This is a genomic window from Nocardia sp. NPDC058244, from assembly GCF_042882065.1.
Lineage (GTDB): Bacteria > Actinomycetota > Actinomycetes > Mycobacteriales > Mycobacteriaceae > Nocardia.
This window is the reverse complement of record NZ_JBHVWX010000007.1, coordinates 57,672-288,357: the sequence shown is the minus strand read 5'-3', so window position 1 is coordinate 288,357 and position 230,686 is coordinate 57,672. Positions and strand designations below refer to the sequence as shown.

The 230,686-nt window shown below is 69.4% G+C and carries 194 protein-coding genes (2 of these 194 only partly in view); 84 read left to right on the top strand and 110 right to left on the bottom strand.

What is annotated here, in order from left to right; all coding sequences use genetic code 11:
• From ACFVW6_RS23500 to ACFVW6_RS23490, 3 genes are all read right to left on the bottom strand, one after another.
• A protein-coding gene (locus ACFVW6_RS23500; protein ID WP_378829794.1) for a sucrase ferredoxin crosses the window boundary here: on the bottom strand, positions 1-302 show its start. The gene continues 622 nt to the left of window position 1, outside the view; 302 of the gene's 924 nt are visible here — the first part of the coding sequence; it begins with the start codon at positions 300-302; its stop codon lies beyond the left edge, outside the window.
• 99 nt (positions 303-401) lie between these two features.
• A complete protein-coding gene (locus ACFVW6_RS23495) occupies positions 402-1,973 on the bottom strand; it encodes a DNA polymerase Y family protein (RefSeq protein ID WP_378829792.1) in 1,572 nt (523 codons plus the stop codon).
• A gap of 10 nt (positions 1,974-1,983) precedes the next feature.
• The gene (locus tag ACFVW6_RS23490; protein WP_378829789.1) at positions 1,984-2,733 is read right to left on the bottom strand and encodes a hypothetical protein; all 750 of its coding nucleotides are present in this window, start codon (positions 2,731-2,733) and stop codon (positions 1,984-1,986) included.
• Positions 2,734-2,944: 211 nt separating this feature from the next.
• On the opposite strand from ACFVW6_RS23490, the gene ACFVW6_RS23485 reads away from it, so the two are divergent.
• Complete coding sequence (locus tag ACFVW6_RS23485) at positions 2,945-4,075, top strand: serine/threonine-protein kinase (RefSeq protein WP_355271512.1); 1,131 nt, start codon at positions 2,945-2,947, stop codon at positions 4,073-4,075.
• 4 nt (positions 4,076-4,079) lie between these two features.
• Here the strand turns inward: ACFVW6_RS23485 and ACFVW6_RS23480 are convergent, their stop codons facing one another.
• Positions 4,080-4,673: a TetR/AcrR family transcriptional regulator gene (locus ACFVW6_RS23480; protein ID WP_378829786.1), complete on the bottom strand. Its 594-nt coding sequence runs from the start codon at positions 4,671-4,673 to the stop codon at positions 4,080-4,082.
• On the opposite strand from ACFVW6_RS23480, the gene ACFVW6_RS23475 reads away from it, so the two are divergent.
• Positions 4,584-5,072 (top strand): dihydrofolate reductase family protein, encoded by a 489-nt coding sequence (locus tag ACFVW6_RS23475; protein WP_378830081.1) that lies wholly within the window; start codon positions 4,584-4,586, stop codon positions 5,070-5,072. The two genes, ACFVW6_RS23480 and ACFVW6_RS23475, sit on opposite strands and share 90 nt — an antisense overlap.
• Positions 5,073-5,078: 6 nt before the next feature.
• Here the strand turns inward: ACFVW6_RS23475 and ACFVW6_RS23470 are convergent, their stop codons facing one another.
• Complete coding sequence (locus ACFVW6_RS23470) at positions 5,079-5,720, bottom strand: response regulator (RefSeq protein WP_374104838.1); 642 nt, start codon at positions 5,718-5,720, stop codon at positions 5,079-5,081.
• A gap of 154 nt (positions 5,721-5,874) precedes the next feature.
• The gene (locus ACFVW6_RS23465) at positions 5,875-7,167 is read right to left on the bottom strand and encodes a PspC domain-containing protein (RefSeq protein WP_378830079.1); all 1,293 of its coding nucleotides are present in this window, start codon (positions 7,165-7,167) and stop codon (positions 5,875-5,877) included.
• 655 nt (positions 7,168-7,822) lie between these two features.
• On the opposite strand from ACFVW6_RS23465, the gene ACFVW6_RS23460 reads away from it, so the two are divergent.
• From ACFVW6_RS23460 to ACFVW6_RS23440, 5 genes are all read left to right on the top strand, one after another.
• On the top strand, positions 7,823-8,452 hold the full coding sequence (locus ACFVW6_RS23460; RefSeq protein WP_378829784.1) for an MspA family porin: 630 nt from the start codon (positions 7,823-7,825) through the stop codon (positions 8,450-8,452).
• Between the two features lie 83 nt (positions 8,453-8,535).
• Entirely contained in the window at positions 8,536-12,372 is a 3,837-nt protein-coding gene (locus ACFVW6_RS23455) for a hypothetical protein (protein WP_378829781.1), read from the top strand.
• Between the two features lie 65 nt (positions 12,373-12,437).
• Complete coding sequence (locus ACFVW6_RS23450; RefSeq protein ID WP_378829779.1) at positions 12,438-14,297, top strand: PspC domain-containing protein; 1,860 nt, start codon at positions 12,438-12,440, stop codon at positions 14,295-14,297.
• Positions 14,290-14,502, top strand: a complete 213-nt coding sequence (locus tag ACFVW6_RS23445) for a hypothetical protein (RefSeq protein ID WP_378829777.1) — start codon at positions 14,290-14,292, stop codon at positions 14,500-14,502. The genes ACFVW6_RS23450 and ACFVW6_RS23445 overlap by 8 nt, the downstream gene beginning before the upstream one ends.
• A 75-nt stretch (positions 14,503-14,577) precedes the next feature.
• Positions 14,578-14,715, top strand: coding sequence for a hypothetical protein (locus ACFVW6_RS23440; RefSeq protein ID WP_378829775.1), 138 nt, complete (start codon positions 14,578-14,580; stop codon positions 14,713-14,715).
• A gap of 4 nt (positions 14,716-14,719) precedes the next feature.
• Here ACFVW6_RS23440 and guaA read toward each other — a convergent pair whose 3' ends face one another.
• Entirely contained in the window at positions 14,720-16,294 is a 1,575-nt protein-coding gene (gene guaA / locus ACFVW6_RS23435; protein WP_357346564.1) for a glutamine-hydrolyzing GMP synthase, read from the bottom strand.
• Positions 16,295-16,404: 110 nt separating this feature from the next.
• On the opposite strand from guaA, the gene ACFVW6_RS23430 reads away from it, so the two are divergent.
• Complete coding sequence (locus ACFVW6_RS23430; RefSeq protein ID WP_357346563.1) at positions 16,405-17,205, top strand: alpha/beta hydrolase; 801 nt, start codon at positions 16,405-16,407, stop codon at positions 17,203-17,205.
• Here ACFVW6_RS23430 and ACFVW6_RS23425 read toward each other — a convergent pair.
• Together ACFVW6_RS23425 and guaB are read right to left on the bottom strand one after the other, a co-directional pair.
• On the bottom strand, positions 17,202-18,356 hold the full coding sequence (locus tag ACFVW6_RS23425) for a GuaB3 family IMP dehydrogenase-related protein (RefSeq protein WP_355271494.1): 1,155 nt from the start codon (positions 18,354-18,356) through the stop codon (positions 17,202-17,204). The two genes, ACFVW6_RS23430 and ACFVW6_RS23425, sit on opposite strands and share 4 nt — an antisense overlap.
• Before the next feature lie 110 nt (positions 18,357-18,466).
• On the bottom strand, positions 18,467-20,011 hold the full coding sequence (gene guaB, locus ACFVW6_RS23420) for an IMP dehydrogenase (RefSeq protein WP_355271492.1): 1,545 nt from the start codon (positions 20,009-20,011) through the stop codon (positions 18,467-18,469).
• 216 nt (positions 20,012-20,227) lie between these two features.
• Here guaB and ACFVW6_RS23415 point away from each other — a divergent pair, with 216 nt between their 5' ends.
• Complete coding sequence (locus tag ACFVW6_RS23415; RefSeq protein WP_022567296.1) at positions 20,228-20,641, top strand: DUF5319 domain-containing protein; 414 nt, start codon at positions 20,228-20,230, stop codon at positions 20,639-20,641.
• 130 nt (positions 20,642-20,771) lie between these two features.
• Here ACFVW6_RS23415 and ACFVW6_RS23410 read toward each other — a convergent pair whose 3' ends face one another.
• The 3 genes from ACFVW6_RS23410 to ACFVW6_RS23400 form a co-directional block, all read right to left on the bottom strand.
• Positions 20,772-21,779 (bottom strand): anti-sigma-D factor RsdA, encoded by a 1,008-nt coding sequence (locus ACFVW6_RS23410; RefSeq protein ID WP_378829770.1) that lies wholly within the window; start codon positions 21,777-21,779, stop codon positions 20,772-20,774.
• Positions 21,780-21,888: 109 nt separating this feature from the next.
• Positions 21,889-22,467, bottom strand: coding sequence for a sigma-70 family RNA polymerase sigma factor (locus ACFVW6_RS23405; RefSeq protein ID WP_110037079.1), 579 nt, complete (start codon positions 22,465-22,467; stop codon positions 21,889-21,891).
• 157 nt (positions 22,468-22,624) lie between these two features.
• The gene (locus ACFVW6_RS23400; RefSeq protein ID WP_378829767.1) at positions 22,625-23,368 is read right to left on the bottom strand and encodes a hypothetical protein; all 744 of its coding nucleotides are present in this window, start codon (positions 23,366-23,368) and stop codon (positions 22,625-22,627) included.
• A 713-nt stretch (positions 23,369-24,081) separates the two neighbouring features.
• On the opposite strand from ACFVW6_RS23400, the gene ACFVW6_RS23395 reads away from it, so the two are divergent.
• From ACFVW6_RS23395 to ACFVW6_RS23385, 3 genes are all read left to right on the top strand, one after another.
• Complete coding sequence (locus tag ACFVW6_RS23395) at positions 24,082-24,375, top strand: WhiB family transcriptional regulator (protein ID WP_022567299.1); 294 nt, start codon at positions 24,082-24,084, stop codon at positions 24,373-24,375.
• A 125-nt stretch (positions 24,376-24,500) separates the two neighbouring features.
• A complete protein-coding gene (locus ACFVW6_RS23390; protein WP_355271485.1) occupies positions 24,501-25,118 on the top strand; it encodes a sigma-70 family RNA polymerase sigma factor in 618 nt (205 codons plus the stop codon).
• Position 25,119: 1 nt separating this feature from the next.
• Entirely contained in the window at positions 25,120-25,371 is a 252-nt protein-coding gene (locus tag ACFVW6_RS23385; protein WP_355271484.1) for a hypothetical protein, read from the top strand.
• A gap of 60 nt (positions 25,372-25,431) precedes the next feature.
• Here ACFVW6_RS23385 and groL read toward each other — a convergent pair whose 3' ends face one another.
• A complete protein-coding gene (groL, locus tag ACFVW6_RS23380; protein ID WP_355271482.1) occupies positions 25,432-27,042 on the bottom strand; it encodes a chaperonin GroEL in 1,611 nt (536 codons plus the stop codon).
• An 83-nt stretch (positions 27,043-27,125) separates the two neighbouring features.
• Positions 27,126-27,425, bottom strand: a complete 300-nt coding sequence (groES, locus tag ACFVW6_RS23375) for a co-chaperone GroES (RefSeq protein ID WP_019045169.1) — start codon at positions 27,423-27,425, stop codon at positions 27,126-27,128.
• 363 nt (positions 27,426-27,788) lie between these two features.
• On the opposite strand from groES, the gene ACFVW6_RS23370 reads away from it, so the two are divergent.
• Positions 27,789-29,303 carry an Hsp70 family protein gene (locus ACFVW6_RS23370; RefSeq protein WP_378829763.1) on the top strand — a complete coding sequence of 505 codons (1,515 nt, stop codon included), beginning with the start codon at positions 27,789-27,791 and terminating at the stop codon, positions 29,301-29,303.
• Between the two features lie 31 nt (positions 29,304-29,334).
• Here ACFVW6_RS23370 and tsaD read toward each other — a convergent pair whose 3' ends face one another.
• From tsaD to ACFVW6_RS23335, 7 genes are all read right to left on the bottom strand, one after another.
• On the bottom strand, positions 29,335-30,381 hold the full coding sequence (gene tsaD, locus ACFVW6_RS23365) for a tRNA (adenosine(37)-N6)-threonylcarbamoyltransferase complex transferase subunit TsaD (protein WP_378829761.1): 1,047 nt from the start codon (positions 30,379-30,381) through the stop codon (positions 29,335-29,337).
• The gene (gene rimI, locus ACFVW6_RS23360; protein WP_218717760.1) at positions 30,378-30,872 is read right to left on the bottom strand and encodes a ribosomal protein S18-alanine N-acetyltransferase; all 495 of its coding nucleotides are present in this window, start codon (positions 30,870-30,872) and stop codon (positions 30,378-30,380) included. The genes tsaD and rimI overlap by 4 nt, the downstream gene beginning before the upstream one ends.
• 29 nt (positions 30,873-30,901) lie before the next feature.
• Entirely contained in the window at positions 30,902-31,594 is a 693-nt protein-coding gene (tsaB, locus tag ACFVW6_RS23355; RefSeq protein ID WP_365010813.1) for a tRNA (adenosine(37)-N6)-threonylcarbamoyltransferase complex dimerization subunit type 1 TsaB, read from the bottom strand.
• Positions 31,595-31,659: 65 nt separating this feature from the next.
• Positions 31,660-32,115, bottom strand: a complete 456-nt coding sequence (gene tsaE, locus ACFVW6_RS23350; protein WP_355271474.1) for a tRNA (adenosine(37)-N6)-threonylcarbamoyltransferase complex ATPase subunit type 1 TsaE — start codon at positions 32,113-32,115, stop codon at positions 31,660-31,662.
• Positions 32,108-33,184, bottom strand: coding sequence for an alpha/beta hydrolase (locus ACFVW6_RS23345; RefSeq protein WP_357346555.1), 1,077 nt, complete (start codon positions 33,182-33,184; stop codon positions 32,108-32,110). Before ACFVW6_RS23345 ends, tsaE begins: the two co-directional genes overlap by 8 nt.
• Complete coding sequence (alr, locus tag ACFVW6_RS23340; protein ID WP_357346616.1) at positions 33,181-34,317, bottom strand: alanine racemase; 1,137 nt, start codon at positions 34,315-34,317, stop codon at positions 33,181-33,183. The genes ACFVW6_RS23345 and alr overlap by 4 nt, the downstream gene beginning before the upstream one ends.
• Before the next feature lie 127 nt (positions 34,318-34,444).
• Positions 34,445-35,884 carry an NAD(P)H-hydrate dehydratase gene (locus ACFVW6_RS23335; protein WP_378829757.1) on the bottom strand — a complete coding sequence of 480 codons (1,440 nt, stop codon included), beginning with the start codon at positions 35,882-35,884 and terminating at the stop codon, positions 34,445-34,447.
• A gap of 69 nt (positions 35,885-35,953) precedes the next feature.
• Between ACFVW6_RS23335 and ACFVW6_RS23330 the strand changes: the two genes are divergently transcribed.
• Positions 35,954-36,379 (top strand): cupredoxin family copper-binding protein, encoded by a 426-nt coding sequence (locus ACFVW6_RS23330; RefSeq protein ID WP_378829755.1) that lies wholly within the window; start codon positions 35,954-35,956, stop codon positions 36,377-36,379.
• A 36-nt stretch (positions 36,380-36,415) separates the two neighbouring features.
• Here the strand turns inward: ACFVW6_RS23330 and glmS are convergent, their stop codons facing one another.
• Positions 36,416-38,296: a glutamine--fructose-6-phosphate transaminase (isomerizing) gene (glmS, locus tag ACFVW6_RS23325; protein ID WP_378829753.1), complete on the bottom strand. Its 1,881-nt coding sequence runs from the start codon at positions 38,294-38,296 to the stop codon at positions 36,416-36,418.
• Between the two features lie 36 nt (positions 38,297-38,332).
• On the opposite strand from glmS, the gene ACFVW6_RS23320 reads away from it, so the two are divergent.
• From ACFVW6_RS23320 to ACFVW6_RS23280, 9 genes are all read left to right on the top strand, one after another.
• Positions 38,333-39,190 (top strand): dienelactone hydrolase family protein, encoded by an 858-nt coding sequence (locus tag ACFVW6_RS23320; protein ID WP_378829751.1) that lies wholly within the window; start codon positions 38,333-38,335, stop codon positions 39,188-39,190.
• Positions 39,191-39,291: 101 nt separating this feature from the next.
• Entirely contained in the window at positions 39,292-39,606 is a 315-nt protein-coding gene (locus tag ACFVW6_RS23315) for a hypothetical protein (RefSeq protein WP_378829748.1), read from the top strand.
• A complete protein-coding gene (locus tag ACFVW6_RS23310) occupies positions 39,606-41,168 on the top strand; it encodes a hypothetical protein (RefSeq protein ID WP_378829746.1) in 1,563 nt (520 codons plus the stop codon). Before ACFVW6_RS23315 ends, ACFVW6_RS23310 begins: the two co-directional genes overlap by 1 nt.
• Entirely contained in the window at positions 41,165-41,689 is a 525-nt protein-coding gene (locus ACFVW6_RS23305; protein ID WP_378829744.1) for a hypothetical protein, read from the top strand. Before ACFVW6_RS23310 ends, ACFVW6_RS23305 begins: the two co-directional genes overlap by 4 nt.
• A gap of 118 nt (positions 41,690-41,807) precedes the next feature.
• Entirely contained in the window at positions 41,808-42,368 is a 561-nt protein-coding gene (locus ACFVW6_RS23300) for a DUF3558 domain-containing protein (protein ID WP_378829742.1), read from the top strand.
• 27 nt (positions 42,369-42,395) lie between these two features.
• The gene (locus ACFVW6_RS23295; RefSeq protein WP_378829740.1) at positions 42,396-42,857 is read left to right on the top strand and encodes a hypothetical protein; all 462 of its coding nucleotides are present in this window, start codon (positions 42,396-42,398) and stop codon (positions 42,855-42,857) included.
• A complete protein-coding gene (locus tag ACFVW6_RS23290; RefSeq protein ID WP_378829737.1) occupies positions 42,857-44,023 on the top strand; it encodes a WXG100 family type VII secretion target in 1,167 nt (388 codons plus the stop codon). The genes ACFVW6_RS23295 and ACFVW6_RS23290 overlap by 1 nt, the downstream gene beginning before the upstream one ends.
• Positions 44,016-44,774, top strand: coding sequence for an ESX secretion-associated protein EspG (locus ACFVW6_RS23285; RefSeq protein WP_378829735.1), 759 nt, complete (start codon positions 44,016-44,018; stop codon positions 44,772-44,774). The genes ACFVW6_RS23290 and ACFVW6_RS23285 overlap by 8 nt, the downstream gene beginning before the upstream one ends.
• A 49-nt stretch (positions 44,775-44,823) precedes the next feature.
• Positions 44,824-46,503: a bifunctional serine/threonine protein kinase/MFS transporter gene (locus ACFVW6_RS23280; protein ID WP_378829733.1), complete on the top strand. Its 1,680-nt coding sequence runs from the start codon at positions 44,824-44,826 to the stop codon at positions 46,501-46,503.
• An 87-nt stretch (positions 46,504-46,590) separates the two neighbouring features.
• Here the strand turns inward: ACFVW6_RS23280 and ACFVW6_RS23275 are convergent, their stop codons facing one another.
• The 5 genes from ACFVW6_RS23275 to ACFVW6_RS23255 form a co-directional block, all read right to left on the bottom strand.
• Complete coding sequence (locus ACFVW6_RS23275; RefSeq protein WP_378829731.1) at positions 46,591-46,953, bottom strand: hypothetical protein; 363 nt, start codon at positions 46,951-46,953, stop codon at positions 46,591-46,593.
• Positions 46,954-47,066: 113 nt separating this feature from the next.
• Positions 47,067-48,833 (bottom strand): hypothetical protein, encoded by a 1,767-nt coding sequence (locus tag ACFVW6_RS23270; protein ID WP_378829729.1) that lies wholly within the window; start codon positions 48,831-48,833, stop codon positions 47,067-47,069.
• Between the two features lie 9 nt (positions 48,834-48,842).
• Positions 48,843-49,175 carry a hypothetical protein gene (locus ACFVW6_RS23265; RefSeq protein ID WP_365010785.1) on the bottom strand — a complete coding sequence of 111 codons (333 nt, stop codon included), beginning with the start codon at positions 49,173-49,175 and terminating at the stop codon, positions 48,843-48,845.
• A 100-nt stretch (positions 49,176-49,275) separates the two neighbouring features.
• Positions 49,276-49,584 carry a DUF6802 family protein gene (locus tag ACFVW6_RS23260; protein WP_355271439.1) on the bottom strand — a complete coding sequence of 103 codons (309 nt, stop codon included), beginning with the start codon at positions 49,582-49,584 and terminating at the stop codon, positions 49,276-49,278.
• A 94-nt stretch (positions 49,585-49,678) separates the two neighbouring features.
• Positions 49,679-49,870 (bottom strand): PspC domain-containing protein, encoded by a 192-nt coding sequence (locus ACFVW6_RS23255; RefSeq protein WP_378829725.1) that lies wholly within the window; start codon positions 49,868-49,870, stop codon positions 49,679-49,681.
• 145 nt (positions 49,871-50,015) lie between these two features.
• Here ACFVW6_RS23255 and ACFVW6_RS23250 point away from each other — a divergent pair, with 145 nt between their 5' ends.
• Complete coding sequence (locus ACFVW6_RS23250) at positions 50,016-51,656, top strand: ABC-F family ATP-binding cassette domain-containing protein (protein ID WP_378829723.1); 1,641 nt, start codon at positions 50,016-50,018, stop codon at positions 51,654-51,656.
• Positions 51,657-51,664: 8 nt separating this feature from the next.
• Positions 51,665-52,096, top strand: a complete 432-nt coding sequence (locus ACFVW6_RS23245) for a hypothetical protein (RefSeq protein ID WP_378829720.1) — start codon at positions 51,665-51,667, stop codon at positions 52,094-52,096.
• Here ACFVW6_RS23245 and ACFVW6_RS23240 read toward each other — a convergent pair whose 3' ends face one another.
• The 6 genes from ACFVW6_RS23240 to ACFVW6_RS23215 all read right to left on the bottom strand — a co-directional run bounded on the left by ACFVW6_RS23240 (position 52,097) and on the right by ACFVW6_RS23215 (position 59,194).
• A complete protein-coding gene (locus ACFVW6_RS23240) occupies positions 52,097-52,471 on the bottom strand; it encodes a hypothetical protein (protein ID WP_378829718.1) in 375 nt (124 codons plus the stop codon).
• Between the two features lie 132 nt (positions 52,472-52,603).
• The gene (gene glmM, locus ACFVW6_RS23235; protein ID WP_378829716.1) at positions 52,604-53,941 is read right to left on the bottom strand and encodes a phosphoglucosamine mutase; all 1,338 of its coding nucleotides are present in this window, start codon (positions 53,939-53,941) and stop codon (positions 52,604-52,606) included.
• Between the two features lie 165 nt (positions 53,942-54,106).
• The gene (gene rpsI / locus ACFVW6_RS23230; RefSeq protein ID WP_378829714.1) at positions 54,107-54,622 is read right to left on the bottom strand and encodes a 30S ribosomal protein S9; all 516 of its coding nucleotides are present in this window, start codon (positions 54,620-54,622) and stop codon (positions 54,107-54,109) included.
• Positions 54,619-55,062: a 50S ribosomal protein L13 gene (rplM, locus tag ACFVW6_RS23225; RefSeq protein WP_022567307.1), complete on the bottom strand. Its 444-nt coding sequence runs from the start codon at positions 55,060-55,062 to the stop codon at positions 54,619-54,621. Before rplM ends, rpsI begins: the two co-directional genes overlap by 4 nt.
• Before the next feature lie 177 nt (positions 55,063-55,239).
• Complete coding sequence (locus ACFVW6_RS23220; RefSeq protein ID WP_357346533.1) at positions 55,240-56,574, bottom strand: hypothetical protein; 1,335 nt, start codon at positions 56,572-56,574, stop codon at positions 55,240-55,242.
• Between the two features lie 76 nt (positions 56,575-56,650).
• On the bottom strand, positions 56,651-59,194 hold the full coding sequence (locus tag ACFVW6_RS23215) for an FHA domain-containing protein (RefSeq protein ID WP_378829710.1): 2,544 nt from the start codon (positions 59,192-59,194) through the stop codon (positions 56,651-56,653).
• Positions 59,195-59,301: 107 nt separating this feature from the next.
• Between ACFVW6_RS23215 and ACFVW6_RS23210 the strand changes: the two genes are divergently transcribed.
• Complete coding sequence (locus tag ACFVW6_RS23210) at positions 59,302-60,747, top strand: metallopeptidase (protein WP_378829708.1); 1,446 nt, start codon at positions 59,302-59,304, stop codon at positions 60,745-60,747.
• On the opposite strand, the gene ACFVW6_RS23205 is transcribed toward ACFVW6_RS23210, so the two are convergent.
• Positions 60,744-62,060, bottom strand: a complete 1,317-nt coding sequence (locus ACFVW6_RS23205; RefSeq protein WP_378829706.1) for an FHA domain-containing protein — start codon at positions 62,058-62,060, stop codon at positions 60,744-60,746. The genes ACFVW6_RS23210 and ACFVW6_RS23205 overlap by 4 nt on opposite strands.
• Before the next feature lie 142 nt (positions 62,061-62,202).
• On the opposite strand from ACFVW6_RS23205, the gene ACFVW6_RS23200 reads away from it, so the two are divergent.
• The 10 genes from ACFVW6_RS23200 to ACFVW6_RS23155 all read left to right on the top strand — a co-directional run bounded on the left by ACFVW6_RS23200 (position 62,203) and on the right by ACFVW6_RS23155 (position 75,544).
• Complete coding sequence (locus tag ACFVW6_RS23200) at positions 62,203-63,408, top strand: hypothetical protein (protein ID WP_378829703.1); 1,206 nt, start codon at positions 62,203-62,205, stop codon at positions 63,406-63,408.
• 138 nt (positions 63,409-63,546) lie between these two features.
• Positions 63,547-64,701: a hypothetical protein gene (locus tag ACFVW6_RS23195; RefSeq protein WP_378829701.1), complete on the top strand. Its 1,155-nt coding sequence runs from the start codon at positions 63,547-63,549 to the stop codon at positions 64,699-64,701.
• On the top strand, positions 64,698-65,939 hold the full coding sequence (locus ACFVW6_RS23190; RefSeq protein ID WP_378829699.1) for a hypothetical protein: 1,242 nt from the start codon (positions 64,698-64,700) through the stop codon (positions 65,937-65,939). Before ACFVW6_RS23195 ends, ACFVW6_RS23190 begins: the two co-directional genes overlap by 4 nt.
• An 81-nt stretch (positions 65,940-66,020) precedes the next feature.
• Positions 66,021-67,556, top strand: coding sequence for a serine/threonine-protein kinase (locus ACFVW6_RS23185; RefSeq protein WP_378829697.1), 1,536 nt, complete (start codon positions 66,021-66,023; stop codon positions 67,554-67,556).
• Positions 67,557-67,745: 189 nt separating this feature from the next.
• Entirely contained in the window at positions 67,746-68,978 is a 1,233-nt protein-coding gene (locus tag ACFVW6_RS23180; protein ID WP_378829695.1) for a hypothetical protein, read from the top strand.
• Positions 68,979-68,989: 11 nt separating this feature from the next.
• A complete protein-coding gene (locus ACFVW6_RS23175; RefSeq protein ID WP_378829693.1) occupies positions 68,990-70,213 on the top strand; it encodes a hypothetical protein in 1,224 nt (407 codons plus the stop codon).
• Between the two features lie 3 nt (positions 70,214-70,216).
• Positions 70,217-71,431, top strand: coding sequence for a hypothetical protein (locus ACFVW6_RS23170; protein ID WP_378829691.1), 1,215 nt, complete (start codon positions 70,217-70,219; stop codon positions 71,429-71,431).
• Between the two features lie 92 nt (positions 71,432-71,523).
• Positions 71,524-73,113 carry a serine/threonine protein kinase gene (locus tag ACFVW6_RS23165; protein WP_378829688.1) on the top strand — a complete coding sequence of 530 codons (1,590 nt, stop codon included), beginning with the start codon at positions 71,524-71,526 and terminating at the stop codon, positions 73,111-73,113.
• A 15-nt stretch (positions 73,114-73,128) separates the two neighbouring features.
• Positions 73,129-74,358, top strand: coding sequence for a hypothetical protein (locus tag ACFVW6_RS23160; protein ID WP_378829686.1), 1,230 nt, complete (start codon positions 73,129-73,131; stop codon positions 74,356-74,358).
• A gap of 4 nt (positions 74,359-74,362) precedes the next feature.
• The gene (locus tag ACFVW6_RS23155) at positions 74,363-75,544 is read left to right on the top strand and encodes a hypothetical protein (RefSeq protein ID WP_378829684.1); all 1,182 of its coding nucleotides are present in this window, start codon (positions 74,363-74,365) and stop codon (positions 75,542-75,544) included.
• A 60-nt stretch (positions 75,545-75,604) separates the two neighbouring features.
• On the opposite strand, the gene ACFVW6_RS23150 is transcribed toward ACFVW6_RS23155, so the two are convergent.
• From ACFVW6_RS23150 to eccCa (ACFVW6_RS23135), 4 genes are all read right to left on the bottom strand, one after another.
• Complete coding sequence (locus ACFVW6_RS23150; RefSeq protein WP_316573568.1) at positions 75,605-75,910, bottom strand: WXG100 family type VII secretion target; 306 nt, start codon at positions 75,908-75,910, stop codon at positions 75,605-75,607.
• A 41-nt stretch (positions 75,911-75,951) separates the two neighbouring features.
• Complete coding sequence (locus tag ACFVW6_RS23145) at positions 75,952-76,278, bottom strand: WXG100 family type VII secretion target (RefSeq protein ID WP_355271405.1); 327 nt, start codon at positions 76,276-76,278, stop codon at positions 75,952-75,954.
• A 123-nt stretch (positions 76,279-76,401) separates the two neighbouring features.
• Positions 76,402-77,868, bottom strand: a complete 1,467-nt coding sequence (locus ACFVW6_RS23140) for a type VII secretion-associated protein (RefSeq protein ID WP_378829679.1) — start codon at positions 77,866-77,868, stop codon at positions 76,402-76,404.
• The gene (gene eccCa, locus ACFVW6_RS23135) at positions 77,850-81,884 is read right to left on the bottom strand and encodes a type VII secretion protein EccCa (RefSeq protein WP_355271401.1); all 4,035 of its coding nucleotides are present in this window, start codon (positions 81,882-81,884) and stop codon (positions 77,850-77,852) included. The genes ACFVW6_RS23140 and eccCa (ACFVW6_RS23135) overlap by 19 nt, the downstream gene beginning before the upstream one ends.
• A 185-nt stretch (positions 81,885-82,069) precedes the next feature.
• Here eccCa (ACFVW6_RS23135) and eccD (ACFVW6_RS23130) point away from each other — a divergent pair, with 185 nt between their 5' ends.
• The 3 genes from eccD (ACFVW6_RS23130) (at position 82,070) to ACFVW6_RS23120 (ending at position 85,766) form a co-directional block, all read left to right on the top strand.
• A complete protein-coding gene (eccD, locus tag ACFVW6_RS23130; RefSeq protein WP_378829676.1) occupies positions 82,070-83,536 on the top strand; it encodes a type VII secretion integral membrane protein EccD in 1,467 nt (488 codons plus the stop codon).
• Positions 83,533-84,933, top strand: coding sequence for a type VII secretion-associated serine protease mycosin (gene mycP / locus ACFVW6_RS23125; protein ID WP_378829674.1), 1,401 nt, complete (start codon positions 83,533-83,535; stop codon positions 84,931-84,933). The genes eccD (ACFVW6_RS23130) and mycP (ACFVW6_RS23125) overlap by 4 nt, the downstream gene beginning before the upstream one ends.
• Positions 84,934-84,998: 65 nt before the next feature.
• Entirely contained in the window at positions 84,999-85,766 is a 768-nt protein-coding gene (locus ACFVW6_RS23120) for a potassium channel family protein (RefSeq protein ID WP_378829671.1), read from the top strand.
• Here the strand turns inward: ACFVW6_RS23120 and eccB (ACFVW6_RS23115) are convergent, their stop codons facing one another.
• Positions 85,767-87,254, bottom strand: a complete 1,488-nt coding sequence (eccB, locus tag ACFVW6_RS23115) for a type VII secretion protein EccB (protein WP_378829669.1) — start codon at positions 87,252-87,254, stop codon at positions 85,767-85,769.
• A gap of 83 nt (positions 87,255-87,337) precedes the next feature.
• Here eccB (ACFVW6_RS23115) and eccE (ACFVW6_RS23110) point away from each other — a divergent pair, with 83 nt between their 5' ends.
• Positions 87,338-88,981, top strand: a complete 1,644-nt coding sequence (gene eccE / locus ACFVW6_RS23110) for a type VII secretion protein EccE (protein ID WP_355271392.1) — start codon at positions 87,338-87,340, stop codon at positions 88,979-88,981.
• A 4-nt stretch (positions 88,982-88,985) separates the two neighbouring features.
• Here the strand turns inward: eccE (ACFVW6_RS23110) and ACFVW6_RS23105 are convergent, their stop codons facing one another.
• Positions 88,986-89,546 carry an NADPH-dependent FMN reductase gene (locus tag ACFVW6_RS23105; RefSeq protein WP_378829666.1) on the bottom strand — a complete coding sequence of 187 codons (561 nt, stop codon included), beginning with the start codon at positions 89,544-89,546 and terminating at the stop codon, positions 88,986-88,988.
• 116 nt (positions 89,547-89,662) lie between these two features.
• Here ACFVW6_RS23105 and ACFVW6_RS23100 point away from each other — a divergent pair, with 116 nt between their 5' ends.
• Positions 89,663-90,643, top strand: coding sequence for a GAF domain-containing protein (locus ACFVW6_RS23100; RefSeq protein WP_378829664.1), 981 nt, complete (start codon positions 89,663-89,665; stop codon positions 90,641-90,643).
• On the opposite strand, the gene ACFVW6_RS23095 is transcribed toward ACFVW6_RS23100, so the two are convergent.
• Entirely contained in the window at positions 90,644-91,453 is an 810-nt protein-coding gene (locus ACFVW6_RS23095; protein ID WP_355271387.1) for an S-methyl-5'-thioadenosine phosphorylase, read from the bottom strand.
• A 144-nt stretch (positions 91,454-91,597) separates the two neighbouring features.
• On the opposite strand from ACFVW6_RS23095, the gene ACFVW6_RS23090 reads away from it, so the two are divergent.
• Positions 91,598-91,933: a metal-sensitive transcriptional regulator gene (locus tag ACFVW6_RS23090; protein ID WP_357346508.1), complete on the top strand. Its 336-nt coding sequence runs from the start codon at positions 91,598-91,600 to the stop codon at positions 91,931-91,933.
• A gap of 543 nt (positions 91,934-92,476) precedes the next feature.
• Here the strand turns inward: ACFVW6_RS23090 and ACFVW6_RS23085 are convergent.
• From ACFVW6_RS23085 to infA, 17 genes are all read right to left on the bottom strand, one after another.
• Positions 92,477-93,376 carry a helix-turn-helix domain-containing protein gene (locus ACFVW6_RS23085; RefSeq protein ID WP_378829660.1) on the bottom strand — a complete coding sequence of 300 codons (900 nt, stop codon included), beginning with the start codon at positions 93,374-93,376 and terminating at the stop codon, positions 92,477-92,479.
• Between the two features lie 58 nt (positions 93,377-93,434).
• Positions 93,435-94,376 (bottom strand): nitrilase-related carbon-nitrogen hydrolase, encoded by a 942-nt coding sequence (locus ACFVW6_RS23080; RefSeq protein WP_378829658.1) that lies wholly within the window; start codon positions 94,374-94,376, stop codon positions 93,435-93,437.
• Between the two features lie 72 nt (positions 94,377-94,448).
• On the bottom strand, positions 94,449-95,456 hold the full coding sequence (locus tag ACFVW6_RS23075) for a helix-turn-helix domain-containing protein (protein WP_378829656.1): 1,008 nt from the start codon (positions 95,454-95,456) through the stop codon (positions 94,449-94,451).
• Positions 95,457-95,591: 135 nt separating this feature from the next.
• Entirely contained in the window at positions 95,592-96,539 is a 948-nt protein-coding gene (locus tag ACFVW6_RS23070; RefSeq protein ID WP_378829654.1) for a helix-turn-helix domain-containing protein, read from the bottom strand.
• A gap of 103 nt (positions 96,540-96,642) precedes the next feature.
• The gene (locus tag ACFVW6_RS23065; protein WP_378829652.1) at positions 96,643-97,647 is read right to left on the bottom strand and encodes a helix-turn-helix domain-containing protein; all 1,005 of its coding nucleotides are present in this window, start codon (positions 97,645-97,647) and stop codon (positions 96,643-96,645) included.
• Between the two features lie 250 nt (positions 97,648-97,897).
• A complete protein-coding gene (locus ACFVW6_RS23060) occupies positions 97,898-98,875 on the bottom strand; it encodes a helix-turn-helix domain-containing protein (protein ID WP_378829650.1) in 978 nt (325 codons plus the stop codon).
• A gap of 62 nt (positions 98,876-98,937) precedes the next feature.
• Positions 98,938-99,138, bottom strand: coding sequence for a helix-turn-helix domain-containing protein (locus tag ACFVW6_RS23055; protein ID WP_378829648.1), 201 nt, complete (start codon positions 99,136-99,138; stop codon positions 98,938-98,940).
• Between the two features lie 13 nt (positions 99,139-99,151).
• Positions 99,152-99,649 carry a hypothetical protein gene (locus ACFVW6_RS23050; RefSeq protein WP_378829646.1) on the bottom strand — a complete coding sequence of 166 codons (498 nt, stop codon included), beginning with the start codon at positions 99,647-99,649 and terminating at the stop codon, positions 99,152-99,154.
• A gap of 136 nt (positions 99,650-99,785) precedes the next feature.
• Positions 99,786-101,003, bottom strand: a complete 1,218-nt coding sequence (locus ACFVW6_RS23045; protein ID WP_378829643.1) for a hypothetical protein — start codon at positions 101,001-101,003, stop codon at positions 99,786-99,788.
• Positions 101,004-101,080: 77 nt separating this feature from the next.
• Positions 101,081-101,920 carry a tRNA pseudouridine(38-40) synthase TruA gene (gene truA / locus ACFVW6_RS23040; RefSeq protein WP_355271367.1) on the bottom strand — a complete coding sequence of 280 codons (840 nt, stop codon included), beginning with the start codon at positions 101,918-101,920 and terminating at the stop codon, positions 101,081-101,083.
• Between the two features lie 84 nt (positions 101,921-102,004).
• The gene (gene rplQ, locus ACFVW6_RS23035) at positions 102,005-102,517 is read right to left on the bottom strand and encodes a 50S ribosomal protein L17 (RefSeq protein ID WP_019045113.1); all 513 of its coding nucleotides are present in this window, start codon (positions 102,515-102,517) and stop codon (positions 102,005-102,007) included.
• A 46-nt stretch (positions 102,518-102,563) separates the two neighbouring features.
• Positions 102,564-103,622: a DNA-directed RNA polymerase subunit alpha gene (locus ACFVW6_RS23030; RefSeq protein ID WP_022567324.1), complete on the bottom strand. Its 1,059-nt coding sequence runs from the start codon at positions 103,620-103,622 to the stop codon at positions 102,564-102,566.
• A gap of 91 nt (positions 103,623-103,713) precedes the next feature.
• Complete coding sequence (gene rpsD / locus ACFVW6_RS23025) at positions 103,714-104,319, bottom strand: 30S ribosomal protein S4 (RefSeq protein WP_218717566.1); 606 nt, start codon at positions 104,317-104,319, stop codon at positions 103,714-103,716.
• A 24-nt stretch (positions 104,320-104,343) separates the two neighbouring features.
• Positions 104,344-104,757, bottom strand: coding sequence for a 30S ribosomal protein S11 (gene rpsK / locus ACFVW6_RS23020; protein ID WP_019045110.1), 414 nt, complete (start codon positions 104,755-104,757; stop codon positions 104,344-104,346).
• 9 nt (positions 104,758-104,766) lie between these two features.
• Positions 104,767-105,138, bottom strand: coding sequence for a 30S ribosomal protein S13 (gene rpsM / locus ACFVW6_RS23015; RefSeq protein WP_355271363.1), 372 nt, complete (start codon positions 105,136-105,138; stop codon positions 104,767-104,769).
• Between the two features lie 179 nt (positions 105,139-105,317).
• Complete coding sequence (gene rpmJ, locus ACFVW6_RS23010) at positions 105,318-105,431, bottom strand: 50S ribosomal protein L36 (RefSeq protein ID WP_011207363.1); 114 nt, start codon at positions 105,429-105,431, stop codon at positions 105,318-105,320.
• A 148-nt stretch (positions 105,432-105,579) separates the two neighbouring features.
• Positions 105,580-105,801: a translation initiation factor IF-1 gene (gene infA / locus ACFVW6_RS23005; protein WP_003418601.1), complete on the bottom strand. Its 222-nt coding sequence runs from the start codon at positions 105,799-105,801 to the stop codon at positions 105,580-105,582.
• Between the two features lie 298 nt (positions 105,802-106,099).
• Between infA and ACFVW6_RS23000 the strand changes: the two genes are divergently transcribed.
• Positions 106,100-109,870, top strand: a complete 3,771-nt coding sequence (locus tag ACFVW6_RS23000) for an AAA family ATPase (protein WP_387792815.1) — start codon at positions 106,100-106,102, stop codon at positions 109,868-109,870.
• 21 nt (positions 109,871-109,891) lie between these two features.
• Here ACFVW6_RS23000 and ACFVW6_RS22995 read toward each other — a convergent pair whose 3' ends face one another.
• Positions 109,892-110,284, bottom strand: a complete 393-nt coding sequence (locus tag ACFVW6_RS22995; protein ID WP_355271361.1) for a DUF4254 domain-containing protein — start codon at positions 110,282-110,284, stop codon at positions 109,892-109,894.
• Between the two features lie 281 nt (positions 110,285-110,565).
• On the opposite strand from ACFVW6_RS22995, the gene ACFVW6_RS22990 reads away from it, so the two are divergent.
• Both ACFVW6_RS22990 and ACFVW6_RS22985 read left to right on the top strand, forming a co-directional pair.
• On the top strand, positions 110,566-111,375 hold the full coding sequence (locus ACFVW6_RS22990) for a GntR family transcriptional regulator (protein WP_378829636.1): 810 nt from the start codon (positions 110,566-110,568) through the stop codon (positions 111,373-111,375).
• On the top strand, positions 111,372-111,971 hold the full coding sequence (locus ACFVW6_RS22985) for a GNAT family N-acetyltransferase (RefSeq protein WP_357346497.1): 600 nt from the start codon (positions 111,372-111,374) through the stop codon (positions 111,969-111,971). Before ACFVW6_RS22990 ends, ACFVW6_RS22985 begins: the two co-directional genes overlap by 4 nt.
• 4 nt (positions 111,972-111,975) lie before the next feature.
• Here ACFVW6_RS22985 and eccCa (ACFVW6_RS22980) read toward each other — a convergent pair whose 3' ends face one another.
• Genes eccCa (ACFVW6_RS22980) through eccD (ACFVW6_RS22970) form a run of 3 tightly spaced genes read right to left on the bottom strand, consistent with a single transcriptional unit; the run spans position 111,976 to position 118,918 of the window.
• Positions 111,976-116,046: a type VII secretion protein EccCa gene (gene eccCa / locus ACFVW6_RS22980; RefSeq protein WP_378829632.1), complete on the bottom strand. Its 4,071-nt coding sequence runs from the start codon at positions 116,044-116,046 to the stop codon at positions 111,976-111,978.
• An 8-nt stretch (positions 116,047-116,054) separates the two neighbouring features.
• A complete protein-coding gene (mycP, locus tag ACFVW6_RS22975; RefSeq protein ID WP_378829630.1) occupies positions 116,055-117,461 on the bottom strand; it encodes a type VII secretion-associated serine protease mycosin in 1,407 nt (468 codons plus the stop codon).
• Entirely contained in the window at positions 117,458-118,918 is a 1,461-nt protein-coding gene (gene eccD, locus ACFVW6_RS22970) for a type VII secretion integral membrane protein EccD (protein ID WP_378829628.1), read from the bottom strand. Before eccD (ACFVW6_RS22970) ends, mycP (ACFVW6_RS22975) begins: the two co-directional genes overlap by 4 nt.
• A gap of 157 nt (positions 118,919-119,075) precedes the next feature.
• On the opposite strand from eccD (ACFVW6_RS22970), the gene eccA reads away from it, so the two are divergent.
• Positions 119,076-120,917 carry a type VII secretion AAA-ATPase EccA gene (gene eccA, locus ACFVW6_RS22965; RefSeq protein WP_378829625.1) on the top strand — a complete coding sequence of 614 codons (1,842 nt, stop codon included), beginning with the start codon at positions 119,076-119,078 and terminating at the stop codon, positions 120,915-120,917.
• 42 nt (positions 120,918-120,959) lie between these two features.
• On the opposite strand, the gene eccB (ACFVW6_RS22960) is transcribed toward eccA, so the two are convergent.
• Positions 120,960-122,468 (bottom strand): type VII secretion protein EccB, encoded by a 1,509-nt coding sequence (eccB, locus tag ACFVW6_RS22960; protein ID WP_355271350.1) that lies wholly within the window; start codon positions 122,466-122,468, stop codon positions 120,960-120,962.
• Positions 122,469-122,585: 117 nt separating this feature from the next.
• Between eccB (ACFVW6_RS22960) and eccE (ACFVW6_RS22955) the strand changes: the two genes are divergently transcribed.
• The gene (gene eccE, locus ACFVW6_RS22955) at positions 122,586-124,325 is read left to right on the top strand and encodes a type VII secretion protein EccE (protein ID WP_378829622.1); all 1,740 of its coding nucleotides are present in this window, start codon (positions 122,586-122,588) and stop codon (positions 124,323-124,325) included.
• A 206-nt stretch (positions 124,326-124,531) separates the two neighbouring features.
• Here eccE (ACFVW6_RS22955) and ACFVW6_RS22950 read toward each other — a convergent pair whose 3' ends face one another.
• The 15 genes from ACFVW6_RS22950 to ACFVW6_RS22880 all read right to left on the bottom strand — a co-directional run bounded on the left by ACFVW6_RS22950 (position 124,532) and on the right by ACFVW6_RS22880 (position 154,301).
• Positions 124,532-124,825 (bottom strand): WXG100 family type VII secretion target, encoded by a 294-nt coding sequence (locus tag ACFVW6_RS22950; RefSeq protein WP_022567327.1) that lies wholly within the window; start codon positions 124,823-124,825, stop codon positions 124,532-124,534.
• 32 nt (positions 124,826-124,857) lie between these two features.
• Positions 124,858-125,187 (bottom strand): WXG100 family type VII secretion target, encoded by a 330-nt coding sequence (locus ACFVW6_RS22945; protein WP_218717557.1) that lies wholly within the window; start codon positions 125,185-125,187, stop codon positions 124,858-124,860.
• Between the two features lie 42 nt (positions 125,188-125,229).
• Positions 125,230-126,021: an ESX secretion-associated protein EspG gene (locus ACFVW6_RS22940; protein WP_378829620.1), complete on the bottom strand. Its 792-nt coding sequence runs from the start codon at positions 126,019-126,021 to the stop codon at positions 125,230-125,232.
• Complete coding sequence (locus ACFVW6_RS22935) at positions 126,018-127,007, bottom strand: PPE domain-containing protein (protein ID WP_378829617.1); 990 nt, start codon at positions 127,005-127,007, stop codon at positions 126,018-126,020. The genes ACFVW6_RS22940 and ACFVW6_RS22935 overlap by 4 nt, the downstream gene beginning before the upstream one ends.
• A 15-nt stretch (positions 127,008-127,022) precedes the next feature.
• Positions 127,023-127,334 (bottom strand): PE family protein, encoded by a 312-nt coding sequence (locus tag ACFVW6_RS22930; RefSeq protein ID WP_357346490.1) that lies wholly within the window; start codon positions 127,332-127,334, stop codon positions 127,023-127,025.
• A gap of 28 nt (positions 127,335-127,362) precedes the next feature.
• Positions 127,363-128,691 carry a hypothetical protein gene (locus ACFVW6_RS22925; protein WP_378829614.1) on the bottom strand — a complete coding sequence of 443 codons (1,329 nt, stop codon included), beginning with the start codon at positions 128,689-128,691 and terminating at the stop codon, positions 127,363-127,365.
• Between the two features lie 35 nt (positions 128,692-128,726).
• Positions 128,727-129,038 (bottom strand): type VII secretion target, encoded by a 312-nt coding sequence (locus ACFVW6_RS22920; RefSeq protein WP_355271339.1) that lies wholly within the window; start codon positions 129,036-129,038, stop codon positions 128,727-128,729.
• Positions 129,039-129,138: 100 nt separating this feature from the next.
• A complete protein-coding gene (locus ACFVW6_RS22915; RefSeq protein WP_365010662.1) occupies positions 129,139-129,435 on the bottom strand; it encodes a YbaB/EbfC family nucleoid-associated protein in 297 nt (98 codons plus the stop codon).
• Positions 129,436-129,460: 25 nt separating this feature from the next.
• Positions 129,461-129,793, bottom strand: a complete 333-nt coding sequence (locus ACFVW6_RS22910) for a hypothetical protein (protein WP_355271335.1) — start codon at positions 129,791-129,793, stop codon at positions 129,461-129,463.
• Positions 129,794-129,813: 20 nt separating this feature from the next.
• Entirely contained in the window at positions 129,814-130,596 is a 783-nt protein-coding gene (locus ACFVW6_RS22905; RefSeq protein ID WP_378829610.1) for an ESX secretion-associated protein EspG, read from the bottom strand.
• The gene (locus ACFVW6_RS22900; protein WP_378829607.1) at positions 130,593-132,272 is read right to left on the bottom strand and encodes a hypothetical protein; all 1,680 of its coding nucleotides are present in this window, start codon (positions 132,270-132,272) and stop codon (positions 130,593-130,595) included. The genes ACFVW6_RS22905 and ACFVW6_RS22900 overlap by 4 nt, the downstream gene beginning before the upstream one ends.
• A 241-nt stretch (positions 132,273-132,513) precedes the next feature.
• Positions 132,514-132,990, bottom strand: coding sequence for a YbaB/EbfC family nucleoid-associated protein (locus ACFVW6_RS22895; protein ID WP_355271330.1), 477 nt, complete (start codon positions 132,988-132,990; stop codon positions 132,514-132,516).
• 97 nt (positions 132,991-133,087) lie between these two features.
• Complete coding sequence (locus ACFVW6_RS22890) at positions 133,088-134,287, bottom strand: hypothetical protein (RefSeq protein ID WP_378829604.1); 1,200 nt, start codon at positions 134,285-134,287, stop codon at positions 133,088-133,090.
• Between the two features lie 15 nt (positions 134,288-134,302).
• Positions 134,303-135,052, bottom strand: a complete 750-nt coding sequence (locus ACFVW6_RS22885; RefSeq protein WP_378829602.1) for a toxin-antitoxin system YwqK family antitoxin — start codon at positions 135,050-135,052, stop codon at positions 134,303-134,305.
• Between the two features lie 22 nt (positions 135,053-135,074).
• Positions 135,075-154,301 carry a hypothetical protein gene (locus ACFVW6_RS22880; RefSeq protein WP_378829600.1) on the bottom strand — a complete coding sequence of 6,409 codons (19,227 nt, stop codon included), beginning with the start codon at positions 154,299-154,301 and terminating at the stop codon, positions 135,075-135,077.
• 375 nt (positions 154,302-154,676) lie between these two features.
• Here ACFVW6_RS22880 and ACFVW6_RS22875 point away from each other — a divergent pair, with 375 nt between their 5' ends.
• The 4 genes from ACFVW6_RS22875 to ACFVW6_RS22860 are packed head-to-tail and all read left to right on the top strand — an operon-like array spanning position 154,677 to position 156,549.
• Positions 154,677-155,060 carry a hypothetical protein gene (locus ACFVW6_RS22875; RefSeq protein WP_378829598.1) on the top strand — a complete coding sequence of 128 codons (384 nt, stop codon included), beginning with the start codon at positions 154,677-154,679 and terminating at the stop codon, positions 155,058-155,060.
• Positions 155,061-155,101: 41 nt separating this feature from the next.
• A complete protein-coding gene (locus ACFVW6_RS22870; protein WP_378829595.1) occupies positions 155,102-155,599 on the top strand; it encodes a DUF6301 family protein in 498 nt (165 codons plus the stop codon).
• Positions 155,596-156,048, top strand: a complete 453-nt coding sequence (locus ACFVW6_RS22865; RefSeq protein ID WP_378829593.1) for a hypothetical protein — start codon at positions 155,596-155,598, stop codon at positions 156,046-156,048. The genes ACFVW6_RS22870 and ACFVW6_RS22865 overlap by 4 nt, the downstream gene beginning before the upstream one ends.
• A gap of 15 nt (positions 156,049-156,063) precedes the next feature.
• The gene (locus ACFVW6_RS22860) at positions 156,064-156,549 is read left to right on the top strand and encodes a DUF6301 family protein (protein WP_378829591.1); all 486 of its coding nucleotides are present in this window, start codon (positions 156,064-156,066) and stop codon (positions 156,547-156,549) included.
• 4 nt (positions 156,550-156,553) lie between these two features.
• Here ACFVW6_RS22860 and ACFVW6_RS22855 read toward each other — a convergent pair whose 3' ends face one another.
• The 3 genes from ACFVW6_RS22855 to ACFVW6_RS22845 all read right to left on the bottom strand — a co-directional run bounded on the left by ACFVW6_RS22855 (position 156,554) and on the right by ACFVW6_RS22845 (position 159,762).
• The gene (locus ACFVW6_RS22855; RefSeq protein WP_378829589.1) at positions 156,554-156,871 is read right to left on the bottom strand and encodes a WXG100 family type VII secretion target; all 318 of its coding nucleotides are present in this window, start codon (positions 156,869-156,871) and stop codon (positions 156,554-156,556) included.
• A 114-nt stretch (positions 156,872-156,985) separates the two neighbouring features.
• Entirely contained in the window at positions 156,986-157,777 is a 792-nt protein-coding gene (locus tag ACFVW6_RS22850; protein WP_378829586.1) for an ESX secretion-associated protein EspG, read from the bottom strand.
• Entirely contained in the window at positions 157,774-159,762 is a 1,989-nt protein-coding gene (locus tag ACFVW6_RS22845; protein WP_378829584.1) for a hypothetical protein, read from the bottom strand. Before ACFVW6_RS22845 ends, ACFVW6_RS22850 begins: the two co-directional genes overlap by 4 nt.
• A 256-nt stretch (positions 159,763-160,018) precedes the next feature.
• Here ACFVW6_RS22845 and ACFVW6_RS22840 point away from each other — a divergent pair, with 256 nt between their 5' ends.
• Positions 160,019-161,518, top strand: coding sequence for a hypothetical protein (locus ACFVW6_RS22840; RefSeq protein ID WP_378829582.1), 1,500 nt, complete (start codon positions 160,019-160,021; stop codon positions 161,516-161,518).
• A gap of 30 nt (positions 161,519-161,548) precedes the next feature.
• The gene (gene dtd, locus ACFVW6_RS22835; RefSeq protein ID WP_378829580.1) at positions 161,549-161,992 is read left to right on the top strand and encodes a D-aminoacyl-tRNA deacylase; all 444 of its coding nucleotides are present in this window, start codon (positions 161,549-161,551) and stop codon (positions 161,990-161,992) included.
• Positions 161,993-162,025: 33 nt separating this feature from the next.
• On the opposite strand, the gene map is transcribed toward dtd, so the two are convergent.
• The 10 genes from map to ACFVW6_RS22785 form a co-directional block, all read right to left on the bottom strand.
• The gene (gene map / locus ACFVW6_RS22830; protein ID WP_355271307.1) at positions 162,026-162,823 is read right to left on the bottom strand and encodes a type I methionyl aminopeptidase; all 798 of its coding nucleotides are present in this window, start codon (positions 162,821-162,823) and stop codon (positions 162,026-162,028) included.
• A gap of 25 nt (positions 162,824-162,848) precedes the next feature.
• Complete coding sequence (locus ACFVW6_RS22825) at positions 162,849-163,394, bottom strand: adenylate kinase (RefSeq protein WP_355271306.1); 546 nt, start codon at positions 163,392-163,394, stop codon at positions 162,849-162,851.
• Positions 163,391-164,713: a preprotein translocase subunit SecY gene (gene secY, locus ACFVW6_RS22820; protein WP_355271304.1), complete on the bottom strand. Its 1,323-nt coding sequence runs from the start codon at positions 164,711-164,713 to the stop codon at positions 163,391-163,393. The genes ACFVW6_RS22825 and secY overlap by 4 nt, the downstream gene beginning before the upstream one ends.
• Before the next feature lie 155 nt (positions 164,714-164,868).
• Positions 164,869-165,312 (bottom strand): 50S ribosomal protein L15, encoded by a 444-nt coding sequence (gene rplO, locus ACFVW6_RS22815; protein WP_355271302.1) that lies wholly within the window; start codon positions 165,310-165,312, stop codon positions 164,869-164,871.
• Position 165,313: 1 nt separating this feature from the next.
• Positions 165,314-165,493, bottom strand: coding sequence for a 50S ribosomal protein L30 (gene rpmD / locus ACFVW6_RS22810; protein ID WP_019045070.1), 180 nt, complete (start codon positions 165,491-165,493; stop codon positions 165,314-165,316).
• Positions 165,494-165,495: 2 nt separating this feature from the next.
• Entirely contained in the window at positions 165,496-166,146 is a 651-nt protein-coding gene (gene rpsE / locus ACFVW6_RS22805) for a 30S ribosomal protein S5 (protein WP_110037186.1), read from the bottom strand.
• A gap of 31 nt (positions 166,147-166,177) precedes the next feature.
• A complete protein-coding gene (rplR, locus tag ACFVW6_RS22800) occupies positions 166,178-166,585 on the bottom strand; it encodes a 50S ribosomal protein L18 (RefSeq protein WP_218719431.1) in 408 nt (135 codons plus the stop codon).
• Between the two features lie 2 nt (positions 166,586-166,587).
• Positions 166,588-167,127, bottom strand: coding sequence for a 50S ribosomal protein L6 (gene rplF / locus ACFVW6_RS22795; RefSeq protein WP_019045067.1), 540 nt, complete (start codon positions 167,125-167,127; stop codon positions 166,588-166,590).
• Positions 167,128-167,142: 15 nt separating this feature from the next.
• A complete protein-coding gene (gene rpsH, locus ACFVW6_RS22790; protein WP_014981717.1) occupies positions 167,143-167,541 on the bottom strand; it encodes a 30S ribosomal protein S8 in 399 nt (132 codons plus the stop codon).
• Positions 167,542-167,775: 234 nt separating this feature from the next.
• Entirely contained in the window at positions 167,776-168,444 is a 669-nt protein-coding gene (locus ACFVW6_RS22785) for a YoaK family protein (RefSeq protein ID WP_378830077.1), read from the bottom strand.
• 397 nt (positions 168,445-168,841) lie between these two features.
• Between ACFVW6_RS22785 and ACFVW6_RS22780 the strand changes: the two genes are divergently transcribed.
• Complete coding sequence (locus ACFVW6_RS22780) at positions 168,842-170,416, top strand: alpha/beta hydrolase (protein WP_378829573.1); 1,575 nt, start codon at positions 168,842-168,844, stop codon at positions 170,414-170,416.
• 7 nt (positions 170,417-170,423) lie between these two features.
• Here the strand turns inward: ACFVW6_RS22780 and ACFVW6_RS22775 are convergent, their stop codons facing one another.
• On the bottom strand, positions 170,424-170,636 hold the full coding sequence (locus tag ACFVW6_RS22775) for a hypothetical protein (protein WP_378829571.1): 213 nt from the start codon (positions 170,634-170,636) through the stop codon (positions 170,424-170,426).
• A 182-nt stretch (positions 170,637-170,818) separates the two neighbouring features.
• On the opposite strand from ACFVW6_RS22775, the gene ACFVW6_RS22770 reads away from it, so the two are divergent.
• Positions 170,819-172,651, top strand: coding sequence for a sensor histidine kinase (locus ACFVW6_RS22770; protein ID WP_378829568.1), 1,833 nt, complete (start codon positions 170,819-170,821; stop codon positions 172,649-172,651).
• The gene (locus ACFVW6_RS22765) at positions 172,648-174,183 is read left to right on the top strand and encodes a protein kinase (protein ID WP_378829565.1); all 1,536 of its coding nucleotides are present in this window, start codon (positions 172,648-172,650) and stop codon (positions 174,181-174,183) included. Before ACFVW6_RS22770 ends, ACFVW6_RS22765 begins: the two co-directional genes overlap by 4 nt.
• Here the strand turns inward: ACFVW6_RS22765 and ACFVW6_RS22760 are convergent, their stop codons facing one another.
• Positions 174,184-174,438 carry a hypothetical protein gene (locus tag ACFVW6_RS22760; protein WP_355271287.1) on the bottom strand — a complete coding sequence of 85 codons (255 nt, stop codon included), beginning with the start codon at positions 174,436-174,438 and terminating at the stop codon, positions 174,184-174,186.
• Between the two features lie 144 nt (positions 174,439-174,582).
• On the opposite strand from ACFVW6_RS22760, the gene ACFVW6_RS22755 reads away from it, so the two are divergent.
• From ACFVW6_RS22755 to ACFVW6_RS22740, 4 genes are all read left to right on the top strand, one after another.
• Positions 174,583-175,020: a hypothetical protein gene (locus ACFVW6_RS22755; RefSeq protein WP_378829561.1), complete on the top strand. Its 438-nt coding sequence runs from the start codon at positions 174,583-174,585 to the stop codon at positions 175,018-175,020.
• Between the two features lie 158 nt (positions 175,021-175,178).
• Positions 175,179-175,649 carry a hypothetical protein gene (locus tag ACFVW6_RS22750; RefSeq protein ID WP_378829559.1) on the top strand — a complete coding sequence of 157 codons (471 nt, stop codon included), beginning with the start codon at positions 175,179-175,181 and terminating at the stop codon, positions 175,647-175,649.
• 198 nt (positions 175,650-175,847) lie between these two features.
• The gene (locus tag ACFVW6_RS22745; RefSeq protein ID WP_378829557.1) at positions 175,848-176,072 is read left to right on the top strand and encodes a type II toxin-antitoxin system VapB family antitoxin; all 225 of its coding nucleotides are present in this window, start codon (positions 175,848-175,850) and stop codon (positions 176,070-176,072) included.
• Positions 176,069-176,470 (top strand): PIN domain nuclease, encoded by a 402-nt coding sequence (locus ACFVW6_RS22740; protein ID WP_378829554.1) that lies wholly within the window; start codon positions 176,069-176,071, stop codon positions 176,468-176,470. Before ACFVW6_RS22745 ends, ACFVW6_RS22740 begins: the two co-directional genes overlap by 4 nt.
• Before the next feature lie 91 nt (positions 176,471-176,561).
• Here ACFVW6_RS22740 and ACFVW6_RS22735 read toward each other — a convergent pair whose 3' ends face one another.
• The 4 genes from ACFVW6_RS22735 to rplN are packed head-to-tail and all read right to left on the bottom strand — an operon-like array spanning position 176,562 to position 178,005.
• Positions 176,562-176,747, bottom strand: coding sequence for a type Z 30S ribosomal protein S14 (locus ACFVW6_RS22735; protein WP_014981705.1), 186 nt, complete (start codon positions 176,745-176,747; stop codon positions 176,562-176,564).
• A 4-nt stretch (positions 176,748-176,751) separates the two neighbouring features.
• Positions 176,752-177,315, bottom strand: a complete 564-nt coding sequence (gene rplE / locus ACFVW6_RS22730; RefSeq protein WP_019045062.1) for a 50S ribosomal protein L5 — start codon at positions 177,313-177,315, stop codon at positions 176,752-176,754.
• A gap of 1 nt (position 177,316) precedes the next feature.
• Positions 177,317-177,634, bottom strand: coding sequence for a 50S ribosomal protein L24 (rplX, locus tag ACFVW6_RS22725; RefSeq protein WP_019045061.1), 318 nt, complete (start codon positions 177,632-177,634; stop codon positions 177,317-177,319).
• Between the two features lie 2 nt (positions 177,635-177,636).
• Positions 177,637-178,005: a 50S ribosomal protein L14 gene (gene rplN / locus ACFVW6_RS22720; protein ID WP_043647623.1), complete on the bottom strand. Its 369-nt coding sequence runs from the start codon at positions 178,003-178,005 to the stop codon at positions 177,637-177,639.
• 303 nt (positions 178,006-178,308) lie between these two features.
• On the opposite strand from rplN, the gene ACFVW6_RS22715 reads away from it, so the two are divergent.
• The 15 genes from ACFVW6_RS22715 (at position 178,309) to ACFVW6_RS22645 (ending at position 197,528) form a co-directional block, all read left to right on the top strand.
• Positions 178,309-178,755, top strand: a complete 447-nt coding sequence (locus ACFVW6_RS22715; RefSeq protein WP_355271284.1) for a hypothetical protein — start codon at positions 178,309-178,311, stop codon at positions 178,753-178,755.
• Between the two features lie 100 nt (positions 178,756-178,855).
• Positions 178,856-180,892, top strand: coding sequence for a M13 family metallopeptidase (locus ACFVW6_RS22710; RefSeq protein WP_378829551.1), 2,037 nt, complete (start codon positions 178,856-178,858; stop codon positions 180,890-180,892).
• A gap of 108 nt (positions 180,893-181,000) precedes the next feature.
• On the top strand, positions 181,001-181,978 hold the full coding sequence (locus ACFVW6_RS22705) for an ABC transporter substrate-binding protein (protein ID WP_378829549.1): 978 nt from the start codon (positions 181,001-181,003) through the stop codon (positions 181,976-181,978).
• Between the two features lie 39 nt (positions 181,979-182,017).
• Entirely contained in the window at positions 182,018-183,367 is a 1,350-nt protein-coding gene (locus ACFVW6_RS22700) for a SagB family peptide dehydrogenase (RefSeq protein WP_378829546.1), read from the top strand.
• A gap of 92 nt (positions 183,368-183,459) precedes the next feature.
• Positions 183,460-183,966 carry a YbaB/EbfC family DNA-binding protein gene (locus ACFVW6_RS22695; RefSeq protein WP_378829544.1) on the top strand — a complete coding sequence of 169 codons (507 nt, stop codon included), beginning with the start codon at positions 183,460-183,462 and terminating at the stop codon, positions 183,964-183,966.
• Positions 183,963-184,280 (top strand): type VII secretion target, encoded by a 318-nt coding sequence (locus ACFVW6_RS22690; RefSeq protein ID WP_378829542.1) that lies wholly within the window; start codon positions 183,963-183,965, stop codon positions 184,278-184,280. The genes ACFVW6_RS22695 and ACFVW6_RS22690 overlap by 4 nt, the downstream gene beginning before the upstream one ends.
• On the top strand, positions 184,280-191,602 hold the full coding sequence (locus tag ACFVW6_RS22685) for a toxin glutamine deamidase domain-containing protein (RefSeq protein ID WP_378829540.1): 7,323 nt from the start codon (positions 184,280-184,282) through the stop codon (positions 191,600-191,602). The genes ACFVW6_RS22690 and ACFVW6_RS22685 overlap by 1 nt, the downstream gene beginning before the upstream one ends.
• A 14-nt stretch (positions 191,603-191,616) precedes the next feature.
• Entirely contained in the window at positions 191,617-192,033 is a 417-nt protein-coding gene (locus ACFVW6_RS22680) for a hypothetical protein (RefSeq protein ID WP_378829538.1), read from the top strand.
• A 175-nt stretch (positions 192,034-192,208) separates the two neighbouring features.
• On the top strand, positions 192,209-193,315 hold the full coding sequence (locus ACFVW6_RS22675) for a hypothetical protein (protein WP_378829535.1): 1,107 nt from the start codon (positions 192,209-192,211) through the stop codon (positions 193,313-193,315).
• A 39-nt stretch (positions 193,316-193,354) separates the two neighbouring features.
• Positions 193,355-193,945, top strand: coding sequence for a hypothetical protein (locus ACFVW6_RS22670; RefSeq protein ID WP_378829533.1), 591 nt, complete (start codon positions 193,355-193,357; stop codon positions 193,943-193,945).
• A 58-nt stretch (positions 193,946-194,003) separates the two neighbouring features.
• A complete protein-coding gene (locus tag ACFVW6_RS22665; RefSeq protein WP_378829531.1) occupies positions 194,004-194,237 on the top strand; it encodes a hypothetical protein in 234 nt (77 codons plus the stop codon).
• A 221-nt stretch (positions 194,238-194,458) separates the two neighbouring features.
• Entirely contained in the window at positions 194,459-195,010 is a 552-nt protein-coding gene (locus ACFVW6_RS22660; protein WP_378829529.1) for a DUF3558 domain-containing protein, read from the top strand.
• 12 nt (positions 195,011-195,022) lie between these two features.
• Positions 195,023-195,397 (top strand): hypothetical protein, encoded by a 375-nt coding sequence (locus tag ACFVW6_RS22655; protein WP_378829527.1) that lies wholly within the window; start codon positions 195,023-195,025, stop codon positions 195,395-195,397.
• Positions 195,397-196,740, top strand: coding sequence for a hypothetical protein (locus ACFVW6_RS22650; protein WP_378829525.1), 1,344 nt, complete (start codon positions 195,397-195,399; stop codon positions 196,738-196,740). The genes ACFVW6_RS22655 and ACFVW6_RS22650 overlap by 1 nt, the downstream gene beginning before the upstream one ends.
• A complete protein-coding gene (locus ACFVW6_RS22645; protein ID WP_378829523.1) occupies positions 196,737-197,528 on the top strand; it encodes an ESX secretion-associated protein EspG in 792 nt (263 codons plus the stop codon). The genes ACFVW6_RS22650 and ACFVW6_RS22645 overlap by 4 nt, the downstream gene beginning before the upstream one ends.
• Positions 197,529-197,582: 54 nt before the next feature.
• On the opposite strand, the gene ACFVW6_RS22640 is transcribed toward ACFVW6_RS22645, so the two are convergent.
• The 6 genes from ACFVW6_RS22640 to ACFVW6_RS22615 form a co-directional block, all read right to left on the bottom strand.
• Positions 197,583-197,915 (bottom strand): VOC family protein, encoded by a 333-nt coding sequence (locus ACFVW6_RS22640; RefSeq protein WP_355271262.1) that lies wholly within the window; start codon positions 197,913-197,915, stop codon positions 197,583-197,585.
• Positions 197,916-198,030: 115 nt separating this feature from the next.
• Positions 198,031-202,641, bottom strand: coding sequence for an amino acid adenylation domain-containing protein (locus ACFVW6_RS22635; RefSeq protein WP_378829520.1), 4,611 nt, complete (start codon positions 202,639-202,641; stop codon positions 198,031-198,033).
• 28 nt (positions 202,642-202,669) lie between these two features.
• Complete coding sequence (locus ACFVW6_RS22630; protein WP_378829517.1) at positions 202,670-207,733, bottom strand: amino acid adenylation domain-containing protein; 5,064 nt, start codon at positions 207,731-207,733, stop codon at positions 202,670-202,672.
• Positions 207,734-207,747: 14 nt separating this feature from the next.
• Positions 207,748-210,897, bottom strand: a complete 3,150-nt coding sequence (nbtC, locus tag ACFVW6_RS22625; protein WP_378829516.1) for a nocobactin polyketide synthase NbtC — start codon at positions 210,895-210,897, stop codon at positions 207,748-207,750.
• On the bottom strand, positions 210,890-212,215 hold the full coding sequence (locus ACFVW6_RS22620) for a polyketide synthase (protein WP_378829515.1): 1,326 nt from the start codon (positions 212,213-212,215) through the stop codon (positions 210,890-210,892). Before ACFVW6_RS22620 ends, nbtC begins: the two co-directional genes overlap by 8 nt.
• Positions 212,212-212,964 carry a thioesterase II family protein gene (locus ACFVW6_RS22615; RefSeq protein WP_378829513.1) on the bottom strand — a complete coding sequence of 251 codons (753 nt, stop codon included), beginning with the start codon at positions 212,962-212,964 and terminating at the stop codon, positions 212,212-212,214. Before ACFVW6_RS22615 ends, ACFVW6_RS22620 begins: the two co-directional genes overlap by 4 nt.
• A gap of 254 nt (positions 212,965-213,218) precedes the next feature.
• On the opposite strand from ACFVW6_RS22615, the gene ACFVW6_RS22610 reads away from it, so the two are divergent.
• Positions 213,219-213,884, top strand: coding sequence for a GNAT family N-acetyltransferase (locus ACFVW6_RS22610; RefSeq protein WP_378829512.1), 666 nt, complete (start codon positions 213,219-213,221; stop codon positions 213,882-213,884).
• 58 nt (positions 213,885-213,942) lie between these two features.
• Here ACFVW6_RS22610 and ACFVW6_RS22605 read toward each other — a convergent pair whose 3' ends face one another.
• Positions 213,943-215,259: a SidA/IucD/PvdA family monooxygenase gene (locus ACFVW6_RS22605; protein WP_378829511.1), complete on the bottom strand. Its 1,317-nt coding sequence runs from the start codon at positions 215,257-215,259 to the stop codon at positions 213,943-213,945.
• A gap of 133 nt (positions 215,260-215,392) precedes the next feature.
• On the opposite strand from ACFVW6_RS22605, the gene ACFVW6_RS22600 reads away from it, so the two are divergent.
• From ACFVW6_RS22600 to ACFVW6_RS22590, 3 genes are all read left to right on the top strand, one after another.
• Positions 215,393-216,100: a siderophore-interacting protein gene (locus tag ACFVW6_RS22600; protein ID WP_378829510.1), complete on the top strand. Its 708-nt coding sequence runs from the start codon at positions 215,393-215,395 to the stop codon at positions 216,098-216,100.
• Between the two features lie 118 nt (positions 216,101-216,218).
• Positions 216,219-217,577 (top strand): hypothetical protein, encoded by a 1,359-nt coding sequence (locus ACFVW6_RS22595; RefSeq protein ID WP_378829509.1) that lies wholly within the window; start codon positions 216,219-216,221, stop codon positions 217,575-217,577.
• An 85-nt stretch (positions 217,578-217,662) separates the two neighbouring features.
• Positions 217,663-218,082, top strand: coding sequence for a TIGR03667 family PPOX class F420-dependent oxidoreductase (locus ACFVW6_RS22590; protein ID WP_378829508.1), 420 nt, complete (start codon positions 217,663-217,665; stop codon positions 218,080-218,082).
• Positions 218,083-218,133: 51 nt separating this feature from the next.
• On the opposite strand, the gene ACFVW6_RS22585 is transcribed toward ACFVW6_RS22590, so the two are convergent.
• On the bottom strand, positions 218,134-219,870 hold the full coding sequence (locus ACFVW6_RS22585) for an ABC transporter ATP-binding protein (RefSeq protein WP_378829506.1): 1,737 nt from the start codon (positions 219,868-219,870) through the stop codon (positions 218,134-218,136).
• Complete coding sequence (locus tag ACFVW6_RS22580) at positions 219,867-221,708, bottom strand: ABC transporter ATP-binding protein (RefSeq protein WP_378829505.1); 1,842 nt, start codon at positions 221,706-221,708, stop codon at positions 219,867-219,869. Before ACFVW6_RS22580 ends, ACFVW6_RS22585 begins: the two co-directional genes overlap by 4 nt.
• Before the next feature lie 405 nt (positions 221,709-222,113).
• Between ACFVW6_RS22580 and ACFVW6_RS22575 the strand changes: the two genes are divergently transcribed.
• The 3 genes from ACFVW6_RS22575 to ACFVW6_RS22565 all read left to right on the top strand — a co-directional run bounded on the left by ACFVW6_RS22575 (position 222,114) and on the right by ACFVW6_RS22565 (position 224,560).
• Complete coding sequence (locus tag ACFVW6_RS22575) at positions 222,114-222,689, top strand: putative glycolipid-binding domain-containing protein (protein ID WP_378829504.1); 576 nt, start codon at positions 222,114-222,116, stop codon at positions 222,687-222,689.
• Between the two features lie 54 nt (positions 222,690-222,743).
• Positions 222,744-223,685 carry an RluA family pseudouridine synthase gene (locus ACFVW6_RS22570; RefSeq protein WP_378829502.1) on the top strand — a complete coding sequence of 314 codons (942 nt, stop codon included), beginning with the start codon at positions 222,744-222,746 and terminating at the stop codon, positions 223,683-223,685.
• 137 nt (positions 223,686-223,822) lie between these two features.
• Positions 223,823-224,560, top strand: coding sequence for a CPBP family intramembrane glutamic endopeptidase (locus ACFVW6_RS22565; protein WP_365010547.1), 738 nt, complete (start codon positions 223,823-223,825; stop codon positions 224,558-224,560).
• 1 nt (position 224,561) lies between these two features.
• Here ACFVW6_RS22565 and ACFVW6_RS22560 read toward each other — a convergent pair whose 3' ends face one another.
• Complete coding sequence (locus ACFVW6_RS22560; protein WP_378829499.1) at positions 224,562-225,218, bottom strand: TetR/AcrR family transcriptional regulator; 657 nt, start codon at positions 225,216-225,218, stop codon at positions 224,562-224,564.
• Between the two features lie 103 nt (positions 225,219-225,321).
• On the opposite strand from ACFVW6_RS22560, the gene ACFVW6_RS22555 reads away from it, so the two are divergent.
• Complete coding sequence (locus tag ACFVW6_RS22555) at positions 225,322-226,143, top strand: SDR family oxidoreductase (RefSeq protein WP_378829497.1); 822 nt, start codon at positions 225,322-225,324, stop codon at positions 226,141-226,143.
• Positions 226,144-226,256: 113 nt separating this feature from the next.
• Positions 226,257-228,881: a hypothetical protein gene (locus ACFVW6_RS22550; protein ID WP_378829495.1), complete on the top strand. Its 2,625-nt coding sequence runs from the start codon at positions 226,257-226,259 to the stop codon at positions 228,879-228,881.
• A gap of 48 nt (positions 228,882-228,929) precedes the next feature.
• On the opposite strand, the gene ACFVW6_RS22545 is transcribed toward ACFVW6_RS22550, so the two are convergent.
• The 3 genes from ACFVW6_RS22545 to ACFVW6_RS22535 all read right to left on the bottom strand — a co-directional run.
• Positions 228,930-230,114: an MFS transporter gene (locus ACFVW6_RS22545; protein WP_378829492.1), complete on the bottom strand. Its 1,185-nt coding sequence runs from the start codon at positions 230,112-230,114 to the stop codon at positions 228,930-228,932.
• A 114-nt stretch (positions 230,115-230,228) separates the two neighbouring features.
• A complete protein-coding gene (locus ACFVW6_RS22540; RefSeq protein WP_355271229.1) occupies positions 230,229-230,666 on the bottom strand; it encodes a PIN domain-containing protein in 438 nt (145 codons plus the stop codon).
• Positions 230,663-230,686: the 3' portion of a ribbon-helix-helix protein, CopG family gene (locus ACFVW6_RS22535; protein WP_355271227.1), read on the bottom strand. It continues 222 nt past the right edge of the window; 24 of the gene's 246 nt are visible here — the last part of the coding sequence; its start codon lies off the right edge, out of view; its stop codon occupies positions 230,663-230,665. Before ACFVW6_RS22535 ends, ACFVW6_RS22540 begins: the two co-directional genes overlap by 4 nt.

The window sequence follows — 230,686 nt, the reverse complement described above, 5'->3', positions numbered from 1 at the left end:
GTGATCTCGAACCGCTCGCACCAGGAGCCCTCGGGCCGCGAGCTGACCAGCAGCACGGTGCGGGTGCCGGTGAACTCGTTGCGGCCGGGGCGGCGGATGAGGGTGGGCCGGACCTTCGCCGCGGTGGTGCGCGCGGCCAGTTCGGCGGTGATCTCCGGGCCGAGCACCTCGTCGCCGATCACGTCGTGGCCCCAGGCGCCGGGATGCTCGACGCACAGCCAGCCGGTGACGTGCGCCGCGGTGCCGAGCAGGGACAGGTCCGTCGCGGCGACCGAGCACGACATGCTCTCGAACGGGTTCATGACGGCTCCTTCCGCGACCGACGTCCGGCCGATCCGGAACAGGCGTCGTTTCACTGTAGAACCGCCCCGCCCCGCCGGTAAGGGCACCCTGTGTTCGACCTATTCGTAGACGCCCTCGGCGTGCCAGGTGGCGGCGTCGTAGACGAGCAGGACGGCCCTGATCTCGGTGGGCTCGGCGTCGAGCTGGACCTGGGCGCGGGCGGCCGGGCCCGCCTGCTCGGCGGCGGCCCACCAGCGCTCGTCCACCGGCCACGGGCCCGCCCAGCCGAGCAGCGCCCACTGCCTGCGGCCCCAGCGCAGCCGGGCCGGGTCGGCGGTGAACAGGCCGCGGTCGGTGACCTCGACGGCGGTGCCGTCGGCGGCGGTCAGGTGCACGACGGGGCGGTGCAGGAGCAGCAGCGTCGGCGCCGGTTCGGGGAGCCGGCCGGGCCAGGGCTGGGACGGGTCGGCGGCCGGGGTGAGCTCGTCGCCCAGGGCGATCATGGTGATCCGCTCGGCGGGCCCGCGCCCGCCACTGAGCACGCCGACGCGCACCGCCTCGCCACCGAGCAGGCCCTGCACCCGGACCAGCGCGCGGCGGGCCCGCTCGGTCTCCTCGCCCTCCCCGCCCCACAGGCCCAGTTGCAGCGCACCCGCGGCGACCACCTCGACCGGCTCCAGCCGCAGCGTGACGATCGGGGCGGTCGGGCGATCGCGGTGGGTGAGCCAGCCGTCGAGCTGCCAGCGGATGCGGTCGGCGGTGTCGGGCGGGGTGAGCGGGCGCGCGCAGCGCCAGATCCGCGAGAGCTCCTCCCCCGCCTCGGTGCGCGCGGTGACGGCCAGCCGGGTGCAGGCGACGCCCGCGGCGGTGAGGGCGGTGTGCAGCCGGGTCGCGAGGGTGCGCCCGGCGAAGGCGGCGGCGTCGACCCGGTCGATCGGCGGATCGCAGTCGAGGTCGACGGCCAGTTCCGGCGGTGGCCGCCGCGCCGAGGGCGGCCGCTCCGGCAGGCCGCGGGCGACACGGTGGGCCAGCGCCGCGTCGGCGCCGAAGCGGGAGGCGACGTCGGCGGGGGTGAGCCGGGCGAAGTCACCGACGCGGCGCAAGCCCAGGCGGTGCAGCAGGTCGACCAGGTCGGCGCGTTCCGGCGGCGCCAGCGCGGGTTCGGCGGCGAGCTCGGCCACCGGGAGCGGCGCCAGATAGTGGGCACCGGCGCCGACCGGGACGAACGCGGCGCGCCGCGCCGCGAGCACGGCGGTCGACAGGGCGTCGGCGATGCCGATCTGCGCCTCGGCGCCCGCCACCGCCACCGCATCGATCAGCTGGATCGCCGCGGCCTCCTCGGAGCCGAAAAACCTGGTGGCGCCGCGTGCTCCGAGGACGAGGAGTCCCGGGCGCAGCACTTCGACACCGGGCACCGTCGCGTCGACCGCGCCCGCGATCGATTCGAACAGCCGGGCGTCCCGGTCCGGATCATCCTGGGCGACAACCAGATCGGGGCAGCGCGACTGCGCCTCCCTGCGGGTCACGCCCTCGCGCACCCCCTCCGCCCTGGCGATCGCCGACGACGACACCACCCGATTCCCGCGCAGCACCGCCACCGGGCGATCCGCGGGCACCCCGGCCGCCGCGGCCGCCGCCACCGCGGGCCAGTCGGGACACAGCAGCGCCAGCACGCGCTCCGCCCGCGTCATCGCAGGCCGGTCACGACACGGCCTCCCGCACGTCGGCCGCCTCGCGGATCTCCGCCTCGCGGGCGCGCCATTCGGTGCGACCGGCCTTGGCGCACAGGTCTATCCGGCCGTGCCGGGGTGGCCCCGCCTTGGCGCTGACGCGCACGTCCAGGCAGACCGAGCGCAGGCGGCCGCGGCCCGCGCCGAGACCGCGGTAGCCGGTGACGCGGGTGTCCAGGCGCAGCGACGGATTGGTCCAGGTGCCGCCCGCGACGACCAGGGTGGCGCCGCGGTTGCGGGCGCGGGCGGCGAGCACCCGGCAGCGGGCGGGTGGGACGGCGACGCCGTCGAGCCCGAGGACGACCAGATCGAGGCCGTCGAGCAGGACGGCGGCCACTTCGCCCGGATCGGGGCCCGGGTCGGCGATCACCGCCAGCCGGGACAGCTGCGCGCCCATCTCGGCGGCGGCCAGCAAACCCAGCCGGGGCAGCCCGACCACCGCGGCGTGGCCACCGCCGCCGGTCACCGCGGCGAGCAGACCGGACAGCAGCGAGTGCGCGCCGGTATAGGCGACCACGGCCCCCTTGGGCAGTCCGCCGTCGGGCAACAGCTCGGCGAGCGGGGCGGGCACCGGCAGCAGATCACGGCGTAGTGGCTGCTCACGAGGGATATGAGCGGTGGCGGACTCGCCGCGGCCCGGCACCGCGGCCATCCGCCTGCGCAGTTCGTCGAGCGTGCGCGCCCGGGCCGCCACCTCGGGCGACAACGCATCCGAACCCATCAACACCACCTACTTCCACGATGGACCCGCGAGCGGAGAGCCGCCCAGCGCCGGAACGGCAGCACCGTTTCAGCTATCGATCGTATTCGAATATACGTTCGATCGCGACCAGGGTGACACCCACCCCCGGCCCGTGTCCACAGCGGGGCCCCTTATACCCGCGCGTCGTGATACCGGCCAGTCATCGGCATATTCGACTACCCTCGCACCCGTGACCGAACGTGCTCGTCCCCATATCGGCCCCGACTACCTCGTCGCGGGTCGTTACCGCCTGCAGTCGAAACTGGGCGGCGGTGGCATGGGTGCGGTCTGGCTCGCGACGGACCGGTTGCTGAACCGCGAAGTCGCCATCAAGCAGGTGCTCTCCACGGCCGGATTGAGCGAGGCCGAGGCCGAGCGCATCCGCAGCAGCATCGTGCACGAGGGCCGGGTGGCGGCCAAGCTGTCGCACGAGCACGCGATCGCCGTCTACGACGTGGTGATCGAGGCGGGCGAACCCTGGCTCGTCATGGAGTACTTACCCTCGCGCAGCGTGGCCAAGGCGCTCACGCTGTTCGACACGCTGCCCGCGGTCGAGGTCGCCCAGATCGGCGCGCAGGTGGCCGACGCGCTCGCCGCCGCGCACGCGGCGGGCATCGTGCACCGCGACATCAAGCCGGGCAACATCCTCGTCGCCGATCGCGGTCCCGATCTCGGCAAGGCCAAGCTCAGCGACTTCGGCATCTCCCGCGGCGCGGGCGACACCCACGGCGACGACCCGGAAGGCACCATCACCGGCACCCCCGCCTACCTGCCGCCCGAGGTCGCCCGCGGCGCCAGGCCCACCGAGGCCAGCGACGTGTTCTCGCTCGGCGCGACCCTCTACACCGCGCTGGAGGGGCAGCCGCCGTTCGGTTTCGACGACGACGAGAACGATGTCGTCACCCGGGCCGCGATGGGCCGGATCATCCCGCCCAGCCGCAGCGGCATCCTCACCCAGCCGCTGCTGCACATGCTCGAACCGGCACCGCAGCGCCGCCCGACGATGGCCCAGGCGCGCGACGAGATCCTCACCGCCGCCTTCGGTCCCGGTACCGCCGCCTACATCCTCGGCGTGCCGCTGCGCACCGAGGACGGCACCATTCCCTCCTGGGCCGCCCGCAACTCCGCCAGCGGCCTGCGCAGCCCGCATTCCGCCCCGCTGCCGCGCCCGCAGCGCGCCCCGCTGGCCGCGCCCGCCGCGCCGCAGCAGCGCACCGGCAGCTTCGTCGACAACCTGCCCAACGGCGCGCCGCTGGCCATCGGCGCCGGCGTGCTCATCGGGCTGGTCATCCTGATCGCGATCATCATCGCGGTGATGTAGCGCCTCAGTCCGTCGTCGCCGGTGGTCGGTAGGCCGCGAGGAACGCTTCCACGCCCGCGTCGGCGTAGTGATCGAGTTCGGCGTCGCTGAAGCGGGTTTCGTCACCGCAGAACATGACCTTGTTGACCGGCACCGACACCACCAGCCAGGTGAAGTGGTTGGCGGCCAGTTCGTGTTCGACGGTCCGCAGCAGGCCCCGCTCGGTCAGCTGGGCGAAGCACGACGCCAGCATGGCGTGCACGCGTTCGGGTCCGGCTTCGAAGTACGCCCGCCCCAGCTGGGGAAAGCGGCCCGCCTCGGCGATGACCAGCCGCCGCACCCGGAGCTGCGCGGGCCGGGTCAGCAGATGGACGAACCGGTGCGCCACCATGCGCAGCGTGGTCTCCACGTCGTCGGCGGAGGCGAGTTCGCCGATCGCTTCCCGGAAGACCTGGTCGATCCCGCCGAGCCGGTCGAACACGATCTCCTCGAACAGTTTGTCCTTGCTGCCGAAGCGCTTGTAGATCGTCTGCTTCGACGAACCAGCGACCTTGGCGATCTCGTCGGTCTTGGCCCCGAGGTAGCCGTCGCGCAGGAACACCTCCATGGCCGCCTCCATGATCCGGCGGCGCGCCTGTTCGGCGGCGCTGCCCTCCACGAGATCGGGCGCTGTTTCGGTGCGGGGCATCGGGCCTCCCGGAAGTACGTCGTCACCACGACGCTGACGGAAGCGACCTGGAACAACACCGAGATCGTCACCGGCGACATCGAGGCCGAGCTGACCGCGCTCAAGGCCACCGAGGGCGGCGACCTCGCCATCACCGGCAGCCTCACCCTGGTCCAGTCCCTGCTGCGCTCGGGCCTGCTCGATCAGTTGCAGTTGTTCGTCCACCCGGTCGTGCTCGGCAAGGGCGCGCGCTGGTTCGACAAGCTCGACGGCCAGGTCGAGCTGAAGCTGGCCTCGGCCGAGGCGTTCGGTTCCGGCGTGCTCAACCAGATCTACGTCCCCGCGAAATAGCCGCCCTCACTCGATCCGGCGGCGGTGGGCCCAGCGGGTCAGGGCGTTGCGGTTGGACTGCTGGGTCTTGCGGAGCACGTTGGACGCGTGGGTTTCCACCGTCTTCACCGAGATGAACAGGGTCTCGGCGATCTCGCGGTAGGTGTAGCCGCGGGCCAGCAGGCGCAGCACCTCGAGCTCGCGCGGGGTGAGCGAGTCCAGCTCGGGGTCGAGCGGGGGCTCGGGCACCGGGGAGCGGCCGGTGAACGAATCGAGGACGAAACCGGCCAGCCGGGGGCTGAACACGGCGTCACCGCCGGCGACGCGGCGGATGCCGTCGGCCAGTTCGGCGCCGGAGATCGTCTTGGTGACATACCCGCGCGCGCCGGCCCTGATCACCGCGATCACGTCCTCGGCGGCATCGGACACGCTCAGCGCCAGGCACACCGGGCCGTCGGCGATCCCGGTGAGCACCGCGACACCGCCGCCGTCGGGCATGTGCACATCCAGCAGCACCACATCCGGCTTCGCCGCATCGATCCCGGCGACCGCCTCGGCCACCGCGCCCGCCTCGCCGACGACCTCCATATCGGTCTCGCGGCTCAGCTCGGCGCGCACGCCCGACCGGAACACCGCGTGATCGTCGACCAGGAACACCCGAACACTCACTGACAGCTCACTCTCATCCCACCGGCGATCGACTTGTTCTCATCGGTACCACACGACCGTGAATATCGGTTCGGACCGAGGCGGGAGAGCCCGGCGGCAGGGCGCGAAACGCCCGTGGCCGAACAGGATCCGCCGCCCGGGTCGGCGCGGGGCCTCACACCTCGGACGGGTCCGGCGCGTCGGCGGCCGGGTCCGAGTCCGTGGTGCCGGAGTCCGAGCGCGGCATCACGATGCGCACCTCGGTGCCGCGCCCGATGGTCGAGTCGATGACGGCGGTGCCGCCGCGACGCTCGATCCGGGCGCAGATGGATTTCGCGACACCGCGCCGGTCGGCGGGCACGGCGGCGGTGTCGAAACCGGCGCCGCGGTCGCGGACGAAGATGCTCACCTGGTGCGGTTCGGTCTCGGCGAACAGGTCGATCTCCGGGACGCCCGCGTGCTTGGCCGCGTTGACCAGCGCCTCCCGGCTGGCGCCGAGCAGGGCGGTGAAGTGTTCCTTGGGCAGGCCCGCGCCGGTGTCGCCGGGGTCCATCGCGACATCGCCGACGGTCACCGGGGTGACCTTCACCCCGTGCTGGTCCTCCACCTCGCCCGCGATGGTGCGCAGCGCGGCGGCCAGGCTGGACTGGGCGGGGGCGGTGTCGTCGAAGAGCCATTTGCGCAGTTCGCGTTCCTGGCTGCGGGCCAGGCGCAGCACCTCCTGCGGGTCCTCGGCCTGCCGCTGGATCAGCGCGAGGGTCTGCAGCACCGAATCGTGCAGGTGCGAGGCGATCTCCTCGCGCTCCTCGTTGCGGATACGGGCGCCGCGCTCGGCATTGAGCGCGCGGACCATGCGCAGCCACAGCGGCACCGTCAGCAGACCGGCGCCGACCAGCGTGACCGCGACCGCGATCAACGCCGAGCCGAGTGAACTCAGATCGATCCTGGCCAGCACCACCACGCCGAGCCCGACCACGATCAGCGTCGCCCCGGCCACGATCCGCGACCAGGTGACCACCGACGGTCGCGCGGGCAGCCCGAACAGCGCGCGCGGACCCGGCGCGGCGACGTCGTACTCGCGCCAGACCAGCGCGGCGCCGACCGCGACCACCACGATCGGGGCGATCACCTTCGCGGCGGTGCCCTGGAACAGCCAGCCGACGGTCACCGCGAGGCCGAGGCCGAGCAGGGCGAGGCCGATGGCCTGCCTGCGCTCGTCGCCGGTCGGTTTGGCCGCGTCGTTGCCGCCCGGGGTGAAGATCCACAGCAGGCCGTAGGCCACCAGGCCCGCACCGACCAGCGCGGACAGCAGCACGAACGCCATCCGCACCTTGAACACGTCGACGCCGAGATGATCGGCCAGGCCACCGGCGACGCCACCGACCACCCGGCCACCGGTCCGGCGGACCAGTCGCGGGGTCTGCGGCAGCGGCGCGCCGACGGGCTCGGGCCCCGGCGTCGGCAGCATGCCCGGCCGGTAACCACGCGGCACCCCGTACCCCGACTGCGTCGGGTATCCGGGGTAGTAACCGGGCGGGGGCCGATACTGCGGCGGCGGAACGTAGGGGTGCGGGGTGCCGTAGACGGCCTGACCGTTGCCGAGCGCCCGCGCGACGAATCGCTGCGGGCCCTTGGGCTGCCGGTGCCCGCCGGGATTCGTCGCGGCGCCGGGGCCGCCGGGGTAGTGGGGTGCGCCGCTCGGCGGCGGCGCGGCGTTCCCCGGTACGACGTTGTTCCCCGGTGCGACGCCATACCCGCGTGGGGCGGCGGGCCCCGGGGCGGCGGCACGGGTGGGAACAGACGGATCCATGCTTCGATACTGGCACGCGCGAGCGGGTGCCGACATCAGGAAAGTCCCTGATCTCCGCCCCGATGCCGGCGATCAGGCGCCGACCTGGGCCGATGCCGTCCGGTCCGGACAGAAAACACGTCTCACCTGGGCATACGCCCAGCCATGAAGAACGGGTCGCCGACGCGCTCGCCGCCGGACCGGACAACCGGTCACGGCATCCTCACCAGCGATTATCAGCTCACTCGAGGGTTCACCCCGAGACCCGGCTCAGGCCGGATTCCTACCGTGATGGCAGGCCGGAATTCGCGGCCTTCATTGCAGGGGAGGAACATTGAGAATCGTCACCACCGTGCTGGGTGCCACGGCCATCGCACTGGCCACCGTCGGGATCACGCCGACGGCGGCCGCGACACCGATGGCCCCGCACGAGACCACCTATCACGGACCCGCGGGCTTCGATCTGACCCTCGGCCACACCGATCAGTCCTACCGGCAGGTGCCCGCGCTCAACGCCATGCCGACCAACCGCGAGGTGTTCCTCGACAACACCGCGTACGTGACGCCGCCCGCCGGGGCGACCGGCACGCTCGAATCCGGCTATCTCGTCGCCTGCGCGGTCGAGGTGACCCTCTCGGTCGGACTGGACGGCGGGATCTCGGTCGGCGCGGGGGCGAGCATCGGCTTCGGTTCCTCGGGTCCGGACGTCTCGGCCGACATCGGTCCGTCGATCTCGGCGGGGCTCGATCTGAGCCTGTCCCTGGCGCCGGGGGAGATCGAGAAGATCGATGTGGGGAGCATGCCGTTGGGCCCGGGCACCACCTACCTGGTGAATCGCGACTTCCATCTGATGGTCGGCGACTGCGGCGGTCCGCTCAACATCTACTCCTGGGCCACGGTCACCGCGACCACGCCGCAGGTGAGCGCGACCAACTCGGTCTTCGGCGACACCATGTTCCTCTGACCGGATCGGGACCCGGCGCCGCGCCGGGTCCCGCTGCACCAAATATCATTCCCCTCGGTCGTTTTCACCGAACGGGGGGTTCTTTGACCATCAACGAGACGGAGTTCTCATCGCCGCGTGCTGTTTTCGCGCAGCGATTCGCCGAACTCTATGCCGCGGCGGGCAATCCGACCTTGCGCCGCGTCGCCGCCGCCACCGAACGGCGCATGCGCAATACCCAGTCGGGCACGCCGTCGGCCCAGCGGATCAGCGACTGGAAGGCCGGGCGCAACGTGCCCGCCCGCTTCGAATCGCTGCTACCGGTGGTGCTCACGCTGGTCGACCTCACCGAGAAGGCCCAGCGTGACCTCCCCCGCCGCCTCGCCGACCCGCACGAATGGCGCCGCCTCTGGCAGGAATCGGTGACCTGGACGGCCACCGCCACCGACGGCGACACCTGCCCCTACCCCGGCCTGCGCGCCTTCCGCGCCGACGAGCGCGCCCTGTTCTTCGGCCGCGAACAGGCCACCACCGAATTCGTCGACCTGGTCCGGGCCGCCACCGGCATCGTGGTGCTGATCGGCGCCTCCGGCGCGGGGAAGTCCTCGCTGCTCGCCGCGGGCCTGCGCCCCGCCCTCGACCTGCCCTCGGCCACCATCACCCCGGGTGCCACGCCGATGGCCGCGCTCGCCGTCGTCGACACCGACGCGCCGCGCGTCCTGGTCGTCGACCAGTTCGAGGAACTGTTCACCCTGTGTCCCGACGAGGCCGAACGCACTGCCTTCCTCACCGCACTCGCCGACCTGACCACCCGCGCCGCCGCCCCGCTCACGGTCGTGCTCGCCCTGCGGGCCGACTTCTACGAACGCTGCCTGCACCACCCCGTGCTGCGGGACAGCCTGCGGCGCAACAACTATCTGCTCGGCCCGATGTCGATGGACGAGGTGTCGCGGGCCATCACCGGGCCCGCGACCGCCGCCGGACTCACCCTCGAGCAGGGCCTGGAAGAGCTGGTTCTCACCGAACTGCGCGGCCTGGGCGCGCACGCCGACACCGACGCCTACGATCCCGGCTCGCTGCCGCTGCTCTCCCACGTGATGGCCGCGACCTGGCAGCAGCGCGAGGGGCGCAAACTCACCGTCGCCGGGTATCGCACAGCGGGCGGGGTGGCGGGCTCGGTCGCCGAGACCGCCGAACTGGCGTGGAGCGAGCTGACCCCGGTCCAGCAGGAGGCCGCCCAGGACCTGCTCGGCGCACTGGTCACCGTCGGGCAGGACGCGCGCGACACCCGCCGCACCGCAGCCCGCGGCGAACTGCTCTCCCGCGGTACCGATCCCGAGGCCACGGCGGAGGCACTGGAAGTCCTGGCCGCCAGCAGGCTCGTCGCCCTCGACGCCGACTCAGTCCAGTTCACCCATGAGATCGTCCTCACCGCCTGGCCCCGCCTGCGCGGCTGGATCGCGACCGACCGCGTCGGCCACCTCGTCCGCCAACGCCTGGAAACCGACGCCGCCGAATGGGAGAGCACCGACGACCCCGCCCTGCTCTACCGCGGCACCCGCCTCGACAGCGCCACCGAGCATGCCAACGGCACCACCAGCCCCCGCTCCCGCGCCTTCCTCGACGCCGCACGCCGCTCCGCCCGCCTCGGCAAGCGCTGGCGCATCGGCGCCGCGATGATCGTCGTCGCCCTCCTCGGCACCGGTGTCGTCGCCTGGGACCGTGGCAAGCTCGCCGACCAGCGCACCGCGGATCGGGACTACGCGGAACTGGTCGCCGCGGCGCAGCGGATCAGAGCGAGTGATCCGTCGCTGTCGGCGCAGTTGTCCCTGGCCGCCTACCGGATGCGGCCCGACCCGTCCACCCGCGCGCAGCTGCTGACCACCCAGGAATTCCCGCTGGCCACCTCCGTGCCCGGCCACGCAACCGATATCGACGCACTCGTGGCGCGCTCGAGCGACGGCATGCTCGCCTCACTCGACTACGACGGGAAGGTGTTGCTCTGGGACACCACCGATCCCGCCCGGCCGCGAAAGATCAGCGGGGAATTCGGGGTTCCGGTCGACCGGCTGATCTTCGTGCCGCGCGGCACCGACGCGGTCACCGACGGCCCGGCCGGTCTGCAGCTGTGGGATCTGGCCGACCCGGAATCCCCGCGGCTCCGGCACAGCCTCGGAACCGAGAAGCGGAACTCGATCGCCGCGGCGCCGGACGGCACGCTGCTCGCCGAAGCCGGTGAGAGTTCGTTCACGCTCTGGCGGATCGGCGACCGCGCCGACCCGACGCGCGCCGCCAGGGTCGCCCTGCCCGAGGCGCGCGCACAGGCACACCTCGTCGAGTTCAGCCCGGACGGCAAGCTGCTCGCGGTGGGACGGGTCGTCCACGACGCCGGTGTCGCGGACAGCATCCAGCTCTGGGACATCCGCGACCCCCGCACCCCCCGCACGGTCGGATCACCGATATCGACCGCGCCCGATGCCTACCTGAGCGACTTCGCGTTCAGCCCGAACGGCGTTGACCTGGCAGTCGCCGTCTATGGACCGACGGAGACGAACCCGGCGCGAACAGGCCGGGTCGACCTCTGGCGAACAGCGGGTGCCGAGCCACGCCGGCTCGGCGCCATCCACACCGACGACAGCACGCTCGGTTCGATCGACTTCAACGATGCCGGAACCGTTCTCGTCACCAGTTCGGCGAATGCGGGGCGGCTGTGGAACATCACCGACCCGGACCACCCGGTGCAGGCGGCGCCGACGCTGTCGACCAGCCCACAATCGTGTGACCGGGGCCCGGCATCAGTGTGCGCCACCGGGCTGCGGTCGCTGACCTTCCTGTCCGGCAGACCGCTGCTGGCCGGAGCGGGCAGGAACGGCGCCCTGACCGTGTGGACGCTGCCGTCGTCGCTGGTGGATGTCTCGCCCGGCTCGCCACTGTCGCCGGTCTTCGACAAGGCCGGGAACCGGATGGTGATCGCGGATCTGGCCGGTGCCATGGCCGTGTGGGATACCACCGATCCCGCGCACCCGACCCGGCTGTCGACCGTTCCCGGCGGGCCGAATCGCTTCGGCCCCGAGCTCAGCCCCGACGGTCGCACGCTGTCGATCCAGGACCAGCCCTCCGGCCACCGACTCGTCTTCGATCTGGCGGATTCCCAGCGGCCGCGGCCACTGGCCGGCTGGCCCACCGGGTACGTCGTCCAATCACAGGTTCGAGCGGGGCGCATGGTGACCGCGGATTCGCACGAGGTCCGGATATGGGATGTCAGCGATCGGCTGGCACCGGTCCGGGGCGGGACACCGATTCTCCCGACCGAGGGCGCCGACCAGGTGTTCGTCAACGCGCTGTCGGCGGACGGCACGCGCCTCGAGGTGATCGCCTACGACCAGCAAGTCACCGAGATGCCCTATGCGACCCAAATATGGGACATCGCTGACCCGAACCGCCCGATTCTGCTGGGAACAACCGAACCCGACGGGCAGACCGCCCTGTTCAAACTGTCCGAGCTGCCCGACAACCACACCGCCGTCGTCGCCGGTTCCGATTCTTTCGAGGTGTGGCGAACCGAGGCCGAACCAGAGCGGCTCACCGCACCGATCCGCACCGAGAGCACCCCGATCATCACTATGTCGACCGCGTCCGACCACACCTTGGCCATCACGGGCAGCGACCGCACCACCGAGCTGTGGGACATCGCTGATCCCCGGGCGCCGCGTCTCGTCAGCGCGCCGATCGGGCGGAACGATGTGCGCAATCGCCTCTCCGCCCTGCACCCGGACGGCGGCCATCTCGCCGTCGTCACCGACAGCGGCCAGTTCGGGATGTGGGACCTCGTCCCGGAGCGGGTAGCCGACCGGATCTGTGCCGCTACCGGCGACATCCTCACCGAACAGGTCTGGAAACGCCAGCTCCCCAATGTCCCGTACGCCCCACCTTGCTCCTGAACCCGGGCAAACCTCAGGGTTCACCCCGATGTGCGAAAGGGCTGGTCGAGCACACCATGGAGGACATGAGCAGAACGAGCTTCGGTGACCAGATCCAGCAGATGTGGCATACGCGGCCCGTCCGGCTGCCGCGGCAGGGGCCGATCGCCGGCGTCGCGGCCGGGTTCGGGCTGCGGTACGGCGTCGATCCGGTGTTGTTGCGGGTGGCGTTCGTGGTGTCGACGATCTTCGGTGGCGCCGGCATCGTGCTGTACCTGCTCGCGTGGCTGGTGTTGAGTTCCGCGGGGAACGAGGCGTCGGCGGCCGAGGCGCTGACCGATCACGCGCGCGGCACGCATTCGCAGACCAAGACGATCGTGTTGATCGTCGCGCTGGCGATCGCGGTGTCGACCATGGGTCCGGTGGGGCTCGGGATGGGCGGCTCCGGGGTGGTCAGCATGGGGCTGATGCTGGCGGGCTGGTGGATGCTCTACATCCGGCATCCCGAGCTGCCCACCGGTTTCGACACCGTCCGGGCCGAATCATTGGGCACGGCAGGCTATCCCGCCGCGGGTTATCCGACCGGCGTACCGGTCCGCGGCTACCCCTACATCCCGGACGTGCCGCCGACCGGCATGTACACGCCCTACACCAAACTGCCGGACGCCTACGTCCCCGATCCGGCCGCGACCGTGCCGCCCCGCGCGGAAACCCGCGCCGACACGGCCGAGTCCACGCCGCTGCTGCGCGTCGACGCCACCGACACGATCGTCCTGCACAAGGACGTGGCCCCGGCGGCCACCGCCGAACCGCCGGCAGGCGCCACGGCGGCCACCGCACCCGAATCAGGCTCGGCGGCCATCGCAGCCGAGTCGAGCTCGGCGACGATGAAAGCCGAGGCTCCCACATCGACCTCGACCGATTCGGCCGACATCGTCGACGCGGTCGTGACGACCGAATCCGCCGCCATCGTGGTCGACACCACCTCGACCACCCAGGCCGACGACGCCACCCCGGCGCCTCCCGCCGACTCGGACACCGCATCGCCCGACCTCGAGACCGGCGCGGACGCATCGCGCGCCACGGCGACCGATCTGATCCCCGTGGACTCGAGCGATCCCACGATGACGATCGATCTCGACAAGCGCGACGGATCGCCCGAGGTGGCGACCCCCGAGCCGATCCAGGACCCCGCCCTCGGCGCGACCGCCGTCCTCAGCAAGGACCTGCCCTCCCCCACACCGGGTTTCCCGCGCACCGGCGCGCAGGTCCCCAGCGGCATCGATCCGCTCGGCATCGCGCCGCTGGCCTGGGAACTGCCCGAGGCGGCGCCGCGCTACGCCGTGCAGGTGCCGCCACCGCCGCCGAAGCGACCGCGGTCGCGGCTCACCCCGATCACCATCGGGCTGGCGATCCTGGCGGCCGCGCTGGCCGGCGCGGCGGCGGCCGCCGGCGTCGAATGGATGACACCGGCGCGGATCGCGGCGTTCGCGCTCGCGGTCGTCGGACTCGGGCTGATCGCGGGCGCGTTCCTGCGACGCGGCTACGGACTGCTGGTGCTGACCGCGCCGCTGGCCGGGTTCGTGCTGCTGGCCTCGCTGATCGGGCCGATCGACTTCGAGAACAACGGCGCCATCGGCGAACGCGTCTGGGCACCGACCTCGGTGACCGAATTGCAGCCGCGCTACGCCCTCGACATCGGTTCGGGCACGCTGGATCTGCGTGGCCTGAACCTCACCGAGTCACGCAGCGTCGAGGTCGCGGTGAACATCGGCGACGCGAAAGTGCACCTGCCCGAAGGGATGACAGTGAACACGACATGTGACATCCGGGTGGCCGACGCGACCTGCGTCGAAGGCCTGAGCGGGCCGCAGACCCCGGGCGCCCCGGTCCTCGACCTGCACATCAAGATGCACCTGGGTGACGTGGAGGTGACCCGTGGCTGATCCGACCGGCACCGAAACCCGCCGCCGACCGGCGTTCTCCCTGCTCAGCACGGGCCTGATCGCCCTGGCCCTGAGCGTCTGGGCGCTGCTCGGCGCACCGACCCCCGACAACGGCGGCATCCTGCCGATCGGCTGGGGTGTGGTGATCGCGGCGATCGTCATCGGCCTGCTGCTGACGATCTCCCCGCGCCGCAAGCGGCACTGACGAAAGCGCACCGACCCCGAGACACGACAATGGCCCGTCACCGTGACGGGCCATTGTTGTTGGAGGACAACGGCAATGGACGAATCCTCAGTAGACCGGCAGCCCACTCCGCTGGCGAAGACGCTGCCGCCGACCGCCCACCGGCCGCCCGGCGGCTTCCTGCTCGGCAGACTGCTGCTCACGCAGGTGACGCCGCCACAGCGACCGGCCTAGCGCGTCACTCCCATTCGATGGTGCCCGGCGGCTTGCTCGTCACATCGAGTACCACACGGTTGACGTCGGCCACCTCGTTGGTGATGCGGGTGGAGATGCGCTCCAGCACGTCGTAGGGCAGGCGGGTCCAGTCCGCGGTCATCGCGTCCTCGCTCGACACCGGGCGCAGCACGATCGGGTGACCGTAGGTGCGGCCGTCGCCCTGTACACCGACCGAGCGCACGTCGGCCAGCAGCACGACCGGGCACTGCCAGATCTGCTTGTCCAGGCCGGCGGCGGTGAGCTCCTCGCGGGCGATGGCGTCGGCCTGGCGGAGCAGGTCGAGCCGGTCGGCGGTCACCTCGCCGACGATGCGGATCGCCAGGCCGGGACCGGGGAACGGCTGCCGGGCGACGATCTCCTCGGGCAGGCCCAGCTCGCGGCCCACGGCGCGGACCTCGTCCTTGAACAGCAGGCGCAGCGGCTCGACCAGGTCGAATTCGAGGTCGTCGGGCAGGCCGCCGACATTGTGGTGGCTCTTGATGTTCGCGGTGCCGGTGCCGCCGCCGGACTCGACGACGTCCGGGTAGAGCGTGCCCTGCACCAGGAACTCGACCTTCGGGGCGGCACCGGCGGCGGCGCCCTCCTCGAGCACGATGCCGGCGACCGCGTCCTCGAAGGAGCGGATGAACTCGCGGCCGATGATCTTGCGCTTCTCCTCGGGATCGGAGACGCCCTTCAGCTCGCCCAGGAACTTGTCGACCGCGTCGACGGTCACCAGCTTGGCGCCGGTCGCGGCGACGAAGTCCTGCTGCACCTGCTCGCGCTCGCCCGCCCGCAGCAGCCCGTGGTCGACGAACACACAGGTGAGGCGGTCACCGATCGCGCGCTGCACCAGCGCGGCGGCGACGGCGGAGTCGACGCCACCGGACAGACCGCAGATGGCGTGGCCGTCACCGATCTGCGCGCGCACGTCCTCGATCAGCGCCTCGGCGATATTGGCCGGGGTCCACTGCGCGGGGATGCCGGCCAGCTCGTGCAGGAAGCGGCTCAGCACCTGCTGACCGTGCGGCGAGTGCAGCACCTCGGGGTGGTACTGGACACCGGCCAGGCGGCGGGCGCGATCCTCGAACGCGGCGACGGGCGCGCCGGCGGTGGTGCCGGTGACCTCGAAGCCCTCGGGGGCGTCGGTCACGGCGTCACCGTGGCTCATCCACACCGGCTGGATGGTCGGCAGGCCGCCGTGCAGCACACCACCGTCGATGTTGAGCTCGGTGCGGCCGTACTCGCGGGTGCCGGTGTGGGCCACCGTGCCGCCGAGCGCCTGCGCCATCGCCTGGAAGCCGTAGCAGATGCCGAACACCGGCACGTCCAGGTCGAACAGCCGCGCGTCGAGCTGCGGGGCGCCCTCGGCGTACACGCTGGACGGGCCACCGGACAGGATGACCGCCAGCGGCCGCTTCTCGGCGATCTCCTCCACCGTCATGGTGTGTGGAATCACCTCGGAGAACACGCGCGACTCGCGCACCCGGCGAGCGATCAGCTGGGCGTACTGTGCGCCGAAGTCGACGACGAGGACCGGTCTCTGAGTTTCTGCCACCGGGACAGTTTAGTGACGGCGCACGACGGCCGAGCAGCGGGCATCGGTGCACGCACACGCGTTGGGAGAACATTGCGCAATACCCGGTCGACCTGGCTATCCTCGTCCTCGTGCCATTCGCCCGCGCGATCGATGCCGACATCTACTACGAGGACAGCGGTGGCACGGGGCCGGTGGTGTTGCTCGCCCACGAATTCTTCATGGATCGCACGATGTTCGCCTCGCAGCAGGCCAGCCTGGCACCCGAGTTCCGGATCGTCGCCTGGGACGCCCGCGGGCACGGCCGCACCAAGGATCAGCGGTTGCCGTTCACGTACTGGACCGCCGCGCGCGACGCGCTGACCGTCCTCGACGACATCGGCGCCGAACGCGCCGTGGTCGGCGGCACCGCGCAAGGGGGCTTCACGGCCTTGCGGACCGCGCTGGTCGCGCCGGAGCGGGTCGCCGCGCTCATCCTGATCAGCACCGAGGCGCACGGGCCGACCAGGGAGCAGTCCACCGCGACCCAGCGCTTCCTCGACGAATGGCACGACAAGGGGTCACGCGCGGAAGCCGCCGACCGCCTCGCCGACTGGCTGATCGGCGACGACGCCTGGCACCGCGACGTCTGGACCAAACGCTGGGTCTGCGACGCGCACCACGGCCTCGACGCCGCCGTCGGCTGCCTGCTCGGGCGCGACTCGGTGCTGGACCGGCTGCGCGAGATCACCTGCCCCGCGCTGATCATCCACGCCACCCACAGCGGCATCGCGGGCGAACGCGCCCGCACGCTGGCCGACGGGCTCACCGCCTCCACCTTCCTGGAGATCGATGGCGCCCGCCTGGCCGTCACGATGACCCACCCGGAACCGGTCAACGCGGCGATCGCGCGGTTCCTGCGCGAGCGGGTCTCGCTGACCCACGTGCGTTAGCGGACGCTGAGCCCGACCTTCTGGAATTCCTTGAGGTCGGAGTAGCCGGCCTTGGCCATCGAGCGGCGCAGGCCACCGACCAGGTTCAGCGAGCCGAACGGGTCGTCGGAGGGGCCGTAGAGGACGCGCTCGAGGTTCGGGCGGGTCACCGTGCCGTCGGCGCCGTCCAGCCAGGACTCGTCGACCGGCAGGAACGAACCGCGCGGCACCGAGGGGTGCGCGGTCGCCGAGGGCCAGTACCAGCCGCGTCCGGGCGCCTCGGCCGACACCGACAGCGGCACACCGAGCATCACGGCGTCGGCGCCACAGGCGATGGCCTTGGCGAGCTGGCCGGAGGTGGCGACGTCACCGTCGGCGATGACGTGCACGTAGCGGCCGCCGGTCTCGTCGAGGTAGTCGCGGCGGGCCGCGGCGGCGTCGGCGATCGCGGTCGCCATCGGCACGCCGATGCCGAGCACCTCACCGGTGGTGGTGGCGCCCGGGTAGGAGCCGTAGCCCACGATGACGCCAGCGGCGCCGGTGCGCATCAGGTGCAGCGCGGTGCGGTGGTCGCTCACGCCACCGGCGACGACCGGCACGTCCAGCTCGGCGATGAAGGTCTTCAGGTTCAGCGGCTCGCCGTCGCCGACGTGCTCGGCGGAGATGATGGTGCCCTGCACCACCAGCAGGTCGACCCCGGCCTGCACCAGCGCCGGGGTCAGCGCCCGCGCGTTCTGCGGGCTGACCCGCACCGCGGTGGTCACGCCCGCAGCGCGCACCTGCGCGACCGCGGCCGCCAGCAGGTCGGGCTGCATGGGCGCGGCGTGTAATTCCTGCAGCAGGGAGATCGCGCGTTCGTAACCCCCCTTGTCGACGAGATCGATCAGCTGGTCGATCTTGTCCTGGACATCGGCGTGCCGGGCCCACAGGCCCTCGCCGTTGATCACGCCGAGGCCGCCGAGGCGACCCAGCTCGATCGCGAACTCCGGGGAGACCAGCGCGTCGGTGGGGTGCGAGAGCACCGGGATCTCGAACCGGTAGGCGTCGAGCTGCCAGGCCAGCGAGACCTGCTTGGACGACCGGGTCCGCCGCGAGGGGACGATGTCCACGTCGTCGAGCTCGTAGGTCCGCCGAGCGACCCTGCCCATTCCGATTTCCACCATGTCGCGCACAGTTGCTCCCTGTGTTCGGGCGCGCGTGTGCGCGCGTTGTCGCGGTCAGGACGACCGCATGGCTGTGCGCCGGGAGCGTACCTCCCGGCGCACAAACGCATCTATTGTACTCAGCCGCGCCCGGTGTAGTTCGGGGCCTCGACGGTCATGGTGATGTCGTGCGGGTGGCTCTCCTTGAGGCCCGCCGCGGTGATCTGCACGAACTGCGCGTTCTGCAGGTGCTCGATGTTCTGCGAGCCCGTGTAGCCCATGGCCGCGCGCAGGCCGCCGACGAGCTGGTGGATCACCTGGTTGACCGGGCCGCGGAACGGCACGCGTCCCTCGATGCCCTCGGGGACCAGCTTGTCCTCGGCGAGCACGTCGTCCTGGAAGTAGCGGTCCTTGGAGTACGACTTGGCCTGGCCGCGGCCCTGCATGGCGCCGAGCGAGCCCATGCCGCGGTAGCTCTTGAACTGCTTGCCGTTGACCAGGATCAGGTCGCCGGGGGCCTCGGCGGTGCCGGCGAGCAGCGAGCCGAGCATCACGGTGGAGGCGCCTGCCGCGATGGCCTTGGCGACGTCACCGGAGTACTGCACGCCACCGTCGGCGATCACCGGGACGCCGGCGGCCTTGCACGCGGCCACGGCCTCGAGGATCGCGGTGATCTGCGGCGCGCCGACACCGGCGACCACGCGGGTGGTGCAGATGGAGCCGGGACCGACACCCACCTTGACAGCGTCGACGCCCGCCTCGACGAGCGCAGCGGCGCCTGCACGGGTGGCGACGTTGCCGCCGACGATCTGGATGCGATCGCCCACCTCGGCCTTGACCTTGGCGACCATCTGCAGCACCTGCGACTGGTGGCCGTGCGCGGTGTCGACGATCAGCACGTCGACCTGGGCATCGGCCAGCGTCATCGCGCGCGACCAGGAGTCCTCGCCGACGCCGATCGCGGCGCCGACCAGCAGGCGGCCGTCGCGGTCCTTGGTGGCGTTGGGGTACTGATCGGTCTTGACGAAGTCCTTGACCGTGATCAGGCCGCGCAGGCGGCCGTTGCCGTCGACGATCGGCAGCTTCTCGATCTTGTGGCGGCGCAGCAGACCCAGCGCGGCCTCGGCGGTGACGCCCTCCTGGGCGGTGATCAGCGGCGCCTTGGTCATCACCTCGTCGACGCGGCGCTCCTGATCGACCTCGAAGCGCATGTCCCGGTTGGTGATGATGCCCACCAGCGCGCCGGTCTCGTCCACCACGGGCAGGCCCGAGATGCGGAACCGGGCGCACATGGCGTCGACCTCGGCGAGGGTGTCGGTGGGACGACAGGTGACCGGATCGGTCACCATGCCCGCCTCCGAGCGCTTCACCGTCTCCACCTGGGCGGCCTGATCGGCGGCCGACAGGTTGCGGTGCAGCACGCCCATCCCGCCGGCCCGCGCCATCGCGATGGCCATGCGGGCCTCGGTGACGGTGTCCATGGCCGAACTCACCAGCGGGGTGCGCAGGGTGATCTCCCTGGTGAGCCTGCTCGAGGTCTCGACGGAACTGGGGATGAGATCCGAGGCGGCGGGCAGCAACAGCACGTCGTCGAACGTGAGGCCGAGCATGGCGATCTTGGTCGGATCGTCGCCACCCGTAGGAGGGCGCACCGCGATTCGTTCGCCCGACACGGGATTACTCATTCGGATCGACCCCTCCTGGTCGTCGGTAGCAACCGACGCCGAAGATGCAGCGCGACGGTGCTGAGCGGAAATGATTGATGGTCGGTGAGAACAAGCTCGCCGACGCCTGCATTCCATGGTATCCGGCGGGCGAACACGCCTGTGAAGTGAGCCCCGCGGCAAACTTGCCCGGTGCATCGCTGGCGCAGACCACCAAGTACTGCGTACCGTGGGGATGTGCGTGACCATCTACCACCTGGCCTGCCGCCGGATCCCTTCGCCGGAGACCCCTCCGACCCGTCTGCCGCGCTCGATGCGATCGAGCCCGGTGAGCCGCTGGATCCTCATGAGCGCCTCGCGGTCGAGGAAGATCTCGCCGACCTCGCCGTCTACGAAGCCCTGCTGGCCCATCGCGGCATCCGCGGGCTCGTCGTCAGCTGCGAGGATTGTCGGCAAGATCACTACCACGACTGGGACATGCTGCGGGCGAACCTGCTCCAGCTACTCGTCGACGGCACCGTCCGTCCGCACGAGCCCGCCTACGACCCGACGCCCGAGGCGTACGTCACCTGGGACTACTGCCGCGGCTACGCGGATGCCTCGATGAACGAGGCGTTCCACGGCGACGGATTCGACGGCTTCGACAACTGAGCCGCCCGCGCGGCGTCGCTCCCCCGCTCCGGTCACGCGTGCGCGGGGGACGATGCCGCACGGCATCCGCGAACACAACGACGAAGGCCCCGAACCTGAGGTTCGGGGCCTTCGTCGTGGAACGAGACGATCAGGATGACGGCACCGCGGGCGGTGCGGGCAGGATCGTCAAGGCGGGTGGCGTCTGCAGGGTCGGCGGCACCGTCGGCGGCACGGGTGCCGACGTCGGAACCACCGTCGGCACGGTGACCGGCGGCGGCACGGCGATGGTCGTCTGCGGCGTCGTCGGGTCGACCGTCACCGGGGGCGGCGAGGTCGGCACCGTGGTCACCGGCGGCACCGTGGGTTCGGTGGGCTCGGTGGTGACCGGCGGAACGACCGGCTTGGTCTCCGAACCGGGGCCCGGTGTCTGCATGATCACCGGCGGCTCGGACGACGGATCGGTGGTCCCACCGGGACCGGTCGGCGCCACCGGAGCGGTGCTGCCCGGGTTGGTCGTCGGCGAGGCGGGCGACGGCGAGGTCGGCTTGGTCTGTCCGGGCGAGGTGGGCGCCACCGGTGCCAGCTGGGCGGCGATCTCCGGTGCGCGCTTGGCCAGCTCGTCACGCAGCAGGTTCCAGCGGGCGACCAGATCCTCCCGCTTGCCCTGGTCGTTGACCTGGCTCGCGGTGGCCGAAGCCTGTTCCAGCCGGGCCCGCGCCTGCTCCGGATTACCGGATTCGAGCAGGTTCTGCGCGGCGACCAGATCGTCGTCGGCACGTGCCACGACGGTCGACTGCGCCTGTTCGCTGAACACGACCTCCTTGACGCGCCACAGCGGATCGCCGGGTGCCGCGCTGTAGGAGAACGCTGTGATACCGCCGAAGACCACGGCCAGTGCCGCGGCCGCGCCGAGAAGGGGGCGTACCAGCCGCAGACGTCCGCGCGAGGAAGCTCCGACTCGAACCTGCCGCGCGCCGATCTCCTGGTTGACCGCCGCGAACACGGTGTCCAGATCTGGACCCGCGGGCATCGGCTCGGCCAGCAGGTCAGCTCGCCAATCCGCGAGCAACGACGCCAGCTGGAACTCCTCGGGGCTGTCGGTACGCACCGGGCCGTCGCTCGCGATCGCGTCGATCAGCGCATCGTCGCTGCGCACCGCCGCAATGTCGACCGGACCGGAATCACCGGCATCCTCGGCGGCGTAGGGACCGCTGTCGTGCGACCCACGCCAAACCTTCCGGTCGCCTCGACCGCGCTCGCCATCCCTAGCCATACATTTCACCTGCCCTCGCCACTTGTGACTTCAGTTTCGCGAGTGCCCTGTGCTGGGCTACTCGTATCGCCCCCGCCGTGCTGCCCACGGCGACTGCGGTTTCCTCTGCTGACAGACCCATGACCAAGCGCAGGATCAGGATTTCCCGATGTTTCTCGGGGAGCGTGGCCAGCAGAGTGTTCATCTGCCTGCTCGTCTCCGAGTCGAGAGCTCGCTGCTCCGGTCCCTGGTCGGTGGATATGACATCTGGTACTTCGGCCATCGCCTCCGCCTTGTTACGGGCGGCGTTGCGATGGGCGTCGGCGACCTTGTGCGAAGCGATTCCGTATACGAAGGCCATGAAGGGCCGACCCTGATCCTGATAGCGGGGCAGGGCGGTCATCACAGCCAAACAGACCTCTTGCGCAACATCATCCGCGGAGAGCTGCCCGCGCTCCGCGGCACCGATCCTGGCCCGGCAGTAGCGGACTACCAGCGGTCGGATCAGTTCCAGTACCTGAGCTAAAGCAGTCCTGTCGCCCTGCGCAGCCGCAGCGACGGCGAGGTCCAACTCTTCGCCCATATGCGTCATCGTCAGAGATTTTCCTGGCGTTACGAGTGGCGCGGTCCAATGTGACCGAGCTTCCACCGAAGGGGCGGAACGGAACTAACAATAGCGACCCGTTGATCACCCGCCAGCGGGCCTGGTCCCTTCTATGAGACCTCTCAGGAAGATCACCGGGAGCGGGTCACGAGGACGGCAGGGTGAAATCCCCGCCCCACCCGCGGATCCGGGCCGCATGATCTGCGGCTTCGGCCGCGGCGACCTGTGCTTCGGGCTGGTCGCACACCCCGGCGCGCAGCATCGCGGTGGCCCAGCGCAGTGGCAGCAGACCGTGTTCGGCGCAGTCGGCGTCGACCGCGCGGGCCCGCAGCGCCGAGCCCGCCGGGTCGCCCGCGGCGGCGGTCGCGGCGGCGACGAGCAGTGCCGATTTCACCCGGTGCCGGACCGACGGCAGCGCGGCGGCCAGTGCCACCGCGGTCTCGGCGTCGCGCAGTGCCGGCGCGGCCGTGCCACCGGCGAGCGCGGTCTCCGCGCGCACCCAGTGCCAGCGCACCGCGCAGCGGGCGGGCGCGTCGGCCAGCAGCGGTTCCACCCGGCCGAGCAGCCTGCGCGCCAGGGCGAGCCTGCCGGCGCCGAGGGCGTCGGCGGCCAGGCCGGTGTAGGCGTCGGCCAACGCCTCGGCGCGGTCGGCTCCGGCGGCGCCGAGGGCGAGCGTCGCCGCGCGGCCGTCGAAGGCCGCGGCCGCGGCGTGCCCGCCGAGCTGGCGCAGCAGCGAGCCGCGGGTGCTCTCGACGCGCGAGCGCAGCGCCGGATCGATCCGCGCGCGAGACAGCGTCGACAGGTCCGCCCTGGCGGCGGCGTAGCGACCCTGCGCCCCGAGCGCGACCGCGCGATACCACTTGTCCAGGGGGGTTGCCGGCGTCGGCAACTCCGCAGCGGCGGTGCCGGGGGTGGGCCCGAAAGCAGTCGAAACGAGTATTTCGGAACCGATACCCGCGGGTGAAGCCGTTGTCTGCACGCCGAGACTGTAGCCGCCACGGGCGCCGGGCCGTTCTCGTGATATGTCACCACGGCCCCGACACAGCTACCGATCAGCTTTTCCGTCGGCGGTGCATGTTGCCATCAGGTAAATCTCCGCCCGCCGACTCCACTACCGCAAAGTTTCGAATTCACATGCGTTTCGCGCAATTAACCTCGGCGCCCCGATTACGCCATCTGCACCCCGTCCGCGGACGACCCCCGTTGTGACCCGCAACACCCGCCCGACCGGCGGCTCTGTCGGCCGAAACCGGCTCTGCCTGGCGCGACCTGGGGAAATGCCGTACGCCGCGAGCACCGCGCTGGGACCCGGCCATAGCCAACCGAACAGTATGGACGGACCGGGCATGAAATGTAAACAGTGCGCAGGTTAAATTTCAGCGTTGCGGATTTGCGGTACCAATGCGTCGAACTATTGACGGAAATTCCCGCGTGCACCTAACGTAGCTCATCGCCGGGGTCGGCGCCGCGCGAAATTGCAGCGACCACCTACGGCACCGTCAGGCACCGTCGAGCCGGCCGCCTCCGCGCGAGGTGGCACGAAGACCTGCCGCACCACGTCGCTCGACAACGCTGACGAGCTCGCACCACAAGGAGTTCACCATGCCCATGCCCACTCACCTTCCCGGCCCGAACGCCGATGTCTGGGATTGGCAGATGCGCGGCTCGTGCCGCGGCCAGGACTCCGCGGTCTTCTTCCATCCCGACGGCGAACGTGGCCGCGCCCGCACCGCGCGCGAGATGCGCGCCAAGGAGATCTGCCGGGCCTGCCCCGTGCTGATGCAGTGCCGTACCCACGCGCTCAAGGTGAGCGAGCCGTACGGCATCTGGGGCGGGATGTCGGAGACCGAACGCGAGATGCACGCGCGCCGCAACCGGCGCCGTATGGCCGTCTAGATACTTCGGCAAATCAACTCCCATCCGCCCGGCGTGGCGTGCCGAATCTCTAGCAAACAGCTGGCACCCGAACAAGGCACCCCCGGGCGGAGGGAGGTCATAGCCGCGGGCTACATTCGTGACCGATGACACAGAATGGGTTCCGAAGCGAAGCCTTCCCACCGAGCGTGGATTCTGCGGTTACCGCACGCGCGGCCGAAGGAGTCGAGCTAGCTGCACTGTTGGAACGATGCGGCCTGTCCGACCAGCAAGCCTTTGCCGAACTGTACGACCGGACGTCTGCGCGCGTCTTCGGCCTGATCCTGCGGGTCCTGCACGACCCGGGGTACGCGGAGGAGACCACGCAAGAGGTCTATCTGCAGATCTGGCGCACCGCAACGAGTTTCGACCCCACCAAGGGGTCGGCGGTGACCTGGCTGATGACGTTGGCGCACCGGCGAGCGGTCGACCGGGTTCGTGCCGAGCAAGCCCACACCCAGCGCGAAGTCGCCTACGGGATCCGGGTGCTCGGCAACGAATTCGACGAGGTCACGGAGGAGGTGGAACGCAGACTCGAACAACAGGCCGTCCAGCGCGGGCTCTCGACATTGACCGAGACGCAGCGCGAGGCGATCTCGCTCGCCTACTACGGCGGGCGCACCTATGCGGAGGTAGCTCAGCACCTCGGCATCGGACTACCGACCGTCAAGTCCCGTATTCGGGACGGACTGACACGACTGAAGAAAAGTTTGGGGGTGACGTGAGATGAACGAAGCCCAGATCGATCTCGCGCACACCGTCGCGCTCGGATTGATCGACGACGAAGACCATCACGCGATCCAGACCATCATCGATACCGAAGACTCCGTCCTCTGTACCGAGTTCCTCCACGAGATCCGCGGCACCCGCACGGTTCTCGCCGAACTCGGTGCGAGTACACCGACCCCTCCTCCCCCCTCCCTGCGTGCGCGCCTGCTGGCCGCGATCGACGCCGAAGAGCCCCCGGTAGCCAGCTAGCGCGCGAAACGAAAGGCCCCCGAACCGCACCGCGGTCCAGGGGCCTTCGTCATGTCCGGCTCAGTGCGCGTGACCGTGATGCCCGTGGTCGTCGGCCTCCTCGACCGGCTTGTCCACGATGGCGCTCTCGGTGGTCAGGATCATCCGCGCGACCGACGCGGCGTTCACCACGGCGGAGCGGGTCACCTTGACCGGATCGACGACACCGTCGGTGAGCAGATCACCGTAGGCGAGGGTGGCGGCGTTGAAGCCCTCCTTGCCGTCGGCGACCTTGCTGACGACGACGGCGCCGTCGACACCGGCGTTGGTGGCGATCCAGAACAGCGGCGCCTCGAGGCCCTTGCGGACGACCTCGACGCCGACGGCCTGATCACCGGTCAGCGAGTCGCGCAGCTCGACCAGCGCGGTCGCGGCCTGCACCAGCGCGGTGCCGCCGCCGGGGACGATGCCCTCCTCGACCGCGGCCTTGGCCGCCGCGACCGCGTCGTCGACGCGGTACTTGCGCTCCTTGAGCGCGGTCTCGGTGGCCGCGCCGACGCGGATCACCGCGACGCCGCCGGCCAGCTTCGCCAGCCGCTCCTCGAGCTTCTCCCGATCCCAGTCGGAGTCGGTGGCCTCGATCTCGCGCCGCAGCTGCGCGCTGCGGGCGGCGACGTCGGCCTCGGTGCCCGCGCCGTCGATCAGGACGGTCTCGTCCTTGGTGACGACGATGCGACGCGCCTGACCCAGCTGCTCGATGGTGGCCTCGCGCAGGGTGACGCCGAGATCGGGGTTGATCACGGTGCCACCGGTGACGACGGCCAGGTCGTCGAGGAACGCCTTGCGGCGGTCACCGAAGAACGGCGCCTTGACCGCGACGGCCTTGAGGGTCTTGCGGATCGAGTTGACCACCAGGGTGGACAGGGCCTCGCCCTCGATGTCCTCGGCGATGATCAGCACGGCCTTGCCGGACTCGGCGATCTTCTCGAGCACCGGCAGCAGGTCGGGCAGCGAGCTGATCTTGTCGCGGTGCAGCAGGACGTAGGTGTCCTCCAGCACGGCCTGCTGGGTCTCGGGGTCGGTCACGAAGTAGGGCGAGAGGTAGCCCTTGTCGAACTGCACACCCTCGGTGATGACGAGTTCGGTCTGCGTGGTCGAGGACTCCTCGACGGTGACGACGCCGTCCTTGCCGACGGTGGTCAGCGCCTTGCCGACCATCTCGCCGATTTCCTCGTCGCGCGAGGAGACGGTGGCGACCTGGGCGATGGCCTGCTCACCGGAGACCGGGGTCGACGCGGCGAGCAGCACCTCCGACACCTTGTCGGCGGCCAGCGCGATGCCCTGGCCGAGGGAGATCGGGTTGGCACCCGCGGCGACGTTCTTCAGGCCCGCGCGCACAAAGGCCTGGGCCAGCACGGTCGCGGTGGTGGTGCCGTCGCCGGCGACGTCGTTGGTCTTGGTGGCGACGCTCTTGACGAGCTGGGCGCCGAGGTTCTCGAAGGGGTCCTCGAGATCGATGTCACGCGCGATGGTGACACCGTCGTTGGTCACGGTCGGGCCACCGAAGGCCTTCGCCAGCACGACGTGGCGGCCACGGGGACCGAGGGTCACCTTGACGGCGTCGGCGAGCTTGTCGACACCGCGTTCCAGAGCCCGGCGAGCCTTCTCGTCGAACTCGATCTGCTTTGCCATAGAGGATTCAGCTCCTGTGTGAGAACGCAATCCGCCCCGGGTCGCTGGACGACGCCGGGGCGGAACGCGAATGCGGCGTTGGCCTACTTGGTGACGACGGCCAGGATGTCGCGCGCCGACAGGATGAGGTACTCCCCACCCTGGTACTTGATCTCGGTGCCGCCGTACTTGCTGTAGATGACGACGTCGCCTTCCTTGACGTCGACGGGGATGCGGTCACCCTTCTCGGTGATCCGGCCCTCGCCGACGGCGATGACGGTGCCCTCCTGCGGCTTCTCCTTGGCCGTGTCCGGGATGACCAGGCCGGAGGCCGTCGTCGTCTCGGCCTCGTTGGCCTGGACGAGGATCTTGTCCTCGAGCGGCTTGATGTTCACGCTCGCCACGTTGAGCCCTCCACTTTCAGGGGAATTCGGTCGTCCGGAACTGTTGTCCCGGACCGGGTTTCGGTCAGCTTGCGACTCTGCGCGTTCGCCCCGTCGTCGCGGGTGCCGGGACCCCTGCCCAGTAGTCGACTGGCACAAGCACAGCTACACAGTGCCGACTAGCACTCTATACGTGAGAGTGCCAGCGCTCAAGGCCGGGTTCTGCCAATGTCGCATTTTCGACACGCCCACACTCGCCAGTGATCTTCACATCGCTTGCCACAATCTGTAACGTTCGCATAACAGGCTGTGAAAGGATATGTATAGCGTTCCATTCGAGATGGTCGGCATCACAGAACCATCCACGCTCGAAGGGAGGTGAACATGCGAACATCCCTCGGCATTTCCGCCGGAAACGAGGTGGTGTGCTCAGCGCTGGTCGCCACCGGTCCCGCCGGTGAGCAGAGCTTCGACTACCGCGTCGTCTCGGCCGACGCGGCCCACTCCGATCTCGGCGATCTCGTGTCGTCCTCGATCGAGCTGATGACCACCCAGCTGCCCGTCACCCAGGGCGCCGCCATGGCGGGCGAACCGCTCGGGCGCTATTCCTCCGGCGCGCACCGCCGGGACGAGCCCGCCCGTTCGCGCCCACCGACCAGTGTCGCCGTCGCCTTCCGGAACCGGGAACAGGCCCAGGCCATCCGGGCCGCCACCACCCGACACCGCGATCTACGGCTGGTGCCCGAGGGCACCGCCGCCATGACCTACTTACGCGACACCGGCCTGCTCGACCGCTACGCCACCGTCGCGGTGGTCGACCTCGGCGCCACCGGGCTCACCGTCACCGTCGTCGACTACGCGGACGGCACGATCCTGCACACCGAGCGCACCCCTACGCTCAGCGGCAACGCCATCGACGAGCTGATCTACCACCACCTCGTCGACCTGCACTACGCCCGCCGGGGCACCAGGCCCAACCGCGGCACCCTGACCAACCGGGGCCGGGCGGCCAAGGAGCACCTGTCGATCGCGCCCGCGGTCACCATCGACCACGTGGCCGGGCAGCCGCTCAAGCTCACCCGCTCCGATTTCGAGGAACTGATCGGCGGGCTGCTGCGCAATATCGCGCTGTTCACCGCGTCGGTCTTCACCCGGGCGCCGAAGTACCCCGAGGCGGTCGCGGTGATCGGCGGGTGCGCCAACATCCCCGCCGTCGTCGAGACGCTGCACGGCAGGCTGGACGTGCCCGTCATCACCGTGCCCGATCCGGAAGCCGTGATCGCCAAGGGCGCCGCGCTGGTCGCCGACGCGGCGGCGCCGTCGGCCCTGCAGGTGGCCGCACTGGGCGACGCCCCGAACAGCACTTTCACCAAGGTCGCCGGGACGCTGGCCGGCGCGGTCGTGGTGGTCGGCCTGGTGATCGGCTACGGCGTGCAGGCGGTCTCGCCCGACCCCGCCGATGTCACCCCGGCGGGCACCAGCAGCACCGTGCGGCAGCCACCGTTACCCGTGGTGCCGCAGCAGGCACCGACACCCACCAATCGCGAGAGCACCGACCGCACCGGCGTCACCAACGCGCCGCCCACCACCGAGGTGCCGACCACCCAGGTCCCGACGACGACCACACCGCTGATCGCGCCGCCCCCGCCACCGACGCCGGGACAGGTCGCGCCGTCGACCACGGCGCCGACCCTGCGGCCCGATCCGAACCTGCCGCAGATCCCCTATCCCGAGTCCCCGCTCGGCCCGATCGACAGCGGGTCGTCGGGCGGCAGGCAGCAGCAGCGGCCGTCCACCCCGAACACCTCACCGAGCCAGCAGCGGCCCGCCCAGAGCCTGCTGCCGATCCCGCCGGCCGCGAGCACGCCGAGCGAAGCACCGCTCCAGCTCATCGACTAGCCGGGACAGGACCCACGGTCCTATCGGCGATTCAGCCGCGCAGAGCGCTCACCGATACCGGCAGACCCGGATCCGTGGCGACCGTCAATTCCGCGGGCTGCGCGCCCGCCGCGATCACATGCGCGCCGAGCGCCGCGATCATCACCCCGTTGTCGGTGCACAGCCGCGGCTTGGGCACCCGCAGGGTCAATCCCGCTGCCGCGCAGCGCTCCTCGGCCAGCGAGCGGATCCGCGAGTTCGCGGTGGCGCCGCCGCCGAGCACGATCGTGTCGACGCCGATATCGGTGGCGGCGCGCACGGCCTTCATCGTCAGCACATCGGCCACCGCCTCCTGGAAGGACGCGGCGATGTCGGGGATCGGCAGCTGTTCGGGGCCGATGCCCTGGCGCTGCGCGGCCTCGACATAGCGGGCGACCGCGGTCTTGAGGCCGGAGAAGGAGAAGTCGTAGCGAGCGTCGCGCGGACCGGTCATGCCGCGCGGGAACGCGATCGCGCGCGGATCTCCGTCCTTGGCGGCCGCGTCCAGGTAGGGGCCGCCGGGGTAGCCGAGGCCGAGCAGCCGGGCGACCTTGTCGAAGGCCTCGCCCGCGGCGTCGTCGACGGTGCTGCCGAGCTCGGTGATCGGCGAGCCCAGATCGGTGACCTGCAGCAGGTGGGTGTGCCCGCCGGAGACGAGCAGCGCCACCGCGGGCGGCAGCGGACCATGCTCGAGCGTGTCCACCGCGACGTGCCCACCGAGGTGGTTGAGCGCGTAGAACGGCACATCCCAGGCGGCCGCGTAGGCCTTGGCCGCCGCGACGCCGACCAGCAGCGCACCGGCGAGGCCGGGCCCGATGGTGACGGCGAGCGCGTCGGGCTTGCTGATCCCGGCCGCGGCCAGCGCCCGGCGCATGGCGGGCACGATCGCCTCGAGATGCGCGCGCGAGGCGATCTCGGGGACCACGCCGCCGAAGCGCGCGTGCTGGTCGACGCTGGAGGCCACCTCGTCGGCGAGCAGTTCCAGCGAACCATCCGGGTGCCGCGCGACGATGCCGACTCCCGTTTCGTCGCACGAGCTTTCGATGCCCATGACGATCACGACAGCACCTCGTCCTGCCTGCCGCGCGCGGCCCATTCGTCGGCCGCCACGGTGAGTTCGGGCCGCCGCATGGTGTACGCGTCGGCGCCGCTGGGGTGGTAGTAGTTCTTGCGCAGCCCGATGATGTGGAAACCGTGCTTGGCGTAGAGCGCGATCGCGGGCGCGTTGTCGGTGCGGACCTCGAGGAACACCGGCCCGCCGCGTTCGGCGGCGGTGGCCAGCAGCGCCTCCAGCAGCAGGGTGCCGATACCGCCGCGATGACAGTCCGGATCGACGCCGATGGTGTGCACCTCGGCCTCGGGATGCGCGGCGTCACCGAGCAGCGCGATGCCCGCGTAGCCGACCATCGCGCCGTTCGCGTCGCGGGCGGTGATGTAGCGGTTGTGCGCGCCCGCCAGCTCGGAGCGGAACGACACCGCCTGCCACGGGTCGTCCTCGGGGAACAGCAGGTGCTCGAGCTCGACGCAGCGGTCGATGTCGTGCACCGTCATCGGTTCGATCCGGTAGTCGGACACGGCGTTCACGCCCCGGTCCGGTCGAGGGTGCGGAAGCTGTTCTCGACGGCGTCGGGCCTGCGCAGGTACAGCGGGACCAGCGGCTCGGGCGCGGTACCGGCCAGCAGCTCGGGCGCGGCGACGGCCACCAGCCCGGCGGGCGACGGCGTCTCGCTGGGCAGCACCGGCAGATCGAAGTAGTCGACGTGGGCGGCCGAGCCCGCGATCGCGACGGCGTCACCGAGGGGCACCTCGGCGGGCTTGCACACCTCGGGTCCGGCGCTGCGCGCCCCGTTCAGGTAGCGGGCCCAGTACACCTCGCGCCTGCGCGCGTCGGTCACCACCAGCAGTTCGCCGCTGTCGCGTTGCTCACCCGCGGCCTCGGCGGCGATGGCGTCGAGACTGCACACCCCGTACACGGGCAGACCCAGCGCGTCGCCGAAGGCGGCGGCGGTGGCCATCCCGACCCGGAGACCGGTGAACGGGCCTGGCCCGACCCCGACGACGAGGGCGTCGAGCTGGTCACGGCGCACTCCGGCCTCGGTGAGGCATTCCAGGATCTGCGGGGTGAGCACTTCGGCGTGGGCGCGCGCGTCGACCTTGACGCGGGCAGCGAGCGTCGCCACGGCGGGCCGGGTGTCCGCGTCGGCGGCAGGTGACAGATGCACCAATCCCGCTGTAACGGCGGGTGTCGCGGTGTCGACTGCTAGTACGAGCATGATTGTCTCAACAATACCGGGTGGTTTTCGCGCCCGGCGCGCACCGGTGCCCGCCGGTCCACGGGTTATTCGATCCACTCCCAGATGGCCGTGCGCACATCGGATTCCGGTTCCCGGGCGAGTTGCACCCGCAGGTGCCGTTCGGTGAGGTGTTCCACGACACCCTTGCCCCATTCCACCACCACGACGGCGTGGTGCAGGTCCGTGTCGAGGTCGAGGGCGTCGAGTTCGTCCAGGTCGCCGGCGAGCCGGTAGGCGTCCACGTGCACCAGCGCGACGCCGGGCGTGCCGTCGGGCCGCTGCCCGGCCTTGTGCGCCCGCGCGATGATGAAGGTCGGCGAGCTGACCCGGCCCGCGACACCGAGACCGGCCGCGATCCCCCTGGTCAGCGCCGTTTTCCCGGCGCCGAGCGGACCGTCGAGAACCACCAGGTCACCGGCGCGCAGGGTCGCGGCCAGCTCCCGGCCGAAGGCTTCGGTGTCCTCGACCGTGGCCAGGACACGCTGCTGCGGGTCAGCCACCGACGGCCTCCCCGCCCCGCGCGCCACCGAAGCCGGCGGCGGCCAGCAGCCGGTCCAGTGCGTCCAGCGTCACCTCGGGGTACTGCAGGTGCGGCATGTGCGCGGCCGCGCCCATCCGCACCAGCTCGCTGCCCGGCAGGGCCGCGGCCAGCGCGCGCGAGTTGCGGAACGGGATCACCATGTCGTGCGCGCCGCCGAGGACGAGCACCGGCAGGTCGGCCAGCACCGGCAGCGCCGCCGACTCGTCGTGCAGCTCAATCGCTTTCAGGAACTTCTCGATGGTCGCCACGGGCGTGCGGTCGATCATCATGGTGGTGAAGCGCGACAGCGTCGGGCTCACCGGCCCGTGGAACGAGCTGACGTGCAGGATCGGCGTCACCAGCTGCTTGCTCGCGGTCCGGCTCACCTGGACGACGGCGGGCGCGGTGCGCACTGCCATCCGGAACCCGTCGATCGCCGGATGCCGCAGCAGCTGCGGCAGCCCGGTCGCGGTCACCTCGGCCGCGGCGGTGCAGAACAGGCCGACCGCGCGCACCCGCGCCGCGAAGAGTTCGGGGAACTGCGCCGCCGCCGCGAGCACGGCCATCCCGCCGAGCGAGTGCCCGACCAGCACCACCGGCCCGGTCGGCGCGCACTCGCGCACCACGGCGGCGACATCGTGGCCGAGCTGCGCGACGGTGCAGCTCTCGGTGCTCGGCGTACCGGAGCGGCCGTGCCCGCGCTGGTCGAAGAAGACCAGCCGGACCCGCGGGCCCCATTCGCGGGCGAGGTCGCGGCGCTGGAAGTGGAAGGACTCCATGCTGTTGCAGAACCCGTGCACGAAGACGACGGTCACCTCGGCGGACTCGTCACCGTAGGTCCGGGTGGCCAGCGACACACCGTCGTCGGCGATCACCATGCCCGGCTCGTCCTCGTCGATCAGGGCGAAGTTCTCGTCGCGGTACTCGTCCCGTTCGGCGGGCCAGCGCACCCGCGCACCGATCCGGCGCAGCGTGTGCGCGACGGCGAGCGCGCCGAGCAGGCTCGCGGTCGCCAGGCCGCCGCGCAGGATCACCTTGCCCCGCGTCATCGACCGGTCCCCACGTAGCGGCGCACGGCCCGGCCGCGCGGCGAGCAGACCACCTCGTAGTCGATGGTGTCGAGCAGCCTGGCCCAGTCGAGCGCGTGCGGGTGCCCGGCGCCGCCGCCGAACAGCACCGCCCGGTCACCCTCCCGCACGCCGCCCGGGTTGTCGCCGAGGTCGACCATGAATTGGTCCATGCACACGCGCCCGACATTACGGTGCCGGGACCCGCCCAGCCACACCTCGAAACGCCCACTCAGCGAGCGGAATACACCGTCGGCGTAGCCCGCGGGCACCAGCGCGACGGTGGTGTCGCGCGGCGCGATCCAGCGGTGCCCGTAGGACACGCCCTCCCCCGCGGCCACCCGTTTCACCAGGGTGACCTCGGCCTGCAGCGTCATCGCCGGCCGCAGCCCGAAGTCACCGAGCTCCGGGATCGGCGACAGCCCGTACACCGCGATGCCCGGCCGCACCAGGTCGAAGTGCAGGTCGGGGCGGGTCAACGTGGCCGCCGAATTCGCCAGGTGCACCTGCTCGGGCTCGAGGCCCTGTTCCTTGGCCTGCGCGATCGCCTCGACGAAGCGTTCCCGCTGCCGGTCGAGCATCGGATGCTCGGGTTCGTCGGAGTGCGCGAGGTGGGAGAAGATCGCCCGGAACCGGACGACCCGCTCGTCGACGAGGGCGCGCAGGGCCCGCAGGACCTGCGGATACTCGGTGACCGACACCCCGTTGCGGTTCAGCCCGGTGTCGACCTTGAGCGTCACGACGGCAGTCCGGCCGCTCGCGCGCGCCGCCCGCTCGACCGCCCGCAGCTGCGTGAGCGAGGACACCCCGATCTCGACATCGGCCGCGATCGCGGCGCCGAAGTCGGCGTCGATGGTGTTGAGCCAGCACAGGATCGGCGCGGTGATCCCGGCGGCGCGCAGGGCCAGCGCCTCGGCGACCGTGGTGACCCCCAGCTCGGTGGCCCCCGCCGCCAGCGCCGTGCGCCCGACCTCGACCGCGCCGTGGTTGTAGCCGTCGGCCTTGACCACCGCCATCACCCCGGCGCCCTGCGCGAACTCGCGCAGCACACGCACGTTGTGGGCGATGGCATCCAGGTCGATGACAGTCTCCACTTGCGCATTCACGGCTTCGATCCTGCCAGGACCCGCCGGATTCGCGGAACCTGCCCCCGCGCGGCCCGTCCGCCGCGGCGATGGTCCCGCGACAGCGGTCGCCGCGATCTCGCCCGCGTCTGCACCACCGCCGCGGGCGGCCCCGCCCTCATTCGCCGGCGAGCTCCCGCAGGACACGGATGGCGGGACGGATATGCCGAAGCAGCGGCGACGCGGAGATCGGCGCGGCCGCCGGTTCCCCGTCATAAGCGGCCAGGTTGGCGGCCAGGGCGTGCACGCGCGCGGCCGCCGCGGCCGCCATCGCGGGTGGGCGACCCGCCGCCAGCAGTGCGCCGAGCAGGCCGGACAGGACATCGCCCGAGCCCGCCGTCGCGGCCCAGGACCCACCCGCGTCGCTGACCAACGTCGGCTCGCCGGGCGCGGCGATGATCGTCGCGCGTCCCTTCAGCAGCACTGTCACCCGCCACTCGTCGGCGAGAGCGCGGACCGCCTCCACCCGATCCGGGCCGGGTTCGGCGCCGGTGAGCCGGGCGAACTCGCCCGCGTGCGGCGTCAGCACGGTCGGCGCGGTGCGGCCCAGGACCAGGGCGGGTTCGGCGGCGAGCAGGGTGAGCCCGTCCGCGTCGACGAGCACCGGCAGATCGGTGGCCAGCACCTGCGCGAGCCGGTCCCTGGCCGCGGCATCGGTGCCGGCACCGGGACCGAACACCCAGGCCTGGACCCGCCCGGCCCCCGAGATCGTGTGACTGGCGACGACTTCGGGATACGTCGCCAGCACCTCGGTGTCATCGCCGACGTAGCGCACCAGCCCCGAGGTCGCCGCCACCGCCGCACCGGCACTCAGCACCCCGGCCCCCGGATACTTCGCGCTCCCCGCGCACACCCCGACCACGCCCTGACTGTATTTGTCGTCCGCCGCGCCGGGCACCGGCCAGTCCGCGCCGATCGCCGCGGCCGCCAGCTGCGCGAGGTCGGGTTCGGGCAGCCGTAAACCGATCGGCACCAGCACGATTCGCCCGCACCACGGCGCGGCCAGCGCGTGCACCGGCTTGTACGCCCCGAACGCCACCGTCACCTCGGCCCGGACCGCGGGCCCGGTGACCGCGCCGGTATCCACATCGACCCCGCTGGGCAGGTCGGCCGCGATGATCGGAACATCCACGGCCGCAACCAGCTCCGCGGCCGCCGGGCGCAGCGGTCCCCGCCCGGAGATCCCCACGATCCCGTCGATCACCAGATCCACCGCGTCGAGCCGGTCGACCACCCGGCCGCCCGCCTTCCGCAGCGCCGCGAGCCCGTCCGGATGCGCGCGTTCGGGACTCAGCAGCACCGCGCGCACCGCCACCCCGCGCCGCGCCAGCATCGACCCGGCCCACAGCGCGTCGCCGCCGTTGTCCCCCGAGCCGACCAGCAGCCCGACCGCCCGGCCCGCGACTGCGCCGGTCCCCGAACGCAATTCGTCGGCCACCACATTGGCCAGCCCGTACGCGGCCCGACGCATCGGCATTCCGGCGGGCACCCGGGTGAACAGCTCCGCCTCGGCCGCCCTGACCTGGTCGGCGGTGAAGTAGCCACGCCGATCCGTCATCGTCGCCTCCCGGCCGCCCGCGCGGCCCACGACAGGTCCGCGATCGTTCGCAGACTACGCTCCAGACCCATGTCGATGGTTCGTCACCGCGCCGCATCCACCCGGGTTGTCGCCGGATTCGTCGTGGCCGCCGCCCTGCTGATCGCCGGTTGCTCCGGCGACTCCGGGGACGCCGCCTCCACCACCACCCGCAAGCCGCGTCCGGTCACCACCACGACCAGCCAGACCGAGCACAAGCCGACCAACCTCACGGTCGACGTCTCCGGGATGAAGTACTCCCCCGCCGACGCCACCATCAAGGTCGGCGAGACCGTCACCTGGAAGTTCGCCGACAAGGCCCCGCACAACGTGCAGGGCATCGGCGACAAGGCGATGGGCATCAACAGCCCGATCATCGACAAGGGCGAATGGTCCTACACCTTCACCCAGCCCGGCACCTACCGCTACCTGTGCAGCCTGCACCCGGACATGCGCGGCACCATCACCGTCCAGTGATCGGGGCGGCCGGTCCCGCGACCGGCCGCGCACCCGCTATTCGACGGTGACCGACTTGGCCAGGTTGCGCGGCTTGTCCACGTCGTAGCCACGCGCCTGCGCCACCTCGGCGGCGAAGATCTGCAGCGGCACCGTCGACAGCAGCGGCTGGTACAGCGTCGGCGCGGCCGGGATCTCGATCAGATCGTCGGCGAAGGGCCGCACCGTGTCGTCGCCCTCCTCGGCGATCACGATGGTCCGCGCGCCGCGCGCCTGGATCTCCCGGATATTGCTGAGCAGCTTCGAGTGCAGCACCGGACGGCCCTTGGGCGACGGCATCACCACGATGACCGGCAGCCCGTCCTCGATCAGCGCGATCGGCCCGTGCTTGAGCTCACCGGCGGCGAAGCCCTCGGCGTGCATGTAGGCCAGTTCCTTGAGCTTGAGCGCACCCTCCAGCGCCACCGGATACCCGACGTGGCGGCCGAGGAACAGCACCGTCGGCACGTGCGCCAGCTCGCGCGCGATGGCCCGCACCTGCGTACCGGTCTCCAGCACCCGCGCGATCAGCTTCGGCATGGCCTCCAGCTCGGCGAACTCCCGCGCGACCTCGTCGGGGTACTTGACCCCGCGCGCCTGCGCCAGCGCCAGCCCGACCAGGTAGTTGGCCGCCACCTGCGCCAGGAACGCCTTGGTCGACGCGACGCCGATCTCCGGCCCGGTCCTGGTGTAGATGACCGCGTCCGACTCGCGCGGGATCTGCGCGCCGTTGGTGTTGCAGATGGCGAGCACGCGCGCCTTCTGCTCCTTGGCGTGGCGCACCGCCTCGAGCGTGTCGGCCGTCTCGCCGGACTGCGAGATGGCCACCACCAGCGTCGACCGGTCGAGCACCGGGTCGCGGTAGCGGAACTCGCTGGCCAGCTCGACCTCCACCGGCACCCGGGTCCAGTGCTCGATCGCGTACTTGGCGAGCAGGCCCGCGTGGTAGGAACTGCCACACGCGACGACGAACACCTTGTCGAACTCGCGCAGTTCCTGATCGGCGAGGCGCTGCTCGTCCAGGACGATCCGGCCGCCGTTCTCGTCCACGACGAAATGCCCGATCAGGGTGTCGGCGACCGCGGTCGGCTGCTCCTCGATCTCCTTGAGCATGAAGTAGTCGTGGCCGCCCTTCTCGGCGGCGGCGAGATCCCAGTCGATGGTGAACGGCCTGGTCACCACGCCTTCGGTGTTGCCGGCGAAGTCGGTGACGGTGTAGCTGTCGGCGGTGATCACCACGGCCTGGTTCTGCCCGAGCTCGACCGCCTCGCGGGTGTGCTCGATGAACGCGGTGACATCGGAGGCGATGAACATCTCGCCCTGCCCGACCCCGACCACCAGCGGCGTCGACTGCCGGGCCGCGACGATCGTGCCCGGGTGATCGGCATGGGTGAAGACCAGCGTGAACGCGCCCTCGAGCCGCTGCAGCACGGCCAGCGCGCTCGCGGTGAAATCGCCAGCGGTGGGGCCCTCGGCGTAAGCGCGCGCGACCAGGTGCACCGCGACCTCGGTGTCGGTGTCGCTGAGCAGCTCGATGCCCGCGTTCTCCAGCTCGCGGCGCAGCGGCGCGAAGTTCTCGATGATGCCGTTGTGGACGACGGCGAGCTTGCCGGACGCGTCCCGGTGCGGGTGCGCGTTGCGGTCGGTCGGCGCGCCGTGCGTGGCCCACCGGGTGTGCCCCATGCCGCTGGTGCCCGCGAACCGCTCGGCCCTGGCCTCGCCCAGCTCGGCCTCCAGATTGGCCAGCTTGCCCGCCTTGCGTTCGACCGCGATCGACCCGTTTCCGTCGAGGATCGCGACGCCCGCGGAGTCGTATCCGCGATACTCCATGCGTCGCAACGCGTCGACGACAACGCCGAGCGCGTCCCGGTACCCGACGTAGCCCACGATTCCGCACATGGTTCTCCACCCTACTGATCGGATACCCTTCTCGCCGTGTCGGTGTCTGTGAAGTCGCTCCTGAGCACCCTGTCCGCGCGCGGCCCCCACCGGGTGTTGCGCGGAAATCTTGGCATCGCGGGCCAGCCGGGTGTGGTGTTCACCCCCGAATCCGGGCTGAGCCTGCCCGCCGTCGCGTTCGCGCACGGCTGGCTGACCAGCGCCGAGAACTACAAGAGCCTGCTCGAGCACGTCGCGTCGTGGGGCTTCGTCGTCGCGGCGCCCGACACCGAACGCGGCCCGATCCCGTCACACCTCGACCTCGCCACCGACCTGCTCACCACGCTCGACATCGTCAGCAAGGTGCGCCTCGGCGACGGCACCATCAGCGTCCACCCCGACCGCCTCGCCCTGGCCGGCCACGGCATGGGCGCCGGCGCCGCCGTCATCGCGGCCGCCCAACGCCGCGTCGCCGCCGTCGCCGCCCTGTTCCCCTCCCCCACCTCCCCCACCGCGGAGAACATCGCCCCCGAGCTCGACACGCCCGGCCTGATCCTGGCCGGCGCCACCGACCTCGACTCGGTCAACTCCAACGCCCGCGCCCTCGCCACCGCCTGGGCGGGCCCCTCCCTGCTGCGCACCATCGACGGCGCCTCCCACAACGGCATCATCGAGGGCCGCCGCCTCTTCGCCGCCCTCGGCGCCGGCCGCTACGAACACAAAACGGAGAAGACCACCCGAGCCCTCCTCACCGGCTACCTCCTCAACACCCTCCTCGGCGACAAGACCTACGCCCCCTTCACCGACCCCGAAGCCGACCTCCCCCACACCAAGGTCGTCGACCCCACAGCGGTAGTCGAAGAAGAATCCCCCAAACTCTCCCTCGGCACGGTCGCCAAACTGATCCGGAAGTAGTCCCGTCAGGGACGGATCGGCACGAGCCTTGGGCACGATCACTGCCTCGCCTAATATGTTGCCGACGCTGTGCGGCAAGGAAAGACGTTAGGGAGGGGTCCATGGGCGGTCACGTGAAGGTCGATCCGGAGCAGCTACGCAAGCTCGGCGGCAATCTGACCACGTCGGGGGGCACGATCAAGACGCTCAACAAGGACATCAGCGGTTGGTCCTTCACCGCGGCACAAGCGGGGCGGGCATACGGCGACGAGGGCACCAAGTTCGGTGCCGAGATCGTGAACATCGGTGCCTGGCTGACGCACTGGGAGACCGCGGTGACCAAGTCCGGGAACACGTACACGACCAGCGCGAATACCTATTCCACGGTCGAGGATGCCAACGTCACCAAGATCACCGCCGCTGGGGTGAACCTCTGATGGCGTGGACAGCCGATGAATCAGGCGTCATCAAAGACGGCAAGGCGAATACAGACTGGGAACACAACATTTCCGGCTCGGTCGGAAATGCGGACAAGATTCTCAGCGAAGGAGCCGAAGGGCTCGAGTACTTCAAGTACTATCTTCCGCTCTATAAGCGCTGCGTCGATGAACTCCACGTCGGAAATGCCGATATCGCCCGCCGCGAATACTATGAACTCTGCGGAAAATACGATACCGAAAAGGGTATGGATATCGATGCGATCGACAGAATGTCGAGCGCGCTCAAAGCAGCACTACCGAAGCTCTTCGAGGAGCTTCAGAAGCAACAGACCCAGCGCAACGCCATCCAGAGCATTTGGCAAGGCGATGCCGGCGATAACGCATTCGCGATGCTGAACGAACAGGTTCGCCGGGCCGACGAAGACTACAACCATGCCAAGACCGCTTCGCAGGAGCTGGGGGAGCTGGCGACCGCGCTACGCAATATCGTCGCCGAGAAGGCATCGGACGTGAGAGGCTACTGGCGCGATCCGGGCACCGCCGATTTTCACCATTCGACTTCGACTTCCGGCTATGACTGGCAAACAATCAAGAATGCGATCGAGGGCTACGATAGCCCGTACAACAAGAGGGTAATCGACGAATCGTTCGTCCCGCAGTTCGAGGCCACGGTTACTCATTTCGATCAGATGTGCAGCGAAACATCCCGGGTGATCCGCGAGGTATTCAAGCAAGCGACCACAGCACTTGCCGCTGTCGAAGCCGCCGCCTACCCGATGCCGCAGGACGCCGCGGTTCCGGACAACTCCAAGCAGAACGTGCCCAACACCGGTAATCCCTCCGGCGGCGGCGATACCTCGGCCGCATCGACCGGCGGCGCGACCACGACGGACGACGACACGAAGACCGAGACTGCGGGAACAACGAATCCGACAACCACCGACGATGACGACGACGGTGATGACGACGACAGCTCGTCGACCGATCTGAGCAGCCTGTTGTCGACGGTCTCGAGCGGTCTGTCCACCTTGAGCTCCGTGGTGAGCGAACTGTCGAGCCTCACCTCGGGATCGACCGATTCCGCGGAATCCATCGCCGAGTCGATCGGGACCGGTCTGAGTTCGCTCGGCACGTCCATCACCAGCGGTATCGAGCAGTTGAGCAGCCTGTTCAATGGAAGCGGCAACGGCTCGACCGAGTTCACCATCGCGGGCACCACACTCAGTCTGGGAACCGGAGAGAACGGACTGACGCTCACCACTACCGACGCGACGGGCACCGCCCACGAGTACGGCCTCACGCTGAACGAGAGCGGCATCCCGGTGATCACCGACACCACCCTCGCGGAGCCGAATCCGAACGTCGAGGCCACCACCGCGGCGGCCGACGAGGAACCCGCCGCCACCGAGAACACCACCGGCCAGCCGAGCGGAATCCCCGCATCCAACTACGGCCGAGTCACCGGCACCGACACGGAGACCGAACATTGGTCGTCCACACCCGACCCGGAACCCCTCGGCGACTCCGGCGCCGAGCTGGCTGAGGCAGGCCCCCTGTGAGCTACTCCCGGATCGAGGACCTGGTCACCGAGCATCTCGCGCGAGTTCGCATGCTGCGGGTCGAGTTCGAAGACGAACGAGCCCGCCTGCAGGCCAAGGGCGAGGAACTGCTGGCCACCGCGCGAGCCGCCGAGGAGCGGGCCGCGGAGCAGGAAGCCACGGCGCAGCAGGAACCGGCGACCGAGCCACACCCCGTCATCGACATCGCCGCCATCCGCCGCGAAGAACAGCTACGCGAGGCGATGGCACAGGCCGCGGCCGAGCAGGCCCGGATAGCGGCCGCGGAGCAGGCTCAGGCCCTGGCCGCCGAGCGACAGACCGCCGGGCCTCGGCATGCCGCGCCGAGCTGGCCACCCGGCGACGACGCGGCCGGCAGTCACGAGGACGAACTGCGCGAGGCACGGGCGGCGATCGCCCGCTCGGCAGCTGCCCGCCGCGCGGCCGAGCGCGTCGAACCGATCGACTACGACGGCTACGACCAGGAGAGCGAGTACTTCCGGGGCAAGAATTGGTTCGGATAGTCGGTTCGCCGAACGCGCAAGGGGATCGCCGGCGGCAGGACCGGACCCACAGCTGGGTGTAAATTTCCCCGGTGGGGCGGGAGCGGACCGGCCTGTGACCGGAACGAGGAGTTGATCGATGGATCGCGGGGCAGTCGTGCGGATGGTGGCCGTCGGCGGGGCATTGACGATGTTCCTCGGCGGGTGCGACTCGGGGAACCAGGGTGAGGCGCAGCCGAGTTCCCCGGCAGCGAGTACCACCCAGGAATCGGTGTTGCCCACCGGGTTCGATGGATGCAACTTGCCGCAGTCGGTGATCGATGCGGAGGAGTTGCGGAACCCGAAGAAGGACGACGGCTGGACCACCGGGCGCAACAAGTGGTTGGGCTGCAGATGGATACAGCCGCGCAGCTACAGCGCCACGATCACGGTATCGACGATCACCATTCAGCAGGCAAGAGAAAGCACCGAGAACACCATTGGTGAGGAACTGACGATTTCCGGCCGTCCGGCAATCACCTACTATCCGGCCGCACAGGCCGGAAAGTGGTGCACCATCAATGTCGAGATGAAAAACGGCAGCATGGAAATCGGCATAAACATGCAACCGAAGCCGGAGAAGTCGATCGGTCGCCATCCTTGCGGTATCACCAAGGATCTTGCCTCGATGCTCGCTCCAACTATTCAGCCCGGAAGCTGACACGATCTATCATCTCAGGGGGTCCACGTGGCTACACCATTGGAAAGCATCATCCAAGAAGCGAAGACCGGCGGTTTGAGCGTCTCGTTCAGCAACGACGTTCGAGTGAATGCCGATGAGTTCGTGTACATGGAGCGGGACTGCGAAGCATTTCTGGACATCATCGAGGACTTGCAGGCGCAAGCCATGGGGATCGCGAATCGCGAAAGATGGGGCCTGGGCGAGAAGACCCAGGGCCTGACTTCGGCAACCACCCTGGTGGACCGGTTTCGCAGCAAAGCCGGAAAGTCCGGCAGTGCAGCGGATTCCGACAACAACCTCCACGACATCCTCCAGCAGCACCACGACATCGTCGTCGACATCCGAGACCTACACCGTGAGATCGCGAACAGGTTCAAGGCGGCAGACCAGGAGTTCGCCGCCCGCTACAACGAACTCTCCGCGAACGTTCCACCATCGGCCATCGGATCCACCGGGGACCATGTGTAATGACCGGCAACGAGAAGGCACGAATCGGCGAGCCGGAGAAGCCCAATACCTGGGAGCACTGGGCGATCTACCGAGCATTCAATCCGCTGGATACCACCGAAGCGAACAACGCTCGATCCGAGTACCAGAAGCTCGCCTCGGACTGGTCCGCCGCGGTCGAGACGTTCGCCGCCCGGATCCGTCGTTCGAGCTCGTCGGCCTGGGAGGGCGCGGCGGCAACCGCCTCGCAGAACGCGATCGCCGACTACGCGACGCGCGCGCTGGAGTTGACACCGGCGTTGAACTCGTTGGCTCAGCGCGTCACCACCACGGTCGACGGCGTCGACAAGACCCGAACCAATGTCGACGAACCGCAGAACCGGCCCGACAGCATCTGGAATCTGGACGGCCATGATTTCTGGTTCGCCGAACCGGGCAGTCGCTCGATGACCGCGATCAACAAGGCCCGCGACGACGCACGCGACGCGATGCAGAACTACTACGTCACCAATTTCGTTGCCGCCGACGGACAGATCCCCGTCCTGCCGCACCCGGAGAGCCCGACTTCGCCGCTCACCACCTGGAAGCCGACCGGAGCTGACACCGACACGAACGGCGGGAACAACGGCGACAGCTCGAACCCTGGGGACACGAACAGCGGACAGCCGAACGAGACGACCCAGCCGACTACGGAGGATCCAGCAACTACCGACAACCCCACCGACACAGACGATTCCAGCGACGACGCCACCGCGTCGACGACCGAGGAATCGGAATCGCCGGGCTCGACAACACCAGCTACCACGACAGATACGACCCCGGCCGGGGTCAGTCCGTCGGGGACGCCGGGGTCGGGGTCGCCGGGATCCGGTTCTCCGGGAGGTGGCAGCCCGGGTGGCGGTGGCGCTCCGAGCAGCCCCACTCCGGGCGGTGTCACGACCGGATCTCCCGCCGCGGCAAAGGCTCCCACCGGTGCGACCGCCGCAACGGCCGGCGGCAGCACCGGCAGGGCGGGCGCACCAGGAATGGGCGGCATGGGAGCCGGTCGCGGTGGCGGCAAATCCGAAGACGACGAAACCCATCAGATCCCGGATTGGCTCAAGAACATGGAGAACACCGAGGAACTACTCGGCGAGATGCCGCGCACCGTTCAGGGCGGCGTGATCGGCGGCCAGGTCGATGAGTGAATGGACCTGGGAGCCAGATGATTTCGCGGCTCTCTGGATCAACGACGCGCGCGACCGATTTCCGAGTCCACTCGGCTATACCAGCGCCATTCCCACCGTCAGCGAGGAACGAGCGTTCCGGGCGGCTGTTCACGCCCGTTATGACCACGAGGAGCACGAGCTGATCCAGCTCGCCTTCCACACCCTGAGCGACTGCGTCCTGCAGATCAGAATCGTCGGCGAGTCGACCCGGCTCGGCGGCAATCGACGTCGAATGTATCGACTCCTCGCCGCGCAGACTGCCCATCATGCGGTCCTGCTGTCCCAGACCGTCACCGACGACGTCGAGGAGCGCATTCGGTGCAGGCTGTTCCGACCCGACAACCTGCCGGGTCGCATCGCCAAGCTGCTGCCCGAGTTCGGACCGGGACGCACCGCGAGTCAGACGTTCCACCTCGATGAGGTCACACGACGCGGCGGCAACAGCTCCCGAGACACGCCCCGCACCCCGATCGAACGGCTCCTCGGCATGCCACGTGACGGAGTCGGTATTGCCGAACTCCTCCCGGGACCACTCGAGGCACGGTCCGAATCCTGGTACAGCGCACAGTGGTTCGACATCACCGGCGATGGCCGCTACCTGGTCCGACGCGACCGCGACCAGGCGCAGATCCGCCCGATCGCCGGCGACGACCTGCGCGCGCTCTTCGGGAACTGGATCGACCGCACCCTCACCAGATTGCGCGAGCGGGAGAACGAACACGCCTGGTGACAAGGCCTGCGCGACAGCGAACAGGATGACCGGCAGACAAGGACTTACGGTGGACAACTCGGGGATTTCGACGATCTTCGCGGGATATGGGGTCGAGCGAATCCTCGGCCGAGGCGGAATGGGTACCGTGTACCTCGCCAGGCACCCGAGGCTGCCCCGCCATGTGGCTCTCAAGATCCTCAACCAGGACATGCTGGGCGACCACGAAATTCGGCAGCGTTTCGAGCGCGAAGCCGATCTTGTGGCGCGGCTCGAGCACCCCAATATCGTCGCGGTGCAAGATCGCGGGCTGGAGGGGAAGAACCTGTGGATCGCCATGCAGTATGTCCCCGGTTCCGATGCCGGAGCAGTCGGTATCGTCGATCCCGCCAGGGCAATCCGAATCATCACCGACGTCGCCGCGGCACTGGACTTCGCGCACAGCCGCGGCATCCTGCATCGCGATGTGAAACCGGCCAACATCCTGCTGTCCGCCCCGGAACACCATCAACCCGAACGTGTGCTGCTGGCAGATTTCGGGATCGCCCGGCTCCGCGATGACGTCAACGGCCTCACCCAAACCGGGGCGTTCACGGCCACCCTGGCCTACGCCTCTCCCGAACAACTCGCCGCAGGCACCCTGGACCACCGTAGCGACCAATATTCCCTGGCCTGCACGCTTTTCACCCTCCTGACCGGCACCGCGCCCTTCGCGGCAACCAACCCGGTAGCGGTGATCGGCGCGCACATGTCCGCACCGCCGCCCTTGGTTTCGGAACGGCGTCCGGGGTTGCCGCCCGGACTGAACATGGTTATCCAGCGGGCGCTGGCGAAGAACCCCGCCCATCGGTTCAATTCCTGCACCGAATTCGCGCAGGCCGCGGCCCAAGCGATGTCCCAGCGGAGTTTTGCGCCGATGGCGAATCCGCAGGCAGCACCGGCATGGACGCCGGAAAGGCGGCCTGGCAGGTTCGCCGCCGATCCAGGATACGAGCGGCGTCCGCTGATACGGAGTGGTCGCGGCCCGCTCCTGTTGGGACTGTGGTGTGCGTTCTTCTCGCTCGTACTCGGGTCACGAGGATTGACCTATCTGGCGCAATGGACAGAGCCCTATGTGGCTGGGTGCGCACTCCTACTGATCACAGCTTCCCCGTTCCTCGGATCACTGCTGAGCCGCCTCATGGGCGCTCGCATCGTGTGCATAGCCGGCCTCACGATATGTGCAGTGGGCGGCCTACTGACGGCGGCTCTGGGTGAATCGACGTTCTTTAAAGCCGCGGCTAGCGCCGTGCTGATAGTGTCCGCTGCGATGACGATGGGCCAGGCGATGTCGATCATCACCGGCGCCACACCGTCGCAACAACGGGGAAGCGATTGGCGGGTGGCAGCTGCACTCGCCGGAGTACCGATCGTGCTGCTAGCGTCCGTCGAGCTGCTCTACATATCGCATGATCAGAGCTGGTGGAGTTGGTGGTCAGAATTCCACCTCTTGCAGCTTCCGGTGGCTTCGCTGACCCTACTCGCATTGATCTTGATCATCACACGGGTCCCCTCCAGTCCTGCCCAACTGGATACGACGACCCCATTGACGTGGCTTATCGGCGCAGGATCAGCAGCATTCGTCCTCTCCGTTCCGGTGATGTACACATTCAACGAGAGCCCTTTTGTCCTATGGGTTTTCGGATCGCTTGCGGTCATTCTCGTCACTTTGCTGGTTCGGCTGACAACACGAGACCGACGATCGCAGTAGTCCAGCCGATCGCAAGCACGACACGATCGTCTCCACACGCGGCCGCCAGCCCTCGCCCGTCGACGGGCGAGGGCTGATCAGACCAAGTCAGTCCAGCCAGGTCGAGCGACGGTAGTACTCGGACTCGGAGTCGTAGTCACCATCCGACGGCGCGACTGTCGATCTGGCCTGCCGGGCCGCCTTCGCCCGGGCGACCGCTGCCCTGATCTCGGCTTGCTGCTGCTCAGGAGACAGGCTCGGGTTCGCGACATACGGTGTGGGCGGTGGCAACTGCTGTGCGGGCACGATTCGCTGTGCCAGTTCTTCCGGAACCGGTTGCGGTTCAGGGGTTTCGGGCTCCTCGTCCGCGGATTCCTGTTCGGCCAACTCGCGGAGCCGCTCGGCGGCGTCGGCGGCGAACTGTTCTGCCCGGAGCGAGGTCTGGCGATTGATCTCGTCGATCTCGTCCATGAGCATCGCCGAACGCCGACGCGCGTCCGCCGCGATCTGCTCGATCTCTGCCGCGTAGTCCACGGTCGATCATTCTCCCGGTCTCGTGTGCCGGTCGCCACCGGTCACCGGAGTCACAGCGGTCCCGCCTCGGCGAGGACCGCGCCGCTGTCGCCCGGATCGCTCACCGGGTGATCCTCGACGCTCGGCACATGCTCACCATCGGTCTCCTGCTTGGTCGACCGCGGACCGACGGGTACTCCACCCGCGACGGAACCCGATGACTGCTCGCCCGAACCGATCTCGCTGGTGACCGGAGCGTTCGTGAGGTCGGGGGTCTCTGAAGTGGTCGCATCCGCGCCACCGCGGCCTCCGGTTCCGGCATCGGTGAGACCGGCTTCGCCCTGCCCCGTGCCAGATTCCGGTGTGCCCGAACCCAGTACGCCCGAGGTGTCGTCCGTCTGGCCGGTTGTCGAACCGTCGGTCGACGTGGACTCCTGAGTCAGCACCGGCAGCCCGTTCTCGTCCAGCGTCAGCTTGTATTGCGTCGAACCGCCGTTGGCGTCGGTGGTCGTCAACGACAGCCCGTTCTCGCCGGCTTCGATGCTCACCTTGGTGTCACCGAGCTGGAAGGAAGCCGCGCTCTCGCCGGACAGCAAGCTGCTCGCCTGTTCGGTCATCTGCTCGATGCCATCGCTGATCGACGTGCCGACCGACTCGATCGCCGAAGTGAGCGTGTCACCGAGATCGCCGGTCAGCGCCTCCGAGAGCGTAGTGCCGAGCTCGCTGATGGTCGAGGTCAGCGTGCTCAGCGCCTCGCTGGTATCCGAGTCATCGTCGTCGTCGCTGCTGTCGTCGTCCGTGGTGCTGGTGTCTTTCGTTCCGGTGGTCGTCTTGACGGTCGACCCGGTGGTCGTCGTATCGCCGGACTGGGTCCCGGCGGCCGTCGTCTGGCCGCCGTTCGACGTCGTCTGGTCACCCGCCTGGGTACCCGCCGGGGTCGTCTGGTCCCCGGTTGTCTTCGGCTGGTCGCCCTGTGGCTGCTGTTTGGTTTCGACTGGTGCGGTGCCGGTTCCGGACACGGATGGGTAGCTTCGTTCGACGATGCCTGCGGCAGCGGTCTCGGCGGCGTTGAAGAGAGTTTCGACAGCTATCTTCGTCGTAGTGCACTGATCACTGAAGATCTGCGCCTTGCTGTTGTAGTCGGGCATGAAGACCACTGACAGCCACCGCTTACAGATCTCCTTGATCGCGTCCTTGTATTCCGATGAAGTTCTGTTGCCGATCCCCGCAGCACTGTCCGGCACGTCCTCCGCACCAGCCGCATTGCGGTGCCCGGTCATGATGGCCAGTTCGTTATCCAGACTGGAACCGTCCTTCGACCCCTTGATTACTCTGCCGATGGCGTCCGGATCCAACCCACCGACTGTCGGCCGCGCCGTTGGCTTTCCCCCGACGTACTTCTGCACCGAACCGTCCATCAACTTCAAGACCGTGTCAGCCTTGGCTTTGACGAGCCCGGGGATCTCAGCCGCTGCCTTCGTCAACGCCGCTTCGAACTTGCGCACCGCATCGCGGTCCTCGCCGGCCATTGTCGCGATCCGGCCCAGCTGACCAGCCGCGGCTTCAGCGGCCGCTCCCTGCCAGCCCGTCTGCATCGACTGGGCAGCCGACTGCTGAGCGGTGATCTTGGAATCAGCTGTCGTCAGCAACTGCCGGAGCGCATTGGCGGCGGCATCGAGCTTGGTGATGTTCATATCGCGCTCGTTGTCGTACGGCCGCACGAACTCGTAGAAGTTGAAGCTCCCGCCGAAGGCCTCGACGTAGCGCGGGCCCAGCTGTTCGAAGTACTGGAGACCGGGAGCTCCGTCGTCGAGGAGCTCGTTCGTGGACTTCGTCATGACCCTGCCTCACTTCGCGGGTGCCGGCGCGGCACCGTCGAGTCCACGGGCGGTCTTCGTGTCGACATCCGTGTACTCGACGGCCGCCTTCCCGATCGCGTCGGCGAGCCCCTCGGACGCGCTCGTCCAGACCTTCGCCCAGCTGACGACCCGATCCAGAGCAGCATCGATCTTCTGTCCGCTGCCGGTATAGGCCCGTCCGGCGTCGGCAGCCACCCACTCCGCCGTCGCGACCTGCTTCGCCGAGGTACGGGTGGTCGACACCGTGTCCTTCAAGCTGTTGACCGTCTGCGTCATCGCGGCCTGGTTCACCACGAGTCCGCCCGAAACTGTGTCGCCCATTCCCCCACCTTCAGCCGATTCGAGCACGCCACGGCGGCGCACTACCTACTTCGACGCACGACCCGGCCCACCGGTTCCCTCACCGGCGGGCCGAGGTCACTCACTTCCCCAGGTTCCCCTGGTCGGTCCGCCGCCACTCCGACGTGCCGTCGGGATGTCGGTGGTACTCCCACGCCGCGTAGTCGCCGTCGGCTTCGACGACAGTCACATGGTCGGCGAAACCGTCGTGGTCGTAGTCGGACCAGATGGTGGTGTCGTGGGGGGTGGCGTCGGTGAGGGAGTCGACGACTCCGTCACCGTCGAGGTCTTGGGACGGGGAATGGAGCTCGACCGGGCCGAGGGCGCCCAGGGGGGAATGGGCGTCGATGTCGGGTAGGCCGAGGCCGGGGATGTCGCCCGAGGTGACCATGGGACTCCTCCTCAAACGGAAAACTCGCGGATGACGGCGCGGCGGGGTTGCCACCATCCTGTCATCCGCGAGCGGTTACCGGAGCGGTCGGGCCTTACTTCTTGGGCATGATCAGCCACAGGACCAGGTAGAGGAGGAACTGGGGGCCGGGCAGCAGGCAGGAGACCACGAAGACCAGGCGGACGACATTGGCGTTCCAGCCGAAGTACTCGGCGATGCCACCGCAGACGCCTGCGATCCATTTTTCGCTGGTCGAACGGGTGAAGCGGCGGGCGGGGGCAGTCATTGTGTGTTGCCTTCCTCGGGAAGCGGTGATGACTCCACTATGCCGAGACCGGACCCCGGCCCGCATCGGTCGGCAGACCCATCCGCACCCTGATTTCCGGAGGGCCCGTCTCGGGGTCCGACCCCGAGACGGGCAGACTTAGGCGGTGAGCACGACATTGCAAGCCACCGGTCTGTCCGCGGGCCACGCCGAGCGGACGCTGTTCGCCGACCTCGATTTCACCCTCGCGCCCGGCGATGTGATCGGGCTGGTCGGGGTGAACGGCGCTGGCAAGTCGACGCTGCTGCGGATGCTGGCCGACGGGGCGGCGGGCGAGGGCAGCATCACGCTCAGTCCGCCGGACGCGACGGTCGGGTATCTGGCGCAGGAGCCGGAGCGGATCGAGGGCGAGACGGTGCTCGGGTTCCTGTCCCGGCGGACCGGGGTCGCGCACGCGCAGCGGGTGATGGACGCCGCCGCCGAGCGGCTCGGCGACGGCGGGGACGACGAGTACTCGCCCGCGCTCGAACACTGGCTGGCACTCGGTGGCGCCGACCTGGATCAGCGCGCCGAGGAGGTGGCCGCCGATCTCGGGCTCACCGAGGGGCTGGCCGGCGGCCTGGACACCCCGATGACGGGGCTGTCGGGCGGGCAGGCGGCCCGCGCGGGCCTGGCCTCGGTATTGCTGTCGCGCTTCGACATCCTGCTGCTCGACGAGCCGACCAACGACCTCGACCTGGACGGCCTGGACCGGCTCGAGCGTTTCGTCAAGGGCGTCCGGGTGCCGCTGATGGTGATCAGCCACGATCGGGAGTTCCTGGCGCGCACCGTGAATCGGGTGCTGGAGCTGGATCTGGCCCAGCAACAGGTCGGGCTCTACGACGGTGGCTACGAGTCCTATCTGGCCGAACGCGAGATCGCCCGCAGGCACGCGCGCGAGGCGTATGACGAATTCGCCGACACCAAGGCGGGTTTGGAGGCGCGGGCCCAGATGCAGCGCAACTGGCTCGAGCACGGCGTGCGCAATGCCCGGCGCAAGGGCAAGGGCGACTCGGACAAGATGGGCCGCAAGACCCGCGCCGAGTCCACCGAGAAGCAGGCGGCCAAGGCGCGCCAGACCCAGCGCCGGATCGAGCGGCTGGACGTGGTCGAGGAGCCGCGCAAGGAGTGGGAACTGCGGATGGAGATCGCCACCGCGCCGCGCAGTGGCGCGGTGGTGGCGACCGCCGCCAACGCCGTCGTGCGGCGCGGTGACTTCACGCTCGGGCCGATCACCACACAGATCGACTGGGCCGACCGGATCGTGCTGACCGGCGCCAACGGTTCGGGCAAATCCACGCTGCTGGGGCTGCTGCTGGGCAAGATCGCGCCCGATTCCGGTTCGGCCGCACTGGGTTCCGGGGTGCTGATCGGCGAGGTGGACCAGGCGCGCGGACTGTTCCGTGGTCGGGACACGCTGGCCGCCACCTTCGGCGCCGCCATGCCGGACTGGCCCGACGCCGAGGTGCGCACGCTGCTGGCGAAGTTCGGCCTGCGCGGCCCGCATGTCACCAGGGCCTGTGACACGCTGTCGCCCGGCGAGCGCACCAGAGCCGCGCTGGCGCTGCTGCAGGCGCGCGGGGTGAACCTGCTGGTCCTGGACGAGCCGACCAACCACCTCGACCTGCCCGCCATCGAACAGCTCGAGCAGGCGGTCGAATCCTTCACCGGCACGCTGATTCTGGTGACGCATGATCGCCGGATGCTGGATTCTGTTCGTGCGACCCGCCGTTGGCACATGGCGGGCGGGTCGCTCACCGAGGGTTAGGACGGTCCATGGACCTCACACTTGGCATCGACACCCGGGTCACGCTGCTGGTCACCGGGCTGATCTTCCTGAGTGCCCTGCTGCTCGGGGTGTGGAAGTACCACGGCATCCGCACCTCGCCCGATGGCGCGGCGCACGTCTATGTCGACATCGCGCATCGCGCGGCGCTGCTGTACGCCTTCGCCGGCGTGCTGCTCGCGGTGTTCACCGAGCTCAGCGCCTGGCCGACGATCGTCAATCTGACCGCCGACCTGGTGATCCTGGCGTTCTTCGCGGGCGCGATCGCCAGCTACGCGCTGCACGGATGGCGGCGCGACACCACCAACCAGTTCGCCGGACGGATCCCCGCCGAACTGCGGCTGTCGATGTACGGGCTGATGGCGGGCGAGGTCGGCGGGTTCCTGGTGCTGTTCAGCGGATTCGCCGTCGGCCAGTTCTGATCAGAACGACTGCGTCACCGCCGGTGCCGGGGCACCGAACAGGTCGATGTCGGACCCGAGTTTCGCGCCGATCAGTCCGGCGGCACCGGTCACGAAGAGAATCGCCACGACCACGATGAACGACCGGGACCGCGGCATCCGCGGCACCGGGAACGCATAACCGCGCGACGGTTCGGGGACCGGCTCGTAGTGCTCGACCGGCTGGCCGTAGCCCTCGTCGCGGATCGGGACGGTGTGCGAATACCCCTGCGGCACATCACGGCACCCCGGCCTGCCGCACGCCCCGCCGCAGCGGTGATACGGATCGGGCTCGCCGTACTCGACCGGGTAGCGGTCCTCGTCGCGATAGTTCCGGGCAGGCAGCGGCGGCACCATGAATCGGCCCCCTTCGAATCGTGCTGCGCGCCAAACTATCCGGTGCGCCGAGCAGCACACGCGCCACCGGCACACAGGTCCATACGGCGTATGCCGATAGTAGATGGGCCGGGCGCGACCCGCCAGGTGGAGCTAGACGGCCGCGACCCGCTTGGCCAGATCGTCGGCGAGCTGCCGCGCCTGCGCCGGATCGGTGGCCTCGACCATCACCCGCACCAGCTGCTCGGTTCCGCTGGGCCGCAACAGCACCCGGCCGGACTCACCGAGGATCCGCTCGGCCTCGGCGACCGCGTCGCGCACCTCGGGGGCCACGGCGACCGCGGCCTTGTCGCTGACCGGCACGTTCACCAGCACCTGCGGCACGGTGCTCATCACCGCGGCCAGCTCGCTCAGCGGACGCCCGGTCTGGGACATCCGCGCCATCAGCCGCAGCCCGGTGAGCACGCCGTCACCGGTGGTGCCGTAGCGCGGGAACACGACGTGCCCGGACTGCTCGCCGCCGAGGCTGTACCCGCCGCGACGCAGTTCCTCCAGCACGTAGCGGTCGCCGACGGCGGCGGTGAGTACGGTGATGCCCGCCGCGCGCATGGCGATGTGCAGGCCCAGGTTGCTCATCACGGTCGCGACCAGGGTGTCGGCGACGAGCTCGCCCGACTCCCGCATGGCCAGCGCCAGCACGGCCATGATCGCGTCACCGTCGACGATCTCGCCCGCGGCGTCCACCGCGAGGCACCGGTCGGCGTCGCCGTCGAGGGCGATGCCGAGGTCGGCGCCGTGCGCGAGGACCGCGGCGCGGACCGCGTCGAGGTGGGTCGAGCCGCAGCCGTCGTTGATGTTGAGGCCGTCGGGTTCGGCGTTGATCGCGATCACCGTCGCGCCCGCCTCCCGGTACACCTGCGGGGCCACCTCCGAGGCCGCGCCGTGCGCGCAGTCGACGACGACGGTCAGCCCGGACAGGTCCTGGCCGGTGGATTCGAGCAGGTGCTCGACATAGCGTTCGTGGGTGCCCTCGACGGTGTAGTCACCGCGCACGCGGCCGATGCCCGCGCCGGTCGGGCGCACCGTGACGCCCTCGGTGATCAGCGCTTCGATCCGCTGTTCCACCGCGTCGTCGAGCTTGTGCCCGCCCGCCGCGAAGATCTTGATGCCGTTGTCGGGCATGGGATTGTGCGAGGCGGAGATCATCACGCCGAAGCACGCGTCGTAGAGGCCGGTCAGATACGCGACGGCTGGGGTGGGCAGCACACCCACCGAGAGGACATCGACACCGACGGACGTCAGGCCCGCGGTCACCGCGGCCTCGAGCATCTCGCCGCTGGCCCGCGGATCACGGCCGAGGACCGCGACCGCGCGCTTCTTGCCGCGCGAGAGCACCTGCGCGGCCGCACCCGCGACGCGCATCGCCAGTTCCGGGCTCAGCGACTCGTTGGCGAGCCCACGAACACCGTCTGTGCCGAACAGCCGTCCCATAAAACCCTCTACTGGTAGTAGGTCCCCGAATACAGCACGAGAGCAGGCGACCAGCCGTGCTGGAAGCCTGCTCTCGCACACGAGCTCCGCCGACCGGGCCCCTCCCCGCTCTCGCGGGGGAGCATACCTAGCGTATGCGCGGGACGGTGGTCGGCAGTGCGTAAATCAGCGCTTCGAGTACTGAGGCGCCTTACGGGCCTTCTTCAGACCGTACTTCTTACGCTCGGTGGCACGCGGGTCACGGGTCAGGAAGCCGGCACGCTTGAGCGCGGGGCGATCCTCGGGGGTGACCTCGATCAGCGCGCGGGCGATGGCCAGACGCAGAGCGCCCGCCTGACCCGACGGGCCGCCACCGACCAGGCGAGCGTAGATGTCGAAGCTCTCGACACGCTCGACGGTGACCAGCGGGGACTTCACGAGCTGCTGGTGCACCTTGTTCGGGAAGTAGTCCTCGATGGTGCGGCCGTTGAGCACGAAGTTGCCCGAGCCGGGAACCAGGCGCACGCGAACGACGGCTTCCTTACGGCGGCCGACGGTCTGCACCGGGCGATCGATCACGATCGGGGCGTAGGTGGTCTCCTCGACGTACTCGGCCTCGTAGCCTTCGCCGTCTTCGACAACCTCGACCACGGTCTCGTCGACCACGTCGTACTCTTCGTTGAACTCTTCAGGAGCGGTCACTGGGCCACCTGCTTGATCTCGAACGGAACCGGCTGCTGCGCGGCGTGGGGGTGGTTCGGGCCTGCGTAGACCTTCAGCTTGCCCGCGATCGCGTTACCCAGCTTGTTCTTCGGGATCATGCCCTTGACGGCCTTCTCCACGAGACGATCGGGACGGGTCGCCAACACCTCGCCGACAGTGCGCGACTTGAGGCCGCCCGGGTGTCCGCTGTGGTGGTGGATGAGCTTGTCCTGCTTCTTGTTGCCGGAGATGGCAACCTTGTCCGCGTTGATGATGATGACGAAGTCGCCACCATCGACGTGCGGTGCGTAGGTCGGCTTGCCCTTGCCGCGCAGCAGGCCAGCGGCCTGCACGGCGAGACGGCCGAGGACTACGTCAGTGGCGTCGATGACGTACCACTTACGGGTCACGTCACCCGCCTTGGGGCTGTACGTAGGCACAGTCGTTCCCTGTCTGTCGTCGGTGTTGCCGGCCACGGGTGTGGTTCGAGAGCGTCCCGGCGGCCGGTGGAGACCCGGGACATCGAGGAGACGCCGATCCGCGAACGGTTCGACGTTCCACACGCCAGCGAGCAACGATACCAGCTACGCATGACGCCACCACAATCGGGCGAGCGGCTAGATCACCACCGGCGGTCCGGGGTCGGTCGCGCCCGCGGGCCCGGGGATCAGGTAGCGCAGCGTGTCGATGCCAGGGGTGACGCAGGCGTTGTCCTCGATCAGGCCGCCGCCGCGCGCGCTCGCGATGCCCTCCGGCGGGACCGTGTTGGCGTACGGGGTGAACGCGCAGGTCACCCGCTCCCCCTCGGCCGCGACCGCGGGACCGGCGGCGCCGGCGTGCAGGCCCGTCGCGGCCAGCGCGACCATGCCGAGCACGGCCGGTGCGCCGAAGAAGCCCTTCTTGACCTTGCCGATCAGCTTGCCCCGGCGATCGTCGTCGTCGGGCTCGGCCAGCGCGTGCCGCGGCGATCCGCTCGCCTGCGCCGGCGGTCCGGCGACGATGCCCGCTGGACTCGGCGGCGGACCGGTCTGCGGCGCCGGGGCGCCCCAGCCGACCTGCGCGGCGTAACCCTGGCCGGGATGCTGCGACTCGGGATAGTCGTCCTCGTCCAGCTCCGGCTCGGTGACCAGCAGATGCGCCGCGCCGAGCACCAGCGCGTGCATCGGATGGTCGGCCACGTGCAGGCGCTGGCCCAGGTGGTTCTGGAAGGCCAGGCGCAGCGCGTCGTTGAAGCAGACATTGCCCGCCAGCAGCACCGTCGAGGTGTCGGCGCCGATCGAGCGGGCCGCCGCCATCGCCTCGATGACCACGTTGTCGGCCGAACGGGCGTCGCGCAGCGCCTCCGCGGTCACCGCGACCTCGACCGATTCGGTCGGCTGGTCGTCGTCCCCGTGCACCGCGACGACCAGCAGGGCGCGGCCGTCGGAGTACACGCCGGTCGCGCCGATGCCGTGCCGGTGCCGCTCACTGGGCGGCGAGACCAGCCCGAGCGCGCGCACGTAGCCCGACAGGGCGACGCTCTCCGGCAGCGGCTCGACCACCACGTCGAGCTGCTCGACGAGCGCGGCGTAGGTGTCGACCTTCTCGTCCGGCCAGCTGTCCGGATACGGCAGCGCGACCAGCTGCGGCTTGCCGCGCAGGTACTTGCCGACCGCGGCCAGCGGGTTGTACAGCCGGGCCCGGAACACCAGCTCGGCGGGCCAGGTGGCGCCGGCGATGACGATCTGCGGGTGCCCGAGGATGTCGCGCACGTCGGCGATCGCCATGCCGAGATCCGGGCGCTGCCGGTCGACACCTGCGGTGTGCAGCCTGCCTGCGGCATCGGCGAGCAGATAGGCGGGTGGGGTGTAGGTGCCCTCCACCTGAACCGGGCGGATCGGGGTCTCACCGCCGCCCGCGGCAACGGACACCACATCCCACCCCAGATGCAGGGCCCCAACTCGAACGGTCACAGGCTCAAGTGTGCCCGGTCGGCGAGCGACACGCGCAGCATGCCCGCCGATACGGCCCTGACCTCGCGATCCCCCGTCACGCCTGCGACTTCTTCAGCCGTAGGCGGCTCCACGTGATGACCGCCAGGATCGAGGTGATCACGATCAGCAGCACGATGTCGAGGATCCAGATTCCCGGCTTGTGTTCCCAGAGCGGGTCCTCCTGCGCGCCGATGACCAGCTCGCGCAGGTCGACGGTCGCCGCACCCGCGGCATAACCCCAGCGCGACGGGAACAGGTACGACACCTGCTCGAGGCCGACCCGGTCGGTCACCGGGATCAGGCCGCCCGCCATCACCAGCTGCACCATGATCATCACCACGAGCATCGGCATGACCTGCTCGTTGGACTTGGCCAGACTCGACATCAGCAGGCCGAACACCACACAGCAGACCGCGGTCATCGCGATGTCGAAGTACAGCTCGACACTGCCGTTCGGGATCAGCGCGCCCTCCGGCGGCGCCTTCTTGCCCAGGAAGGTGATGCCGACCAGCACCGCCGACTGCAGGAACGCGGTCACGCTGAACACCACGATCTTGGCCATCAGATACGCCGACGGCAGCAGGCCGACCGCGCGCTCGCGATAGAAGATCGACCGCTCGCCGACCAGGTCACGCACGGTCAGCGTGGCGCCCATGAAGCACGCGCCGAGGATGAGCACGACCAGCAGCTGCTGCGCCTCACCGCCACTGGATCGCGCGAACGAGCCGTCCGGTTGCGCGATCAGCGGGCCCTCGGTGAAACCGTCGCTACCCGGCACCACCAGCGACAGCGCGCCGAGGATGAACGGCAGCACCACCAGGAAGATCAGATAGCCGCGATCGGCGAAGATCAGCCGCAACTGCCTGCGCGCGAGCGTGCTGAACTGGCGCATCCCGCTCGACTGCGGTGGCGCGCCCGCGTTGCCGCGCTGCATCGGCGCAGGCGGTGGCGGCGGTGGCACATACGCCTGCCTGGATCGATAGGCCGCGAAGGCCTGGTCCGGGTTGGCCGCGACCTTGGCGAAGATCTCGGCCCAGTCGGTCGTGCCGAGCGCGGCGCCGACGCCACCGGGATGACCGGCGAAGGCGGTCTTGCCGCCGGGCGCGAGCAGCACCACCTGGTCGCACATGTCCAGGCAGGCGACCGAGTGGGTCACCACGATCACCACGCGACCGGCGTCGGCCAGTTCGCGCAGCATCTGCATGACCTGCCGGTCCAGCGCCGGGTCGAGGCCCGAGGTCGGCTCGTCCAGGATCAGCAGCGACGGACCGGTCAGCAGCTCCATCGCCACCGACGCGCGCTTGCGCTGACCACCGGAGAGCCGGTCGACGCGGGTGTCGGCGTGCTGGGTGAGCGAGAGCTCCTGCAGCACGCCGTCGATCACCTGCTGGCGGTCGGCCTTGGTGGTGTCGGGCGGCAGCCGCAGTTCGGCGGCGAAGCCGAGGGCTTGGCGGACGGTGAGCTGCCGGTGCAGCACGTCGTCCTGCGGGACCATGCCGATGCGGGAGCGCAGCGCCTCGTACTCGGCGTGCAGGTTGCGGCCTTCGAAGGTGACCACACCGCCGGAGGGCTGGGTGCTGCCCGCGATCAGCTTCGACAGCGTCGACTTGCCGGCGCCGGACGGGCCGATCAGCGCGGTCAGCGTGCCGCGGCCGGCCTGCATATTGACGTCGACGAGCAGCTGCTTGTTGCCCTCGACGGTGAATCCGACCCCGTGCACCGTCAGGCCGAGCTCGGCGACCGGCTTCTGCCGATGCGCCAGCGCGCCCTGGGTGACGACGAAGTCGATGTTGCCGATGGTGACGATGTCGCGCTCGCGCAGCACCGTGCGCTGCTGCCGGTGACCGTTGACGAAGGTGCCGTTGGCCGACCCGAGGTCCTCGATGACCAGGCCCTCCCCCGAGGACACCAGGCGCGCGTGCTTGCGCGAGGCCAGCGGATCGTTGACGACGATCTGGTTGTCGGAGGTACGGCCGATGCTCAGGCCGCCGGGCGGAATACGGTCGCCGCGCGCCACCGGCTCGGTCGAGGCCGACTTGCGCACGGGCGGCAGCATCGAGGAGTCGGCGCGGCGGGTCATGTTGATGTTGTCCTGCGGCGCCATCGGCTGGGACGGCAGCTGCGAGGTCGGCACGTACTGCGGTTGTTGCGGCTGCTGCTGCGGCTGCTGCGGCGCCGGTCTGGACGGTGGCTGGTAGGGCTGCTGCTGCGGACGTTGCGGCGGTCGTTGCTGTTGCTGCGGCTGTGACGGCGGTGCGAGCATCGTCGCGGCGTGCCGCGAGGACGGCGCCGCGGGCACCAGATGCAGCAACGGCCCACTGATGGCGTCCCCCAGACGCACCTGTGTGGGCCGATCGATCGAGACAGGCTGGCTCAGCCTGCGCGCGTCGACGAAGACGCCGTTGGTACTGCCGTTGTCGGCGAGTACCCACGCGCCGTTCTGGAAGCGCAGAGTGGCGTGCACGCGCGAGACCAGCGGACTGTCCACGAACAGCGTCACTTCGGGCGCCCGGCCCATGGTGATCTGCTGACTCGCTTCGAAGACTCGTTCGGTTCCATCATGGCGCACGGTGATGGTCTGCGCCCCCGGTGAAGACATGGAGCGGATACTATGCCATCGCCCGGACATCGGCGGTGCCCCCGAGACGGCTTCAGTCCCGATCCGGCGATCGACCTGCACAAGTATCCGGCCGACCAGGGGGACTGATGCCGAAACCCCAAGTGCTCATTGCGATCACCGCCGTGCTATGCGCATTGCTGAGCACCGGCTGCACGCGGGCGATCGAGGGCCACGGGGTCTCGATCTACGACGATCCGTTCCAGGTGGCCGGGCTGCCGACCACCGGTGGCCCGAACGGGCCGCGGCCGAACGTGCCGGATTCGGCGCTGACCGCGTCCAACGGGGACGGCGGCGAGGTCGACGCGCTGGCGCTCAACGCGATCGACGACATCCAGGCGTACTGGAAGGACGCCTTCGGCCTCGAGTTCCGCGGCGAGACCTTCGAGCCGGTGGAGAAGCTGGTGTCCTGGAACGCCAGGGCCTCGCGCAACCAGGCGGTCGATTTCTGCAAGGAGACCACCTACCACCTGGTCAACGCCGCCTACTGCCGCAGCGACAACTCCATCGGCTGGGACCGCGCGATGCTGCTGCCCACCATGACCGAGACCTTCGGGAAGATGTCGGTGGTCATGGTGCTGGCGCACGAGTACGGCCACGCCATCCAGACCATGGCCAAGCTGGTCACCAAGAAGACCCCGGTCCTGGTCAAGGAACAGCAGGCCGACTGCTTCGCGGGCGCGTTCATGCGCCACGTCGCGGAGGGCAAGTCCAAGCACTTCACGATCAACACCTCCGACGGCCTGAATTCCGTTCTCGCCGCCACCGTTTCGATCCGCGACTCCGACCCGGACGACCCCGAGAGCGTGCACGGCTCGGCCTTCGAGCGCGTCACCGCGGTGCAGATCGGCTTCACCGACGGCCCGCGCGGCTGCAAGGGCATCGACGACGAGGAGATCGACCAGCGCCGCGGCAATCTGCCGCAGAGCTTCTCCGGTGACCAGGGCCGCGGTGAGTACCCGATCACCAAGGAGAACCTGGTCGAGCTGAGCAAGGCCCTGCAGTCCATCCTGCCGGTGAAGGAATCCCCGGCCTACGAGTACTCCGGCGCGAAGATCGACTGCAAGGACGGCACGGCGACCGAACCGGTCACCTACTGCCCGGCCAGGAATGTCATCGCCACCGACGTGCCCGGCCTGGCCCAGCGCGGCTCGGCCGACACCGACGACGACGGCCCGCTCCCGGTCAAGGTCAGCGGCGACTACAACGGCTACGTCGTGTTCATCTCCCGCTACACCCTCGCCGTCCAGCGCAGTCACGGCCAGGCGCTGACCGGCGCGAAGACCGGCCTGCGCGCGGCCTGCCTGTCCGGCGTGGTCACCGGCAAGCTGGCCCAGCCCGGCCGCCCGGCCAGCCAGGGCGACATCCAGCTCTCCGCGGGTGACCTCGACGAGGCGGTGTCGGGCCTGCTCACCGACGGCCTGGCCGCCAGCGACACCGAGGGCAACACCGTGCCGAGCGGATTCTCCCGGGTCGACGCCTTCCGGGCGGGCGTCCTCAACGGCGAGACCACCTGCCTGTCGCGGTACTCCTAGCCGAACGGCGGCGGCGCGGCGGGCTCGTAGCGCAGGACGCGGTTGCCGATCATCACCTCGGTGCCGGGGATCAGCGCCATCGGCTGATTCGCGGTGAGCCGGATCCAGTCGCGGTAGCCGGGCAGGCGGGTGCGGGTGCCGTTGGTCGACCCGCGGTCGACGAGCTGGACGTCCCAATTCACCAGGTGCACTTCGGCATGCGCGCGGGACATGCCGCCGGAGGTGTCGTCGACGCGCAGCGGGATGAGCCCGCGCTGGGCGGCCTCGGAGTTCTCCGGGTCGCGGCCGATCACCGCGTCGGCGGCCAGCAGGTAGGTCATGCCGTCGTCGAGGACGAGCATGCCCAGCGGCGGGCGCACCACCTCGCTGAGCGCCTGGGTCTGGTCGACCGGCATGCCGCAGACCGTGCAGAAGGCCGAGCGCGGATCGCTGGGATGCGCACGCGCGCACTTGAATCCCATCACCTTGACGGTGAGCACCGTCGACCTGGCCGTCGCCTCGAGCCGTCGCTGCAGGTCGGGGTCGGGTTCGGGCGCCGGGTTGGTGCCCGCGTTCCTGGTCTCCGCGGTGTGCGGGTCGACGGCTTGGTGCGCCGGTCCGGTGGCGCTGGTGGCCGCGTCCATCAGTGACGTCGCCGGCTGCATTCCGGTGGCGGGCGGCTCGACCGGCCGCGAATCCGCTTGCGCCGGGCGCGGTTCCCGATCGATCCGGGCGGTGGGCGGTGGTGGCCTGCGGGTGCCCGCCGCGGGGTCGGCGGTGCGGACCCGGGAGCGGGTCCCGTTGGACCACATCACGGCGCCGCCCGCCTGCGCGATGCCCTCGACCAGCCACCCGACACCGCGCTCCGGCGGCAGATCGGGGATGCGGCCCTTGGCGTCGTCGACGAACAGCGCGACCGCCGTGGCCGGTTCGGACGCCACCCGGTCGACGGTGAACGCGGCGTCACTGCCCCGGTAGTACTCGGTGGCGCCGTCCCCGGCGAGCACCGCCGTCACCGCACCGTGCAGGAAGATCGCGACCCCACCGTTGTCGGCGGCCGAGAGCACCCCGAAATCGATCGGCGTGCCCGGCGAGATCTGCTCGGCGTACTTCATCAGCCAGCGCGTGGCCTCGCGCGCGACCACCGCGCCGGGGCCACCGGGAACTTCCTCGGCGGCGGCGCGCACAAGCTCGGCCAGCGACTCCAGCGCGACCGCCGCGGTGTCGTCAGGGGTGAGCCTGCCGTGCCCGCGATGCGCGACGACGATCACCGCGCCCGCGACCCGCGCGACAGCGTGACTTCCGAGCACGACTTCGACCTGCCGATCCCTCACAGGTATCGGCCTCCACCGGAACTGCGCAGCAGGGTCGTCGCCATGCCCTCCAGACTATGGCAAACCCGCCCACATAGGTCCCCCTGGGCGGCCTTGGTCCGGTAACTTCAAGGGACCGCGGGAGGAACATCAAGGGGCACCGATGATCTATTCGACGAAGATCCGCATCGCGTCCGCACTCTGCTGTGCCACGATCGCCGCCGCCCTGACCGGCTGCGCGGTCACCGGGACCCCGGTCGCCGCCGAACCCGATGTGCGCGGCCTGGAGACGGGCACCTACGCCACCGATCACCACAGCTACGACGACACCGCGGGCAGCCTGGGCGCGCTCGTCGAGGGCACGCGCATGTCCGCGGCCGTCGTGCCCGCCGTGCGCATCGATCCGTCGCTGTCGCACGGCCGCGGCGGCACCGTGGTTCCCGATGTGGAGCGGGCGCTCGATTTCGTCGCCAATGTCTCCAAACCCGTTCTGGAGAACCGCAAATTCGTCACCGGGTACGCCGCGCTCGGCTCCGACAAGGCCGATCCGTCGGGTCAGAAGCGGCCCGCGGCCGACGCGACCGCCGTCACCACCGCCGTCTTCCGCTTCCCGGACGCCACGGCGGCCACCCTCGCCGCCCGTGAGCTCGAGGATGTCGACCTGGCGGTGTCGCCGGACAACCGCAAGCTGCCCTCGACGAAATACCCCGAGGCCTATGTCCATTGGCGTCCGAACGTGCCGACCATCGGCGCGTTCCTGGCGCACAAGGAGTTCGTGATCTCGCTGTTCATCCAGCGCCCGCGCGCGGATGCCGCCGACCTCACCGCGTGGGTGGACAAGACCCTCGCCGCCGAGCTCACCCAGCTCGCCACCTTCTCCCCCACCCCGTTCGACGAACTCGGCGACCTCCCGATCGACCCGGAGCGGCTGCTCGCCCGCGCCGTCGTGCAGGACCGCGCCGCCGAGCATCCCGACCAGCACTCCTTCGCCGTCTACAGCCCCGCCCACCTGGTCAACAACGCCGACGACCAGACCACCCGCCAACGGCTGGTCGACACCACCGGCGCCGAGAGCATCGCCCTCGTCGACGGCGGCTCCATCACCCGCGTCCGCGACCTGGCCGCCGCCAATGCCCTGATGACCGGCCTCATCGACAGCGCGGGCCACTACGACACCCTGCCCGCCCCCACCGATATCCCCGGCGCCAAATGCCTGCAACTCACCAACGAGGGCGACGCCGAGGAGGAGTACAAATACCGCTGCTACGTCCCGTACAAGCGTTATCTCGGCATCGTCAGTTCCGACCAGGAACCCGACGTCCGCCAGAAGATCTCCGCCCAGTACGCCCTGCTCGCGAATAGTTTGTGAGACCGGGCCGCGCACCAGCGCCGCCCCATCCCCGAATTCGGTGACGTAGTATTCCGCCGACCATCGTTTCGGGGAGGAATGATCGTGTTACGAGCCACGAGACCAGTCAGGACCGCGTGTGCCGCCTTGGCGGCCACGATGCTGGCAGGTGTCGTCGCGGCCTGTGGCACCGGCGACCCGGCAGCCGGGGCGACCGATATTCCGGTGGACCTCACCACCCTCGACGTCGGCGCCTACGCCACCCAGCCACGCCAGGTCGGCACGGTCGCGAACCACGATCAGGCGCGGTTCATCGAAGCCGAACGGCTCGGTGACCACGTCCCCACGCCCGCCGACATCGATCCGCGTTTCGTCCACACCAACTCCTCGATCGCCACGGTGTTCATCGATGCCGAGGCGTCGCTCGGCAAGATCATGGCGGTCGATCGTTTCGGCGAGATCGCGCCGGACTTCATCGGCGGTTTCGTGAGTTCGGCGGAGACCGCGGCCCACAACAAGGGCATCGACATGGTCAATGCCGTGATGATCTTCCCCGACGAACAGAAGGCCGCCGCCGCGGCGACCGCGCTCGAACGACTCGATTTCGGTTACGCCCCGAACAATCAGCCGATCGAGATTCCCGGTTATCCCGCCGCGAAAGCGCATTGGCAGCCCGACCAGCAGTCGATCGGATCCTGGTTCGCCACCGGCCATCTCGTGATCTACACCTGGTTCTACGACTACCTGAAGATCTATCTGGAGAAAGTCGACAAGCAGGCGCTGCTCGACCTGACCCGCAAGAGCCTCGACACCATCGTGCCCGCGGTCGCGAAGTTCACCCCGACCCCCGTCGACCAGCTGATGACGCTCCAGCGTGATCGCGAGAACATGCTCGGCCGCACCGCGCCCCGCCCGCGCGAGGATTCGTGGATCAACCCGCCGGGTGTCTACGCGGGTCGCACCGCACGGCATTTCTCCTCCGATCCGGAGAGCACCACGAAGATGATCGACGACAACGGCGTGGACCTGTTCGCCAACGACGGCTCGGATGTCTACCGCGCGCGCGACATCGCGGGCGCGCGGGCGGTGCGCGACGAACTCGGCGGCCTGACCCGCAAGTTCACCGCCGCGGACCCGCCGAAGAATCTGCCGAGCGCCCGGTGCAAGGAATACATCGGCCGGGAGAAACTGGCTGTCCGTTTCTACTGCGCGGTGTCCTACGACCGCTACGCCGCCTACGTCTGGTCGAACCAGCTCCTCGATGCCCAGCAACGCATCTCCGCCCAGTACGCCCTGCTGGTGAACGCCCGATGAGCAGCCCGAAGCGCACCGCGACGGTGCTGATCGCCGCCCTGCTGACCGCTGTCCTCACGGCCTGCGGTGCCACCGTGTCCGGCTCCGGGGTACCCGGTGAGATCGATGTCCGCTCGCTCGATGTCGGCGCGTATCCCACCGAACCGCCCAATGCCCACGACGACGATCCGATTCCGGCCTTCTACGAGATGTACAAGCTGGCCGCCATGCGGATCGCCGACTACGCGATCAGCGCCTACGACATCGATCCGCAAATGATCTACGGCAACCGGGCCGACGCGAACAACGCCCGGCTGATGCCGTCGGAACTCGGCAACGAGACGGCGATGTCGGCCATCGCGCAGAAATACAAGATGCTCTACGGCTTCCATTCCAGCGGTGCCTCGAAGGATCTCAGCGTCAGCACCAGCGGTACCTGGCCGACCAAGAAGGACAACAACTGGTTCACCGCGACCACGATGATCCTGCAATTCCCCGACACCGAGCGCGCCACGGCGGCGGCCAGGGAATTCCACGACGCCGACTTCGCCGCGCAGGAGGGGCGCAACCAGCCGGTGTCGCTGCCGAAATACCCTGCCGCCCATGCCCAGTGGCGTCCGGACTCGCCGTTCGTCCGGGTGCTGTTGCCGCACGGTCCGTATGTGATCGCCTTCCTGCTGTCGGTGGCCAGGCCCGACCTGCCCGCGCTCACCGCCCTGGCCGAGTCGGCGCTGACCAAGCAGATCGAGGCGCTGGCCGCGACGACGCCGCTGACCGACGAGCAGCTCATGACCCTGCCCTGGGACCCCGATCACGTCCTCATGCGGACCCTCAACCCCGATGGGCTGACCGGCCCCGAGAGCTCGTATTACCTGGTCACCGGCGCGCGCGGCATCCAGCACTACTCCGGTGGCCCGCTCCCCGACCACCGCGAGTACATCGGGCAGCAGCTCACGAAGATGAACGCCCAGCAGGTCGCCATCTCGTGGGGCTCGATCGGCATCCGCACTCCCGACGCCGAGTCGGCCCGCCGCGCGGTCGCCGAGAAGCTGTTCCTCTGGCCCACCGCGACCGACGTCGCGCCCCCGCCCAACCTCACCGACGCGACCTGTGTGGAGAACAAGCAGCTGGCCGCGAAAAAGCGCTTCAGCTGCATTCTCGCCTACAAGCAGTACGTCGGGATCGTCAGCAGCGAACAGCTCCTCGACGCTCAGCAACGCGCGGCCGCGCAGTACGCCGTCTTCGCCAACAGCCGGTGAGCTGAGGACTGCGCGTCGACAGGGCGGCCAGTATGCTCCCGCCGGAGCGCGGCACAGCAACGAGTCAGGAGACCGAAAGAGATGACGATGAGCCCGGGCACCATCGTCGGTGGCTACCGAATCATCCGCAAGCTGGGCGCGGGCGGCATGGGCTCGGTCTATCTGGCCGCGCATCCGAGTCTGCCGCGCACCGACGCGCTCAAGATCCTCAGCCCCGAGCTCAGCCGCGACCCCGAGTTCCGCGCCAGGTTCGAACGCGAAGCCAATCTCGCCGCAGGCCTCGATCACCCGAACATCGTCTCGGTCTACAACCGTGGCGAGGAGCACGGCCAGCTGTGGATCGCGATGCAGTTCGTCGAGGGCACCGACGCCGCCGCCGAACTCGCCCGCGACCCGCACGCGATGACCCCGCTGCGCGCCCTGCGCATCACCACCGAGGTCGGCAAGGGCCTTGACTTCGCGCACCATCGCGGCCTGCTGCATCGCGACGTCAAACCGGCGAACTTCCTGCTCTCGGACACCTACGGCGACGACGAGCGGGTGCTGCTCACCGACTTCGGCGTGGCCAAGTCGACCGACGACGCCTCCGAGCTCACCCAGACCGGCAGCTTCCTCGCCACCATCGCCTATGCCCCGCCGGAGCAGCTGTCGGGTGGTCATCTCGACCACCGCGCCGACGTCTACAGCCTGGCCTGCGCCTTCTTCAAACTCCTCACCGGCCAGAACCCTTATCCCGCAACACAACCGGCCCTGGTGATGATGGGGCACCTGCACGAACCGCCGCCCCGCGCGACCGCTGTGCGTCCCGGCCTGCCACCCGCGATCGACCAGGTCTTCGCCCGCGCCATGGCGAAGAACCCGAACGAGCGGTTCTCGACCTGCCGTGAATTCACCACCGCCGCGACCGCCGCCCTCGTCCCCGGCTCGCATCCCACGGGCCAGCACACCGCGCCGACCTACCCGATCCAGACGCACACCCAGTGGTCGCCCAACGCCGTCACCGCGATCGGCGCGACGAATCCCGGTGAACCACCGAAGAATTCGAAGAACCGGCTGGTCCTCACCGTCGGCGCGCTGGTCGCCGTCGTCGCGGTGGCCGCCGGGATCGGCATCTGGGCCGCCCGCGGTGACAGTCCGTCGGTCGGCGGCTCGGGCACCACGGCGGTCCCGACCGCCGCGCTGAGCCCGATCGAGCAGGCCCGCAAGGACAACCCGGCCTTCACCGGCAAGACCGTGCTGATGGTCGACGTCGACGCCGACAACAAGGTCGCGACCTACCTGGGCGGCACCCTGCAGACCAAGTTCCTCGAGGACCTGGGTTTCGTCTACAACTTCAACTACACCAAGTCCGGCGAGGAACCCTCCCCCCGCCCTGTCGCCAACACCTTCGACCGGCTCAACGTCGCCGAGGACAGCTACATCCTCGCCGTCCGCAGCGACGCCAAAGCCGGCGGCGGCGGCCTCCTGGGCCTCCCCTTCCAGATCACCGGCTCCCGCGCCACCGTCATCCCGGTCGACGACCCGATCAGCGTCACGGCCCTGCGCTCCTGGACGTCGAGCTCGGAACAGACCCTGCTGTCCCGGCTGCTCCCGGTCCTGAAGAGCCGCGTGAAGTAGCGCACGCTCGGCGGTCGTTCGAGCCCGGGGAGGGCGGGATCGGCCGATCCGCGCAGCTCGCTGGCGTGGTAGCGCCGCCGACGGGTGCGCTACTATGCCCGCGAGCCAGATCACCGGGGAAGGGTGGGCCTTGGACTCGGTCCGAGTCGGTCCACGATCGGATCAGTTGGTCAGTTGGAGGGGGAGAGCGTGCTGCTCAACCGTGGTGCATCGAGAGCGCGCGGAGCGATTCTGGCGGCGGTCGCCGTCGTGGTCGCCACCGCCGTGGTCGGGTGCGGATCACCGGTGTCGGGGAGCGCGACGCGCATCGAACCGGACAAGTCGGACCTGGATTTCGGTAACTACCAGACCCAGCCGCGCACCGTCGGCAACGCCAAGAGCCTGAACCAGGGTCGGGCGTGGGAAGCGCAGCGGCTCGCGGACTACGTGGCCGTGCCCTTCGAGATCGACCCCGCCTACGTCTACGACAATCGCCGGGAATCGCTGGTCCATCCCACGCAGATCGTGCTGAATCGCAAGGGCCTTGGCAAGCTCATCATCAACGACACCTTCGACGAGGTCGCCGAGGATCTGGTCGCCGGCTGGCTGAACACCTGGGCGACCGGGCCGAGCGGAGGCGAGCCGCGCCGCAGCCTCAATCTCTCGGTCCTGATCTTCCCCGACGCCAAGACCGCGGAGACCGTCGCGCCGATCCTCGAGCACGACGACTTCACCTTCAACAGCGACAACGAGTCCGTCTCGATCACCAAGTACCCGAAGACCTACGCGCATTGGCGGCCGTCGGTCTCCTCCATCGGTTCCTGGACGGTGCACGACCGCTACGTGATCTTCATGAAGATCGATGACGGGACCAAGGCACCCGACCTGCCCTCGCTGACCGCGCAGGTCGAACGAGCACTCGCGGTGCAGATTCCGCTGCTGGACAAGTTCGTGCCGACCCCGTCGGACCAGCTCGAGCGGGTCCCGCTGGACCCGACCGGACTCCTCGGCCGGACCCTGCCCTCGGACCCGTCGGCGCCGGTGCGCGCACAGCCCGACGGATACTCCATCGGACGCGGCGCACTGAGCCTGTTCGCCGATCCGGACGCCGATCTGCTGAACACGTTCACCAAGCACGGCATCGACCTGATCACCTTCGGCGACTCGGTCGTCTTCCGATCCACCACGGCCGCGGGCGCGAAAGCCCTGGTCGACGAGTGGAAGAAGCCGGAGGCGGACTCGAAGGAGGCGGCGGCGCCGTCGAAGCTGGCCGACGCGGTCGCCTGCCGGGCCAACACCTACGAGTCACAGGGCGAGGTGAAAACCTCCGATTACATCTGCTACCTGCAGGTGGACCGCTACGCCGCGCAGATCCGCGACGGGAACCTGCAGGATCTGCATCAGCAGGTCGCCGCCCAATACGTTCTGCTCACCCGCCGATGAGGATGCCCGAGATGAAGAACACCCTGCGGCTGGCCGGGCTGCTCACCATCCTGATCGTCGGATCCGGTTGCGCGGCGCCCATTTCCGGCCAGGCCAAGCCCGGCATGACGCCGGTCGACCTGGCGACGCTGAAAACCGGCGCGGCGGTCACCGAACCGACCGCCTTCGATCTGAAGTACTCCGACACGGCGAAATCGGTCAGGTTGATCGAGGGGCGTCGGTTGCTCAATGTTCTCGTCCAGCCGATCGATGTCGACCCCGAACTGACGAAGCGCCTCACCACCAAGGTATTTGCCGACGGCACGGACATGTCGAAGGACGACGGGCTCCCGGCGCAGTTCAAGGCAGCGGTCGACGACAACAGCTTCATCGCCGGCGTCACCGCGTCACGCACGAACGGCAGCGTGCGCGATACCAAGGGCCTGCACCTGAGCGTGCTGCATTTCGCGACCGCGCAGGACAGCAAGAACGCGGCCGCCGCGATGTACCAGGTGAGCACGTCCGGCGAGAATCCCCGGCAGCCGGTGACGATCCCGGGCTACGCCGAGGCCAACGGGTCGAGCAAGGACGGCACGGCGGTCAGTGTCTTCCAGGCACACGGCCCGTTCGTGATCGCCGTCAGCATGTCGCAGGAGACCGCCGATCCGGCCGGTTTGGCCACCAAGATCAAGAAGACCCTGGATCTGCAGCTGCCCGCTCTCGACAAGTACCGGGTCGTCGCCCCGGACGACCTGCTCGACCTGCCGCTCGATCCCGACGGGATCATGCGGCGGGCGACGGGCAAATCGCCGTCGGGCGACCCATACGGCATGAGCTACCACGAAGAGGACTTCGGCACCTTCGAGCCGTCCGGGATCCTGCACTTCGAGCGGAACCCCGCCGAGGCGAGGAAGGCGTTCGACGCGGCCGGCGTCGATCTGGTCGGCCGGCGCTTCAGCACCGTGTACCGCACCCGCGATGTCGAGGCCGCGTTCACGCTGCAAACCGCCCTCGCCAAACGAGGTAAGGGCGATTCCGAACTCGCTCCGCCCCCCGGCATCGCCGACGCCCAATGCCTGCGGCTCGAGGACGAGGACCCGAACCGTGGCTACAACGGGATCTGTGTTCTCGTCTACGGCCGCTATGTCGCCGTTGTCATGTCGCTGGCGAGCGTGTCGAAGGCGGCGCTGCAGGTCGACCCGATTCTGCAGGAACGGACCGCCGCGCAGTACGCGATCCTGAAGAAGAGTGAGTGAACGATGATGCGAAAACTCCGCCTGAGCAGCGCATTGCTGACACTCGGATTCGCGCTGGCCGCGTGCGGCGGCTCCGATGCCGCCGCACCGCAGACGCCGGCTGTCGACGTCACCAAGCTGGACTCCGGTAACTACCCGACGAAAGCGGTCGACCTCGAGCCCAGCCGGGTGCCGACGTCGGGCGCCCTGCGCGAGGCGATCCGGATCGGTGCCGCCACTCCGATCGCCTCCCAGTTCGATCCGCGATTCGTCTTCGCGACCGGCTACAGCGGTGGCAGGCACATCACCGCGATCGACCCGCCGTACTTCGGTGGCTCCGGCATCGAATCCACTGATTTCAACACCGTCGTTCCCGGTGTCGTCGCCGGGTGGGACAGCTCCGCGAATCGCCGGGATCAGCTCTACGCCGGCCGCGAGGTCTCGACGATCACCCTGCGTTTCTCGACGCCGGACCAGGCCAAATTCGCGGCGACCGAACTCTCGAACCGCACGCCGAGCTCGGCCTATCAGATCCCGAACTACCCCGACAGCCTGGCCAAGCTGGAGGTCAAGACCGATCCGCTGCGGCTGCAGCACCTGCGCGCCTGGCTGGTGCGCGGCGACATGCTGCTGTCCATCGACGTCACCGATCCGATCGGCCTCCCCTACGACCCGGCCGCGGACGCGGAAGTCGTGCGCAAGTATTTCGACAAACAGCTCGACATGCTCCGCGCCTATACGCCGACTCCGCTGAACGAGATCGACAAACTGCCGCTCGACACCGAGGGCTTGCTGAGTCATGTGCTGCCCACCGAGGCGGCGAAGCGCCCGAAGAAGGGAACCAGCAGCTCCGCGGTCTATCCGCTCCAGGCTGTCCTGCATCTCGAGGAGCACCCCGCGGTCCTGGGTCCCGCCTACACAGACGCCGGAGTCGACATCATGGCATTCGACACCGGCTCCGTGTTCCGCGCGCGGGACGAGGCGGCGGCGGGCCGATTCCGGGCGGCGATGGACAACGAAACGACCGGAAATACCGATTACATGAAGGTCGACAGTCCGCCGAATCTCCCGGTCGTGAATTGCTTCAACGCGAAACCCGAAGTGAAGTACGCGTCCGACGCACCCCCGACGTGTCACGGTGTGATCGGCCGATATGTCTTCGGTGTCTCCGGCACCAACCTGCAGGACGTTCACCAGCGGGCCGCCGCACAATACAAGCTGCTGGTCGGGTTCAGCTGACCCGCACGAGCACTGTGGGGTGCGACCGCACCTGCTAGATTGCCCTGTTGGGACGTGCACTGCGGGGCGCGCGAAGGATTGAGGAGACGCGAATGGCCTTGCGGCCCGGCGCAATTGTGGGTGGCTACCGAGTGATCAAGGTACTCGGCGCCGGTGGCATGGGTACCGTATACCTCGCCCAGAACCCCAGCCTCCCCCGTCGCGACGCGCTCAAGGTGCTCAGCGGTGACCTGTCCACCGACCCCGAATTCCGCGGGCGATTCGAGCGCGAAGCCAATCTCGCCGCCGGCCTGGACCATCCGAACATCGTCGCCGTCTACAACCGCGGCGACGAGGACGGCCAGCTGTGGATCGCCATGCAGTACGTCGACGGCACCGACGCCTCCGCCGAGGTCGCCAAGGGTCCGAGCGCCATGCCCGCGCACCGGGCCCTGCGCATCATCGGCGAGGTCGGCAAGGGCCTCGACTACGCGCACCGCCGCGGCCTGCTGCACCGCGACATCAAGCCGGCCAACTTCATGATCGCCGCGGCCGAGGACGGCGACGAGGAACGCGTCCTGCTCACCGACTTCGGCGTCGCCAAGTCCGCCGACGACGGCCAGGACCTCACCGCCACCGGCAATTTCATGGCCACCGTCGCCTACGCTCCCCCCGAGCAGCTGATGGGCACCAAGCTCGACCACCGCGCCGACATCTACAGTCTCGGCTGCTCCCTCTACAAACTCCTCACCGGCCAGAACCCCTACCCCGCCACGGTCCCGGCCATGGTCATGATGGGCCACCTGCACGAGCCCCCACCCCGCGCCACCGCCATCCGCCCCGACCTCCCACCCGCGATCGACCACGTCATCGCCAAGGTCATGGCCAAGGACCCGGCCCACCGCTACAACACCTGCCGCGAATTCATCCAGGACGCCCACAACGCCCTGTTCGGCGCCCCGATGCAGGCGCCGGCGTCCCAGGGGTTCCACACCGCCCCGCGCATGCCGATCAACGGCCCCATCACCACCGCCACCGACGTCGTCCCCCAGCAATGGGGCACCGACCCGAGTCGCTCCGTCGTCGGTTACGCGCCCCCGACCGGCGGCGTCTCCGAAAATGACATCCTCACGGCCCGCAATCCCACACCGCACCGGCCGAAGCGAGGCCGAAAATTGTTGATATCCGGGCTCATCGCACTTGTCGTTGCGGCATTGGTCGGAACCGGCATTTTCGTGATGTCCCAGTCCGGTAGTTCACCCAACGGCGGCGGTGACCCGATGGCGCAGGCCCGGACTGAGCACCCCGAATTCAGCGGGAAAACCATCACCGCCTACAACTTCGGCAACTCGTCACTCTCTGCGGTCCTCAACCCGAGTGACCAGTGGAAATTCTTGCGCGACTTGGATTTCGACTACAACTCGCAGTACAAGGCCGTTGGCGACGAGAAATCGCCTCGCCCCCTGTCCGTCGGAGACTACAACGTCAAGAATGACACCGATGTGGTCATCGTCTTCCGAACCGACAGCCAGGCGGGCAACGGAGGGTTCCGTGGGCTCCCCTTCTCCTTGACCAGCGGGAGGGGAGACGTCGTCGTCATCGACGATCCATCGGCCGTTCAGGCGTTTCAAGTATGGAGCGATCAATCCCAACAGATTCTGATCGAAAAGGTCGTTCCTGCCATAGCAAAGGCAATGAAATAGAAAGTTGCGCTCACGATGACCGAATCTCCTTGGCTAATGGCCGGGCTGCGCACGGCACTGATCGTTGGGCTTGTCACTACCGCAAGCACGGGGTGCGGATCAGAAGTCGTAGGAAATCCAGTCCCCGGCGCCACAGGCGTTGACATCAAACTTCTGCGCACCGGCCCTTTTCAAACCGATCCCGTCGCGTTCGAAATCGAATCCGGAGCACGAGGACCGGAGCAAGTCCGGCTTGCGGAGGGGCGTCGGCTTCTTAATTTCCTCGCACATCCATTCGATGTCGACCCGGACCTCGCGATACCCGGCCAGACTCGTATTTTCGGCGACCAGAACTCCGTCCCTACCGTGGGCGGGATACGCGACGAGCACCGACAAGTCTTCAAAGACAGCGTCGAGTTTGTGACCGGCGTTTCAACTAGTCAATCGAACGGCAGTGTTCGCAGTCCCAAATCGGTCTCCATCGCAGTTCTCCGATTTGTATCCGACACGGTGAGCGCAAAGACAGCCGACGAACTCGACCGGATTACGATGGCGTCAAATCCGCGCCGAGTCAGCACTCCAGGCCACCCTGACGCAAAGTCGTCCATGAGCGACGACAAGTCGGTCGTCACATGGTTGGCGCACGGCCCCTACGTCGTAACGGCTCATGTCAGCACGTCCGCTCCCGAGGCAGAGCAGCTCGTAGCATCGGTCGACAAGATCCTTGAATTGCAGACTCGATCACTTGATCAACAACACCCGATCCCCCTTGATGATGTGCTCGACCGGCCGATCGATCCAGAAAATCTGGTGCGCCGCACTATGGCCTGGGACATTAAGCGCGACTCGACTCAATCGGATGAAGATTACGGCACATTCGAACCTTCCGGAATGTTGCATTTCGAACGAAACCCAGCCGAAGCCCGAAAAAAGTTCGAAGAAGCCGGCGTCGATATGATCGCACGCCGCGGGAGCACCGTTTACCGCACCAAAGATCTCGCATCGGCGTTTCAGTTGCAGACCTTCCTGTCCAGGCGAGGCAAGAATGATGTAGCCCTGGAGCCACCGCCGGGAATCGCCGATGCCCAGTGCTTGCGATTGGACGTTCGGGATGCGAGCCGAAAATACGACCTCATGTGCGCAGTGGTTTACGACCGGTATGTTGCCGTGGTAACAGAGACCTCGATCTACTCGACCGCACAAGTTGATCATTCATTGCAGGAACGGACAGCCGCACAGTACGCCATTCTGAAGAAATGCGAGTGACGAAATGCGCAAATCTCTGGTAGTCGCACTCGCGACGGTCACCGTCCTTACAAGCTCCTGCGGTGATTCCCAAGATTCCACTGCTTCAATCGACATCGCGAAGCTGGATTCCGGAAACTACCCCACCACCCCGGTAGACATCACATCCGTCAGGACTTCACAATCCGGCGCAATCCGGGAAGCGTTGAACATTTCCAGCCTTACGCCGATCCCATTCGAATACGACGACCGCTTCGCATATGGTTCGATATTCAACTACCGGCAACGCGTAACATCCGACGAGCCGCCATATTTCGAATTCACCGGAATAAAGGAAAGGGATTTCGCAAACGAGGCCCCCGGGCTGGTCGCCGGATGGCGCACATTCGGCCAACGCCGCCAGTGGCCAACTCTTGGTCGAAACCTGGAGACTTACACACTCCGATTCGACACCTCCGCCCATGCCGTCAACGCGGCGCAGAAGCTTTTCGACCGCACGCCGGGCGACACTTACGCGATACCCGGGTATCCGGACGCACTCACCAAGATCATGGGTCAGGATCCATTCGGCGGCGCAAAGATGCGCTCTTGGCTTGTGCGCGACGATATCCTGATGTATCTGGAGCTCGACGATCCTGTCAGTCGGCCACCGGACCATTCAGATTACTCGAATACAGTCAAGAAATTCTACGACAAACAGCTGAGCCTGCTGCCCAATTATCGCAGAACTTCACTGAACGATATCTCCACACTCCCATTCGATATCGACGGCATGCTCAGCCGGACTATGCCAAGCGACCAGAAGGCCAACGTTCCTCAGGTATATCCCGCACGCGCAATTCTATCGACTACCAAACGCCCGCTGGAGATGTCGCGAGCATTCGAAGATACCGGCGTGGACTATGTTTCAGATGCCGGGGGTGCCATGGTTTACCGCACTCGGGACGCCAAAGCAGCCGAAAGACTATCAGCCGCTTTCGGCTCCGGTGCCCATGACATGACGGGTCTGATGCCACCGGAACCGCATCCGGAAATTCCGACATCAGCTTGCTACGCCGTCGATACAGAGGACGAAACCTACAGCAACCTGCGACCACAGTGCCGGATTGTCGTGGGCAGATATGTGGCAAGAATCGTTGGTACCAACCTGCAAGATACCTATCAGCGAACCGCCGCCCAATACAAGCTTCTCGCGAGCGCCGAATAGACCTCGAACACAGAGACGGCGGGTTCGGGCGCCAGCCCAAACCCGCCGTCTCTGTTGCGATCAGCCCTCGAGCATCCTGGCGAGCGCGACGTCGGTCGCCTTCATGTTCTCGGAGCCGGACAGAGTGGTCGCACCGATCTTCTGAAGGCTCGTGTTCAGATCCATCGACTGCTGCTGCCACTTCGTCTGCATGATCGCGAAGGCGGTCGAGCCCTCACCCTCGGACCAGTGCTCTTCGATGAAGCGCTGGAACTCGTTCTCGTAGTCCTGGAGAGCGGTGGTGATGTTCTGCGCCTGAGACTGCAGACCCGCACCCGCGTCGTTGATCGCGTTGAAGTCGTACCTGATTGAACCGATGTCAGCCATCGTGAAACCTCTCGATTGTCGGGGAGCTAGGTAAAAGTTGTTTAGGTCATGTTCAGCTGGGGAGCGGAAGCTTCGCTGCTCTTCAAGATCTGCGCAGCGTTATCGACTTCCGCGTCGGAGATCTTCCCCGCGATCGCGCCCACCGTGTCGGCGGCCTGATCCAGCGCGTCGTTCAGCTTCTTGGCGTTGGCGAGGTACTCCTGCATCGACGACTGAAACGCCTGGCCCGCCGAACCCTGGAAGGAGGGGTTGTTGACGTCGCTGGCATGCCCCTCGGCGCGGGTGATCATCCCCTGGATGTCGGCGTGCTTCTGGTTCATCTTGTCGGAGAACGTCCTGATCTGGTCAGGAGTTGCGTTGAAACCCATCTTCTGGCTCCTTCGTGGTCAAGGTGGACCAGACCCCCCTGCTGGCGATCTGAGCCCTTCTACTTAGGTTCGACGCACCGATGGTGCGTTCGGTTCCATCAAGTTCGGAGAAATTTCCGAAACCTACGGCGAGATCGACACTGATCGCATCACTTCCTCGCACGCAGTACTGACAGTCCCCCATCCTCCCGAGCCGTGCTGGCAGCCGACGTTGGTCTGGACGCCATGGTCGAGAAGGACGTACCACCTGACGACGGAACCGTCGCCAGGAAGCTCTTGGTAACCGATCCCCCGGCGCCCGGCGAACACCACATCGCGTTCCGGCGTACCGAACCGCCCGGGCTCGGCGCGCGAGATCCGCGCGGTGATGTCCCTAAGCACTTCATCATATCCAGCCTGCTCCGCGACAGTGTTGTACGTCACAGTAATTCGGCCGGGGGTGGCTGTCTGCGGAACGAGCGCGGCTCGGTCCGCCGGTGAGCCGGTGGCGAGGCGCCAGCCGGACGGGATGTCGAAGGTCACGCGGCCCATCGTGTGCTGGGCGGGAGTCGCGGCCGGCTGGGTGGTCGATGGCTTCGGAGACAGGGGCTCCGGTGCGGTGGACACCGTTGTCGGCGTGCCCTGGGTGGCCGTGGCCGCGTCGGCGTCGCTGTCGCGGGTCGCCACGACCGCGACGATGCCCGCGGTGACGACCACCAGTGATATCGCCGCCGCGGCAATGATTTTGGCGGTGCTGTGGCGTGGCGCGGGCGCGGTGGCTGCGGCGCGTTCGCGGAGGGTGCCCACCCATTCCGCGTTCTGCGCCGGGATCGGGCGTGCCCGGTCGTCGGTGAGTCCGGATTGCGGCAGTAGCAGGGCGGTGAAGGCCACTGGCTGGACCAGCGGAGTGGGCTGGGTGGTCCAGGTTTCGGCGGCGAACTCGCGCAGGCGCTCCAGCAGGTGATCATCGGTCGGGCCGACGATCAGCACCGAGGTCGGCTTGGAACCGTCGGCGACCTCGCCGATCATGGCCGCCAGGCGATCGATGTCGTCGTCGTTCCAGTCGCCCGCGCCCAGGGTGGGTTCGTGCGCGCAGGCCGCGACCGAGATCTGGTCCCGGGAACGGTCGACCGCGCTCACCGTGACGGCCAGCGGGTCGATTTCGACGACGACGACGAACTCGGTGGTCGCGAGGGGCTGGCGCAGCCGGGCCACGCGGGCCGCGATCGGCTCCAGCGCGACCGAACCCGAGTACCTCCCGAACGAACGGGCGAAGCTGGAGCGGCGGGCCGTCGACCACGAACTGGGATGCGCGACACCGATACTCGCGCCGGGCGGCGTCGGTGCGACGCCGGCGAGGACATCGTCGACGACCGCGTCGGTGGCCGCGGCGATGGCGAGCGGCTGCGGCTCGTAGCCGATCCATGCCGAGTCGGCCAGTGACAGCGCCGAGATCGCCGGTTGCGACGGGCCGGTGGGCGCGCCGACCAGGATGCCGTTCGGCACCGGCATCACCGTGGGAGCGACATCCACGTGCCGGGCCGCGGTGCGCGCCAAGACGCGCGCATCGCTGACCACGACGTCGATGTCGGTCACAAGGCCGGTGCCCATGCCAGCTGCACCAGATCGATCGCGTTCCTGGTGACCAGGGTTCCGCGGCCCGGCGGCATCGCGCTGGCGCGCACCGTGCCGAAGAGCTGGCCTTCGTCGCGGCTACCGCTCATCACGAGGCCGATGCAACCGACGTCGCGCATCCGCGACACCACCGGCTCGTACAGCGCCCTCGACGCGCCGCCGGATCGGCGGGCGATGATCAGGTGGAAGCCGATGTCCTTGGCGTGCGGGATGAATTCGACCAGGGGCGAGAGCGGGTTACCCGACGGGGTGACGACCAGGTCGTAGTCGTCGATGATCAGGTAGAGCTCGGGGCCGGTCCACCACGAACGCGCGCGCAGTTCCTGCTGGGTGATGTTGGCACCCGGCATGCGGGACTTGAGGATCCCGACGACCTGCTGGACGAACGGGGTGAGCACTTCCGCCGAGGGCGCGTAGCCGGCCAGGTGATTGGTCTCGATGGTGCCGAGCAGGGTGCGCCGGTAGTCGCCGAGGATGATCTTGGCCTGCGCCGGTTCGTTCGACTCGACGAGGCCCTGCACGATGCCACGCAGCAGCGCGGTCTTACCGCATTCACTGTCACCGAAGACCAGGAAGTGCGGCGTATCCGCCAGATTGAGCATGACCGGCGCGAGCTCGGACTCGTTGACACCGATCGGCACCAGCATGTTCGGCCGCGACCGGTCGACCTCCGCTGGCCAGTTGCGCATGCCGCGCAGCAGGTCGGTGCGGTCGAGCAGGTCCGGCAGCGTGCGGGTACCGGGGGCCGGGCGGCCGGGGGTGCGCTGGGCGATCAGTTCGACCGCGTGCGCGACGCCGGCGCTGAGGTCGAGCGGGTCGGAGCTGCCGTCGACCCGGGGCAGTGCCATCAGCATGTGCAGCGCGTCCGGCGTGATGCCGCGGCCGGGACGGCCCTGCGGCACGAGAGCGGCGAACTTGCGGCCGATGTCGGAGTCCATCGGGTCACCCAGGCGCAGCTCGATGCGGGTGGCGATCTGGTCCTTCAGCGCGGGCCGGGCTTCCATCCAGCGCGACAGGCCGATGACGACGTGCACGCCGTACGAAAGGCCTTGCAGGGCAAGGTTGGTGATCTGCTGTTCGAGTGCCTCGTAGTCCTGGCGGATCGTGCCGAAACCGTCGATGACGAGGAAGGCGTCGCCGTAGGGGTCGGCGTGCGCGCCCGCCGCGGCGGGGCTGCTGTTGGGGTCCATCGCGCGCAGGCGCCGGTACTCGACCATGGACTCGATGCCCAGCTGGTGGAAGCGCTGCTCGCGCTGCCGGACCAGGGTGCTCATCTCGGCGACGGTGCGGCGGACCTTGTCCGGATCGAGGCGGTTGGCCACGGAGCCGACGTGCGGCAGGCCCTCCAGGCTGGACAGCGTGCCACCACCGAAGTCGAGGCAGTAGAACTGGACCTGCTCGGCGGTGTGGGTCATCGACATCGACATGACCAGCGAACGCAGGGCCGTCGACTTGCCCGACTGCGGACCACCGACGATCGCGACGTGGCCGCGGGCACCCGACAGGTCCAGCATCATCGGGTCGCGACGCTGGTCGTACGGGCGGTCGACGATGCCGATCGCGGCGCGCAGGGTGGCGATCGGCGAGTACTCGCCGGTGATGATCGAGCGCGGGTTCAGCTGGTCCAGGGTCGGCGCGTCGTCGAGCGGCGGCAGCCAGATCTCGTGGGCGGGGCGGCCGTGGCCGCTGATCCGGGACACCAGCATGTTCAGGTTCGACATCTGGTCGGCGTCGTCGCCGGTGGGCTCCGGCTCGTACGTCGATTCCGGGGCGACCGGGACGCGGTCGGAGGTGCGGAAGGCGACGTGGTTGGCGCTGAACGGGCGTGCGTTGACGTCGATCTCGCCGCCGACGATGCCCGCGCTGGTGACCTCGCGCTGCGAACCGCCGCCGACGTAGGGGCCGGAGACGTAGGAGGCCTGGAAGCGCTGGATCTCGCCGGAGTCGGCCTTGAGGTAGCCGCCACCGGGTGAGTTGGGCAGGTTGTAGGCGTCGGGGACGCCGAGGACCTGGCGGGACTCGTTGGCGGAGAACGTCTTCAGGCCGATGCGGTAGGACAGGTGGGACTCGAGGCCCTTGAGCTTGCCCTCTTCCAGTCGCTGCGAGGCGAGCAGGAGGTGGACGTGCAGCGAGCGGCCGAGGCGGCCGATCATCACGAACAGCTCGGCGAAATCCGGGTGCTGGGTGAGGAGTTCGGAGAACTCGTCGAGCACCACGAACAGGGCGGGCAGCGGATCGAGGTCGGCGCCCGCGGCGCGGGCCTTCTCGTATTCGGAGACGTTGGCGAAGTTGCCCGCCTGGCGCAGGACCTCCTGGCGGCGGTTCATCTCGCCCGCCAGCGCGTCCTTCATTCGGTCGACGAGGTCGGCCTCGTCCTCCAGGTTGGTGATGACCGCGGCGACGTGCGGGACGCCGTCGAGGCCGAGGAAGGTGGCACCACCCTTGAAGTCGACCAGGACCAGGTTGAGCTGGTCGGGCGAGTGGGTGGCGAGCAGGCTGAGCACCAGGGTGCGCAGGAACTCGGACTTACCGGAACCGGTGGCGCCGATGCACAGGCCGTGCGGGCCCATGCCGTTCTCGGCGGCTTCCTTGATGTCGAGTTCCACCGGAGCGCCGTCGGCACCGAGGCCGAACGGCACGCGCAGCCGCTCGCGTCCGTAGCGCGGGCGCCAGGCGCTGGCCGGGTTGAAGTTGCCGATGTCGCCGAGGCTCATCAGCTGCGACCACGTCGAAATGGTCTCGGAATCGTCGGTTTCGACGTCGCTGCTGCGCTGGGTGGCGGCGCGGTAGGGGGCGAGGCGGCGGGCGGCCTGCTGGGCCTGCTCGGCGCTGACGCGGTCGATGGTGGCGAAGCGCTCCTGGTTGCCGGTGGCGCCACGGCCGAGGCACTCGCCGTCCTCGACGACCATCTTGATGCCGCGCGAAACGGCAAGGCGGGGTGCGTAATTGCACAGGTCGATGATGGTGACGCCCTCGAAGCCGGATTCGCGGAGCTGGTCGTCCTCGGCCTCGAGCAGGCCGCCGTCGACGACGATCACCACGTGCACCAGGTTCGGGTTGTTCGGCTGGTTACGCGAGTAGCGCACGCGGTTGCCGAGCAGCGGGTGCAGGCTGCTCAGTGCCTCGCGGATGGAGCCGTAGAACATGCGCTGGGTGCCGATGCCGTCGGAGACGTCGGGATGCTGGGTGTGCGGGAGCCACTTGGTCCACTCCCATTCGCGCGCGGTGTCGGGGCCGCAGACCACGGCGACGAGCACCTGGTCGGGCGCCTGGAACATGCACAGCTGCAACAACATCGCGCGGGTCATGTCGCGGGCCTGGGCGCGGTCGCCGTCGAGGGCGATGGTGCCGAAGCCCTTCACCGCGATCGCGGTGGGCAGGTCGGGGACCGTGGAGTGGGCGCGGACGAAGCGGCGCAGGGAGACCGCGGCGATCGGTTCGAGCTCTTCGACGGGGCCGGTCTCCGGGGCGACCAGGCGGGTGGCCAGGCGCTGACCGCCCAGGCCGATGCGGGCGTGGCAGAAGTCCTTGTCGCCGGAGCGGCGCTCCCACATGCGGCTGGTGCCGGCGAGCATCCAGATCAGGCCCGGCTCGGGGTGGCTCCACTCGACGGCGGCGCGCTGCTGCTTGGCGGTGTCGTCGACGTCCTTGCGGACCTGATCGAGGTAACGCAGGTAGTCCTTGCGGTCCTCGTTGGCCTCGGCGGCCTTGGCGCCCTTGCCGCTGCCCTGGCCGAACATGGTGACCATCGACATGATCATCATCAGCGGGAACATCATCGACATCGGGTTGGACAGCATGCCGCTGCCCTGGGTGAACATCAGCGCCATCATGCCGACCATGCCGACGACCATGACGACGGGCATCATCTTCATCAGCAGGTTGCCGGGCGTGATCCGGGGGATCTCGGGCGGCGGCTGCAGGGTGACCTCACCGCCGGGCGTGCGTGGCATCTCGCGCCGGGCACGGCGCTGGAACCGTACTGTGCTCATGGTCGAAGACTCCCCCTGCTTGACTACTCGCTGTCTTCCCTCGCGACGGGCTCAGTGTAGAGGTCGCGGCCGACATGTCGTATGGTTCGTCAGGCATTCTGCTGTCCGAACGGTGAGTTCCGCAAACTGTCGATCGCCCGAGGGGTCGAGCGGAAACACGAGGTAGAGACGGAGTTGGGGGAGTTTTGACGCACGCGCGACTCGATCATCTCGAGGAGGATTCCGCGCGCGGCATTGTTCGCGCACCGGATCTGGCCCGAGTGACGATTCTGGCCAAGCACACGCAGGTCGATATGGCGATTCCGGTCGACGTGCCGGTCGCGCTCGTCATTCCGAGCGTGGTGGACATGGTCGCTCAGCACAGCCGGTCCAACGATTTCGACAACGACGGCGAGCGCTACGAGCCCGCCGAATGGGTGCTCGCGCGCATCGGTCATCCGCCGTTCTCGAATTCGCTCAGCCTCGGCGAGCACGGGGTGCGCGACGGCGAACTCCTCATGCTGGAGAGCGCCTCGCACACCGCGCCGACGCCGCTGTTCGACGACATCATGTACAACGTCGCGATCGCCGACGCCGATCACTACCGCAGCTGGACCCCGAAGACCGCGCGCATCACCGGTTCTGTGCTCGCCGCGGTCACCATGCTGGTCGGCTGCTTCGGCCTGCTCGCCGCCCCGGACGCGTTGCCGTTCTGGGTGACCGGCTCGCTCGCGCTGCTGGTCGCGATCCTGTGCGTGGTCGCGGGCACGGTGCTCAGCCGCATGTACGGCGACACCTCGGCCGCGCTGGTGCTCGGCGGCTGCGCGCTGCCGACCGCGTTCACCGCGGGCATGCTGCTGGTCCCCGATCATTACGGCTGGGCGCATCTGCTGCTCGGCGCGACGCTGTTCGGCGCGACCGCGGTGCTGGCCTGGCGGGTCACCGGGGTCGGCCTCGCGCTGTTCATCGGCGCGGCCGCGGCCTCGGTGTTCGTCATTCCGGCGGCGCTGGTCGGGCTGCTCACCGAGCAGCCGGTCAAGGCCATCGGTGCCGTCGTCGCGGCGGTGGGGCTGGCGGGGCTCTCGCTGTCGCCGCGGGTGTCGATGCTGCTGGCGAAGTTGCCGCTGCCGCCGGTCCCCTCCCCCGGCACCCCGATCGACCCGACCGAGGACGATCCGGACGACCACCGCGCGCTGCCCACCCTGGACGCGCTGCGCGCCAGGTCGGAGCGGGCCCGCAACTACCTCGCCGGACTGGTCACCGCGACCACGCTGGTCACCGTCGTCGGCGCGCTGCTGGCGATCGACGCGACCGCGGACGACCCGTACTGGCCCGGCATCGCGCTCGCGCTGGTCTGCGCGGCGGTGCTGATGTTCCGCAGCCGCACCTACGCGGGCGCCGAACAGGCGATCGTGCTGATCGCGGGCGGCGCGTCGATCGTGCTGATCATGCTGGTGGGTGTCGCGCTCGAAATGCGCCAGCCGCTGGTGGTTTTCGGTGCCGCGCTGGCGATCCTGGTCGCCGCGCTGGTGATCGGCCTGATCGTGCCGAACCAATCGGCGACGCCGCCGATGCGCCGGGCGGTCGAGCTGGTCGAGTACGCGTTCGTCGCCGCGGTGCTGCCGCTGGTGTTCTGGGTCGCCGAGCTCTACTCCCTCGTCCGCGGGCTGTGAACGCGAGCCTGCGCGTCGCGGCGGCGGCCGTGGCGCTCGGTGTCGGCGCGTCGTTCGGGCTGGGCGCGGCGCCCGCCTCGGCCGACCGGCCGCCCGCCGCCGATCCAGCGAACCTGCCCGCCGGTGATCCGGCCGCGCCGCCGGAGAAGACCGAGGTCGGTTCGAACGCGGTGTGCACCACGGTGGCCACCGGTGGCGACGGGCCCGCCATCCCGGACGCGCAACGATCCCTCGATCTGGCGCGGGCGTGGGAGTTCTCCCGCGGCGCCGGACAACTGATCGCGGTGATCGACACCGGCGTGAGCAGGCACGATCGCCTGCCCGACATGATCGCGGCGGGTGACTTCGTCGCCAATTCCGGTGACGGCGCCGAGGATTGCGACGCGCACGGGACCTTCGTGGCCGGGTTGATCGCGGCGACCCAGGTGCCCGGTCAGGGCTTCGCCGGGGTGGCCCCGGAGGCTCGGATCCTGACGATCCGGCAGACCAGCAAGATGTATCAGAAGGAAGGCGCCAACCGGAACAAGGCGCCCGAGGACCTGCCCGACGGCTACGGCAACCTGAACACGATGGCCTCGGCCATCCGGCGCGCGGCCGATATGGGCGCGGGCGTCATCAATGTCTCCGAAGTGTGGTGTGGCACCAACAAGGACGTCAACGACCGGGCGATCGGGGCGGCGCTGCAGTACGCGGTCGAGGTGAAGAACGCGGTTCCCGTTGTCGCGGCGGGCAATTCGGATACCTGCAAGACCGCGAACACGGTGGTCGACCCGCTGGAGCCGAACGCGGACCCGTGGACCAAGACCTCGATGAACGTCAGCCCGGCGCGCTGGGACGACTACGTGCTGGCCGTCGGCTCGATCGACGCGAACGGCGCACCGTCGAAGTTCACCGTCGCCGGACCGTGGCTCAGCGTCGCGGCGCCCGGCGAGAACATGACGTCGCTGAACCCGCGCGGACCCGGCACCGCGACCGGAACGGTGAACCAGCAGGGTCAGACCGGCCCGATCAGCGGCACCAGTTTCGCGACCCCGCTGGTGTCCGGCGTGGTGGCGCTGGTGCGGGCGCGGTTCCCCGAGCTCAGTGCCAAAGAGGTGATGAAGCGCATCCAGGCGACCGCGCACGCGCCCGCCGAGGGCTGGAACCAGTACATCGGGTACGGCAGCGTCGATCCGATCGCGGCGCTCACCGCCGAGGTCACCGGGCCGCTGCCGCCCAAGCGGCCGTCACCGGCCAAGCAGGTGCAGCTCGCGGTGCCCGCGCCGGCACCGGTGCCGGACAACACGGCCAGGAACGTCGGGTTGATCGGCGCGGGTGTGGTCGGGCTGCTGTTCGTGCTCGGCATGCTCGCCTCGTTCCCGATCCGGCGTCGGTTCGGCGTCCGCGAGGACACCTGAGGTAGCCGACGCGGTACCGTCCTGGTTCAGCGCACTCCGCGCAGCCCGTCGACCCAGGTAGCAGCATGGATCCGTTGACCACAGAGCAGCGCCCGCAGACCCGCAGACAGCGGTGGGAGCAGGCGACCAACCTGCCGATGATGGTGCTGGCCGTGCTGTTCCTGCTGCTGTACGCGTGGCGGGTGCTCGACACCGATGCCTCGCCGACGCTGGACGCCTGCCTGGTGTGGGCCGATATCGGGATCTGGGCGGTGTTCGCGGTGGACTTCGCGGTCCGGCTGCGGCTGTCCACCGATCGGCGCCGGTTCGTCCGCAAGCATCCGCTCGATCTGCTCGTCGTGCTGGTGCCGCCGTTTCGCCCGCTGCGGCTGGTGCGCGCCGCGCTGCTGTTGCTCGACACGCTCAACCGGGCGACGCATCCGCGGACCCGGCTGGTCACCTTCGTCGGCACCAGTTCGCTGCTGATCCTGCTGCTGTCGAGCCTGGCGTTCTTCGACGCCGAATTCGGTGCGCCCGACAGCAAGATCAAGAGTTTCGGTGACGCGCTGTGGTGGTCGGCGGTCTCGGTGACGACCGTCGGCTACGGCGACGTCTACCCGGTGACCGCCGAGGGCAGGCTGGTGTCGCTGGTCCTGATGACGCTGGGCATCGGCCTGATCTCCTTCGCCATCGGCACCATGACCAGCTGGGTCGTCGAGCAGCTCAAGACCGTCGACGACGCGACCGACCGCGCCGAGCGCACGCTGGCCGAACTCGTCGACGAAGTGCGCGAGTTGCGTTCGGAGGTCGCCGAATTGCGGGCGGCGCGGTCGCAGCCGCCGCCCGTCGGCTGACTACTTGCTGTTGGCGACGGTGGCCACCGGCTGCTTGGCCGGTGACGAGTCGGGGGCGACGCCGTCGTGCGCGACCATCGCGTCCTCCCGGCCCAGGCTCGGGCCGCCGGCGAGCAGCCCGACGATCGGCCACGGCGCGGGCTCGGCCTTCACGTTCTCCAGCCCGAGGGCCTTCACCGCGTCGGAGTTCTTGATGCCGAAGCGGACTCCGGTGTCGGCGATGTAGAACAGGCTGTCCTTGCGACGGCTGTCCGGTTCGATGCCGGTGGTCTGGACGTAGGCGCCCGAGGCGGGCGGGATGTAGACCGAGTCGGCCTTGGGGCCGGAGCCGTCGGCCTGGGCGAGGCTGACCAGCTTGGCCTTGTCCGGGATGGGCAGGTCGATGCCGGTGAGCACGGTCAGTTCGGCGCGCGCGGTGGCGTCGTTGTTGTCGATGGCGCCGGGGATCGGCTTCCAGGACAGGCAGCTGACCGGCTGGTCCTTGGCGGTGACCAGGGTCGGCCGTTCCTTGGGGTAGTTGTCGACCTTCAGTGCCTGCGACACCGGCGCGTTCACCCGCTCGGTGTTCTGGATGGTGGTGCCCGCCATCGTCGAGTTGACCGAGTTGCGGATGATCTGCGCCGTCACGGCCGAGATGGGCTGCAGGCCGTCCTGCAGGACGACGAAGTCCTGGTTCGGCGCGTTGAACACCTGGACGACATCACCGATCCGGTGGCCGCTGACGTTGTAGGTCGGCACGCCACCCGGGTTGGCGATGACCGGCGAGATGACAGGCAGCACCTCGGGAATCGCGTTGAGCACGCCCTCGCTGATGGTGCGCGGGACGACACCGGCGATACCGAGCGCGAGCGTGACCGCCGGGTCGCTCATGTTCACCTTGGCGCGCTTGCCGTCGAAGACGAGGAAGACATCGTCCTTGGCCTTGACCAGCAGCGCCTTGTTCGACGGCAGCACCGAGGCCTTGTCGCCGAGATCGAGCGAACCGGCCAGCACCGAGGTGGTCAGATCGGCGGTGCCGTCGGACTTGAGCTGATCGCACACCGACCACTGACGGCCCTTGCCGTCCTTGTCGTACAGCAGCGACGTCGGGGCACCGGGGATGCCGATCAGCTGACCGCGCGGCTTCTTGCCGAGCTCGGACTCCTTGACGATGACGGCCTTGGCCGCCTCCCCGGCGGCGAGCCGGGCCGAGGCCAGGTTGAGCGCGGGGTGCACGACGTTCTCGATGACGACGTAGACGCCACCGGATTCCTTGCCGATCAGGATCTTGTTGTCGCCGATCTTGTCCTGCGGGCGCAACAGCGCGAGGATGCCGCATCCCGCCAGCACCACCAGGCCGAGCACCAAACCCACCGCGTAGGCCCGGGACTGGGCGCGCATCGGATCGTGCAGCATGCGCACATCCCGGCGCACCAGGGCGTGCTCCATCCGCCGCACCAGGAAGCGGTAGCCGCTGACCTGCCAGCGTGTAGTGGGTTTTGAAGGCATGGTTCCTCCCCCGAACAGTGCTCTCGTCCGGGCAACACAGTACAGTTCCCGGCAGCACTTGTTCACATTCGGGGGAGGAACCAATGGCCGAGTACACCGGTGCTGGTCCACGTCCACTGTTCGGTCGCATCTCGTTGGCGCAGCTGCTCATCGCGCAGGTGCTCGGCTTGACCGTCGGGCTCATCGCCCTGGTCTGCGGCCTCGGACCCTTCCCCGCCCTCGGCATCGCGGTCGTCGTCGCGGTCATCCCGTTGATCCCGATCGGCAAGCGCACCGTGTTCGACTGGCTCGGCACCATCCGCCGCTACCTCGGCAAGCGCGAATACACCCTCGGCGACACCGTCGACTTCCGTGACACCGACGGCCGCTCGCTCGGCCTGTACTGGGACGGCAGCCGGGTGGTCACCGTGGTCGAGGTGCTGCCGCCCAAGGGCGGGCTGACCAGGATCGCCCGCAACGCCGTGCACGCCTCCCACCTGCTCCCCCTGCCCGAGCTGGCCGCCTGCCTGCACCAGCACGACATCCTGCTCAGCGGCATCGACATCATCAGCCACGGGCACCGCAGCCGCTCCGGCACACCGGCGGGCGCGATCTACGAGTCGCTGCTCGGCCCGCTGCCCGCGACCGCGCACCGCACGGTCTGGCTCGCGATCAGCTACGACTCGGTGCAGTGCCCCGACGCGACGGCCCGGCGCGGCGGCGGAACCGACGGCGCGTCGCGCGCGGTCACCATCGCCACCCAGCGCATCATGCGCACGCTCGAAGACGCCGATTGCAGCGCTCGTATCCTCACCGCGCCGGAGATCCGCAAGGCCGTCCAGCAGATCACCGCCGGTCTCGACCCGCGCACGCTGACCCAGCGGTGGAAGTTCGCCGAGATCGGCAACACCGTCAATATCGGCAGCGCGGTGGATCCCAAGCAGCTCGGTTCGGATCTGCTCGCCCAGCTGTGGGTCGCGCCCTCGCGCGGCACGACGGTCGCGGTGCGGCTGCGGCCCGGCAGCGACGCCGAGTCGGTGAGTGTCGGTGCCGCATGGCGTTTGACCGCGCGTGAGCTGCCGGAGAAGACCACGACCAAGGGCATGGTCTCGATGAACGGCCGCCACCGCGACGCGCTGCTCGCGCACCTGCCGCTCGCGGTGCCCGGCGTGGACGACACGGTGCCGACCACCGAGTACCCGATCGATGTCATCGGCGCGCTGCACCTGCCGTCGGCGGGCTGCGGCCAGCTGCTCGGCTCCGACGACGAGGGCAACGGCGTCGCCACCAGGATCATCGGCGCCGGTATCTCCTCGGTCTACGTGGCCGGCGAGCTGTATCTGGCCCAGCAGCTGGTGTTCCGCGCGCTGGCCGTCGGCGAGCGGGTGCTGGTGCGCACCGATCGCGCGCACGCCTGGGAGCAACTGGTCAGCACGGTCGGCAATCCGGAGCGCCTGACCATCGCGGTCGAAACGCACCAGTCCGACGCGGGTTTCACCGCCACCGTCGTCGACGGTGTGCTGGCGCCTGCACCGCACGCCGGTGTCACCACCATCTACCTGACCGGCGATCCGAACGGCTGGCCCGCTTCCCGTCCCGACCTGGAGATCTTCCAGCCGGGCGCGATCGGCAACCGGGTGGTGCTGCGCACCGGGACGACCAGGGTCAACCTCACGCTGGTGTCGATCCCGCGCGAGGCGACCTACATCGGGCAGCCGCGCGGACAGCGCACGATGGCGCCGGCCTGACCGGTCAGCCCGGGTAGGGGTCGGCGCTGCGGGCAGCCCGCAAAGTCCGTCCCCACCAGGCCAATTGGCCGAGCATCCGTGCACTCGCGTCGATCGCGGCGTGGTCGTCGGTGCTGCCGTCGGCGCCGAAGCGCCGCTTGGCCTGGGCGAAGCTCACCGATTCGCGCACCGAGACCATGTGCAGTTCGGCGACCACCTGACGCAACTGCTCGACGGCCCGCAGGCCGCCCGAGAGTCCGCCGTAGGAGACGAAGCCGATCGGTTTGGCCCGCCACTCCCGTTTGGCGCTGTCCAGGGCCGTTTTCAGGGACGCGGGATATCCGTGGTTGTACTCGGAGGTGACGACCGCGAAGGCGTCGGCGGCGGCGAGCCGCTCCCGGAACGCGTCGACCTCGGGGGTCTCGGTGAGGTCGACGGGCAAGGCGATGTCACGCAGATCGAGGACCCCGACCTCGAATTCCGGCCGCTCGGCGAGCACACCGAGGAACCAGTCGGCCACCACGGGCGCGAATCGCTCCGGGCGGGTACTGGCGACGACGACCTCCAACCGCAACGGTGTGTCCATACCGCGAGCTTATCGATGGACCCCCGCCCCGCGGCGCGCGGCGGATCGGGCACGATGGGCGCAGGCGATTTGGTTCGATATCCGCAGGTGGGGAGTGAACGAAGGGGGCAGCACAGGTGATCATCGGGCAGTGGCAGCTGGTCGAGACGCTCGGCGCGACGTGGTCGATGCTGAGCACGGGGACGACGCCGCGCGAGTGGGCGTCGTATCAGCGCGCGATCCCGGCCGCACTGCAACCGATGATCGCCACCGCCCACGATTCCGGCACCCCGGTCGACCGGGTGCTGCCGAAATCCCGGCAGCCGTGGTCGGAGTTGCGGTTACGGGCCGAGCCGGTGGTCTGGCCGGGTGCCGGGACCCACGCGGTGAAGGTCTGGGTGGGTGAGCAGGCGCCCACCGACGATCTCGGGGTCGGGATGTTCCGGGTCGACGCGCAGGCCAGGGTGGTGCACACCCGGCCCGCCGGGCTCGGCGCCCATCTCGGTTCCGTGCCGCTCGAATTCACCGGCGCCGAAGCCTTCCAGCGGATCGAGCGATTCGATCGCGCGCTGGATATCGTTGCCGCCCTGACCCGTTCGGAACCGGACAGCCGGTGGTCGGCCATCGCGACCGTGCACTCGACGGCGGGGCCGCGGTCGCTGTTCGTCGCGGCTCGCAACGGGACCGCGGCGCAGCGGTTCTCGTGGCGTGGCCTCACGGTGGACGTCACCGACAGCATCGCCCCGCAACCCAAGTCCTTCGAGGCCGCCACGCTCGCGCTGCTGCGCGACACCCAGCCGGGTCTGTATCTGTGCATCCTCGACACCGCGCAGGTCCGGCAGGTGCGCTGGGTCACCGAGCCGGTGCCCGGCCTGCGCTGGCGCGGGATCGACGAGCGGCTGATCCCGCACCCCGAGGACCGGGCCCGGATCGTCGCGGCCAGGGCGGAGATCCTGGCGGGCGCGGCGCGCGCGGGCATGACCGGGGTGCGGCTCGCGGCGGAGTCGGGCGGCTGGCTGATCGCCGACGTCGAGGTGACGCCGCTGCCCGCGGGCGCCGACGGCGCGGCGCCCGCGTTCGTGCTGGCTCAGTTGCAGGTCACCGCGCCGGCGCGGTGATCAGGGCAGTTCGAAGGGCAGCGACACCCCGGCGTGCACCCGGCAGCGCTCGCAGGTGTCCTCGCCGTCGACCGCCGCGACCGCGCGCCGCAGCAGTTCCTTGAACGGGCCGAGGTTCTTCTTGAACTCGGCGAAGACGTCGACCGCGTGCACGCCGTCGCCTTCCTCGAGGCCCGCGTCCAGGTCGGTGATGAGAGCGACCGCGGCGTAGCACATCTCGAGTTCGCGGGCGAGCACGGCTTCGGGGTGGCCGGTCATGTTGACCAGGTCCCAGCCCTGCCCGGCGAACCAGCGGCTCTCGGCCCTGGTGGAGAAGCGCGGGCCCTGCACGACGACCATCGTGCCGGAATCCTCGACGCGCAGATCGTCACCGGCGGACTTCACCGCGGCGGTGCGCAGGTCGTCGCAGTAGGGGTCGGCGAAGGAGACGTGCACGCCGCCACCGTCGAAGTAGGTCTGCGGGCGGCCCGAGGTCCGGTCGACGAGCTGATCGGGCACGGCGACGGTGCCCGGCCCCCAGTCCGCGCGCAGGCTGCCGACGGCGCACGGCGCGAACACCCGGCGCACGCCGAGCGAGCGCAGCGCCCACATGTTGGCCTGGTAGGGCAGGGTGTGCGGGGCGAACTCGTGCTGCTTGCCGTGCCGCGGCAGGAACGCGACGGCGCGACCGTCGACCTCGCCGATGGCGACCGGGGCGCTCGGCGCGCCGTACGGTGTGTCGACCTCGACGTGCACCGCGTCGTTGTCGAAGAAGTCATAGAAACCGCTGCCGCCGATGACGGCGAGTGCGGGCCGGGGAAGCGAACTCATACCGGTGATTCTCCCGTCCGGGCAGGTCGCGCGCATCACCGGGACCGCGACACCGGCCGCATCTGACATTTCCCGCCGGAAACTGTACCCTAGGGGGGTATCAGCTCGGTACTCCGAGCACCCCGTCAGGCGAGGAGACCTCCGGTGACCGAACCCACCCCCGACACCACGACCGGCGGCGAGCACACGGGCCATTCGGGCCACGGCTACATCACCGCCAAAGAGGACTACCTCAAGCGTCTGCGCCGCATCGAGGGCCAGTCACGCGGCCTGCAGCGGATGGTCGAAGAGGAGAAGTACTGCATCGACATCCTCACCCAGGTCTCGGCGATGACCAAGGCGCTCCAAGCCGTCGCGATGGGCCTGCTCGAGGACCACATCTCGCACTGCGTCGTCGACGCGGCCGTAGCGGGCGGCCCCGAGGCCGAGGCCAAGATCAAGGAGGCGACCGACGCGATCGCGCGCCTGGTCCGCTCCTGACCGCCCTCAGCAGGCCCGCATGAATCCCTGACCGTCCGTCCACGGGTTGGCAGACTCGTCGACGACGAAGTCGGCGAACAGCAGCCCGGGTCGACCGGGTGGCAGCGGCCGAACCAGGTCGCGGCGACGTGGACCTGCTCCCGCCACAGGTCCACGCGCCTTTCCGGGCACAGATGATCGGTGCCGCCGAGGACACCGATGCGGCCCAGCTCCGTGTGGTGCACCACCGGCGGCGCGATGCCGTCGGCGAACACCTCCCGCTCCAGCGAGGTGGGTGATTGCCTGTGCGACACCAGGACCCGGCCGTCGGGCGGTCTCGCGTTCGCCAGATCACCGCCGCGTCCTCGATGAAGTCGATCGTCTGCGCGTCCCCGTCGGGCAGGTGTAACCACGTCGGCTCCGCCTGCACGGCCGCGGCGCGAACCCGAATCGCCATGGTGCTCGCTCCCCTGTACTCGCCTGTGAGATCCAGTGTCGTGCAGCGACTACGGCGATCCACAGACCTGCAGCGCCATCCCACTGACAACCAGTGCCAGCCGATGGCTAGGCGAGGTGGGTCCGCCGGTACTCGCGCGGAGTCATCCCCGTCTCCTGGTGGAAGACCCGGTAGAAATGCCGTTCCGAGGCGAACCCCGACGCGAACGCGACCGCGGCGGGCGCGTGGAACCGCTCGCAGGCGATCAGCTTCTCGGCATGGCGGATACGCAGCCGGCGCAGGGTCGTGTGCAGGCTCTCACCCGGACCGTCGAAGAGGCGGAACAGCGTCCGGCGGGAGATATGGCAGGCCGCGGCGATCTCGTCGGCGGTGAGGTCGGCATCGGTGTAGTTCTCGCGCAGGAAGGCCAGGACGTGCTCGCGGTGCAGTGCCGCGCCGGGGGTGTCGACGGGCGCGGTGCCCGCGGCCAGCAGGACGGCGGAGCCGAAGAGGTCGACGGCACCGCGCGCCAGCAGGTCGGCCTGGTCGGGCGCGTCCTGCTGCAGCCGGGCCAGGTCACGGAAGAAGGCGGCGACCACCCCGGCCGCGCCGGTCGCGGGCAGCGTGACGGCGGTCGGCATGGCCAGCCGGCCGAGTCCGGGCAGCTCGCGCAGCAGCCGGATCGGCACCTGCACGTTCACCTGCTCGAACCGCTCCCCCTCGGTCCAGTGATAGGGCCGCGACGTGTCGAAGAAGGTCATCTGACCGGGCAGGATCAGGGCCGAGCGGCCGTCCTGGTCGAGCCGGGCGCGGCCCTCGGTCTGAATGCCGACGAGCAGATACTGCTCACCGGATCGGGCGATATGGCCGGTGTCGCGGCGGAATTCGTGATTGCGGCCGGTGAGCGTCGTCAGGTGACAGTCGGGCGCGCCGGCGAGCGCCCTGGTGACGACCCGGCCGTAGAAGGGGCGATCCGCGTAGGGGTGGACGGCGAGGGGTTCCGGCCGCTCCCATCGATCGCAGGCCACCGGACCAGCGAAAACCTCGCTGCGCAAGCCTCTTTCGACCAGCGGGCGGTGCGCCCGTTCAGGCGCCCGCCAGCTCGGCCCGCACCGGTTCCCGGCGGGCCACCCGGCCGCTGGGTACCCGGAAGTTGTCGCGCTCGCCGCAGGTGGGCGGGGTGGGGCGCAGACCGCGGGTGAGGTCGAGGTCGGCGTAGAGGAGGCCTTCGGCGCCCTCGGCCAGTGGGGTGGCCAGCTCCAGGCCACCGGGGCCGAAGATGCGGGAGACACCGCCACCACCGCGCAGCAGCCGGCGATCGGGCAGGCGGGCGTCGACCACTTCCCAGCCGGCGACCGGCACCACGGCGACGGGGGCGATCACGTAGGCCGCGCCGTCCATCGCGTAGCGCACGCTGGCCGCGGTATTGAGTTCCGGGCCCCATTCCTTGCCCTCGCCGTAGTACACGGTGAAGCCGGACCAGGACGCGATATGGATCTGTTCGCGCTCCTCCTGCATGCGGGCGCGCAGCGCGGGGCGCATGTGGTCGGCGCCGCCGAGCACGCCGATCCGGCCGTGTTCGGTGTCGCGCACCAGCACCTCGTCGTCGGCGGCGCTGAAGACGGTGCGCTCGAGGCCGGTCGGTTCCCCCTTGCGGGCGACCGAGATCTCGCCCTGCACGTCGATGAGCGCCTGCGACATGAACACCTCACGACCCGCGCGCTCGGCGAAACCGATCGACACGTGAATGCCTTTGCGGCGCGCGGCATAGGCGATGGCACGCAACTCAGGGCCGTCGGCGGTGAGCGAATTGGCGAGATAGCGCGCGAGGAACTCCTCGCCCCAATCGACCGAGTTGAGCCACATCCACCACGGGAATCCGGGCAGGAATGTCTCGGGAAACGCGACCAGCCGCGCACCACCGTCAGCGGCCTCGTCGATCAGCCCGATGGCCTGCTCGACCCCGGCGGACAGGTTCAACCACTTCGGCTCGGCTTGCACCGCAGCAACGCGTACCCGACCAAACATCGTGACCCCTTGTCGCTCAATCCTTGAAAGGTGTTCGATTCACTCTCTCGCAGATAGCGCGGACATAAACTGTCATAGCGTGCCACTCGACTGACCGTCCGTGCCAAACCGGCGATACTCCCCGGGAGTCCGGCCTGTTTCCCGACGAAAGGCCCGGTAGAACTGCCGTTCCGTGGCGAAGCCCGACGCCACGCCGATGGCAGCGAACGTCAGGTCCGGTCTGGAGACCAGCATTCCACACGCACGCCGCACACGAAGCCGCCGCAGCAGATCGGTGGGTGATTCACCGTGCTCCTCGAACACGCGGTACACCGACCGCCGGGAAACGAAACACGCCGCCGCGAGGGAATCGATCGTCAGCGCCGGATCGGTGTAGTTGGCCCGCAAATAGGCCAGCACTCCTTCGCGCGTCAGCGAATTCTCCGCGGGCCGGTTCAGCGGCCGGCCCGCCACCAGCGAGGCCGCCGAGGCGAGCAGGTCGATGGCGGTTTCGGTGAGCGCGGCGGCCTGGGCGGTGTCGCGATCCTGTAAGCGCGCCAGGTCGGTCAGGAACCCGCTGACGATCGCGACCGGCCCGTCGGCGGGAATGGTGCGGGCGGTCGGGATCCGGACCGTCGACATGCCCGGCCTGCGGTGCACGGCGTCCATCGGGATCTGCACGATGACCTGCTCGATGTCCTCGCCGACCCGCCATTCGTAGGGCGCGTTCGATTCGTAGAACACCATTTCCCCCACCGCAACCCGGGTACTGCGGCCGTGCTGGCTGAGCACGGCCGATCCCCCGGTGTGAATACTGACCAGCAGATACTCCTCTGCTGCCCGCGCGATCAGCGACCGCGTCCTGGTGACCTCCTGGGCGGTCGAGGTCAGCCGGGACAGGCCGAAATCCGGATAGGCGTGGTGCGCGATGCGGCCGTGGAACGATTCCGCGCCCGCCGGGCGCGCGGCCAGCGGCACGTAGGTCTGCGTCAGCATGGCTTCCCACTGCTGGAACTGTTCCCCGGCGCCGGCGTCGGCGCCGACGGCGAGCACCCCGGGAAGACGGGAACGATCAACTGCTGCCGGAACATCGACTGTCATGGGGACACCTCGTCGTATTCGTATTCACACGACGTAAGACTCGTCGAGTACCCCCCTCGACTGGGAAGAGGATATCACCGACGGAAAAGAATTCTTTTCAGAAACGGATCGATGGTGACAGGCCCCACTCGGCGGTCACAGACCGGAACACATCGCATATCCGGCGCGGTATTCCCCCGGCGCCATTCCGAATTCCGCGTTGAACGCCCGGTAGAAGTGACGTTCGGCGGCGAATCCGGCCGCCGCGGCCACTTCTTCGATCGGTCGCATACGCCCGTCGCGCAATAATTCGCACGCGTGTTCGAGACGCATCCTGAGCAATCGGCGGGCCGGGCTTTCCTCGCCCTCGAACAGCCGGTACAGGGTGCGGCGCGAGATCGCGAAGCGCTGCGCGACGGTATCGACGGTGAGGTCGGCGTCGGCGAACCGGCGCCGCATGAAGGCGAGGATCCTGGCGCGGGTCAGCTCGGCGGCCGACGGGCCGCGCGGCACCGACCCGGCGGCGAGTTGCAGCGCCGAGGCCAGCAGCCCGACGCCGTGGCGTGCGAGCTCGGCGGCCACCTCCGGGTCGCCGTGCTGCATGCGGGCCAGCCCGCGGAAGTACGCGCCCACCGCGGCGGCGGGATGCTCGGGCCCGAGCGCGACCGCCGACGGGATCGTGGCCAGGGGCGCGCCGACCGCGGCCAGCGCGTCGATCGGCACCTGGACCACCACCTTGTCGAAGTCCTCGTCGATCTCCCAGCGATAGGGTCGCGCGCTGTCGTAGAAGACCATGCTGCCCGCGTCCACATGCGCGATCCGGCCGTCCTGGTGCATCACCCCGCGCCCGCCCAGGTAGATGCTGGCCAGGATGTGCCGGTCGGCGCCCGCCTCGACCAGCCGGGGCGTGCGCCGGACGGTCTGCGCGCCTGCCTGCACCGAGGTGACCAGGAGGTCGTCGTAGGCCGTCGCCGCGATCCGGCCACCGAAGACCTCGGTGCGATGCGGCGCGACGGCGAGCGGAATGTAGGTCTCGCTCATCAGCGATTCCCACCGCTCGACCACTCCGCGCTGGGACAGCTCGCCGCCGGCTCGAACAGCCACCGTCGTCCGTTGACTCATGACCGCTCAGCCCCCTCCGTCACTCGGCTCCGAGTGCGCTCAGTATGCCACGGGAATACGGACATAACGCCCAGGAAGTGCGGGGTCACGCGGTATGGAGCCGGGGCTCGCCACCCGGGGGCATATGCCCGGTGACCAGGCGGTATTCGCCCGGAGTCATCCCGGTCTCGACCCGGAACGCCCGGAAGAAGTGCCGCTCGGAGGCGAAGCCGGAGGCGAGCGCGATCGAGGCCGTCGCCCGGGTGGTGTCGCGCAGGAGCAGTACCTGCGCGCACTCGACCCGCATCCGCCGCAGCACCGTGCTCAGGCCGTCACCGGCCTCGTCGAAGAGGCGGTACAGGCTGCGCCGCGACACCAGGCAGGCCCGCGCGATCTCGTCCACCGTCAGCGCCGGATCGGTACATCGGGCCCGCATGAACGACAGCACCTGCTCCCGCGACAGCGCCTGCGCCGACTGCCCCGTCGGCAGCGTGCCACCGGCCAGGGTGACCGCCGAGGCCAGCAACTTGACCCCGTTGTCGGCCAGCACCACCGCCTGCTCCGGCGCGCTCTGCTGGATGCGGGCCAGATCGCGGAAGAACCCGGCGACCACGCCGGCCGGACTCTCGGCGTGCACCGTCGTCGCGGTGGGCAGCGCGCCGCGCCCGGTCGGCACGTGCTCGCCGAGCACCGACAGCGGCACCCGGGCCACCACCTGCGACCAGGAGCCGTCGATGTCCCAGTGATAGGGCCGGGTGGTGTCGTAGAAGACCATGTCGCCCGGACGCAGCACGGCGATCCGCCCGTCCTGGTGCAGCCTGCCGAAGCCCTCGGTGAGGATGCTGACGAACAGGAACTCGCCGTCGGTGCGCGCGATGCCGCTCTTGGTACGCCGAATGCGCTGACCGCTGGCCCCGACGGTCGACAATTCGAACCCGGGCAGACTGCCGCGCACGATGCGGCCGTGGAACACCTCGTCGCGTTCGGGGTCCACCGCGAGCGGCACGTAGCTTTCCGACAGCAAGGATTCCCACTCCGCGAAAGCCTCGCCCGCCGCCAATTCCGGACTGTCGTTCAGTTTCAGCTCGACGAGAGGCTCAGACGACTCCACGCCAACCACCCCGCTTTCCTGCGAACCGACCAGCAAACCGTGGGCGCGACAACGAATCACCCGTCACCCGGTGTCCGAGCCTGCCAGATCGACCGGGTCGTTGCCAACGAGTGATTCACAATGGAAATATCGCCGCAGCTCAAATCTTCAACCGACCCCGGCGTTTACAGGTGATTCGGCCCGCGCCGCCCAGTGACCACCGCAACCTTGTGACGCTAATCACCGCAGCGTGCGGTTCGTCGTGTCGCGCTCAGCGCAGCGCCACGCGCGCCCGGGCAACCATCCGGTATTCGCCCGGTGTCATTCCCGTGATCTCCCGGAACACCCGATAGAACTGCCGTTCGGTGGCGAAACCGGAGGCTGCGGCGACCGTCGCGATCGAGCCGATCTCCCCGGCCTCCAGCAACTTTCGGGCGCGCTCCACCCGCAGCCCGCGCAGCACGGCGCCGAGTCCGCCGTCGAACTCCGCCACGATGCGGTACAGCGTCCGCCGCGACACCCGGCAGGCGTCGGCGATCCGGTCGACCGTCAGGCCCGGATCGGTGTAGTTGGCGCGCACGTAGTCCAGCACCCGCTGACTGCTCATCGCCTCCGCGTGCGCGTGGCCGGGGCGACCGCCCGCGGCGATCACCGCGGCCGCGCCGACGAGATCGATCCCGCTGCCCGCCAGGATCGCCGCGGCGTCCGGATCGGAGTGGCGCAGTTCGGCCACCCGCTGGAAGAAGCGGGCGAGCGTGGTGCCGACACCGCCCGCGCCGAGCATCAACCCGGCGGGCAGCGCCTCGGCCCTGATACCGAGGAAGTCGACGACCCGCTGGCGGGGCACCCGGATCGTGAGGTCCTCGATGGCCCCGGTCGAACGCCACAGGATCGGGCGGGAGGTGTCGTAGAAGATCATCGACCCCGGCGTCAGCACGACGCGATGCCCGGCGTGCTCCACCTCGGCCCGGCCGGCGAGCACGACGCTGCCGATGACATGGAATTCGTCGGCCCTGGCGATGTGCCGCCGGGTGCGGCGCAGCTCGTGCCCCTGCACGCGCACCGTTCCCACGGCGACCTCGCCGAAGTCGGCCGAGCGGATCCGGCCGCCGAAGGCACCGTCGACCGTCGGCGCGATCGACACCTCGGTGAGCGCACTCCCGACCAGGTCCGCCCAGAATTCGAACGCGTCCGGCGTCGCCGTCCGCTCGGTCGAGCAGACTTCGGGAAAACCCTCGAACCCCTGCATCGCCCGATCGTTGCACCAGCGCCGACCCCGTGTCAGGAAATTTGGCGAACATCACCGTTCGCCTAGCTAACGATGGGTGTGGCCTGTAGCTTCTCCCGGAACTCACCCGGGGTCGTGCCGGTCGCCACCCGGAACACCCGGTAGAAGTGACGTTCCGAGGCGAAGCCCGCCGCGGCCGCCACCGCGCCGAACGGCCGCGCCGGATCCGCCCGCAGCAACGCCTTGGCACGCTCGATCCGCATGCTGGACAACCGTGCGCGCACACCGCCATCGGCACTACCGAAGACGCGATACAGCGCCCGTCGCGAGAGCGGCCGACGAATTCGCCGCGATCGTGAGCGCGGCGGGCGTGGTCGGCTCGGTCCAGCCACCCCGCTCGGACAGCACCGGAATCGGCACCTGGATGACGATCTGCTCGAACAGCCCATCGGACTCCCACCAGTTCGGCCGCCTGCTGTCGACGAACACCATGTCGCCGGGCCGCAGTTCGGCGAGCCGGTCGTCCTGGCGCACCCGGCCCGCCCCGCTCAGGCAGATGCCGACGTAGAGCATCTCCGCGCTCGACCGGGCGATCAGCCGTTCGGTGCGGGTCACCCGCTGCCCGCTCGAGCGCAGCGTCGAGAACTCGACACCGTCGACCGCGCCGTAGGTGAGGGTGCCGCGGAAGAACCGCATCCCGGGCAGCGGTTCGACCGCCACCGGCACGTAGGCGTTGGACATGACGGCTTCCCACTCGTCGAACGAGTCCACCGAGGCGACGGCAGGGCCGACCATGCGCTCCGCCTTTCCGCGTCGGCCGTTGCTTCGACCCTCGACACCACCGCCCGGACCGTTGTCGCCCGAGGTGGTGCACTTTATCCGGAATCACCGCTGGCAGGGCTATCAATCCCGCGCCCGAAGGTGTCTTTCGTCATGCCGCCCGGCGCGGATGGGCGAGGATCTGCAGCGCCAGCAGGGCCACCACCGCGAACGTGGCGATGAGCACAACCACCCACACCGTCGGGTAGTCCCAGAGCAGGAACACCGCCGCGGCGACGATCAGCACCACGGTCCGCAGCACCCCGAGGTTCGCGGCGACGACACCGGACACCCGGCCGCCCTCCCCGCGGCGCATCCGCGCGATCGCGCCGTCGAGGGTGTCGCGCGACTTGGTGGCGAGTGCCGACGGCCCGGCCAGGTAGGCGCCGACCGCCGTGAGCGCACCGATCAGCGCGATCACGCGGGTGCTCACCCGCAGCGGATGGACGAGCGTGTCGTAGACCGTCCTGGCCACCTCGACCGAGATCGACCGCGCCGACAGATGATCGAGATAGACCGCGCGCGCGATCAGCAGCGCGGCGGCGAGCACCACCATCGACACCAGCACACTCAGGCCGACCGCGAGCAGCGCGCGGCGCCGGGAACCACGCCCCGCCACCAGCACCGCGCCGATCGCACAGGCCAGCGTGGCGATACCGAACGCGATCGCGCCCCGGTCGAGCAACCGCGCGGCCCGCTGGGCCTTCGCCAGATCCTCGGATTCGACCAGGACGAATTCGCCGCGCGATTCGAGGTCGAGACGAGCCAGGGCGAAGCCGCGCTCCTCGAGCTCGGCCTCCAGCTGCCGCAGCATCGGTTCCAGCGAGATCGAGACGACACCCTCCGTATTCACCTGCAGCACACCGTCTTCCCGGCCGGTGAGCGCCGCGACCATGGCGCGGTGAGCCTGCCGGTTCGCCGTCTCCCACAGCCGCGCGAAGCGGTCGCTGCGCACCAGCGCGTCCGCCGCGTCCCGCACCAGCTTCTCGGACTGCGCGGTCAGCAGGGCGGGCACACTGCGCAGCGCCGCCTCGACGCGCGGGTTGCGGTCACGGCGCTCGGCGAAGGAGTCGACCAGTTCGGTCGCGGCGCCCTGCACGTCGACGCGCGTCATGACCGCCTCGGTCAGCCTGGCCGCGAGGGCGTCCTGGACCACCGGGTCCTCGGCCAGGGGCACCATGGTCTCGACGTAGTGATCGGTATCGAGGAGTTCGGCGCGCACGAAGCCCGCCACCACGGTCGTGAGGGTGAGCAGGCCGGTCACGCAGACCAGCAAGGCCACGGCTATCCGCCTGGTCGTGCGAGCAACTCCACCAGAACCGTCTGCCATCTGCCCGGCTTCCTCGCTGACGTCGAGGAACCCATCGTATCGCCGACCGACCGGCGAGGACAGCAACTACACAGCGGCTACTCGCCGCAGCACCCACCGGCGGCGGGCAGGGTCCTGGTCTCCCTGGTCTGGGCGTTGCGGGCGGCGAGGTCGGCGTCGGCCGGGTAGTCGACGCGGACCAGGCTCAGGCCGTGCGCGGGCGCGACCGTCACCGAGCTCGATCGCTCGGTCTCGGTCAGCAGGCTCGCCACCCACTCGGGCGTGCGGCGGCCCTCGCCGACGGCCAGCACCGCGCCGACCAGGCTGCGCACCATCGACCAGCAGAACGCGTCCGCGCTGACGTGCGCGTTCAGCAGCTCGCCGTCGCGCTCCCAGTCGAACCGCTGTAGCTCACGCACGGTGGTCGCGCCCTCACGGCGGCGGCAGAAGGCGGCGAAATCGTGCAGGCCGAGCAGCTGCCGGGAGGCCGCGCGCATGGCGTCGAGGTCGAGACCGGGCTTGGCGGCCACCACACTGCGCGCCCGCAGCGGTTCGGCGCCGTAGCGGGCGGTGGTGAGCCGGTAGACGTAGTGGCGACGGGTCGCGGAGAAGCGGGCGTCGAACTCCGGCGGCGCGGGCGCGACCTCGGTGATGCGCACGTCCTTGGGCAGGAACCGCGCCATCCGGTACAGCAGTTTGTCGGCGTCGAGGTCGCCGGTCGTGTCGAAATGCGCGACCTGGCCCTCGGCGTGCACCCCGGCGTCGGTGCGCCCAGCGACGGTGAGCTGGATCGGCTCGCGGAACACCTTCGACAGCGACTCCTCGAGCGTGCCCTGCACCGTGCGCAACCCCGGCTGACGTGCCCAGCCGGTGAAATCGGTGCCGTCGTAGCTGATCCCGAGCCGCACCCGGATCGCTTCCCGCTCGGTGTCGTCCATCGCTTCCTCCGCGCCTGCTGTCACTGGCAAAAGAACGAGCCCGTCACCCACGAAGGGTGACGGGCTCGGCCGGAAACCTGAGAATCAGGCGTCCTTCTTGTCCTCGGTGGCCTCGTCGGCGGCCGGGGCGTCGGCCACGGTCTCCTCGACGACGGTCTCCTCGGCCTCGGCGGCCGGGGCGGCCTCGGCCTTCTGCGAAGCGGCGACGCGACGGGCCCGGTCGGCCTCGTTGGTCACGGTCTTCTCACGGACGAGCTCGATGACGGCCATCGGCGCGTTGTCACCCTTGCGCGGCAGCGCCTTGGTGATGCGGGTGTAGCCACCCTCGCGACCCTCGAACGAGGGGCCGATCTCCGCGAACAGCGCGTGCACGATGTCCTTGTTGCGGATGACCTTCATGACCTCGCGACGGTCGGCAAGGGTGCCGCCCTTCGCCTTGGTGATGAGCTTCTCGGCGTAGGGGCGAACCGCCTTGGCCTTCGACTCGGTGGTCGTGATACGACCGTGCTCGAAAAGCGCCGTGGCCAGGTTGGCGAAGATCGCCTTCTGGTGCGACGCCGACCCGCCGAAGCGAGCACCCTTCTTGGGCTTAGGCATTGGATTCTCCTTGGGAAAGGTTCACCGGGGGTGCCCCCCTGGCGACCTAGAGCTGTTCGGTCTCGGCGTAGTCCTGCTCGCCGCCGTCGGTGTCACTGAACGTGCCGCTGTCGCTCCACGTTCCGGTGCTCGCGTCGTAACCCACCACGGAGGACGGGTCGAACGACGCCGGGCTGTCCTTGAGCGAGAGGCCGAGCGCGTGGAGCTTGACCTTCACCTCGTCGATGGACTTCTGGCCGAAGTTGCGGATGTCGAGCAGATCCGACTCGGTGCGGGCGACGAGCTCGCCCACGGTGTGCACACCCTCGCGCTTGAGGCAGTTGTAGGACCGGACGGTGAGGTCCAGGTCCTCGATCGGCAGACCGAAGGAGGCGATGTGATCCGCCTCGGCCGGGCTGGGGCCGATCTCGATGCCCTCGGCTTCGACGTTGAGCTCACGGGCCAGGCCGAAGAGCTCGACCAGGGTCTTGCCCGCCGAGGCGAGCGCGTCCCGCGCCGTGATGGAGTTCTTGGTCTCCACGTCGAGGATGAGACGGTCGAAGTCGGTGCGCTGCTCGACACGGGTGGCCTCGACCTTGTAGGTCACCTTGAGCACCGGGGAGTAGATCGAATCCACCGGGATCCGGCCGATTTCCGCACCGGTCGCCTTGTTCTGCACGGCGGGCACGTAACCGCGGCCCCGCTCGACGACGAGCTCGATCTCGAGCTTGCCCTTGTCGTTCAGGGTGGCGATGTGCATGTCCGGGTTGTGCACGACGACGCCGGCCGGAGGCACGATGTCACCAGCGGTGACGGTGCCGGGGCCCTGCTTACGCACGTACATGGTGACCGGCTCGTCCTCTTCGGAGGACACGACCAGACCCTTGAGGTTCAGGATGATGTCGGTGACGTCTTCCTTCACACCGGGAACGGTGGTGAACTCGTGCAGGACACCGTCGATGCGGATGCTCGTGACCGCAGCCCCCGGGATGGAGGACAGCAGGGTACGACGCAGCGAGTTGCCGAGGGTGTAACCGAAGCCCGGCTCGAGGGGTTCGATGGTGAACTTCGAGCGGTTCTCCGCCACAACCTCTTCGGTCAGTGTCGGACGCTGGGAAATCAGCATGAGGATCTACTTCCTGTTCAGGGCATCCGCTATTTGATGCCTCGTCAGTGAGTGCGGGGGTCGCCCTGTGCGCGACCCCCACCAAAAGCGCTTACTTCGAGTAGTACTCGACGATGAGCTGTTCCTGCAGCGGCACATCGATCTGCGCGCGCTCGGGCAGCTGGTGCACCAGGATGCGCAGGCGGCCGGGGACGACCTGCAGCCAACCGGGAACCGGACGCTCGCCGACGGTCTCACGCGCGACCTGGAACGGCAGGGTCGGCAGCGACTTCTCCTTGACATCGATGATGTCGTACTGGGAGACCTGGTAGCTCGGGACGTTCACCTTGACGCCGTTGACCACGAAGTGGCCGTGGCTGACGAGCTGACGAGCCTGACGACGGGTGCGCGCCAGACCGGCGCGGTACACGACGTTGTCCAGACGCGACTCGAGCAGACGGAGCAGGTTGTCGCCGGTCTTGCCCTTGAGGCGGTTGGCCTCTTCGTAGTAGCGACGGAACTGCTTCTCCATGACGCCGTAGGAGAAGCGAGCCTTCTGCTTCTCCTGCAGCTGCATCAGGTACTCGGATTCCTTGATCCGCGCGCGGCCGTGCTGGCCGGGCGGGTAAGGACGACGCTCGAACGCCTGGTCGCCTCCGACGAGGTCGACGCGCAGACGACGCGACTTGCGGGTGATGGGGCCGGTATAACGTGCCATTTTAAGCTTTTTCCTTTCCCGCTGTTAGACGCGACGCCGCTTGGGCGGACGGCAGCCGTTGTGCGGCTGGGGGGTGACATCGGAGATCGAGCCGACCTCCAGGCCAGCGGCCTGCAGCGAACGGATCGCGGTCTCGCGGCCCGAACCCGGGCCCTTCACGAACACGTCGACCTTCTTGACACCGTTCTCCTGCGCCTTGCGGGCAGCGTTCTCGGCGGCGAGCTGCGCGGCGAACGGGGTGCTCTTACGCGAACCCTTGAAGCCGACGTGGCCCGACGACGCCCACGAGATGACATTGCCCTCGGGGTCGGTGATCGAGACGATGGTGTTGTTGAACGTGCTCTTGATGTGCGCGTGGCCGTGCGGGATGTTCTTCTTATCCCGGCGACGCGACTTCTGAGTCTTCTTCGGGCCAGCGGCCCGGCTCTTCGGAGGCATACGCTATCCCTACTTCTTCTTGCCGGCGACGGTCTTCTTCGGACCCTTACGCGTACGCGCGTTGGTCTTGGTGCGCTGACCACGAACGGGCAGGCCACGGCGGTGGCGGATGCCCTGGTAGCAGCCGATCTCGATCTTGCGGCGAATATCGGCCTGGACCTCGCGGCGCAGGTCACCTTCGACCTTCATGTCAGAGGCTTCGATGTAGTCACGAAGCTTGGTCAGGTCGTCGTCGCTGAGATCCTTCGAGCGCAGGTCCGGGCTGACGCCGGTCTGAGCCAGGATCTCGGTGGCGCGGGTGCGCCCGATTCCGAAAATGTAGGTCAACGCGATCTCCATGCGCTTTTCGCGCGGGAGATCGACGCCCATCAGACGTGCCATGTGGCAGGTTCCTTAATGGTTGCGGAGGTCTGCTCCCTGTCCGTCCCCCCGTCTTTCAGGTGGGGGCACCGGCCTCCGTACCGGTGGTTGGCGCGCACAAGTACGTGCGTGCTGGAGCTGGGAGTTCTTCTTTTTCGGTCAGTCCGATCAGACGATCGGTGCCCGGTGGTGCTGCTGGATCAGCCCTGGCGCTGCTTGTGGCGCAGGTTGTCGCAGATCACCATGACCCGGCCGTGACGGCGGATCACCTTGCACTTCTCGCAGATCTTCTTGACGCTCGGCTGAACCTTCACGTCCGTCCAATCTTTTCTTGGTCCACAAGGGTCTGTGAACACAGTTTTTCCCCAGCCGACGACTGGGGAAGTCTTGTAGCGCGCTCCGGCCGGGGCCGGAACACCAGGCGACGCCGCGTGCCGTCAGGCTCGCGGCGTCGAGCAGGTCTCACTTGTAGCGGTAGACAATCCGGCCGCGGGACAGGTCGTACGGCGACAGCTCGACGACCACGCGGTCTTCCGGAAGGATGCGAATGTAGTGCTGCCGCATCTTTCCGCTGATGTGCGCGAGAACCTTGTGACCGTTCTCGAGCTCGATCCGGAACATCGCATTGGGCAGCGGCTCGACAACTCGACCCTCGACCTCGATGGCCCCGTCTTTCTTCGCCATATCCTCCGCGATCCCGGTTATGCTTCTAACCTGAGTTTGGATTGCCTCGTAGCTGCCCGCTGGCATGCGAACAGTCGGCGCATAGGTGCACCGCCGCTCAAGCTTACCGGTACCGCACTCCAGAGGCAAAAACGCCCCGAACCGGCCACCGGTCCGGCGCGGTCGGCCGACCGGAGGCGCCCACCACCGTGCCGGGGTTGTCGCGTAAACTCACCGGCGTCGGAGATGTGGGTCGAGCAGATCGGGGGACCCTGGTGAGCGGAACGCGCCGGTGAGTCGTAACAACGACAGCCTCCCCATGTTGCCGCCGTGGCTGTCGGAGAGCGAAGTCACACAGGTCGGCTACGAGGCTCCGGTGGAGAACCTCCCCCAGGACGATCTGATCGACGAGGCACCCAAACGCCGCCGCTTCATGGGCCGCGGCGGGAACGACGATGCCAAGAAGGACAAGCGCGGGCGTCGGCGCAGGGGTGAGGACCAGCCCGAGCAGCATCAGCCCGTCGCCGAGCAGGCCGATCAGCGTCCGCCCGTGGAGCAGCGTCGGCCCGCCGAGCAGCGTCCGCCGGTCGAGCAGCCGCCCGCGCGGCAGCCGTGGCCGGGCGAGGCCGCGAACCCGCTCATCCCCGGCGACCAGCCCAACGGCTGGCAGGGCGGCCCGGCGGGCCCCGGCACGCCGCCGCCGTGGCCGTCACCGCACAACGGGAGCAGCGCGGCCGTACCGCCAGCTCCCGGGCCCTCCGCCCCGGCGCCGATGGGCGATCCGTCGATCCCCACCGGCCCCTTCGCCAACACCCCGCCGTCGCACGGCGGCCCGAGCACCGCGCCGACCGGTGCGCACGAGAGCTCCGCCACGGCATATGCCGACCCGACCGCACAGGCCGGTGACCATTCCGGTCTCTCCCTGCCGACCCGGACGCCCGCGCCGCCGTCGACCGGGTTCACCCCGCTCGGCCCGGGCCAGCAGCAGCGTCAGCTCCCCGACCTGCCGCCGCCCCCGCCCCTGCCGGATCCGCCCGCCCGCCCCCGCCACACCGAGGCGCCACCGCGCCTGACGGCACCGGGCGAACCGTCGATCGGCGCCCACGCGGACCCGCTCCTCGGCCCGATTCCGACCCCCGCCACCGAATCGCCGGTGTCGTCGACCACCGCCGACCCACTCCTCGGCCCGGCACCGACCACCACCGGCGCATCCGCACCAGGCGTGGACCCCCTCCTCGCGCCTGCGCCGACCTCCACCTCCGGTACATCCGCACCCAGCGTGGACCCGCTGCTCGGCCGTGCGCCGACCACCGCCGGTACACCCGCGCCGGGTGTGGCGGACCCGCTGGTCCCTCCGGCGACCAATGCCGCCACCACTGCTTCGACCGGTGGCGCGTCGGCAGGCGGGTGGACGATGTCCGAGGAGGCGGTCGCCGAACTGCGCTCGCCGTCCCCCGACGCACGCACTCCCGACCAGGCACTGTCGCCCGACGCCGCTCGACGGCCGGATCCCGCCGACGTCGTTCCGCCGGAGTCCGGTGAACAGACACGGACCGGCCGTGGACGGCACAGCCTCGATCAGCCGGAGTCCGCGGCTGCGATCGGCGACGCCGCGGATGCCACGCGGACGCCTCCGCGCCTGCCGGAACCGCCCGCGCGCCTGGGCGATCCGGCCGCGACGGGTACCTCGCAGGCGGGCTTCGCGCCGTCACCCGACGCGACGACAGCTCCCCCGCCGCTGCCGGAACCGCCTGCGCGCCTTGGCGTTCCGGCTGAGACGAACGTGGCCGCCCGGGATGTCCTGTCACCTGACGATGCGGTGCGGCGGAACGAGCTCGCCCCGGAGGCGCCCGTCCACGACGGCAGGTCGTCTGCCGACCGCGCTGCGACGTCCCAGACCTCGCCCGACGCGTTCGCCGCACACGGCTCGACCGGCACGCCGTCGGCGCGCACCTCGCCCGCCACGGGCGATGCCATCGCATCGCCGCGGCCCGCGTCGACCAGCCCTACGGACGACGCTCTCAGCGGCCACGTCTCGGCGGGCAATGCGCCCTCGCCGCACGGCTCGACACCCCACGATGGCGCCGCCCCGTCGACGCACGGCTCCGCGCCCCTCGATGACGCCACGCGATCGACGCACGGCTCCGCGCCTCGCGATGGCGCCACGCCGGCGACGCACGGCTCGGCGGTCGGCGGCGGTAGCGCGGAAGACAGCGCGCCTGCCGACCGCACCACCCGGATGAGCCTGCCGACGGATCTCACCGGCCGTACGGGTCCCGCCACCGCGAGCGCCCCCGATTCCCGGTCGGCGTACAGCGCAGGCGAATTCACGCCGTCCACCGGTGCGGGATCCCCGTACCGGCCCGGCGAGTTCGTCGCTCCGCCGCAGGCGCCCGGGCCCGACCAGCCGTCGCACTACGTCTCGCAGACGCCGACCTACCATTCGTCGCAGTACAACGCGATGCCCGGCGATCCCTCGCCCGGTGCGGGCACCCAGTCTGCTCCGGACGCGCAGACGGAGATGTTCCGCGGTGACGACCCGCGGGTGCAGGCGGCCCGGAACCAGGCGCCCGGTGGCGAGTACGCGCCGCCGTCCTGGCAGAGCGGCACCGACCAGCAGGCCCACGCTCCGCAAACCGGTTACCGCTCCGGCGAATTCGCGCAGCCGGCCAACCCGTACCAGCAGACCCCGGGTCAGTACCAGCCGGGCGACCCCGCCCAGCAGCTGCCCGAGTCGTATCACCGCCCGGACGGCGGTCTCCCGCAGCCCGACGGCGCGCAACCGCCACAGGCCGAGGCGACGCGGCACTACCAGCAGCAGGACCCCTTGGCGCCGCGGCAATCGCAACCCGACGGCTCCCCCGCGCGGCAGTACCTGCCCGACGGATCTCCCGCGCCGACCCACCTGCGACCCGACGGCAGCCAGCAGTTCCTGCCCGACGGCAGCCCCGCGCCGACCCACCAGCGGTCCGACGGCGGCCAGCAGTTCCTGCCCGACGGCTCCCCCGCGCCGAACTTCCAGTACCAGCAGCCGGGTGACGTTGCGCCCCAGCAGTTCCAGGGCGGCCCGACCGTGGCGCCGTACCAGCAGGGCCCTGGCCAGTTCCAGCAGCCCGGCCAGTACCAGCAGCCCGGTTGGGGGGCCAACCCGCAGCAGGGATACCAGCCGCCGTCGCTCGACAACGTCCCGGTCAAGCGGGTCAAGAAGGCGCCGGGCAGTGGCTGGCGTAAAGCGGTACACCATGTTTCGGGTGGCGCGATCAACCCGGGGATGTCCGCGGAGGAGCGGCGCCTGCAGGAGCTGGTCGCCCGCATCCGCCAGCCGGTGCGCGGCGACTACCGGATCGCGGTGCTCTCGCTCAAGGGTGGTGTCGGCAAGACGACGACCACCACCGGCCTCGGCTCGATCTTCGCCTCGATCCGTGGTGACCGGGTGATCGCGGTCGACGCCAACCCCGACTTCGGCACCCTGTCGCAGCGGGTGGCGCTGCAGACCCGCTCGACCGTGCGCGACCTGCTGCTCGATCCGTCGATCGAGCGCTACTCCGATGTCCGCAGGCACACCTCGCAGAGTTCGAGCAGGCTGGAAGTGCTTGCCAGCGAACGCGATCCGGCCGCGTCGGAGTCGTTCAACGACGAGGAGTACCGGGCGGTGGCCCGGATCCTGCAGCGGTTCTACAACATCATCCTCACCGACTGCGGCACCGGCCTGATGCACTCGGCGATGAGCGGCGTGCTCGATCTGGCGCACTCGCTGGTGCTGATCTCGTCGGCGGCGATCGACGGCGCGCGCAGTGCCGCGGCCACGCTGGACTGGCTGTCGCTGCACGGGCACGACCACCTGGTCCGCAACGCGGTCGTGGTGATCAACCTGCCGCGTGAGGGGTCACCGAATGTCGGCGTGCAGCAGTTGCGCGAGTACTTCCTCTCGCGCTGCCGGGCCGTGCACATCATCCCGTTCGACGAGCACCTGTCCGAGGGTGCCGAGATCGATCTGCACCGCCTGCACAAGACGACCAAGCGGGCCTACGTGGAACTGGCGGCGACCGTCGCCGACGAGTTCGGCGTGGACCACCACCGCTTCGGCTGAGCTACGCCGCGGGCGGGCCGGTCACCATTCCGGCAGCCTGCGGCGCCCGGCGATCACGTCGCGGACCAGGTCGTCGTAGGCGTCGGCCAGCTCGGCGAGGTGGTGCCACGCGCCGTGCAGCATCTCGTCGTTGGCGGGCATGGTCATCAGGGCATGGTGCGCGCGGACCGAGGATTCGGCCAGCCGGTCGATGACCGCGCCGATCGTCTCGGTGTGCAGGGTCGCGCCGAGGCGGTGCTGCGGGACGGCGCGGTGCACCCAGTCGTCGATCGCCAGGACCAGTTCGGCTCGGCGGCAATCGATCTCACGCATCACCACCGGATCGGTGTCGACGAAGCCGCCCCGCCCGACGATGCGCTTCTCGTGCAGCACCGCGAGATCACGCGCGAACCACAGCAGTGGTCCCCCCACCACCCGATGTCCGCGACACGCCCGGACGAGAAGATCGGAGAGCGGCAGTAGACCGGTAGTCGCCGGCGGCCCGGCGGTATCGACACACCGCAATGTGTCGGGGAAAGCCATTACGACCGTAGAACTCTCCGAACCAGCCACGTTGCCTCGCCGTCGTCGCCGCACAGCACCGGATCAGGACGTTCATTACAATAAACCTCGCAAGCATCCTGTCAAGCATTACTCGGCCGTAGGTAACCCAGACGAGTACACTTCGTTACCTGCACGACCTACCGAGGAGCATGATGGCGGACGGTCCGACCTACCTCCGGATCGCAGACCTCCTCCGTGAGGAGATCCGCGCGGGCACGTGGAAACCGGGCGATCGGCTGCCCAGCCATTCCGAACTGGCCGAGCAGATGCAGGTCTCGATCACCACCTCGCGCAACGCGATCCAAGTGCTCGTCGCCGAAAACCTCGTCTACACAGCTACTTCCCGCGGCACCATCGTGCGAAACCAGGAAGTGCTGGAATCCGTGGTCACCGACCACATCCGCCCCGACCGGCCGCGGTCGGCGCACGACATCTTCGAGGAGATCGCCCGCGCCGCCAACCGCGAGCCTGCCAAGGAATTCAGCACCAGGATGGAGCCCGCCGACGACCAGGTCGCGCAGTGGCTCGGGATCGCCGTCGACTCCTGGGTGCTGGCCCGCACCGTGGTGCAGTACCTCGACAACGAACCGTGGTCGTGGGAGGTGAGTTTCTACCCACGCGATCTCGCCGAAGCCGCGAGCATCGACTCACCCCATGACATTCCCGAAGGCACGACCCGTCGCCTGGCCGATCGTGGCCACGGCGAGACCGCCCATCGAGACACCTTGACAGCGCGACCCGCCACCGCCGAAGAGGCGGCCGTGCTCGGCGTCGCCACCGGCACCGTCCTGCTCGACCACCTGCGCATCGGCGCCAACCACGAACGGGTCACCCGGGCGACCCGGCATCGTTGTCTCGCCGGCCGCAACCGGCTGGCCTACCAACTCGGCGACGCGGCGGGCACCGCCGTCATCGCCCGCACCCTCGGCATCGCACCCGGACCTGCCGTCGCCTTGCCATGACCGTGGCGATGCGCCCGGCCGCCCTGGGCGACCTGCCGCTGATCTGCCGCCTGCGGGTGCAACGCACCGCCTGGCTCACCGCGCGTGGGTCCGACCAGTGGACGGTCGCCGGTCGCGGCCGTCCCATCGAGATCTTCGCGGGCGCGGTCGGGCGGGCGCTGGACGCGGGCGAGACGTGGATCGCCGAGGTCGACGGTGAGCCCGCGGGCACGATCACCGTCAATCACCGGGCCGATCCGGGGCTGTGGTCGCCGTGGGAGCTGGCCGAGGCGGTGATCGTGCACTTCATGATCGTCGACCTGCGGTTCGCGGGCCGCCAGGTCGGGCATCGGATGCTCGCCCACGCCGCCCGGCTGGCCGACCAGAAGGACCGCGACTGGGTCCGGCTCGACGCCTGGACGTCCAACCAGCAACTGCACGACTACTACCGCCGGGCCGGCTTCACCCTGGCCCGCATCGCGGGGCCGTGCGCGGACGGCCCGTCCTGCGCCCTGTTCGAGCGCCGGACCGACAGCTGGTGCGGCCCGCCGATGTCCCGGCAGGCCCACCATCGCGCCGGTTCCCCGGCGCTGCCGATCGGTCGCCTGCCGGGCTGACCCGCTACAGCGGCGGCAGGTCGGCGATGTGGACCAGTTCGATGCCCTGACTGCGCGAGACCAGCGTGCCGCGACCGGGCGGCATCTTGCTCGGGCGCACGTCCCCGACCAGCTTTCCTTCGTCCCGCGACCCGCTCATGATCAGCGTCTGCACCGACAGGTTCTTCATCGCGCCGAGCACCGGGTCGTAGAGCGCGCGCGACGCGCCACCGATGCGGCGGGTGACGACGAGATGCAGGCCGATGTCGCGGGCCTGGGGCAGGTACTCGAGCAGCGGCGCGAACGGGTTGCCGGAACCGGTGACGACCATGTCGTAGTCGTCGACGACGACATAGATCTCCGGGCCCGACCACCAGCTGCGTTCGCGCAGCTGCTGCTGGGTGATGTCGGAGCCGGGGATCCGCTTGGCCAGGTAGCCGGCGACCTCCTGGATCATCGGCCCACACGTCTGCGACGAGGTCGAATAGCCCGCGAGCTGGTCGCCCTCGAGCACACCGAGCATGGTGCGCCGGTAGTCGATCAGGATCACCCTGGCCTCGGCGGCGGTGGACTGCTCGGCGATGCTCATCACGATATTGCGCAGCAGGGTGGTCTTGCCGCATTCCACGTCGGCGAAGGCCATGAAGTGCGGCTCGACACCGAAATCCAGGACCAGCGGCTGCAATTCGGACTCGCCGAGGCCGACGACGACCTTGGTGCGATCGAAGGTGACACCCTGTTCCCGCGCGGTGGCGATGACCTGCTCGCGCGGGAAGCTCAGCGGCAGCATGCGCACCTCCGGCGCGCGCCTGCCCGGGTAGAGCGCGATCAGTTCCTCGCGCGCCCTGGTGACGCCGTCGGCGATGGTCGACGGCTCGGAGTCGGAATCCAGGCGGGGCAGCGCGATCAGCATGTGCAGCTGCTCGGCCGTGAGACCGCGACCCGGCCTGCCGACGGGAACCTGGTGCGCGGTACGGCGATTCATCTCCGAATCGCCCGGGTCACCGAGGCGCAGCTCGAGCCGGGTGCCGATCTGGTCCTTGACCACCGGACGGATCTCGGCCCAGCGGGACGCGCCGATCATCAGGTGCACGCCGAACGAGAGGCCCTGGGTGGCGATGGCGTTGATCTGCGGTTCCAGCAGATCGAATTCCTCCCGGATGGCGCCCCAGCCGTCGATCACCAGGAACACGTCGCCGAATTGGTCGGCGGCCATCGGGTCGCCGGGCGCCGCGGTGGTGCCGTTGATCTGCCGGGCTTCCAGCGCGGAGAACTTGCGCCTGCGGAACTCGGTCATCGACTCGATGCCCAGCTCGGCGAACCGTTCCTCGCGCTGGCGCATCAGGGTGGTGAGCTCGGCGATGGTGCGGCGCACCCGGTCACCGTCGAGCCGGCCCGCGACCGAACCGACGTGCGGGACGCCGACCAGACCGGCCATGCTGCCGCCACCGAAGTCCAGGCAGTAGAACTGCACCTGTTCGGGGGTATGGGTGGCGGCGGCGGCCATGATGATGGTGCGCAGCGTCGTCGACTTGCCCGACTGCGGGCCGCCGACCACGGCGACATTGCCCTGCGCGCCCGCCAGATTGATGGTCAGGACGTCGCGGCGCTGCTCGTAGGGCTTGTCGATCACACCGATCGGCATCCACAGCTGACCGTGCCGGTTCACCGGCGAGCGCCAATCCGGGTCGGGCAGCAGCATGTCGGCGGTCGGCGATTCCTCCAGCGGCGGCAGCCAGACCTCGTGGGCCGGACGGCCGTGGCCGGTCAGCCGCTTGACGACCACGTCGAGCAGCGAGTCCGGGATGCCCTCCTCGGCGACGGGACCGCTCGGCGGTGGCGGCGGCAGTTCCAGCCTGCCGCGCAGGATCGGGTCGTCCTCGGTGTCCGGCTGTTCCGGCGCGGCCTCGGTCACCTCGACCGGCGCCGCGGTGAACACCACCGGCCGCTGGCCGCCCATCGGCGCGCCGTCGTCGTCGACGACGGTACCGACCGGCGCCACGTACGGACCGGAGACATAGCTCGCGTTGAACCGGAGCGGTTCGGACGCATCGCTTTTCAGGTAGCCCGCGCCGGGCACGCTGGGCAGGTGATAGGCGTCGGTGATGCCGAGCACCGCGCGCGACTCGTTGGCCGAGAAGGTGCGCAGACCGATCCGGTAGGACAGATGCGACTCGAGGCCGCGCAGCTTGTTCTCCTCCAGGCGCTGCGAGGCCAGCAGCAGGTGGACGTGCAGCGAGCGGCCGAGGCGGCCGATCATGACGAACAGCTCGGCGAAGTCCGGCTTCTGCGAGAGCAATTCGGAGAACTCGTCGACGACGACGAACAGCGCGGGCAGCGGATCGAGCGGAACGCCGGCGGCCCGCGCCTTCTCGTAGTCGTTGACATTGGCGTAGTTGCCCGCCGAGCGGAGCAGTTCCTGGCGGCGGTTCATCTCACCGGCGAGCGCGTCCTTCATGCGGTCGACCAGGGAGAGTTCGTCTTCCAGGTTGGTGATCACGGCCGCGACGTGCGGCAGCGAGTCGAGCCCGAGGAAGGTCGCGCCACCCTTGAAGTCGACGAGCACCAGGTTGAGCGCGTCCGGTGAGTGCGTGGTGACCAGCGAAAGCACCAGGGTGCGCAGGAATTCCGACTTGCCGGAACCGGTCGCGCCGATGCACAGGCCGTGCGGGCCCATGCCGTTCTCCGCCGACTCCTTGATGTCGATCTCGACCGGCGTGCCGTCCGGTGTGATGCCGATCGGCACCCGGAGCCGTTCGCGCGCGGTGCGCGGTCGCCACACCCTGGCCGGATCGATCTGGGCGGCATCGGGAATGCGCAGCAGGGCCATCAGGCCGGGGTCGCTGGTGGTGCCCTCCCCCAGGCTGACGATCTGCGCCGCCGTCGCCAGCCGGTACCTGGCCAGCGCGCGGGCGAACGCCTCGGCCTCGGCGACGCTGACCTCGTCGGCGGTCGCGAAGCGCTCGACGCCCGCGGCACTGCGCGCCGACACGGCCCCGTCACCGACGACCAACTGCAGACCGCGCCGGGCCGCGAGGCCGTTCTCGGGCGCGGTCAGGTCGAGCACGGTCACCGAGTCGAGCCCGGATTCGCTGATGATGCGTTCGTTGCCGCTGATGTAACCGTCGTCGATCACGACGACCACGTGCAGGCGTCCCTGGGTCGGCTGCGGGTTGCGCATGAACCGGCCGCGTTCCATCAGCTCGGTCTGCAACGCGGATTCGAGCTCGCCGAGCGAGGTGTACATCATCCGGGCCGAGCCGAGTCCGTCGCGCACCGACGGATGCTGCACGTGCGGCAGCCATTTCGCCCAGGCCCAGTGCCCGTCCGGGTCGGCGCAGACGATCGCGACGACGAGGTTGTCCGGGCCGTGGAAGGTGGTCAGTTCCATCAGCATGGCGCGCACCAGTTCGCGGCCCTCGTCGAGGTCGCCGCCGATATTGATGGCGGGGAACGCGCGCAGCGAGACCGCGGTCGGCAACTCGTGCACCACCGAGTGGGTGCGCACGAATCGGCGCAGGGCCACCGTCGACACCGGCTCGAGGTCTTCCAGCGGTCCGGTCTCCGGGCGGGCCAGCTTGGTGGCGAGGCGATGGCTGCCGACGCCGACCCGCACGTGGCCGAAGTCCGGGTCGTTGGGACGGCGTTCCCACATCCGCCTGCTGCCGATCAGCGCGGGCAGGTCGGCCGGTTCGGGATGACTCCAGTCCAGCGTCTCCAGCTGTTTGACGCCGGTGTTGCGCACGTCCTTGCGGACCTGGTCGAGGTAGCGGAAGTAGTCCTTGCGTTCCTCGTTGAGCTCGACGGCGCGCTTGGGGCCGCCGCCGCGCATGCCCGCCATCATGCCGACCATCGACATGAGCATCATCATCGGGAACATCATCATCATCGGATTGGCCAGCAGATTGCGGCCCATCGAGACCATCATCGCGATCATGCCGACGACCGCGACCACCATGATGACCGGCATCAGCTTCATCATCAGCGGTGACGGGATGGCGCGCTGGATCTCCGGCGGCGGGGTGAGCGCGACTTCACCGCCCGGCGCGCGCGGCGGCGCGATCCGGGGGCGACGGACGAAACCTTCGGTAGCCATCGATCCCTCTACTCGAATTCCTGGTTGAGGTCGGCGCCGCGCCTGCGGAACGGAAAGGCGAACGCGGCGCCGATGCCCAACGCGGCCAACAGGGTCAGCGCGCCGATGATCGCGACCCGGCGCGGTCGCGGATCCGGTTCGGGGGCCGCGTAGGGCGCGGCGATCGCGTGCCCCACGTCGGCGCCCCTGCTCGGCGGCTCGGCGGCCAGCGGCGCGGTGAGCGCCGCCAGCGGATCGATCAGTCCGGCGCCGATGGCGTCGTCGCGGCCGCGGCCGGGCGCGTGCGAGGTGCGGGTGATCCGTTCGATCACCTGCTGCGCGGACAGTTCCGGATAGCGCGACCGGATCAGCGCGGCCAGCCCGGCCACATACGGTGCGGCGAAACTGGTTCCGTCGACCGGTTGTACGCCCTCCATCGTCTGGACACCGTCGACCAGCCCGGCACCGCCCGGCTTGCTGTCCAGCGACACGATATTGCGCCCGATCGCGGCGGCCCCGATCCACGGACCGCGCAGCGACAGCGCGGAGGGCTTGCCGTCGGCGTCGACCGAGCCGACCGCGAGCACGTAGGGGGCGAACCAGGCGGGCGAGGCCACGGTGGTCACCGAACTCCAGCCCGAACCCTCGTTCTGGTTCTGACACGGGCCGCCCTGTTCCACATTGCCCGCGGCCGCGACGACCACCACATTGCGGTCGTAGGCGTACTTCACGGCGGCGCCGAGCGCACCGTCGGAAGTGTTGGAACCGGCTGGGGTGCAGGCCACTTCGGAAATATTGATCACCGTCGCACCCATGTCGACCGCGCGCACGACGGCGCCGGCGAGGGTGAGGACGCTGCCGTAGCCGTCGCTGCGTAGCGAGCCCTGTCCCTTGTCCGCGCCCCGGTCCTTGGCCTCGTAGGCGAGGCTGAGCTGACGGATGGTGAGGATCTCCGCCTCGGGCGCGACGCCGACGAACGCGTCCTCGGGGACGGGACGCGCGGCGATGATGCCCGCCACCAGCGTGCCGTGCCCGTCGCAATCGACGGTGCCGTCGGAGTCGCTGACGTAGTCACCGCCCGCCTGGAGCGCGGGCAGCCGCGGATGCCGGTTGACGCCGGTATCGATCACCGCGACCTTCTGGCCGGCACCGCGGCTGAACTGCCAGGCCGCGGGCAGGTCGAGCACCCGCTGCGCCATCGGCGGCTCGCTCGGCGCGCTGCCGCGCAGCACGGGTTCGGCGCACAGTTCGCGCTGTTCGGTGGGCTCGAGCGGGGCGGGCCTGCCGCTGAGCGCGAGCGCCGCGTCGAGCGCGCCCTGGTCGATCCGGGGCGGGGCGATCGCGCCAGCGGGCGCCGGGAAGCCCGCGACCGTGCCGAGCACGGTCGCGGCACAGGCCAGCCGCAGGACCGCGCGCCGCAGGGGTGCGCGGGTCATATGTTGCGGGCGGTCGAGTACACGTCCATGACCCACAGCGCGAGCGGGACCATCGTGATGATCAGCAAGTACTCGAAGATCTCGATCATCCGCCTGGTCACCGGGGTCACCTCGAGATGCGGGCCGATCACGCCGAATCCGATGACGCTGCCCGCGGTCAGCAACAGCAGCGCGACCGCGACGAATTCCAGCGCGTCGTGGCCGAGCCCGAGACCGGTCAGCAGCGCGATCATGATGAGCGCGCCGGTGGTGATCAATGTCGCGGCCTGCACCAGGTCGGCGTAGGAGCGTCCGCGCAGGCAGAGCACGATCGCGGCGACCGCGGCGAGCGCGACGCCACCGGAGTGGAACGGCCCGAGCGGATCGGCCGCGCCGACGGCGCCGAACAGCGCGGCCACCGCGCAGGCGACGACCAGTCCCGTCTGGATCTGATTGGCGACGCGAGCGCGCTCACCCAGGCCCGCCGCCGAGGGCAGCGCGATCGCGCCGACCGCGCCGATGCCCTCGATCGTCGGGCGCTGTTCGTGGTCGGCGGGGTCGATCGCCCCACCGGCCGTCGGCACCGGCGGAATCGGCAACCGGGCCGCCACCGCGGCCAGCCGCGGCACCGACGACAGCAGGATCACCGCCGCGACGAGCACTCCGGCGAACAGCTTGGCCAAGCCCGGATGCCACAGCAGGTAGACGGTGCCGGTCACCGCGCCGAACACACTCAGCGTGATCGCGGCGGCGAACAGGCCGGCCCCGATTCCGGTGATCCGGTAGCCGGCGACCGCCGCGACCAGCAGCACGACGCTGCCGAGCAGCACCTGCCCCGCGCCGAGCTGACCGGGCACGAGCAGCGCGCCGCCGCCGAACAGCAGCAGCAGGGCGTCGAGCGAAAGCCAGTTGGCGGTCATCGAATCGGTGAACTTGCGGGCGGCGATGCCGGCCGCCGCCGACGCGGCGATACCGGTGCCGAGCAGCGCGAACGCGGGGACCAGCGGATCGCTGTCGGCGCGCGAGACCGCGAGCAGGCCGAGCGCGGCCACGATCGCGATCGTGGCGATCACCAGACCCGCCCAGCGGGCCGCGGCACTGGACCAGCCGCGGAACTCGCCTGCGGTGAGCCGGGATACGGCATCGATCACGTCGTCGAAGAGCGCGGGCGCCTCTTTGCGCGTCACCGGGCTGAGCACGAGCAGCTCGCCGTCGTAGACCTCGGCCTCGGTGAGGGTGCGGCTGGGCGCGAGGGGGTCCTGCCCGAGCCGGGCCAGGGTCCAGTGCTGGGCCCGGACCGGGGCGGAGTCCTCGTCCCCGTCCGGCAGTCGCGGATCCCGGGAACGGATCAGCGCCACCAGGTCGCCGATGAATCCGGCGATCGGTACCGTGGCGGGTAGTCCGATGTCGAGCTGCGTATCACCCCCGATCACTGAAACTCGGCATAGTTCCGGCTCATTGCCCAACAACGTCGACACCAGTGATGAACTCTCAGTCGTAGCTGACTACTTCCGTTGCGACCACACGGCAGCGTTACCTAATCTAACGGACAGGGCAAACCGGCGCGATCGAAGTCCCGCCGCCGGATTGAACAGCAGCTGTCCACCAGACGAAGATTTCGGGGTCCGACACCACATGCCAGACATTCGCCAGGCGCAGCGTGCCTTCGACGCGGGCGTCCTCTCGCTCGGTCTGTCCATCGACGGTCAGGAGTCCGCGCGCGACGAGGAGTACGCGAAGCTGGCCTTCCAGCGCGCGACGGAATGGGATTCGTCGATGTGCGACGCGTGGCTCGGCCGCGCCGCCGCGGGCGAATTGACCAAAGAGGTGCTGTTCAATCTGCATCGCACCAGCCTCGATTCGCTCGGCCGCGAGCAGCGCAGGCTCGGCCTGGCGCCGCGGGCGATGGCGGGCCGCTTCCTGCCCGGCCTCTACATCGACTACCCGCTGGCCGGGCTCACCGAGATCTGGCTCGCCTGGGCCGCACAGCTGATCGCCGACAAGGACTACGACCAGGCCGAGCAGGTACTCGACAAGCTCGCCGAATTGCGCGCCGCCCGCGCCGACGATCCGGACAAGCAGATCGACGACCGGATCAGCTCCTACATCCGCGGCATCATGCACTACAACACCCAGCGCTGGCCCGACGTGATGACCGTGCTGGCAGGCTCGGCGGACTGGAAGGACCCGTACCTGGCCACCGGCGCGAACGTGATGGTCGGTACCGCCTGCGCGCAGCTCGGCCTGTTCGGTGAAGCCGTGCGGCGGATGGAACAGGCCGAGGCGGGCCCGATCCCGTCGGCCAGGTTCACCGCGATGTACAACCGCGGCCTGTGCCTGCGCGAGTCCGGCAACGAGGCCGAGGCCCAGAAGCTGTTCGAGCAGGTCTATTCCCAGCTGCCCGACTTCACCGCCAACACCAACGCCATGCGCGACCGCACCTTCCGGATCGTGGTCACCACCCGCGAGGTGATCGACGCCCGCACCGACAAGTGGGACCCCACCTCGGCGCCCTCGCTGGCCGCGATGAACGAGGCGGCCGCCGAGGATCGCGCGAAAACCGTCCTCGCCGAGGCACGGGCGCAGCTGGACAAGCAGGTCGGGCTGGCGTCGGTGAAGAACCAGGTGGCCAAGCTGCAGTCGTCCGCGCAGCTGGCCAAGATCCGCGCGGGCAAGGGCCTGTCGAGCCAGTCCAGGGGCCAGCACCTGGCCTTCACCGGTCCGCCCGGCACCGGTAAGACCACCATCGCGCGCGTGGTCGCCAAGATCTACTGCGGTGTCGGACTGTTGAAGACCGACAAGGTGGTCGAGGCCAAGCGCGTCGACTTCGTGAGCCAGAACCTCGGTGGCACCGCCATCAAGTCCGAGAAGCTGATCGACAGCGCCATGGACGGCGTGCTGTTCATCGACGAGGCGTACACGCTGATCCAGACCGGCCTGTCCGGCGGTGACGCCTTCGGTCGCGAGGCCGTCGACACCCTGCTGGCCCGGATGGAGAACGACCGCGACCGGCTCGTGGTCATCATCGCGGGCTACGACGGCGAGATCGACCGGCTGCTGGCCGCCAACGACGGTCTGGCCTCCCGCTTCGCCAAGCGTCTCCAATTCCCTTCGTACACCGCCGAAGAGCTGGGCCGGATCGGCGAGATCGTGGCGAACGGACGCGATTCGCAGCTGGCGCCCGCGGCGCTGGAGACCCTGATCGAGACCTGCGGGTTCCTCTACGACCTGGAGAGCACCGACCAGAGCGGGCAGCCGCGCCGCGGCGTCGACCTGGCGGGCAACGGCCGCTTCATCCGCAATGTGATCGAGGCGGCGGAGGAGGAACGCGAGTTCCGGCTGGCCAACACCGACGGCCTCGACCTGGCCGAGGTCGACGACGACGTGCTGATGCGGATCGAGGAGACCGATATGCGCACCGCGCTGACCGGCATCGTCGCGACGCTCAACGTGGGTCAGGTACCCAATCTGAGCTGAGCCCGAACGCGGCGGCGGCCGGGACCGCCGCCGCGTTCTCGGCTACTTGGTCGCGGAAGGCAGCGAATCGTAGCTGGTCAGAGCGTCTTTCGCGGAGAGCGTCGGGCCGGGGACCAGCTGTCCGATGATCGACCACGGCGCGAGTCGCGGCTTGTCACCCAGCCCCAGCACCGCGGCGGTCGCGGCGTCGGGAATGCCGTAGCGAATCCCGTTGTCGGCCACGTAGAACAGCGATTCCCGACGCAGGCTGCCCGGCTCGGTGCCGGTGACCTGCACGAATTCGCCGGTGCTCGGCGGCAGGTAGACCGCGTCCATCCGGTCGCCCGAACCGTCGGCGGTCGCGAGCGTCACGGGCTTGACCGAATCACTCAGCGGCAGCTTGGTTCCGGCGAGCAGGGTCACCGTGGCCCGTTCGGCCGGGCCGTCGACGGAGCTGCCCTGCGCGGCCGCGACACCCGGGTTCTTGGCCCAGTTCACACAGGCCACCGGGGCGTCCTCGGCCGCCAGGATGCGCGGCTTGCGCTCGGGGAAACCGTCGACCGGAAGGGTGTGCAGCACCGGCATCCGGTCCAGCGCGTCCGGGGCCAGTGCGGCGATCTCGCGCATACCCCGGGAATCGGCGTTGCGCAGCAGGTCCGCGGTGAACTCCGAGACCCGCTGGACCCCGTCGGCCAACACCACGTACATCGTCTCCTGACCGGCGGCCTGCACCCCGGTCACCGAGATGATGCCGCCGATCGGCACATTCGACAGCTTGCCGGGGCCCGGCTCGCCCGCGCGCTCGATCGTCGGCACCGCCAGCGGCGGCGCCTGCGTGGTGGCGCCCAGCACCGCGCTGCCGATCGGGCGAACCTGCTTGCCGGACAGGCCGAGGGTGCGCGCGACCACCGAGTTGTTCGGATCGAGTTCGGCCCTGGTCCCCTGGTACACCAGATAGGTCTTGTCGTCGCGGCGCACCAGCAGCGCGTCGTCGGCGCCGGTGGCGCCGATCCGGTCCCCGGTTTCCGGCTTGCCGACGATGGCGGTGGTGAGTCCGCCGGTGGCGCCGGACGCGCTACCGGAGGCCGAGAGCTGGGTGGTCTCGCACAGCGTCCAGTTCGAGCTCGCGCCCTGCTTGGATCCCGGCATGGCGGCGGGCGCGCCCGGGATGCCGAGCAGCGGGCCGCGTGGCATCGAACCGAGCTTGTCGTCCTTCACCGATTTCGGCGTCTGCGCGTCACCGGCGATCAGCCGGGCCGAGGCCAGGTTGAGCACCGGATGGAGCGTCTTCTCGCCTTCCTTGGCCTCGACGACCACGTACATCGCGCCGCTCTGCTTGCCGCTGACGATCAGCGCGTCGCCGATCGCGCCCTGCGGCTTGAGGAAGCCGAGAATGGCCGCGCCCGCCACGATGATCAGCCCGAGCACCGCGCCGACCATCATCGACCGGCTCTGCGACCGCATCGGATCGTGCAGCATGCGCACATCGCGGCGGACCAGCGCGTGGTCGAGCCTGCGCAGGAGGAAACGATAACCGTTGACCTGGGCCTTGGTTGTCAGCTGTGCCGGCACAGGGACTCCATTGCTGCGTTGATCACCATCTCGTCGGACACGGTACCGTAAATCCGGAATTGTCCTTCACCATGATTCGACGGATGCCAAGCAGGGACAACGATTTTGAACAACAGTATGAACGGCGGGCAAACCGCCGGCGACAATGCCTACGACACGCTGCGTGACCCGGAATTCTGGCTGTTCCGGATGTATCCGCTGCGCGCGTGCGTGCCGGTCGCGGTGCTCGCGGCGATCGTGGCCTGGGTCGTGCTGGCGACGACGAATTCGGGCTACGGGGCGATCGGCGGGGCGGTGGCCGTGCTGTTGATCGGGCTCGTCCCGATCCGGCGGCGCACGCTCGCCGTGCGATTCGGCGGCTGGCTGGGGCGCCGCCTGCGCGGTCGCACCGAAACCCTGGACCGGGCCCCCGCCTTCGACGTGCCGCTGCCCGAGGGCGGCGGCTGTGGCGTGCGCTGGGACGGCGATCTGCTGCTGACCATGCTCCGCATCGATCCGCCGCCGGACACGCTCACGCTGCTGCGCCGCGGCACCCTCAGCGCCGACCAGCTACTGCCGATGACCGAGATCGCGCGCTGCCTCGACCAGTTCGACGTGGAGCTGGTGAGCATCGACGTGATCGCCACCGGCGCGCGCACCGCGGGCACCGGCGCGGCCGCGCACCTGTACGACCGGATCCTCGGCCCGCTGCCCGCCATCGCGCACCGCACCTGTTGGCTCGTGCTGCGGCTGGACCCGGTGGCCAACGCGGCGGCGGTGAACAAACGCGGCGGCGGCGCGACCGGCGCCCTGCGCACCATGATCATCGCCACCCGCCGGGTCGCCAATCGGCTCGCCACCCACGGCATCGACGCCGCGGTCCTCACCGCCACCGAGATGAACAGCGCGGTGCGCGAACTGACCCACGGCTTCGACCCGCTGCGGCTCACCGAGTCGGCGCACGGCCTCGAGTCCGAGTTCGGCAGGCACCTGACCCACTACCAGCTCACCGCGCCGATGATCGGCACGAACGGGCTGGCCGAGATCTGGTCGCTGCCCTCACTCTCGACCACGGTGACCCTGCGTCTGCACCCCGGCGCCCGTCGCGTCGGACGCGCGTACGACAAGGCGGGGACCGTCGTGCTCAACGCCGTCGTCCGCTTCGATTCGGTGGCGCCCTACGAGCAGGCGCCGGTCGCCGGACTGCGCGAGCTCCCGGGCAGCCAGCGCCGCATCCTGCTGGACACCCTGCCCATCGGCGCGGCCGACGACCTGGGCGGCCGGGACGGCTACCGGGGCACGCTCACCGCGCTCACCGACATCTCGGTGCCGACCACCGGCTGTGGTCAGTTGATCGGGGCCGACGAACGCGGTCAGGGCATCGCGGTCCCGCTGATCGGCGCGGGCACCCGCCACGTCGACGTGATCGGCAACCTGGATCTGGCCCAGCAGGTCGTCCTGCGCGCCACCGCGCTGGGCGCCCATGCCGTCGTGCACACCGCGCGGCCGCAGGCCTGGCAGTCGATGGTCGCGAACCTCGCGACCCCACAGCTGCTCTCGATCGCGCCGAGGGCGGCGGGCGCGACTCCGCAGACCCCGCCGGGGCCGCCGCCGGTGCCCGCGGCGCCCTACCCGACGACGACCGTGCTGGTCTTCGACGGTATCGCCCCGACCAGCCATCTGGGTGGCGCGACCATCGTCGAGGTCCGCACCGCCGAACGCGATCCGGAGGCGCTCGCCCCCGACGTCACCCTCGTGCAGGACCCGTACGCGCCCAACCGGATCACGGTGCGGACCAGTACCGGCAGCGCGACGGTGTCGATGGTGACGACCCCCGACGAGATGCACTACATCGGCGAATCACTCGCGGCGAGATGAGTTCGGACTGATCGACGACCTGAGCCCGAACTCAGCGCCGATCAACCCCGCACGGGCCGACCTCGAGGAGGCCCCGCCCGCGCAGCGGGCGTAGCGGCCCGGCCCGACGAAAACGGGGCGAGACCATGTGCCGCAGGCACGAGTCTCGCCCCGTTTTCGTTGGGCCCCAAGGGGGCCGCGCTCGAGCGCGCCAGCGCTCCAACAACTCAGAAGTCGGCGAAACCGTCGCCGACCTTGCCGTCGGCCTCGAGCGCGCGGTTCAGCGCGGACTCGACCTGAGCGGCGAGCTTGTCGAGCTTGTCGAGGGTGTCGGTCAGCTCGGTGGTGACGTTCTTGTGCGCGGTGTCGAAGTTCGAGATCGCGTTGTCACCCTGCAGGTTGTTGCGGAAATCCGAAGCGGCGCCCTCGAGTTCGTCGATCTCGCCCTTCATCTTCCCGCCGTAGGTCTGCAGGTCGCTGAACAGCTCGTTCATCGCCGCGGGATCGTAAAGAATGGTCATGAGCTCAGTTCCTGTTCGTTTCTGATTCGCGGTCAGAGGTTGGTGTAGCTGCCGCCACCGCTGGTGGAACCACCGCCGGACAGGCCTGCGCCGTCCATGTTCACGAGGGTGGACTTACCGGTGTTGACCGCTTCGGTGAGCCGGTCGAACTTCTTGTTCAGAGCGTCGGCCTCGTCGTGCCAGGCCTGGGCGACCTTCACGAACTCGTCGGAGGCGTCACCCTTCCAGCCGCGGAGCACGGCCTGGGCCGCGTCGTCGATCTGACCGACCGACGTCCGCAGGTTGTTGATCGTGCCTTCGAGCTTGGAGACGACGCCGTCTACGCCGCCGGCTTCTACACCTACTGGTCCCTGAGGGGGCATGTGCCGAACCTTTCCTACTTGATGGTTGAAATGGGAGATGGCTTAGTCGGGCCGCCACCCCCCACCGGGAAGCCCCTCGAGGAGCGCACCGACGGCCTGGGTCAGGCGATGATCGGTGCCCGGCGTTATGGTCGACCACACCTGCCCGTCGGGCGCCGTCATCGGCGCGACGACGATCCGGCCGCGCGCGGTGTCGTACACCGCGACCGCGCCAGGGGCTCGGGTGGTCAGCCCGTCATGGTGGACGGTGGCGACGATCTCGGTGTAGCCATGGCAGGAGCCGAAGGCCGCGCCGAGGACGGTCGCCTCGTGCGCGTCGATACCGAGCGCGTACATCGCGTCCACGTACTGGGAAGTCGTTTCGGCGGCGTCCAGGCGCGCCGCCAGATCGTCGGCCGCGACGCTCACCGCCGCCACCTCCGCCGGCGCGCAGTGCGGCAGCGCGGCGAGCAGCAGGCGGGTCAGTTCACGGTCGGAACCGTCGATCGCCTTGGTGCCGATCTCGAAGCCGCCGCCGACGCGGACGGCGCTGGCGTGACCGGCGCCGCGGCGCGCCAGGCAGATCCGGCGCGCGTCGCGGTCACCGTAGCTGCGGGCGACGAGTTCGGCGTCGGGCTGGGCGAGGGTGTGCAGCGCGTCCGCCAGGTCGGGCTCGACGTCACCGTAGCCGTCGAAGATTCCGGCGGCGGTGAGTTCGGCGACCGCGGCGTCTCTGGCGGCGCGCCAGTCGTCGAAGCTGTCCTGCTGCGGACCCACCGCCAGGACCAGCGGCAGGGTCTGGACGCCGAGCCGATCGGCGACGGCCAGCAGCGAATCGTTGGTGAGGGTGGTCATGGCCGCCCCTCCGCCGTCGTCGTCGACGTGCCACCGGTCTGGGGTGCCGCGCGTTCGGCGACGCCGAGCACGGCGGGGGCAGCCTGGATCTCGCCTTCGGCGACCAGCTGGTCCGATTCCTCGTAGGCCAGACCCGCGCGCGGGAAGCGGGACCCCGCGTCGTGCCCACCGGCGCCGGGCGCCATCGCACCAGGGACGACCGGGGCGGCCGGTCCGGCAGGCGTGGCGACCGGTGTGGCCTGCGGCGCGGTGGTGACCGCGGCGGTGGACTGCACGAAAACCGGTGCGCGATACGCGGTCTGCACCGGTGCGGGCAGCGACGGCAACGCACCGAGGCCGATCGCGCCGAGCCCCGACATCCCGGCCGCACCCGGCGACGCGGGGGTTCCCGCCTGCGCCGACTGTTCGCCCGTCAGCGCGGTCTCCGGGGCGATCGGCGGTGGCGGCGCGTGCAGCCAGGGCGTCGCCAGCGGTTCGGTGGCCGCCTCGTAGCTGCGCATCACCCGGGAGGCGACCGCCTTCGCCACGTCGGCATCGGCGTCGGTCTGCGCCGCGATGGCCTTGATCGGGGCGCCGAGCGCGGTGCCGACCTGTTCCAGCGCCTGCTGCATCGCCGTGATGGCCGCGATGTCGGCGCTGTTCGGCATCGCCAGGGCCGCCACCTCGTAGGCGAGGACCTGGGCTTGCAGCCGTGCGGCATTGGCGGTCGCGGCGGCCGCGGTGTCGATCAGCCACTCCCGCAGGGTCGAGATCCGTTCCCACACCTGCTCGCTGCTCCCGGACTTCCAGGAGCCGCGCAGGGTTTGCAGCACCTGCTCGTAGTCGAGCACGGCCGCGCCGAAGGCCGCGGCGAGCCGCGTCCAGGCGGCGGCCGCGTCGGCCATCGGCATCGGTCCGGCACCGGTGGTGAGGTCGGTGGCGAGCTTGTGCGGCTCGCGTGCCTCCCACACCACTCCGGTGAAGCCGGGCTGCGGTGGTTCGATCATCGGTGATGGATGCCTTTACGCCGCAGGCCCGTTGAAGCCGGTGGTGTTGTCGGTTTCCATCTGGTCGAACTCCGAGACCTGTGCCCGCAGGGTAGCGGCGAGCTTGTTCATCTCGTGCGCGCCCGCCTCGGCACCGGTCAGGTAGTCGTCGGCGACGCCGTTGGCGGTGGTCGCGGCGCGCGCGGACACCTCGTCGACGCCCGCCGGGGCCACCCGGAGGGTCGGGGCGACGGCCGACAGCTCGGTGGTGAGCCGGTCGGCGATCCCGTCCAGTGCTGCCGCGGCTTTGCTCGCCGCGGCGGAATCGAATTCGAAGGTGTTGCTCATCTGCTGCTCCTGTCGTGGTCGTGCCGCGTCACAGTGAGAGTTCTTTGTCCGGTGGCGCTTCGGTGGTCACCGGTTCGGCGGCGCCGACGACCGGAGTCGCCACCCCCGCGATCTGGCCGACGACTTCGTCGCCGTGATTGCCGGTCACCAGCTGTGAGTGCACGGCCTCGCTGCCGCCACCGTCCACCGCGCGGGCCATCGGCATACCGGCACCCGCGCCAGCGCCCATCGGCATGTAGCCCGGCGCCGAGCCCGCCGAGGCGGTGGTCGTACTCGCGCCACCCGAGGTGGTGCCGCCGGTGCCGCCGAGCGCGCCGGTCGCCCCGACGGTGGACAACCCGCCGCCGCGTCCGCCCTGCCACGGGCTCAGCGGCGACGACGCCGCGCCCGCGCCGCCGATCGCGCCGATGCCGCCGATCGCACCGCCACCGCCGCCTGCTCCGGCCAGGCCCTCGGCGGTTTCGCTGTCGGCGTCGGTGATCTCGGTGCCGGTGCTCGCCGCGTCGTCGGTAGTGCCGGTGGTGCTCGCCGACAGCGAACTCACCTGCTCGGCCAGCGAACCCAGCGACGACACCGCGGTGCTCGCCGTACTGATCAACGGCGAGACCAGGCTCATCAGCTGGCTCAGCGAATCGCTGCTCGCGTCGACACCGGTGGGGGCGTTGGTGACCTGGACCTTCTCGCCCGCCTGCGCCATCTCACCGCTGCGCGCCACCATCTCGGCCTTGGTCTCGGCCGTGATAGCCAGGCCCTCGGCCATGGCCTCCATCGTGGCCGCGATCAGCACCGCTTGACCGCCCGGCGTCGCCGCGTAGAGCGGGGCCAGGGCCAGGGTGGCCGAATAGCGCGCGATCACCGCGGCCAGTTTGGCGCCACCCACGGCGACATTGCCCGCCGCGTGGGTGAGCACCGCCTTCTCCTGCGTGCTCTGCGTCGCCAGCTTGGCGCCGTCGGACTGCGCCGCGGTCGCCTTGTTCGTCGCCTCCATCGCCGCGGCGCTCTGCCACAGCTGCATCACCGTCTGCAACGCGGTCGACCCGAGCGACATCGCCGTCTCGAGCACCGAGGTGATGTTCGACAGCGCGTCGGTGGGATTCGACGACGTGCCGGACGTGGTGCCGGTGCCGCCGAGCGCGCCGGTGCCGAAGGCGGAGGCCAGTTCGGTGAGCGGCTGCATCAGCGCGGTCAGGTCGATCGTCGGCAGCGCGGGCATTTCCGGCAGCTGGATGAACTCCGGCAGTTGCGGCAGCTGCGGCAGCCCCATCGAGCTGAGCACCTGGCTCACCGGCTGGTCCAGCATCGGCGCCAGGGAACTGCCGCGCAGTAGATCGAGCACGGTCGGATCGACCGATGCCATCGCACCGGCCGTGCTTCCCCCGGGATATGTCATGGCTACTGATCGACCGCGGCGATGCCCAGCTTGGCCGCCCCGTCGGCGCCCTCGTAGGTCGACGCGGCCTGCGCGGCGGTCAGCGCGGTACCCGCGTGCACCGCGGCGAGCTGCGCCACCGAGGTCAGGTGGTTGGCCTGCGCGTAGGCGAACGACAGCAGGAATTCCTGGCCGATCAGGCCGAAGACGGGCACGGCGGCAGCCATCGTGGCGGCCTGGTCGACCGCGCCCGCCTGGGCGACCCCCGCCGCCATGGTGGCCGAGGCGCCCGCGTACGCACGAACTGCATCGGGAACTACCGCAACGTGATTCATGGCTCTCGTCCAATCTCGAAACAGCCCATGGTGTTTCGTTACTTTATCTACCCGTCGGAAACTCGCGCCACACAAATCGGTGGTTAAGACCAGTTGAATCTCACGTGCCGGTTCGGTTATACGCAGTTACCAGCTCGGCGCGCTCACCGAACGCCCGGTGCGCGGCGGCCTGCGCGGTCCGCACCAGCACCCGCTCGAAATCGGCCGGTGACAGCGTGCTGACGGCGGTGGTGAACGCCAGCCCGATCAACGCGCCGCTGCCGTCGACGGTCACCGTGACCGCCCCGTCGGGCGAGGTCTCCTGCGCCCTGATGCCACTGGTCGCCTCGGCCAGGTCCTGCAGACGATAGAGCTGGCCCTGCACCTTCGCGATCAGCTCGTCCATGGTTTCGACCATCGCCGTGTCCTCCCCGCTCCGCTCGCTAGACCGACCGTAGCCAGCTGTCCGGCTCGGTGTCGTACTCCTGCTCCTCGACGATCTCCGCCGCCGCGACCTCGGCCTCCGTCGGCAATCCGGTCGCGGCCAGCAGCGCCGGATCGAACCCGGCCGCCGCCAGCTGATTACGCCGCGCCAGGCCTGCCCGCTTGGCCGACTTCTGGCACAGCCGCAGGATCTCGGCCGCCAGATCGGCGGGATCGCGGCGCAATTGATCCGGGTCGACGGTGATGCCCACCGGCAAGCCCTGCTCGGTGGTGCGCACCGCGATCGCGCCGGTCAGCGACGACGCGCTGAACTCGGTCGGAAACTCGTCCATCGATTCCCCTCCCATCCGCCCTAGGCCCGATCATCCCTGATGGCTCTGACAACTTCGGCGATCTGGCTGTTGATCAGCGAGACCACCCGCCGGCGATCGGCGCCGACCGCCACCGGCGGCGTACCGGGAACGATCACGTAGCGACCGTCATCGGTCAGATCGCGCCAGCCGAGCCGCAATCGGAGGATCCCCCTCGGCCCGAAACGCGACCAGCCCTGCTCGATGTCGATGAAGCCGTCGCGGTCCAGCCGGGCCTGCTGAAAGGTCTGGGTCTGCACCGCGGCGTCGTCGTCGTAGTGCTGCACCAGCGAGCGGCCGTAGCTGCGGTCGAACTGATCGTCGCCCGGTTCGTCGAGGCGGATGTCCTGGCCACGGCCCGCCTCGGCCTCGGGCAGGTGATCGGCGATGATGTCGCCGAGGGACAGCGCGCTGTGGCGGGTGACGACGAATCCGGCCGCGTGGTAGAGGGTTTCACCGGGCAGCTGCCGGACCAGGTAGCCCAGCTCACCCTTGCGCACGGCGAGCATGCGCACCGAGTAGGCGGGATCGATCAGCTTCTCCCCGCCGCCGTAGCCGCGCACCGCGATCCGGATATCGGGGTGCGTGAGCACATCGATGATCTCGTCGAGCTCATGACCCCACCGCTGCCGGATCCGCGCCCACGCGTCCTTGCGCCCGAAATCGGCCTCGTCCGCGTCGCCCGGCGCGCCGGTGTGGATGAACGGGTCGGGCATGTACTCCTCGTCGAGACCCGTCCACAGCGCGTCGAACTCGTCGCCGGTGAATTCCCAGGTGGGCGTCACTGTTCCACCACCGGCCTGGCCACGATCGGCGCGTCACCGATGGCCTCGTCCAAGTGGTCCGTCGAGTCGAGGTAGTCGGCCCGCTTGTGTTCCTTCTGCTGGCCCTGGCCACCCGCGCCACCCATCGGCGACATGGGCATGCCGCCCATCGGCGAACCGGCGGCCGAGGAGGCCACACCCGTGCGGAAGCCCTCGGCCCCCGTGACGGCCGAGGCGCGCGGGAACAGCTTGGACGCGCTGTCCAGGCTCGGCGAGAGCGGTGCGGCGCCCGCACCCGCGCCACCGCCGCCTGCGCCCGAGCCGCCACCGCCGCCGCCCTTGCTCGCGGCGCTGAGCGCCTTCTTGGCCTGGTCCTGGAGTGAGCTGAGTGCCGAAGAACCCGGAATACCCGCCAGGGAGCTCTGTTCGGCGGCCGAGGACGCCTGTTCCAGCGCGGACTGTGCGGCCGAGCTCGCCTGTTCGAGACCGGATTGCAGTGCCGAGGTCAGCTGATCGGCGCCCGAGGAACCGCTCGAGCCGCTGCCACCGTTCTGGCCGCCGGAACCGTTCTGGCCACCCGTGGTGTCCTTGCCACCGGTGTCGCTGCCCGACTTCTGTCCCTGCAGTTCGGCGAGCGCGCGATCGATGGCGGCCAGGGCTTCACCGGATTTCGAGCTGGAACCCGAGCCGGAGCCCGAACCCGACCCCGAACCGCTGCCGTTTCCACTGCCGTTGCCGTTCCCATTGCCGTTTCCGTTCCCGGTGCCGTCGCCCGTGGTCGGCGCGGTCGGCTCGGGCAGCGTGGGGATATGGCTCGTCGTGCTGTTGAGCCCGGGGACATAGGTGTTCCACATGACCTGGCGGCCGTTCTTGGCGCAGGTCTCCTTGTCCGCCTGGGCCTGGGTGCCGTTGGGATCGGAATAGCAGCGGGGCAGCATGAGCGCCGTCGCCAGTCCCTTGGAGGTGGCGTTGATCCAGCCGACGGTGTAGTCGAGCGCGGCAGCCACCTGTTTGGTCTGCTCGACCAGCAGACCGTTGGCCTCGTGATAGGCCGACATCGCCGACATGGCGCGCGTGGCGCCGCCCGGGCTGGTCCAGCTCTTCTTGCTCGCTTCGACTTTGGCGTTCAGATCGTCGAAACCCGTTTTGAGCAGATCCGCCAGGTCACCCCAGAACAACGCGGTGTGCGCCAGATTGCCGGGAACCGTCGACAGCGACGACATGATCGCCTGGAGCTCGTTGTAGTTGTAGTTGGGGGTCTCGGCCTTCATGCCCGCCGGATCGAACGTCTTGCCGTCGGCCAGGATCTTCGGCAGATTGACCGCGGTCGCGACCGCCGGATACTGGACGACCGTCGGCCCCAGCACCACCTTCATGCTGGCGCTGCGGCCCTGCTCGATCTTGGTGCGCAGCGATTCCAGGTCTACTTTGCTGCCGTCCTCGGCGCCCTTGTAGTGCCGGGCCGCGTCGAGGAAGGTGTTCGCGACATTGTCGAGGACGGTCTCGTGCTTGCCGAGCACGGTCTTCAGCTGACCGGCCTTGCCTTCGAACTGCTTCGACAGTTGTTTACCCGACTCCAGCGAAGAGAAATCGGGCAGGTTTCCCACGCCCTCCGCGGCGGATTTGACGGAATTGACCCAGTACCGCGCGTTGTTGGCGGCTTCGACCAGGTTCGGCAGTGCCGACGGCTGGAGCATCAGCGATCCATCCGAGGCTGCCGATCGCAGCCCCGCCCACTGATCCTGCGCCGATGGTCCCGTCATGAAGTCGACCCTCCCTGTCCGTACCGGTGCCGCCTCGCGCCCCGCCTGGCACCGCTACCACGACACCGCCGATTCGCACGGCTTGCTAACGATTCTACGGTCTGACAGATGAATTCCGCATGTACAGCGGAGATCCCGCTGGTGGCGATGGCTCGACCATCCGCCGACGCCGACCTCACCAGCTGGCGTCGGTGGCCGTCCGCGATGGATCCCGCGAACCGTCCGCCTCGTCGGTCGAGAGCCGTTCCCGCTCAGGCGAGTTGGGCGGTTCCAGCGATGCCTCCACGGGCTGCGGAATGGCGAATCCGTCCATCCCGTCGACCAATTCGGTGATCTTCGGCAGCCGGGCGCGTTCGCGTTGCAGCGGCGCCATCATCTCCTGCGTCTTGCGCGCGACCTCGGTCGCGGCCTGCTGCGCCGCTTCGGTGACGGCCTTGGCGATCTCGGTGTAGGTGAGATCGTCGATGTCCGGGGTGAACTTGGTTTCGATGACCTTGTAGTCGGCGTTGACCGTGACGGTCACCCGCTTGCGCACGGTGGCACTGGCGACGATCTTCGCCCGATCCTGCTGGACCTGCGCGATCGCCTTCATCTGCTGCTGCACGGTCTCGAGGATGTCGGCCATCTGCGCCTTGGCGTGTTCGTTGGTCATACCCGATTCCCTCCGACTCCCGAGCCGACCCGACCAGCCCGTCGGTGAGCGAGCACACCACACCCGTCCCGCCCACGCAACAGCACGACCGGTCAGCTCACTGCGCCAAGCCCACGGTGTGCGTGCCGAGCAGACCGCCGAGATTCAGCTCGAACCAGGCGGCGTCGACGTGATATCTGTCGGCGGGGAAGACCCGCGTGAACGCCTCCCTGGCCACCGCCGCGCGCTCGGCGGCCTCGACCAGCCCGAGGACGGACTCCTTCTGCGCCTGCGACGCGTTCTCGCCGAGCAGTCCGGTCAGCACGTCGACGACGGTCCTGGTGTCCCACATCCCCGGCACCGCGGGAGCGAGCGCGTCGGCGCCCGCCGAGGCACCCCGATACCAGCGGCCGCCCTCCCACCAGTAGCAGAAGGTGAGCAGACCGTTCTCGGCCCGCCGGTTGATCACCGGTGCCGCGACCCAGTCGGGGGCACCGAGATAGAAGTCAGGCATCGGCAGGTCTTTGTTGTAGACGGCGTCGAGTTCCGGTGCGTTCCACACTCCGCCGGAGAGCACGGCGCGGTCGCCGGGGAGCAGGCACAGGGTGGAACCGCTGAACTTGGAACCCTCGAAGACATGGAACGCCGGCGTCACCCGTGGGCCCCACTTGGAACCGACCGCGACGAAAGCGGCGGCGATCAGGGCCCATCGGCGGGCCATCGGCACCAGCGCGGGGAACTCCACGTCCGGCGCCGAGCCCGCCGCGCTGCGGCCCGCCGCGAGATCCGCGCGCGCCCGCTCGGCCGCGGCCACCGGACCGCGCACCTGCCGGTTGTCGTGGCGGATGTAGGCGGCCAGCCAGATCGGCAGCTGCGCCCGCGGATAGATCTCGATGTCGGTGCGGTACACCGTCGGTGGGAACAGCTGATCGTCCGGGAACGGCTCGTCGCCGTAGTCGTAGTCGACCTCCATCTTGCCGGTGTTGGTCAACGTGAGCAGGTAGCGCCACCACGGACCGTCGCCCATCGAGGCGGAGAGGTGCCGGTGCTCGCGCAGCAGGTCGAGCAGCTCCGGGCTCGGGAAGACCCGGGCGAACCGCCCCTGCTCGTCGTGGAAGACGATCATCGACACCTCGGCCGCCGCCGTCATCGCGAACGACGCCTCGAGCTCGGTCCATCCCGGCGGGCCGAGCGCCGCCACGGTTTTCGCGATGCGATGGCTCAGTGCGGCGGCGCGCTCCGGAATCCCGTCGTCGGCGGCCACCACCGTGGTGAGGGTGAATCCGACATCGGGATCACCGGCCAGCTCGTCAGCCACTGCGCACTCCTTCGTCTAGTCCCGGTGCTCGCCGAACCGCGCGATCACGGCGCCCGACTCGTCCCATCGGGTCCTGGTGAGCAGCGCGCCGTCGGCGGCGAAGACGGTTTCTTCCTTGCGGTTTCCGGTGGGGAACCATTCGAGCCAGTGGCCGACCTCGTGCCGGTCGGCGTACTCGCTGGTGTAGCGCGGGGTGCCGTCGAGGTACCAGCCGCGCGCCGGCCCGTCGCGGTAACCGTCGGCGTAGGTGGCCAGCTCGGTGACAGGGGCGCTCGGCGCGGGGCGGCGGAACTCCTGACCGGTGAACGGCACGCCACGGTAGTACATGCGGGTTTCCGTTTCGTCCCAGCGCAATTCGGGGTCGTCGGACGGGACCGCGTCGGCGGCGACGCCTTTGCGGGTGAGCTCGTCGCCGAATTCGATCAGCGTTCCCGCCGCGTCCCAGACCGAGTGGGTCTGCAAGACGCCGTCGATGTCGTAGACGTCTTCGAGGCGGCGGGCGCCGTCGGGGTACCACTCCTGCCAGGTGCCGACCGGCCGGTTGCGGTAGAACTCGCCGTTGTAGCGCATGGTGCCGTCGGGGTACCAGCCCGACCAGTCGCCGTCCCGGTCGCCGTCGTCGTAGCTCCTGTACTCGCGCCAGGTGCCGTCGGGGCGGGTGTGGGTCACCGCGCCGGTGTACGGCTCGTCGCGATACGACAACCGGCCGGTCGCCGGATCGATCCGCACATCCGGATCGTCCCATTCGATCGGATCGTCACTCACCTGTGGACACCTCTCCGATCGGTCAGGCTCTGTCGCTGAACATTGTCATCCGGCTGGCCGGATCGGCAACTACGTTACGGATCAGCAGGCCGAGGTCCAGTTCCGGTGGGAGCGCGCGGTAGATCAGCTCGCCCATCGGCCTGCCGCCCACCGCGACGGTGAACCGCGTCATCCGCTGCGGCGAGCGCTCCCAGCCCACCTGCGCGGCGCCGCTGAGATCGATCGCCTGCGTACCCACCTGCACCATCAGCCGATCGGCGAGCCGGTAGAAGACCACCGTCACCCCGCCCAGATCGGCGTACAAACCGTCCGCGCCGATGTGCCCAGGCGGCGCGGGCCGCAAGGCCCCGGACCGCGGATCGAACTCGGCGAGCACACCACTGCCGTACGGACGCACGACCAGCACCACCCGCTCGATCGGCGCCTGATACTCGGGCCGATACGGCCTGCGCTGACCACCCTGCCCCGCACCCGGCGGCATCGCAGGCGGCGGATACATCGGTGCACCACCCGCCGGATAACCGGCCCCCGGCTGCGCCCCGGATTGCCCGTTACCCTGCCCATTCCCTGTCGGATACGGCTGACCATTCCCGGGCGACGGCTGACCATTCCCAGGTGGGTACGGCTCACCACTGCCGGGCGGATACGGCTGACCATTACCCGGGTGGAACGGCTGGCCATTGCCAGGCGGATACGGCTGACCACTACCCGGAGGGAAAGGCTCACCACTACCGGGCGACGGCTGACCATTCCCAGGTGGGTACGGCTGACCACTACCCGGCGGGAAAGGCTGACCATTACCGGGTGGGTACGGCTGACCATTGCCCGGCGGATACGGCTGTCCACTGCCAGGCGGATACGGCTGACCCGGCCCTGGCGGTTGGGGCACCCACGGCGGGAGAGGCGGCAGGTTGGGGCCACCGATCGGCGGGGTCGGCGGAACCGGCCACGAGGGGGGCGTCGGCTCGTGCGGAGTCGGTGGCACCGGCTGCTGCGGTGGCACCGGCTGCTGCGGTGGCACCGGCTGCTGCGGTGGCACCGGCGGACGCGGCGGATCGGGAACCTCCGGTGGGCACGGCGGATCCGGCCGGTCCGGCGGGCTCGGCGGCCACGGCGGGCGCGGCTGTTCGGGCGGACGCGGCGGCTCGGGCGGGCGCGGCTGTTCAGGCGGCCGCGGCGGCTCGGGCGTCGACTCCAGTGGGGGCACCGGCCATTCGACGGCGTCGAACCGCGGCACCTCGAGCTCCACCTCGTACTCGTGCGGCGGATGCGGAATGTGCGACCGGTAGGCCGACCCCGGCAACTGCCGACCCACACCCGGCCGATCCCCGTCCGGAGTACGCGGCGGCGTCTGCCCACCCAGATCGAAACCCTTGTCCGGTTCCTGCGCACCTTCCCGATCGGCATCCGAATCACCGGACCTGTCCCGACCACCATCGGTATCCGGATCACCACCCACCGGCGGCCGAGGACGCGAACCATCACCAGGCTCGAACGAATCCGCACCTCGATCAGCGTCGACTCCGGACTCATCCGGACCGCCAACCACCGGCCGACGAACACCGTAACCCGCCTGATGATCAGCCGGAAGACCCGGATCGCCCGGATCGATCACAGGCCTCAACACCGGCGGACGAGACGAATCGGCATCGACCGCAGCCTCATCCGAATGAACGGAAGACCGACGACTTGAACCATCACCCGACGGATCGACGCCTCGACCAGCATTCGACCCTGGCTCATCAGGATCACCAGCCGCGGGCCGGCGAACACCGTCACCAGCACGCTGATCCGTCGCGAGACCCGGATCGCCCGGATCGACCACGGGCCTCAGGACCGGCGGCTGCGATGAATCACCCTGACTGACAGCGTCACCCGGATCGGCGGGTGGACGTCGACGTGAACCATCACCGAAATCCGGCGACTCGGTACTCCGGTCTTCATCCACCCCGGACTCGGCCGGATCACGGACCACGAGACCGCGAACACCCTCACCCGCAGGCGGATTCGCGATACCAGGATCACCGGGATCAGTCACCGGGCTCACCACCGGGCGCTGAGACGGACCATTCTCGGACGCGACACCATCCGGATCAGCGGATGGGCGCGACTCGGCGGAGTCTCCCGACAGGCCGGGATGAGTGTGCTCCGCCGGAGGCCGACTCTCCGTGCCCATGGGCTGTCCGGACCCGGTGCTCTCCGCCGGAGGACGATTCTCCGAGCCCGCGGACTGTCCGGGATCGGCATTCTCCGTCGGACGCTGGCTCTCGGGGCCCGCGGGCAGGCCGGGACGTACCGGCGAAGCGTTCACGGACGGGCTGGGCGTCAGCGATCCATCGCGGTTCGGCCCCGGGGCTTCCTCGGCCGGTGCGTGCACCCCGGGCCGGTCCGGCCCACCGAGCTCGGGGTCGGTGACGAACGGTTCGGTGAGCAGCTCCCGCAGGCGGGCGATATCGGCTGCCGCCCGGCGGATCTCGTCGCGGATCTGCTCGTGGATCTCGGCGAGCTTGTCCAGGGTGAGGCGCTCGTGCTTGTCGATGCGGCCGTCCCGGAACCAGTCGTAGACCTTCGCGACCTTCTCGTCGTCGGCGTCGGCGAGGTCGGCGCCGAGCAGCCGAGCGTGGTCGCGGCTGGGACCGGGGACGGCGTCGCCGGGCGCGGGTGGCAGCGGCGACCGGTTGCCGAGATCGTCGGCGCCGACTTCCCGCAGGAAGTCCAGGGCGTCGCGGTCGTGCACCGGCGGATCGTCACCGACGGCACGCGGGTCCGTCTCCGGGTTGTAGACCAGATCGTCGGCGTAGGGATCGATCTTCGCCAGCGCTCGCACGTAGTCGGCGAGCGGGCCGGTCAGATCGTCGAGATCGCCGCGCGCCGCACGGTTCGACAGCGCCTCGGCCAGCGCGGCGGCATCCAGCGGCAGGCCACCGCGTGGCAACCCGAGATGCGGTGCGAGCGCGTCGCGTGCCGCATCAACCGCGGCCGGGTCGAACGCGCGCAACAGCTTCGCGTAGTCGGTGAGGTCCCTGGCGCGCTGGCGGTGCAACTCCACCCGCGTACCGGGATCGGCGAGCCGGTCCGCGACCAGGTCGGGGCCGAGATCGCCCGGCTCGACGCCGAACCGCAGCGCCAGCGCGCTGCGCGCATTGTGCAGGGCGTTGAAGTTGTCGACCGCGTCGACGCTGAGCGCGTAGTCGACGGCCGCTTCGAGCTGCCTGGCCCGCACCTGATTGGCCCGTTCCAGGTCGGCGAGCAGCTCGGTCAGGCGCTCGCCCGACAGATTCGACGGATCGTCGATGCCCAGCCTGCCCGCCACCTCGGCGAGCTCGGCGCGCACCTCGGCCAGCGAACGTGGTTCCCGCACCGGCTGATTCGCGTCCTCGGCGACGACCGGCAGGTTCGGCTCCGGCGTGGCGTGCCGGGGCGGGGTCTCGATCATCCTCCACGGGCCCGACCCGTCCCGCACCATGGTCGCGTCGACGGTGCGTCCGTCCAGTACACCCCGCAGGTGCCGGATCTCCGGAGCGTCGACCTCGAGGACGCGCACGCGCCCCTGGTCGTCGACGCCGACGATCCTGATCTGGACCTCGACCTCGCCGCGATTGAGCCGGTCGATGAAGTCCGCGTCGGCGTCCGCCAGCGCCCTGGCCAGCGCGGCCTCGTGCCCGGCACCCGTGTCGACGATCGCGATCGTGCCGTTCTCGGCATCGACCACCAAGCGATCACCGGTGTCCCCGGCATCGAAATCGGCTACCCGCTGGGTGAATTCACCCAGCACCCCGACATTGTCGTCGAGTTGCCCACGCAACCTGGCGATCTCGGCATCGAGATTCCGGACCAGCGCTTCCAGATCGGCGCCCGCCAGATGCGCCCACGTCGAGCGCTCGTCCCGCAGCCCCGCGCGGCGCAGCGCGTCGTCGAAGATCTTGCGGGCGTCCTCGGCGTGGACGGTCCCCGAACCACCGTCGTCGCTCAGATCGGGCCAGATGTCGACCCATTCGCCGCCGTTGTTCACCCCGCGCCAGTTCAGCATGTCGAAGCTGAACTCGTCGCCCCTGGCCGCGACGACTTCCTTCAAGTAGGCGCCCAGCGGGTCCTTACTGAAGAAGTTGGCGGGCCGGAACGGAATGTCCGCGTGCTCCTGGTTGAAGAACCGCGCGGCGGCCTCCAGCGCCTGGATCACACCGTCGCGACGCAACAGCCGGTACTCGGCCTCGGCGAGTGCCTTGCGCAGGCCCTCCTCGCTGAAATCGGTGATCCGCACGCCGAGTTCGCGGGCGAGCGCGTCGAGCACGGTGGCGTCGGCGATGCGCTGATTCACCGCGTCGACCACGTCCTGCAACCACGGTGGCAGCGGCTCGGCGACCGCGGGTGACTGCTCGGGTTCGCCCGTCAGCTGCTGCGGCTCAGCGGTTTCGGTGAGCTCCGGTGCTTCCCGCGCGGCCAGCTCCGACGGTGTCAGGCTTTCCGGTTCGAGCAGGTGCTCGAGCCCGGCATCGCGCAGATCCTGCTCGATCCGACGACGCAGTTCCGGATCGGCATCGGAGATCCACGGCTTGTACTCGGTGCCGTCGAGATTGCGCAGCGGCAGGAATTCCCCGGCCTGGTTCGCGATTCGCGAGGACAGATGCTTGAGAATCGGCACCAGCTCGCGCTTGCGCCACATCTCGATGCTCTCCTTGAGAACGCGCACCGGATTGAACTTGAGCTGGAGCTGTTCGTATTCGCCGCCCGGCGCGTCCGGGGTCGCGTCCTTCATCGTGGTCAGCGGCAGCCCGGCACTGTGGCCGAGCATCGACAGCGCGGCGCTGTCCTGGGTCGACCCGGACGGGTACTTCGGGTTCTCGCCGTAGAAGCCACGGTGGGCGATCCGGTCCCAGAGCCTGCGCAGCCAGTTCTTCTTCGGCGTCTCGACAGCCTTCTCCGCGGGCGGCGTCGGCGGCGTCGGCTCGGGCCGCGCGACGGGTTCCAGGTGCCAGGCGTCCGGCCCGTCCTCGATCCGCCGGACCAGCGTCTGGTCGCCGTCGACATCGACGGACAGCATCCGGTCGTCGAGTGCGGTGCGCGCCAGCCGATCCAGATGCGCGAGGTCGGCGGCGTCGCGGGTGACGCCGGCGCGCAACCGGGTGATGTCGTCGGCGGCGCGGACGAGACCGGGATCGGCCGCCAGCCCGAGCCGGGCCGCCCAGCGACGCGCGACGGCCTCGCGCACCGCCCGCTGCCGCGGATCGGTCGCCGCCTCGGCATGGCGCACCGCCGAGGCGAACGCCTCGACCGCACCGGCGCGCAGCAGCTGCCGGTAGCGAGCCCCGTCGAGGGAACCGGAATCGGTGAGGTCGACGCCGAACCGCGCGGCCAGCCGGTCCAGTGCCTGCTGGGCAGGCTCCATCCGCGGCCCGCCCGGCTGCTGGGTGCCGTCGGCGGGCGGCAGGATCGCGGTGGGGTGCAGCGGCTGGGCCTGCGGGTTCGGTTCCGGCTCGGTACCGAGCGACGGCCGGGAGTCGTCCTCGAGCCCGGCCCGGCGCAGGTCGTCGGCGACCTCGGCGCGGACCTCGGGATCGCCCTCGACCCGCCACTGGTCGACACCGTCCTGGAGCTGATCCAGGTTCAGCGGCGCGTAGTCGTCCGGGTAGCGCATCGGCGCGCCCAGTGCGGCGTCGGGATCCAGTGCGCTGTCCAGGAATCCGCGCGCCCTGGCCATGTCGGCGATCTCGGCCAGCGCGCCGAGAGGATCACGCTGACCCGTGAGCGCGTCACCCAGACCCAGCGCCTCGGCGAGCCTGCGCACCTGCTCGGCCTGCTCCGGCGTCAGCGGCGGGGCGTCGGCGTGGGTCGACGGCGGCAGATCACCGAGGTCACGCAGGAACTGCCGCACATCGTCGATCCGGACATCGCGCTGTTCGGCACGGCCCGGCGGATCGGCGGGCGCGTCGGCGCCCGGCCGATCCAGCCCGGCGGCATCGGGTACGGCGAGTTCGGCGGGCGCCTGCGGAATCCCCCGGTCGAACGGCGACGAAGTCTTCGACGGTTCTTCGGGTTCCGGGCTCAGCGCGGTCGGCGGATGCGCGGGCGGCTTCGACGGCGGACCGCCGGGGGCGGGTCGCGGCGCGGGCGGATCACCCGGATCGTCGTCGCCCCGCGATTCGGGACCATCGTCGGTCCCGTTCGCCTCGCGGTCGGCGGGCACGCTCGCGTCGCCGTGGAGGTCCCGCTCGGTGTTTCGCGCGGGCGGCGGGTTCGCTGAATCGTCGGCGGGAGTCGCCGGGTCACCCTCGGCGACCGGACCGGCGGGTAATCCGGCCCGCGCCGGCGAGCCGTGGACGGTCGGGGTCGGACTGGGCGGCGGTGCCCCCGGGACACCGTCCGGGCGTTCGAGCACGTGCCGGTCCGCGCCACCCAGCTCGGGATCGGTGACGAACGGTTCGGTGAGCAGCTCCCGCAACCGGGCGATATCGGCCGCGCGCTGCCGGATCTCGTCGCGGATCTCCGCGTGCACCTGCGCGAGCTGTTCGAGGGTGAGGCGTTCGTGCTTGTCGATGCGGCCGTCGCGGAACCACTCGTAGACCTGCGCCACGCGCTCGTCGTCGGCACCGGTCAGATCGACGCCGAGCAGCCGGGCGTGATCGCGGCTCGGACCGGGAACCGCGTCCTCGGGCGCGGGCGGCAGCGGCGACCGGTCGGTGAGATCGTCGGCGCCGACTTCCCGCAGGAAGTCCAAGGCGTCGCGGTCGTGCACCGGCGGATCGTCGCCCATCGCGCGCGGATCGGTCTCGGGGTTGTAGACCAGGTCGTCGGCGTAGGGATCGATCTTCGCCAGCGCCCGCACGTAGTCGGCGAGCGGGCCGGTCAGATCGTCGAGATCGCCGCGTGCGGCCCGGTTCGACAGTGCCTCGGCCAGTGCCGCCGCGTCCAGCGGCAGGCCACCGCGCGGCAGCCCGAGGTGCGGTGCGAGTGCGTCACGTGCCGCATCGACCGCCGCCGAGTCGAACGCACGCAGCAGCTTCGCGTAGTCGGTGAGGTTCGCCGACCGCTGCCGGTGCAGCTCCACCCGGGTGCCGGGATCGGCGAGCCCGCGGGCGATCACCTCCGGCGTGAGCGCCTCGGGCGGCACGCCGAAGCGCAGTGCCAGCGCGCTGCGCGCATTGTGCAGGGCGTTGAAGTTGTCGATCGCGTCGGCGCTGCGCGCGTAGTCGACCAGGCCCTCGACCTGCCTGGCCCGCACCTGATTGGCCCGCTCCAGCTCGGCGAGCAGGCTGTTCAGCCGGTCCCCCGGCAGGGTCGACGGGTCGTCGATCCCGAGCCGCCCGGCGACCTCGGCGATGTCGGCGCGCACCTCGGCCAGCGAACGCGGTTCGCGGACCGGCTGATTCGACTCCTCCGGCACGACGGGCAGGTTCGCCTCGGCCTCGGCAGCGCGCGGCGCCGCGTCGACCATCCGCCACGGACCGGACCCGTCGCGCAGCATGGTCGCGTCGACGGTGTGCACGTCCACCTCGGTGCGCAGGTGCCGCACCTCCGGAGCGTCGATCTCGAGCAGGTGCACGCGGCCCTGCTCGTCGATCCCGACCGCCCGGATCTCGATCTCGACCTCGCCGCGATTGAGCCGATCGATGAAGTCCCCGTCGGCCTCGGCCAAGGCCCGCGCCAGCGCGGCCTCGTGCCCGGCGCCGGTATCGACGATGGCAATCTTGCCGTTCTCGGTATCGACGACCAGTCGATCGCCGGTATCCGCGGCAGTGAAATCGGCTACTCGCCGGGTGAATTCACCCAGCCGTCCGATGTTGTCGTCGAGTTGCCCGCGCAGCTGGGCGATCTCGCCGTCGAGGTTGCGCACCAGCGCTTCCAGATCGGCACCGGCCAGATGCGCCCACGTCGACCGCTCGTCCCGCAGTCCGGCCCGGCGCAGCGCGTCGTCGAAGATCTTGCGGGCGTCCTCGGCGTGGACGGTCGGTCCGTCGCCGTCGTCGGAGAGGTCGCCCCACGGGTTGACCCACTCGCCGCCGTTGTTCACGCCGCGCCAGTTCAGCATGTTGAAGTCGAACTGCTCGCCCCTGGCCGCGACGACTTCCTTCAGGTAGGCGCCCAGCGGGTCCTTGCTGTGGAAGTTGGCGGGCCGGAACGGGATATCCGCGTTCTCCTGGTTGAAGAACCGCGCGGCCGCTTCCAGAGCCTGGATCACACCGTCGCGGCGCAACAGCCGGTACTCGGCCTCGGCCAGCGCCTTGCGCAGTCCTTCCTCGCTGAAATCGGTGATCCGCACACCGAGTTCGTGCGCGAGTGCCTCGAGGACGGTCGCGTCGGAGATCCGGTCGTTGACGGCGTCGACCACCTCGCGCAACCACGGCGGCAGCGGTTCGGCGACCGCGGGCACTTCCTCGCCGTCACGCGAGATCTGGACCGGCTCATCGGATTCCGGCAGCGCCTTCGTCTCCCGCGCGGCCAGTTCGGCGGGCGTCAGGCTTTCCGGTTCCAGCAGATGCTCGAGCCCGGCATCGCGCAGATCCTGCTCGATCTGGCGACGCAGCTCCGGATCGGCGTCGGAGATCCACGGCTTGTACTCGGTGCCGTCGAGATTGCGTAGCGGCAGGAACTCGCCCGCCTGGTCGGCGATCCGCGAGGACAGGTGCTTGAGAATCGGCACCAGCTCGCGGTTCTGCCACATGTACACGCCCTCTTTGAGGATGCGTACGGGGTTGAACTTGATCTGGAGCTGGTCGTATTCGCCGCCGGGCGCGTCGGGCGTCGCGTCCTTCACCGTGGTCAGCGGCAACCCGGCCTGGTGGCCGAGCAGCGACTGTCCCGCGCTGTCCTGGCTGGAACCGGAGGGGTACTTCGGGTTGTCGCCGTAGTAGCCACGATTGGCGATCCGGTCCCAGAGCCTGCGCAGCCAGTTCTTCTTCGGCGGCACCTCGACCGCCTGCTCGGTGGTCCGCGTGCGCGGCGCCGGCTCGGGATGCGCGATGGGTTCCAGATGCCAGCTGTCTGGCCCGTCGACCACGAGCCGCACCAGGATCTTCTCGCCGTCGATGTCGAGCGAGAGCACCCGGTCGCCGAGCTCGGCTTGCAGCAGATGATCCAGGTGGGCGAGGTCGCTCGCGTCGCGCGTCACCCCGGCGCGCAGCCGGTTGATGTCGTCGGCGGCGCGGGTGAGCCCCGGGTCGGCGGGCAGCCCGAGCCGAGCGGCCCAGCGTCGTGCGACGGCTTCCCGCTGTGCCCGTTGCTGTGGATCGGTCGCCGCCTCGGCGTGGCGCACCGCCGAGGCGAACGCCTCGACCGCACCGGCGCGCAGCAGCTGCCGATAGCGCGCGGCGTCGAGCGAACCGGAATCGGTGGGATCGACCCCGAACCGGGCCGCCAGCCGGTCCAGCGCCTGCTGGGCGGGCTCGAGGCGTGGGCCACCCGGTCGTTGCGCGCCGTCGTCCGGCGGCAGGATCGCGGACGGGCGCAACGGCTGCGCGGCCGCATCCGGCTCGGTGCCCAGAGACGGCCGGGAGTCGTCCGCCAGCCCGGCCCGGCGCAGGTCGTCGGCGATCGTGGCACGGTCGGCGGGATCACCCTCGACCCGCCACTGGTCGAGACCGTCCTGCAGTTCGTCGGCGTCGAGCGGTTCGTAGTCGTCGGGGTAGCGCATGGGACGCCCGAGTTCGGCATCGGGATCCAGAGCGCTGTCCAGGAATCCGCGCGCCCTGGCCATATCGGCGATCTCGGCCAGCGCGCCGAGAGGATCACGCTGACCCGTGAGCGCGTCACCCAGACCCAGCGCCTCGGCGAGCCTGCGCACCTGCTCGGCCTGCTCCGGGGTCAACGGCGGCGCGTCGGCGTGCGCCGACGGTGGCAGGTCGCTCAGCTCCTGGAGGAACTGATGCACGTCGTCGAGGAAATCGCTGCGCTGCTGGGCACGGTCCGGCCGGTCACCGGGCGTGGGCGAGTCGGCGTCGGGCAGGACGGCCGCGGACTCCCCCGGTACCGCCAGTTCGGCCGGTGGCTTCGGGACGCCGAAGTCGAACCGCGACGAACCCCTCGACGGCTCCTGGGTTTCCGTGGTCGTCGGCGGACGCGACGGCTCCTCGGGTTCCGGGCTCGGGGCCGTCGGCGGACGCGACGGCGGCTTGGACGGCGGACCGGCGGGCGCGGCCGACGGTGCGGGCGGGTCGCCGTCGCCGTCGTCGTTTGGCGAGCGGATGTCGTCGTCGGAAGTCCCACGACGCGTTCCGTCGTCGCCGGGAGAACTGTCGGCCTCGGCAGCCCCGTCGCCGACCGGCTCGGGCGCACCCTGCCGTTCCACCGCGGCAGCGAACCTGGCCGCCATTTCCGCACGGGCGGCGTCGAATTCCTGCTGCGCCCGCAGATAGGACTCCAGCGCCTGCTGGTCGGCGAGAGCCGCCGCGTCGAGGTCCTCCTGGCGGACCTGCGCCGCCTCCGCCAGCTCGGCGCGCAAGGCGTCGAACTTCTGCTGGGCCGCGAGATAGGACTCGAGCGCGGCCAGATCGGCGGCGCGCACCGCGAAGTCGGGGTCGGTGTCCTCGCCCCGCCGCGCGGCGGCCTGGGCGTCCTGGGCCGCCAATTCCTCGAACCGGGAGGCGATCTCGGCCTGCGCGGCGTCGAACTCCCGCTGGGCGCGCAGATACGACTGGAGCGCGGCCAGATCCTCGTCGACGGCGTCGAGCTCGCGCAGCGAGTCGTCCAGGGCGGCGTCGGCCTGGTCGGCCCGCCGCTGATCGGCCTGATCGGCGAGCCGGTTCTGGCGCTCGACGGCTTCGTCGATCCGCGCCAGCGGGTCGACGGGCTCGCCGGGCCCGACCAGATCGTCCAGCGAGGCGATCGGTTCGGCCAGCTCGTCGGCGACCTCGTCCAGCTTGCGCATGGTCTGGTCGAGCTTCGCGTCGGCCCGGTCGTCGAGGTCGGCACCGCGTTCCGGCGGCAGCCCGGCGTCCGGGTCGGTGCCCGAATCCGGTTGCTTCCCAGGCGGTTGCGAACCATCCACCGGCGGGGCCCCTGCGGGCAGCTCACGCGGCCCGCCCGGCAGCGCGTCGGGATCGGCGCCCCCGTGCGGCCTGGCCGAGGGGGAATCGGCGGGCGGCAGATCGGCGACCGGCCGGTAGAACTCGTCGGCCAGTGCCTTCAGCCGCTCGAGCTGCTCGGTCCTGAGCCGGATCTCCTCGCGGATCGCGGCGATCTCGGCCGCCAGCTTCTCCGGGCTGAGGCCCTCGTGCTTTTCGATCTTGCCGTCGCGGTAGGCCTCGTAGATCTCGACGAACTTCGCGTCGTCGGCGGTGGACACGTCGACGCCGACCAATCGGGCCCAGTCCCGATTCGGCTGCGGGCGTGGATCATCCGGGCCGACGGGCTGGTCGGCGCCATAGGAGCGGGCGACATTGTCGGCGATCTGCGCGGCGAGATCGACCGGGCCTGCGCCCGGCTCGGCCGCGTCGGCCGCCGCGCGCAGCCCGTGGATCGCGTCGAGGTCGTAGATGTGCGGATCACCGGTGGTGCGCGGATCGCGCGCCATGGTGCCCGCCGGATGGTCGGTGTACGGATCGGTGCGCAGCAGCGCGTCGGCGTACGCGGCGAGCGCGTCCCGCGCGAAATCGCCCGCGCCCAACCGGTTCAGCCGCGTGACGAGCTTGCGGAGCTTGGTCGGATCGATTCCGCTGTCGGCGGGTCCGTACGTCGGCTTGCCGAAGCGGTCGATCGTCGCGACAACCGGCCGCAGCCGGTCCGGATTGTCCGGGCTCAGCGCCCGGATCAGGGCTTCCTGCGCGGCTTTCACCGTGGCCGCGTCGACATTGCGCAGCTGCTGGGAGTAGCCGGCGGTCTTGCTCGGGTCGCGCTGCTGCCCGTCGAGCAGGTCCTCGAACTGCTGCTGGCGAATTCCGCGCCGCTGCTTCGGATTGGTCAGTGCCTCGGCGATCCGGCGCGGCGTGAGCTCGCCCTCCGGGATCCCGAGGCGCGTGGCCAGCTGTCCGCGCGCGTCCCCGATCAGATGGAAGGTCTCGATGTCGGCCATCGTGCGGGCGTAGTCGGCCAGTGCCTCGGTCTGCCCGGCGCGCACCGCGTTGTCCAGGTGCAGTGCGCGGATGGTGGCGTCGATATTGTCCGGGTGCAGCGCGGCCGGGCCGAGGTTCAGCTGCCGGGCCAGGTCGACGATCTCGCGCACCATGTCGGCGCGGTCGCGCGGTGCGGGCGGCGGTTCGGGCGCCGGCTGCACCGGCCGCCACTGCCCGTCCTCGTCGCGCAGCATCGTCACCTGCAGTTCGGCGCCGTCCACGGTGCGGCGGATGTGCTGCACCTCCGGGGTGGCCACCGGATCGAGGAACTGCCTGCCCGTGCCGTCGGCGTGCACCGCCCGGAAGTCCGGCTTCAGCCGCCCGTTGTCGATGTCGACGGCCAGCTCCGGGTTGTCCCGCAGCGCGCGGGCCAGCGCCTCCTCGCGGTCGAGCGCGCCGTCGACCACGAGCAGCCGGTCGGGTCCGCCGTCGGCGTCGGGCACCCGGGCGACCTGGTCGCCGTAGGACCTGCCGACCGGTTCCGCACCGTCGGCCTGCAGGACCGGCTGCGCTGCCGCGATGAAATCGGCGAGGTTCTGGGCCCGCTGCCGCGCGGAGTCGCGCAGCTCGTTCAGCGTCGGTTCCATCCGGTCGCCGGACAGATCGCTCAGATCACGGCCGAACATCGCTGCCCAGCTGGACAATTCGTCGCGCAGCTGGTCGCGGCGCAGCGCGTGCTCGAAGAACTCGCGGGCCCGCGCCTCGTCGCGCCCCGGTTCCCGGTCGTCGGAGAAGCTGGCCCATTCGGGCAGCCGGTCGGCGCCGTTGCCGACCCGGTCGTAGTCCCGCAGCGCGGTGACGCCCTCGAAGGCGACGATCAGGTCGCGCAGGAACCGGCCGAGCGGATCCTTGTCGAGGAAGCTGACCTCCCGCGAGAACGGCACCGGGCGCGGCGCGCTGGTGTCGCCCCAGTGACTCCGGGGTTCCGCCCCGGTGGGCTCGTCGTCGAAGTCGTCGAAGTCGTCGGTGTCCTCGCGCGGCTCGCCCGACTCCACTTCGCGCAGCCGGTCCGGGCCGGCGACCGACCGGTCGTCGGGCGCGGGCGCGGGATCGGCGGGATGGTCGGCCCGCCGGTAGGGCCTGCTCTGCTCCTCGTCGGCCCGCCGGGCCGCGTCGGCCAGCCCCTCGATCGCGCCGACCTCCCGCAGCAGCCGGTGGCTCTGGCGGTCGATCGCCCGGCGCAGGTCTTCCGGTCCGTCGCCGTCGAGCTCGATACCGAGCCGCTCGGCCATCTCGGCCAGCGTCTCGCCCTCGGGCGGCGGCCCCTGCTGCTCCGGCGTCGGGTCGGGCGCGGTCGGCGGCGTCTCCTCCATGACCCGCGCTTCGTCGGCATCGATGAGGCCGTTGAATTCCAGATCGTCGATCAGGTCCTGGCGCAGCTGCGGATCCCGGGCGGCGTCGAACAGCTCCTTCAGGACATCGCGGACCTCGTCGGGCTCCATCCGGTTCGCCCGCAGCTCGCTGACGACGGTCTCGCGCACGGCGTTCGGATCGGCGTCGCTGATCCACGGCCGGTACTCGGTGCCGTCGGGGAAGTACACCGGGCGATAGTCACCGGCCACGTCCGCCTGGCGGCCCAGCATCCCGCCGATGACCGGCAGGTGCTCCCGGTTGTGCCAGATCGTCAGGCCTTCCTTGCCGATCCTGGCCACATTCAGCGCGGGATCGCCCGCACCAGCGGGCGGCGCGCTGGCCACCGGACCGTCGACCGGGGGCGGCGCGGGGGCCGGGGCCGGCGCGGGCGGATCGGTCACCAGGTGCACGCCACCGGCCACACCGTCGCGAATCGCGGTCTGGCCTCTACCGTCGAGCCCCGACCCCGACGGGTACTTGAGATTCAACCCTTCGTAGCCGGCATTGAGCTGATTGACCAAGCGCCGCAGGGTACTCCGGGTATCGACCTCCGGAATGTCGTCGCGCCGTGCCGGGGCGTGCTCCGGCCCCTCGTCACCGTCGGTGCGCGCGACCACCCACTGCCCGTCGTCCAGTCGCACATGCAGCGCGACGACTTCCCCGTTGTCCCCGAGCTCGACCCGCACCTCCCGCTGCGGCGGTTCGGGATCGGCGAAATCGGGTGTGCGGTTCCGTGTTTCACCGTCCTCGTCGCCCATGTAGTCGATCGAGTCGTCGGCGGCGAGGCGAGTGAGCGTGTCCGGGTCGACAGGCAGCGGCACATCGGCAAGCACATCGATGCCGTCCCGGACCAGCCGCAGGTCGGTGACGCTCACCTCGCCCTTCGCCGTGGCGTGCACCAGCTTGTATTCGACCTTCAGTGTCCCGTTCTCGCGGGCCGCGAGCAGCTCCGCCACCGCTCGGCGGAACGCCCGGCCCTCAGGAGTGTCGGGGTCGATCCCCCGCGCGCGCATCTGCTCGGGCGTCTCGTTGAGAATGCGCCGCAGATTCTGATCCATGTCGAGCGTCCGTCGCAGGTACTCCGGCGAACCCTGCTCCGCCCGAGCGATTTTCGACCCGCCGAGCGTGGCACCGACACCCTTGGCCTCCACCACGAGCAGGGTCGGCGGGTCGCCGGGACGGGTCGGCGGCACGATCGAGGCCATGTCGACGACACCCGCCCCGTCGAAGGCGCCGATGAACGGAGTGAGCAGGATCGCGCCGGGCCGGCTCAGCGCGTAGTCGAGTCCGGCGGTCTCCCCGAGCAGCTTGGACAGGGCGACCATCTTCACGCCCATCGTGAAGTACTTGTTCGCCGTCGACTGCAGGGAGAGCAGCTTCGCCGCCTTGGCGTCCTTCTCGGCCTGGGACAGCGTCGCATCGTTGTCGACCGCGTCGGACAGCTCGGCGATCTTGCTCGCCACCTTGTCCGGCGCCAGATCGTTGCGGGCAGTGACTCCGAACTCGGCCATCAGACGGTCGAGCTTCACCCGTTGTTTGTCCCGCTGCGTCTGCAGCTCGAGCCGCTTGTCCGACGCCTCCTTCAGCTCGTCGGCACGGTCGGGATCCTGCATGGTGTGCGGATCGCTGTCGCCCTTCTGCACCTTGTACTCGTAGTCGACGCCCGCGAGCGGGTCGTCGTCGCCTCGGTAGAAGCCACCGGTGTCGTTCTGCAGCCGGAAGCGCTTGTCCCGGAAGGTATCCGCCGGATCATCGACGTGGTGCCAGGTGCCGTCCGGTTCGCGGTAGCTGTCCGTTCGGTCCCCCGGCCGATGCAGCAGCCCGTCGTCCCCACGGACCATCCCGGGCGGCACCGGATCACCGGCGGCGGGAGTCGGGCCGGCATCGTCGTCGTCGCCCATGAAGTCCATATCCGGGGGGTACTCCGGCGACACGAGCCGTGGCTCGATGATGTTGCCCTCGCCGGCGGCCCGTTCGATGTCGACGTGCCGGATCGGGTCGACGCGCGGAGCGCCCTCGTCGATGATGTGGCCCGCGGTGCTCTCGGTGCCCTGCACCACCCGGGTGCAGTTGGCGCAGCAGGGCGCCTCGGCGTCCCGGCTCGGAACGTAGGGCGAGTTGAGGATGGAGGCCAAGCCGTCGAAGTCGGTCGGCAGCTGGTCGCCCGGATCGCGTTGCTGGTTGAGCAGTTCCCGATCGTGCAGCGCGGCATTGGTGCCGCGGATCTCGGCATGTCCGAGCGGATTGTCGGTGTGCGGGAAGAACCTCGGGTCGCCGCCGTTGTGGTAGACGTCCGTGGGGTCCTGGTACTGGGAGACGTTGTCGTGCAACGTCGGATGCAGCTCGGACGGGTGGATGCGCTGGTCGGAGGTGCCGTTGGCGGCCTCGTACACGCGACCGGTGAGGCGGTCGATGGTGATCGACGAGACGTGGCCGCGCCGGGCGGCGGGAAGCCGGTTGGCCTCGGCCTTCTCCAGGCGCTTGGCGGGCGAATTGCCTGCCTCGGCTTCGGCCTTGTCGGCGGCGATGAAGTTGTCCAGGGCGGCCTTGGCCGCCTTGGCATTGTCCTTGGCCGCCGCCAAGTCCTCCTGCGCGCTGCGGACCAGCTGCTCGCCGTCCTCGGCACCGCGGTCTCGCGCGTTCTGGGCTTCCTTGAGCGCGATGGCCGCATCGCGCACCGCACGGCCCGCCGCGGCCTTCTCGGCTTCCAGCGCCTTCTGCTGGGCTTTGTGCTGCTCGTATTCGGCGACCAGGGCCGCATCCTGGGTAGACGCGTCGACGAACGCTCGGCCCCGCTCCTCGCTGAGCCGGTGCGAGAACTCGTCGATCGGTTCCCCGCCCACATGGGTGATCCGGGGCGGATCGCCCGCGGTCTGCACCATCGGGTCGTTCATGTCCAGCACGCCGAGCAGATGCGCGTCCACGCCGGGTGTGCGGCTGAACGGCGCGTTGGCGGTCCCGACCTCGGGGGTCAGGAACGACATGGCGGCGGGGCGGGTCGACGAGTCGTCGTCGCTCATGAAGTCGACCAGGTCGCGATCCAGCGGTGGCCCGTCACCGTCGAGGGTGTCGAGGTCGCTCGGATCGCTCGGGTCGGAATCCGGGCGCAGCGAGGAGATGTCGTCGGGCACGGTGGCCGATTCCGGGCTGAACGTGCGCCACTTGCCGCCGCGATCGATCACCGGAACGGAGTCGGGCTCGTTCTTCACACCGACCCGGTCGGTGGGCGCGGTGACGTCGACGCCGAGCTGATCGGCGATGTACTGGGCCCAGCCGTTGGCATTGCCCGCGTGGCAGGACAGCAGTCGAATGGGAGTGCCCGGCACGTAATTCGGATTCGAGCGGATCGCGTCGACGATGTCCTGCGGGTGGACCGCGTCGCCGTTGCTCGGGGTGACCGAGCCGTCGCGGCGGCCGTGCACCACCACGTCGTGGGCGCCGTCGTTGCGGACGTTGTTGCTCACGCGGTGGGTGCGCGCGTCCTCGCCGATCGCGGTCCCGTCGGGGTGGTGGACGACGCCCTGGCCATTGGGCAGCCGGGCGTCGTAGACCGGTCCGCTGTCGTTGTCGTCGGGCTGCGGCTGCCTGCGGTCGTCGCCGCCGTCGGCGCGATCGCGGGCGGTGTCGTCGGTGCCCGCGCGGCCGGGGCGGCTCGCGTCCGGTCGGGCCGGGCTCGCTGCCGAATCGCCGACGATCGGCACGACCGGCGCAATATCGGCGAGCGGATCCGCCCGCACCTCGGATTCCCCGGCGCGGACCGGCTCGGCGGTCGTCTCCGCTTCCGATCGGACCGGCGGCGCCTCACCGGGCGCGGCGTGCAGACCCTGGAGCGGGGTGTCGGCGAGACCGGCACCGCCGCGCGGTTCGGCTGCGCCCGCGCGGCTTTCGGTGTCGGCACGGGTGTCGCCCGCACCGTCGGTGTCGGCTCGCGACTCGTTGGTCCCGCTGTCCCCGAGGACTTCCGGTGTGGCGGAACGACTATCCGGAGTCGACTGGGTCCCGTCGGGTAGTCCGGTGCGGACATCCGGTGCACCGGGCCGGGCCCCGGGCTGCCCACCCTGCCCCTGGGTCGTCTGCTGACCGGGCGTTGCCTGCTGGCCGGGCGTTGATTGCGCTGGGGTGGAAGGTGATTGCGCTGGGGTCGCAGCGGGCTGACCGGTCGCGGGCGTCGCGGCTTGGCCGGTGACGGGCGCCTGACCGGTCGCCCCCAGGGTCGGTCCGCCGGTGGCCGCCGGGCCCGCTCCGGCCATCCCCGCCGCAGGAGCCGCGCCGACCTGAGAGGTGGTGTCCCGGTTGACCGTGTGGGTGTCGTTGGCCTGCGTGACCGGCTGACCGCCGGACTGCGCGTCGGTGCGGGTCCCGTCGTTGACGCCCGCCCCGTCGGCGTCCGCGTCGGCCTCACCGGCGCGCGAGGTGTCGCGCCCCGAATCCGACTGCGCCTCTGGGCCTTCGGCGCGGGCGCCACTGTCCTGGCTGCCACCGTCCTGACGCCCGCCGTCGCCGGCCTGCATGTCCCCGGTCTGCACCTCCGGCTTGGACTCCTGACGACCGCTCCCGGCACCGCCACCGTCCGAGGCGGTCTGCCCGTCGTCACCGGCGTGCTGATTCGCCTGTCCCGCACCGGTGTTCGTCGGACCGTCGCCCTCGGCCTCCGGCGTGGTACCGCCCGCCGGGCGCATGGACTGGCTGTCGTCGCCCGCGCCCGCCCTGGTCTCGCCCGCGCCTTCGCCGTCCATGGTGTCGTCGCCCGCACCGGCGCGCACGCCGTCGTCGCCGCCCGCACCGGTCGCACCGTCGTCGGCACCGGCGCGGTTCTCGCCGTCGGCGCCGGGACGGTTGGTCGAGCCGTCACCGCCCGCGGTGTTGCTGTCCTGCCCGAACGTCCCGAGGTCGTAGCCGGGTCCCATGGCCTCGCGTATCCGGGAACTGAAGCTGGGGCGCTCGAACAGGCCGGGGTTCATCTTGGACCACGCGGCGTTGGCGCCCGCCTTGTTCAGGCCGGAGATACCGCCGTTGGTCGCGCCCGCGCTCCACATGAGCGGGTCGGCGGCCGCGGTCTTGAGGTTGTCCCAGGCCTTGTCCCAGCCCTGGGTGAAGCCGTCGTAGGCGAACTGGCCGAGCATGCCGCCGCCCGCGCCGACCAGACCGGCGCCGGTGCCGGTGATCGCGCCCTTGAGCCACGGCGCCATGCCGTCGCCGAGCCGCTTGCCGAGGAAATTGCCGAACGGACCGGCCGCCAGACCACCCGCGGCGGAGCTGACCGCCGCGGCCTTCACCTGGTTCCAGTCGATCTCCTTGCGGTGGCCCTGATCCACCTGCCACTGCTGCACACCGAGTTCCTGCAGGGTGCCGAGCGCGGTGTCGATCGCCACGTGCTGGCCGATGAACTTCAGGACGCGGGTGATGACCGCCTTCGCGCCGTGGCGCAGAATCGCCGCGAGCACGCGGCCGAAGATCGTCCGTGCCACCACGCGGGTCGCCGCGATCGCGGCCGCCTCCACCGCGGGCGCCGTCGGCGGAAAGATCCACGCCGCAGCGATTTCCAGCGCCAGCAAGCCCAGCGAGGACAGGAACATGATCTTCGTGTATTCGATCTCGGTGCCGGTCTGATAGACCGAATCACCGAGGATGTCGAACAATTCGGCGAGCTTGGTCACCGACTGATCGCCGCGGGCCATCCCCTCGAAGGCCTTGAGCATGTCGTCGACACCCTCGCCTTGCGGATACGCCTTGAACGCAGCGTCTTTGGCGGCATCGATGTCGTCGACGAGACCACGAAGACTGTCGGCGGCCGTGCGCCAGTCCTCGGCCATGGCCCACATCTCGTCTTCATTGCCTTCTGGCCATTCCATGCCAGCGAGAATCGAGAGCCAGTGCAGCCCGGACGGCAGATCGATCATGGAGGGCTACGTCACCAGCTCGAGTCCGTGAACGTCGCCATCGCCCCTCATCCCTCCGCAGTGGTGCCGGATCGAGCACACCACAACTCGTTCGCCTGCGCAACAGAGTCGCAGGCACCGGCGAATCACCGGTGACGACAAAATGAACGCGAGAAGGCCGGAGCACCCCCTCGGCGCCGTCATCCACCTGTCGATACCGGTGAACTTGACGACCCGGCGGCGCGCGCGAAGGATCGAGTCGGCGGCTCGGGCTCGACCGATGGGCACGGACCGACGAGCACGAGAGCCGGGCACAAACTCCAGAACACCGAGAGCAGGACGCACGCAATGGAATTGAAGCCCGTGGCCATGTACCGCGAGATGTACGAGGGCGCGCACGACGAGCTGCCCTCGGTCCACGACGCGCCCACCGGCACCGTCGAGGCCGACCGCGAGCGAATCCTGAACTACATGCGTAAGGCCCGCGCCATCTTCGACGTCATGGGCGAGGCGCCCGACCTGTTCGCCGAGGGTGTCGACATCGAGGGTGGCCCCTCGCTCTATTCCGACGGCGTCTGGATCTGGCGAGAGGACTCCCTGAAATACCTCGCCGACCAGCCTCTCGTCCTCCCACCGGGGTTCGTCGACCACGTCCGCGCACTCGACTACACCCCGCAGAACTTCGACACGCGCGACCCCGATTTCGACGCCGCGTTCCTGTCGTACTTCTGACCGTGCCGTCCTTGCCTGTCGCGAGCCAAGAGGAGAAACCGTTGACCGACTTCCGCACCCGGACCCCCGACGAGGTCGCCGAGCTGGGCAGTCGACTGCGCGCACTCGACTGGTCCTGGCAGCTCGCCGACATACCCGAGATCGCCGAACAATTCGGCTGGCGCGTGGTCTCCACCTCGGAGGACGACGACTGGGCCATGCTCGACACCGGAATGGGCCTGGCCAGCGGAAAGGTCTTCGCCGACGACGGTGACGTCGAACAGATCGAGGTCAGCGCCAGCACCATCGGCCCCGACAGCACCGAAACCCACACCCTCGTCCAGCAGTCCTACACCGCGATGGGCGGGCGACTGGAGGCGACATTGGGCGCCCCCAGCGCCCGGATCGCCGACGACAATCCCCAGCTGCGCTGGACCGGCTCCGACTCGACCCTGATCCTCGCGGCACTCCCCCGCTCGATCACCCTCACCCTGGCCTCCAACGAATGGCTGGAACTCTTCGACGAAGGCGTCGAGCTCTCCCGGCAGGGGCAGCTGTGACCGACTGGACCACGTTCGCCGAGCACCTGGCGTCCGAGCTCGAGAACCTCCCGCTCGGCGCACGGGTGATCGTTTTCGAACCCGAACCGGCCCGCACCCGCCGCTTCGTTCAGTTCGCCCGCGACGAAGACGTGCTGTCCGCTCAGCTGATCGGTGACCGGTTCCTCGACGAGAACCGGCGACCCGATCCTGCCGGGTATCGGGCGATCACCGACGCCGGCTGGAACCAGCCCGACGTGGACAACGCCCATCTGTGGTGGGAAGACTTCGACGCACCGATCACGGCCGCAGACTGCCACCGCGCCGCAGACCTCGCCGTCACCGGCCTCCGCGACGGGTACGGCATCACCACCCCCGCCGGGCTCGTCTACGACGCCTGGACAGACCGCGCCGGTCATCCGAACCTCGACCTGCCCACCCTCGGCCTGAGCCGTCAGCCGATGCAGTAGCGGCCGGGCCGACGAGTGAGCACGTGGCGGACCCTTCCGATCGACGAGGCAGCCGAACTCGCGGGCGGACTGCACAGCCTGGATTGGTCGTGGGCTCTCGACGACGCGTCCACGATTGTCGAACGATTCGGTTGGCAGACCATCTCCAGCCGTCCGCGCTGGATCATGCTCGACGTCGGCTTCGGCGAGGGCAGCGGCACGATCCATGCCAAGAACGGCCAGGTCACCGGGATCGACCTGCAGCTCACCGACTTCGCCGACGCGGATCAGAATGCCGAGGTCTCCGCGGCGTTCGAAGGTTTCGCCGCGGCGATCACCGCCGAGCTCGGCGAGCCGACCGCGCGCGTCGCCGGTCCGCCCCCGCAACTCCGGTGGCCCGGGCCCAAGGCCACGCTTCTGCTCGAACGCTCCGCCGCTTCGGTGTGGCTGTACCTGATCACCAATGCGCGACTTGCCGCCGACGACCGCAATATCGAGCTCGAAGAGCAGGGGCTGCTGTGAGCGCCTACTTCAACCCGTTGCGGTTGCCCTGTTCCATCTTGTCGATGTAGTCGGCGCTCTCCGTCTGGCCGTCGGCGAAGTCGCCCATGGACTTGGCCATGGTCTTGACGTTGTCGCTGGTGTTGGTCCAGGAGGAGTCGTAACCGTCGTTGCCGCCGGGGCCGTCGTTGAAGCTCTGGCCGAGTTTGTCGTTGCCCCAGACGTTTCCGCGCCCGTTGAGCGAACCGTTCAGGGTGTTGATGATGTTGGTGAGTTGGGTTCCGACATTGCGCGACTTGCCTGCCGCGGTCCGGAAGTCGTCGGCGTCGTATTCGAACGTCATCGCCCTCATCCCTCCACGAGTGGTAGCACCGAGCACACCACAAGTCCTTCGCCTGCGCAACAGCTTGGCACGGCGGAGCGAACCCGGCATGACACCGTCGTGAACGGCCGGTACCTAGGCGTTCGCCTCCCAGTGGGACTCCACCCGCGACATCATCCGCTCGATCGAGGTGTTGACCGCGTCGACCAGATCCGCCCTGGACATCGGTGTGGCGACCGGGTTCTCGTTCGGCAGGCCGATGACGTAGCGACCGTCCTCGGGCAGGTCGCGCCAGACCAGGATGTCGCGATGCATGCCGCGGGATCCGAACATCGACTGGTTCTGCAGGATGTTGATCGTGCCGGTGCGCTCGGCGGGCCGATTCAGGAATTCGGCACTGCGATCGACGATCGAGGTGTCGGCCTCCTCGAAGAACATCGAGGACGGCCGCTGATGGTCGTCCTGGTCGGCGCCGGTGACCAGCGGGATGATGCCCCCGCGACCCGCGCCGGCGGCGGGCATGAGGTCGACGATCGCGTCGGCGAGCCCGTACGGCCCGATGTCGACGACGACGTAACCACCACTGTGGGTGGGGGTTTCACCGGGCAGCTGGTAGATCAGGTAACCGTTGGCGCCGGCGCGCGCGGCCCGCGCCTTGAGCCAGTACTCGGCGTCGCTGCGCGCGTCGTCCTTCCAGCCGCGCAGGCGCACATACGCTTCCGGCCGTTCGAGCACTTCGAAGACGGTGCGCAGCGCCGGGTCGGCGGTGTGCTGCAGGCGCTGCCAGACCTGGTACTTCTCGGCCTCGTAGTCCTCGTGCAGCCGGGTCGTGGTCTGGAAGGTCAGCGGACGTGGCAGGTCGGTACCGACGAAGCGCTGCCACAGCACCCGGAATTCGATGTCGGTGAGTTCCCAACGCTGGCTCACGCGCCGACCTCCGGCCGCGCGCGCGTGATCGTTCCGGGATCAGTGGCGTCGAGTGGTGCTATCGGCGCGTGGAACTCCTGGTCGGGCATCGAGAACGCCTGGTCGGGGATCTCGAGCACCGGGACGGACGCTTCGGCGCCCTCGGCCGCCTCGACCTGTGCGGGCGCCTCGGTCGACAGCGACTCCGCGACCAGACCGGTGAGGGGCGCGACGAAATCGTCCAGGCCGGACAGCAGGTTGGAGAAATCGGGCAGCGAGGCGCGCGACGCCGTGGCGGACGCTGTCGTCTCGCCGGGGACACCGGCACCGTCGGGGTTCGTGGTCGCGGTGTCGACGCCGAGCAGTTCGGCCAGCGGCGTCAGCATGGGGTTGCCCGCGATCAGTCCGGTGAGCTCGGGCGACTGCGCGAGCATCTCCTTCAGATCCGGGAACTGGCCGAGCAGGTTGCCGAGCTGGGTGAAATCGGGCAGGCCCGACGCGGTGGTCGAGCCGGTCGTGTCGGCCGAGATCTGTTGCAGGGCGGTGGCCAGCGAGGGCAGCGCCTGGGTGAGGGAACTGACGGCGGAGGTGACCGCCGACATCACCGAGGACAGGATGCTCGACATATCGCCCGAGCCCGAACCGCTGCTGGAGCCGGTCGAACCGCCCGACCCGGCGACCGAGCCGGTCGAGCCGTTCTGACCGGTCGAGCCGGTCTGCCCGTTGGCGGTCTGCGAGCCCTTGGTCCCGTTCTGCTGCAGCGCGGACTGCGCCTGCTGGGCCGCCTGCAACGCCGCTTGCTGGGCGGCCTGGCTGGCAGCCGTCTGCTGGGAGCCGCCACCGGAATTATTGCTGCCGCCACCGGAATTATTGCTGCCGCCGCCGTTGTTTCCGGCGTTGTTGTTACCGCCGCCGTTGTTATTGTTGTTGTTGTTGTTGTTATTATTGTTGTTGTTGTTATTGTTCGGCGTGGTCACCGGCCCCTTGGGGGCTGCGGGCTCCGCCGCCGCCGGGAACAGCTTCTCGGTATTCATCACCCCGTTGACATAGTGACGCTCGTACCGATCGCGGTTCTCCTGCAGATCGTCGTCGCACTTGTCCTCGGTCTCGATCGGCATGCACACCTTCGTCGCGTACAGCCAGTTCGCGGTGTACTCGAGGTTCGCCTGCATCATCTTGAAGGAATCACTGGCGACCATCGCGGACTGACCGAAGGTGGCGATCGCCGCCCGCGCGGTGTCGCCGCCCTGGCTCTGCCACCGGTCGGCGGTGATCCCGGCGAGCTTCTGGTCGAGGTCGTAGGCGGCGCCGTGCACCGCGGTGGCCATCGCCTCCCAGATCGGGGCGTCGTTGGCGACTTCCTGCCAGCCGATGCGCTGACCGAGGTCGTACATGTCACGCCAGGACATGTTCTCCGCCGCCCGCACCGGAATCCGCACCCCCACCGATTCCGCGGTCGCGGTGCCCGCGTGCTTGGGCACGTTCGCGGTCTCGATGTCGTAGTTGTGCTTCTCCATCTTGATTTCCATGCCGGTGCCCTGGCGTATCTTGACGTCGACTTCCCAGTGCGCGGGCGTGTAGCCACCGGCCTTGGTGACCTCGCCCTTGAGATCCTTGGCGCCTGGCGCGGACTTCACGTCCTTGAGCTGCCCCTTGAGCGCGGCGATATTGTCGCCCGAGCCCTTGTCGGTCTCGGTGTAGGACTCGCCCGCCGCCTTGAACATGGTGACCAGGTCTTCGAGCGAATCGATGTAGCGCCCGATGAGGTCCTTGGCCTGGGTGGCCTCGGTGATGAACTTGGTTCGCAGCGGCGGACCCGCGTCGACCTGGCTACCGCCGAGCTTCGACTCGTCGTAGTTGTTGAGATCGTGGTCGCGAATCAGGTTCTGACAGCCCTTGAACACCTCGATCGCCGAGCTACACGCCTTGGCGGCTTCGAGCGCGGCGCCCGTCTCCACCTTGATCTTGGCCTTGCTTGCCAACCCCTCGTAGGGAGAATCTCCCACGCCAACCGCTCCTCGCAGCGCCCCACCGACGACCCTCGCGCAGTCGGCTCGATCGCATGCATTCTAGTAAGCATTGCGAAATATGCACAGCCACAGGGAAACACCGGCTCGCTCGTGGATGAACATCCTGGTTCGCCGGACGGACCGGCAACCACCGCCGATCTGTGCCAAACTCGAACGACACACTGAACGGCCGCCCAACGGCCGTGCTCGAACGATGGATGAGGCCAGGATTGACGTCGCGATGGAACTGCTCATGACCGACCTGAGCGGCCTCGAACGGCGCGTCGCGGCCGACCGCACTGCCACCAGGAGCCAGACCCCCGCCGACTACCTGCGCCTGGCCGGATCCCTCGCCGAGCTGGCCCAGGGCCTGCTCACCACCCGCGACGACCCGTCCGGCCGCGACCGCACCGCCGAGGCGCTGGAACCGGCGCAGGAAGCGGTCGCCATCCGCCTGCACTGGCTGGTCGGCGGGTATGTCAGCTACGAGTACGCCGGCGCGCTGCAGGATTCGCTGCGGCTGTTCGAGCAGGCGACCCGGCTGGTCGGGCATCGGCAGCTGGCCACCAACACCATTCGCAGCGCGTGTCAGGCGTACCGGCAGGTCGCGCAGGACTATCCGGATGTGCAGCCGATGTGTGCCGACGGGCTGTCCAAGTGCGGCGTGTGGCTGATGCGGCTCGATCACGACGCGGCGGTCGCGGCGACCGAGGACGCGGTGCGGATCCGGGCCGCGATGTACGCGCGCACCTCCGAGCAGCCGGGCAAGTATCTGGCCAGCCTGAGCACGCTGCTGCGCACGATGATGGTCGGCCGGTCGCGCAAGCAGGCCATCGCGAGCTATCGCACGCTGTACTCCGAGGTCACCTCGACCGCGAGTACCGCGCGGTTGCGCGAGACCCGGGTCGAGGAACTCGATCTCACCCTCAAGACCACCCAGGCGCTGATCAAGCTGGGCGCGCCGACGCTGGAACGGGCGGGCAGGCTCACCCAGCAGCAGATCCTCTATCAGTCGGGTGGTGACCTGGCCACCATCGACGAGATCAACTGGCGGCTGGCGCTGGTCGGGCTCAAGCCGCTGGCGGCGGGCGCGATGCCGGAGCCGCCGTCGCGGCCGGTGGAGATCTCGGCGACCTACGGCGCGCTCGCGGTGCGCTGTTCGGCGCCGGACGCGCTCGAGCAGGTGCGGGCGGCGATCGTCGGGGCCTTCGCGCGTGACGGGGTCGAGCCGGTCGACGCGGGCCGGTTCGCCGGCGTGCACGAAAAGCACTGGGGAGTGAAGGAACCCGTCACCAACCCGGCGGTCGAGCTGTCCGCCGATGTGGTGCTGGTCGAGAAGTCCTCCGGCAGCTGGATTTCGGTGAAGAGCCTGAACTGGGAGATCGGCGCGCTCGGCAAGCATCCGCTCGCCGTTCGGCTCTCGGAGAAGTGGCCGGTCCTCACCGTCGCCACCATCGAGAAGATCTCCTACGAGCTGTGCCTCTACGACAACGGCGTCGCCACCCAGTACGCCGCGCTCGGCAGGCCGGCCGGGCAGGCGCCGCTCGACGCACCCCTGGCGCCGCTGGATTTCGCGACCCTGGCCGACTACGGCGCCGACTACGCCTCCGAGACGCAGGTCCGCGCGGCCTTCGGCAACGCGCCGATGTTCGCCAAGGTCACCGAGCTACCCGGCAGTGGCATCCGCCAGGCCGCCGAACAGCGCCCGCTCACCGAGTACGGGCCGGACATCCTGTTCTTCGGCAAACCCTGACCCGTCCGGCACCTGGCATGATCGGTGCCTGTGCGAGTACTGCTGCAGCGGGTGACCAGTGCCAAGGTGAGCGTCGACGACGAGGTGGTCGGGCGGATCGATCCGGCCGCGGCGGGGGTGCCGCACGGGCTGCTCGCCCTGGTCGGCGCCACCCACAGCGACACCGAGGCGACCGCGAAAGCCCTGGCGGACAAGGCGTGGCGGCTGCGGATCCTCGACGGTGAACGCTCCGCCGCGGATCTGCGCGCGCCGATCCTGGTGGTCAGCCAGTTCACCCTCTACGCCAACACCGCCAAGGGCAGGCGACCGTCCTGGAACGCGGCCGCGCCGGGCGACCATGCCGAACCGCTCGTCGACGCCTTCGCCGACACCCTGCGCGCCCTCGGCGCGACCGTGGCCACCGGGCACTTCGGGGCGCACATGCGGATCGAGCTGACGAACGACGGCCCGGTCACCATCCTGTTGGAAGGCTGACCGGGCCGTCGTCCGAAATCCTTTGCGCGCGAACTACTCCGGGCGCAGGGTGAGGATGCGGGGGCCGTCCTCGGTGACGGCGACGCTGTGCTCCCAGTGCGCGGCGCGGGTGCCGTCGGTGGTGACCACGGTCCACTCGTCGTCGAGGGTTTTGGTCTCGGTGGTGCCGAGGGTGAGCATCGGCTCGATCGCCAGCACCGAACCGACGACCAGGCGCGGGCCCTTGCCGGGGGCGCCCTCGTTCGGCAGGAACGGGTCCATGTGCATCTCGCGGCCGATGGCGTGCCCGCCGTAGCCGTCGACGATGCCGTACGCGCGGCCGTGCTCGCGCTCGGCAGCGCGGGTGCCGAGCTCGATGGCGTGCGAGACGTCGGTGAGGCGGTTGTCGGGCACCATGGCGGCGATGCCCGCCTCCATCGACAGCCTGGTCGCCTCGCTCAGCAGCGCGTCGGCCTCGATGATGGTGCCGACGCCGAACGTCCACGCCGAGTCGCCGTGCCAGCCGTCGAGGATGGCACCGCAGTCGATGGAGACGAGATCGCCCTCGGTGAGGATGTCCTTCGCCGAGGGGATCCCGTGGACCACACGGTCGTTGACCGAAGAACAGATCGAGCCGGGGAAGCCGTGGTAGCCCTTGAACGACGGGACGGCGCCCGCGTCACGGATGACCTGCTCGGCGACCTCGTCCAGTTCCAGCGTCGAGACGCCGGGCTTGGCCGCGGCGCGCACGGCGACGAGCGCCTGCCCGACGATCGCGCCCGCAGCCGCCATGGCGTCCAGCTCGCCCGCCGAACGAAACGGCACGACCTTCTTCTTACGGTTGAAGACCATCCGGCCTCAGTACTCCGATCGGTGGTTACTGACCGAGCGCCTTCAGCGCCCGCGTGTTGACTTCGTCGACCTCGCCGATTCCGTCGACGGTCACGACCAGACCGTCGTAGTACTCGAGCAGCGGTTCGGTCTCCTCACGGTAGACCCGCAGCCGGTTGCGGATGACGTCCTCGGTGTCGTCGGCGCGTCCACGGGCGAGCATGCGCTCGACCACGGTGTCCTCGGCGACCACGAAGCACAGCACCGCGTCGAGCGGGGTGCCGTTGTGCTCGAGGATCTTCTTCAGCGCGTCGGCCTGGTCGGTCGTGCGCGGGTACCCGTCGAGCACGAAGCCGTTCGACGCGTCCGGCTCACCGACGCGGGCCTCGACCATGCGGTTGGTGACGTCGCTGGGGACGAGGTCGCCCGCGTCCATGTACTTCTGCGCTTCGCGACCGAGGGCGGTCTGCTGGCTGATATTCGCGCGGAAGAGGTCTCCGGTGGAGATGTGCGGAACGCCCAGCTTCTCCGACAGCAGGACGGCCTGAGTACCTTTGCCGGCACCCGGCGGACCGAGCAGAACAACTCTCACTTGAGGAACCCTTCGTAATTTCGATTCATCAGCTGGCTCTCGATCTGTTTGACCGTGTCGAGACCCACGCTGACCATGATGAGGACCGCAGTACCGCCGAACGGCAGGTTCGCCGCTCCACCGGTCGCGCCCATGTCCAGGAACAGGTTCGGGAGGACGGCGACCAGACCGAGGTAGATCGAGCCAGGCAGGGTGATGCGGCTCAGAACGTAGTTGAGATAGTCGGCGGTCGGCTTGCCCGGACGGTAACCGGGAATGAAGCCGCCGAACTTCTTCATCTCATCCGCGCGCTCCTCCGGGTTGAAGGTGATCGCGACGTAGAAGTAGGTGAAGAACACGATCAGACCGAAGTAGATCGCGATGTAGACCGGGTTGCCCGGGTTCACCAGGTACTTCTGGATGATCTCCTGCCACCAGCTCGGGTCGGTCGCCGTGTTCGAGCCGGTCAGCTGAGCGACCAGGTTCGGCAGGTAGAGCAGCGAGGACGCGAAGATCACCGGGATGACACCGGCCTGGTTGACCTTCAACGGCAGGTAGGTCGAGGAACCGCCGTACATCTTGCGACCGACGACGCGCTTGGCGTACTGCACCGGGATCCGGCGCTGACCCTGCTCGACGAAGATCACGGCCACCAGGATCACCAGCACGGCGACACACACCAGGCCGAAGATCAGGCCACCGTCGGAGTCGAGGATGTTCTTGCCGTCGACCGGCAGGCGGGCGGCGATACCGGCGAAGATCAGCAGCGACATACCGTTGCCGACGCCGCGTTCGGTGATCTGCTCACCGAACCACATGACCAGCGCGGCACCGGCGGTCATCACCAGGACGATGATGATCATGCCGAAGATGCTGGTGTCGGCGAGGATGTCCTGCTGGCAGCCCTGCAGCAGCTGACCGCGCGCCGCGAGGGCGACGAGGCCGGTGGCCTGCAGGATCGCCAGGGCGATCGACAGGTACCGGGTGTACTGCGTCATCTTGGTCTGGCCTGCTTGGCCTTCCTTGCGCAGTTCCTCGAACCGCGGGATGACGACGGTCAGCAGCTGGATGATGATGCTCGCGGTGATGTACGGCATGATGCCGATCGCGAACACCGACAGCTGCAGCAGCGCACCACCGGAGAAGAGATTGATGAGCTGGTAGATACCGGCGGAATCACCACCGGAGACCAGCTTCACGCAGTCCTGGACCGCGCGATAGTCGACGCCGGGGGACGGCAGCGCGGCACCCAACCGGTACAGCGCGATCAACCCCAGCGTGAAGAGAATCTTCCGCCGTAAGTCCGGAGTCCGGAAGGCCGATACGAAGGCGGAAAGCACAGATCCTCCTGGCGAACGACATGGTCATGCCATGCGACTTCGGTTCTACGGAAACGTCAGCCGATGACGAGCTTGGCAGACAACACTTGAACTCTAACAGTGACACCGGACGAGCTCGCGACTCGTCCGGTGTCCACTGCTGACTAACAGTACCGTCAGGCCAGTTCGGTGACAGTGCCACCGGCCGAGGTGATCTTCTCCTTGGCGGAGCCGGTCACCTTGTCGGCGGTCACCTGGACCGCCACGCCGATCTCACCGTCGCCGAGAACCTTGACCAGCTCGTTCTTGCGAACGGCGCCGGCCGCGACGAGCTCGGCCTTACCGACCGTGCCGCCCTCGGGGAACAGCTCCGCGATGCGGCCCACGTTCACAACCTGGTACTCCACGCGGAAGCGGTTGGTGAAGCCCTTCAGCTTCGGCAGGCGCATGTGCAGCGGCATCTGGCCACCCTCGAACGCCGGGGAGACGTTCTTGCGGGCCTTCGTGCCCTTGGTACCGCGACCGGCGGTCTTGCCCTTGGAGCCCTCACCGCGACCCACACGGGTCTTCTCGGTCTTGGAACCCGGCGCAGGACGCAGGTGGTGCAATTTGATGGTCATGTCAGACCTCCTCAACAGTTACGAGGTGGCGCACGACGTTGATCAGACCGCGGTTCTGAGCGTTGTCCTCACGGACAACACTCTGACGGATCTTGCGAAGGCCCAGCGTACGCAGGGAGTCCTTCTGATTCGCCTTGGCGCCGATGGTGCTCTTGATCTGGGTCACCTTGAGATCAGCCATGGTCAGGCTCCCTGTCCCGCACGCGCACGCAGCATGCCCGCCGGAGCGACATCCTCGATCGGCAGACCGCGACGCGCGGCAACCTCTTCGGGACGCTGGAGCATCTTGAGCGCGGCAACCGTCGCGTGAACGACGTTGATCGCATTGTCGCTACCGAGCGACTTGGCCAGAATGTCGTGAATGCCAGCGCATTCGAGCACGGCACGCGCCGCGCCACCGGCGATCACACCGGTACCGGGCGAAGCCGGACGCAGCATGACGACACCGGCCGCCGCCTCACCCTGAACCGGGTGGGTGATGGTCGAGCCGATCATCGGGACGCGGAAGAAGCCCTTGCGAGCCTCCTCGACACCCTTCTGGATGGCCGCGGGAACTTCCTTGGCCTTGCCGTAGCCGACGCCGACCAGACCGTTGCCGTCACCGACGATCACGAGGGCGGTGAAGCTGAAGCGACGACCACCCTTCACGACCTTGGAGACGCGGTTGATCGCGACTACGCGCTCGAGCTGGTTCTTCTCGGCAGCGTTGTCCCGACGGTCGCCGCCACCGCGACGATCGCCACCACCGCGGCGGTCGCCACGGTTGCCCTCGGGGCCATTGCTGTTCTGTCCGGCGGGTCCGTTGCCGCCGTCACGCCGCTGACGTCCCGGCATCAGACGTTCCTTCCGTTCGAAATAACAGTCATCAGAACTTCAACCCGCCTTCACGAGCGGCATCGGCCAGCGCCGCGATGCGGCCGTGGTAGTCGTGACCACCACGGTCGAACACGACCGACTCGATACCGGCAGCCTTGGCACGCTCGGCGATCAGCTGACCGACCTTGGCGCCCTTGGCGGACTTGTCGCCCTCCAGCGCGCGCACGTCGGCCTCGATCGAGGACGCGGCGGCGATGGTCTTGCCGACCGAGTCGTCGACGAGCTGGGCGTGCAGGTGCCGCGAGGAGCGGTTGACCACCAGGCGCGGACGCTCGGTGGTGCCGACGACCTTCTTGCGCAGACGGAAGTGACGGCGGGTCTTGGACAGACGACGCTTGGTCGAGTTGTCCTTGCCCAGCGGAATCCGCTTGGCCTTCTGGTTAGCAGTTTGCGCCATGATCACTTACCCGTCTTTCCGACCTTGCGGCGAACGACCTCGCCGGCGTAGCGGATGCCCTTGCCCTTGTACGGGTCGGGCTTACGCAGTCCGTGGATGACAGCGGAGATCTGGCCGACCTTCTGCTTGTCGATGCCGGACACAGAGAACTTGGTGGGCGATTCCACCGCGAAGGTGATGCCCTCCGGGGCCTCGATCGGCACCGGGTGGCTGTAGCCCAGGGCGAACTCGAGGTTCGAGCCCTTGGCGGCCACACGGTAACCGACACCGAAGATTTCCATCTTCTTCTCGTAGCCCTTGGTGACACCCTCGATCATGTTGGCGATCAGGGTGCGGGAAAGGCCGTGCAGCGAACGGTTGGCGCGCTCGTCGTTGGGACGGGCGACCTCGAGCTCGTTACCCTCACCCTTGGTGACGGTGATCGGCTCGGCCACGGTGTGCGACAGGGTGCCCTTGGGCCCCTTCACCGTGACGACCTGGCCGTCGATGGTGACGTCGACGCCGGCCGGAATCTCGATGGGCTTCTTACCAATACGCGACATTAGTCCTGACCTCCCTTACCAGACGTAGGCGAGGACTTCGCCGCCCACGCCCTGCTTGGCCGCCTGACGGTCGGTGAGCAGACCGGTCGACGTGGAAATGATCGCCACGCCGAGGCCGCCGAGGACCTTGGGCAGGTTGGTGGACTTCGCGTACACACGCAGACCCGGCTTCGAGACGCGACGCAGGCCCTGCAGGCTGCGCTCACGGCTGGGGCCGTACTTCAGATCGACGACGAGGGACTTGCCCACGGTCGCGTCTTCGGTGCGGTAATCGGCGATGTAGCCCTCGCGCTTCAAGATCTCGGCGATGTTCGCCTTGAGCTTGGAGTGGGGCGCCTTCACCTGATCGTGGTACGCCGAGTTGGCGTTGCGCAGACGCGTCAAGAAGTCTGCGATCGGATCAGTCATGGTCATGGTTAGACCTCGACACCTTTCTCGCTGCGGTTCCCATGCAGCATCGGCGCGCTCTCGCACGCCGACCGTGGGCCTACAACAATTCGGCTGGTCCGGACGGCACTTACCGACCGGATGAGTTCTCTTTACGAGCTCTCGGCGCCTGGACCGTCCGCCCGCCTCACCTACAGTCGGCGAGGCGCCAGCGGACACAGAGGTGCCCAGGCAACCGCTCTAGTGTAGGCAATGCCGTGGTCAGGACAAAATCTGGGGCCGGGTCGCGGCCTTGGCTGTGAGCAGGATCGCCGCGCCGGAGACCGCGGTGGCCACGATCAGCATCATCTCGCCGCCGACCAGCATGCTCATGATGCCGCCGAGGAAGGCGCCGACGGCGAAGGCGCCGTACTGCGTCGCGTAGCCGAGCCAATCCCGGGCGCTACCGCCGCTGACATGGCTCTCGATGCCTTGACTCAGTTTCACCACCGTCCCGGTGGCATAGCTGAGCGGCACGCTGGTCTCGCCGTCCTTGACGAAGGCGGTGTTGAGCGCGCCGACCGCGAACGCGACGAAGGCGATGGGAATGAACCCCACCTCCTGCCCTCCCGTGCGGTCGAGCACCCAGTCGACGACGGCCGCCACGGCCAGCGCCGTCGTGGTCACCACGGCCGCGCCGTTCCTGCTGTCGCGCCACACCCGCCGTCGCAGCATCGAGGCGACGAACACACCGAGGCCGAACGAGAACAGCAGGGTGATCGCGCCGGTGGCCAGCACCGCGTCATTGTCGAACCAGCCGAGAACGGCCCGCTCGGTATTTCCGGTCATGAATGTCACGAAATATCCGGCGGAATGCGTATAGGCGGCGGCGCCGATAAATCCGGCCAATATCGAAAGAAAGGCGACCATCGGCATCGCACCTGCGGGCATCCCTCGTAGCGGCCGCCGGTGGCCCAGGTCACGCCCGGTTTTCTCTGTGGTTGCCGTCACAATCCCACATCCTCCACTTGTCCTGGAATCAGGGATCGTCTTTGACACCCGTCGCGCCGCATTTCCGCGCGATCATCCCGAGCGTAGCGACAGCACCGGAACCCGGCCAGTGCGATTTCGCGATTATCGGGAAGAACACAGAATTGGCCGCGAGATATTTAACCTCACGTTCACTGAACAATTCGAAACATATTCCGGAGCGGCGGACACCGAGCAGCCGGGCACCCCTGCCGCACGAGACCGGTACGGCGAATTCTGTTCGCCGCCAACTAGTTTCCCCAAGTAAGCATGTGATAGCTTCGCGAGGTTCGTCCGATCTGTGCAGGAGGCTCGGCAGTTGTATTCGCGCTCTGGGCGCCGTGGAACTCGCCGTAGCTGGACTCGCGTACTCGCTGTTCTGCTCGGTCTCGGCGCCCTCACCGTCCCGGCTCCCGCGCACGCGGCCGACCCGTACGTCGACCCGCTGGCCGAGGCCGCCAGCACCCCCGGCCTGCAGTGGTCGGACTGCGAGGACGGCTTCTCCTGCACCTGGGCGCAGGTGCCGCTGGACTATCACAGTCCGCGGGGTGAGCAGATCGAGCTGGCGGTGATCAAGCTGCCCGCGACCGACCCCGGTCGGCGCATCGGGACGTTGTTCGTGAACTTCGGCGGGCCGGGACCGTCGGGTGTCGACCGGCTCCGCGAGCGGGCGCGGTGGCCGTGGCTGTTCTCCGAGGAACTGCGGGCCCGCTTCGATCTGGTGTCGTGGGACCCGCGTTCGGTCGCGCGCAGCGCGCCGACCAGCTGTTTTCCCTCGCACGACGAGCAACAGGCCTACTTCGCGACGTTCCCCGGCACGCCGGAGCGCCCGGCCGAGGAGGCGGAGTTCTTCGATCGCTCCGCCGATATCGCGAGCCGCTGCGGCGCGTCCGCGGGCCCGATCCTGGCGCACGCCTCGACCGCGAACACCGTCCGCGACCTGGAGTTGCTGCGCCGCGCGGTGGGCGACGCGGCGCTGACCTATCACGGCATCTCCTACGGGACGCAGGTCGGCGCGGTCTACGCCAACATGTTCCCCGGCCGGGTGCGGGCGATGGCGCTGGACGGATCGCTGGACTTCGAGGGCAACGCGAACGGGCACGGCGGCGACGGCGCGAACCTCCCGCTGGACACCAGGCAGGGCGTGGCCGATGCCGTCGCCGAGACCTTCGACGCGTTCCTGCGGGACTGCTCGGCCGCGGGCCCTGGCTGCGCGTTCGCGGCGGGCGAGCCGAAACTCAAGTGGATCGCGCTCGCCGAACGCGCGCGTCTGGCGCCCATCGTCGTCGACGGCACCGCGTGGACCTACGGGCAGATCGTGGCCGCCGCGGGCAGCCTCGCGCGCCCGGAAACCTACCCCGACCTGGCGAGCCTGCTACAGCAGCTCTTCGACGCCGGTACCGCGCTGCTCCCGGCGGTGACACACGACGCGATCTTCGCGAAGGAGCAGCCCGGCAATCGCGTAGAGGCGTTCTATTCGATCCAGTGCGCCGACAGCGCCGTCCCGGCTGACCCCGCCGTGTACAGCCGGGTCGGCGCCATCGAAGACCTGCGGGTCCCGTATTTCGGCCGCACCGCCGTCTTCAACGCCACGCCGTGCGCCTTCTGGCCCGCGCGCGACGCCGACCGCTACAGCGGTCCGTGGAATCGCGACACCGCCGCGCCGATCCTGGTCCTGAACAGCAGATACGACCCGGCGACGCCGCTGCGTGGCGCCGTCGCGGGCGCCGCGCAGCTCGCCAACGCGCGGGTGGTCGTGGTGGAAGGTGCCGGGCACAGCAGCATGTACGTGCCCAGCACCTGCGCCGAACATGTCAAGCGCGACTATCTGTTCACCGGTCAGCTGCCCCCGGCCGACCTCCGCTGCGGGATCGACCGCTCCCCCTTCCGCTGACCCCGGATCAGCGGGTGACGCACACCATGCTGAGCAGCGGGCCGTAGGGATTCTCCGCGCTGCCCGCGAGGACGAGCAGTCCACCGATCGGGCTGCACAGCACATCCAGGCTCGACGAGCCGGTCCCCGCGACCGGCGCTTCGGCGTGCGCGGTGGCCGCGGTGACGGCGGGGGCGAGGAGGGACAGTGCGAGGGCGGAGGACACGGCAAGCTTCTTCATGGCTCTACCGTGCCGTCCGCCCCGGCGGTGCGCACGCCCCGAGTTGCCGGGGCATTGCCTCCGAGGGCACGAGCCCATGCCTTCGGCCGGTGTGGTTTCGCATCGAACCTCCTTGGCATGGCGGTTGTGCCCCTGTTTCCGGCGGAGGATCCTGAGTAGATCGGGTAGTCGGAGGCTGTTCGATGACACCTCGCACGATCGCGCTCATCAGTGGCGTGACGGCCTGCGCCGCCGCGTTGAGCGTCGCCGTGGTGCTGTCGGTCGACTGGTCGGAGGCGGCGCTCTACGACCCGGCCCGGATTTTGCTGCTCGGCCCGCGCGAGGCGTTCGCGGCGGCGCAGCATTCACCGAAGTTCGGCAGGCTGGAGCTCACGCTGTTCCTGCTGACCGGGGCGTCGTTCGTGGCGTCAGGACTGTTCACCTGGACGAACCGGCCGCACGATCTCGCCGGGCCGCTGTTCGTGCTCGCCGGTCTGGTCTGGCTGGCCTGCGGTGTCCGCCGATCCAGCGACCCGGCCCTGTTCACCGCGGGAGCGGTACTGACGAATATCTATCTGCCGGTGATGATTCCGGTGCTGCTCGGCTTCCCGTCGGGGCGGCTGCGGCAATCCTGGGAGCGCTGGTATGTGGCGGTGTGCTGGGTACTGGCCGTAATCGGGGTGTCGGCCGAGTGGCTATTCTTCGATCCGCGGGAGGTGCCCGCGCCGCACCCGTCGACCTCGGTCAATCTGTTGCTGATTCGCCACGACGCGGCGCTGGCCGATCGGATCCAGCTCACCGTCGGCGCGATCGCCTTCGTCGTCGCCGTGACCGCGATCGTCGTCGTGATCCGGCGCTGGCGATCCGGCACCGCGGCGTACCGATCGGGCTTCGCGCCCATCATGATGCTGGCGACGGTCGCCGGCGTGGCCATCCTGTGGATGATGCTGACCGCCATCCGGTTCCCCGGTTCGCTGCACGGCTGGACCCTGAATCTGCGCTACATCCCGATGGTGCTGCTGCCGATGGCCATCGCGTTCGGACAGGTGCGGTACCGGATGGCGCGCGCCGCCGTCGGTGCCGCGATGGTCGAGATCGGCGCGGCCCCGATCAGTTCCGGCTTCGCCGAGGCACTGCGCCGCGCACTGCACGACCCCACCCTCGCCCTGTGGACCTTCGACGCCGAGCGCGGCGGTTACGTCGACGACCAGGGAAAACTCCGCGAACTGCCGCGCGGCCCCGGCCACCGGGTGGCGACCGTCCTCGAACGCGACGGCGCCGCGGCGGCCGCCCTCGTCTACGACCGGCAATTGCGGAACGAACCTGAACTGCTGGCCGCCGTGCGCGGCGCGACCGAACTCGCGCTCGACCACGAACGCCTGCGCAACGATCTGCAGACCCAGCTCGCCGAGGTCCGCCGCTCCAGGGAGCGCATCGTGGCCGCGGGCGACGCCGAACGCCGCCGCGTCGAACGCGATCTGCACGACGGCGCCCAGCAGCGGCTGGTCGCCGCGGCACTGCTGCTGCGCCGGGCCCAGCGCGCCCCCGACACCGCGACCAGAGGCGACCTGGTCACCCGCGGTGCCGCCGAGCTCGATACCGCGCTCGGCGAACTGCGCGAGCTGGCCAGGGGCGTGTTCCCGCCGATCCTGGCCGAACGCGGTCTCACGGCCGCGCTGACCTCGCTCGCCGAACGCTCCCCCATCCCCGTGCGCATCCACGGCACGCTGGCCCCGCGGCCGCCGCCCGGGGTGGAGCTGGCCGCGTATTTCATCGCCGCCGAGGCGGTCACCAACGCGGCCAAGCATTCCGGCGGAACGCATGTCGATATCGACGTGGACGTCGTCGACGACGCCGTGCGGCTGGTGATCGCCGACGACGGCCGGGGCGGCGCCTGCCTCGGTCCCGGCGGCGGGCTCAGCGGTCTCGATGATCGCGCGGCGGCGCTCGGCGGCAGCCTGCTGGTCGACAGCCTGCCCGGCGCGGGCACGGTCCTCACCGCGACGCTGCCCCTGCACCCGGAGGACACGACATGAGCGACCTCGAACCCGGGACGGTCTTCGCCGGCTACACGATCGAGCGGACGCTCGGGTCGGGTGGCATGGGCACGGTCTACGCGGCCCGGCACCCGACGCTGCCCCGCACCGTCGCACTCAAAGTGCTGCATCCCGCGCTGACCGGCGACGACTACGTCCGCACCCGCTTCGAATTCGAAGCCGACCACGCCGCCCGCCTCGACCATCCCGCCATCGTGGCGGTCTACGACCGTGGCCGCGAGGGCGATCGGCTCTGGATCGCGATGCAGCTGGTGGCGGGCACCGATGCCGCGCGGCTGCTGCGCGACGGGCCGGTCGCGCCGGAACGGGCGGTGCACATCGTCGAAACGGTCGCGGCGGGACTCGACTACGCGCATCGGGCCGGGGTGTTCCACCGCGACGTCAACCCGGCGAACATCCTGCTGGCCGCGGCCACCGAGCCGAACGGGGCCGAACGGGTGCTGCTGACGGACTTCGGCATCGCCAAGGCGCTCGACGACACCGTGAATCTGACCGCCGCCGGGATGCTGGTGGCCACCCTCCGCTACGCGGCGCCCGAACAGATCGAGGGCAGGACCATCGATCACCGCGCCGACGAATACTCGCTGGGCTGCACGCTGTTCCACCTGCTCACCGGCAGTCCGCCCTATCCGGGACCGAGCCAGGCCGCCATCATGAACGGTCATCTCAACGGACCGATTCCGCAGCCGAGCGCCCTGCTGCCCGCCCTGCCGAAAGCCCTCGACGCGGTGCTCGCCAGGGCGATGGCGAAGAGTCCGGCCGACCGGTATCCGACCTGCGGCGAGTTCGCCGCCGCGGCCGGAGCGGTGCTCACCGCGGCCGCCGAGACCACCACCGAACACCCGGCCGAGCCGCGCCTGCGGGTCGTGCTCGCCGACGACTCCGCACTGCTGCGCCAGGGCATCGCCCGGCTGCTCGAGGACGAGGGCATGGAGGTGGCGGGCCAGGCGGCCGACGCGGTGGCCCTGCTGCGGCTGGTCCGGGCGCACCGACCTGATGTCGCCGTTGTCGACATCAGGATGCCGCCGACCTGCACCACCGAGGGCATCGACGCCGCGGTTGCCATCCGCCGCGACTATCCCGAGACGGCGGTGCTGCTGCTCTCGCAGTACATCGAGACCGAGAACGTGCTCGATCTGCTGTCCGGCGGCGCCCGCAGCCTCGGCTACCTGCTCAAGGACCGGGTCTCCGATATCGACGAGTTCGTGACGGCGCTGGAGCGGGTCGCCGCGGGCGGCTCCGCGATCGACCCCGACCTGGTCGGCCGCCTGGTCTCGCGACCGCACCACGGCGCCCTGCCGCTGGACGAACTCTCACCGCGCGAGCGCGAGGTGCTGCGGCTGATGGCCGAAGGACGGTCCAACCGGGCGATCGGCGCCGCGCTGTTCCTGGGCGAGCGCACGATCGAAACCCATGTCCGCAGCATCTTCGCCAAGCTCGGCCTCCAGCCCGAACCCGACGACCACCGCCGCGTCCTCGCGGTCCTGACCCACCTCCGGGTCGAGACCTGACTAGCCGACGATCATGCACATCAGGTCGTAGAGCGGCGGCTTCTCGACGCTGCCGGTGGCGAACAGCAACTGCGCGATCGGCGAGCAGATCAGCGCGGTCTCCGACGACCCCGACCCGCCCTGCGCGGACCCCGTACCGCCCTGCGACGACCCGGACTCGGCGACCGGCGCCGGCGCGACGGGAGCGGCGGAGGCGACAGCGGGCGCGGACAGCAGCGCGCAGGACAGGACAGCGGCGGTAGCGATCTTCTTCATGCGCCAAGAGAACACGACACCGCCGCGCCACAAGAGTGAAATCCGCATATTTCACCCATCTTCCGGTAACCGCGCTCACCCACCGGCCGAATTGTCGGTGCGGCCTGCGATCCTGGGGATCCATCGACCACGGGGGACGGATCAATGACCTACGACGACTGCGGCTGGCACTCGGACACCACCTCGGAACTCGGCCTGGACAGCGAGGCGGGAGCGACCCATATCGGGATGTTCTACGCGTGGGCGGTCGCCAACGACCTGCATTCGCCGACCGTGCTCGTCTGGGGCGAACCGGAACCCCGCCCGCAGCCGGAGCTGGCGGCGCTGCGCGAGCGCACGAAGACACCCGGCCGCTACCTACTCGACCACTGCTGCGGAGAACTGAACGAGGGCGACCTCAACGCCCGCGGCCAAGCCTTCACCGCGGCCGCCTACCGCCAGTACCTGCGCGCCTACGACTTCCTCCCCGAGATCGCGCGGTACGAGACCACCTACCACGTCCCCGACACCTGGGAAACCTACGACGCCGTCGCGTCCCTGCTCGACGAAGCCTGGGCGGAATGGCAGGCACACACCGGCTGACCCGTGCCGCGAACGCGCGAAGGCACGAACTCCCGGCACGGACAGCCTCGTGACCCACGAGTGATCCCGCACGAAAAATCGAGCGATTCCTGACATCACGCCGTGACCAGCCGTGGCGCCCACCGGTACCACGCTGGTCTACCAGTTCGGAATCATCGATGTTTGGAGGGATCGCGAGAAGGCTTGCCGCTGTGATTCTCGGAGTTGCCCTCGGCGCATGCGCCGTTCCCGGTTCGACCGCGTCCGCTGCACCCGGCGCCAGCTACCAGATGGGCGAAACCGCCGCCATCCCCGTCGTGAACTACAACGGTGCCGCGACAACGGTCACCGAAATCACCGTCGCGGATTGGAACTGCGACGGCCGTCGAGAAGTCTGCACCGTGTCGGTGCGCTTCGCACACCGCGGAACACAGTCGACCGACCCAGCAACAATCAGCTACAGCCTCTCCTTCGCCGACGGCAGGTCGGTTCCGGCCACAACCGAACCGAACGTCGGCTACCTCTATGACGGAACCATCGTGGCCGGGGTCGCGTCCTTCCCGCTCATCACCGAGCCATCGCCGCCGACTGCCGTCGTCCTGCGCGGCGAGGTTTCCGGCGACGTACTCGGCAGTTGGGTAGTGCCCTAGGGGCACCACAACGCAAGGGGACCCCACCACAATCCACCGCCTCGGGCCCTCTAGCGCCACATCGCCCGCCGGGCGTAATGCGGTGCCAGCGCGCTCGCCGAAGGGGGCCCTGCCTTCGTTCGTTGCCATCACAGCATCGACCGAGCGACCGGCGCGCAGATATACTTTTTGAAAAATAGATATCAACCGGAGGTGCAGATGGCACGGACAGTGGTCGACCTCGATGACGCCGCGCTGGCCGAGGCGGCTCGGTACCTGGGAACAACGACCAAGAAGGACACGGTCAACGCCGCACTGCGCGAGATCATCGATCGCCGCCGCCGCGCAGAGGCGATCGCTCGGATGCGGGCCCTGGTAGCCAGCGGCGAGATCGAGCTACCCGGAGCTGAATCGACACACCCAGGTAGTGAGTCGGCGGCGTGACCGAACGGTTTCTCGCGGACACCAGCGCCCTCGTACGCTTCTTTCGCGGGCAGACCGGCGCCCAATGGGACCAGTTGGCGAGCTCCGGCCTGCTGGGAATTTGCGAACCTGTTCGCCTGGAATATCTGCGCGCAGCAGGTGGGCGCCCCGCCCATTACGAGGCAGCCAGTCTGCTCCACGACATCTTTCCCTATTTCCCGATGCCCGATTCATGCTGGGAACAGTCCGCCCAGTTACAGGAACGGCTCGCGGACAACGGCTGGCATCAGTGCGCGGGCCCAGTCGATCTACTGGTCGCGGTCACCGCCGTTCACCACAAATTAACTGTGCTGCACGCGGATTCGGACTTCGAGACCATCGCCCGAGTCACCGGGCAGCCCACTCAACGAATCGACTGACTTGAACGCGCGAAGGCACGGACTCCCCGAGGGAAGTCCGTGCCTTCGTTCGTTATTCGCCTAGGCGGCTGCGCTCACGAGGAGCGCGGGCTCACCAGGAGCTCTTGTGCACGCCCGGGAGCTCGCCACGGTGGGCCATCTCGCGCAGGCACACGCGGCACAGGCCGAACTTGCGGTACACCGCGTGGGGGCGGCCGCAACGCTGGCAGCGGGTGTAGGCGCGGACCGCGAACTTCGGCTTGGCGTTGGCCTTGTTGACCAGTGCTTTCTTGGCCATGTGCTCAGTTCTCCTTGAACGGGAAGCCGAGGTGCTTGAGCAGCGCACGGCCTTCTTCGTTGTTGGTCGCAGTGGTCACCACGGTGATGTCCATACCGCGCGGGCGGTCGATGGAATCCACGTCGATCTCGTGGAACATCGACTGCTCGCTGAGGCCGAACGTGTAGTTGCCGTTGCCGTCGAACTGCTTCGGCGACAGACCGCGGAAGTCGCGGATACGCGGCAGCGCGATGGAGACCAGGCGATCCAGGAACTCCCACATGCGGTCGCCACGGAGGGTGACCTTGGCGCCGATCGGCATGCCCTCACGGAGCTTGAACTGCGCGATCGACTTGGTGGCCTTGCGGACCTCCGGCTTCTGACCGGTGATCAGCTCGAGGTCCTTGATGGCACCGTTGATCAGCTTCGCGTCACGGGCGGCGTCACCGACACCCATGTTCACGACGACCTTGACGACGCCCGGGATCTGCATCACGTTGGCGTACTCGAACTCGCTGTTCAGCGCGTCCTTGATCTCGGCGCGGTAGCGCGCCTTCAGCCGGGGCTGAGTCTGCTCAGAGGTGGTCATGTCAGATGTCCTTCCCGTTCTTACGGGAGATCCGAACCCGCTTGCCGGTCTCTTCGTCGGTGCGGTAGCCGACGCGGGTCGGGTTACCGTCGGAGTCGACGACCATCACGTTGGAAACCTGGATGGGGGCTTCCTGGGTCACGATGCCACCCGAGGACGCGCCACGCTGGTTCGCGGAATCCGCGACGTGCTTCTTGATGCGGTTCACGCCTTCGACGAGAACCTTGCCGGTCGCCGGGTAGGCCTGGATGACCTTGCCCTTGGCGCCCTTGTCCTTGCCCGAGATGACGAGGACGGTGTCACCCTTGTGCACCTTCATGGTCAGAGCACCTCCGGGGCCAGCGAAACGATCTTCATGAAGCGCTTGTCGCGCAGCTCACGGCCGACCGGGCCGAAGATGCGGGTGCCGCGAGGATCGTTGTCCGGCTTGATCAGCACGGCAGCGTTCTCGTCGAACTTGATGTAGGAACCGTCCGGACGGCGGCGCTCCTTGACGGTGCGCACGACGACGGCCTTGACGACGTCGCCCTTCTTGACGTTCGCGCCGGGGATGGCGTCCTTGACGGTGGCGACGATGATGTCACCGATACCGGCATAGCGACGCGACGAGCCACCGAGCACGCGGATGCAAAGGATTTCCTTCGCCCCGGTGTTGTCGGCGACGCGCAGTCGCGACTCCTGCTGAATCACTTCAGCACCTCCTGGACCTGGATGTATACGTACGCCGGATTGCCGACCCGACGCACATGGTCAGTCGCCCTCCGGACGCGCGCCTGCCAGCGGAAATACCTACCACTGGGGGTTCACTGCCGGATTGCGGGCGCAGAGCTCCCGCAGGCAACCGGTCTAGTGTAGGTGAATCCCCAGGTCGACCCAAATCGGGGGTCGCTCCCACGAATCTGAAGCAGATATGTTTCAAACTCCTGTGGGCGCGGTCACGCCGTTGCTACGGTCGCCCTGCTCGTCGAGGTACGAGCGGATGAGGAGTCGCACATGCACATCACCCTGCCGACCACCCGCCGGATCGCGACCACCGCGAGCGCCTTCGCCGCCGTGCTCGCGCTGGCCACGCCGCACGCCGCCGCGGGCCCGATCATCGACATGCTCACCGACACCCTCACCGTCGGCTGCACCTCCAAGATCGATGTCGTCGGCCTCGACGACTACGTCGGCGCGCAGGTGGACTTCGTCGCCAACGGCAAGTTCTTCGCCAGCGACACCGTCGACCTGGAGGTGACCGTCGGTGGCGCCACCGTGGCCAAGGCTACCGCCTACTACCACGTGGAGACCGAGGTCGAGGTGCAGCTCTCGCTGCTGCTGCACGCCACCGGCGCGCCGCTGGTCACCAAGCGGGTGCCCACCGTCGCGAAGATCCTGAACGCGGGCAGCGGCCTGGCCTGCGACCTGGCCACCGGCAGCGCCGGCCTCTCCTCGGACTAGCCCGCACCACCGCTACCTCCCCCGATCGGCCCGGCCGCCGGTAGCCTGGGCGGATCGCAACGAGCAGGGGTGCGGCTGCCGCATCGGGGAAGGAAAACCAGTGACATCGTCCGGTCGTCCGTCGGTCGTGGATCGGCGCGCATTCCTGATCGCCATGGGCCTGGTGCCCGTGGCCGCCGCGCTGGCCTCCTGCACGTCGGATTCCCCCGAAGTGCAGCTCACCGGCGTGGACATGGGCGGCGGCGATCCGGCGATCCGCCCGCAGGACGACCTGTACCGCCACGTCAACGGCGCCTGGCTGCGCGACTACCAGCTGCCGCCGGACAAGGCCTCGGTCGGCGCGATCACCGACGCCAACGACCGCACCCTCGCCCAGCTGCGCGAGATCATCGAGGGCATCGAGAACCCGAAGCCGGGGACCGAGGCCCAGCAGATCAAGGACCTCTACGACGCCCGCCTCGACCTCGACGAGATCGAGCGCCTCGGCATCACCCCGCTCAACGGCCTGTTCACCGCGCTCGACCAGGCCGCGGGCAAGCCCGAGCTGGCCAGGATCATGGCCGAGGCGCCGATCTCCGGGCTGATCGGGATGGGCATCGGCATCGACCGCAAGAACTCCAAGGCCTACATCCCCAGCGTCAGCCAGGCGGGGCTCACCCTGGGCGAGCAGTACTACCGCAAGCCCGAGTTCGCCGCGCAGCTGGCGGGCTACCAGACCTACCTCGAACAGCTGGCCAAGGGCCTGGGCATGGCCGACCCGGCCGGGGTCGCGCAGCGCACGGTCGACCTGGAGAAGCGGATCGCCGCCAACCACTGGGACAGCGTGCGCCTGCGCAACACCGACGCCACCTACAACCTGATGAGCTGGCAGGAGCTGACCGCGCTCGGCCCGCAGTTCGACTGGGATCCGTGGCTGGCGGGCATGACCGACCGGCCCAAGTCGCTGTTCGACAAGATGGTCGTCGGCCAGCCGTCGTTCGTCACCGCGGCGGCGCAGCTGTGGAGCGAGGTCGACGTCGCCCAGTGGCGCGACTACCTGAAGCTGCAGATCGCCAACACCTACGCGCGCTTCCTGCCCAAGGCGATCGCCGACGCGCGCTTCGACTTCGTCGGCCGGGTGCTCAGCGGCCTGGAGGAGAAGCCGGAGATGTGGCGCTCCGCGGTGGGCGTCGTCGACGACAATCTCGGCGAACCGCTGGGCAAGCTGTACGTGGACAAGCACTTCCCGCCCGCGGCCAAGGAACGCGCCATGGTGATGGTCGACGACCTGCGCGCCGCCTACCGCGACAACTTCACCAACTCGACGTGGATGTCGCAGCCCACCCGCGAGGCCTCGATCGCCAAGCTGGACAAGATCGTCGCCCAGATCGGCTACCCCGACAAGTGGGTCGACTACTCCTCGGTGCGGGTGACCCGCGGCAAGCTGATCGAGTCCCTCATCGCCATCAACGCGTTCGAGTCCAAGCGCGCGTTCGCCCGGCTCGGCACCGAGGTGGACAAGTCGGAGTGGAGCATGTCGCCGCAGACGGTGAACGCCTACTACAGCCCGACCACCAACCAGATCGTCTTCCCCGCCGCCTACCTGCAGCCGCCGTTCTTCGACAAGGACGCCCAGGACGCGGTCAACTACGGCGCCGTCGGCTCGACGATCGGCCACGAGATCGGGCACGGCTTCGACGACCAGGGTTCCAAGTACGACGGCGACGGCAATCGCCGCGACTGGTGGACCCCGGAGGATCGCGCCGCCTTCGACGCCAAGACCCAGCAGCTCATCGAGCAGTACGACGTCCTGGTCCCCGAGGGCGCGCCCGAAGGACAGCACGTCAACGGCGCCCTCACCGTCGGCGAGAACCTGGCCGACCTGCGCGGCCTGCAGATCGCGCTGGCGGCGTATCAGAAGGTCGCCCAGCGCACCGGCGCGCAGCCCGATTTCCGCACCATGTTCTTCTCCTGGGCACGGCAGTGGCGCGACAAGCAGACCGAGGAGGCGACCCTGCAGTCGCTGCAGGACACCCACTCGCCCAACGAGTTCCGCTGCAATCAGGTCGTCCGCAATATCGGCGAGTTCTACACCACCTTCGAGGTGAAGGACGGCGACAAACTGTTCATGCCGCAGGATCAGCGGGTGACACTCTAGGGACGATTCCCCCTCCGAAACCGACGTAGGTTAGCCTAGGCTGACCTACGCTGGAACCGGCTCACGCGAGCCGATCGAGGACCTTCCTCGATGAAGGAGGATGCAACGATGACGTCTGTTCGGACTTCGCGCGGCTGGCGGCGCGTGGCCGTGGCCGCACTCGCCGGTGCGCTCGCCTTCGGCGTCGCCGCCTGCGGTTCCAGCGACGATGCCGCGGGCTCGGGCGAGCCGGTCACCGTGACCCATGCCAGGGGCGAGACCACCGTCACCGGGACGCCGACGAAGATCGTCGCCCTGGGCAACCAGTGGCTCGACACCTCGCTGGCGCTCGGCGTCGTCCCCGTCGGCTACATCGACAACGTCTCCGCGGTCTCCAAGAGCACCCCGCCGTGGGAGCCGGAGAGCCTGAAGTCGGCCAAGGCCCTCAACACCACGGGCAGCATCGCCGAGCAGGTCGCCGCGCTGGAGCCGGACCTGATCCTGGCCGATCCGTTCATCGCCGACCAGAAGACCTACGACGAGCTGTCCAAGATCGCGCCGACGCTGCCCGCGCTGACCAAGGATGCCGTCAGCCCGTGGCAGGACCAGGTCACCGCGCTGGGCAAGGTGCTGCACAAGGAATCCGACGCGACCGCGGTGATCAAGAAGGTCGACGACAAGCTCGCCGCGATCAGCGCCGCCAACCCGGGCCTGAAGGGCAAGACCTTCGCCAGCACCTGGCTGGCCAGCCCCGCGCAGCTGATGGTGCTGACCGACCCCAACGACGGCTCGGCCAAGGTCTTCACCCAGCTGGGCATGGGGATCCCGGCCAACCTCACCGCGCAGCCGTCCAACCAGGGCCGCCTGGCGCTCTCGCCGGAGCGCGTCGACGAGCTGTCCGCCGACCTGCTGCTGGCCGGCTACTCCCCCGGCCTGGACGAGAAGTATCGCCAGCTGCCCGGCTACAACGAGCTGCCGTCGGTGCAGAAGGGCTCGGTGGTCTTCCTGACCACGCAGGAGATCAGCGCCATCAACCAGCCGTCCGCGCTGTCGGTGCCCTACATCCTCGACAAGCTGGGCCCCGCCTTCGCCGCCGCGGCGAAGTAGCACCTCCCCCACCACGTTCGACCCAGCAAGGACTGCGCTGTGCTCGCCTCCACGTATCCCGCCCAGACCCGATTCTCGCTGCGCGCCGGAGTCACCTGCCTCACCACCCCGGCCGGGGCGGTGCTGCTGAATCCGCCGCGCAACGTGAAGCTGACCGGACTGGGCGCGGGTGCGCTGCAGGCGTTGAAGACGCTGAACCAGGGCCCGGCGACGGCGGCCGAGATGTCGACCGCCGCCGCCGGTGACGACATCACCGGGCTCATGCGCAAGCTCACCGACGGCGGCTGGCTGGCCGTCACGGTGCGCGACGGCGGCCGCGACCTCTACAGCATCCGCCCGTTCGCCGAACCGGCGCCGCGCCCCGAGGTGGCCCTGCCGAGCTGGTCGGCGACGCTGTCGAAGTTCGCCGTACTGCACCGCGACGCCCAGGGTTTCGTGCTCGAGCACCCGCGGGCGTGGTGCGATCTGCGCGTCCACGATCCGCGGCTGCTCGCGCTGCTCGACGGCCCGATGGCGGCCGACTCGCCGGTGCCCGCCGCGGTGAAGTCGCAGTTCATGGCCGATCTGCAATGGTGCGGTTTCCTCGTCGACGGCGACGAGGAGGAGCACGAGTTCAGCACCCGCTCCTGGAGCGCCCCCGACCTGTGGTTCCACCGCCGCAGCACCCTCGGCGCCCGCACGGTGACCTGGGACGACTTCGGCCCGACCCGCTGGGCCGATGGCCGCTTCCCCGAATTGCCCGCCCGCCGCGCGCCGTTCGCCGGCGAGCCGATCGCGCTGGCCCGCCCCGACCTCGACGGCCTGCGCGCCGCCGACCCCAGCCTGACCGCCACGCTCGAGGATCGCGTGTCCACCCGCGCCTTCGACGACGCGGCCCCGATCACCGCCGACCAGCTGGGCGAACTGCTGTTCCGCAGCGCCCGCACCCGCGCCGACGGCTCCCGCCCCTACCCCTCCGGCGGCGGCGCCTACGAGCTCGAGATCTACCCGGTGATCCGCGATGTCGCAGGCCTGGACACCGGGATGTACCACTACGACTCGGCCGACCACGTCCTGCGTCCGGTCGCCCCCGTCGACTCCCCCGCGGTCCAGAAGCTGCTGAAGGCCACCTCGGCCACCCTGGCCGGCGGCGCCGAACCCCAGGTCCTGCTGCTGGTCTCGGCCCGCGCGGGCCGGGTCATGTGGAGCTACGAGCAGGTCGCCTACGCCAATATCCTCAAGCACGTCGGCGTCCTCATGCAGACCTGCTACCTCACCGCCACCGCCATGAACCTCGGCGTCGTCGCCCAGGGTTTCAGCGACACCACCGCCTTCGCCGCCGCCACCGGCCTCGACGAACTCGAGGAATGCAACGTCGGCAGCATCATCGTGGGCTCCCGGAGCGTCTGAAACCCGCACGAGATCAACATCACCTCGCGGAACCATCGGCGGGTTTCGCGCGTCCAACCTTTCGACGTGCTTCCTATCGGATCGAGGGGTTCATGAACGAGGACTGGTCGGCGCCGACCCGTGCGGCCAACGACGCGTTGCGCGCGCAGGTCGATGCGATGCTCGACTCGTTCACCGCCGACAAGTCCGCCCTGCTCGACGCGCAGCGGCGCGCGACCGAACCGGTCAGCGTCTGGTCGGAGGACAACCTGGTCCGGGTCACCGGCACCATCGCCGGTGTCAGCGAAGTCCACATCGAGCCCGACGCTTTCAAACGATCGACCCCGGACTCCCTCGGCCGCTCGATCACCGAGGCCATCACAGCCATGACCATCGAGGTTCGGCAGGTCCAGGAGCAGGCGATGGCGCCCATCGCGAATCTGACCGGCCAGCTCCCCGACCTGCCCGATCTGGTCCCCGGCGCCGTCAGCATGAAAGACCTGATCGCCCAGCTGACTTCGCCGCCCGCCGACACGGAGCCCGAGGCCCCGCGCCGTCTGGTCGAGGACTCCGACGACGACGAGGGTGACTACTTCCGCAACCGGAGCTACCTGCGATGACGCTGGAAGTCGACCCGCAGGCACTGCGCGCCACCCAACCGTCGTTCACCTCCGTCGCCGACACCATCACCACCGCGGCCGCCGCGCTGGCGAGCGTGATCACCGGCGAAGGCGAATGCTGGGGCACCGACGAGATCGGCCAGGCCTTCGCCAAGAACTACACCCCCGGCGTCGATTCCGGCCAGAAGGCCGTCACCGGATTGGCCACGGTGATGACCCAGCTCGGCGCGAACCTGGTCACCATCGCCACCGCGTTCGAGACCCAGGACACCACCAACGCGGGCGCGCTCGGTACGACCACCGGGTCCGCGTAATGGGCATCGAGATCCCCGATGAGCTGCAATGGGTAGCGAAATGGATTCTCGGCGCGGGTGATTGGCCCGAGGGCGACGAGACCGCGATGCGCCGCGTCGCCGACGCCTGGACGTCCATGGCGCAGACCCTCAACACCGTCGACGACAATGCCGCCGTCGCGCTGACCGCGGCGCTGACCGCCCTGGCCGAAGGCGAGACCCACACCACCGTCGCCGCCTTCCGCGACAAACTGCTCAACGGTGACGAGGCGACGTTCACCGCCGTCCGGAAATGGTGCGAGAAGCAGGCCGAACTGCTCAACGACGGCGCCAACGACATCGAGCACACCAAGCTGGTGATCATCGGCACCATGATCATCACCGCGGCCGAACTGGTCGTGGCCGGATTCACCGCGTGGACCGGGGTCGGCGCGGTCGCGGGCGCCGCGGCCAGGGTCGCCGGACAGATCGCCGTCCGGGTGGCGATCCGGCAATTGATCGCCCGCATGCTGACCCGCGGCGCCGCCAAGGCCGCCGCCCGGCTCGCCTTGCGCGGCGCCGCCTTCGAAGCCCTGGAAGAGGGCGGCACCGACCTGTCCGCCCGCCTCATCCAGGTCTACAACGGTGACCGCTCGCTGGCGAAATTCGGCCTGACCGACCTTGGCCTGGCCACCTTCGGCGGTGCCGTCGGCGGCGCGGTCGGCGGCCTCCTCGGCGGCGGCACCGGCGCCCTGGGCGACCTCACCTCCTCCACGACCGGCAAGCTCGCGGGCAAACTGGTCGGCGGCACCGTCACCGAACTCGGCGCCGACGTCTCCGCCCAGGTCGCCGCCGCGGGCGTCGGCGCCGCCCTCCTCGGCCAGGAATTCAAGCTCGACATCGGCCTGGAAACCTTCACCAGCGCGGGCGCCGGCGGCGTCCAGAGCACCATCGAATCCGGCGGCCACGGCGGCCCCGCCACCGCCCCCACCGTCCCCGAACTCGACACCGAAGCACCCGACACCACCACACCCGGCGACGACGCGGCATCGAATGATCCCGGTGCGACCAGCCCCGCCGGAACCGACACCGAGCCCGGCTCCACTACTCCCGACGGCGTCGACACCGAGCCCGCCGGCACCAATCCGGCCGAAACCGATGACGGCGGCGCGAATTCGCCCAACGGCGACACTGAAGGCGCGACGGCCCCCGCCTCCATCGGTGACCCCGACTCATCGCCCGACGATGCGCCCGCCCCACAGAACAACGCACCCGACACCGAACTCTCCTCATCCGACGGCGCTCCGTCCCCGGACGACGTCGCGCCGTCTGCCCCGGACAATTCGGCCCCCTCCACTGAAGACTCGGTGCCGTCCACGCACGACGACAACGGCCCCTCCACGGCACCTGATCCCGCGGAAACCGCACCGTCGACGAACCCGGATAACGCAACACCTGACACCGACGACGCCCCACCATCGAACCCGAACAACGTCCCCGCTGAAGCGCCGACCACTGACGACGCCACGCCGTCAGACCCGAACGGCAACGCCCCCGTCCAGGCACCTGCCTCCATTGAAACCACCGACGGCCAGGACAACCCGGACGCACCGACTGTCCCTTCTCCCGGCGACACCGCACCCTCGATCACACCCACCGACTCCACACCCGACCTGCCACCGCAGCCCCTCCCGGCCGACGCGGACCCAGCGAACAACCCACCCGCACAACAGGTTCCAACCACGCTGACGCCGAATGACCTGCCCCGAACGGACACGACGACAACAGCGAACCCACAAACCCAGCCGACCACTACCGACACGTCGACCGCCGCCACCACGACCACTCCGGCCTCACCAACCGGAACCGCGACACATACAACAACTCCGGCGCCCGCAACGACACCGTCGTCCACCCCGACGACCACTGCTCCCCCTGTGGCCCAGACCCCCACTACCACTACGCCGACGCCAGCACAGAGGCCGACCACCTCACCCCCGGCAAACACCAGAACCCCACAGTCCACGACGCCCTCGCCTGCGCCGAACTCGTCGGAGACCAACCCACCTTCCTCCGACCACACCACCAAGCCGGCCTCCACTGATTCACCGACATCGGCGAACCGGGATTCGACTTCATCCACTTCGACGACCACCGGAACACCTACCCCGACAACGCGGACACCGTCGACTCCCACCCAGTCGCAGGACCTCGGCACAAGTCCCACACCGCCGAACTCCCCGACCACGCACCCGTTCGGCCCGAATCCCACGCCGACGACCAGCCCCACCCCACAGACCACCCCGAATCCGCCGACCCACAACCAGGCACGCAGCCTGCGCGAATCGCTACGGAACCTGCCGTCCCAGGACGGCCGCACCAGCGCGGTCGACGCGAATCGAAGCCCATTCCTCCAACGCCCTCCCGCCTACCGGATTCGGCGCTTCCACCTGGGCGGCAATCAGTGGGTCGCGGTGGCCACTATTCGCGCCCACATTCCCAACGCCCACTCGATGTCTCCGGCTGAGCTGAGCCAGGCGATGGAGCGCATCCAGGCAACGGTCGACTCGACCTTCAACAACGGCTCCAGGCTGCTCGGCAGCAAGGACCGACTCCTGGTCGACGTCGAGTTCACGACCGATCCCGGGGCCGCGGACATAACCCTGGATCCCCACCAGCCCCCGAACACGACCGCCAACGCGCTGCGCGAGCACATGGGCCTGTTCCCCGCGCAGCCCGGCAGCCCGCTGAGCCCGGACGACCTGCGCGAGATCAGCAACGACATCGCCCGCGCGAACACTCCGGCGCGCTTCGGTGATCCGGCGGACACCCGAGTCGTCGATCACCGCCGCCTCGACGACGTCGAAGACCCCGGTTTCCAGACCGCCGTCGAGGATTCGCTCCGCGCAGGCAACAGCTTCATGCGCGGCGCGGACCCACGCACGCACCCGTACGGACAATCGGTCAACGACGGCGGCCGCAACGTTCCGGGCCGCGGCAACAACTGCGTGGACTGCTCCATCGCCGCCCTGTCGTCGTTCTTCGGTATCCCCCGCGTCTCCGCGCCTCGATGGCCGGACCTGTTGCCGAACGGCCAGCGGGACAATACGTCCGGTGAATGGGGTGGACGCGAGCGCGCCGGCGCCTGGCTGGGCGCGAACTGGGGGTCGTACTCCGGGATGTCGCTACCCGACCAGTACCAGGCCCTGCACAATTACATCGCGGGTTTGGGCCCGGGTTCCGCGGCGATGGTCGGGACCATGTGGCATGCCAGAGACGCGAACGGCAACAAGCTCTACAACGCGGACGGCACTCCGATGTATCGCGGTGGACATGCCACCGTGGTGGTCTTCCCACCGGGCGCCGCCGGGCCGGTGTGGTGGGACCCGCAGTCCGGTGAGACCTTCGACGCCCCACCTGCGTCGCTGACGAACAACGCAGCGTCCATGGAATGTATCCCGATCGACGCGAACGGAGGACCCGCCAATGGCGGAACCAGTACCCACCCGGGAACAGGCCAGACATTTGCTGGCCCGAGTGTTCGGACAGAACCTGGAGTTCAGCATTCTGGAGAGCCGGCACGGCTGGGTGTGCCAGCAGATGGTGTCCCCGGAGGAACAGGCCCAGTGGGGAATGGGCCTGGGCAACTACGTGATCGACAAACGTACGGGAGTGATCACGGCGCACTCGAGCATGGCGATGCCGGTGATCGGGGAGGAATTCGACGCGACGACGGAAGCCGGCCTGCCACCGCAGGGCTACCAGGTCTACCCGGCACAACGCCGGATCCAGCTCACCAGGATCTTCGAGAACCCGACCACGATCGTGTACCGGATTCGCCTGACCTTCCTGGACAAACCGAACGACCCGGCGATCATCAGGGAAGTCGAGATCAGCAAGAATCCGATCCGGCACCGTCCGACGGACCGCCTCTCGGCGGTCGCGACATCGTGGGCGTCGACCCAGAACGAGAAGACGGGAACCTGGCCCGTGGAGGGGACGATCGAGGAGTAGTCACCGCGCCGGTCGCGTCGCCACCGAGCGGCTCCACGCCGTTGAGCCCAACGGACAGCGACACACCAGCGCAGCAGGCGATCACGCCGACCAGCCCATCGGCCTCCACGTCTGCGCCCACTGCGCCGGAATCGGCGCCAGGACCTCGGCAGACGGCGGCATCCGCCGATCCGGTTCCGGCGCTGTCGTCGCCGACGCCGGGCACATCACCGACACCGGGCACCGCACCACCGCCCGGCCCCGGCCAGCAGCACGCGCAGGTCGTCCCGAACCAAGTGGCACCACAGCACAATGTGGCATCGGCGGAACACAACCGTCAGCGACGCAACCGATTCCGCAATCGGGCACCACAGGAATCGAACCAGGTCCAGAACACCCAGACCAACCGGAGTTTCCGCTGGGAACGCCATGACAACAAGGTCGACCCGCCTGTTTCGGTTATTCGGGTGCGAGTCTTCATCGCCGGCAACCTGCCGCCCAATGTGCGGGCGGAAATCGCGCATCACCTGTCCTGGATCACCGATACCGCTTTCGCGAATCCCGACGCGGAACTCAGGTCCGGCGATCCAGCCGTCGTCGACATCATGCCTGTCACCGATCCCGGCGACGCGGACATGGTCATCGACCCCAACCAGATCACCAATCCACAACAGCTCGAGTCAGTTCTCCGTCAGTACCTGGGCGTCAACCCACAGCTTGGGAGTCCTCTCACCTCGGAGGATCTCCGCTCGCTGAGCAATGATGTGGCGCAGGCGAATACGAACGCGCCTGTCACCGACCCCGGCCGATCGCGTTCGTATGGACCAACCCGACTCATCGACATCGAGAGTCCCTCATACCAACGCGATCTCGAAGATCTCTTGCGCGAAGGGAATTCGTTCACCGCTGGGGCTGATCCCCGCACGCATCCTTACGGCACCGCGATCAACGACGGCGGCACCAGCGTGTCCGGGCGCGGAAACAACTGCTTGGACTGCTCGCTGTCCGCCCTCGCGTCATTCTTCGGCGTTCCACAGGTATCGGCACCACGATTCCCCGACCCGGCACCGACCGGCGGCATCGACGAGCGGAGCGGCGAGAGCACCGGGCTGGGCCGCGCGGCGGCCTGGCTCGGGGGCGGATTACAGCCGATCGCCTCTGGAACCCCGATCGCCAATCAGTACGCCGCGCTGCACCAGCACATGACCGCGCTCGGGCCCGGCTCGGCAGCCCTGGTCGTCAATGCCTGGCACTTGCACATCGGAGGCGTCCCGCAGTACCACGGCGACGGGTCTCCGGTCATCGCGGGCTCGCACGCCACGGTGATCGTGTACCCACTGGGCGCCACAGGCCCGGTGTGGTGGGATCCGCAACAGGGTTTCACCTCGGACAGTCCCCCTTCCTGGATGGTGGACCGTTCTCTCGCACTGAGCTTTACCCCATTGACACCACACGGAGGGACTACCCATGGCGCAGCCGGTGCCAACTCTGGAGCAAGCCCAGCAGCTCCTCCGAGCAGCATTCAAGTCGAGCCGGGAGTTTCACCTGATCGAAACCCGGCGAGGGTGGGTAGCCCAAACAGTTCTGACACCGGAGGAACTGCGTCAGGGGAAGGGTCTCGGCCAGGGCAACTTCGTGATCAACAAGGCGACCGGGGTGATCACAGCGCACAGCAGCCTGCCGATGGACATGATCGGCGAACAATTCGACCAAGCGATCGAGACCGGCCAGCCGGTTCAGGGCTACCAGGTGTATCCCCCGCAACGCCGCATTCACCTGCAACGGACCTTCGAGGATCCACAAACGGTCCGGTACCGGCTACAGGTGACCGACCTGGCGAATCCGACTCTTCCGCCGACCACCGACCAGATCGAGATAACCAAGCACCCGCTCAACTTCCATCCGACAACCCGGACGCACGCCCTCGTAGCGTCATGGGCGGACCAGCGGAACCGGCTGACCGGGACGTGGCCGACGGAAGGGACAGTCGAGGACTAGGCGACCCGCCGGCCACCGCCGAACCCGAACCCACCGGCCCGGACCAGGCCGACGACGCGTTCACGGGTGGAGCTATCCGCCCGCGTGACGACGCGGCCGCGTTCGACTGGGCAGAGGACGCCTACTCCCGGTTCCGCGCCGATGACAGCGACATCGATGAGATGGCGCGACATCTGGCGGACCATCCTCGCGCGGACGGTTCTCGCTTCACGCGCGAGGACCTCGAACAAATCAAGAACCACGTGTTCCGGACGTCGCACCCGATGGTCGACTACGACGGCAACACCGTCCACCAGCGCTTCGATGCCAACCCCGACATGGCCGAAGCCTGGATCAGGCTCCGCGCCGGCCGCCCGCTCCCGGCCGATATGGTGCTTCTCGAACACGAGCTCACCGAAGCGGCATACATGCGGGCCAATCCTGGATCGACCTACCAGGAGGCACATGCCCACGCGAACACTCACCACAATTGGTCCCGAGACGTTCCGCCCAGCACCGGGGAACGGTACGACACACACTGGGGAGAAACGAATGGCCCTGCTGGTCTACTACAACCAGATCAGGAACGACCCGACCGAGGTGGAGTACCAGTTCGGGGAGACCAGGGACAATCTCCACCGGACCCTGGTCATCGACAAGACGAGCGAAGCGGCCCTTCCCGGCCAACCGGAGGACGCGATCTTCCGGACGACGGTGGGCAGGATCGTGCACCGCGCCCGCCGGGAGAAGGAGTGGCCCAGGAACGGGATGATCGCGTCCTAGATGCCGACGGCGGACGGGATGATCATGGACTTCCCGACCAAGGCGAGCCCGGACCAGATGTCCCACCAGAGGTCATGCGTAGCGACTACGTGGACCCGAACTCGCCGTATTCGCGGGAAGCAGTCGACCCGGAGCCGCCCGGAGACATCCAGCTCGACACCGATGAACACGCGTTCTTCGATCCAGATCTGACGACGGTCGGCTACGACCGCATGACGTCCCTGAATCGCCAGCTCACGGCACGCCTTCCGGGATACCACGACGTGATCGTGCACGGAAACGACCGTGGGTTCTTCTTGCCCGGTCGCCAGAACGCCGCTGGGGTCGATTTTCCGATGGGAGAAATGCACCCATCGCATATCGCGGAAGCGGTGCGAAACAACCCGAGCTACACTGGCCAACCGATCAGACTCATTTCCTGCCACTCGGGTCGCGTCCGCGACGATGTCACCGATATACCGGCTGCACAACAGCTGGCCAACGCGCTGGGCGTTCCAGTAATGGCACCAACCGACGAGGTCGGCGTGTACCCGAGTTTAGGCGAAGGTCAACAACCAGAAATACAAAATGACGGGTATTGGAGAGTTTTCCTACCGATCATATCCGACTAAAACTGGAGTCAGACATGAAGATAGCTGGGAATTTCGACGAGTTCTGGCCTACCGCAGAATCCAGCCTTGGACCGATTCGCAAGTTCGTAGCAAGCGACAACCCCCCCTACGATCCGAAGTTTCTGAGATATCTGGACGCGGGCCATATATTGTTCGCCGCCGTTGGCGCAACATCGGACGAACTCGGATCCGAAGCGCAGCTCCCGGGTGGCGCCTCCATACTTACCGATGGAGAATGGGTCTGGCGTGCGGATTTGCACTTCTATGCCGCCAGGTACCACGTCGACCTTCCCAACGAGTTCAAGGACCGGGTCGAGAAGCTGAACTACGAAGTTCCCGCGGTCGAACGTGACGACCTGATCCGTCTGACACATCAACTGAAAGAACTTCGTTCATCGCCAACGCACCCCAGAACAGAACTCGACTCGTAAGAGATGCGGATATGATATGACAGGCCTGGCGTGACCCTCGAAAGAGACACTGAACGTTGGAGGCCCGATCGAACGTGGACGCGATCGATCGGACCTCGTTATCGACCTGGACAACGCGGGGCGACTGATTCTTCCCTACTGGTCGAATCTATCGAGCATCCGAAGCGGAAACAAAATGAAAGAACAAGCCTTGGACTACTGGCGCGGCATAGTCAATGCGATTCTTTATTCGGTTCAGTTCGAGGCAAAGCTGGACGTGAGCGTGGCGAATCGGATTGCCGAGGGACTACTGGAGCGGCCGGTAGGGCTCTTGTCAGCTGACGACGAATACACCTCACTCGTCGCGGGACTCCGCTCCGGTGTGCCGCTGCCGACACTGGTCCAGTTGCGACAATCGGCGGACGAGGTGCGCGAGTTCCTGGCCCTGGTCGTCGACCGCATGGATTCGATGCGGCCATGGCCGATCCCTCCCTACGTCCAGCTACCCGACGAATACTTGATGGAGGTCCACGGAAGCCTGCCTATCGCCCGGATATCTCATAGACCTGACGAGACAGCAGCGCGACTCTCGCGCGGGTTCTCGTTCGACGGCCAAGGTATGCAGTACTTGCTACTACGTTTGAGATCCGGCATCGTGATCGGATTCGTGTCACCATACTGGAACGGAAGCGCCGACGTCGCTGTCTTTTGTACCGACCCGGATCGCAACGGGGACACCGCTCTTCGTGAGCTCATGGATACCGGCCGACTGCAACCGGAAAGCATCTTCGTGCTGGAGGAAGCCGGTGCCGTGCCGACTGCGACCAGGTACGACACGACACCGATGCATTCCGAATTCCGCGGCGAGAACCTCCCGGGGAACACGGTGTGGCGTGGAGCGCGAGTCGACTACTTGGACTACACAGCGCGACAGCCTTTCCGGCTGCACGGCTACGGTGGCGCGCTGCACGACTCCAAGGGCACACTGTTCGACACGACCGCAGCGGTGACGCTCTGGACGCCGCACGGCGGTCGGGCGATATTCGTCATGGATCACAACGGCTACTTGTACTCTGCACCCTTTCATGTCGTCGGAAAGTTTCATCCTTCGAGTTTGCTGGCAGGCGCCCCGGTCGCTGGAGCTGGGGAAATTCAGGCCGTGGCAGGGCAGGTCCTGTTGATCAGCGACAGGGGGAACCACTACCGGCCTGCCCGGCGCTACACGATGCAGGTCATCGACAGCCTGCGACGACAAGGGCTGGATGTCTCGAACTGCAGAGTCGAGTATCACTCCGAGCGTTGAGATGCCTTCGTCTACCGTTGATTTCGAGGAGAATTGCCGATGTCTTTTGATCAGCCGCTCGGTAGCGCGGAGCAGGTCGCGGAGTATCTCCGGCGAGTGCTGGACACACGGATCGAGTTCGACGTTCGGGAGACTCCGACGGTGTGGGTGTGCCAGGAGCGGCCGAATGCCGAAGACCTGCGGAGGGATGAGGAGATGGCCGAGCGTGCGTCGCGAGGGATTCCTCCTGAGCCCGGTGGTGGGTACATGGTGTACGGGGTCGAGAAGAAGAACTCGCATGTGTTTCATCTCGGCCAGAATCCGCCGGACCATCCGGCGCGGCTACTCGACCGATCGGCCTGGGACGACACGTACTTCGGGACCGGGCAGATTCATCCGAAGCCGTGGCAGGTGCGGATCGACCTGATCGGAAATGACGGGCGAACGCTGACATATCGGATCCGGGCTGTCTCCAGAGCGGATCCGCCGCGGGCGCCGATCGATCATTACGTCACCGTCGACAGCGTCAGCAGGCAGGTCGACTATCGCGTCGATCGGTTGTCGCGGTTTCTCGTCGACGCGGTGCGGCCCATCACCGATTCGCGATACCGTGGCGGACCCTGGTTGACCACCTCGACGTTCGACCTCTGAGCCGTGCGGACCACAACGATCATCGGCTCCTGATGCGAATCTCGGGATAGGGACAGTAGTGGCGATCTACCTGGTTGTTCGGCGGGCTTCGGAGACCGAGGAGACGGTGACGTATCGGTTCGGCGGGGCGGAGCATCGATTCGAGCGTGAGCTGACGATCGGCAAGACGGACTATTCGGTGGTGTTCGCGGACGGGCAGGAAGATCACCTCGGGGTGCTGGCGGCCGGTCTGGTGATCAGCCGCCACCGCGCTGAAGGGGTGTGGGCGCGATTCGTCAGCAGACAGTCATGAGCCATCGGCTCCGTGCGAAGCACCTCCGCCGGTGGTCATCAGGTCTGGGGTGGCGTTCACGGCGGGGCTGCCGCGAGGAGGTTGTGTTCGGGGCGGGTGGGTATCCGTATGGTCGTCGGGGATGGCGGACAGCTGCGGTCGGGGATGGAACCGGTCGGGGGTTGGGTGCGTCTAAGGATGTAGTGGCGGGGAACTGTCGCGTCTGACCAGGTAGGAGAGCTGTGCGAGGCGTTGTGGTGGTGCGGGCGGTGGCCTGTGGGCTGGCTGGTGTGGCTGTGCTTGCTGGGTGTGGGGATGGCGAGCAGGGAGCTGGCGGGCCTACGAAGGCGGCGGTCGAGGTGTTCAACCCGTGTCGAGGGGCGCTGTCGGACGACGCGTTGCGGAGTGCGGGGCTGGACCCGGCCACAAAGAGCGTCCTCACCGATCCGCCGAGTGGCGCATCGTCCTGGCGAGTGTGCAGTTGGAAGCCCCTCGACGACCGATTCGGCTCAGGTCGCCGGATGGTTGGTGTGTTCTCGACGAGCAAGACGCTGAGCGACGCTCGCAAGAAGGAAGGCGCCGTCGTGTTGCGCGATACCGCCGTCAACGGCAGGCCCGGGCTGGTTTCGCAGGAGACGAGCGACCCGGACTCCTGCTACGTGTCGTTCGAGGCTGAGCAGGGGATGTTCGAGATTCGGACATCGTGGTTGAGCAAAGAGGGTCCGCGCGTCGGTGATGCCTGCGAGATGTCGGAGAAGTACGGTGCGCTGCTCGAGCCGCACCTGCCGAAGTGAGGGGGAACGGCCATGACTCAGGACCATGCGAGCTACTGGCGCAACATGAAGGCGCAAGCGATCAGTGGTGAGTTCAAGATCGAGGACGGCCTCGGACAGGCGATCGCCGACGTTGTCAATCAGTACATCCTCGACTTGGAGGATCAGAGGAGCAATGCGACCGGTCTCGCTCGACTGAACGGATGGGGCGATCTTCCTTCCGCCACTGCCATCCGGGAAAAGCTCGAGGGCAAAGCCTCAGCCGACAACTCGGCAGTCAAGCGCCTGGACGAACACATCGCCATCGCCCGCGACCAGCGCGACACTTTCCTCGCCGCCATCGGCAAACTGCAGGCCGTCGACCAGCAGACCGCAGGCGCACTCGGAACAACAGGGGCGGGGATCTGATGTCGTTCTGGACCGATGGCACTATCGGCGAGTTCTTCTTCCACGCGGGCACATTCGGCATTTTCAAGGTCATGGACAACTATGACCGGGCCGACGAGTCCAGTCGGCTCGATCAGGACGGCCGGGAAGCGTGGGAGGGTGACCGGGCCATCATCACCGATGAGTGGTCGCGGCTGAGTGCCAATTCCGGGCTGACGATGGACAAGGCGGCGATCACCTCGCCCGAACCGTTCAGCACCTGGACGCATCAGCAGATCTGGCAGGCGCTCAACGGCAAGGACGGCAGTTCCGGTGTCGACGCGACGGCGGTGAACGCCGGCGCGGATGGCTGGCGGCGACTCACCACGGGGACCGAGACCGCGGTGACGAACTACCGCAACAGTTTCGAGCGAGTGCTGTCCGAGAAGTGGTCGGGGCAATCGGGTATCGCGGCGATCGACGCGGTGAAGAGCTATACCACCGACGCGACGAAGCTACCCACCGCATTTCAGATGGTGGCCAACGGAATAGACCACATGCAGGGGCTGCTCGGGCAGTCGAAGATCGCGATTCCGAAGCCGAACGAGGTGTCCGGCTTCGACGAGTTCATCAGCCACATCCCCGGCAACGGCGTGGTCAAGGCGGCGAAGCATCGGGCGACCGAGGCGGAGGAAGACGCGCGGCTCTTCATGATCGGCACGTATCAGCCCGGTTCGGTGATCGTCGACGGCAAGACCCCGGTGCTGCCGCTGCCGCAGAACAACACCGAGAATCCCGGCGACGGCGATCCCAGGACCCGTAACGGCAACGACGGCACCACCAACGGGACCACCGACGACAACGGCACCACGCCGGGGACCGATCCCGCTGGGACGCAGGAGAATCCGGGGACGACATCGCCGCAGACGACCGACACCGGCGACGATCAGACCGACGACGACGGCACCGAGGACGACTCCACCTCGCCGAGCGGTACCGATCCGTCGGCGACCACTCCCGCCACCACCACGCCGGGGACCGGCCAGCCGACGACTCCCGGTGACACCAAGGGCGGTGGGTCGGCGGGCGGCGGCTCGCCGGGGTCCGGTGTGCCCACGGGGGCGGGCGTGCCCGGTGCGGGGCGCAGTGTGTCGGGCACGCCCGGTGGCGCGGGCGCCGGTGTTCGCGCGGCGACGGCGGGTTCCGCGGGCGCGCGGGGCATGAGCGGGATGCCCGGCATGATGGGCGGTGGCGGGCGTGGTGGCAACGGCAAGGACGACGAGAACGAGCACACCAGCCCCGACTATCTCATCCAGGATCGGGAGAGCGAGCTCATCGGGCAGTTGCCGCCGACCCTGCCGCCGGGTGGAGTGATCGGCGCGTGAGCTGGGATCACGCCGTGGAGGAGCGCGAGCAGGTGCAGCTCGGCCGCTGGCGACTCGACCCGCACGCGTTCGCCATCGGCGTCGAGGGGCACGGGCGCGACCGGCTGCCGTATCCACTGACCTTCCGGCCGGAGTTGGCGGAGACGCTCGAGATCCACGCCGAGCGTCGCAGGGCGGCGGGGCTGCGCTTGCAGCAGGTCTATGACCAGCGACTGCACAGGGTGTTCCGGGCGCTGCTCGAACCGGAGGTCCGGGTCGAGATCGAGGGGTTGTCCGGTGCCGGCCAGACCGAGGTCGTGCGGGTGTACGCGGGGATCGTCGAGGATCACGCGGCCCTGGCGGTTCAGGCGCACGGGCCGACAAGGGAAGAAGGCGGCGATCTCACCCTGAGCATCGTGCCGCTGCCCGAACTGGCGGCGGAGATCGTCGCGGCGCTGCCGCGGGTGCCGGGTGGGACAACGCCACGCTTCCAGGGGCACCGCGGTGACCTCGACGCCGCCACCTACGCCCGGCATCCCACGCGCCTGTCCCCGGCCGAGCAGACGCAGCGGTTCTTCCGCCGCGCCCGCGTCGGCACGGGTGAGATCACCGTCTACCCGGGCTTCCAGCTGGACGCGCGCCCGACCTCGGACGGCAAGGCGTTTCTCTGGCTCGACTATCCCGACGACGGCCGCTACCTGCTACAGCACCACGACGCCGACGAGTTCACCGTCATCCCCGGCCCCGCGCCCGAACTCCAGCACCGGATCGCCAAACACCTGGCGATATTCACCGAGCGCCGTCGTTGACCTGACGCCGCGCGAGCGGCGATCCCGGATTCGACCGAGCCGAGCCGTGTGAGGCTACTTCCCGCGCAGGCCGAAGGGGTTGCCGTCGGGGTCGGCGAGGACACAGATCCGCAGGCCGGGGGCCACTTCGCGGGGGGCGGAGCGGTCGGTGGCGCCGTTGGCGAGCAGGGCGGTGCGCGTGGCGTCGAGGTCTTCGACGTCGGTCATGGCGACCGGGCCTTCCGCCACGTCGCCCTGGGGGTTGAGGCTCACCTCGAAGCCTTCGACGTTGTAGCCGACGTAGTAGGGCTCGTCGGTGTGTGGGGTGCCGTAGAGGGCGGTGTAGACCTTCTTGGCGGATTCCAGATTGGCGACGGGGATGACGACGGCGCCGATGGCTGGGCTCATCTTGGCTTCCTTCCGAAGGGTGTCGGTGAAGATCGTGATGCTCCGTCAGCCAGCCTAACCACCGGAAACGACGAAAGCGGGCAGCGTTGGCTGCCCGCTGTCGTCGGTGTCTCGATCAGAGGGCGTCGGCCAGGGCGGCCAGCGCGGCGGTCCAGTGTGCGGCGAAGCGTGCTGCCTCGGCTTCGGAGAACAGGGCCGTGCTCCAGCGGAAGTTGGTGGTCAGGGCCGGGCCGTCGGGGGTGGTGCCGATGCCGGCGATGACGTCGACCGCGTAGCGCAGCGGCAGATCGGGCTCGGGGTCGAGCGGCAGGGCCGTGTCGTGCGCGCCGACCAGCAGGGACCAGGGGTTGCCCTCGGTGCCGGACAGGTCGATGCGGCCCAGGTAGTTGAACTCGACCTGGGGTTCGGCCGCGCCGTGGAGTTCGGGGACCCGGTCGACGTAGCGGAGCAAGCCGTAATCGAGGCCCTGGTTGGGGATTTCGCGCAGGTGGGTCGTGACGCCGTCCAGCAGGGTGCGGGCGGCGGCCGGATCCGCTTGTACGCGAACGACATCCACCGCGTCGTCGCCGACGCCGAGGCGGACGGGGAAGACGCTGGTGAACCAGCCTAGGGTGTTGGCGGTGTCGGTGCCGAGTTCGGCGTCGGCGCGGCCGTGGCCCTCCAGCGCGATCAACGCGCCTGCGGCAGGGTCGTTTCCGTTGTCGGCGTGGACCGAGGCCATCGTCATGGTGAGGGCGGTGAGCAGCAGTTCGCGCACACCCTCGTCCTTGCCGACATGGGCCAGCAGACGTTCGGTCAGGGCGACCGGTGTCGCGACCGTGCTGACGCGCAGAGTGGACCAGGTGTCGGTGGCCGGGGCGGGCAGCCGAGCGCCGAGCGCGGCGTCGGGCGCGCTCACCTGGGCGGCCCAATAGTCGCGCTGGGCGAGCACTTCCGGTTCGGTGGCGCGCTGCCACAGGGCTTCGGACCACTGCCGGTAGGAGGTGAACTCGGGCAGCATCTTCGGTGTCACGCCGGACTGGACCTGCTGCCAGGCGGCGGCCAGGCCGTCGATCATGATGTGCCAGGACACCACATCGACGGCGAGGTGGTGGATCGCCAGCAGCAGGACACCTTCGGCGTCGTCGGGGAACCACACCGCGCGCACCAGCTCACCGGCGCGCGGGTCGATCGCGTCGTTGGCGGTGCGCGCGAATTCGGTGATGGCCGAGTCGAGTTCGGCACCGGCGAGGCCACGCGGCGCCTCGATGACGACATCGGCGGCCCGCACCGCGCCGGGCGCCCTGGTGACCAGGCGCGGTCCGTCGGGGGTGTCGGTGAGCACGGCGCGCAGGGTGTCGTGCGCGTCGAGCAGGGCTTGCAGCGTGGCGTCCAGTCCGGCGCGGTCGATGCCCGCGGGCAGGCGGAGCAGGGCGGTCTGGGTGAAGCGGCGGTAGTTGCCGTACTCGTACATCCACGACACCACCGGCAGCGGCGGCACCACACCGTAGGCGTCGGCACCGGACTGGGCGGCGACGGCCGGGCCGTCGTCGGCCGCGGCGGCGAGTTCGCGAATCGTCGGGCAGGCCAGCACCATGCGCGGGTTGAGCGCGATGCCGCGCCGCCTGGCCTTGTTGACCAGCGAGATCGCGACGATGCTGTCGACGCCGAGCTCGTAGAAGTCGGCGTCGACGCCGGGCGCGCGGCCGTCGAACAGTTCGGCGAAGACCTCGCTGAGCGCGATCTCGGTGGGGGTCTCGGCGGCGGCGCTGCCGTCGACCGCCGAGAGAGTCTGTTCGGCGAGTTCGTGCAGGGCGTGACCGTCGAGCTTGCCGTTGACGTTCACCGGCAGCTGTTCGAGGACGACGATCCGCGCGGGAATCATGTACGCGGGCAGGCGCTGCGCCAGATCGGCGCGCACCCGGCTCACGACCACCGCGCGCCCCGCCTTGCCGACCACGAAACCGACCAGCGACGCACCACCGGCGCGGCGCACCACGGTGACCGCGGCGGTGTCGATATCGGCCGAGCGGCGCAGCGCGGTCTCGATCTCGCCGACCTCGATGCGATAGCCGCGCACCTTGACCTGCGCGTCGGCGCGGCCCAGGTAGCCGAAGCGGCCGCCGGGCAGTCTGCGCACGAGGTCGCCGGTGCGGTACATGCGCTGACCGGGGCGATGCGGGTCGGCGCAGAAGCGGTCGGCGGTGATGGCGGGCTTGCCGAGGTAGCCGCGGGCCAGCTGCGCACCGGACAGGTAGAGCTCGCCGACGATGCCGGGCGGCACCGGGCGCAGCCGCGAGTCCAGGACGTAGCCGGCCATGCCGCCGTTGGCGGTGCCGATGGTCGGGATCTCCGAGGTGGCAACCGGAGCGACGACCGCCTCGACGGTCGTCTCGGTGGGGCCGTAGCAGTTGTAGACGGCGGTGCCGGGCAGGGCGCGCAGGCGGGCCCAGAGGGCGGTGTCGATGGCCTCGCCGCCGAGGGCGAGCACCGGCAGTTCCCGGTCGAGCAGGCCCGCCGCCGCCAGTTGCGCCAGCATGGACGGGGTGGTGTCGATCATGTCGATGCCGAATTCGGCCATGCCCGCGACGATCCGGTGCGCGTCGCGCATCTCCTCGGCGTCGAACAGGTGCAGGGCCTGACCGGCGAAGAAGCCGACCATCGGCTGCCAGGACGCGTCGAACCCGAGCGACCAGGCGTGCGCGACCCGCAGCGGGCGGCCGAGCTTCGCCATCGCGGGCCGGTAGAAGCGCTCCAGGTGATCGGCGAAGTACCCGGCCAGGGCGGCATTGGTGCCGACGACGCCCTTGGGCTCGCCGGTCGAGCCGGAGGTGAAGATGATGTAGGCGCTGTGCTCGAGCTCGCGGCGCACAGCGGGGGCCTGGGCGGGGCGCGCGGCGACGCGGTCGACGACGGCGGGGTCGTCGAGCAGCAATACCTCCATCGAGCTCACGCCTGCGTCGACGCGAGTCGACCCGGTGTCGATCACTGCCTGGCCGCCGAGCGGGTGCCGGTCCGCTGTCGAACCGAGTGCGACGCCGTCGAGCAGCGCACGATCCTTGCCGAGGATGACGACGAGGGCCGGGTTCGACTGACGCAGAATCGATTCGATGCGGCTCGCGGGCAGCGAAATGTCGACCGGCACATAGGCGGCGCCAGCGGCGAAGGTTGCCAGAATAGCGACGATCGATGCGGTGCTGCGCGGGAGCATCAGGGCGACAACGGTTTCCGGGCCGACACCGTGGGCGGCGAACTCCCCCGCCATCCGGCAGGCCTGAGCGTGCAGCTCACGGTAGGTGAAGATCTCACCGCCGGTGGTGGTGAGCGCGGTCGCGTCGGGGGTCGCGGCGGCCTGGCGCTCGAACAGCTCCCACGGCGTCGAAGTCGCCGCTGGCACGAGATCGGTTGCCGCCGCACGTAGTTCGGCGTGTTCATCGGCGGTCAGCAGGTCGATCGCGTCGAGCGTGGCCGCGGCGTCGAGCTCGGGCAGCGCGCGCAGCACCGCGACCAGGCGGGCGCCGAGATCGGCGGGGTCGAGGTGGCCGAGCAGGGCCGGGATCGCCTCGACGAGGACGAGCAGATCGCCCTCGCTCAGGTGCGAGACGACGGTGAGCGGGTAGTGCGCCAGGCTCTCCATCTCGATCGGCCGGAACCGCGCGCCGTCGGGGGCGGTGACGGTCTGGATGGCGTCGTCGATGGGAGCGTTCTCGAAGACGAACAGGGTGTCGAACAGCGAGCCGTGCCCGGCCGCGCGCTGCAATGCCGACAGGCTGAGGTAGCCGATGTCGCGCATGGCGGCCGAATCCCGTTGCAGGCGTGCGCACTGCGCGACGACCGGCTCGGCCGGGTCGAGCCGGTGCACGACCGGGACGGTGTTGATGAACAGCCCGACCATGCCCTCCACGCCCGCGAGCTTCTCGGGGCGGCCGGAGATGGTGGTGCCATAGACGACGTCGCGCCGATCGGTGATCCGGCCGAGCAGCAGCGTCCAGGCGAACTGGACCGCGGTATTGAGCGTCATGCCGTTGGCGCGCGCCCACTGCTGCAACCGCGCGGTCTCGGTGGCGGACAGACGAAGTCGCGTGGTCTGGGGCACGGCGGAGCCGCGCTCGCCGGTGCCGTCGGCCAGGACCAGCGGCGCGCTGACCTGCCCCAGGTACTCGGCCCATCGGCGGGCGGCGGCGTCGTGGTCCTGGGCGCCGAGCCAGCCGATGTAGTCGCGATACGGGCGCGGGGCGGGTAGCCCGGCGAGGCTGCCGCCCGCCTGGTAGACGGCGAGCAGTTCGGTGAAGAACACCGCCACCGCCCAGCCGTCCATCAGGATGTGGTGCGCGGTGAGGATCATCCGCCTGCGCGGCTCGGGCGCGTCGGTGACGTTCAGCAACAGCACCCGCAGGGCCGGGCCGCGACTCAGCGCGAACGGCACCCGGCGCTCGGATTCGGCGATCGCGTCGAAATCCGCTGTCCGCGCGTCGCGCTCGGCCCAGGGCAGCTCGGCGCGCGACGGGATGATCTGCACCGGCTTGGGCACGTCGGTGTCCCAGAACGCGGCGCGCAGGTTCGGATGCCGGTCGAGCATCGCCTGCGCGCTGCGGCGCAGCAGGCCGGGATCGAGCGGGCCATCGATGTCGACCACGAATTGCATCGTGTACAGGTCGATCTCGGTGCCCGCCAGACGCGACAGCGAGAAGAGCCCCTCCTGCAGCGGGCTCAGCGCCAGCACGTCCTCGATCTGCGGGGCACTCATGCGATGTCCTTCCGTACCTGCGTGTTCACTAGCCCTGCGCCTGCCAGGCCGCTGTCAGCGCCGACAGCGCGTCGGCTTCCAGGCCCGAGGCGCTCATCGGCGCGTGCGAGACCTGTTCGGGTTCCTCGGCATTCGGCTGCTCCGCCGCGGCGGCCGCGTCGACGGCGGCGGCCAGTTCGGTGATCGTGAAGTACTCGAACACCATCTGCGGGGTCAGCGGCAGGCCGAGGGCGGCGGCGCGGGCCGACCACTGGATCGAGATGACGCTGTCGCCGCCGAGGGCGAAGAAGCCGTCCTCACCGGTGACGTCGTCGATCTCGAGCAGTTCCTCGATCAGCGCGATGAGCTGACGCTCGGTCTCGGAGTCGGCCGCGCCCGCACCCGCGGTGGTGGCCGCGGCGAGCGGGGCCGGTGCGGCGAGCAGCCGGTCCAGGTGGGCCTGCGGCAGCACCCGCAGCTCGGCGACCGGCAGGTCCGGCGTCTCGGCGAAGGCGCGCAGGGTGGCGGCCAGCGCGTCCGCGATCAGGGCGGCGGTGGCCGGGTCGTAGAGATCGGCGTTGACGACGACGCGCACGTCCATGCCGCCGTCGGCGGTCACGTTCAGGCTCAGGTTCAGGTCGAGGAACGAGACGTCGAAGTCGGCGGGCAGCACGGTCACCGTCGAGGCGCCCGAGGACGCGAACGGCAGCGTGGCCGGTGCCCAGTCCGCACCACGGAAGTGGATCATGCTCTGGAACAACGGGTTCCGCGAGCGCGAGCGGCGCGGGTTGAGCGCCTCCACGAGCCGCTCGATCGGCAGCTCCTGGTGCGCGTTGGCGTCGAGGACGACATCGCGGGCCGCGCGCACGGTGTCGCGCAGGGTGGGCGCGCCCGACAGGTCGTTGCGCAGCACCACCATGTTGGCGAACAGGCCGATCAGGGCGGTGGTCGCCGGGTCGGTGCGGGCCGCGACGGGGGTGCCGAGCGAGATGTCGGTGCCGCCGCCGAGGGCGTGCAGGAGCGTGGCGACGGCCGCCTCGCACACCATGAACTCGGTGGCGCCACTGCGCAGCGCCAGCGCCTCCAGCCCGGAGCGCACGCTCGCGGGCAGCGAGAAGGTGACCACCTCACCGCGCTTGCCGAGCACCGGCGGACGCTGCCGGTCGTGCGCGACCGAGATCTCCTCGGGCACGTCGGCCAGCTTCGTCTTCCAGTAGTCGATCTGGGCCAGCGCGAACTCGCTCGGCGCGGCCTGGTCGAACAGCTCGCGCTGCCACAGGGCGTAGTCGGCGAATTGGATCGGCAGCGGGCTCCAGCCCGGGGTCCCGCCCTGCTCGGCGCGGGCCCGGTAGGCAACGGTCAGGTCGTCGAGCAGCACGCCGAAGGACGCGTGGTCGGCGACGATGTGGTGCACCAGCAGCGAGAGCACATGGGTGTCGGCGTCGAGGACGAGCAGTTCGGCGCGGATCAGCGGCTCACCGTCGAGGGTGAACGCGTATCCGGCGATGGCCGCGAGTTCGGCGGAGAGATCGGCGGGCGCGATCTCGCGGATCGGCAGCGGCACGGCGGTGGCGGGGTGCACCACCTGGTACGGGATGCCGTCGTGTTCGGGGAAGGTGGTGCGCAGCGACTCGTGCCTGGCGACGACGTCGTCGAGCGCCGAGCGCAGCGCCGCGATGTCGAGCGCGCCGTCGAACCGCAGGGCCAGCGGCAGATTGCCGACCGAGCCGGCGCCCTCCATCCGGTACTGGAACCACATGGCCAGTTGCGAGTACGACAGCGGGACGCGCTCGCCGCGCGGCCTGCCACCGATCGCCGGACGACCCGGATCGGCCTGCGGTGCAGCGGTATCGACCACCACCACCTGCTCCTCGACGACCTCGTCGTCGGAGTCGACGGCGTCGAGGTCGAGGTCGAACTCGGCCAGGAAGCGGGCCACCAGGTTCGCGGCCAGCGCGGCCGGGGTCGGGCTGTCGAAGACGACGCGGACGTCGAGCTCGACGCCGAACTCCGCGCGCACCTGGGCGACCAGCCGGGCGGCGAGCAGCGAATGCCCGCCCAGCTCGAAGAACGAGTCCTCCGCGCTGACCTCGTCGAGCCCGAACAGCGTGCCGAACAGGGCGCACATCTTGCGCTCGGTCGCGGTGGCCGGCGCGCGGTGGGCGCGCACGACGGCGGGAGTCGCGGTGGGCAGCGCGCGCTTGTCGAGCTTGCCGTTGACGGTCAGCGGGATCTCCGGGATGACCGCGAAGGCGCTGGGCACCATGTATTCCGGCAGCCCGGTCGAGGCGAAGGCGTGCACCTGCTCGAGGTCGATCGACGCGTCGGCGGGCACCACGTAGGCGGCCAGCATGGCGCCGACGGCGGGGTCATCGGTGACGATGACGACGCAGTGCGCGACGGCGGGATGCGCGGCGATCGCGGCCTCGACCTCGCCGAGTTCGATCCGGAAGCCACGCACCTTCACCTGCTCGTCGGCGCGGCCGACGAATTCCAGCTCGCCGAAGCTGTTGCGGCGCACCAGGTCACCGGAGCGGTAGAGCCGCGCGCCCGGGGTGAACGGGTCGGCGACGAAGCGCTGCGCGCTCAGCGCGGGGCGGTCCAGGTAGCCGCGGGCCAGCTGGTCGCCGCCGAGGTAGAGCTCGCCGACCACGCCGTCGGGCACCAGGTGCAGGGCCTCGTCGAGGACATAGGTGTAGACGTTGCGGTTGGGGATGCCGATCGGCACCACGCCGGTGCCCTGCGGGCCGGCGACCGGCATGTGGGTCGAGCAGACCACGGCCTCGGTCGGGCCGTAGTGGTTGCGCAGTTCGGCGTCGAGGGTGTTGGCGAAGCGGTCGGCGACCTCGCCGGGCAGCGCCTCACCGCCGACCGGGACCTGCCGCAGCGACTGCCACTCGCTCACCTCGGGCAGCAGCAGGAAGGTGCTCAGCATGGAGGGCACCATGTGCAGCACGGTGACCTGGCGGCGGGTGATCAGGTCGGCGACGTAGCGGATGTCGCGGAAGGCGTTGGGCTTGGGCACGATCAGCTGCGCGCCGACCGTGAGGGTGATGGCGATATCGACCAGCGAGGCGTCGAAGCTCACCGACGACGACTGCATCAGCCGGTCCTCGGCGGACATGCTCCAGTCGGCGGTGAAGCACACGATGTGCTCGGCGATCGCGGCGTGCGGCACCGGGACGCCCTTGGGCTTGCCGGTGGAGCCGGAGGTGTAGATGACGTAGGCGAGGTTGGCGGGCAGCAGCGGGCGCAGCCGGTCCGCGTCGGTCGGCGCGGTCGCGGGCAGCGCGGCCGCCGTCGTCTCCGCGGCCGCCAGCTCCACCGCGCCGAGCAGCAGCCGGGGACGCGCGTCCTCGACCAGGTACTCGATCCGGTCGTCGGGGTAGGCCGGGTCGATCGGCAGGTACGCGCCGCCCGCCTTCAGCACGGCGAGCACGGCGACGATGAACTCCACCGAGGTGCCAAGGCGCAGCCCGACGATGTCCTCGGTGCCGATGCCCTGCCCGATCAGCCAGTGCGCCAGCCGGTTCGCACGTGCGTGCAGCGCGGCGTAGCTGAGCTCGATGTCGTCGGAGGCGAGTGCGGGTGCGTCGGGGGTCGCGGCGGCGGCGGCCTCGAACAGCGCGACGAGGGTGGTCGCGGGCTGGTCGACGAGTACGCCGTGCGAGCGCTCCAGCAGCGCGGCGCGGTCGTCGGCGCCGAGCATGTCCAGGTCGGCGAGCCTGCGGCGCGGGTCGCGCAGGGCGGCGTCGAGGAGCCTGCCGAAGTGCGCGAGCAGCTGCTCGACGAGGGATTCGGCGAGCACGTCGGTCTGGTACTCGGCCTCGACCACGGCGGTGCCGTCGTCTTCGAGCACGATCGCCAGCGACAGCGGCACCTGCGCGCTCACCGCGCCCAGTTCGAGCTGGGTGGAGGTGACGCCGTCGATGGCGAAGCCGTCGGCGCTCTTGCGCACGCTGAAGCCGAGGCGGACCAGCTGGTCCATGCCGTCCCGGCCGGCCACGCGGTCCGGATTCGCCTCGCGCACCACGCGATCGATGCCGACGCCGCGCCGGGCGAACCCGCCCGCGCAGGTGTCGCGCACGGCGGCGACGAGCTGGGCGAAGTCGTCCCGGTCGCCGAAGGTGGCACGCAGCAGCAGGGTGTTGCCGAAGTAGCCGATGAGCTGCTCGGTGCCCGCCGGGCGATCGGTGACCGGGATGGAGACGAGGAAGTCGTCGGCGGCGGTGTAGCGGTGCACCAGGGCGTCGAAACCGGCCAGCAGCACCATGAACGGGGTCGCGGCGTGCTCGCGCGCGAACTGCTCGGTGCGGGCGACCAGGTCGGCCGACAGGCGGTGGGTGCGGCGCTGGGCCTGCCTGCCGGGGGCCGCGGCGGGCGAGCCGGGCAGTTCCAGCGGTTCGGGCAGCGGGCGCAGGGCCGCGCGCCAGTAGTCGACGTCGGCCTCGGCGGCCTCGGCGGTGGAGGCGATCGCGGCGAACTGGACCGTGGCGCCCGCGCCGGATCCGGCGCGGTAGGCGGCGTTGAGCTCGGCGAAGAACACCGACCAGGAGTCGTCGTCCCAGCAGATGTGGTGGATGGCGAACAGCACGACGTGCTCGTCGGCGCCGGTCCGGATCAGGGTGGCGCGCACCGGCAGTTCGGTGCCGAGGGCGAAGGGGCGGCCGAACTCGCGCCGGGCCAGCACCTCCACCCGCAGGTCACGGCCGGATTCGGCGAGGTCGGTCAGGTCGTGGGTCTGCCACGGCGCGCGGGCGTCGTCGGTGAACACCTGGAACGGTTCGCCCTCGGCGTCCGCGCCGTAGGTGGTGCGCAGGATGTCGTGGCGGGCCACCACGGTGTCGAACGCGGCGTGCAGGCGCTCGCCGTCGAGCGGACCGGTGAGCCGGTAGGCGACACAGATGGACAGGGCGGTGTCGTCGGCGTCGCGGGTCTGCAGGAACCACATCCGGCGCTGGCCGGGGGTGAGCGGACGGCGCTCCCCCGCCGCGATGCGCGGCACGGCCACGGGTTCGGGGGTGGCGGCGGCCATGCCGCTCGCGCGCAGCTTCTGCTGGAGCAGCAGCCTGCGGCGCTCCGCGACGGACAGGGTGGCTTCGGTGTCAGACATGTTCGTTCGGCCCCTCAGCCCTGGTTGGTGTTCTGTGCCATCAGCAGCACGACGTCGTCGAGCGACGCGCCGCCGAGAATCGCCGCGACCGGCAGATCGCGATCCAGCTCCGCCTTGACCCGCTTGCGGAAGTCCAAGGCCTGCAACGAGTCCAGGCCGAGGGCGACCAGCGGCATGGTGGCGTCGATGGCGTCGGCGCTGTCACCGCCGATTACCTCGAGCAGTTCGGTGCGCAGGCGCAGGTCCAGCGCGACCCCGTCGGCCGGTGCGCCGACCGGCGCGGCCTGCGCCACGACGACGGGCTCGACCGCGATCGGTGCCGGCTCGACCGGCGGCGCGGGCACGGTCGACTCGAGGCCGGTGAGCACCGAAGACAGGCCGAACGCGCCGAGCACCTCGCGCAGGAAGTCCCAGTCGGCGGCGATGATCATGCCGTCGCGGGCGGGCAGCACGAGCCCGGCCTCGATCGCGTCGGCGGGCACCATCGGGAACACGCCGGCCTCTTCGACGCGCGCGAAGCCCGCGTCGTCCAGCGGACCGGCCACGCTCCACAGGCCCCACTGGAGGCTGGCCGCGTCGATGCCGCGGGCCCGCAGCCTGCGGGCGGCCACGTCGAGCATGCGGTTGGTCACCGCGTACAGGATCTGGCCGCGGCCGCCCAGGGTCGCGGCCATGGACGAGCACAGCAGCACGCGCGCGCCGTCCGCCAGCGGCGCGGCGTCGACGAGGTTGTCCAGGCCGCGCAGCTTGGCGCCAGCGGCGGTGCGCACGTCCTCGGCGGTGATCTTCCCGAGTTCGGCGTCGACGTAGTTGACGGCGGCGTGGATCACCAGGTCGACCGGGCGATCGGCGATCTCGGCGCCGAAGGCGGCCGCGGCCGCCGGGTCGCTGACGTCGCAGGCCCGCACCACGATCTCGGTGCCGCCAAGACCGCGCAGCCGCGCCAGTTCGCCCGCCAGCGCCGCGGTCTCGCCGCTGCGGCTGAGCAGGGTGACCCGACCGGCGCCGGTGCGCGCCAGGTGATCGGTGAACCGCAGCCCGAGCTGACCGGTCCCACCGACGATCACCACATGGTCGAGATCGGTACCGAGCGCGCCGGTGTCGGCGGCGGTGTCGAGCACCAGCCGCTTCACGAACACCTTGCCCGCGCGCAGCGCCAGTTCGGCCTCCCCCGTGGAGTGCACGGCGGCGACGATCTTGGCGGCCTGCGCGGCCGCGGGTTCGGACGCGGCGAGGTCGAGATGCCGGAACAGGATGCCGGGGTGCTCGATGCCGACACTGCGGAAGCCCGCGGTGACGCCCGACTGGAACAGCGCGGGAATCGGATCGCCGTCGTGGACGGACTCGCCGCCGACGGTCAGCAGCCAGCACTCACCGCCGGGACGCAGCGCGGACAGCGCCGTGGCCCAGGCGCGGTCGGCGTAGAAGCCGGTCAGCGCGTCGATGGCGGCGGCGGTGTCGTCGGCGGCGGTCTCGGGCAGCAGGACGACCACGGCATCGGCGGCCGAGCCGTCACCCAGGGTGAAAGCCGTTGCGCCGGAGGCCAGGTCGGCCGGGCCGAGGACGCGCGCACCGGCGCCGTGCCGGTCGGCGGCCGCGAGCAGCGCGGTGGCGAGGTCGGCGCATTCGCCGGTGTGGTCGACCAGCAGCAGGTTGCGCGGCGCGGTGAGCGAGCGGCGCTGCAGCGGGCTCCACTGTTCCACCAGCCGTTGCGGTTTCGGCGTGCTGACGACCAGCTCGGCCGGGGTCTCGTGCGCGCCGAGCGGCGCCCACAGCCGCTTGGGCGAGGTGACGGTGTGCGGGAAATCGCGCAGCGGCAGGGTGACGGTGTCGTCGACACGCAGTGCGTCCCAGCGGTAGTCGGCGTCGAGCACGGCGACCTGGGCCAGGTTGCGGGTGAATTCCGAGAGCCCGTCGGCCGAGCGCAGCGAGGTGCCGAGCACGCGGAAGTCACGCGGGGGCAGGCCGGGCCGGTTCGGGACCAGGCTCAGGTTCTCCTGCAGCGCCAGTTGCAGCACCGGGTGCTCGGCGACCTCGATCATCAGGTCGACGCCGTCGCTGCCCGCGCCGACCACGGCGCGGTCGAACCGGACGCGGTTGCGCAGGTTCCAGTACCAGTACTCCTCCTGCTTGAGGTCCGGCGTGATCACCTCGCCCAGGGTCGCGCCGTAGCAGGGGATCTCGGACGCGGTGAAGTTCGTCGCGCTCATCTCGCCGCCGAGGAAGCCCTCGAATTCGGCCCGCACCTCGGCGACGATGGAGGTGTGCGCCGGGAAGGCGACCCGGATCTCCCTGGCGAACTGGCCGCGCGCGGTGGCCGCTGCCACCAGCTCGACCACGGCCCCGCGTTCACCGGAGATCGCGATGATGTGCGGCGAGTTGACGACCGCCAGCTCGGCCCAGCCGGAGTTGCGCGCCATCAGCGCTTCGACGCTCTCGCGGTCCATGCCGAAGACCGCCATCGAATAGCCGCGCGGGGACAGCCGGTCCGCGAGCAGGGCGCGATGGGTCACCGCGAGCACGGAATCGCGCAGCGTCATCACCCCGGACACCGCGCCCGCGGCGAGCTCGCCCTGGCTGTGGCCGATGGTCGCGTGCGGTTCCACACCGGCGGCCCGCCACGCGGCGGCCAGACCGGTCATGTGGAACATCAACGCGGGCTGTACTTCCCACACCTCGTCCTCGTACTGCCCCTCGTTGCCGAGCAGGTAGTGCAGCGGCTTGGAGTGGCCGAAACGTTCGGCGTGGATGGCGGCGCACTCGTCGACGACGGCGCGGTAGGCCGGCGAGAGCTCGTAGAACACCGCGCCCATGCCGGGACGCTGGCTGCCCTGACCGGGGAAGACGAAGCCGACGCGGCGGGGCCCGGCGGGAACGTCGGCCCGGACCACGGAGGGATGGTCGGTATCGGTGGCGATCGCGTCGAGCGCGGCCAGCAGGTCGGTCCGCGCGTCGCCGGTGGTCGACGGCGGCGCCGGCACCAGGGCGCGGCGACGACGGGCCACCCGGGTGCGGAACAGCATGTCCGCCAGGCGTTCCGGGGTCACCTCGGCATGTGCGGCGACATAGGCGCGCAGGCCGGCGGCCTCGGCGCGCAGGCCGTCGACGCTGTCGGAGGACAGCAGGACGGGAACGGTGCCGTCGGGCAGACGGTACTCAGCCATGGTTGGTCTCCTCCAGCACCGGCAGGCCGACGATGGCGTGCGCGTTGGTTCCCGCGACGCCGAACGAGGACACCGCGCCGTAGCGCATGCCGTCCGCGCGCGGCGCCCAGTCGGTGAGTTCGGCGGCGAGCCGCAGACTGGTCGTGTCCCAGTCCAGGTCGGTGGTCGGGGCGTCGGCCCACAGGCTCGGCGCGATCGCGCCGTGCGCGCCGCACAGCAGCACCTTGATCAGGCCGAGCATGCCCGAGGCGGCCTGGGCGTGCCCCGCGTTGGACTTCACCGAGCCGAGCAGCGGTCCGTCGGCGCCGCGCTCGGGATCGCCGTACGTGGCGGCCAGCGCGGTCAATTCGAGCGGATCACCGACGGCGGTACCGGTGCCGTGCCCCTCGATCAGGCCGATGTCGTGCGCGCTGATCCCGGCGGCGGCGACGGTGGCCTCGATGAGCCGCTGCTGCGCCTGCGCGCTCGGCACCGCGATCGGCGCGCCCGCGCCGTTGTGGTTGACCCGCGAGCCGAGCAGCTGACCGTAGATCCGGTGCCCGAGCGCCCTGGCCCGCGATTCCCGTTCCAGCACGACGACGCCGGCACCCTCGCCCCACAGCGTCCCGGTCGGGTCGGCGGCGTAGGAGCGGCAGTGGCCGTCGGTGGCCAGGGCGTTGTTCTTGGAGAACTCGTAGAACGCGCCGGGCGAGCCCATCACGCAGACGCCACCGGCCAGCGCCCAGTCGCATTCGCCCGCGCGAATGGCCGACGCGGCCTGGTGCACGGCGGTCAGCGACGAGGCGCAGGCGGTGTCCACGCTGATCGACGGGCCGACCAGGCCGAGCCCGTGCGAGATGCGCCCGGCGACCGCGCCGAGCGCGGTACCGGTGGCCCGGTAGCCGCTGTAGTCGTTGACCCCGGCCACGCGCGGCCCGTACTCGGTCGCCGAGACGCCCATCCAGACGCCCGCCGAATCACCGTCGAGCGCACCGGGATTGATGCCGGCGTGCTCGAGCGCCCGCCAGGCCACTCGCATGGCCACCCGCTGCTGCGGGTCCATGGCGACCGCCTCGCGCGGGGTGATGCCGAAGTACTGGGCGTCGAATTCGGTGGCGCCGTCGAGGAAGCCGCCCGCGTCGCGCACGGCGGCCCAGCCGTCGAGCCTGCCGAGGGCGAGCAGCTCGTCGAGCGGCCACTCGCGGTCACGCGGGAACGGGCCGATCAGTTCGCGGCCCTCGGCCAGCGCCGACCAGAACGCGGGCAGGGTGTCCACGCCGCCGGGCGCCTCGACGCCCATGCCGACGATGACGATGGGGTCGTTGCTCGGCTCACTCATCGGGCGAGCGCCTGACCGGCGAGTACCTCGGCGATGCCGTCGATGTTCTCGTCGATGTAGAAGTGGCCGCCGGCGAACAGGTTCACCTCGAGCTCGCCGCTGGTGCTGGTCTCCCACGCGTAGAGATCGCGGGGGCCGACGAACGGATCGTCGTCGCCGCCGAGCACCAGCAGGGGCGCGGCGACCTGGACGTCGGTGCCGCAGGAGTAGGCGTCGAAGGCGCGGTAGTCGGCCTTGAGCACCGGCAGCGCCATCCGCATGACCTCACGGCTGGCCATCACGTCGGCGCCGGTGCCGTTGAGGGCGGCCATGTGATCGAGCAATTCCTCGTCCTCGGTGGGATGCCCGGGGAGCTCGGCGATCCGGTGCGGGGCGGCCGCCGCGGAGGCCACCAGCAAACGCACGGGCAACCCGGCGGCCTCGGCCAGCCGGACGAACTCGAACGCGACGATGGAACCCATGCTGTGGCCGAAGACGGTCAGCGGGGCGCCGGTGTCGTGGGCGGAGCCGCGGAAGGCCTCGAAGGCGCCTGCGGCGAGTTCGGGCAGGGTCTCGGCGGCGGCGTCACGCACGCGATCCTGGCGGCCGGGGTACTGCATCACCACGGTGTCGAAGTCCTGGGCCATACGCTTGGCGAACACCCGGTAGGCGGAGGCGCCCGCGCCCGCGTGCGGGAAGACGATCAGCGGCGGTAGGGAGTCGGTCCTGGGGGCCTGGAATTGCCGGATCCAGCCGAGTTCTCTTGCCATGTCGTTCTCCCTCACCGGTCGCGCACACACTGCGCGGCCGTTTCGCACTGTCCAACGCCGTGCCGACGCACGGGCCCGCCCGGCGCGGTCGTCCGGGACCGGGGCGAATCCTGTTGCGCCCGAGGCCGACCCGTTCGGTCGCACCCGGCAACCACCGGGCGATCGGTCGGGCAACAGTAACACCCGGGCATTAGTATAGGCTAGCCTTACCAATCCAGGTGACCAAGGTTACGATTGAACGGAGCACCCAGGAGATGACCCCCGCCGGGACCCCCTACGCGCTACCCCGCGAGCAGACCGATCTGCCCGCCGAGGTGGCCGCCACGCCGGCGCCGGCACTGCCGATCTTCGCGGCACCCTTCGCCCTGCGCGTCGCCGACCCGGACGGCACCGACCCCGAACTGCTCGCCGAGTGGATGGCCCGCCCGCACCTGCTCGAATCGTGGGAACAGGACTGGGACGCCGAGCGCCGCCGCGCCGACTTCGAGACCCAGCTGGCCGGAACCTATTCGCGGCCCTGCATTCTCAGCCTCGACTTCGCCGTGCTCGGCGAGCCGGAACTCGGCGTCCGCGACATCGCCTACATCGAGCTGTACCGCGCGGCCAAGGACGAGATCGGCAGGCTCTACGACGCCGCGCCCGGCGACATCGGCTTCCACATCGCCACCGCCGACACCAGGGTGATCGGCAAGGGCATCATGTCCGCCTGGATCTCGACCATGGCCGCGGCCGTCTTCGCCGCCAATCCCGAGTGCCGCCGGATGCTCGGCGACCCGGACCACCGCAACCGGGCCATCTGCCGCAGCTTCGACAAGATCGGCTGGCACCTCGTCGGCGAGTTCGACGTCCGCCCGACCCGCCGCATCGCGCTCTACGCGACCCCGCGCACCCCGGACGACCTCCCGGTCCCGCGCGGCTGAGCAGCCGACGGCAACAGCCCCGCGCCTTCCGGTGCGGGGCTGTTGTGCGTTCGGTGCCTCAGCGCGCGGCGAGGTGGTTCGCACCGGCGCGTGCCCGGGCGGGCTCGGTGCGCAGCACGCGGTCCGAGAGCTCGCCGAGGCAGCTGAGATTGGGGAAACCGGGGCCCTGGGCCATCGCGGCCATGTTCGGCAGATAGAGCTTGCCCGCCAGGCCGGTGACGGCCAGGTCGTAGCCGATCGAGGACTCGATCCGCTGCTGGGTCAGCGGGCCGCCGACGGCGAGCTCGAGCAGGTCGGTGCTCTGCTGATCGAACAGGTCGAGGAACCACAGCGGCTGACCGCCGGTGGCGTCGACCACCAGATCGAAGTTGTGCACCTGATCGGCGCGCAGCTCGTTGGACAGCGTGAGCGCCAGCGCCTCGCCCTGCGGCGCGATCTTGGTGACCCGGCCCTGCAGGTGGTGCACCCGGTTGTCGCCGAGCAGGCTTTCCTGCACGCGCACCGAGAACACCCCGCGGTCGGTGCGCCGGATGACATCCCGGCGTTCCTGGATGCTCAGCGCGTTCCACTTCACCGGATCGCTGAACAGCGAGTTCTCGAAGAAGCTCTCGCCGCGGGTGTAGAGGGTGGCCATCGGCGAGATCACCGAAATGGTGAGCATCTCGTGCCGGACCAGCTCGTCCAGGGCCGAGCCGGCGGTCTCGCCGCCGCCGATCACCGCGGCCCGCGAGGCGGCGGGCAGGCTGCGCTTGCCCGCGAGGTCCCAGAACTCGGCGATGCTGAGCACGCGCGGGTGTTCGGCCAGCGCGCGGCTGCTGCGGCCGGGGCCGGTGATCATCAGGCCGTCGGCGGTGAGCTCGGTGCGGGCGCCGTCGGCGTCGACCACGTCGACCTGCCACTGGTCGCCGATGCCGTTGCCGTCGTTGCGGATCCGCTCGACCCGGCCGAGCACGAGCTCGAGGTCGATGGACTTGGCCACCCACTGCAGGTACTTGGCCCACACGTGGTGCTGCGGGCTCGGCCTGCCGCGGTCGATCCACTCGGCGTAGGTGCCGTGCTCGATCAGGAACGAGGTCCAGCTGAACGCGGCCATCGCCTGGTCGATGTCGCGGTTGCGGCCGCGCGCCCAGGTGGAGTGGTACGGGAAGCCGATGTCCTTCTCGGGGCTGGTGCCGAGGCGATGCTGACCGTCGGTCCAGCCGCCGGTGGGCAGCCAGTTGCCGCCGACCGCGTGCGATTCGACGACGACCACGCGCGGCGCGGGCAGGCCGAGGGTGCGCAGGACATGCGATTTCGCAGCCACCGCAAGGGCTTTCGGCCCCGCGCCGACTACCAGGAGGGTTTCCACCGGTTCGTTCTCCACTCTCTCACGCATTGCGCGCCGGGATCGTCCACAGGGCGATTGCCCGGACACGGTCCCCATATTTGCATAGGCTTACCTTATCTGGCCAGTGTGACCCTCGTGCGCCTATGCAGACAAATTAGTGACCTTAGGCTAACCTAACGGCATGGGTAAGGGATTGAACGGCCTGATCACCAAGGCCTGGGGCGGCGCCGACTACAAGCTGACGGTGACATCCAACGAGCAGATCACCGACAAGTTCCTCCGGATCGGTGTCGATCTCGGCGGCCTGCTCGCCGATCACCCGGTGCACCCCACCCAGTGGATCCGCCTGTGGATTCCGGACGCCGAGAGCGACAAGCTGCACCACCGCGGCTACACCCTCGTCGACCCGGACCCGGAGACCGACACCGCCTACATCGACTTCGCGCTGCACAACGGCCCCGCGGCCGACTGGGCCCGGCGCGCCGCGCCGGGCGACCCGCTCGACGCCACCGTCCTCGGCTCGGACTTCCAGCTGCCGGAGCAGACCCCGAGCGAGTACGTCGTCTTCGGTGACACCGCCTCGCTGCCCGCCATCAACTCGCTGCTCGACGCCATCGGCGACACCCCGGCGCGGGTCTGGCTGGAGTGGCAGTACGAGTCCGACCAGACCATCCCGGTGCGCAACAAGCCGCACCACCAGCTCACCTGGCTGCAGCGCGTCGACGACGGCCGCCTGATGCGCGAAGCCGCGCTGGAGATCGAGTGCGCCGCGGACGCCTTCGCCTGGGTGGCCTGCTGCGGGCAGACCACCCGCTCGATCGTGAAGACCCTCAAGGGCCAGCACGCGCTGCCCAAGACCGCGATCAAGTCGCAGGCCTACTGGAAGTAGGTCATCCCCGAGGACGACCACCGGTCGGTCTCGGTGCTGATGCGGGCGTCGCGGACACTGCGGCAAGCTGATCGGACAAGTCGGGAACGCCCGAGCCGTCCGGATCGAATCGAGTGCCGTGTCCGTCATCGATGCCGTCCTGCTGGTTGCCACCGTGGCACTCGCGATCGCGCTGATCGCGTCGCCGCGGATCGGCAGGCGGGCGGCGCCGTTCGCCCTGCCGGTGCTGATCATCGGCGCGCTGCTGCTGTGGGTGCTCGAGGGCTACCGACACTGGTGGCCGCTCTATGTGCTGATCGTGCTCATGTTCGCGTTCGTGGTGACCGATGTCGCCGGGACGCGCAGGCGGGCGTGGTTCCGCGCGGGGATCGGCGCGGTGGCCGGGCTGTCGATCCTGCCGTGGGCGGTGCCACCCACGCCGGAACTCCCCGAGCCCACCGGACCGTACGCGGTCGGGTCGGAGATCTTCCGGTGGGTCGACGAGCAGCGGCCCGAGCCGGCGACCGAGGCCGAGGACCGGCGCAATGTGGTTGTCCAGGCTTGGTATCCGACGGAGGTGTCCTCGGGTCGGCAGTGGGTGTATCTCGCCGGGCAGGGCCAGTTGCCGTCGCGGGTGTCCGGGATTCCGAATGTCTTCCTGTCGAAAGACGGCATCGACACCCACGCGACCGCCGACGTCCCGGTGTCACCGGAACGGGACCGCTGGCCTGTGGTGCTGTTCTCCCCCGGCTACGGCGCGCCGCGGGCGTTCTATACCGGGCTGATCGCCGACCTGGCGAGTCGCGGCTTCATCGTGCTCGCCGTCGACCATCCCTACGAGGCCGGGGCGGTCGAGCTCGCCGATGGCACCGTCGCCACCGCCGTCGAGAACATTCCCGCCGATGACCCGGACGGCATCCGCTATATGACCGAGCGGCTCGAAACCCGCACCGCCGACCTGCGATTCGTGCTCGACCAGCTGGCCCGGCCGGAGGTGCTCGGCCCACTGGAGGGTCACGTCGACCTCGGAAACCTCACCGCGACAGGACATTCCCTCGGCGGCGCTACCGCGCTGTCGGCCCTGGCCGCCGACCCGCGGCTCACCGCCGCGGCCAATCTCGACGGCACCCTCTACGGCGACCTGCCCGACCGCGCGCTGGACCGCCCCGTACTGCTACTGGAGAGCGACCGCGGCGTGACCGACCACTCCCAGCGCTACCTGGACGGCAATCGCGGTGTGCTGGAACGCCTGCGCGCCCCCGGCTTCCGCTACGAGCTCGGCGACGCCGCCCACTACAGCTTCACCGATGTGCCCCAATTCCTCGCCCCGCCGGTGCGTTTCGTGGTGACCAGGATCGCCGGCGGATCGCGCCCCGCCGCCGACACCCAGCGCACCGCCAACGACATCCTGACCCCGTTCCTGCTCGGCCGGACCGCCGAGGTCGCCGCCGCCGCGGCGGATCATGCCGGGGTCACGGGTGGTCCGGTGCCGCGCTGACGAGGCGTGCTGGCGGGCACGGGCGATTTCGGCCAAGGTGGACAGCGGAACGCAGTACCGATCCCACACCCGCGAGGAGTACGCCGTGTCCGTTCTCGACAAAAGCACCCCCTTCGGCGCCACGGTCGCCCAGCGCCTGGCCGACGAGCACGTCCTCTGGCTGACCACGATCGGCGCCGACGGCACCCCACAGCCGAACCCCGTGTGGTTCCTGTGGCAGGACGGCACCTTCCTGATCTACACCATGCCCAAGGCCAAGCGGCTGCACCATCTCGCCCGCAATCCGCGGGTCGCGCTGAATTTCAACAGCTCCGCCTCCGGTGGCGACGTGGTCGTGTTCGCCGGCGCGGCGCGCGTCGGCGAGGCGGTGTCCGCCGCCACGGTCGCCGACTACAGCCGCAAGTACACGCAGGGCTTCGTGGACATCAAGATGACCGAGGCCGAGTTCTTCGACACCTACTCGGTCCCGATCCACATCACCCCGGATCATCTGCGCGGCTTCTGAGCACACGAAAGGGCCGTCTCGTCGAGCGAGACGGCCCTTTCGGCGCACCGATCAGACGGCGACGGGCTCCAGGCGCCAGCCGGTGGCCCGCTCGCGCTCGTTCCAGAACGCGGCGTAGCGGCCGCCGAGTTCCAGCAGCTCCTGATGGGTGCCGCGCTCGGCGATGCGGCCGCCGTCGAGGAACAGGATCTGGTCGGCGTGCGCGATCGTCGAGAGCCGGTGTGCCACCACCAGCACCGTCTTGTCCCTGGTCAGTTCGTGGATGCCACGGACGACGACGGCCTCGCTGTGCGGGTCCAGCGCGCTGGTCGCCTCGTCGAGCAGCACGATCGGGGCGTCCTTGAGCAGGGCCCTGGCGATCGACACGCGCTGGCGTTCACCACCGGACAGCGACGCGCCGCCCTCGCCGACCATGGTGTCGAAGCCGTCGGGCAGCCGCTCGACGATCTCGTCGACCCTGGCCGCGACGGCCGCGCGGTCGAGTTCGGCGTCGGTGGCGTCCGGCTTGCCGATGCGGATGTTGTCGGCGACCGAGCGGTTGAACAGGTAGACGTTCTGGAAGACCAGCGAGAGCTGGTCGAGCAGCGTGTCCGAGGGCTGTTCGCGCACATCGTGTTCGCCGACCGAGACCGCGCCGGAGCTCACGTCGTAGAAGCGGGCGGCCAGCCGCAGCAGCGTGGTCTTGCCCGCGCCGCTCGGCCCGACGATGGCCGTGGTGGTCCCGGCGGGCACGGTGAAGCTCAGCTCCGCGAGGACGGGTTCACCGGGCCGGTAGCCGAAGCTCACGTCGTCGAAGACCACGGCGGGCGCACCCGGCGTCACCGGCTCGGTGGGCGCGGGCAGGGTCGGCTCGGCCAGCAGATCGGTGATCCGGTCCGCGGCCGCGGCGGCCGAGCGCAGCGCGGCGCCGAGCTGGGCGGCCTGGTTCACCGGTTCGATGAAGCGCGAGCTCACCGCGATCAGCGCGATCGCCGCGGCCGCCGAGATCGAGCCGTCGGTCACCTGCACCACCGCGATGTAGGCCAGGACCAGGAACACGGCCTGCACGAACAGCGCGAAGACGATCAGTCCCGGCACGGTCGCGACCATCATCTTGCGCACCGCCGACCGCTGGCCGACCAGCGCGGCGTCGAGCGCCTTGTTGCCCGCGCCGACCGCCCCGAACGCGCGCAGCACCGGCTGCGCCTGGGCGAATTCCACCACCCGCGAGTCGGCCTCGGCCGCGGCGGTGTGCAGCCGGGCGTCGGCGCCGGTGTAGGCGCGGTTGGCGAGGTTGTTCACCAGATACAGCACGGGCGCGGCGAGCAGCATGGCCAGCCCGATCCGCCAGTCGATGAACAGCATGCCGATGGCCACCACCAGCGGCACGATGATGCCGGTGAGCACCTTGGTGAGCAGATAGGCGATCAGGCCCTGCATCTCGCGGACCTGCTCGACCATGACCCGCGAGAGCGGGCCCGCGTCCCGGTCGGAGAACCAGCCCAGCGGCAGCGCGTTGAGCTGATCGCCGAGCCGGGTCTGCAGGCCACGCTGCATGCCGAGGCCGATCCGCAGGCCGAGCACGGCCTGCAGGTAACCGAAGACGACCACGCCCGCCACGGCCGCGCCCATGCCGAGCGCCCACACCCAGGCGCCCCGCAGGTCGTCACCGAAGAGCGCTTCCAGTACCGGGACCAGCAGCAGATACGCGATGGCCTGGCACAGTGCCTGCACCACGATGGCGGCGAGCAGGCGCGGGATCAGCGGGGCGAACTCGTCGGGGACGAGGCGGAAAACCTTGCGAATCATCGTGTTTCCTCCACCAGGGCGAGCGTGCCGAGCGCGGCCTCGTTGATCTCCCAGAGCCGCTGATACAGCCCGCCCGCGGCGCGCAGCTCGGTGTGCGTGCCCTGTTCGACGAGCGTTCCGTTCTCCAGCACCAGAATCCGGTCGACGCCGGTGATGGTGTGCAGCCGGTGCGCGATCACCAGCACGGTGCGGCCGGCCACCAGCGCGGCCAGCGCGTCCTGGACGGCGGCCTCGGACTCCGGGTCGGCGAAGGCGGTGGCCTCGTCGAGGACGAGGATCGGGGTGTCGGCAAGCAGCGCGCGAGCGATCGAAAGACGCTGGGCCTCACCGCCGGACAGGGTCGCGTCGACGCCGATCTCGGAGTCGTAGCCGCGCGGCAGCGCCATGATCCGGTCGTGGATCTGCGCGGCCCGGCTCGCCCGCTCGATCGCCGCTTCGTCGGCGTCGGGGCGCGCGAGCAGCAGGTTCTCCCGGATCGAGCCGCGGATCAGGCGCACATCCTGGAACACGAATCCGACGGTGCGGTACAGCTCTTCGCTGGTGAACTCGCGAATGTCGCGGCCGTCGATGGTGATCCGGCCCGCGCCCACGTCGTAGAAGCGGGGCAGCAGTTTGGCCAGCGTCGATTTGCCGGAGCCGCTCGGGCCGACCAGGGCGGTGATGGTGCCGGGGGTCAGTTCGAGGTCGAGGCCGCGCAGCACGTCATGGCCGGTGCGGTAGGCGAATTCGACGCCATCGAAGCGGACGACGCCGTCCTGGCCCGCCGCCGGTGCGGCGGTCGCCGCGACGATGTCGAGTTCGGGCGTCTGCTGCAGTTCGTGCAGGCGCAGCGCCGCGGCGCCACCGGCGCGCAGTGCCTGCGACCCGTAGCCGAGGCCGAGCAGCGAGCTGCCGATACCCAAGCCCACCAGCAGGAACGGCAGCAGGTCGAGCGGATTCACCCAGTCCAGGCCGACGAACGCCAGCCCGCCGACGACCACGATCAGCATGACGAAGACCGGCATGACCACGATGTCGGAGGCCGACTGCACGCGCAGGATCGGCATCTTCATCCGATGCGCGGCCTGCACCTGACCGTCCACGGCGTGCTGGAACTCGGTGTGCGCCTTGCCCGCCTGGCCGAACGCCCGCACCACCTGGATGCCGTCGACGAATTCGATGGTGGCCTCGGCGGTCCGGCGTTCCCAGCGGGTGTAGACGGCGAGGCGGTCGCGGCCGTCGCGGTCCATGATCTTGCCGAACAGGAAGAAGTAGGCGATCAGCGGAATCAGCAGCACCAGGGTGAGCCGCCAGTCGACGGTGAACAGGTAGCCGAGGGTGACCAGCGGGACCACCAGCGCGCCGACGAACTCCAGCCGGGCATGGGCGACGAGGTAGTGCAGTGCCTCCACGTCGTCGCGCAGATAGGTCTTGACCTCGCCGGAGCTGCGCTCACCGAACCAGCCCAGCGGGACCCGGGTGAGCTTGTCGGCCAGGGCCCGGCGCAGCGTCAGCTGGTAGCCGGCGTCCAGCGCGTGCGACCAGGTGAGGGCGACGGCCTGCAGCAGCGCGCGCACGACCAGCACGACCACGGCCGCGCCGAACAGCCACCACACCCTATCGGTGTCGACCGGGGTCTCCAGCAGTTCCCGGCAGGCGGCCACGATCAGCAGGAACGGCACGACGGTGCAGACCGAGGCGACCGCGACGAGCAGGCTCGCCAGCGTCAGCATCCCCGACACCGGTGCCAGGATCTCCTTGCGCGCCTGCGCTTCCTGTTGTTTCTGCGCTTTCGCGGCCGCCTTGGGCAGCCGGTTCCCCGACTCCGCCCCCGGCGGCGGCGCTACCTGCACCGTCATAGCTTCTCGCCCTCTCGACCTGTCCACGGCAACGTGCCAAGGGTAGGTTAGCCTAAGTTGAGCGGTTGTGGCCGACCGGGGAAGCTTGTGTGAACTGGCGGTCAACCCCCTCGGCAATTCGACATTCCGGGCGTAATTTCTCCTCTACCTCCGAATCCTTTCTCGCGGCGGGAGAGCGAAAATGTTTGTCACGTCAATTATTTCGGCGACTGCGGACTGCCATATCGACCCCGGTCATCTGACACCCGACCAAGCGCATCGGGCCATGCAGATTCATCTCGAATGCAGCGTCGATCTGTGCCGGGTCCGCAGGCGCGCGCGGCACACCCTCGTGGAAGCGAAATTGATGGTCCTCGACCAGCGCGCGGGCTGATTGGCCGGGAGAATTCCGGGAAACCTTTTCTCGTGTTCACTCCCCTGCCCTCCGCGGCCGCCTGGACGCATCACGAGGCGCGCACCGGATTCGAAGTGACCTATTTCCGCGACGGCGAGCGCGGTGTGCTCATCGAGGGCTGCGCGACCGCCGTCGAGGACGGTCTCGCCTGGGCGATCGACTACCGCCTGCGGGTCGACGGCAGCTGGCACACCAGGTCGGCGCAGATCACCGGCCGCTATCCCGACACCCGGCGCTCGCTCACCCTGCAGTCCGACGGGCTCGGGCGCTGGCAGCTCGACGGAACGCCTGCCCCCGAACTCGACGGGTGTCTCGACGTCGACCTCGAGGCGTCGGCGTGCACCAACGCGCTGCCGGTGCACCGGCTGGGGCTGACGGTCGGCGACGCGGCCGACGCGCCCGCGGTGTACGTGCGCGCCGCCGACCTCGGGGTCATCCGGCTGCCCCAGCACTATCGGCGGATCGCCGACGGGGTTGGTCAGCGCTACGACTACCGCGCCGAGACCTTCGACTACCGCGCCACACTGGCCTACGACCCGGCGGGCCTCATCCTCGACTATCCGGGGCTGGCCGAGCGCGCCGCCTGAGCCCCGCGCGGGGCCGCCGCGCGGCCGGACAGGCAGTCGTCGGACACTGTGTACATGCGACGCAGGCAGCAGCCGCCGCTGCCCAAGCGGCACGGCCTCGATCCCGCCCGGCTCCGGCTCCCGGAGGACGGGCACTGGGCGACCGTGCGCGACCACCTGGTCGAGCGGCTGCCGCGGGTCGATCCCGCGCGGATCGATGAGATGCTGCGCGCGGGCGAGATCGTCGACCTGGACGGGCCGCTGGCGCCGGACGCGCCGTTCGTGCCGGGTGGAGCGGTGTGGTTCCACCGGGATCTGCCGGTGGAGACCGAGGTTCCCTTCGAGATCGGGATCGTGCATCGTGACGACGACATCCTGGTCGTCGACAAACCACACTTCCTGGCGACCATTCCGCGCGGTCAGCACATCCTCCAGACCGCGCTGGTCCGCCTGCGCCGTGACCTCGACCTGCCCGAGCTGATTCCGGCTCACCGGCTCGACCGGGTGACCGCGGGCCTGATCCTGTTCGTGGTGAACCCGGCGGCGCGCGGCGCGTACCAGACGATGTTCCATCGCCGCACCGTGCGCAAGGAGTACGAGGCCATCGCGCCCTACGATCCGGCGCTGGCGCTGCCGAGAACCGTGCGCAGCCGGATCATCAAGGAGAAGCAGGTGCTCGCCGCGCAGGAGGTGCCCGGCGAGCCCAACGCCGAGACCGAGGTGGAACTGGTCGAGCACCGCGCCGGGCTCGGCCGCTACCGGCTGCGGCCGCACACCGGGCGCACCCATCAGCTGCGGTTGCATATGAACAGCCTCGGCGTGCCGATTCTCGGTGACGATTTCTATCCGGTGGTCACCGACAAATCCGTCGACGACTACAGCCGGCCGCTGCAATTGCTGGCCGCCTCGCTCGAATTCACCGATCCGATCAGCGGGCAACCTCGGCGATTCGAGACCGGCCGGAGTTTGCAGGCGTGGACCGACCTGCCCGGATGGTCCGGATCGGCTGTCGAGTAGCTCACACGACGGTCCCGCGTGACGATCTTGATAGCGGTCCGCGTCGCCGGTCGACCCCGGTTTCCCTCGGCGATCGGGCGCTGACCTGCGTTCACTCGACCGTTTCCATTCCGTGATATTTCCGTACACTCGGTCGGGTGCCCGTCCCCGCCACCGTCGCCGATCCCCGGCCCAAGCTGCACGCCTACGTCGATATCGCCGTGGTCGTGGTGGTGCTGGCCTGCACCAACCTGATCGCGCACTTCACCACGGCGTGGGCCAATATCGTCACCGTGCCGGTCGCGGCGTTCGCGCTGCTGGCGCTGATGCGCAAGCGCGGGCTCGGCTGGGCCGAGCTCGGCCTGTCCCCCAGGCACTGGCGCCGCGGCACGATCTACGCGCTCGGCGCGGTCGGCATCGTGCTCACCGCCGTCGCGATCGGCGCGATCCTGCCGATCACCCGGCCGTTCTTCCTCGCCGACCGGTACGCGACCATCTCCGGCGCGCTGATCGCGTCGATGATCGTCATCCCGTTGCAGACGGTGATCCCCGAGGAACTCGCCTTCCGTGGTGTGCTGCACGGCACGCTCGACCGGGTGCTCGGCGTCCGCGGGCTGTTCGCGGCGGGCTCGCTGCTGTTCGGCTTCTGGCACATCGCCTCCTCGCTCGGGCTGACCAGCGGCAACAAGGGCCTGTCCGGGATCGTCGGCGGCGGACTCGTCGGCCAGGTCGTCGGCATCGCCCTCGCGGTCGCGGCCACCGCGGGCGCGGGCGTGGTGTTCACCTGGCTGCGCAGGCGCAGCGGCAGCCTGCTCGCCCCGATCGCCCTGCACTGGTCGCTCAACGGCGCGGGCGCCCTCGCGGCCGCCGTCGTCTGGCACACCGCGCTGAGCTGAGTCAGATCTCGTCGGCCAGGACCGGGTCGGTGGCCCGGACGGCGGCGAAGACGTTCGCGCAGACCGTCACCAGGTCGTCGGGATCGGTGGTGCGGCCGTCCATCAGCCAGTCGACGAGCAGGTGGTTCACGCCACCGACCACCGTCACGCACGTCAGCCGGCTGCGTTCGGGCAGCGGCTGGGCCCGCGCGGCGGCCCACAGGCCCGCGACCAGCTCCGCGTAGTCACGCAGCACGCCGTGCCTGCGCTGCTCCATCCGCGCGGAGACGCCGACCACCTCGATCAGCACCACCCTGGCGCGGCGCGGGTCCTCGGTGAGATAGCCGATGAAGGCGGCCAGGCCCGCGGTGATCACGTCGTCCAGGCGGGACCCGGCCGTTCCCAGTGCCGCGACCGTGCGCTCGCGGAGCTGGGCGGTCGTCTCGTCGTAGAGCGTGGCCAGGCAGGCTTCGCGGTCGCGGAACGATTCGTAGAAATAGCGCTCGGTGAGACCGGCGATCCCGCACAGCTGCTTGACCGTGCCCGCCGCGTACCCCTGGGTGCCGAAGAGTTCGAGCGCGGCGTCGAGCAACGCGGTTCGGCGCTGCTGGACTCGCTCCGCAGAGGTCCGTCCCGAGTACCGCCGACCCGCCGGTCGATCGGCGGACTGCTCTGTCATCGACGTCTGTCCTTCTGTGCGACTGCGTGGAATACTAGGCCACAATTTCTGACATGACGACATGTCAGAAGCGCTGTTTCCGCTGGATCGAAAGGCTTCGACGATGAAACGCACCCATGCCGGCTCGGTCGTCGCGGTGACCGGCGGCGCCGCGGGCATCGGCCGCGAGATCGCCCGGCAGTTCGCGGTCGCGGGCGCGCGCGTCTGCATCGGCGACCTGTCCGGCACGGCGGCCCGCACCACGGCCAGGGAGCTCCCCGGCACCGTGCACGGGTGCGAACTCGACGTCACCGACGAGCGGTCGTTCCACAATTTCCTCGCCACCACCGAGGCCCTGCTCGGGCCGATCGACGTGCTCGTCAACAACGCGGGCGTCATGTGGGTCGGCGCGTTCGACACCGAACCCGATACCGCCACCACCCGGATGATCGCGGTGAATCTGCACGGCGTCATCCGTGGCGTGCGGCTGGCCGCGCCCGCGATGCGCACGCGTCGGCGCGGGCACATCGTCACCATCGCCTCCGCCGCGTCCCGGCTGTCCCCGCCCGGCGAATCCACCTACGCGGCAACCAAACACGGCGTGCTCGGCTATCTGACCGGTGTGCGCGAAGAACTTCGGGGCTCCGGCGTGCGGATCTCGGTGATCATGCCGGGCGTCGTCGACACCGAACTGGCGGCCGGAACGGCAACGGGCGCCGCCGAACTCCTGCAACCCGCCGATGTCGCGAAGGCCGTGCTCGACGTGGTCGAGCGGCCGCGATTCGAGGTCTCCCTCCCCGGCTACATCGGCCCGCTCACGCATCTGGCCGGACTGCTGCCGCAACGGCTGCGCGATATCGTGCTGCGCCGCGCCGTGCCCGACCAGGTGGCGGCGGTCGCGGGGTCTTCCGCGCGCGGGAAATACGAGAAGCGCACGCTCTCCTAGATCCGCTCCGATCGCCCGGTTGTCGTTGACCACGACGCGGACGGCGTTTACGCTCTCTGGCAATCACACATATGTTCGATAGTCCATATGTTCGAGTGACCGGAAGGCGCCAGATGTCCGACGATCGGTCGATGGAGGATGCCGTCAGCTCGCCGAACACCGAGATCACGGCACTCGCACAGCAGGTCGCGACCGCGCGCGGCAAGCTGCCGCTGCAGCACGACACGGCGCTCTACGACGCACTCTCCGACGCCGAGATCAGGGCCGAACGCGAACTCGCCGAATGGATCCGCGCGCAACGCCGCAAACAGCGTCGCCACGCCGTCGCCGACGAACTCGCCGCCGAACAGCGCGACCGCCGCACCGGCGCCCTGATCCGCCGCGCCGACGAAGCCGACGCCCGCTGGCATCGCAAGGCCCTGGCCGCCCGGCGGCGGGTCTCCAGCGCCGACGCGCGGCTGGCCCAGCTGTACCGACGGGCCGAGTGGTCCTCGCGCGCGCTGATCGGCGTCGTCATCCTCGGCATGGTCTGGGCCGGGGTGAACGTGCAGCACAATCTGGTGCCCAGCGGGGACATGAGCGACCCGCTGTACTGGCTCAGCTTCGGCATCGAGGCGATGATCTCGATCCCGATCATCACCATCATGGTCGCCGCCACCACCGCCGCCCGCTGGGGTCGCGAACTCGAACGCGGCAAAGTGCTGCTGTTCGAGCTGGCTCTGCTCGGCACCACCGTCGCCCTCAACGCCGGACCCCACCTGGCCTCCGGGTCGTACGGCCGCGCCGCCGAATACGCCATCGCGCCGGTCATGGTCGGCGTGGTGATCTGGCTGCACGCGTGGGTGTCGGCACGGTACGCGCTGTTGATCGAAGGGGCTTCGGTCGAGCTGCCCGGGGAGGCGAGCTACTCCCCCGCCGAGCGGGTCATGTCGATGGCCGGGGTCGGCTCCGTGCCCGCGAGCACGCTGGAACACGGTGCGGTGCAGGGTGACTCCCGGACGCAGGCGGTCGAGCGCGAGACCGTCACGGCCGCGCGCGATGTCGCGGAGACGTCGATGGCGCGGCCTGACGTCGACAAGGAGCGCGCCAGCGGCGCCATGCAGACCAGTGTGCCTGAATCGCAAGAGAACTCCGCCGCGCAGGTAGCCACGGCCGTTGGAAGCGCAATGAGCGCAGCCGACACCGAGGTTCGGGCTGCGCGGGAACACCCCGCCGCGCAGGACGCCACGGTGGTGGCGACTGCCCTGGGCGCAGTCGATTCCGACGCCCAGGCCTCGCAGGATGCCGCGCTCGGCGGTTCCGCTGCCCAGGCCACCACGGTGGCGGCGACCACCATGGGCGCAGTCGATTCCGACGCCCAGGCCTCGCAGAATGCCGCGCTCGACCACTCCGCTCCGCAGGCCACGACTGTGGCGGCGTCTGCCCTGGGCGCAGTCGGTTCCGCCGCCCAGGCCTCGCAGGATGCCGCGCTCGGCGGTTCCGCTGCGCAGGCCGCCACGGAAGTGGAGACCGTCCTGGGCGATGCCGATTCCGGCGCTCAGGCCTCGAGGGATGCGGCGGCGCGGGTCGACTCGACTCCCATCGAGACGCTCGCGGGTCGTGGCCAGCTCACGCATGGTGGCCGTCGGCCGTCGACCGACAAGATCGCCGCGCCCGGCACCCTCGAACTGATCCACAAGGCGGCCGCCGAGCACCGGCGCAACGGTGATCACGCCCGCGTCAACGGTGCTACCCCGACCCTGCGGCGAATACCCGTCACCACCGCCGCGCAGGCGACTGCGGGCGAGGCCACCGGTACCGACCCGGTTCCCGAGGCGACGGCGCACGCCGGCTCCGTCGCCCGTGACCGCAACGGCGACACCGCGGCACCCACCGCATCGGTGGTGGTGCACAACGATCCACAGCCTCCGGCTCAGCCCGAACAGCTCACCCTGACGGCAGACCTCGAACAATTGCCGAGTGCCGCTTCGGGTCCCGGCTCGAATCAGCAGCCTGCGGAGCGCGAGTCGACCCCTTCCGCGGATCGGCATCGGTCGAAGTCCGAGCCGCAGCAGGCCACGTCAGCTCCCGCGGCCGGGCGGCAGCTGACCGATGACTTCGCTGTGTCGAGGAACCAACAGCGTGCCGAGACCGACCAGGCTCCCGTTGCAATGCGGGCTTCTGTCGATGAGCAGACTGCTGACCAGGTCACGAAGTCCGCAGTGGCAGGCGTTGCGCAGCAGCAGGATACGACGTCCGGGGCGAACCATTCGCCGCAGACAGATACAACGCCGTCGGCGAACGATACGCGACAGCAGATCACGAAGTCCGCAGCTAGTGCGAAGCAGCAGCTCGCTGAGACGGAAGCTGTTACTCCCGAAGCGGAGTCGTCTTCGCAGCCTGCGCCGAGGCCCATCGCCGAGAAGCAGCTGACGAAGGTCGCGGCGGTGGCTGCGGCCCCCATCAGCGAGCAGTCCCCCGAACCGATCGAGCTCGACGACGAGGACCAGCACGAGGACGACCTCACCGACGACTACGACTTCGACGACGACACCGAGGTCCGCGCCCTGGCCAGGCAGATCGCGCACCGCAGCCCCCTGCGGCTGACCCTCGATCAGATCGAGGAGATCCTCGAGCTCACCGATCAGTCGTGGTCGGCGCGCAGTATCGGCGCCGAGGTCGGCGTCTCGGGTAGCACCGTCACCAATATCGTCGAATTCGCCCGCAAGATCCGCCAGCCGTACGCCTTCACCGGCTGACCCCACCGACCGCGCCCCGGCCCCGGCTCGATCGGGGCCGGGGACGCTTCACCCCGGTGCCGGACCGACGACCGCTTTCGGCGCGGACCGCATCCCGACCAGCAGCGCCAGCCCGACACCCGCCGCGATCCCGAACACACCGGCGACCCCGAATCCGGCACGCGCACCGCCGATCTCGATCATCGATCCGCCCAGCACGCTGCCGAGGGCGCCACCCAGCGTCATCGCCGCGCCGTGCCAGCCGATGGCCTCACCACGTCCGCCCTCGGGGACGATCCGGCTCAGCTGATCGATCGCCGCGGTGAGCGCGGGGGCGCACAGCAATCCGGCGACGAAGCCGGTGACACCGAGCGACAGTGGACCGACGGCGATCGCCATCGGGACCGTCACCACGCCGAGTGCGATCAGCAGCATATCGGCCGGAATCGGCCGCCGCAGCGCGCCGTAGAGCAGACCGCCGACCAGCGAGCCCAGCCCCCAGATCGCCAGGATCACGCCGAGCCAGCGATCGGCGCCGAAACCGCGCACCGCCGAGACGAAGGTGAGTTCGGAGGCCGACACCACGCAGACCGCCGCCGCCGCGACGCCACACAGGGCGACGAATTCGACGCGGAACCAGCTGCGCCGGACCACCGGCCCCGCGCCGTCCGCCGAGTCCTCGGCGCGCAGCGCGGGGTTCCACCACCACAGCACGATCCCGGCGAGCACCATGCACATCTGATTGGCGAACAGCGCCGCCGTCGTCGACCAGTGCAGCGCCGCCGCCACCCCGAGTACCGGCCCCACCATGAACGCCGCCTCGACCGAGGCCGCCTCCAACGCGAGCGCGGGCTGACGCTGCTCCTCCGTCGTCGCCGCGATGATCGCCAGCCGCACCACGCTGAACACCGGAATGTCGTACAGCCCAGCGAGTCCCGCGAGCAGCAGCAGCGGCAGATACCCGACGAACGGCGCCACCGACCAGCAGACGGCCCCCAGCACGATCGCCGGCGCGATGGTCGCCCGCAACCCGAACCGATCCACCAGCCGCCCCCGCCACGGCCCACTGGTCGCGACACACACGGTCACCACCATCGCCAGCGTCCCCGCCTGCAGAAACGACCCACCCAACGTCTCCACCACATGCACCGCGAGCAGCACCGCCCCGGCGAAGTGCGGCACCCGCACCAGCACCCCGAGCAACACGATATTGCGCACCGCCCCGATAGACAGCACGTCCCGATAGGCCCGCATCGTCAGAGCCTGACAGGCCCCCTTCCCACCCGCCACCGATTTTCCCCGGGCACGACGCAGGCCCGCTTCCCAGGGGAAACGGGCCTGCGTGGCAACGATCTCGAGGGAAGTCGATCATTCGAAATCGTCTGGGAACAGCCGGAAGGCTGGATAGCCGTTGAGCGGGCGTAGGACACGGAAATCTCGTCGGTCGAGGGTGAGGATCGCGTCCGTGTCGAACTGGGCTGCCGAGACCACGCAGACCGCGTCGACGAGATCCAGGTCCAAACTGTCGTAAGTGGCCCGCACGGAGATTGCCGCGTCCAGCTGGTTCGCATCGACCTCGGACAGGACGATGCGCGATTCGGCGATCCGTTTCGCCAACGAGCCCAGGATCTGATCGGCCACCTTACGACCTCCCCGCACGCTGGCGACGTGGTGCACCTCGGTCAGTGCCAACGGGCTGACCACCACCGCGCTTGCGGAGTCGGCGGCCCGGCGTACCGCGAAGTGCTCGGGATCGGCACGGTTGAACATCGCGAGCAGACCAGAGGTATCCGCGACAACGATCATGCGGATCGGTTCATCGCCGC

Excerpts from the sequence above, each read along its gene's own strand:
- eccA (WP_378829625.1), top strand. The coding sequence starts at position 119,076 with ATGCCAGACATTCGCCAGGCGCAGCGTGCCTTCGACGCGGGCGTCCTC.
- ACFVW6_RS22680 (WP_378829538.1), top strand. The coding sequence starts at position 191,617 with ATGAAGATAGCTGGGAATTTCGACGAGTTCTGGCCTACCGCAGAATCC.
- ACFVW6_RS22580 (WP_378829505.1), bottom strand. The coding sequence starts at position 221,708 with ATGACGGTGCAGGTAGCGCCGCCGCCGGGGGCGGAGTCGGGGAACCGG.
- eccCa (WP_355271401.1), bottom strand. The coding sequence starts at position 81,884 with ATGAGCACAGTACGGTTCCAGCGCCGTGCCCGGCGCGAGATGCCACGC.
- ACFVW6_RS22695 (WP_378829544.1), top strand. The coding sequence starts at position 183,460 with ATGAACGAGGACTGGTCGGCGCCGACCCGTGCGGCCAACGACGCGTTG.
- ACFVW6_RS22775 (WP_378829571.1), bottom strand. The coding sequence starts at position 170,636 with ATGAAGAAGCTTGCCGTGTCCTCCGCCCTCGCACTGTCCCTCCTCGCC.
- rpsD (WP_218717566.1), bottom strand. The coding sequence starts at position 104,319 with ATGGCACGTTATACCGGCCCCATCACCCGCAAGTCGCGTCGTCTGCGC.
- ACFVW6_RS23050 (WP_378829646.1), bottom strand. The coding sequence starts at position 99,649 with ATGGTCGGCCCTGCCGTCGCCTCGGTGGACTCGTTCGACGAGTGGGAA.
- ACFVW6_RS22920 (WP_355271339.1), bottom strand. The coding sequence starts at position 129,038 with ATGAATCACGTTGCGGTAGTTCCCGATGCAGTTCGTGCGTACGCGGGC.
- ACFVW6_RS23030 (WP_022567324.1), bottom strand. The coding sequence starts at position 103,622 with ATGCTGATTTCCCAGCGTCCGACACTGACCGAAGAGGTTGTGGCGGAG.
- ACFVW6_RS23175 (WP_378829693.1), top strand. The coding sequence starts at position 68,990 with ATGAAGAACACCCTGCGGCTGGCCGGGCTGCTCACCATCCTGATCGTC.
- rplQ (WP_019045113.1), bottom strand. The coding sequence starts at position 102,517 with ATGCCTAAGCCCAAGAAGGGTGCTCGCTTCGGCGGGTCGGCGTCGCAC.
- ACFVW6_RS22605 (WP_378829511.1), bottom strand. The coding sequence starts at position 215,259 with ATGCGTGAGAGAGTGGAGAACGAACCGGTGGAAACCCTCCTGGTAGTC.
- ACFVW6_RS23200 (WP_378829703.1), top strand. The coding sequence starts at position 62,203 with ATGATCTATTCGACGAAGATCCGCATCGCGTCCGCACTCTGCTGTGCC.
- ACFVW6_RS23240 (WP_378829718.1), bottom strand. The coding sequence starts at position 52,471 with ATGGTGCCGCCGCTGCCTGCCCGGAACTATCGCGACGAGGACCGCTAC.
- ACFVW6_RS23310 (WP_378829746.1), top strand. The coding sequence starts at position 39,606 with ATGGCGTGGACAGCCGATGAATCAGGCGTCATCAAAGACGGCAAGGCG.
- rplE (WP_019045062.1), bottom strand. The coding sequence starts at position 177,315 with ATGACCACCTCTGAGCAGACTCAGCCCCGGCTGAAGGCGCGCTACCGC.
- ACFVW6_RS23300 (WP_378829742.1), top strand. The coding sequence starts at position 41,808 with ATGGATCGCGGGGCAGTCGTGCGGATGGTGGCCGTCGGCGGGGCATTG.
- eccB (WP_378829669.1), bottom strand. The coding sequence starts at position 87,254 with ATGCCTTCAAAACCCACTACACGCTGGCAGGTCAGCGGCTACCGCTTC.
- ACFVW6_RS23165 (WP_378829688.1), top strand. The coding sequence starts at position 71,524 with ATGGCCTTGCGGCCCGGCGCAATTGTGGGTGGCTACCGAGTGATCAAG.
- ACFVW6_RS22560 (WP_378829499.1), bottom strand. The coding sequence starts at position 225,218 with ATGACAGAGCAGTCCGCCGATCGACCGGCGGGTCGGCGGTACTCGGGA.
- ACFVW6_RS22945 (WP_218717557.1), bottom strand. The coding sequence starts at position 125,187 with ATGCCCCCTCAGGGACCAGTAGGTGTAGAAGCCGGCGGCGTAGACGGC.
- ACFVW6_RS22715 (WP_355271284.1), top strand. The coding sequence starts at position 178,309 with ATGCACATCACCCTGCCGACCACCCGCCGGATCGCGACCACCGCGAGC.
- ACFVW6_RS23185 (WP_378829697.1), top strand. The coding sequence starts at position 66,021 with ATGACGATGAGCCCGGGCACCATCGTCGGTGGCTACCGAATCATCCGC.
- ACFVW6_RS23140 (WP_378829679.1), bottom strand. The coding sequence starts at position 77,868 with ATGGGCACCGGCCTTGTGACCGACATCGACGTCGTGGTCAGCGATGCG.
- ACFVW6_RS23405 (WP_110037079.1), bottom strand. The coding sequence starts at position 22,467 with ATGACGCATATGGGCGAAGAGTTGGACCTCGCCGTCGCTGCGGCTGCG.
- ACFVW6_RS22690 (WP_378829542.1), top strand. The coding sequence starts at position 183,963 with ATGACGCTGGAAGTCGACCCGCAGGCACTGCGCGCCACCCAACCGTCG.
- ACFVW6_RS23275 (WP_378829731.1), bottom strand. The coding sequence starts at position 46,953 with ATGGACGAGATCGACGAGATCAATCGCCAGACCTCGCTCCGGGCAGAA.
- ACFVW6_RS23215 (WP_378829710.1), bottom strand. The coding sequence starts at position 59,194 with ATGTCTTCACCGGGGGCGCAGACCATCACCGTGCGCCATGATGGAACC.
- rplX (WP_019045061.1), bottom strand. The coding sequence starts at position 177,634 with ATGAAGGTGCACAAGGGTGACACCGTCCTCGTCATCTCGGGCAAGGAC.
- ACFVW6_RS23495 (WP_378829792.1), bottom strand. The coding sequence starts at position 1,973 with ATGACGCGGGCGGAGCGCGTGCTGGCGCTGCTGTGTCCCGACTGGCCC.
- ACFVW6_RS22875 (WP_378829598.1), top strand. The coding sequence starts at position 154,677 with ATGGAATTGAAGCCCGTGGCCATGTACCGCGAGATGTACGAGGGCGCG.
- ACFVW6_RS22990 (WP_378829636.1), top strand. The coding sequence starts at position 110,566 with ATGGCGGACGGTCCGACCTACCTCCGGATCGCAGACCTCCTCCGTGAG.
- ACFVW6_RS23145 (WP_355271405.1), bottom strand. The coding sequence starts at position 76,278 with ATGGGTTTCAACGCAACTCCTGACCAGATCAGGACGTTCTCCGACAAG.
- ACFVW6_RS23045 (WP_378829643.1), bottom strand. The coding sequence starts at position 101,003 with ATGGCAGACGGTTCTGGTGGAGTTGCTCGCACGACCAGGCGGATAGCC.
- ACFVW6_RS22855 (WP_378829589.1), bottom strand. The coding sequence starts at position 156,871 with ATGACGTTCGAATACGACGCCGACGACTTCCGGACCGCGGCAGGCAAG.
- ACFVW6_RS22540 (WP_355271229.1), bottom strand. The coding sequence starts at position 230,666 with ATGATCGTTGTCGCGGATACCTCTGGTCTGCTCGCGATGTTCAACCGT.
- ACFVW6_RS23105 (WP_378829666.1), bottom strand. The coding sequence starts at position 89,546 with ATGGACACACCGTTGCGGTTGGAGGTCGTCGTCGCCAGTACCCGCCCG.
- ACFVW6_RS22600 (WP_378829510.1), top strand. The coding sequence starts at position 215,393 with ATGGGTAAGGGATTGAACGGCCTGATCACCAAGGCCTGGGGCGGCGCC.
- ACFVW6_RS22685 (WP_378829540.1), top strand. The coding sequence starts at position 184,280 with ATGGGCATCGAGATCCCCGATGAGCTGCAATGGGTAGCGAAATGGATT.
- ACFVW6_RS22585 (WP_378829506.1), bottom strand. The coding sequence starts at position 219,870 with ATGATTCGCAAGGTTTTCCGCCTCGTCCCCGACGAGTTCGCCCCGCTG.
- guaB (WP_355271492.1), bottom strand. The coding sequence starts at position 20,011 with ATGAGTAATCCCGTGTCGGGCGAACGAATCGCGGTGCGCCCTCCTACG.
- ACFVW6_RS22620 (WP_378829515.1), bottom strand. The coding sequence starts at position 212,215 with ATGAGTGAGCCGAGCAACGACCCCATCGTCATCGTCGGCATGGGCGTC.
- ACFVW6_RS23395 (WP_022567299.1), top strand. The coding sequence starts at position 24,082 with ATGCCCATGCCCACTCACCTTCCCGGCCCGAACGCCGATGTCTGGGAT.
- ACFVW6_RS22785 (WP_378830077.1), bottom strand. The coding sequence starts at position 168,444 with ATGCCCGCAGGTGCGATGCCGATGGTCGCCTTTCTTTCGATATTGGCC.
- ACFVW6_RS23265 (WP_365010785.1), bottom strand. The coding sequence starts at position 49,175 with ATGGGCGACACAGTTTCGGGCGGACTCGTGGTGAACCAGGCCGCGATG.
- rplO (WP_355271302.1), bottom strand. The coding sequence starts at position 165,312 with ATGACCATCAAATTGCACCACCTGCGTCCTGCGCCGGGTTCCAAGACC.
- tsaB (WP_365010813.1), bottom strand. The coding sequence starts at position 31,594 with ATGCTCGTACTAGCAGTCGACACCGCGACACCCGCCGTTACAGCGGGA.
- ACFVW6_RS22935 (WP_378829617.1), bottom strand. The coding sequence starts at position 127,007 with ATGATCGAACCACCGCAGCCCGGCTTCACCGGAGTGGTGTGGGAGGCA.
- ACFVW6_RS22555 (WP_378829497.1), top strand. The coding sequence starts at position 225,322 with ATGAAACGCACCCATGCCGGCTCGGTCGTCGCGGTGACCGGCGGCGCC.
- nbtC (WP_378829516.1), bottom strand. The coding sequence starts at position 210,897 with ATGGCTGAGTACCGTCTGCCCGACGGCACCGTTCCCGTCCTGCTGTCC.
- glmM (WP_378829716.1), bottom strand. The coding sequence starts at position 53,941 with ATGGGACGGCTGTTCGGCACAGACGGTGTTCGTGGGCTCGCCAACGAG.
- ACFVW6_RS22930 (WP_357346490.1), bottom strand. The coding sequence starts at position 127,334 with ATGAGCAACACCTTCGAATTCGATTCCGCCGCGGCGAGCAAAGCCGCG.
- ACFVW6_RS22770 (WP_378829568.1), top strand. The coding sequence starts at position 170,819 with ATGACACCTCGCACGATCGCGCTCATCAGTGGCGTGACGGCCTGCGCC.
- ACFVW6_RS22615 (WP_378829513.1), bottom strand. The coding sequence starts at position 212,964 with ATGGCAAGAGAACTCGGCTGGATCCGGCAATTCCAGGCCCCCAGGACC.
- ACFVW6_RS22655 (WP_378829527.1), top strand. The coding sequence starts at position 195,023 with ATGACTCAGGACCATGCGAGCTACTGGCGCAACATGAAGGCGCAAGCG.
- rplR (WP_218719431.1), bottom strand. The coding sequence starts at position 166,585 with ATGGCGCAAACTGCTAACCAGAAGGCCAAGCGGATTCCGCTGGGCAAG.
- ACFVW6_RS22550 (WP_378829495.1), top strand. The coding sequence starts at position 226,257 with ATGTCCGACGATCGGTCGATGGAGGATGCCGTCAGCTCGCCGAACACC.
- ACFVW6_RS22910 (WP_355271335.1), bottom strand. The coding sequence starts at position 129,793 with ATGGACGAGTTTCCGACCGAGTTCAGCGCGTCGTCGCTGACCGGCGCG.
- ACFVW6_RS23480 (WP_378829786.1), bottom strand. The coding sequence starts at position 4,673 with ATGGAGGCGGCCATGGAGGTGTTCCTGCGCGACGGCTACCTCGGGGCC.
- ACFVW6_RS22895 (WP_355271330.1), bottom strand. The coding sequence starts at position 132,990 with ATGACCAACGAACACGCCAAGGCGCAGATGGCCGACATCCTCGAGACC.
- ACFVW6_RS22675 (WP_378829535.1), top strand. The coding sequence starts at position 192,209 with ATGAAAGAACAAGCCTTGGACTACTGGCGCGGCATAGTCAATGCGATT.
- infA (WP_003418601.1), bottom strand. The coding sequence starts at position 105,801 with ATGGCGAAGAAAGACGGGGCCATCGAGGTCGAGGGTCGAGTTGTCGAG.
- ACFVW6_RS22640 (WP_355271262.1), bottom strand. The coding sequence starts at position 197,915 with ATGAGCCCAGCCATCGGCGCCGTCGTCATCCCCGTCGCCAATCTGGAA.
- ACFVW6_RS23255 (WP_378829725.1), bottom strand. The coding sequence starts at position 49,870 with ATGACTGCCCCCGCCCGCCGCTTCACCCGTTCGACCAGCGAAAAATGG.
- eccE (WP_378829622.1), top strand. The coding sequence starts at position 122,586 with ATGAACGGCGGGCAAACCGCCGGCGACAATGCCTACGACACGCTGCGT.
- ACFVW6_RS23195 (WP_378829701.1), top strand. The coding sequence starts at position 63,547 with ATGCTGGCAGGTGTCGTCGCGGCCTGTGGCACCGGCGACCCGGCAGCC.
- ACFVW6_RS23170 (WP_378829691.1), top strand. The coding sequence starts at position 70,217 with ATGATGCGAAAACTCCGCCTGAGCAGCGCATTGCTGACACTCGGATTC.
- ACFVW6_RS22925 (WP_378829614.1), bottom strand. The coding sequence starts at position 128,691 with ATGGCATCGGTCGATCCGACCGTGCTCGATCTACTGCGCGGCAGTTCC.
- ACFVW6_RS23385 (WP_355271484.1), top strand. The coding sequence starts at position 25,120 with ATGAACGAAGCCCAGATCGATCTCGCGCACACCGTCGCGCTCGGATTG.
- ACFVW6_RS22570 (WP_378829502.1), top strand. The coding sequence starts at position 222,744 with ATGCGACGCAGGCAGCAGCCGCCGCTGCCCAAGCGGCACGGCCTCGAT.
- ACFVW6_RS22635 (WP_378829520.1), bottom strand. The coding sequence starts at position 202,641 with ATGAGTGCCCCGCAGATCGAGGACGTGCTGGCGCTGAGCCCGCTGCAG.
- ACFVW6_RS23260 (WP_355271439.1), bottom strand. The coding sequence starts at position 49,584 with ATGGTCACCTCGGGCGACATCCCCGGCCTCGGCCTACCCGACATCGAC.
- ACFVW6_RS22760 (WP_355271287.1), bottom strand. The coding sequence starts at position 174,438 with ATGAAGAAGATCGCTACCGCCGCTGTCCTGTCCTGCGCGCTGCTGTCC.
- ACFVW6_RS23490 (WP_378829789.1), bottom strand. The coding sequence starts at position 2,733 with ATGGGTTCGGATGCGTTGTCGCCCGAGGTGGCGGCCCGGGCGCGCACG.
- ACFVW6_RS23270 (WP_378829729.1), bottom strand. The coding sequence starts at position 48,833 with ATGACGAAGTCCACGAACGAGCTCCTCGACGACGGAGCTCCCGGTCTC.
- glmS (WP_378829753.1), bottom strand. The coding sequence starts at position 38,296 with ATGTGCGGAATCGTGGGCTACGTCGGGTACCGGGACGCGCTCGGCGTT.
- ACFVW6_RS23370 (WP_378829763.1), top strand. The coding sequence starts at position 27,789 with ATGCGAACATCCCTCGGCATTTCCGCCGGAAACGAGGTGGTGTGCTCA.
- eccCa (WP_378829632.1), bottom strand. The coding sequence starts at position 116,046 with ATGGCTACCGAAGGTTTCGTCCGTCGCCCCCGGATCGCGCCGCCGCGC.
- eccE (WP_355271392.1), top strand. The coding sequence starts at position 87,338 with ATGGCCGAGTACACCGGTGCTGGTCCACGTCCACTGTTCGGTCGCATC.
- ACFVW6_RS23190 (WP_378829699.1), top strand. The coding sequence starts at position 64,698 with ATGAGCAGCCCGAAGCGCACCGCGACGGTGCTGATCGCCGCCCTGCTG.
- ACFVW6_RS22745 (WP_378829557.1), top strand. The coding sequence starts at position 175,848 with ATGGCACGGACAGTGGTCGACCTCGATGACGCCGCGCTGGCCGAGGCG.
- ACFVW6_RS23245 (WP_378829720.1), top strand. The coding sequence starts at position 51,665 with ATGGACCTCACACTTGGCATCGACACCCGGGTCACGCTGCTGGTCACC.
- ACFVW6_RS23315 (WP_378829748.1), top strand. The coding sequence starts at position 39,292 with ATGGGCGGTCACGTGAAGGTCGATCCGGAGCAGCTACGCAAGCTCGGC.
- ACFVW6_RS23155 (WP_378829684.1), top strand. The coding sequence starts at position 74,363 with ATGCGCAAATCTCTGGTAGTCGCACTCGCGACGGTCACCGTCCTTACA.
- ACFVW6_RS23095 (WP_355271387.1), bottom strand. The coding sequence starts at position 91,453 with ATGAGTTCGCTTCCCCGGCCCGCACTCGCCGTCATCGGCGGCAGCGGT.
- ACFVW6_RS22880 (WP_378829600.1), bottom strand. The coding sequence starts at position 154,301 with ATGGAATGGCCAGAAGGCAATGAAGACGAGATGTGGGCCATGGCCGAG.
- rpsE (WP_110037186.1), bottom strand. The coding sequence starts at position 166,146 with ATGCCGGGACGTCAGCGGCGTGACGGCGGCAACGGACCCGCCGGACAG.
- ACFVW6_RS22765 (WP_378829565.1), top strand. The coding sequence starts at position 172,648 with ATGAGCGACCTCGAACCCGGGACGGTCTTCGCCGGCTACACGATCGAG.
- ACFVW6_RS22840 (WP_378829582.1), top strand. The coding sequence starts at position 160,019 with ATGACCGACCTGAGCGGCCTCGAACGGCGCGTCGCGGCCGACCGCACT.
- rplF (WP_019045067.1), bottom strand. The coding sequence starts at position 167,127 with ATGTCGCGTATTGGTAAGAAGCCCATCGAGATTCCGGCCGGCGTCGAC.
- ACFVW6_RS22545 (WP_378829492.1), bottom strand. The coding sequence starts at position 230,114 with ATGCGGGCCTATCGGGACGTGCTGTCTATCGGGGCGGTGCGCAATATC.
- ACFVW6_RS23390 (WP_355271485.1), top strand. The coding sequence starts at position 24,501 with ATGACACAGAATGGGTTCCGAAGCGAAGCCTTCCCACCGAGCGTGGAT.
- ACFVW6_RS23060 (WP_378829650.1), bottom strand. The coding sequence starts at position 98,875 with ATGCAGGGGTTCGAGGGTTTTCCCGAAGTCTGCTCGACCGAGCGGACG.
- ACFVW6_RS22630 (WP_378829517.1), bottom strand. The coding sequence starts at position 207,733 with ATGTCTGACACCGAAGCCACCCTGTCCGTCGCGGAGCGCCGCAGGCTG.
- ACFVW6_RS23285 (WP_378829735.1), top strand. The coding sequence starts at position 44,016 with ATGAGTGAATGGACCTGGGAGCCAGATGATTTCGCGGCTCTCTGGATC.
- ACFVW6_RS22940 (WP_378829620.1), bottom strand. The coding sequence starts at position 126,021 with ATGACCACCCTCACCAACGATTCGCTGCTGGCCGTCGCCGATCGGCTC.
- ACFVW6_RS22985 (WP_357346497.1), top strand. The coding sequence starts at position 111,372 with ATGACCGTGGCGATGCGCCCGGCCGCCCTGGGCGACCTGCCGCTGATC.
- ACFVW6_RS22755 (WP_378829561.1), top strand. The coding sequence starts at position 174,583 with ATGACCTACGACGACTGCGGCTGGCACTCGGACACCACCTCGGAACTC.
- ACFVW6_RS23080 (WP_378829658.1), bottom strand. The coding sequence starts at position 94,376 with ATGTTTGGTCGGGTACGCGTTGCTGCGGTGCAAGCCGAGCCGAAGTGG.
- ACFVW6_RS22735 (WP_014981705.1), bottom strand. The coding sequence starts at position 176,747 with ATGGCCAAGAAAGCACTGGTCAACAAGGCCAACGCCAAGCCGAAGTTC.
- ACFVW6_RS23075 (WP_378829656.1), bottom strand. The coding sequence starts at position 95,456 with ATGACAGTCGATGTTCCGGCAGCAGTTGATCGTTCCCGTCTTCCCGGG.
- rpmD (WP_019045070.1), bottom strand. The coding sequence starts at position 165,493 with ATGGCTGATCTCAAGGTGACCCAGATCAAGAGCACCATCGGCGCCAAG.
- mycP (WP_378829630.1), bottom strand. The coding sequence starts at position 117,461 with ATGACCCGCGCACCCCTGCGGCGCGCGGTCCTGCGGCTGGCCTGTGCC.
- ACFVW6_RS23450 (WP_378829779.1), top strand. The coding sequence starts at position 12,438 with ATGAGCAGAACGAGCTTCGGTGACCAGATCCAGCAGATGTGGCATACG.
- ACFVW6_RS23290 (WP_378829737.1), top strand. The coding sequence starts at position 42,857 with ATGACCGGCAACGAGAAGGCACGAATCGGCGAGCCGGAGAAGCCCAAT.
- ACFVW6_RS23335 (WP_378829757.1), bottom strand. The coding sequence starts at position 35,884 with ATGACGGATCGGCGTGGCTACTTCACCGCCGACCAGGTCAGGGCGGCC.
- ACFVW6_RS22610 (WP_378829512.1), top strand. The coding sequence starts at position 213,219 with ATGACCCCCGCCGGGACCCCCTACGCGCTACCCCGCGAGCAGACCGAT.
- ACFVW6_RS23210 (WP_378829708.1), top strand. The coding sequence starts at position 59,302 with ATGCCGAAACCCCAAGTGCTCATTGCGATCACCGCCGTGCTATGCGCA.
- ACFVW6_RS22705 (WP_378829549.1), top strand. The coding sequence starts at position 181,001 with ATGACGTCTGTTCGGACTTCGCGCGGCTGGCGGCGCGTGGCCGTGGCC.
- ACFVW6_RS23150 (WP_316573568.1), bottom strand. The coding sequence starts at position 75,910 with ATGGCTGACATCGGTTCAATCAGGTACGACTTCAACGCGATCAACGAC.
- rpsK (WP_019045110.1), bottom strand. The coding sequence starts at position 104,757 with ATGCCTCCGAAGAGCCGGGCCGCTGGCCCGAAGAAGACTCAGAAGTCG.
- ACFVW6_RS23000 (WP_387792815.1), top strand. The coding sequence starts at position 106,100 with ATGTTGCCGCCGTGGCTGTCGGAGAGCGAAGTCACACAGGTCGGCTAC.
- groL (WP_355271482.1), bottom strand. The coding sequence starts at position 27,042 with ATGGCAAAGCAGATCGAGTTCGACGAGAAGGCTCGCCGGGCTCTGGAA.
- ACFVW6_RS23345 (WP_357346555.1), bottom strand. The coding sequence starts at position 33,184 with ATGACGCGGGGCAAGGTGATCCTGCGCGGCGGCCTGGCGACCGCGAGC.
- ACFVW6_RS22950 (WP_022567327.1), bottom strand. The coding sequence starts at position 124,825 with ATGACCATTCTTTACGATCCCGCGGCGATGAACGAGCTGTTCAGCGAC.
- ACFVW6_RS23465 (WP_378830079.1), bottom strand. The coding sequence starts at position 7,167 with ATGCTGCCGACGCCGGGGCCCGAGCCCGTCGGCGCGCCGCTGCCGCAG.
- rimI (WP_218717760.1), bottom strand. The coding sequence starts at position 30,872 with ATGACGGTGCACGACATCGACCGCTGCGTCGAGCTCGAGCACCTGCTG.
- ACFVW6_RS22750 (WP_378829559.1), top strand. The coding sequence starts at position 175,179 with ATGTTTGGAGGGATCGCGAGAAGGCTTGCCGCTGTGATTCTCGGAGTT.
- ACFVW6_RS22915 (WP_365010662.1), bottom strand. The coding sequence starts at position 129,435 with ATGGTCGAAACCATGGACGAGCTGATCGCGAAGGTGCAGGGCCAGCTC.
- ACFVW6_RS22900 (WP_378829607.1), bottom strand. The coding sequence starts at position 132,272 with ATGCTCCAGCCGTCGGCACTGCCGAACCTGGTCGAAGCCGCCAACAAC.
- map (WP_355271307.1), bottom strand. The coding sequence starts at position 162,823 with ATGGTCTTCAACCGTAAGAAGAAGGTCGTGCCGTTTCGTTCGGCGGGC.
- ACFVW6_RS22650 (WP_378829525.1), top strand. The coding sequence starts at position 195,397 with ATGTCGTTCTGGACCGATGGCACTATCGGCGAGTTCTTCTTCCACGCG.
- ACFVW6_RS23330 (WP_378829755.1), top strand. The coding sequence starts at position 35,954 with ATGTCGATGGTTCGTCACCGCGCCGCATCCACCCGGGTTGTCGCCGGA.
- rpsH (WP_014981717.1), bottom strand. The coding sequence starts at position 167,541 with ATGACCATGACTGATCCGATCGCAGACTTCTTGACGCGTCTGCGCAAC.
- ACFVW6_RS23120 (WP_378829671.1), top strand. The coding sequence starts at position 84,999 with ATGGATCCGTTGACCACAGAGCAGCGCCCGCAGACCCGCAGACAGCGG.
- ACFVW6_RS23440 (WP_378829775.1), top strand. The coding sequence starts at position 14,578 with ATGGACGAATCCTCAGTAGACCGGCAGCCCACTCCGCTGGCGAAGACG.
- ACFVW6_RS23160 (WP_378829686.1), top strand. The coding sequence starts at position 73,129 with ATGACCGAATCTCCTTGGCTAATGGCCGGGCTGCGCACGGCACTGATC.
- rpsM (WP_355271363.1), bottom strand. The coding sequence starts at position 105,138 with ATGGCACGTCTGATGGGCGTCGATCTCCCGCGCGAAAAGCGCATGGAG.
- truA (WP_355271367.1), bottom strand. The coding sequence starts at position 101,920 with ATGGACGACACCGAGCGGGAAGCGATCCGGGTGCGGCTCGGGATCAGC.
- ACFVW6_RS22670 (WP_378829533.1), top strand. The coding sequence starts at position 193,355 with ATGTCTTTTGATCAGCCGCTCGGTAGCGCGGAGCAGGTCGCGGAGTAT.